General features: G+C 59.6%; 205 protein-coding genes, 2 tRNA genes, 1 other RNA gene and 1 riboswitch (1 of these 209 cut by a window edge). Of the genes, 109 read left to right on the top strand and 99 right to left on the bottom strand.

Annotated features, from left to right (window positions below; genetic code table 11):
- Positions 1-214: the 5' end (the start) of an ATP-dependent sacrificial sulfur transferase LarE gene (gene larE / locus XX99_RS01040; RefSeq protein ID WP_050057521.1), read on the bottom strand. It extends 641 nt beyond the left edge of the window; only the first 214 of its 855 coding nucleotides appear in the window; the start codon lies at positions 212-214; its stop codon lies off the left edge, out of view.
- A 113-nt stretch (positions 215-327) separates the two neighbouring features.
- Here larE and XX99_RS01035 point away from each other — a divergent pair, with 113 nt between their 5' ends.
- From XX99_RS01035 to XX99_RS01020, 4 genes are all read left to right on the top strand, one after another.
- Entirely contained in the window at positions 328-1,542 is a 1,215-nt protein-coding gene (locus tag XX99_RS01035; RefSeq protein ID WP_156185747.1) for a tetratricopeptide repeat protein, read from the top strand.
- Positions 1,539-3,320 carry a chloride channel protein gene (locus XX99_RS01030; RefSeq protein WP_082125149.1) on the top strand — a complete coding sequence of 594 codons (1,782 nt, stop codon included), beginning with the start codon at positions 1,539-1,541 and terminating at the stop codon, positions 3,318-3,320. Before XX99_RS01035 ends, XX99_RS01030 begins: the two co-directional genes overlap by 4 nt.
- An 88-nt stretch (positions 3,321-3,408) precedes the next feature.
- Positions 3,409-5,211 (top strand): sensor histidine kinase, encoded by a 1,803-nt coding sequence (locus XX99_RS01025; protein ID WP_082125148.1) that lies wholly within the window; start codon positions 3,409-3,411, stop codon positions 5,209-5,211.
- Positions 5,208-6,326, top strand: a complete 1,119-nt coding sequence (locus tag XX99_RS01020) for a universal stress protein (RefSeq protein ID WP_050057519.1) — start codon at positions 5,208-5,210, stop codon at positions 6,324-6,326. The genes XX99_RS01025 and XX99_RS01020 overlap by 4 nt, the downstream gene beginning before the upstream one ends.
- Positions 6,327-6,335: 9 nt before the next feature.
- Here the strand turns inward: XX99_RS01020 and XX99_RS01015 are convergent, their stop codons facing one another.
- The gene (locus tag XX99_RS01015; RefSeq protein ID WP_050057518.1) at positions 6,336-8,297 is read right to left on the bottom strand and encodes a DUF3857 domain-containing transglutaminase family protein; all 1,962 of its coding nucleotides are present in this window, start codon (positions 8,295-8,297) and stop codon (positions 6,336-6,338) included.
- A complete protein-coding gene (locus XX99_RS01010; protein ID WP_231581102.1) occupies positions 8,294-10,192 on the bottom strand; it encodes a DUF3857 domain-containing transglutaminase family protein in 1,899 nt (632 codons plus the stop codon). Before XX99_RS01010 ends, XX99_RS01015 begins: the two co-directional genes overlap by 4 nt.
- Positions 10,193-10,799: 607 nt before the next feature.
- Here XX99_RS01010 and XX99_RS01005 point away from each other — a divergent pair.
- A tRNA-Lys gene (locus tag XX99_RS01005) sits at positions 10,800-10,875 on the top strand.
- 244 nt (positions 10,876-11,119) lie between these two features.
- Here the strand turns inward: XX99_RS01005 and XX99_RS01000 are convergent.
- The 3 genes from XX99_RS01000 to XX99_RS00990 all read right to left on the bottom strand — a co-directional run bounded on the left by XX99_RS01000 (position 11,120) and on the right by XX99_RS00990 (position 14,078).
- Positions 11,120-11,383: a hypothetical protein gene (locus XX99_RS01000; protein WP_050057516.1), complete on the bottom strand. Its 264-nt coding sequence runs from the start codon at positions 11,381-11,383 to the stop codon at positions 11,120-11,122.
- A 277-nt stretch (positions 11,384-11,660) separates the two neighbouring features.
- The gene (locus XX99_RS00995) at positions 11,661-12,713 is read right to left on the bottom strand and encodes a UDP-glucose--hexose-1-phosphate uridylyltransferase (protein ID WP_050058049.1); all 1,053 of its coding nucleotides are present in this window, start codon (positions 12,711-12,713) and stop codon (positions 11,661-11,663) included.
- A gap of 168 nt (positions 12,714-12,881) precedes the next feature.
- Positions 12,882-14,078, bottom strand: coding sequence for an ATP-grasp domain-containing protein (locus XX99_RS00990; RefSeq protein ID WP_050057515.1), 1,197 nt, complete (start codon positions 14,076-14,078; stop codon positions 12,882-12,884).
- Between the two features lie 161 nt (positions 14,079-14,239).
- On the opposite strand from XX99_RS00990, the gene XX99_RS00985 reads away from it, so the two are divergent.
- From XX99_RS00985 to XX99_RS00975, 3 genes are all read left to right on the top strand, one after another.
- Positions 14,240-14,875 carry a DUF4254 domain-containing protein gene (locus XX99_RS00985; RefSeq protein ID WP_050057514.1) on the top strand — a complete coding sequence of 212 codons (636 nt, stop codon included), beginning with the start codon at positions 14,240-14,242 and terminating at the stop codon, positions 14,873-14,875.
- A 185-nt stretch (positions 14,876-15,060) separates the two neighbouring features.
- Positions 15,061-15,621 carry a TPR end-of-group domain-containing protein gene (locus XX99_RS00980; protein WP_050057513.1) on the top strand — a complete coding sequence of 187 codons (561 nt, stop codon included), beginning with the start codon at positions 15,061-15,063 and terminating at the stop codon, positions 15,619-15,621.
- Positions 15,622-15,671: 50 nt separating this feature from the next.
- Entirely contained in the window at positions 15,672-16,751 is a 1,080-nt protein-coding gene (locus XX99_RS00975; protein ID WP_082125147.1) for a gluconeogenesis factor YvcK family protein, read from the top strand.
- 46 nt (positions 16,752-16,797) lie between these two features.
- Here XX99_RS00975 and XX99_RS00970 read toward each other — a convergent pair whose 3' ends face one another.
- The 3 genes from XX99_RS00970 to XX99_RS00960 all read right to left on the bottom strand — a co-directional run bounded on the left by XX99_RS00970 (position 16,798) and on the right by XX99_RS00960 (position 20,414).
- Positions 16,798-17,814 carry a hypothetical protein gene (locus XX99_RS00970; RefSeq protein ID WP_050057511.1) on the bottom strand — a complete coding sequence of 339 codons (1,017 nt, stop codon included), beginning with the start codon at positions 17,812-17,814 and terminating at the stop codon, positions 16,798-16,800.
- A gap of 20 nt (positions 17,815-17,834) precedes the next feature.
- Complete coding sequence (locus XX99_RS00965) at positions 17,835-19,265, bottom strand: MBOAT family O-acyltransferase (RefSeq protein ID WP_082125146.1); 1,431 nt, start codon at positions 19,263-19,265, stop codon at positions 17,835-17,837.
- 558 nt (positions 19,266-19,823) lie between these two features.
- Positions 19,824-20,414: a CGNR zinc finger domain-containing protein gene (locus XX99_RS00960; protein ID WP_050057509.1), complete on the bottom strand. Its 591-nt coding sequence runs from the start codon at positions 20,412-20,414 to the stop codon at positions 19,824-19,826.
- Between the two features lie 127 nt (positions 20,415-20,541).
- On the opposite strand from XX99_RS00960, the gene XX99_RS00955 reads away from it, so the two are divergent.
- The 5 genes from XX99_RS00955 (at position 20,542) to XX99_RS00935 (ending at position 24,140) form a co-directional block, all read left to right on the top strand.
- A complete protein-coding gene (locus tag XX99_RS00955) occupies positions 20,542-21,435 on the top strand; it encodes an alpha/beta fold hydrolase (RefSeq protein ID WP_050057508.1) in 894 nt (297 codons plus the stop codon).
- Between the two features lie 86 nt (positions 21,436-21,521).
- Positions 21,522-21,983 (top strand): hypothetical protein, encoded by a 462-nt coding sequence (locus tag XX99_RS00950; protein ID WP_156185746.1) that lies wholly within the window; start codon positions 21,522-21,524, stop codon positions 21,981-21,983.
- On the top strand, positions 21,980-22,174 hold the full coding sequence (locus XX99_RS00945; protein ID WP_050057506.1) for a helix-turn-helix transcriptional regulator: 195 nt from the start codon (positions 21,980-21,982) through the stop codon (positions 22,172-22,174). The genes XX99_RS00950 and XX99_RS00945 overlap by 4 nt, the downstream gene beginning before the upstream one ends.
- Positions 22,175-22,537: 363 nt before the next feature.
- Complete coding sequence (locus tag XX99_RS00940) at positions 22,538-22,978, top strand: recombinase family protein (protein WP_050057505.1); 441 nt, start codon at positions 22,538-22,540, stop codon at positions 22,976-22,978.
- A gap of 154 nt (positions 22,979-23,132) precedes the next feature.
- A complete protein-coding gene (locus XX99_RS00935; RefSeq protein ID WP_050057504.1) occupies positions 23,133-24,140 on the top strand; it encodes a LacI family DNA-binding transcriptional regulator in 1,008 nt (335 codons plus the stop codon).
- A gap of 16 nt (positions 24,141-24,156) precedes the next feature.
- On the opposite strand, the gene XX99_RS28270 is transcribed toward XX99_RS00935, so the two are convergent.
- From XX99_RS28270 to XX99_RS00915, 4 genes are all read right to left on the bottom strand, one after another.
- Entirely contained in the window at positions 24,157-25,104 is a 948-nt protein-coding gene (locus XX99_RS28270; RefSeq protein WP_050057503.1) for a flagellar motor protein MotB, read from the bottom strand.
- 7 nt (positions 25,105-25,111) lie between these two features.
- A complete protein-coding gene (gene motA, locus XX99_RS00925) occupies positions 25,112-25,996 on the bottom strand; it encodes a flagellar motor stator protein MotA (RefSeq protein WP_050057502.1) in 885 nt (294 codons plus the stop codon).
- 213 nt (positions 25,997-26,209) lie between these two features.
- The gene (locus XX99_RS00920) at positions 26,210-27,658 is read right to left on the bottom strand and encodes an ATP-binding protein (protein WP_050057501.1); all 1,449 of its coding nucleotides are present in this window, start codon (positions 27,656-27,658) and stop codon (positions 26,210-26,212) included.
- Positions 27,659-27,836: 178 nt separating this feature from the next.
- Positions 27,837-29,489, bottom strand: coding sequence for an FAD-dependent oxidoreductase (locus XX99_RS00915; RefSeq protein ID WP_050057500.1), 1,653 nt, complete (start codon positions 29,487-29,489; stop codon positions 27,837-27,839).
- 364 nt (positions 29,490-29,853) lie between these two features.
- On the opposite strand from XX99_RS00915, the gene XX99_RS00910 reads away from it, so the two are divergent.
- A complete protein-coding gene (locus XX99_RS00910) occupies positions 29,854-30,510 on the top strand; it encodes a response regulator transcription factor (protein ID WP_050057499.1) in 657 nt (218 codons plus the stop codon).
- Positions 30,511-30,649: 139 nt separating this feature from the next.
- On the opposite strand, the gene XX99_RS00905 is transcribed toward XX99_RS00910, so the two are convergent.
- The 4 genes from XX99_RS00905 to XX99_RS00890 all read right to left on the bottom strand — a co-directional run bounded on the left by XX99_RS00905 (position 30,650) and on the right by XX99_RS00890 (position 37,573).
- Complete coding sequence (locus tag XX99_RS00905) at positions 30,650-31,030, bottom strand: response regulator (protein ID WP_050057498.1); 381 nt, start codon at positions 31,028-31,030, stop codon at positions 30,650-30,652.
- Between the two features lie 135 nt (positions 31,031-31,165).
- A complete protein-coding gene (gene pruA, locus XX99_RS00900; protein ID WP_050057497.1) occupies positions 31,166-32,764 on the bottom strand; it encodes an L-glutamate gamma-semialdehyde dehydrogenase in 1,599 nt (532 codons plus the stop codon).
- 158 nt (positions 32,765-32,922) lie between these two features.
- On the bottom strand, positions 32,923-33,816 hold the full coding sequence (locus XX99_RS00895) for a hypothetical protein (protein WP_050057496.1): 894 nt from the start codon (positions 33,814-33,816) through the stop codon (positions 32,923-32,925).
- Positions 33,817-34,069: 253 nt separating this feature from the next.
- A complete protein-coding gene (locus XX99_RS00890; protein WP_050057495.1) occupies positions 34,070-37,573 on the bottom strand; it encodes a glycosyltransferase in 3,504 nt (1,167 codons plus the stop codon).
- A gap of 119 nt (positions 37,574-37,692) precedes the next feature.
- On the opposite strand from XX99_RS00890, the gene XX99_RS00885 reads away from it, so the two are divergent.
- The gene (locus XX99_RS00885; RefSeq protein ID WP_082125143.1) at positions 37,693-39,084 is read left to right on the top strand and encodes an ArnT family glycosyltransferase; all 1,392 of its coding nucleotides are present in this window, start codon (positions 37,693-37,695) and stop codon (positions 39,082-39,084) included.
- Here XX99_RS00885 and XX99_RS00880 read toward each other — a convergent pair.
- The 3 genes from XX99_RS00880 to serS all read right to left on the bottom strand — a co-directional run bounded on the left by XX99_RS00880 (position 39,041) and on the right by serS (position 41,543).
- Positions 39,041-39,742, bottom strand: a complete 702-nt coding sequence (locus XX99_RS00880) for a LolA family protein (protein WP_082125142.1) — start codon at positions 39,740-39,742, stop codon at positions 39,041-39,043. The genes XX99_RS00885 and XX99_RS00880 overlap by 44 nt on opposite strands.
- Positions 39,743-39,841: 99 nt before the next feature.
- Positions 39,842-40,201 carry a hypothetical protein gene (locus XX99_RS00875; protein WP_050057493.1) on the bottom strand — a complete coding sequence of 120 codons (360 nt, stop codon included), beginning with the start codon at positions 40,199-40,201 and terminating at the stop codon, positions 39,842-39,844.
- Position 40,202: 1 nt separating this feature from the next.
- A complete protein-coding gene (gene serS / locus XX99_RS00870) occupies positions 40,203-41,543 on the bottom strand; it encodes a serine--tRNA ligase (protein ID WP_050057492.1) in 1,341 nt (446 codons plus the stop codon).
- Between the two features lie 97 nt (positions 41,544-41,640).
- Between serS and XX99_RS00865 the strand changes: the two genes are divergently transcribed.
- The 4 genes from XX99_RS00865 (at position 41,641) to XX99_RS00850 (ending at position 45,141) form a co-directional block, all read left to right on the top strand.
- Complete coding sequence (locus tag XX99_RS00865) at positions 41,641-41,913, top strand: antitoxin (protein WP_050058048.1); 273 nt, start codon at positions 41,641-41,643, stop codon at positions 41,911-41,913.
- A gap of 11 nt (positions 41,914-41,924) precedes the next feature.
- Positions 41,925-42,323: a type II toxin-antitoxin system VapC family toxin gene (locus tag XX99_RS00860; RefSeq protein WP_050058047.1), complete on the top strand. Its 399-nt coding sequence runs from the start codon at positions 41,925-41,927 to the stop codon at positions 42,321-42,323.
- 135 nt (positions 42,324-42,458) lie between these two features.
- Positions 42,459-44,201: an alkaline phosphatase family protein gene (locus XX99_RS00855; RefSeq protein WP_050057491.1), complete on the top strand. Its 1,743-nt coding sequence runs from the start codon at positions 42,459-42,461 to the stop codon at positions 44,199-44,201.
- A 25-nt stretch (positions 44,202-44,226) separates the two neighbouring features.
- Positions 44,227-45,141 carry a dihydroorotate dehydrogenase gene (locus XX99_RS00850; protein WP_050057490.1) on the top strand — a complete coding sequence of 305 codons (915 nt, stop codon included), beginning with the start codon at positions 44,227-44,229 and terminating at the stop codon, positions 45,139-45,141.
- A 7-nt stretch (positions 45,142-45,148) separates the two neighbouring features.
- Here XX99_RS00850 and XX99_RS00845 read toward each other — a convergent pair whose 3' ends face one another.
- A complete protein-coding gene (locus tag XX99_RS00845) occupies positions 45,149-45,763 on the bottom strand; it encodes a YdeI/OmpD-associated family protein (protein WP_050058046.1) in 615 nt (204 codons plus the stop codon).
- A gap of 88 nt (positions 45,764-45,851) precedes the next feature.
- Complete coding sequence (locus XX99_RS00840; RefSeq protein WP_184084457.1) at positions 45,852-47,195, bottom strand: alpha/beta hydrolase; 1,344 nt, start codon at positions 47,193-47,195, stop codon at positions 45,852-45,854.
- Positions 47,196-47,296: 101 nt separating this feature from the next.
- On the opposite strand from XX99_RS00840, the gene yihA reads away from it, so the two are divergent.
- A complete protein-coding gene (gene yihA, locus XX99_RS00835) occupies positions 47,297-47,896 on the top strand; it encodes a ribosome biogenesis GTP-binding protein YihA/YsxC (RefSeq protein ID WP_050057488.1) in 600 nt (199 codons plus the stop codon).
- A 34-nt stretch (positions 47,897-47,930) separates the two neighbouring features.
- On the opposite strand, the gene XX99_RS00830 is transcribed toward yihA, so the two are convergent.
- The 4 genes from XX99_RS00830 to XX99_RS00815 form a co-directional block, all read right to left on the bottom strand.
- Positions 47,931-48,701: a hypothetical protein gene (locus tag XX99_RS00830; protein ID WP_050057487.1), complete on the bottom strand. Its 771-nt coding sequence runs from the start codon at positions 48,699-48,701 to the stop codon at positions 47,931-47,933.
- A 73-nt stretch (positions 48,702-48,774) separates the two neighbouring features.
- Entirely contained in the window at positions 48,775-49,185 is a 411-nt protein-coding gene (locus tag XX99_RS00825) for a type II secretion system protein (RefSeq protein WP_269430945.1), read from the bottom strand.
- A 17-nt stretch (positions 49,186-49,202) separates the two neighbouring features.
- On the bottom strand, positions 49,203-49,691 hold the full coding sequence (locus XX99_RS00820; RefSeq protein WP_184084454.1) for a type II secretion system protein: 489 nt from the start codon (positions 49,689-49,691) through the stop codon (positions 49,203-49,205).
- Between the two features lie 41 nt (positions 49,692-49,732).
- A complete protein-coding gene (locus tag XX99_RS00815) occupies positions 49,733-52,108 on the bottom strand; it encodes a secretin N-terminal domain-containing protein (RefSeq protein WP_050057485.1) in 2,376 nt (791 codons plus the stop codon).
- Positions 52,109-52,350: 242 nt separating this feature from the next.
- On the opposite strand from XX99_RS00815, the gene smpB reads away from it, so the two are divergent.
- The gene (smpB, locus tag XX99_RS00810) at positions 52,351-52,887 is read left to right on the top strand and encodes an SsrA-binding protein SmpB (RefSeq protein ID WP_050057484.1); all 537 of its coding nucleotides are present in this window, start codon (positions 52,351-52,353) and stop codon (positions 52,885-52,887) included.
- A gap of 97 nt (positions 52,888-52,984) precedes the next feature.
- Here smpB and XX99_RS00805 read toward each other — a convergent pair whose 3' ends face one another.
- The 3 genes from XX99_RS00805 to XX99_RS00795 form a co-directional block, all read right to left on the bottom strand.
- Positions 52,985-53,410, bottom strand: a complete 426-nt coding sequence (locus XX99_RS00805; protein WP_269430949.1) for a PIN domain-containing protein — start codon at positions 53,408-53,410, stop codon at positions 52,985-52,987.
- 26 nt (positions 53,411-53,436) lie between these two features.
- Positions 53,437-53,676, bottom strand: a complete 240-nt coding sequence (locus tag XX99_RS00800) for an AbrB/MazE/SpoVT family DNA-binding domain-containing protein (protein WP_050057482.1) — start codon at positions 53,674-53,676, stop codon at positions 53,437-53,439.
- Between the two features lie 73 nt (positions 53,677-53,749).
- Positions 53,750-56,038: a S9 family peptidase gene (locus XX99_RS00795; protein WP_050057481.1), complete on the bottom strand. Its 2,289-nt coding sequence runs from the start codon at positions 56,036-56,038 to the stop codon at positions 53,750-53,752.
- Between the two features lie 168 nt (positions 56,039-56,206).
- On the opposite strand from XX99_RS00795, the gene XX99_RS00790 reads away from it, so the two are divergent.
- Positions 56,207-57,718, top strand: a complete 1,512-nt coding sequence (locus XX99_RS00790) for a leucyl aminopeptidase (protein WP_050057480.1) — start codon at positions 56,207-56,209, stop codon at positions 57,716-57,718.
- Between the two features lie 184 nt (positions 57,719-57,902).
- Here the strand turns inward: XX99_RS00790 and XX99_RS00785 are convergent, their stop codons facing one another.
- From XX99_RS00785 to XX99_RS00775, 3 genes are all read right to left on the bottom strand, one after another.
- On the bottom strand, positions 57,903-58,466 hold the full coding sequence (locus XX99_RS00785; RefSeq protein WP_050057479.1) for a type 1 glutamine amidotransferase domain-containing protein: 564 nt from the start codon (positions 58,464-58,466) through the stop codon (positions 57,903-57,905).
- Between the two features lie 191 nt (positions 58,467-58,657).
- Positions 58,658-60,151 carry an alginate export family protein gene (locus XX99_RS00780; RefSeq protein ID WP_231581101.1) on the bottom strand — a complete coding sequence of 498 codons (1,494 nt, stop codon included), beginning with the start codon at positions 60,149-60,151 and terminating at the stop codon, positions 58,658-58,660.
- 161 nt (positions 60,152-60,312) lie between these two features.
- Positions 60,313-62,334, bottom strand: a complete 2,022-nt coding sequence (locus XX99_RS00775; RefSeq protein WP_050057478.1) for an arginine--tRNA ligase — start codon at positions 62,332-62,334, stop codon at positions 60,313-60,315.
- Between the two features lie 107 nt (positions 62,335-62,441).
- Here XX99_RS00775 and XX99_RS00770 point away from each other — a divergent pair, with 107 nt between their 5' ends.
- From XX99_RS00770 to XX99_RS00745, 6 genes are all read left to right on the top strand, one after another.
- Complete coding sequence (locus XX99_RS00770; protein WP_050057477.1) at positions 62,442-62,957, top strand: Uma2 family endonuclease; 516 nt, start codon at positions 62,442-62,444, stop codon at positions 62,955-62,957.
- A gap of 89 nt (positions 62,958-63,046) precedes the next feature.
- Positions 63,047-65,227: a methionine--tRNA ligase gene (metG, locus tag XX99_RS00765; protein WP_050057476.1), complete on the top strand. Its 2,181-nt coding sequence runs from the start codon at positions 63,047-63,049 to the stop codon at positions 65,225-65,227.
- Between the two features lie 183 nt (positions 65,228-65,410).
- Positions 65,411-66,241, top strand: a complete 831-nt coding sequence (locus XX99_RS00760; RefSeq protein WP_050058043.1) for a TatD family hydrolase — start codon at positions 65,411-65,413, stop codon at positions 66,239-66,241.
- A gap of 47 nt (positions 66,242-66,288) precedes the next feature.
- Positions 66,289-66,792: a YajQ family cyclic di-GMP-binding protein gene (locus tag XX99_RS00755; RefSeq protein WP_050057475.1), complete on the top strand. Its 504-nt coding sequence runs from the start codon at positions 66,289-66,291 to the stop codon at positions 66,790-66,792.
- A 72-nt stretch (positions 66,793-66,864) separates the two neighbouring features.
- A complete protein-coding gene (locus XX99_RS00750; RefSeq protein ID WP_050057474.1) occupies positions 66,865-67,908 on the top strand; it encodes a polyprenyl synthetase family protein in 1,044 nt (347 codons plus the stop codon).
- 127 nt (positions 67,909-68,035) lie between these two features.
- A complete protein-coding gene (locus tag XX99_RS00745; protein WP_050057473.1) occupies positions 68,036-68,464 on the top strand; it encodes a cobalamin B12-binding domain-containing protein in 429 nt (142 codons plus the stop codon).
- A gap of 17 nt (positions 68,465-68,481) precedes the next feature.
- On the opposite strand, the gene XX99_RS00740 is transcribed toward XX99_RS00745, so the two are convergent.
- Positions 68,482-68,802, bottom strand: a complete 321-nt coding sequence (locus XX99_RS00740) for a hypothetical protein (protein WP_050057472.1) — start codon at positions 68,800-68,802, stop codon at positions 68,482-68,484.
- A 209-nt stretch (positions 68,803-69,011) separates the two neighbouring features.
- On the opposite strand from XX99_RS00740, the gene XX99_RS00735 reads away from it, so the two are divergent.
- Complete coding sequence (locus XX99_RS00735) at positions 69,012-69,860, top strand: ABC transporter permease (protein ID WP_050057471.1); 849 nt, start codon at positions 69,012-69,014, stop codon at positions 69,858-69,860.
- A 1-nt stretch (position 69,861) separates the two neighbouring features.
- Positions 69,862-70,329 carry a metallophosphoesterase family protein gene (locus tag XX99_RS00730; RefSeq protein WP_311732198.1) on the top strand — a complete coding sequence of 156 codons (468 nt, stop codon included), beginning with the start codon at positions 69,862-69,864 and terminating at the stop codon, positions 70,327-70,329.
- 3 nt (positions 70,330-70,332) lie between these two features.
- On the opposite strand, the gene XX99_RS00725 is transcribed toward XX99_RS00730, so the two are convergent.
- Positions 70,333-70,962, bottom strand: a complete 630-nt coding sequence (locus tag XX99_RS00725; RefSeq protein ID WP_050057469.1) for an NAD(P)-dependent oxidoreductase — start codon at positions 70,960-70,962, stop codon at positions 70,333-70,335.
- A 105-nt stretch (positions 70,963-71,067) separates the two neighbouring features.
- The gene (locus XX99_RS00720; RefSeq protein WP_050057468.1) at positions 71,068-72,057 is read right to left on the bottom strand and encodes a hypothetical protein; all 990 of its coding nucleotides are present in this window, start codon (positions 72,055-72,057) and stop codon (positions 71,068-71,070) included.
- A gap of 283 nt (positions 72,058-72,340) precedes the next feature.
- On the opposite strand from XX99_RS00720, the gene XX99_RS00715 reads away from it, so the two are divergent.
- From XX99_RS00715 to XX99_RS28265, 4 genes are all read left to right on the top strand, one after another.
- Entirely contained in the window at positions 72,341-73,903 is a 1,563-nt protein-coding gene (locus tag XX99_RS00715) for a glucuronyl esterase domain-containing protein (protein WP_231581100.1), read from the top strand.
- A gap of 161 nt (positions 73,904-74,064) precedes the next feature.
- A complete protein-coding gene (locus XX99_RS00710; RefSeq protein ID WP_050057467.1) occupies positions 74,065-75,060 on the top strand; it encodes a CPBP family intramembrane glutamic endopeptidase in 996 nt (331 codons plus the stop codon).
- A gap of 280 nt (positions 75,061-75,340) precedes the next feature.
- Complete coding sequence (locus XX99_RS00705) at positions 75,341-76,711, top strand: OFA family MFS transporter (RefSeq protein ID WP_050057466.1); 1,371 nt, start codon at positions 75,341-75,343, stop codon at positions 76,709-76,711.
- Between the two features lie 16 nt (positions 76,712-76,727).
- Positions 76,728-76,850, top strand: coding sequence for an MFS transporter small subunit (locus XX99_RS28265; protein ID WP_156185743.1), 123 nt, complete (start codon positions 76,728-76,730; stop codon positions 76,848-76,850).
- An 80-nt stretch (positions 76,851-76,930) separates the two neighbouring features.
- Here the strand turns inward: XX99_RS28265 and galE are convergent, their stop codons facing one another.
- On the bottom strand, positions 76,931-77,905 hold the full coding sequence (gene galE, locus XX99_RS00700; protein WP_050057465.1) for a UDP-glucose 4-epimerase GalE: 975 nt from the start codon (positions 77,903-77,905) through the stop codon (positions 76,931-76,933).
- Between the two features lie 472 nt (positions 77,906-78,377).
- Here galE and XX99_RS00695 point away from each other — a divergent pair, with 472 nt between their 5' ends.
- From XX99_RS00695 to XX99_RS00685, 3 genes are all read left to right on the top strand, one after another.
- Entirely contained in the window at positions 78,378-79,412 is a 1,035-nt protein-coding gene (locus XX99_RS00695) for an energy transducer TonB (protein WP_184084451.1), read from the top strand.
- Between the two features lie 173 nt (positions 79,413-79,585).
- Complete coding sequence (locus tag XX99_RS27035; RefSeq protein WP_050057463.1) at positions 79,586-81,382, top strand: M48 family metalloprotease; 1,797 nt, start codon at positions 79,586-79,588, stop codon at positions 81,380-81,382.
- Between the two features lie 113 nt (positions 81,383-81,495).
- Positions 81,496-82,053 carry an outer membrane beta-barrel protein gene (locus tag XX99_RS00685; protein WP_050057462.1) on the top strand — a complete coding sequence of 186 codons (558 nt, stop codon included), beginning with the start codon at positions 81,496-81,498 and terminating at the stop codon, positions 82,051-82,053.
- Positions 82,054-82,454: 401 nt separating this feature from the next.
- On the opposite strand, the gene XX99_RS00680 is transcribed toward XX99_RS00685, so the two are convergent.
- Together XX99_RS00680 and XX99_RS00675 are read right to left on the bottom strand one after the other, a co-directional pair.
- On the bottom strand, positions 82,455-83,051 hold the full coding sequence (locus XX99_RS00680; RefSeq protein ID WP_050057461.1) for an acyloxyacyl hydrolase: 597 nt from the start codon (positions 83,049-83,051) through the stop codon (positions 82,455-82,457).
- Positions 83,052-83,219: 168 nt separating this feature from the next.
- Positions 83,220-84,140 (bottom strand): LysR family transcriptional regulator, encoded by a 921-nt coding sequence (locus XX99_RS00675; protein ID WP_050057460.1) that lies wholly within the window; start codon positions 84,138-84,140, stop codon positions 83,220-83,222.
- Positions 84,141-84,266: 126 nt separating this feature from the next.
- On the opposite strand from XX99_RS00675, the gene XX99_RS00670 reads away from it, so the two are divergent.
- The 10 genes from XX99_RS00670 to XX99_RS00625 all read left to right on the top strand — a co-directional run bounded on the left by XX99_RS00670 (position 84,267) and on the right by XX99_RS00625 (position 96,246).
- The gene (locus XX99_RS00670) at positions 84,267-85,466 is read left to right on the top strand and encodes a 2-isopropylmalate synthase (RefSeq protein ID WP_082125224.1); all 1,200 of its coding nucleotides are present in this window, start codon (positions 84,267-84,269) and stop codon (positions 85,464-85,466) included.
- Between the two features lie 30 nt (positions 85,467-85,496).
- Positions 85,497-86,600, top strand: a complete 1,104-nt coding sequence (gene leuB / locus XX99_RS00665; RefSeq protein WP_050057458.1) for a 3-isopropylmalate dehydrogenase — start codon at positions 85,497-85,499, stop codon at positions 86,598-86,600.
- A gap of 71 nt (positions 86,601-86,671) precedes the next feature.
- Positions 86,672-88,123, top strand: a complete 1,452-nt coding sequence (gene leuC, locus XX99_RS00660) for a 3-isopropylmalate dehydratase large subunit (RefSeq protein ID WP_050057457.1) — start codon at positions 86,672-86,674, stop codon at positions 88,121-88,123.
- Positions 88,123-88,749, top strand: coding sequence for a 3-isopropylmalate dehydratase small subunit (leuD, locus tag XX99_RS00655; RefSeq protein ID WP_050057456.1), 627 nt, complete (start codon positions 88,123-88,125; stop codon positions 88,747-88,749). Before leuC ends, leuD begins: the two co-directional genes overlap by 1 nt.
- Complete coding sequence (gene ilvD / locus XX99_RS00650) at positions 88,746-90,434, top strand: dihydroxy-acid dehydratase (protein ID WP_050057455.1); 1,689 nt, start codon at positions 88,746-88,748, stop codon at positions 90,432-90,434. The genes leuD and ilvD overlap by 4 nt, the downstream gene beginning before the upstream one ends.
- 96 nt (positions 90,435-90,530) lie before the next feature.
- Positions 90,531-92,282, top strand: coding sequence for a biosynthetic-type acetolactate synthase large subunit (gene ilvB, locus XX99_RS00645; protein WP_050057454.1), 1,752 nt, complete (start codon positions 90,531-90,533; stop codon positions 92,280-92,282).
- 151 nt (positions 92,283-92,433) lie between these two features.
- Positions 92,434-93,015, top strand: a complete 582-nt coding sequence (ilvN, locus tag XX99_RS00640; RefSeq protein ID WP_050057453.1) for an acetolactate synthase small subunit — start codon at positions 92,434-92,436, stop codon at positions 93,013-93,015.
- Positions 93,016-93,089: 74 nt separating this feature from the next.
- Positions 93,090-94,130 carry a ketol-acid reductoisomerase gene (gene ilvC / locus XX99_RS00635; protein ID WP_050057452.1) on the top strand — a complete coding sequence of 347 codons (1,041 nt, stop codon included), beginning with the start codon at positions 93,090-93,092 and terminating at the stop codon, positions 94,128-94,130.
- A gap of 67 nt (positions 94,131-94,197) precedes the next feature.
- Positions 94,198-94,686 carry a DUF4174 domain-containing protein gene (locus XX99_RS00630; protein ID WP_050057451.1) on the top strand — a complete coding sequence of 163 codons (489 nt, stop codon included), beginning with the start codon at positions 94,198-94,200 and terminating at the stop codon, positions 94,684-94,686.
- Between the two features lie 90 nt (positions 94,687-94,776).
- Positions 94,777-96,246, top strand: coding sequence for an ATP-binding protein (locus XX99_RS00625; RefSeq protein WP_050057450.1), 1,470 nt, complete (start codon positions 94,777-94,779; stop codon positions 96,244-96,246).
- Positions 96,247-96,398: 152 nt separating this feature from the next.
- Here the strand turns inward: XX99_RS00625 and XX99_RS00620 are convergent, their stop codons facing one another.
- The 10 genes from XX99_RS00620 to plsY form a co-directional block, all read right to left on the bottom strand.
- Positions 96,399-96,749 carry a four helix bundle protein gene (locus XX99_RS00620; RefSeq protein ID WP_050057449.1) on the bottom strand — a complete coding sequence of 117 codons (351 nt, stop codon included), beginning with the start codon at positions 96,747-96,749 and terminating at the stop codon, positions 96,399-96,401.
- 77 nt (positions 96,750-96,826) lie between these two features.
- The gene (locus tag XX99_RS00615; RefSeq protein WP_050057448.1) at positions 96,827-99,541 is read right to left on the bottom strand and encodes an ABC transporter permease; all 2,715 of its coding nucleotides are present in this window, start codon (positions 99,539-99,541) and stop codon (positions 96,827-96,829) included.
- Positions 99,542-99,550: 9 nt separating this feature from the next.
- Complete coding sequence (locus XX99_RS00610) at positions 99,551-99,910, bottom strand: PadR family transcriptional regulator (protein WP_050057447.1); 360 nt, start codon at positions 99,908-99,910, stop codon at positions 99,551-99,553.
- Positions 99,911-100,016: 106 nt separating this feature from the next.
- The gene (locus XX99_RS00605) at positions 100,017-102,218 is read right to left on the bottom strand and encodes a hypothetical protein (RefSeq protein WP_050057446.1); all 2,202 of its coding nucleotides are present in this window, start codon (positions 102,216-102,218) and stop codon (positions 100,017-100,019) included.
- 125 nt (positions 102,219-102,343) lie between these two features.
- On the bottom strand, positions 102,344-102,997 hold the full coding sequence (locus XX99_RS00600; RefSeq protein ID WP_050057445.1) for a riboflavin synthase: 654 nt from the start codon (positions 102,995-102,997) through the stop codon (positions 102,344-102,346).
- Between the two features lie 30 nt (positions 102,998-103,027).
- Positions 103,028-104,185, bottom strand: a complete 1,158-nt coding sequence (gene ribD / locus XX99_RS00595) for a bifunctional diaminohydroxyphosphoribosylaminopyrimidine deaminase/5-amino-6-(5-phosphoribosylamino)uracil reductase RibD (RefSeq protein ID WP_231581099.1) — start codon at positions 104,183-104,185, stop codon at positions 103,028-103,030.
- A 138-nt stretch (positions 104,186-104,323) separates the two neighbouring features.
- Positions 104,324-105,289 (bottom strand): signal recognition particle-docking protein FtsY, encoded by a 966-nt coding sequence (gene ftsY, locus XX99_RS00590; protein WP_050057444.1) that lies wholly within the window; start codon positions 105,287-105,289, stop codon positions 104,324-104,326.
- 62 nt (positions 105,290-105,351) lie between these two features.
- Positions 105,352-106,344 carry an HD-GYP domain-containing protein gene (locus XX99_RS00585; protein WP_050057443.1) on the bottom strand — a complete coding sequence of 331 codons (993 nt, stop codon included), beginning with the start codon at positions 106,342-106,344 and terminating at the stop codon, positions 105,352-105,354.
- Positions 106,345-106,526: 182 nt separating this feature from the next.
- On the bottom strand, positions 106,527-107,531 hold the full coding sequence (locus XX99_RS00580; RefSeq protein WP_050057442.1) for an NAD(P)H-dependent glycerol-3-phosphate dehydrogenase: 1,005 nt from the start codon (positions 107,529-107,531) through the stop codon (positions 106,527-106,529).
- Complete coding sequence (plsY, locus tag XX99_RS00575) at positions 107,528-108,184, bottom strand: glycerol-3-phosphate 1-O-acyltransferase PlsY (RefSeq protein ID WP_050057441.1); 657 nt, start codon at positions 108,182-108,184, stop codon at positions 107,528-107,530. Before plsY ends, XX99_RS00580 begins: the two co-directional genes overlap by 4 nt.
- Before the next feature lie 465 nt (positions 108,185-108,649).
- Here plsY and XX99_RS00570 point away from each other — a divergent pair, with 465 nt between their 5' ends.
- Entirely contained in the window at positions 108,650-109,225 is a 576-nt protein-coding gene (locus XX99_RS00570; protein WP_050057440.1) for a redoxin domain-containing protein, read from the top strand.
- The gene (locus tag XX99_RS00565; RefSeq protein WP_082125134.1) at positions 109,222-111,438 is read left to right on the top strand and encodes a tetratricopeptide repeat protein; all 2,217 of its coding nucleotides are present in this window, start codon (positions 109,222-109,224) and stop codon (positions 111,436-111,438) included. The genes XX99_RS00570 and XX99_RS00565 overlap by 4 nt, the downstream gene beginning before the upstream one ends.
- Positions 111,439-111,571: 133 nt before the next feature.
- Here the strand turns inward: XX99_RS00565 and XX99_RS00560 are convergent, their stop codons facing one another.
- The 7 genes from XX99_RS00560 to XX99_RS00530 all read right to left on the bottom strand — a co-directional run bounded on the left by XX99_RS00560 (position 111,572) and on the right by XX99_RS00530 (position 117,806).
- Positions 111,572-112,681 carry a hypothetical protein gene (locus XX99_RS00560; protein ID WP_050057438.1) on the bottom strand — a complete coding sequence of 370 codons (1,110 nt, stop codon included), beginning with the start codon at positions 112,679-112,681 and terminating at the stop codon, positions 111,572-111,574.
- Between the two features lie 181 nt (positions 112,682-112,862).
- Positions 112,863-114,107: a competence/damage-inducible protein A gene (locus XX99_RS00555; protein ID WP_050057437.1), complete on the bottom strand. Its 1,245-nt coding sequence runs from the start codon at positions 114,105-114,107 to the stop codon at positions 112,863-112,865.
- Between the two features lie 48 nt (positions 114,108-114,155).
- Positions 114,156-115,196, bottom strand: coding sequence for a gluconolaconase (locus XX99_RS00550; RefSeq protein WP_050057436.1), 1,041 nt, complete (start codon positions 115,194-115,196; stop codon positions 114,156-114,158).
- Positions 115,197-115,213: 17 nt separating this feature from the next.
- Positions 115,214-115,750, bottom strand: a complete 537-nt coding sequence (locus XX99_RS00545) for a phosphatidylglycerophosphatase A family protein (protein WP_082125133.1) — start codon at positions 115,748-115,750, stop codon at positions 115,214-115,216.
- On the bottom strand, positions 115,731-115,961 hold the full coding sequence (locus tag XX99_RS00540; protein ID WP_050057435.1) for a DNA gyrase inhibitor YacG: 231 nt from the start codon (positions 115,959-115,961) through the stop codon (positions 115,731-115,733). Before XX99_RS00540 ends, XX99_RS00545 begins: the two co-directional genes overlap by 20 nt.
- Positions 115,962-115,990: 29 nt before the next feature.
- The gene (gene rimO, locus XX99_RS00535) at positions 115,991-117,511 is read right to left on the bottom strand and encodes a 30S ribosomal protein S12 methylthiotransferase RimO (RefSeq protein ID WP_050058039.1); all 1,521 of its coding nucleotides are present in this window, start codon (positions 117,509-117,511) and stop codon (positions 115,991-115,993) included.
- 40 nt (positions 117,512-117,551) lie between these two features.
- On the bottom strand, positions 117,552-117,806 hold the full coding sequence (locus XX99_RS00530; protein WP_050057434.1) for a hypothetical protein: 255 nt from the start codon (positions 117,804-117,806) through the stop codon (positions 117,552-117,554).
- Positions 117,807-117,877: 71 nt separating this feature from the next.
- On the opposite strand from XX99_RS00530, the gene ffs reads away from it, so the two are divergent.
- Positions 117,878-117,975: signal recognition particle sRNA small type (gene ffs / locus XX99_RS26495), an RNA gene on the top strand.
- Between the two features lie 116 nt (positions 117,976-118,091).
- A complete protein-coding gene (locus XX99_RS00525; protein ID WP_050057433.1) occupies positions 118,092-119,108 on the top strand; it encodes a beta-ketoacyl-ACP synthase III in 1,017 nt (338 codons plus the stop codon).
- A 261-nt stretch (positions 119,109-119,369) separates the two neighbouring features.
- On the opposite strand, the gene XX99_RS00520 is transcribed toward XX99_RS00525, so the two are convergent.
- Both XX99_RS00520 and XX99_RS00515 read right to left on the bottom strand, forming a co-directional pair.
- Positions 119,370-120,035, bottom strand: a complete 666-nt coding sequence (locus tag XX99_RS00520; protein ID WP_050057432.1) for a YqaA family protein — start codon at positions 120,033-120,035, stop codon at positions 119,370-119,372.
- A gap of 42 nt (positions 120,036-120,077) precedes the next feature.
- Entirely contained in the window at positions 120,078-121,001 is a 924-nt protein-coding gene (locus tag XX99_RS00515) for a menaquinone biosynthetic enzyme MqnA/MqnD family protein (RefSeq protein WP_184084448.1), read from the bottom strand.
- A 143-nt stretch (positions 121,002-121,144) separates the two neighbouring features.
- On the opposite strand from XX99_RS00515, the gene dprA reads away from it, so the two are divergent.
- From dprA to XX99_RS00470, 9 genes are all read left to right on the top strand, one after another.
- Entirely contained in the window at positions 121,145-122,320 is a 1,176-nt protein-coding gene (gene dprA, locus XX99_RS00510) for a DNA-processing protein DprA (protein WP_050057431.1), read from the top strand.
- 164 nt (positions 122,321-122,484) lie between these two features.
- Positions 122,485-125,109: a type I DNA topoisomerase gene (gene topA / locus XX99_RS00505; protein WP_050057430.1), complete on the top strand. Its 2,625-nt coding sequence runs from the start codon at positions 122,485-122,487 to the stop codon at positions 125,107-125,109.
- 107 nt (positions 125,110-125,216) lie between these two features.
- Positions 125,217-125,696, top strand: a complete 480-nt coding sequence (locus XX99_RS00500) for a hypothetical protein (RefSeq protein WP_050057429.1) — start codon at positions 125,217-125,219, stop codon at positions 125,694-125,696.
- A gap of 112 nt (positions 125,697-125,808) precedes the next feature.
- The gene (locus XX99_RS00495) at positions 125,809-126,276 is read left to right on the top strand and encodes a DUF4760 domain-containing protein (RefSeq protein WP_050057428.1); all 468 of its coding nucleotides are present in this window, start codon (positions 125,809-125,811) and stop codon (positions 126,274-126,276) included.
- Between the two features lie 173 nt (positions 126,277-126,449).
- On the top strand, positions 126,450-126,734 hold the full coding sequence (locus tag XX99_RS00490) for a DUF427 domain-containing protein (protein ID WP_050057427.1): 285 nt from the start codon (positions 126,450-126,452) through the stop codon (positions 126,732-126,734).
- 246 nt (positions 126,735-126,980) lie between these two features.
- On the top strand, positions 126,981-127,331 hold the full coding sequence (locus XX99_RS00485; protein ID WP_082125132.1) for an ArsR/SmtB family transcription factor: 351 nt from the start codon (positions 126,981-126,983) through the stop codon (positions 127,329-127,331).
- Positions 127,324-127,845: an SRPBCC family protein gene (locus XX99_RS00480; protein ID WP_050057425.1), complete on the top strand. Its 522-nt coding sequence runs from the start codon at positions 127,324-127,326 to the stop codon at positions 127,843-127,845. The genes XX99_RS00485 and XX99_RS00480 overlap by 8 nt, the downstream gene beginning before the upstream one ends.
- Positions 127,842-128,309, top strand: coding sequence for an LIC_13387 family protein (locus XX99_RS00475; RefSeq protein ID WP_050057424.1), 468 nt, complete (start codon positions 127,842-127,844; stop codon positions 128,307-128,309). Before XX99_RS00480 ends, XX99_RS00475 begins: the two co-directional genes overlap by 4 nt.
- Before the next feature lie 25 nt (positions 128,310-128,334).
- Positions 128,335-129,486, top strand: a complete 1,152-nt coding sequence (locus tag XX99_RS00470; RefSeq protein ID WP_082125131.1) for a mechanosensitive ion channel family protein — start codon at positions 128,335-128,337, stop codon at positions 129,484-129,486.
- A gap of 89 nt (positions 129,487-129,575) precedes the next feature.
- Here XX99_RS00470 and XX99_RS00465 read toward each other — a convergent pair whose 3' ends face one another.
- Entirely contained in the window at positions 129,576-130,010 is a 435-nt protein-coding gene (locus XX99_RS00465) for a nuclear transport factor 2 family protein (protein WP_231581132.1), read from the bottom strand.
- 202 nt (positions 130,011-130,212) lie between these two features.
- Positions 130,213-131,412 (bottom strand): SGNH/GDSL hydrolase family protein, encoded by a 1,200-nt coding sequence (locus XX99_RS00460; protein ID WP_082125130.1) that lies wholly within the window; start codon positions 131,410-131,412, stop codon positions 130,213-130,215.
- A gap of 211 nt (positions 131,413-131,623) precedes the next feature.
- On the opposite strand from XX99_RS00460, the gene XX99_RS27030 reads away from it, so the two are divergent.
- The 5 genes from XX99_RS27030 to XX99_RS00440 all read left to right on the top strand — a co-directional run bounded on the left by XX99_RS27030 (position 131,624) and on the right by XX99_RS00440 (position 135,947).
- A tRNA-Leu gene (locus tag XX99_RS27030) sits at positions 131,624-131,713 on the top strand.
- A 187-nt stretch (positions 131,714-131,900) separates the two neighbouring features.
- Positions 131,901-133,136, top strand: a complete 1,236-nt coding sequence (locus XX99_RS00455; RefSeq protein WP_050057422.1) for a threonine synthase — start codon at positions 131,901-131,903, stop codon at positions 133,134-133,136.
- Between the two features lie 34 nt (positions 133,137-133,170).
- The gene (locus tag XX99_RS00450; protein WP_050057421.1) at positions 133,171-134,085 is read left to right on the top strand and encodes an HAD family hydrolase; all 915 of its coding nucleotides are present in this window, start codon (positions 133,171-133,173) and stop codon (positions 134,083-134,085) included.
- Between the two features lie 42 nt (positions 134,086-134,127).
- The gene (locus XX99_RS00445) at positions 134,128-134,871 is read left to right on the top strand and encodes a lytic transglycosylase domain-containing protein (RefSeq protein WP_082125221.1); all 744 of its coding nucleotides are present in this window, start codon (positions 134,128-134,130) and stop codon (positions 134,869-134,871) included.
- A 14-nt stretch (positions 134,872-134,885) separates the two neighbouring features.
- Positions 134,886-135,947, top strand: a complete 1,062-nt coding sequence (locus XX99_RS00440) for a lysylphosphatidylglycerol synthase transmembrane domain-containing protein (RefSeq protein WP_050057420.1) — start codon at positions 134,886-134,888, stop codon at positions 135,945-135,947.
- A gap of 156 nt (positions 135,948-136,103) precedes the next feature.
- Here the strand turns inward: XX99_RS00440 and XX99_RS00435 are convergent, their stop codons facing one another.
- The gene (locus XX99_RS00435) at positions 136,104-136,565 is read right to left on the bottom strand and encodes a DUF1440 domain-containing protein (RefSeq protein ID WP_050058035.1); all 462 of its coding nucleotides are present in this window, start codon (positions 136,563-136,565) and stop codon (positions 136,104-136,106) included.
- A gap of 127 nt (positions 136,566-136,692) precedes the next feature.
- Between XX99_RS00435 and XX99_RS00430 the strand changes: the two genes are divergently transcribed.
- From XX99_RS00430 to XX99_RS00405, 6 genes are all read left to right on the top strand, one after another.
- Complete coding sequence (locus XX99_RS00430; RefSeq protein WP_050057419.1) at positions 136,693-136,977, top strand: ribbon-helix-helix domain-containing protein; 285 nt, start codon at positions 136,693-136,695, stop codon at positions 136,975-136,977.
- 8 nt (positions 136,978-136,985) lie between these two features.
- Positions 136,986-137,273 carry a type II toxin-antitoxin system RelE/ParE family toxin gene (locus XX99_RS00425; RefSeq protein WP_197081809.1) on the top strand — a complete coding sequence of 96 codons (288 nt, stop codon included), beginning with the start codon at positions 136,986-136,988 and terminating at the stop codon, positions 137,271-137,273.
- A 38-nt stretch (positions 137,274-137,311) separates the two neighbouring features.
- On the top strand, positions 137,312-137,788 hold the full coding sequence (gene nrdR / locus XX99_RS00420; protein ID WP_050057417.1) for a transcriptional regulator NrdR: 477 nt from the start codon (positions 137,312-137,314) through the stop codon (positions 137,786-137,788).
- A gap of 214 nt (positions 137,789-138,002) precedes the next feature.
- Positions 138,003-139,028 (top strand): isocitrate dehydrogenase (NAD(+)), encoded by a 1,026-nt coding sequence (locus XX99_RS00415; RefSeq protein WP_050057416.1) that lies wholly within the window; start codon positions 138,003-138,005, stop codon positions 139,026-139,028.
- Positions 139,029-139,067: 39 nt separating this feature from the next.
- Positions 139,068-139,838: a carboxypeptidase regulatory-like domain-containing protein gene (locus XX99_RS00410; RefSeq protein WP_231581097.1), complete on the top strand. Its 771-nt coding sequence runs from the start codon at positions 139,068-139,070 to the stop codon at positions 139,836-139,838.
- A 241-nt stretch (positions 139,839-140,079) separates the two neighbouring features.
- On the top strand, positions 140,080-140,610 hold the full coding sequence (locus XX99_RS00405; protein WP_050057414.1) for a hypothetical protein: 531 nt from the start codon (positions 140,080-140,082) through the stop codon (positions 140,608-140,610).
- Between the two features lie 133 nt (positions 140,611-140,743).
- On the opposite strand, the gene XX99_RS00400 is transcribed toward XX99_RS00405, so the two are convergent.
- Entirely contained in the window at positions 140,744-141,451 is a 708-nt protein-coding gene (locus tag XX99_RS00400; RefSeq protein ID WP_156185741.1) for a hypothetical protein, read from the bottom strand.
- Positions 141,452-141,799: 348 nt separating this feature from the next.
- On the opposite strand from XX99_RS00400, the gene XX99_RS00395 reads away from it, so the two are divergent.
- From XX99_RS00395 to dapA, 5 genes are all read left to right on the top strand, one after another.
- Positions 141,800-142,720, top strand: a complete 921-nt coding sequence (locus tag XX99_RS00395; protein WP_156185740.1) for a hypothetical protein — start codon at positions 141,800-141,802, stop codon at positions 142,718-142,720.
- Between the two features lie 102 nt (positions 142,721-142,822).
- A complete protein-coding gene (gene asd, locus XX99_RS00390) occupies positions 142,823-143,899 on the top strand; it encodes an aspartate-semialdehyde dehydrogenase (protein ID WP_050057411.1) in 1,077 nt (358 codons plus the stop codon).
- On the top strand, positions 143,896-145,359 hold the full coding sequence (gene lysC / locus XX99_RS00385) for a lysine-sensitive aspartokinase 3 (RefSeq protein ID WP_050057410.1): 1,464 nt from the start codon (positions 143,896-143,898) through the stop codon (positions 145,357-145,359). The genes asd and lysC overlap by 4 nt, the downstream gene beginning before the upstream one ends.
- Positions 145,360-145,365: 6 nt before the next feature.
- Positions 145,366-146,046 (top strand): 4-hydroxy-tetrahydrodipicolinate reductase, encoded by a 681-nt coding sequence (locus XX99_RS00380; RefSeq protein WP_050057409.1) that lies wholly within the window; start codon positions 145,366-145,368, stop codon positions 146,044-146,046.
- 147 nt (positions 146,047-146,193) lie between these two features.
- Positions 146,194-147,120 carry a 4-hydroxy-tetrahydrodipicolinate synthase gene (gene dapA / locus XX99_RS00375; RefSeq protein ID WP_050057408.1) on the top strand — a complete coding sequence of 309 codons (927 nt, stop codon included), beginning with the start codon at positions 146,194-146,196 and terminating at the stop codon, positions 147,118-147,120.
- A gap of 114 nt (positions 147,121-147,234) precedes the next feature.
- Here dapA and XX99_RS00370 read toward each other — a convergent pair whose 3' ends face one another.
- On the bottom strand, positions 147,235-148,050 hold the full coding sequence (locus tag XX99_RS00370) for a class I SAM-dependent methyltransferase (RefSeq protein ID WP_050057407.1): 816 nt from the start codon (positions 148,048-148,050) through the stop codon (positions 147,235-147,237).
- A gap of 67 nt (positions 148,051-148,117) precedes the next feature.
- Between XX99_RS00370 and XX99_RS00365 the strand changes: the two genes are divergently transcribed.
- The 5 genes from XX99_RS00365 (at position 148,118) to XX99_RS00340 (ending at position 151,959) form a co-directional block, all read left to right on the top strand.
- A complete protein-coding gene (locus XX99_RS00365; RefSeq protein ID WP_050057406.1) occupies positions 148,118-148,351 on the top strand; it encodes a CopG family transcriptional regulator in 234 nt (77 codons plus the stop codon).
- The gene (locus tag XX99_RS00360; RefSeq protein ID WP_050057405.1) at positions 148,348-148,779 is read left to right on the top strand and encodes a TA system VapC family ribonuclease toxin; all 432 of its coding nucleotides are present in this window, start codon (positions 148,348-148,350) and stop codon (positions 148,777-148,779) included. The genes XX99_RS00365 and XX99_RS00360 overlap by 4 nt, the downstream gene beginning before the upstream one ends.
- 37 nt (positions 148,780-148,816) lie before the next feature.
- Entirely contained in the window at positions 148,817-149,662 is an 846-nt protein-coding gene (locus XX99_RS00355) for a 2,3,4,5-tetrahydropyridine-2,6-dicarboxylate N-succinyltransferase (RefSeq protein WP_050057404.1), read from the top strand.
- A 495-nt stretch (positions 149,663-150,157) separates the two neighbouring features.
- Complete coding sequence (gene hppD, locus XX99_RS00345) at positions 150,158-151,282, top strand: 4-hydroxyphenylpyruvate dioxygenase (protein WP_050057402.1); 1,125 nt, start codon at positions 150,158-150,160, stop codon at positions 151,280-151,282.
- Between the two features lie 155 nt (positions 151,283-151,437).
- The gene (locus XX99_RS00340) at positions 151,438-151,959 is read left to right on the top strand and encodes a hypothetical protein (protein WP_050057401.1); all 522 of its coding nucleotides are present in this window, start codon (positions 151,438-151,440) and stop codon (positions 151,957-151,959) included.
- Positions 151,960-152,169: 210 nt separating this feature from the next.
- Here the strand turns inward: XX99_RS00340 and XX99_RS00335 are convergent, their stop codons facing one another.
- The 13 genes from XX99_RS00335 to XX99_RS00270 all read right to left on the bottom strand — a co-directional run bounded on the left by XX99_RS00335 (position 152,170) and on the right by XX99_RS00270 (position 165,769).
- Positions 152,170-152,883 (bottom strand): hypothetical protein, encoded by a 714-nt coding sequence (locus tag XX99_RS00335; protein WP_050057400.1) that lies wholly within the window; start codon positions 152,881-152,883, stop codon positions 152,170-152,172.
- 416 nt (positions 152,884-153,299) lie between these two features.
- Positions 153,300-153,851 (bottom strand): glutathione peroxidase, encoded by a 552-nt coding sequence (locus tag XX99_RS00330; protein ID WP_050057399.1) that lies wholly within the window; start codon positions 153,849-153,851, stop codon positions 153,300-153,302.
- A 136-nt stretch (positions 153,852-153,987) separates the two neighbouring features.
- Positions 153,988-154,665, bottom strand: coding sequence for an HAD-IA family hydrolase (locus tag XX99_RS00325; RefSeq protein WP_050057398.1), 678 nt, complete (start codon positions 154,663-154,665; stop codon positions 153,988-153,990).
- A gap of 202 nt (positions 154,666-154,867) precedes the next feature.
- Positions 154,868-155,296, bottom strand: coding sequence for a GNAT family N-acetyltransferase (locus tag XX99_RS00320; protein ID WP_050057397.1), 429 nt, complete (start codon positions 155,294-155,296; stop codon positions 154,868-154,870).
- Between the two features lie 299 nt (positions 155,297-155,595).
- Entirely contained in the window at positions 155,596-156,792 is a 1,197-nt protein-coding gene (locus XX99_RS00315) for a pyridoxal phosphate-dependent aminotransferase (RefSeq protein WP_050057396.1), read from the bottom strand.
- Positions 156,793-157,198: 406 nt separating this feature from the next.
- Entirely contained in the window at positions 157,199-158,398 is a 1,200-nt protein-coding gene (locus tag XX99_RS00310; RefSeq protein ID WP_050057395.1) for a TIGR03118 family protein, read from the bottom strand.
- Positions 158,399-158,644: 246 nt separating this feature from the next.
- Complete coding sequence (locus XX99_RS00305; protein WP_050057394.1) at positions 158,645-160,519, bottom strand: VWA domain-containing protein; 1,875 nt, start codon at positions 160,517-160,519, stop codon at positions 158,645-158,647.
- A 92-nt stretch (positions 160,520-160,611) separates the two neighbouring features.
- Positions 160,612-161,106 carry a pantetheine-phosphate adenylyltransferase gene (coaD, locus tag XX99_RS00300; RefSeq protein ID WP_050057393.1) on the bottom strand — a complete coding sequence of 165 codons (495 nt, stop codon included), beginning with the start codon at positions 161,104-161,106 and terminating at the stop codon, positions 160,612-160,614.
- A 47-nt stretch (positions 161,107-161,153) separates the two neighbouring features.
- Complete coding sequence (locus XX99_RS00295) at positions 161,154-161,579, bottom strand: type II toxin-antitoxin system VapC family toxin (protein ID WP_050057392.1); 426 nt, start codon at positions 161,577-161,579, stop codon at positions 161,154-161,156.
- Positions 161,580-162,118: 539 nt separating this feature from the next.
- Complete coding sequence (recA, locus tag XX99_RS00285; RefSeq protein WP_050057390.1) at positions 162,119-163,201, bottom strand: recombinase RecA; 1,083 nt, start codon at positions 163,199-163,201, stop codon at positions 162,119-162,121.
- 234 nt (positions 163,202-163,435) lie between these two features.
- The gene (locus XX99_RS00280) at positions 163,436-163,735 is read right to left on the bottom strand and encodes a type II toxin-antitoxin system RelE/ParE family toxin (RefSeq protein WP_050057389.1); all 300 of its coding nucleotides are present in this window, start codon (positions 163,733-163,735) and stop codon (positions 163,436-163,438) included.
- Entirely contained in the window at positions 163,732-164,001 is a 270-nt protein-coding gene (locus XX99_RS00275) for a CopG family ribbon-helix-helix protein (RefSeq protein WP_156185739.1), read from the bottom strand. Before XX99_RS00275 ends, XX99_RS00280 begins: the two co-directional genes overlap by 4 nt.
- Positions 164,002-164,176: 175 nt before the next feature.
- Positions 164,177-165,769: an FAD-dependent thymidylate synthase gene (locus XX99_RS00270; RefSeq protein WP_050057387.1), complete on the bottom strand. Its 1,593-nt coding sequence runs from the start codon at positions 165,767-165,769 to the stop codon at positions 164,177-164,179.
- A 147-nt stretch (positions 165,770-165,916) separates the two neighbouring features.
- Between XX99_RS00270 and XX99_RS00265 the strand changes: the two genes are divergently transcribed.
- Positions 165,917-166,822 carry a YqjF family protein gene (locus XX99_RS00265; protein WP_231581096.1) on the top strand — a complete coding sequence of 302 codons (906 nt, stop codon included), beginning with the start codon at positions 165,917-165,919 and terminating at the stop codon, positions 166,820-166,822.
- A gap of 40 nt (positions 166,823-166,862) precedes the next feature.
- On the opposite strand, the gene XX99_RS00260 is transcribed toward XX99_RS00265, so the two are convergent.
- Positions 166,863-167,153 carry a type II toxin-antitoxin system RelE/ParE family toxin gene (locus tag XX99_RS00260; protein WP_050057385.1) on the bottom strand — a complete coding sequence of 97 codons (291 nt, stop codon included), beginning with the start codon at positions 167,151-167,153 and terminating at the stop codon, positions 166,863-166,865.
- Positions 167,141-167,425, bottom strand: coding sequence for a CopG family ribbon-helix-helix protein (locus tag XX99_RS00255; protein ID WP_050057384.1), 285 nt, complete (start codon positions 167,423-167,425; stop codon positions 167,141-167,143). Before XX99_RS00255 ends, XX99_RS00260 begins: the two co-directional genes overlap by 13 nt.
- Before the next feature lie 237 nt (positions 167,426-167,662).
- On the opposite strand from XX99_RS00255, the gene fabG reads away from it, so the two are divergent.
- Positions 167,663-168,409: a 3-oxoacyl-[acyl-carrier-protein] reductase gene (gene fabG / locus XX99_RS00250; protein ID WP_050057383.1), complete on the top strand. Its 747-nt coding sequence runs from the start codon at positions 167,663-167,665 to the stop codon at positions 168,407-168,409.
- A 199-nt stretch (positions 168,410-168,608) separates the two neighbouring features.
- Here fabG and XX99_RS00245 read toward each other — a convergent pair whose 3' ends face one another.
- On the bottom strand, positions 168,609-172,097 hold the full coding sequence (locus XX99_RS00245) for an outer membrane beta-barrel protein (RefSeq protein WP_050057382.1): 3,489 nt from the start codon (positions 172,095-172,097) through the stop codon (positions 168,609-168,611).
- Between the two features lie 756 nt (positions 172,098-172,853).
- Complete coding sequence (locus XX99_RS00240; protein WP_050057381.1) at positions 172,854-173,753, bottom strand: YihY/virulence factor BrkB family protein; 900 nt, start codon at positions 173,751-173,753, stop codon at positions 172,854-172,856.
- A 237-nt stretch (positions 173,754-173,990) separates the two neighbouring features.
- Between XX99_RS00240 and XX99_RS00230 the strand changes: the two genes are divergently transcribed.
- Together XX99_RS00230 and XX99_RS00225 are read left to right on the top strand one after the other, a co-directional pair.
- Positions 173,991-174,491 (top strand): DinB family protein, encoded by a 501-nt coding sequence (locus XX99_RS00230; RefSeq protein WP_050057379.1) that lies wholly within the window; start codon positions 173,991-173,993, stop codon positions 174,489-174,491.
- Between the two features lie 164 nt (positions 174,492-174,655).
- Positions 174,656-175,003 carry a helix-turn-helix domain-containing protein gene (locus XX99_RS00225; RefSeq protein ID WP_050057378.1) on the top strand — a complete coding sequence of 116 codons (348 nt, stop codon included), beginning with the start codon at positions 174,656-174,658 and terminating at the stop codon, positions 175,001-175,003.
- Positions 175,004-175,094: 91 nt separating this feature from the next.
- Here the strand turns inward: XX99_RS00225 and XX99_RS00220 are convergent, their stop codons facing one another.
- The gene (locus tag XX99_RS00220) at positions 175,095-176,066 is read right to left on the bottom strand and encodes a rhomboid family intramembrane serine protease (protein WP_082125220.1); all 972 of its coding nucleotides are present in this window, start codon (positions 176,064-176,066) and stop codon (positions 175,095-175,097) included.
- A 142-nt stretch (positions 176,067-176,208) separates the two neighbouring features.
- Here XX99_RS00220 and purH point away from each other — a divergent pair, with 142 nt between their 5' ends.
- The 8 genes from purH (at position 176,209) to XX99_RS28260 (ending at position 188,292) form a co-directional block, all read left to right on the top strand.
- Entirely contained in the window at positions 176,209-177,792 is a 1,584-nt protein-coding gene (gene purH, locus XX99_RS00215; protein ID WP_050057377.1) for a bifunctional phosphoribosylaminoimidazolecarboxamide formyltransferase/IMP cyclohydrolase, read from the top strand.
- 185 nt (positions 177,793-177,977) lie between these two features.
- The gene (locus XX99_RS00210; protein ID WP_050057376.1) at positions 177,978-180,131 is read left to right on the top strand and encodes a tetratricopeptide repeat protein; all 2,154 of its coding nucleotides are present in this window, start codon (positions 177,978-177,980) and stop codon (positions 180,129-180,131) included.
- Positions 180,131-181,279, top strand: a complete 1,149-nt coding sequence (dgt, locus tag XX99_RS00205) for a dGTP triphosphohydrolase (protein WP_050057375.1) — start codon at positions 180,131-180,133, stop codon at positions 181,277-181,279. The genes XX99_RS00210 and dgt overlap by 1 nt, the downstream gene beginning before the upstream one ends.
- Before the next feature lie 182 nt (positions 181,280-181,461).
- Positions 181,462-182,946 (top strand): trigger factor, encoded by a 1,485-nt coding sequence (gene tig / locus XX99_RS00200; RefSeq protein ID WP_231581095.1) that lies wholly within the window; start codon positions 181,462-181,464, stop codon positions 182,944-182,946.
- 85 nt (positions 182,947-183,031) lie between these two features.
- Entirely contained in the window at positions 183,032-183,622 is a 591-nt protein-coding gene (clpP, locus tag XX99_RS00195) for an ATP-dependent Clp endopeptidase proteolytic subunit ClpP (RefSeq protein WP_050057374.1), read from the top strand.
- A gap of 29 nt (positions 183,623-183,651) precedes the next feature.
- Positions 183,652-184,929 (top strand): ATP-dependent Clp protease ATP-binding subunit ClpX, encoded by a 1,278-nt coding sequence (gene clpX, locus XX99_RS00190; protein ID WP_050057373.1) that lies wholly within the window; start codon positions 183,652-183,654, stop codon positions 184,927-184,929.
- Between the two features lie 210 nt (positions 184,930-185,139).
- Positions 185,140-187,587, top strand: coding sequence for an endopeptidase La (lon, locus tag XX99_RS00185; RefSeq protein ID WP_082125126.1), 2,448 nt, complete (start codon positions 185,140-185,142; stop codon positions 187,585-187,587).
- Between the two features lie 576 nt (positions 187,588-188,163).
- Positions 188,164-188,292 (top strand): hypothetical protein, encoded by a 129-nt coding sequence (locus XX99_RS28260; RefSeq protein WP_260314670.1) that lies wholly within the window; start codon positions 188,164-188,166, stop codon positions 188,290-188,292.
- 73 nt (positions 188,293-188,365) lie between these two features.
- Here the strand turns inward: XX99_RS28260 and XX99_RS00175 are convergent, their stop codons facing one another.
- Together XX99_RS00175 and cysK are read right to left on the bottom strand one after the other, a co-directional pair.
- On the bottom strand, positions 188,366-189,520 hold the full coding sequence (locus XX99_RS00175; RefSeq protein WP_050057371.1) for a trans-sulfuration enzyme family protein: 1,155 nt from the start codon (positions 189,518-189,520) through the stop codon (positions 188,366-188,368).
- A 59-nt stretch (positions 189,521-189,579) separates the two neighbouring features.
- A complete protein-coding gene (gene cysK / locus XX99_RS00170) occupies positions 189,580-190,536 on the bottom strand; it encodes a cysteine synthase A (protein ID WP_050057370.1) in 957 nt (318 codons plus the stop codon).
- A 220-nt stretch (positions 190,537-190,756) separates the two neighbouring features.
- Here cysK and XX99_RS00165 point away from each other — a divergent pair, with 220 nt between their 5' ends.
- Complete coding sequence (locus XX99_RS00165) at positions 190,757-192,445, top strand: sensor domain-containing diguanylate cyclase (protein ID WP_050057369.1); 1,689 nt, start codon at positions 190,757-190,759, stop codon at positions 192,443-192,445.
- 72 nt (positions 192,446-192,517) lie between these two features.
- On the opposite strand, the gene XX99_RS00160 is transcribed toward XX99_RS00165, so the two are convergent.
- On the bottom strand, positions 192,518-193,678 hold the full coding sequence (locus XX99_RS00160; protein WP_050057368.1) for a VWA domain-containing protein: 1,161 nt from the start codon (positions 193,676-193,678) through the stop codon (positions 192,518-192,520).
- Positions 193,662-194,834 carry a VWA domain-containing protein gene (locus XX99_RS00155; protein WP_231581094.1) on the bottom strand — a complete coding sequence of 391 codons (1,173 nt, stop codon included), beginning with the start codon at positions 194,832-194,834 and terminating at the stop codon, positions 193,662-193,664. The genes XX99_RS00160 and XX99_RS00155 overlap by 17 nt, the downstream gene beginning before the upstream one ends.
- A 336-nt stretch (positions 194,835-195,170) precedes the next feature.
- Between XX99_RS00155 and XX99_RS00150 the strand changes: the two genes are divergently transcribed.
- From XX99_RS00150 to XX99_RS00125, 6 genes are all read left to right on the top strand, one after another.
- Positions 195,171-196,517, top strand: a complete 1,347-nt coding sequence (locus tag XX99_RS00150) for a DUF1015 domain-containing protein (RefSeq protein ID WP_050057367.1) — start codon at positions 195,171-195,173, stop codon at positions 196,515-196,517.
- The gene (locus tag XX99_RS00145; protein WP_050057366.1) at positions 196,504-197,271 is read left to right on the top strand and encodes an N-acetylmuramoyl-L-alanine amidase family protein; all 768 of its coding nucleotides are present in this window, start codon (positions 196,504-196,506) and stop codon (positions 197,269-197,271) included. Before XX99_RS00150 ends, XX99_RS00145 begins: the two co-directional genes overlap by 14 nt.
- A complete protein-coding gene (locus tag XX99_RS00140; protein WP_050057365.1) occupies positions 197,268-197,930 on the top strand; it encodes a GerMN domain-containing protein in 663 nt (220 codons plus the stop codon). The genes XX99_RS00145 and XX99_RS00140 overlap by 4 nt, the downstream gene beginning before the upstream one ends.
- Entirely contained in the window at positions 197,927-198,745 is an 819-nt protein-coding gene (murI, locus tag XX99_RS00135) for a glutamate racemase (RefSeq protein WP_050057364.1), read from the top strand. Before XX99_RS00140 ends, murI begins: the two co-directional genes overlap by 4 nt.
- 177 nt (positions 198,746-198,922) lie before the next feature.
- Positions 198,923-199,690, top strand: a complete 768-nt coding sequence (locus tag XX99_RS00130) for an enoyl-ACP reductase FabI (RefSeq protein ID WP_050057363.1) — start codon at positions 198,923-198,925, stop codon at positions 199,688-199,690.
- 102 nt (positions 199,691-199,792) lie between these two features.
- Complete coding sequence (locus XX99_RS00125; RefSeq protein ID WP_050057362.1) at positions 199,793-200,485, top strand: energy transducer TonB; 693 nt, start codon at positions 199,793-199,795, stop codon at positions 200,483-200,485.
- Positions 200,486-200,659: 174 nt separating this feature from the next.
- Here the strand turns inward: XX99_RS00125 and XX99_RS00120 are convergent, their stop codons facing one another.
- The 5 genes from XX99_RS00120 to XX99_RS00100 form a co-directional block, all read right to left on the bottom strand.
- Entirely contained in the window at positions 200,660-201,019 is a 360-nt protein-coding gene (locus XX99_RS00120) for a MoaD/ThiS family protein (RefSeq protein WP_082125124.1), read from the bottom strand.
- Complete coding sequence (gene thrC, locus XX99_RS00115; RefSeq protein WP_050058030.1) at positions 201,009-202,277, bottom strand: threonine synthase; 1,269 nt, start codon at positions 202,275-202,277, stop codon at positions 201,009-201,011. The genes XX99_RS00120 and thrC overlap by 11 nt, the downstream gene beginning before the upstream one ends.
- A gap of 178 nt (positions 202,278-202,455) precedes the next feature.
- Positions 202,456-202,575: riboswitch (SAM riboswitch) on the bottom strand.
- An 86-nt stretch (positions 202,576-202,661) separates the two neighbouring features.
- The gene (locus tag XX99_RS00110; protein WP_050057361.1) at positions 202,662-204,227 is read right to left on the bottom strand and encodes a GH39 family glycosyl hydrolase; all 1,566 of its coding nucleotides are present in this window, start codon (positions 204,225-204,227) and stop codon (positions 202,662-202,664) included.
- An 88-nt stretch (positions 204,228-204,315) separates the two neighbouring features.
- Positions 204,316-204,813, bottom strand: coding sequence for a DUF2165 family protein (locus XX99_RS00105; protein ID WP_050057360.1), 498 nt, complete (start codon positions 204,811-204,813; stop codon positions 204,316-204,318).
- Positions 204,810-205,694 carry a c-type cytochrome gene (locus XX99_RS00100; RefSeq protein ID WP_156185738.1) on the bottom strand — a complete coding sequence of 295 codons (885 nt, stop codon included), beginning with the start codon at positions 205,692-205,694 and terminating at the stop codon, positions 204,810-204,812. The genes XX99_RS00105 and XX99_RS00100 overlap by 4 nt, the downstream gene beginning before the upstream one ends.
- Positions 205,695-205,813: 119 nt before the next feature.
- Here XX99_RS00100 and XX99_RS00095 point away from each other — a divergent pair, with 119 nt between their 5' ends.
- The 4 genes from XX99_RS00095 (at position 205,814) to XX99_RS00080 (ending at position 211,938) form a co-directional block, all read left to right on the top strand.
- On the top strand, positions 205,814-206,266 hold the full coding sequence (locus tag XX99_RS00095) for a RidA family protein (RefSeq protein ID WP_050057358.1): 453 nt from the start codon (positions 205,814-205,816) through the stop codon (positions 206,264-206,266).
- Between the two features lie 5 nt (positions 206,267-206,271).
- Positions 206,272-207,204, top strand: coding sequence for an acetamidase/formamidase family protein (locus tag XX99_RS00090; RefSeq protein WP_050057357.1), 933 nt, complete (start codon positions 206,272-206,274; stop codon positions 207,202-207,204).
- Between the two features lie 2 nt (positions 207,205-207,206).
- On the top strand, positions 207,207-207,587 hold the full coding sequence (gene hpxZ / locus XX99_RS00085) for an oxalurate catabolism protein HpxZ (protein WP_050057356.1): 381 nt from the start codon (positions 207,207-207,209) through the stop codon (positions 207,585-207,587).
- Positions 207,588-207,963: 376 nt separating this feature from the next.
- A complete protein-coding gene (locus XX99_RS00080; RefSeq protein ID WP_050057355.1) occupies positions 207,964-211,938 on the top strand; it encodes a TonB-dependent receptor in 3,975 nt (1,324 codons plus the stop codon).
- A 64-nt stretch (positions 211,939-212,002) separates the two neighbouring features.
- Here XX99_RS00080 and XX99_RS00075 read toward each other — a convergent pair whose 3' ends face one another.
- The 7 genes from XX99_RS00075 to XX99_RS00045 are packed head-to-tail and all read right to left on the bottom strand — an operon-like array spanning position 212,003 to position 218,834.
- Complete coding sequence (locus XX99_RS00075; protein ID WP_156185737.1) at positions 212,003-212,824, bottom strand: DUF3891 family protein; 822 nt, start codon at positions 212,822-212,824, stop codon at positions 212,003-212,005.
- Positions 212,825-212,875: 51 nt separating this feature from the next.
- Positions 212,876-213,667, bottom strand: coding sequence for an ABC transporter permease (locus XX99_RS00070; protein ID WP_050057353.1), 792 nt, complete (start codon positions 213,665-213,667; stop codon positions 212,876-212,878).
- Positions 213,664-214,476, bottom strand: a complete 813-nt coding sequence (locus XX99_RS00065) for an ABC transporter ATP-binding protein (protein ID WP_050057352.1) — start codon at positions 214,474-214,476, stop codon at positions 213,664-213,666. Before XX99_RS00065 ends, XX99_RS00070 begins: the two co-directional genes overlap by 4 nt.
- Positions 214,473-216,194, bottom strand: a complete 1,722-nt coding sequence (locus XX99_RS00060) for a CocE/NonD family hydrolase (RefSeq protein ID WP_050057351.1) — start codon at positions 216,192-216,194, stop codon at positions 214,473-214,475. Before XX99_RS00060 ends, XX99_RS00065 begins: the two co-directional genes overlap by 4 nt.
- Before the next feature lie 11 nt (positions 216,195-216,205).
- Positions 216,206-217,000, bottom strand: a complete 795-nt coding sequence (locus tag XX99_RS00055) for a creatininase family protein (protein ID WP_050057350.1) — start codon at positions 216,998-217,000, stop codon at positions 216,206-216,208.
- Entirely contained in the window at positions 216,997-218,364 is a 1,368-nt protein-coding gene (locus XX99_RS00050; RefSeq protein WP_050057349.1) for an FAD-binding oxidoreductase, read from the bottom strand. Before XX99_RS00050 ends, XX99_RS00055 begins: the two co-directional genes overlap by 4 nt.
- Positions 218,361-218,834: a nucleoside deaminase gene (locus XX99_RS00045; protein ID WP_050057348.1), complete on the bottom strand. Its 474-nt coding sequence runs from the start codon at positions 218,832-218,834 to the stop codon at positions 218,361-218,363. Before XX99_RS00045 ends, XX99_RS00050 begins: the two co-directional genes overlap by 4 nt.
- A gap of 129 nt (positions 218,835-218,963) precedes the next feature.
- Between XX99_RS00045 and XX99_RS00040 the strand changes: the two genes are divergently transcribed.
- The 4 genes from XX99_RS00040 to XX99_RS00025 all read left to right on the top strand — a co-directional run bounded on the left by XX99_RS00040 (position 218,964) and on the right by XX99_RS00025 (position 227,794).
- Positions 218,964-220,250 (top strand): amidase, encoded by a 1,287-nt coding sequence (locus XX99_RS00040; RefSeq protein WP_050057347.1) that lies wholly within the window; start codon positions 218,964-218,966, stop codon positions 220,248-220,250.
- A gap of 39 nt (positions 220,251-220,289) precedes the next feature.
- Entirely contained in the window at positions 220,290-221,252 is a 963-nt protein-coding gene (locus tag XX99_RS00035; protein WP_184084445.1) for an ABC transporter substrate-binding protein, read from the top strand.
- A 137-nt stretch (positions 221,253-221,389) separates the two neighbouring features.
- Positions 221,390-223,246 (top strand): ABC transporter ATP-binding protein, encoded by a 1,857-nt coding sequence (locus tag XX99_RS00030; RefSeq protein ID WP_231581093.1) that lies wholly within the window; start codon positions 221,390-221,392, stop codon positions 223,244-223,246.
- 9 nt (positions 223,247-223,255) lie between these two features.
- Complete coding sequence (locus XX99_RS00025) at positions 223,256-227,794, top strand: glucoamylase family protein (RefSeq protein ID WP_050057344.1); 4,539 nt, start codon at positions 223,256-223,258, stop codon at positions 227,792-227,794.
- 42 nt (positions 227,795-227,836) lie between these two features.
- Here the strand turns inward: XX99_RS00025 and XX99_RS00020 are convergent, their stop codons facing one another.
- The 3 genes from XX99_RS00020 to nuoI form a co-directional block, all read right to left on the bottom strand.
- On the bottom strand, positions 227,837-228,205 hold the full coding sequence (locus XX99_RS00020; RefSeq protein ID WP_050058029.1) for a hypothetical protein: 369 nt from the start codon (positions 228,203-228,205) through the stop codon (positions 227,837-227,839).
- A gap of 229 nt (positions 228,206-228,434) precedes the next feature.
- On the bottom strand, positions 228,435-229,031 hold the full coding sequence (locus XX99_RS00015) for a PPC domain-containing DNA-binding protein (RefSeq protein WP_050057343.1): 597 nt from the start codon (positions 229,029-229,031) through the stop codon (positions 228,435-228,437).
- A 50-nt stretch (positions 229,032-229,081) separates the two neighbouring features.
- Positions 229,082-229,576 (bottom strand): NADH-quinone oxidoreductase subunit NuoI, encoded by a 495-nt coding sequence (nuoI, locus tag XX99_RS00010; protein WP_050057342.1) that lies wholly within the window; start codon positions 229,574-229,576, stop codon positions 229,082-229,084.
- A 142-nt stretch (positions 229,577-229,718) separates the two neighbouring features.
- Between nuoI and XX99_RS00005 the strand changes: the two genes are divergently transcribed.
- Positions 229,719-230,564, top strand: coding sequence for a carboxypeptidase regulatory-like domain-containing protein (locus XX99_RS00005; protein ID WP_050057341.1), 846 nt, complete (start codon positions 229,719-229,721; stop codon positions 230,562-230,564).
- Positions 230,565-230,686 lie beyond the last annotated feature (122 nt).

Genomic DNA, 230,686 nt, shown 5'->3' with positions numbered 1-230,686 from the left:
AGGCGATGGCATCGCGGTAATGGCTGCGTGCCAGCGATGGCGAGTCGGCAATCACCGCCAGCATGCCGTCTCCCAGCACGCGATGGGCGGAAAAAGCAAGGTAGGCGGAGTCGATTCCACCGGAGTAGGCGACGATCATGCACCCCACCCCGCGGATGCAATTTTCAAGACGCTCCTGCTTCGCCGCCAAATCTGCCATCAAATCTTCTGTCATGGAGCCGCCTGCGCCTTTACGTCTTTAGATGATCGTAACTCGTTAAGTGCTGCCGAGGCCAACTCAGCCCTATGGTCATGGATGCAAAGAACCAAAGAACGGTAAGGTAATAGATGATGTCTGTCTTTGAGCTGCGCTCCCCACTGTCAGCCGAAGAACGGTTCGAGAAGCGGAGGCTGATCCTGCGGGATGTGACGGCCCTCGCGAGCCTGTTCGCCATCACGGCGATCTTAGCCGTGCTCACCTATTTTCTCTTCAACTCCTTTGAGAGCCACCGACAGGACCTGGCCCAACGCTGGCTTCTGCGCGGGCAGGCGGCCATGAAGAGAGGAAGTCCGGAGCAGGCAGTGCAGGCGCTCCGCTCTGCGCTGGAATACGAAGAGGGACAGCGCGCGGAGATGCAGCGGGAGACGGAGATCGAGCTGGCAACGGCTCTTGCTGCCGCCGGCCACGACACCGAGGCCATCGCCTACTTCAACACCCTGCTTGAGGCCGAGCCGGGGAACGGGCTCATCAACCTGCAGCTCGCGCGGCTAGCGGTGAAGCAGGGCCACGAGGCCTTGGCTATCGAAAGCTACCAGCGAGCGCTCGATGGAACCTGGCACGGCGATGGATATCTGCGCCGCCTGAGCGTCAGGCTGGAGCTGGCGCAGTATCTGCTGTACCGGCACGAAAACTCCCGGGCGCGAGGCGAGCTGATCACCGCAGCCGGCAATGCTCCGGACGACCCAGCCACGAAGCTGCGCATCGCGGGCTTGCTGGAACAAGCTGAAGACCCGATTAGCGCGTATGAAATCTATCGCAGGCTGTCGTTGAACAGGCATCCGCCGCTTGAAAGTTTGGAAGGCGCAGGACGTACCTCTGCGACTCTGGGCCGCTATCTGCTGACCAAGCAATACCTGACTCGTGCGCTGAATGACCCGAAGCTGGAAGAGCGGCCAGCTGCCGAGCGCGACGAAGTCCGCAATGCGCTGGCCGACGCCGTTCACGTGCTGGCGCTCTATCCCAGCCCGGAATTGAACACGCGGGCCCGAGCAGAGCGCATTCTGCACAACGTGAACACGGCCAGGGCGCGACTGACGGATTGCTCGACAAATTCGTCCACCGCCAACGGCCCGGTACTGGCCGCCCTGACCACTCGCTGGCAGGCCGTCCCGCCTGGCCTGACGATTCATGCCGTGGAGGAAGATCCTCAGCTCGAAGAAACATTGATGAAGCTGGTATACGACACCGAGAAATCGACGGCACAGACCTGCTCTCAACCGACCGGCGAGGACGCGCTGCTCTTCCAGATCGCCCAGGCGCCCATGGCGGTGCAGCAACAATGAGCGAATACACGACACAAAACGCCGCCCAGGCCGGCCCTACCATCGCTCAGGCCGTTGCGCCTCCGGCCGCTCCGCCTCCTACGATCCGCACCACGCTTGATCTGGCAAAGATTGCGCCCAAGCGCGATGAGCGGCTCTTCCTGGTTCTCTCCATTTTTATCGGCGTGATCTCGGGCCTGCTGGTGGTCTCGTTCCGCGTCGCCATCGAGTGGATCAAGATCCTGACGCTGGGCTCGTCGCCGCATCCCGGCCAGTATCGCCTGCTCTTTGCCCCCACCATTGCCGGATTGGTCGTAGCTACGCTGGTGCAACGGTTCTTTCCGGCAGCGCGCGGCAGCGGAGTCAACCAGACCAAGGCCGCGCTCTACATCTACAACGGCTACATCTCGTTCAAGACGGTCATCGGAAAGTTCATCACCTCCGCGCTGGCCATCGGAGCCGGACACTCCCTGGGACCGGAAGACCCATCGCTGCAGATCGGCGCCGGCGTGGCATCCATGGTGGCGCGGCGATTGAATCTTTCGCGGCAGCGGCTGCGGCTCTTCGCACCCATCGGCGCAGCGGCCGGCCTCGCGGCGGCGTTCAACGCGCCGGTCTCGGCCATCCTGTTTGTCATCGAGGAAGTCATCGGACAATGGAGCGCCGCCGTCCTCGGATCGATCGTGCTCTCGGCCATCTCGAGCGTGGTGGTGGCGCGCTGGTTCTGGGGATCGGAGCCGATGTTCCGCATCCCCTCGGTCACGCTGCGCGACCCGCGCGAGCTGATGGCGTATGCCGTTCTGGGCGTGGTCGGTGGCCTGTCGTCGCTGGTCCTCGCCAAGGCCCTGGGATATCTGCGGCCCCGGCTGCGCTCCCTGCCGCGCTCCACATACTATTGGCAGCCGGCCGTAGCCGGGCTGATGGTGGGATGCATCGGCTTCTTCGGCCTTCCCCAGGTGATGGGTCCCGGATACCAGATCATGGACCAGGCCATGCACGGCACCTTCGCCTGGAAGCTGCTGCTGGCCCTGGCGCTGTTCAAAATCCTGGCGACGACGCTGTCCTTCTCCAGCGGAACTCCGGGAGGCATGTTTGCTCCCACGCTGTTTATAGGAGCCATGCTGGGAGCATCCATCGGCTCTTTCGAGAAGCTCTACTTTCCGCACTTTACCGGGACAGTCGGCGCCTATGCGCTGGTCGGCATGGGCGTGCTGTTCGCGGGATTTCTGCGTGCGCCGCTGACCTCGGTCTTCATGGTGCTCGAGGTCAGCGGAAATTATTCCATTATTCTTCCCGTGATTCTGGCCAACACCATTGCCTACCTGCTCTCGCGCAGCCTGCAGCCGGTGCCGATCTTCGAGACCTTCACCCATCAGGATGGATTGGACCTGCCCTCGATGGAGGAGCAGCGCGAAGAGAGTCCGCTGCACATCGAGGACGCGCAGGAACCAGTACACGTGCCGGTGCTGAAAAGCACTATGCCGATTGAAGCCGCCGCCAAAGCCGTGGCCGAAGCGCACGCGACCGCCTTCCTGGTGCATCTCTGGGATGGCTCGTGGTATGCGATGACCGCGGCCGAGCTGACCGGCGCAGCAGCCGTGCTCACGCCTGAAACTCCGATCGAACGAGTCTTCAAGGCGGACCGGGCGCCCGCTCTCTTCCCCGACCTTCCCCTGGACAATGCACTGCGCTACTTCCCGCGCTGGCCGCTGCTGCCGGTGCAAAATCGCGCCAACAAGGGAACACTCGAGGGCATTCTCACTCTGGAAGGCATTCTGAAGCGATATCAGGAGCATTGATTGCGCCACTTGCGCAGAACAGTTCTGGCCACTAGCCTGAGACGAACGAATTTTTAGCGGGAAAGGTCTGCGCAGCATTGGGCGAACGATGTTGAGCTTGTATCAACGGCTGGTTCTAGGTTGCCTGCTGCTCATCGCCCTCGTCACAGGCGTTAGCCTGCTGGTGCGCGCCTCCTTTGTCCAGCTGGCGGCGCTCGATGCCTCGCAGCATACTGCGGACAAGGCGCTGGCTGCCTTCGCCGCCGTTCGGGCTTCTCTGGCGCGCGAGGAGCTGACGGCGGCGCAGCTCGAAAGTGGCTCCTCTCCGCAGCTCTCTGCCGCATTGCTGGCCCAGGCTCAAGGCACGCAGTCGACTCTCGATGCAGCGGCGAGCGCGGTAAGTGCATTCGACTCCTCCACTCCTATCTCCGCTCTGCAAGCGGAGCACGCGCAGATCCTGGCGCACATTCGCGAAAATTTTGGCCGGCTCGCTCCGCAATTGGAGAAGCTGAGCGGCGAGATGGCGAGCAACTTCGACAGCCTGCGGGCTCACCACGATAACGTCGTGGGTGAACTCGAGCACCGGCAGGACCAGCTGCGGGCACGCTTGATCAGCGCATGCGGGGCAAGCATTATTACCGCCATCGCCATTTCCGTGCTCATGGTCTTCTTCGTCGTGGCTCCGGTGCGGCAGACGGCAAAGGCGGCGCGGCGCATCGGTCAGGGCGATCTCCAGTCTCGTATCGAATGGCGGCAAAAAGACGACCTGGGTGTGATCGCAGCCGAGCTGAATCGCCTGATCGTGCGCCTGCGCGATCTGCGCGAGACGGAATCCGGACGGCTGCAGATGGAGCACCAGCTTAGCGATGCCGTGGTGCAGTCCATATTTGAGCCAGTGATTGTTACAGATGCGAAGGGACATGTGCTCAAGCTGAATCAGGCTTCGATGGAGCTGCTCGGCGGCGCATCGTCGGACCGCATGATTCTCACCAACACCCCGGGCGGAGAAAAAATTCTGAACGCCGTGCGCCGCGCCGTGACCATGCAGCAGGCATCGTCGACCGAAGGCGAAGCGGCACTGCTGCCGATGCGCATCGGCAAGGCGCAGCGCAGCTATCGCCTGCGCACCACCCCTATGCGGGATAGCGAAGGCAAGCTGCTGGGTGCGGTCACCGTGCTTGAGGACGTGACCGAGATGCAGGAGGTCGACCGCTTCAAAACGCGCTTCCTGAGCGTCGCTTCGCAGAAGCTGCGCGACCCGCTCCAGCGCCTCCGCCTGTCCCTCTATGCGATGGCCCAGGGATATGCCGGCGAGCTTCGCCCCCTGCAGAAAGACCTGGTGAAGGGCGCCGGCGAAGAGGCCGAGCAGCTCGACGATCTGATGGCCGACCTGATCGAGGTGGGCGAGCTAGAAACCGGACGCCGGCAGATGAAGCTGGAGCGGCTGCGTCCGATTTCCATCCTGCAGGATGCCCTCAACCGTCACAAAGATGAGGCGCGAGCCAAGAAGATCGAGCTCGAAATGAGCGCCTTCGCCGATCTCGGCCACGTGGAAGCCGACCGGCGCGCACTGCGCAGCATCTTGGACAACCTGATTTCCAATTCCCTTCGATATACGCCGGAGGGCGGAGTCATCGTGCTCGCTGCGACCGAGATCAAGGATGGCGTACAGTTTTTTGTCCGCGATAACGGGCGCGGCATCGAAGCCGAACGGCTGTCCACCATCTTCGGACGCTTCTCTGGCGAATCGACGGAAGGCACCGGACTGGGACTTGCCCTGGTGCGGCGGCTGGTCGAATCGATGAGCGGACAGGTATCGGTCGAAAGCAAACTCGGGCACGGCACCACCTTCAGCTTCACTCTGCCCATAGCGACCGTGATGAGCACCCGCCATCCTGTGGAGATAGGATGAGCGAGCTCGAGATCCCCAAGCAAGAGGAACCCGCGAAGCTGCGCATTTATATCGGCGCAGCGCCCGGCGTGGGCAAGACCTACCGCATGCTCGAGCACGCGCATCAATTGCTCAAGCAGGGCGTTGACGTCGTAATCGGCCTGGTCGAGACGCATGGCCGCGCAGAGACTGCCGCGCTCATCCAGGATCTCGAGGTCATCCCGCAAAAAGAAATTACCTACCGGTCGGTCACGCTTCGCGAAATGGATCTCGACGGGATCCTCGCCCGGCATCCGCACACCTGCATCGTCGACGAACTGGCCCACACCAATGTTCCGGGCTCGCGCCATCGCAAGCGATATGAGGACGTGCTGGAGCTGCTGGACGCGGGCATCAACGTGATGACCGCCGTGAACATTCAGCACCTGGAGACGCTGAACGATGCGGTGTCCCGCTCGGCAAGCACGCAGATTCGCGAAACGGTTTCGGACAGCTTCCTGAAGCGCGCGAACGAAGTGGTCAACGTCGACATCACCGTGGAGGAACTGCGCTCCCGGCTGCGCGAAGGCAAGATCTACACATCGGAAAAAGTAGAGCAGGCGCTGGCGAATTTCTTTCGCAAGGGCAACCTCAATATGCTGCGCGAACTGGCCCTTCGCACCACTGCGGAGCAGGTGGGCAGCGCAGCTGCGTTGTATCGCCGCACCCAGGGACTGGAGCAGGCTCCGCTGCCCGAGAAGGTGATGGTGTGCCTCTCATCGCGTCCCGGCGTGGAGCGCCTGCTGCGCGTAGGCGCACGCGTTGCAGGAAGGCTCGCGACCAACTGGTATGCGGTGTACGTAGAGACGCCCAACAAAGACCTGCGCCACGACGATCCGGAGGGCTTTGCGCGCCTGGAAGAGTATGAGCGCATGGCGCGCGAACTTGGCGCGCAGGTGATCACGCTCAAAGGCAAGAGCGTCTCCGACGTGCTTATCGACTTTGCCCAGCAGGAGAATATCTCGCACGTAGTCTTCGGACAGTCGGCACGATCGCGGTTCGATATTCTGCTGCGCGGCTCGGTCATCAACCGCTTCCTCGCCGAAATGCGCGAGGCAACGGTGCAGGTGGTGCCGCTGCGCCACGACAAGAAGTAGGCGCTCCGCCTACTGCTTCTTCAACACCGCGCTACGGTTCTCGTCCGCATTGATTTCGCCTTCGAACTTTTGCAGGCTTTCATATTCGCCGGCATCCAGAGACAGCTTCTTGACCACGTACTCGCGGGAATAGTGAAGAACATTCCCGTCGACCTTCACTTCGCTGGTGTAGCTGGCGAAATCCGTGTCGAGCTTGACCGGATCGGGAACCTCGTCGACAGCATAGCCGGACGGAAGAGTGACATCGAACTTGTCGCGCCAATCGCCGACGCTCGCAAATTCAATCGGATATTCACGCCGACCATTGCGCAGCGGGGTTACATATGTTCCCAGTACACGCGGACGCAGAAGCAGCAGGTTGCCCGCATTCTTGGCGTACGAGGATGCGCTCACGTCGTAGCGCATAACCAGTTGCTGGTTGAGATCGCGAGAATTCTCCACCTTCTCCGTGCCAAGATCGAATTCAGAGAAGTCGCTGCGCAACGACCTCTCCAGATTTTCGCGTTTCTCTTTGTCGCTGCTCATTGCGAAGAAATGCCGGACATTTCCCGAGGAGGCTCCGAGTCGCGACACCCTGACGTCTCCTTTGAGCGAGCCGTCGGCAGCAAGCTCAAAGTGCGCGGCATGTTCGATAGTGTCGGTGTCCGGCTTCAGGATGGGAAGCTCGATAACCTGGCTCTCATTTCCCGCCATCAACGCCCCGTAACCTCCTTGCAGATAAGTGGGCAGCAAACCAATAGGAACGTACTCATTCGTGGGATCAAAGATCAGATAGCGCTTGCCGGTCTTCGCCGTCACCACCGCCTTGAGCAGCGGATTGTCATAGCCTTTCGGAATCTCGATGGCCGCAATCATGTGATTGCCGATCAGCGACGGCGTGAAAGGGTCGACGACACCGCGTTCCGTATCCACCATCACCCAGGTGGCGCGCACGCCGACCGCATCGAGCATAGAGATAAGCAGAGTCGCCTTGTCCTTGCAGTCGCCATAGCGGTTGCGATAAACATCGGCCGCGGCATGTGGAATGTAGCCGCCAATGCCGATCTCGATGCCGACATAGCGAATATTCTGCTGCATGAATTCGGAGACCTTCTGGATGCGCGTCATGAAATCCGCATTGGGCGACACCAGCTGACGGCTTTCGTTCGCGATCTCTGCGGGTGCTTCCGTTTTGGGCGCAGCCAGGGGGCTGAACCACTCGCCGATCTTCGCCCACAACGCGTCCCCCTCGCCCAGATTGCCGGCAGCGTAGTGGAGAGTCATGCGCCCGGTCACTGCGCCATCCGCAGGCGCAAGCGGCACGTCTTCCAGGTGAACGGCCGGGACGTTGGTCAGTTCCCAGCGCCAGTGGTTGGGCGCGACCTCTGCCGGTGTGGCGGCAGTGTAGCGCCGCCAGAGAGCGCGATGCTGCCATCCCGCGGGCAGATCCACTTCGAAAACAGTTCGAAGCCGCGGAATCTCCCCCTGAAACATCCAGTTCTCTTCTCCGGAATAGATCGGAGCCTGCTGCACATACTCGTAGGCCACGATGCCGCCGGGATCGGCGCCGGGAGCCGATGCCGTCTTATAACGCACGTCGTTATAGAGAATGCCCCACTCCTTGGCGCCCACCTCGATGATTTCGTTGTCCTTCACCGTGTATTGATGGCCGTCCGGACCAATGCTCCACACATGAAAGGAGAGCAGCTTGCGGTCGCTGCGAAACCAGGCGACGGGGGTCGCATACTCGCGACCATGAGGGCGCAGGATCTTGATCACCATGCGACGGCGGAGGGTTGTCATGCCGCCGGCATCGACGGTCAACAGCTGATCGTCGAGAAGAATCGCGGCTTTCGCCTCATGAGCATCAGCGGGCAGCAACGTAGTCGCCGCCGCCTGCGTGATCCAATCGGGAAACGGAGTGGAGGCGCGAGCGGCGGTGGAAGCCAGGACGAATAGAACGATAAGAGAAAGCGAAGCGCGGCGGATCATCGGCTGTTACCTGCGGTAGCCTTGGGCGAAGCCTCAGCAGCCGCCATTTTCAGAACCACCTGCACATGATCGTCGGTGTTGGTCTTTTCGTAGAAGCTGCGCAGCTGCGGATACTCGTCGGTCTTATAGAAGGGGCTCGCCAGGCGCAGCAGTCTTCCATAGGCGTAGAGGTTATCCTTCGCCACATACTTGGCCACGTAATCTCCATGAGGCGAAAAAGGCACGGTCGCTTCGCTGGGCAGGCTTTCGACCGTCATGCCCGGCGGCAGTGTCAGGTTGAATTGATCGTGAACCGAATAGGGATGGTGCAGGTCGACGGGGTTTTCGCGCTTGCCGCTGGCAAAGCGCGGTCCAACTCCGGCCTCAAAGAAGACGGCCGGGAAGAAGACTCGCTTCCCGGTAACGGTGCCAAGCGATCCGCTTACGTCGACCTGAACAAAGAGCACATTGACGTAGTCCTCCAGGCCGACGAAGTGATTGGTCTTCACTTCGACTCCCGGCGGGACGGTCTTCTGCAATTCGTCTTCAAAGTCTTTTTTCACCTCGGCCTCGTCGCTGCGCAGGGCCGCCTGCCGCCAGTGAAGGGCCTCCGTGCCGGTCATGGTGATGCGAATGATCCCGCTGACTTGGCCGGTGGGATCGAGGGTAAGCTGGGCGAACCGGTCGGTGCGCGTGTCCTGATACGTGAGTCCGGGCGTCGCGGCGATTTGCGTCCCGTTGTCAGTCTGCCTGACGCCGCTCACCATCGTATGCTTCCAGTGCAGCTTGCCGAATTCGCAGTATCTCTGGCCGGGATCGAAGAAGAGCTCCTTTCCTCCCACCGAAACGATGGCCAGCTCGTCGTTCAACTGGTTCCAATCGAAATAACCTTGTTGCAGTATGTCGCGATCGCGGTTGACCACAATCATCGCGTAAGCCTTAAGGCCCGCGGCTCTGCATAGCGCGATAAAGAGGCGGGCGATTTCGTCATCGCTGCCGCGTTTCTGATCCCAGATGTCATCGGCGCTTTTGACCTTGAGTCCTTCGGCCTTGTTTTCCGCGCTGGAATGGGTTCGCGTGAAGCTGGTGTTTTCGAGCTTCATGACAGCGGCGTAAATCTTCTCAACCTTCTGCCGGTCGTTGTCTCCCGGAGCGGTCAGCTGCTGGGCGACCACATGCATTTTGGACGAGGAATTCGAAAACCGATCGACCTCTTTTGACCAATACTTGCCTTCGGTCTTCCAAAATTCATCGCTCGTACGCCACGGCGAGTAGTAAAAAATCACGCGATAAGAAAAGCTGCCGAACGGCGGCATGTAGTCTTCGTCGGGGAGTCCGCTCACGTTTTCGACCGTCAAATCGTAGCCGTCAACCCCGCTTCGAACGTTCACACCTGCGGGCAGGCTGTAGGTGTAAGAGAGACCGGCGGCCACCTGCTCGTGCCCGTGCTCGTCTTTACTGACGAGCATGCGCGAAGTCTTCGTCGGCTGAAAGTGATAGTGGGCCTTGTGGACGAAGACCGGCTGCTGAATGTACCACCGAGGCGACGAGTAATAGTTGTCGTCGTAGCGCAGCTTCCAGCGGTACTCGATGATGCTGCCGACCTGCACGTCCGGCATGCTGAACACCTTCTCCATCGCCTTGAACTGGGCCGTTTTCACCACCAGCTTGTCCATCGGCTTGCCGGTAAACGGAACCACGGTTCCATCAGCGTGAATGGTGCGGCCGGAGATATCGGTGATGCTGAAGTTCGTTCCCTCATAAGGGATCTCGATATCGCTGAACATCTCCTTGCCTTTTTCGGTAAGAATTTTGATCCGCGCATACATGCTGTGCATGTGCAGGTCGTCCGCCACCGTCTCTTCGCGAAAGAGATAAACAGCCGGCGCATCGGGAGCGGCGGAGTCCGAGGTCATCTTCAACTCATCGGGAGTGGGTTGCTGCCATTCCGGAAATCCAAAAGCAGTACAGGGAAGAAGAGCAAGACAGAGCAGAACCAGGCGACGAACAATGACGAACACAAAGACCTCAAGCCGAAGAGAGAATCCTCCCGTCAGTTCTTGGAAGCGGAAAACTCCGCTTGGAAAGACATAGCGCTGACGGGGGTCGACCTATTATTACTGCGGTTGCGCCAAACGATTCAAGGAATTTGTTGCCGCTCATCCATCGCTTTTACTTATGCAAACGGAAAAGGGTTATACCCGTAAATAACGTTATGCAGCGCGCTCATCGCGTCATTGCATGAGTGAAATCACGAGTTGCGAGGTTAAGTGCCACGCGTAAAAATCGGGTGGGTTAAATAAGTATTCACAATCATTCTTGTCGCAGCGGCGGAGCGGGTCGTATTTCTCGACGAGTCCGACGTGGAACGCATCAGTCCAGATCGACATCTTTGGGAATAAACGCTCGCATCTGGGCGTTGCATCCCGCGCCGTTATGACCGGCGTGGAAGGATTACGTCCGCAAAAGTCTCCCCAGTCCGCGCGGGCATTTGATCTCATGTGTGTTATTTTTAGAAGGTAAGAGCTCGTAGCTCAGTTGGTAGAGCATCGCCCTTTTAAGGCGTGGGTCCTGGGTTCGAGCCCCAGCGAGCTCACCAGTTTCAATCGCTTACAGACTGCTCAGTGGAATCCGGAACCCTTCCGGGTCCACTGCAGATCCTGCCCTAGCTTCCAAAATCCCCACTAAAGTTCAAATTGTCAAGCCCTGGCTATAGAGAGCCCGCGCGCGGTTTTGAGTTTGCAGATGAAGCGCGCCGCGCTCCATTTTCTTCGTCTCACCTGTACAAATTGTGCCGTTACGCCCGGAATATTTCGACCTCGGCTGCGCTGCGACGGCAGTGCCTAGGAGGCGCGCGTCAAACCGTCGGCTTTCGGTTCAGGGTGAGCCGCGACCAGGCTGTGGGCCTCTTCCAATTCGCACAACGCCTGATGAGCGTAGCGCCGTGTGGACTTCGGATCATCGGCATGTTCGCCGACCAGATACAGGAGGTTGCTAATCGTTTCGAACTTCCGATTCAGCAAATCGCACAGCTCAATTAAAGAAGGTTGTTCTTCGGATTTGGGGTGGGACATCATGCCTAATATCAGATGCAACTTGCCGCCCAAATGATGATTTGGACACTCCTGATTTCATTCGAAGAGCGCACGAATGATAGTACGGAGTAGAGTGACCTCTTTTTTCCTGGTCGTATGTGCTTTTGTACGCGCCCAGTAAACTCCTCATCCTCAACCCCATAAAAGGAGATAGAGCAGCCTGAAGCGGGCCCTGTACGTAAAATTTGCAGGCATTCAATCAACGCTTCAAGTCGCAGCAGGGCCAACATCCTTGAATCAGGCCCCACAACGGGGCCCGGTTCTACTATTGAACTGCCGCACGTCTTGTTTACGCCGGGCTCTTCTGCGTGAAGTGGATGGCTGGAACGTCTTTCAGCCTTGCGGCCGCGCTCTCCGGCGTGATGTCCCTCTGCGGCATACCCAGCATCTCGAAACCGACCATAAATTTCCGCACGGTGGCTGAGCGGAGCAGCGGCGGATAATAGTGCGCGTGGAAGTGCCACTCGCTATGCTCCTCTCCGTCTACCGGGCTTTGGTGAAAGCCCATGGTGTAGGGAAAGCTGGTCTCGAAGAGATTGTCATAGCGAGTGGTGATCTGCTTCAGAATGTCGGCCAGCGAGGTCTTCTCGCGGTCGCTGAAGTCGGCCAGCGAGCGGAGATGGCGCTTCGACAGCACCAGCGTCTCGAAGGGCCACACCGCCCACCAGGGAACCACCACCGCGAAGTCCTCGTTCTCGCAGACCATGCGGATCTGCTCCTTCGCCTCGACCTGCAGATAGTCGCAGAGCAGGCAGCTGTGCTTTTCGGCGGCATAGGCCTTGAGCGCCTCGGTCTCCGCCGCCGGCTCGTCCGGGATGTGCTCGGTCGCCCAGATCTGGCAATGGGGGTGAGGATTGCTCGCGCCCATCATCGCCCCGCGGTTCTCGAAAATCTGAACGTAATTCAGCTCCGGCTGCTGGCCGAGCGCAAGATACTCCGCAGTCCAGGCATCGACCACGCGGCGAATGTCGGCCAGTTCCATGCGCGGAAGGGTCAGGCTGTGGTCGGGATGGAAGCAGACTACCTTGCAGCGTCCACGCTCCGCCTCGGCGTGCAGCAGCGGCGAGGCATCGGCCGGAGGCGCGGGCGAATCGGGCAGCAGCGCGGCGTAGTCGTTGTCGAAAATGTATACGCTTTCATACTTAGGCGTGACATGCCCGCCCGCGCGTGTATTTCCCGGGCAGAGATAGCAGGTCGGATCGTAGTGAACATCCGAGAAGCCGGACGACGGATTTACCTCGCCCTGCCAGGGTCTCTGCGTACGGTGCGGAGAGATCAGCACCCACTGCCGGCGAAGCGGGTTGTAGCGGCGATGCGGAAATTGCAATCCTGAAGACGACACTTTTGTTCCTTTCGGAGAGGAAAACAATACTCGTGGAGCATAGAGTTCAGTGGTTTCCTACCCCTCACGATACTGCCGTGAAGGATGGGGCACCCGAGGTTCTTTTCCTGTCCCGCGTCTGAAATTCGAACACGGGGAATGCGGTTCTTTGGTCTCTCACACACGATCTTATGCTGTCGGTTTATCCGGTACGGGCGCGGTCGCTAGAAATCGATGAACGAATTGCTCGCTGTAGTCCTCGAGAATAGCCTGCACCCGGTCCGGATCGTTCGAACGAACGATCAGTCCGGCATGGTGGTGCTTCTTCATGCGATGGACGATCTCCGGCGCGTCGAACATCGACGTGTCAGGCTGCTCAGTTGTGGCCAGGCAGAGCACGCTGCCGGCGTATTGCTGCCTGATCTCCGGCAGCTTGTACGGAATGCCGCGCAGGTGGCTGACCTCGATCCTCGCCCACTCCGCCCACAGGTCGACGCCGGTGGCCTGAAGGATGACATCGGAGATGAAAGCTCCGCCGACGCGGGCGGCTACTTCGAGGAAGTAGTAGCGGCCGTCCTCGCCGCGGATGTACTCGGCGTGGGTGACGCCGCGCACCATCCCCATCTTCGGGATGAGTTCACCATTGATTCCGGTCAGAGATTTCGCATCGGGCGATCCGCGGTCGAAGACGCGGGTGGTGAAGACTCCCCCCTCGTGCATCACCTTCATGGGAGGCTTGCCGTAGCGGCTCACCGCGGTGAAGACCACTTCGCGTTCGCTGGTGATGGAGTCGACATGGAAGATGTCTCCGGGGACAAAGCGCTCCAGAAGATAGTTGCTCTGGCGGTCGCCCAGCTCGTCGAGCGTGCGCCAGAGCTGCTCCGGCTCGTGAATCTTCCGGATGCCGATGGCCGAGGCTTCGGCGCGCGGCTTGAGCACCCAGGGCGCAGGCACGGAGGCCATATAGGCGCGCAGGTCGTCGTAGTTGAGAATGCCGATAAATTCCGGCACCAGCGCCCCGGCGCGCTGCGCCTCGCCGCGCATGGTGAGCTTGTCGCGGAAATGCGAGGTGGTGGTGCGGCCCATCCCCGGAATGCGCATGTGCTCGCGCAGATGAGCGGCATCCTCCATGTCGAACTCGTCGAGCGAGATCAGACGGGCAAATTTGCGGCCGCGGGCAAGATAGGTGACCGTGTTCGTGAGCTGTTCCTGGGTAAGAGCGCCCGGCATATGGACGATTTCGTCCAGGATGTCGTAAGGCCAGTCGCCGTTGCGGTGCTTTTCCAGCGTGAGAAGAAGCACCTTGCAGCCCATTGCGGCGCATTGGCGCATGAAGGATTGGCCCTTCTCATAGGTGGTGAGGCAGAGGATCAGCTCTTCGCTCATGGCAGTTGGCCTGTCTTGCTGTCGTGCTGCAGTAAGGATGCTTTGTGCTGCCGAAACACCGGCGGAATTCGGTATTCGCGCCCCGACAGTACGCTTTCTTGAGCTTAGTTCTACCATAGGAAGTGGATGCCGTTTCCGGCTGTAGCGTCCCTTCACAATCCATGACCGCTTCGCACGATAATCCGCTTCTTCCATTGCTCTCCGCGCCTGCGCTCCTTGTATTGCAGGATTCCGCCATCGCCGCGTGGCATGGCAAGCCGGCTCCCGATTTTCGGGTCCCGAACCAGGACTTTCCCAACGCTGTGCTGGAGCTCCATCGCGCCAACTTCGATCTCTGGCACATCGAGGACCAGGCGCGCGCGCCCGAGGCCAGCGACCGGCAGATCGCCGACACCAAGCGGGCCGTCGACCGCACCAACCAACGGCGCAACGACCTGGCCGAGAGCTGCGATGCCATGCTTCTGGATATTTTGAAGCCTCATGGGCTGCCCAGGGCCGGGGCCGAGCTGCACTCCGAGTCGCCGGGCCTGATGCTCGACCGCCTGTCGATCCTGGCGCTGAAGATCTACCACACGCGCGAGGAGATCGATCGCGCCAATGCTCCGGAGGGTCATGCCGAGCGCAATCGCGAGCGGCTGGTCATGCTCGAATCCCAGCGCGGCGACCTGGCCGATGGTCTCGATGCCTTCTGGAAGAAAGTTGTCGCCGGGGAAAGGCGCTTCAAACTCTATCGACAGCTCAAGATGTATAACGACCCTTCCTTGAACCCTGCTGTCTATCTAAAGTCCAAGGGGTAGTTTGAGCCGCGCTGTCTAGTTTGCAAGAGCCTCATCGGCAACAGCAACTCTACGCTGGCTGAAGGGTTCTTGACGCAGGACAGCGTTGTGCGTATAAATGCGACGATAAAGCGGATTTCGCTTGTGCTGTGTAGGCAACGAATTCTCCAACAGCCCTACCTATCGAGGGCGTAAGGATTATCTGCATGCAGGAAGCACGCCCGGGTAATGCCAAAGGCCGTCAAACCTCCGCCGTTGCCAGCAAGGCGAAGTCGACGGGTACTGCGGCGCAGCATCAATCCTTTCAGCACTTCCAGAGCGCGGTGCAGCTTATGCAGGAAGGCAAGTTCGAGAAGGCGCGCGCTCTCTTCGAGAAGCTATCGCAGGAGGGTGCGCCCGAGCTGCTCGATCGCTCCCGCGTCTATCTCGCTGTCTGCACCCGCCACGCCGCGAAGTCGAATCTGACCTTCGCCACGCCGGAGGAGCAGTACGACTACGCGATCTCCCTGCTGAACCAGGGGCAGTATGAGGACGCGCGCGATCAGTTCGATGGCTTGCTCAAGAAGAATCCCGACGCCGACTTCGCGCACTACGGGCTCTCCGTGCTCAACAGCATGACCGGGCAGGCCGAGGATTGCCTCGATCATCTGGCGCGGGCCATTCAGCTGAACCAGCAGAACCGTATTCAGGCGCGCAGCGACGCCGATTTCGCGGACATGGCCGACGACCCGCGATTCACTGAGCTGCTCTACCCGGAAGCGCCGTAGTCCAGACTCCAGGGAAACCACGCACGGTACACTTTTCGGTGAACCTTCTTATGTCTTCCCCAGCCGCTGAGACGCCGCAGACCTCGTCCCAGAATAGCCCGTCCCAGAACAGCCCGCCTCGACCCAGCTTTCGCGTGGTAGCCATGGGCGGCGGCACCGGCCTCTCCACCCTGCTGCGCGGCCTGAAGCAATATGTCCCCTCGGTGACCGCCAGCAACCCGGGCAATTGCGACGAGGCCCCATGCCTGATCAGCGACCTGGCCGCAATCGTGACCGTGACCGATGACGGCGGCTCGAGCGGGCGCCTGCGCAAGGACTTCAACATGCTGCCTCCCGGCGACCTGCGCAACTGCATGGTCGCGCTTTCCGAGGACGAGCACCTGATCGCCCGCCTCTTCCGGCATCGCTTTCGCTCCGGCGCCGGCCTGGAAGGCCATAGCTTCGGTAACCTCTTCGTCGCCGCGCTGGCCGAGATGACCGGCGACTTCGGCCAGGCCATCAAGCTCGCGGCAGAAGTTCTGGCTACCCGCGGACACATCTATCCCGCCACTTTCGCTGACGTGACCCTGACTGCGCGGATGGCGGATGGTTCGATCGTCCGCGGCGAGACGAATATCACGGCTAGCAAGCAGGGCATCGCGCAGCTGATGCTGGAGCCGGCCATCGCTGAGCCGCTGCCCGAAACGCTCGAAGCCATCGCCCAGGCCGACCTGATCACCATCGGCCCCGGATCGCTCTACACCAGCCTCATCACCAACCTGCTGGTGACGGGCATCTCCGAAGCGCTGGCCGCGGCGCACGGCACCCGCGTGTACATCGCCAACCTTATGACGCAGGCCAATGAGAGCCTGCACCTGACCGCCTCGCAGCATATCGAGCGAATTTACGAGCACGCCCGCCAGCCCATCTTCGATTACGCATTGGTGAATACCGCTCCCGTATCGGAGGCGATTCGCGAGCGCTATGCCGCGGAGGGTGCGGAGGCGATTGACGCCGACGTGGAACGCATCGAGGCCATGGGCATTCGCTGCATCACCGGCGACTTCGCCGCCGAAGGCGACGTGCTGCGCCACGCCGCCGAGCGCGTCGCGGACACCGTGCTGGGAATCGCGTTGAACACGAAAAAGTAACTGCAGTCCGCCGCGCACTTCTGCGCAGATACCAGATTTCAATGACTCACTCAGCGTTGCTCGAGGAAGCCGGCGGCAGTTTGGCAGTCTGAGCCCTGAGCGCGTCTTTTTTCTCGATATCCTTGGCGATTGCATCCATGACGGTGGCGCTCGCGGTGTTGGAGAGGTGAACAAAGTCCGGAAAATTCCCCGGACCCGTCTGAATCGACTCCCGGAGCGCAGGCGGTATCTGAACCACCTCATCATCAGGAGTGAGTCCGGCCATCACTGCGGAGCGCCATTGAAGCAGTTGCTGCCTTTGACCGTCCCATTTCGGCTCGTACATCGGAGGAAAGACGATATATACCTTCACTTCTTTGGCATGAAGCTCCCCAAGCAGTTCATACAAATCCTGGCCCTCGCTGGGATCGATGGTCAGATCGGCGGTCGTGAAAGGCTTGAAAACTCCTGTCGTACTCTTGAGCGGCCAATGAGTTCGCCCATTGGAGTCATAGGTGATCGGCCCCGGGCGATGCAAAGCCTCCCGCAACAACTGGGCGTAGATCATCATCATCTGGACCGATCCGAACGATGCAGTGTAGTCATGCGGTGTCAGATAAGCGCTGCGCGCCGTCTGCGTCGAAGTCAATGTCGGCCCCAGAATGAGAACCACCATCTTCAGATGGCCACGCTTCAGCACCTCTTCGGCAATGGCCCGCTCTTCCGTCATCGACGAGGCACGCATGGCGGCGTTGAAAACCTTATAGCCATGGATCTGCGAGGTGTCGTAAACGGAACCCTCCGAGTTCCCGATCATCAAGCCATCGAAGTTCTCAGGAATAAATCGATATGTCATCAGATAGAGGGAAAAACGAGGCAAGATGTGGATGCGAACTCCGCGCCGCCCATACAATCCCAGCGTGTCGGTCTTGACATTTAAGAAAACGAACGAAGCACACATTGCGATGGTAAGCAGTAAAGTGCCGCACAACCACTTGCGGAACGAAACACCCGTTGTTTCTTGCGGAGAGAAAAGCGTCGCTTCCTCTGAAGAGATGGATGGAGCGAGACCGGCGTTTGCCATAATCAACCTTCTTTGGGGAACTAAAAACCGAAATAGACGAACGATTTCGCGACGATGGAGTTCATGAAGACAAGCGCGACAAACGCAAGAGACGCATAAGCCAGGGAAGTCCTCAAGGTGGGACGAAGCTCCGCAGCAATCTCCTGCGAGGTCGGTCCGAACAGCGCCAGCACAAATGCCAGTGCCGATGGGATAACGTAGGAGAGCACCTCCGGACTAGCGAAGGAGAAGGTCAGAAACGTGGCTTCCGACCAACTGCCTCTCGGTATCAGCCCATGCAGGACTTGCGCCGCGTTCGTCAGGCTGCTCGCGCGAAACAAGACACCGGCGAACAGGATAAAGGTCATCGTTATCACCCAGCCGAGCGCTGGAGGAACACGCAGCTTGAGCTTCTTCCGCGAATACTGATTCACTGACAGCGCGATGCCGTGGCACAGACCCCAGGCCACATAAGTCCAGGCCGGACCATGCCACAGTCCGCAGATCGTCATGGCCAGAATAGAAGCTACCGCAGCCTTCGCTACCGTAGCCCTTCCCTTGAACATTCGAACGATCGGCGTATAGAGATAAGCGGCGATAAAGTTCGATAAGCTGATGTGCCAGCGCTGCCAGAACTCGATGATGGACTTCGACTTATAAGGTGCGTCGAAATTGAAGGGAATCCTGAGCCCTAACATCAAGGCTGCGCCTACTGCCATATCGGAGTAACCGCTGAAGTCGAAGTATATCTGCATCCAGTACGCTAAGATCGAAAGCCATATCTCCAGCGCCGAACTGGTCAAGGGTGCGGAAAAACCATTGTCGGCGATACGCACCAGAGAGTCGGCAAAGATCGTCTTCTTTGCCAGTCCCATGGTAAACAAGGCGAGGCCTTGCGCAACTTCCTGCGCGCCCGGAGCCTGATGCGCTTTATCCCGGAATTGCTGCACCATCGTCTTTGCGCTGGTGATAGGTCCGGAAACCAGATAAGGAAAGAACGAAACAAACGTAGCATGGTCGAAGAGGCTGTTCGGAGATATCTCCCCTTGATAACAATCGACGAGATACATCACCTGGGTAATGGTGAAGAAGCTCACACCCAGCGGCAGTCCCCAATCCGGGAGTACCGCCCGGGTATGTAGAACCGGGCCGAGCGTTCCCAGAAAGAGGTTGAGATACTTAAACAGGCTCAGGAAAACCAGATTCGCCGTCAGGCCACCGATAACCCAGCGCCGCCTCACCTTCTCAGCCAATGTGCTGCTACCCGCCTGGCGCCCCACATACCAGTTGAAGAGTATGGAACCAATCAACAGCGGCAGCTGGCGATAGGCTGCATAGCTGTAGAAACCGAAAGAGAGAAGAAGCAAAAACCCCTGGCTGACTGCGCGGCTGGCTTTGGCCCTCAGCACCGCATAGACGAACGCCGCCAATACGAAAGAACCTATAAAAACAAAGGAATTGAATAACAACACAACCTCCGGTCCGGTGCTTCAGATCGTTGGCCGGAGAATTCCTCCGGCTATGGCAGGATCTTCGGGGCAGCTTAGAACCGCCGCTATCCGTTTCCTGCTCAGTATTGTTTGAATTCAAAGAACCACTGGGTCACGTCGACTTATGAAGGTTCGTCTGTCCGTGAATGAGGCCCAGTCAGGCCACTTAGAGTCTGCAATTTCCCTGCGAAATAAAACATCCAATTTGGATTGGATCGACCCCACAAGGGTGGGGGAGAGTAAATCTCGTTTGGCATAGGCGAAGCGTCAAAATCTCCCATGAATTACCAGCGAACTACGATCCAACGCATCTCTAAAATCGACTGGAGCCGATCTGGAGATATCGATTAGATCACCACTTCGAGTGCTGCTATGTCGGGGGGAAAGACGGCTTCCATCATGCCTGTTATTTCCAGGATCGTCTACTAATAATTCCGATCCATACCGGCAGCCAACAAGTCTGCAGATAACCTGAAGTAACTGCCAAGCTTCGCGCAGCCTTAATTCATCGGAGCGCGGCTGATTCTGAAAGTAACCTCTTTAAGCTAGCTGCCGCTGCCGGAAGGCCTTCACTTTATTTCGATTTCCGCAGGCGGCCATGCTGCACCAGCGGCGGCGATGGGACTTCGTCCGGTCGTAGAACCACAAGACGCAGCTGTCGTCCTCGCATTCACGGATGAGGTCGAAGTCGCCATTCGTCAGCAGGTCGGCGGCCGAGTCGGCGAGCCGCGCCAGCATCTGTTCAGGCGATTTCTGCTCCCGAACTCGTTCCACCCGAGGCGGCTTCCGGCCTTCCCATACCAGCTGCGGATAGCTCCCCGTCTTCGCCAGGAATGCGTTGAAGACGCTGGCGTCTGCTCGCGATCCCACCTTGCGCTTCGCCACCAGTCCGCGGACCGCCTCGCGGAGCTTTCGCGCCGCAGCAAGCAGCATCGCTCCAGTAAGCTTTGGCGCACCCTCCTCGGTGAATCCGGCCTGCTTCAGCCAGCGAAGCACATCCTCGTCGCTCTGCAGAAAATCGACCGGCCGGCCTTCGACAACTGCCACGGTATTCAGAAAGTCGAGCACGGGATGATCGGCCAGAAAAACTGGCGCCATCCCGGCATTCGGCGGATCAAAGGGCTGGGGCATTTCCGGCACTCCTTGCAGAACAAACCACGAATTCCATTGTAACCGTTAAATTTTATTTTACAAGTTACGAAAATGGTGTAACTTTTGTATAGAATTTTAACGGTTACACAGCAAAAGGAGCATGGCTATGGCTACCCAATCCCTTCCTCTCGGCACAGCGATTCCGCGCGTCTCCTTCCATACCGTCGAGGCTGACGGCGTCAGCGTCTTCTATCGCGAAGCCGGCCCGGCGGATGCGCCGGTCATTCTCCTGCTGCATGGATATCCAACCTCGTCGCACATGTTTCGCGAGCTGATTCCGCGGCTGGCAGGCAAATATCGCGTCATCGCTCCCGATCTGCCCGGCTTCGGATTCACCACCGTCCCCGCAGTGCGAAAGTACAAATACTCCTTTGATTCGCTGGCCGCGACGGTTGCTGCGTTCGTCGATGCTCTGGGACTCACCCGGTACGCCATCTATGTCTTCGACTACGGAGCGCCCACCGGCTTCCGTCTCGCGGTCGCCCGCCCCGAGCAGGTGACGGCCATCGTCTCGCAGAACGGCAATGCCTACGAAGAAGGACTGGGCGACGCCTGGGACCCAATCAAGGCTTACTGGAAGGAGCCGACGCAGGAGCATCGCGAGGGGCTGCGCGCGTTCCTCTCACTCGAGATGACGAAGTGGCAGTACACGCATGGAGTGGCGAATCCCGAATTGATCGCGCCCGAGTCTTACACCCTCGACCAGGCGCTGATGGAGCGACCGGGCAACAAGGAGATCCAGCTCGACCTGATTCTCGACTACGCGTCGAACGTGGTGCTCTATCCCAGGTTTCAGGAGTACTTCCGCACCGCAAAGCCTCCGCTGCTCGCCATCTGGGGCAAGAACGATCCGTTCTTTATTCCACCCGGAGCCGAAGCCTACAAGAAGGACAACCCAAATGCAGTCGTGCGGATGCTCGACACCGGACACTTCGCCCTGGAAACGCACGTGGAGGAGATTGCTGCTGGAATTCTGGAGTTATTGGGAAAGATTGAGTAAGCCAGCCAACCGCTGAAAGACAAGCTTGCTTGACAGCCGTATCTGCTAGATGTAAAGTCTCCTTGTCATCAAGAAAGGAGACTTTCATGTCTCTATTTTGCAAGCGGAACCTTAGTCCCCTGCAGCGGAAATCCTTACAGAAATTTAGTGGAGTGATCGGGGCGGCAGCGGCTACCACCATCCTGATCCACGACGCGATGGAGCATGCGCATCCCTCCCCGATTGCGATTTATCTTCTAGCCATCGTGGCTGCGCTTCCGGTGGGCGCGCTTATCTTCATCGCCGGCCGCTATCTGGCGCGGGAGACGGACGAGTTCGTCCGCATGCTGGTAGTGAAGGCTCTGCTATGGGGATTCGGCGTAACCATGGTGGTCGACACCGTCTATTCCTACCTCGCCGAATATGCCGGATATGGGCGCGTCAACGGCATGCTGCAGATGCTGAACATCGATGTCTTCTGCGTCTCGGCGGCCATTGCGCTGCGCCTGATGGCGCGCGGATATGCGTCGGAGAGCCCACTCGAGAACGAAGCCGGGAGATACGAGTGAAGAACCGCTTGCGCGTGCTGCGCGCCGAGCGCAACTGGAGCCAGGCGGAGCTGGCCGAGCGACTACAAGTATCGCGGCAAAGCGTGAACGCCATCGAGACCGGCAAGTTCGACCCCAGCCTGCCGCTGGCCTTCAAGATCTCCCGACTGTTCGGCAGCCCGATCGAAGCCATCTTTATTGAAGAGGCGTAGCCATCCAGGCATACTCCGCCTTCGGGGACTTGCCGTCCAGGCGTACTCGCCTTCGGGGACTTGCCGTCCAGGCGTACTCGCCTTCGGCGGGATTCAGCGCACGGCTTCCGTGGAATCCCACATCCGAAGGCCGGATGGGGGTACCCGGCGTCTTCCGCGTTTGAACAGACGCCACTCTGGCAACAGGCTCTGTTCGCGGTTGAACACCTCGCCCATATATGGACATGCCGACGTAGCCTCACGCGGCGATGAAGCTCCTACAAGCCTAGCTTCCTGATGAGGTTGCGAAATCCAGCAGCGCATCTCACACATGGTGCTTGGAGTGCTTCTAACCAGTCGCAATTTCTATTGGAGGCAACCTTCATGGCGCACTTTGAGAGAATTCGGGATGTCATCTCCGGCCCGTTCAGTCCGGAGATCATGAGGCAGCGTACGGCTGCCGGATGGCAGCTGGTGTCGATCGAGTGGCGGCGCGAGCTGCCGGAAAATGAGACGCCGAGCGAAGGCGCCTATAACGAGGAGATTCCCTACGGCCTGCGCATCTCCGACGACTGCCAGCGCCTCGAGGTCGATCCCGCCGAGAACCAGGCGCTCACCCTCATGATGGAGCTGCTGGTGCAGGACTTCCCTCTTTCGAGCGTGGCCAGCGACCTCAACGAGAAGGGCTTTCGCGCCCGCTCCGGTAAGCCCTGGAGCGCGCCGAGCGTCTTCAACATGATGCCCCGGCTGATCGATGTAGGACCACGGCTCTTCTCGACCGACGAGTGGGAGTCGCGGCGGGCGAAGTTCGCGCGCTTCATCTAGCAAAGGCGCTTCCTGACCAGGATCGGATGAAGCAATGGCGCACTTTCCATGGGCACGCGCGAAAATAGCGAACGGGTATCCTCCGGGCGCGGGTCTGCTGGACCGATCCAGTGCGCGGCCCGGGCTCTCTCCATCGACTACTATGAAGAGGTCCATGGACCGTAAGCCGACAATGCACGATGTAGCGCGCGCCGCCCGCGTAGGCACCATGACGGTTTCGCGCGTGCTGAACAGGTCCGCGCACGTCTCGAGCGAGACCGCAGAGCGTGTTTACAAGGCCATTCAGAGCCTGGGATATCGCCCCAATGAAGTGGCGCGCGCGCTGCGCGGCCTCAAAACTCGCACCATCGGCGTGATCGTGCCCTACCTGTACGATCCCTTCTTCGCTACCTGCGCGCACGCCATCGGCGCAGCGGCCAAGAAGAAGGGCTACTCGGTTATCCTCGCAACTTCGAATGAAGATGCGGAGGCCGAAGGCGCAGAGGCGCAGCTCATGCTGCAGCGCCATGTGGATGGGCTGGTTATCATTCCCGCGCAGTCGCGCCATTCTCACCTCACCGATGCGGAGTTCAGCAAGATTCCCGTGGTCACGCTGGATCGCCCTGCGCCCGACCGCCGCTTCGATTCGGTGCTGGTGCAGAACCAGAGCGGGGCCAAGCTCGCGGTGCAGCATCTCATCGCGGAGCATGGCCACAAGCGCGTCGCCTTCATCGCGCTCAATAGGCATCTGCACACCATGAAGACCCGCTACGAAGGTTACCGCCGGGCCATGGTGGAGGCGGACCTTGAGCCGCAGGCCTCGTTCAAATGCGATTCACAGGAGGCAACCGCGGCGGTGATTGCCGCTCTGCTCAAAGAGAAAAATCCACCGACCGCTCTGATGAGCGCGAACAATCTCACCATGCGCTACATCCTGCGTGCGCTGCTGGACTCCGGCATCAAGGTTCCGGAAACGTTGGCCCTGGCGGGATTCGACGACTTCGAACTGGCCGAGCTGCTGCATCCCACTTTGACGGTGGTTCGCCAGCCCGCAGCCGAGCTCGGCACCGTTGCAGCCGGCCTGCTCTTCAACCGTCTCGCGATGGAACGCCCGCCTCAGACGGGAAAAGAGGTCGTGCTGCCGGTGGAGTTAGTGGTGCGTCGCTCTTGCGGATGCAAGTAGCGTCAGCGAACAAGCCTTAGTTGTGATGAAACTTCGAGAGCAGGCGTTTGGCCAGAGTCTCCTGTGAAGCGGGCGTGCTTTTCGTCGCTATGACAGCAGCTTTTTCTGCCGGTGGCTTCGTCTCCGACGATGGAACTGACGGAACCAACGGAGCCGGAGCTGCGCTCTTCACCGGCGGCGGCGCAACGATGGTCTGCGTCTTCTCTTCCTTGCCCAGGTTCACCGATATAGGGTTTCGCAACGGCTGGCCCTCGACATATTGCACGATCAGCGAGATGCGGCGATTGGACGGATCGAGCGGACTCTGCGTCAGGCGCAGGCGCTGATCGGCATAGCCACGGACCTGGGAGACCTGATCGGAGCGCAGCCCGGTGTCCTGCATAATGCGGCGTGCGGCATTGGCGCGGTCGGCCGAGAGCTCCCAGTTCCCGTAGGTCGAGCTGTTGGAGTAGGGCTGCGAGTCGGTGTGGCCCTCGATCGAAAGACGATTGGGAACGGCGCGGAGCTGCCTGGCGAGCATGGTGAGAATCTCGCGGCCGCTGTCGTTCAGATTGGCGCTTCCCGAATCGAAGAAGGTTCCATTCTTCGACTCCAGCAGTTCGATCCTCAGCCCCTCGGGGGTGATGGTCATCTCAATCTGTTTCGACAGAGTCTGAAAGTCCTTGGCCTTCATGAGCGCCTGCTGCAAGCGGTCTTTCAGCTGTTGAATATTCTCGCCACTTACCGTGGAGTTGCTATCCTGCCCGGCTTTTTCGGTGCCGTTCATCTTCGAGTAGCCCAGCGGATCGTTGAAATATCCCGCGACCGCCTTGCGTACATGCTCGCTGGTGTTCAGCAGCCAGAGCACGATGAATAAAGACATCATCGCAGTTACAAAATCGGCGTAGGCCACCTTCCAGGCTCCGCCATGGTGGCCGCCGTGCGCCTTCACCTTCTTGATAATGATGATGTTCTTTCGGCTCATGTGCTCCCTACGCGGGCTGTTCTTCCGCGACCGCGACGCCTGCCCGGTTCTGGCAGGCGGCCTCGACTTCCTCGAAGCTGGGGCGAACGTGGGTGGGAATCGCGCGCCGTGCGATCTCCACCGACTGCACCGGAGCATTGCCCCTGATAAACGCGATCATCAGCACGCGAAGGACGTAGAGATAAGCGTGTTCCTCGTCGGAGGCTTTGCCCATGTTCACGCCGAGTGGACCCACCAGCCCATAGCAGAGCAGGATGCCGAGGAAGGTGCCCACCAACGCTGCCGCAACCTTGTGCCCAATCTCCTCCGGCGGACCGCCCAGCGCTCCCATTGTGATGACCACGCCCAGCACGGCGGCCACAATGCCCAGGCCCGGCAGCGCATCCGCCACGGAAGTAAGAGCCGTGATGGGCTCGTGGGCGCCCTTGTGCCGCACCTCCATGTCCAGGTCCATCATCTGGTCCATGTCGAAGGGCTCAACGCCTCCCGTCACCACCATGCGCAGCGTGTCGCAGACGAAGTGGCGGACATGGTGATCCTTGATGAAATCGGGATAGGCCTTGAAGATTTCACTCTCTTCCGGCTTCTCGATATCCACTTCGATCGAGAGCATTCCCGAACGGCGGATCTTGTTCAGGAGCTCGTACATCATCCGCAGCGAAGAGAGGTATCGGTCTTTTCCAAAAGGAGAAGCGCCAAAGGTCCCCATCACTCCCGACAAAATTGCCTTCAGGGTGTGCATGGGATTGGCAATCAACAGCGTGCCGATAGCCGCGCCTCCGATGATGATCAGCTCGGCAGGCTGGATCAAAACCGCAAGGTGACCCTTCTCCATCAGGAAACCGGCAATCACCGCACCGAAGACCAGCACGATTCCAAGGATGGCAAACATCGGCGCAGGCTCTCCTCAACGCGAGTAAAGATGGCAGCCGTCCACGGTGTTGCCCGCATCCGAAGTGCAGATGCGAGTGCCGCGTTCCCGGTCACCTGCTTGCTCTATCGGCGAGCAAGGGCCGCGCCTTAGTTTATGAACCGGCGCTTGTCAAAATGGGAAAGAAAAATAAAGTGGAGACGGCCGCCGGTCCGGCCGAAGTGACGAACCCGGTTATTTGGAAGCGGGTGTCGCGGCAGGAAGCCTGACGATAAACTCCGTGTTGCCCGTCTGGGAGTCGAAAGCGATCTTCCCATGAAACTGGCCGACGACGATGCGATGAGCGATATCCAGCCCCAGGCCCGTGCCGACACCGGCCGGCTTGGTGGTGAAAAACGGCTCGAAGATATGCTCCCGGAACTCCTCGGGAACTCCCGATCCCTGATCGGCTATCCCGACACAGGCTTCGTCGCCTTCCATCCAGGTGCGAATGGTGACCTTGCCGCCCTCCGGCGATGCGTCGATGGCATTGTCCAGAATATTCGTCCACACCTGGCTCAATCCCGTGCCCGTCGTCTGGATCGTAGGCATATTGCTCGCGAAGAACTTGTCCACGGTCAGCTGTTTGTGACGGAACTTATGCGCCAGGATGGTGATGGTGCTCTGAATGCTGTCGTGCAGATCGATCTCGCGAGCCCGATTCTTGTCGTCGTAGGCATACTTCTTGACGGCTACAACCAGGTCGGTGACGCGGGCGATGCTCTCCTCGATGGTTCCAACCAGCTGCATGCTGGAGATCAGGGATTCGAGCCAGTTCAGGGCATCGGAGAGAATCTCGCGCGGAAAGGCATGCTGCGCGCACTCGATGTCTTCGCACTGCCAGCCGACCTGCACCAGCGTGGGAGCGAGCTTCCAGGCATTTTCGACGCCTGCGCTTTCCAGCCATTGCAGCAGCTCGTCTTCCGCATCCGCCTGCTCGATGGAGCTGAGCGCCTGCGGCTTGCGATAGCGCAAAGCCTCGGCCTGCAGCTGCGACAGGCATTTCTTCTGCTCCGGGGTCAGCTCCGACTCGGAAAAGCGAAGGCTGATCTCCTGCAGGCGGGTCAGGTTTTCGCGAAGCTGCGAAGCAGCCCGGCGGGCAGCTGCGCCCGGATTGTTCAACTCGTGCATCAGGCCCGCGGCTAGCGTTCCCAGCGAAATCAGCTTTTCGCGATGCAGGGTGAGGACTTGATACGCTTCCAGCCGGCGGCCCATATTCGCCAGCACTCCGGCGCGAACCACGGGGCAGGAACTCATCAGATTCCAGAAACCGGAGCTATTGACGCGAACCAGGCGAGAATCCGCGACGGCTTCGACGTGAACGATCGCCGCCGGGCTGCCGGTTAGCAGCGGCACCTCGCCAAAGGTATCTCCCTTTTTCAGGGCGCCGAGAAGACTCGACCCGCCGTCGGCCTCGAACTTGACGATACGGAGTTCGCCATCGAGAAGAACCCAGTAAAAGAGATTGGTTTCGCCGGTCTCGACCAGAATCTCGCCGGCCGGTACTGTAGCGATCTCCACCGTTCCAAGACAGTCGAGGTCCTGTTCTTTCACCTGTTGAAAGATGGAAATTTGCTTCAATTCGGCGTAAAGCTCGCGCGCCGGGACCGTCGTCGTGGACAGATTCGTCTGCTTATCTTCCATCTTCTTTTTTCTTTTCACCCTGCAGCTGTCGCCGAGATCTCAATAACGTCAGATCTTCTCCTGCATTTCAGCAGGCCCGAATCCCGGTCCTTCCAGCTAGTCACAAAATCCTGCAAAACCAGTTCAAAATCTCCGCCACCACCATAACAACTTGCCGTCGAAAAAAATCCAGCCGATCTTAAAAACGGGCCAAATACTGGTGCATAAACTGCACCGCGATCGAACCTTCTCCGACCGCCGAAGCGGCACGCTTTACCGATCCGTGCCGTACATCACCGGCCACGAAAACTCCAGGCATGCTGGTCTCCAGCAGGTACGGCGCTCGTTCTTCCTTCCAGATGCGGGGATATTTCCCCTCCACCTGTAAATCCGGTCCCGAGAGCACGAAGCCGTTAGGATCGCGCATGACACTGGCGGGCAGCCAGTCAGTCGACGGCGCGGCTCCGATAAAGATGAACACCGCACTCGCCGGACGAACGCATTCACCCTCGGAATTGCCGATCCGCAAACTCTCCAGACGGCTCCCTCCGATCGCTTCAAGCACCTGGGAATGCACTTCAACCCGGATATTGGATGTTTCAGCGATCTGATTGATTAAATATTTCGACATGCTGTTTTCCAGGGAGTCGCCCCGAACAAGCATGGTCACCTTTCCGGCGTATTTGGAGAAGTGCATGGCCGCCTGACCGGCCGAATTTGCCCCGCCAACGATAAAAACCTCTTCATCCTTGCAGGATCGAGCCTCGACCAGCGCCGCCCCATAGTAAACGCCCAGGCCGGTCAGCCGGTCGATGCCCGGAGCATCCAGGCGGCGGTAATTGACTCCGGTCGAGATCAGGCAGACATGGCTCGAGACTTCCCTGCCATCCGAAAGGCAGGCCAGACGATATTGGTTATCGGCGCGGATCATGCCTACCCGCTGGGTCAAGAACTCCGCGCCAAAGCGGGAGGCCTGCACGTAAGCTCGCCGGGCCAGGTCGGCGCCGCTGAGTCCGGAGGGAAATCCCAGGTAGTTCTCAATGCGCGAGCTCGATCCGGCCTGCCCGCCGGGCGCTTCGGGCTCGACCACCAGTGTTCGCAGCCCCTCAGAAGCCCCATAAACGGCTGCGGCCAGACCGGCAGGACCGGCTCCGACCACCACTAAGTCATAGAAATCCTTAGCCGCATGGGTGCTGAGACCCACTCGCTCGGCAAGCTCCGTCTGCGAGGGCTGAACCAGCGAGCTGCCATCGGAAAACAGCAGGGCGGGGAGCTTCGAGTCGTCCAGCTTGAAGCGCTGCATCAGGTCCACCGCCTCGGAATCCCGTTCTGGATCGAGCCAGACATACGGCACCTGATTGCGGGAGAGGAAGTCGCGAACCTGGTAATCCTGGAGCGACCAGCGCGGCCCGATCACCCGTAAGCCTTCAAAAGGAGGCTTATATTGTTCATTCCAGCCTTCGAGCAGATCGTCGAGGACCGGATAGAGCTGTTCCTCGGGCGGATCCCACGGCTTGGTGAGGTAGTAGTGGATCTTGGCCGTATTGATGGCCTTGATCGCCGCCTCGGTATCGGCATAAGCCGTTAATAATGCGCGCTTTGCAGCCGGATAGAGGGTTTGCGCCTTTTCCAGGAAGTCGACCCCCGACATTCCCGGCATTCTTTGATCGGAGAGGAACAGCGCTACCGCGTCCCCGCGTTGCTGCAGCTGCGAACAGGTATCCAGAGCGGCCTGCCCCGAGGCTGCTCTCATAATGCGGTAAGTCGCCCCGTATTTCCGCCGCAGATCCTGAATGACGGCTTCAAGTACGCTGACATCGTCGTCAACAGCTAAAATTACTGGCTTTCCCATGGCTTGCTCCAGTGTATTCCCTACGAGGAATGACCCAAAACGGGAATGATGTAGCCCCGCTGGATTAAAAAAGATTGCAAATGTGCCGATTTTTCCTATGCAGGTTAAGGTTTCTAAAGTAACCTTAACCTAACAAAGCCAACTTGATTTTCAGCTTTCCCTATGCGTGCCAGCCCCAGCTATTGCTGGAGTTGCGAGGCATTACTCTAGTGTCCGATCGAGAGACACGGAGTCCTCGAGCATCTGCGGGTCGATAAAGCCTTCTAAGCATACCAGTGTGTGCTGACCGGCAATCGATCATAGGGAGATCTGTGCGGTTTCGGCGGGTCTCGGCAACAAAACTCTCAATACGGATGAGAACGCAATGAACAAGATGATCCTTGCCGACAACCAGGCAATCTTTCGTGCAGGAACAGCCAAGATTCTGGCCATGGAAGACGACTTCCGCGTCATAGCGCAGTGCGGCGACGCGGACCGGCTCTACCAGACGCTGGAAACTTTCCGCGGAGCGACGTTTATCTTCGCTTCTACCCTCAAACTCGACCTTCAGAACTTCATGGAACGGATTCAGGTTCAGGGAAGCCGTTGCATCGTGATCGTCGAAAACAACGAATCGACCCAGCCTTTCATCTCCGCCGGGGTACACGGAGCCGTGCATCGCTGCGTCACCGGGCCAGGCCTGATCGATTGCGCGCGCCGGGTCAACCGGGGCGAACGCGGCGTACAGGGAGCCAGCACCGGAGTCGGCCCTCTTGAAGAGGACTTGGTGGGCACTCGCGTCCGCGATCGTTTAACGCCCAAGGAAATGAAGATCGTTGCGCTGATCGTCCAGGGCTGCAAGAACAAGGAAATCGCGATGCGGCTGACGACGACCGAGCAGGTCATCAAGAATTACCTGCGCAGCATTTACGACAAGACAGGTGTTTCGGACCGGCTCGAATTGGCGCTCTTCACCATTCACCACCGCATTCTTGCCGAGGCGGCAGCGGCGGCGAGCGATGTGATGCTGCAAGCCAACTGAAGTTTGAAAAAACTGAATGCCGGCCCGTCAAGTATGCAGGATCCACCAAAGGAATATTGGCGGAAGCTGAGAGCCGGCGTGCAAGTTCCGGGATGTTGGATGTCGATTGTGATTTCGTGATCTATCTTGATTTCCTGATCTAAGGACGTGAGCTGCGGACCCTGTCGGTCCTCACTTCCAGCAGTATCTTCAGTATCTGGATTAACTCGCGAGAGTCGATGGGTTTCTCGAGATAGATATCTGCCAAAGGCTCGGCTGCCTGAAAAGCCTCCCCCACATACCCCGTAACTACGACGACGGGAATACTCCACTTAGACTTCGCTGTATGAACGATCGCCCGGCCCGATTCTTCTGAGAATCTCCAGTCGGTGACAACGGCGTCGTAACTCTCTCGCTCAAGTTCGCGGAGCGCTTCGTCCACCGACGAGCAAGAGGTCGCAAGATAGCCTGCGACCTCCAGCGTTTCCCTTCTTATCAAAATGGCGATTGGATCATCGTCCACGCACAAGATTTTCGCCACAGGTGGGCCTCCCAGGTCTCGCCTATTGTGAGGAAGGACAGCTGCGGTGTCAACCTTATTAGAGCCCCCAAGAAGGGACGTAACTATCTTTATATGTAGCGCTCCACGGGTAAATAGTTTCTATCTGGAAGGTCGCTACTTACCTAACTTCTCCGCAATGGACTTAGCCTGAGTGAATAAGTAGAGGTAATCCGGACCACCCGCCTTGGAATCGGTTCCCGACATGTTGAAGCCGCCAAACGGATGCGCGCCTACCATGGCTCCAGTGCATTTGCGATTGAAGTACAGATTACCGACGTGATACTCGCGCCGCGCGCGATCTAACTTCTGCCCGTCCGACGAATACAGCGCGCCCGTCAATCCAAACTCCGTGTTGTTCGCAATCGCCAGCGCATCGTCATAGTCGCGCGCTTTGATCAGCGCTAACACCGGCCCAAAGATCTCCTCCTGGGAGATACGCGCGCCGGGCATAACATCGGCTATCACCGTAGGTTCGAGATAGTATCCGCCTTCGGGCGTTTCTACAGCATTGCCGCCCGCAACCAGCCGGCCTTCCTGCTTCCCGATTGCAATGTATTCCTGAATGGTCTTCATCGCGGCCGCGTTCACAACCGGCCCCATGTTCAGATTCTTCGTCGGATCGCCAACTTTGAGCTCGGCAACACGCTCGCGAATGCGCTCGACGAACACATCGTAGAGCGGGTCTTCGATGATCGCGCGCGAGCAGGCGGAGCACTTCTGACCGCTGAAGCCGAAGGCGGATGCGACTACACCCTCAACGGCTGCGTCGAGATCCGCATCGTTGCTCACGATGATCGAATCCTTGCCGCCCATCTCCAGGATGGTGCGCTTGATCCATATCTGGCCGGGCTGCGCTTTGGCCGCGCGCTCGTGAATATCGAGTCCCACCTCTTTCGATCCGGTGAAAGCAATGAAACGCGTCTTGGGATGTTCAACGATGGCGTTGCCGAAGGTCGCCCCCGAGCCTGGGCAGAAGTTCACCACACCGCCCGGCATACCGGCTTCTTCGAGAACCTCGATGAAGCGCGCAGCGATGGTCGGTGAGTCGCTCGATGGCTTCAGGATGACCGTGTTGCCGGTGACAATCGCCGCTGCCGTCATCCCCGCCATGATGGCGAAGGGAAAATTCCACGGCGGAATAACTGCGCCCACACCGAGCGGAATATACTTCAGCTCGTTTCGCTCGCCGGGATATGCAATCGGCGTGGTTGCCTGAGCCAGGCGCAACGCCTCACGCGCATAGAACTCGAGGAAATCGATGGTCTCGGCAACATCCGCGTCGGCCTCGGCCCAATTCTTGCCGACCTCGTAGGTCAGCCACGCGCAAAAATCAAACTTGCGCGTGCGGATGAGATCGGCGGTCTGCAGCAGCAGCGAGCTTCTATCTTCGACCGAGGAATATTTCCAGCTCTCAAAGGCAAGCAATGCCGCCTGCATCGCCTTCTCGGCATGCTCCGCGCCAGCCTTCTGATGGATGCCGACAATCTGTGCCGGCTTCGCCGGGTTGCGCGACTCGATCTTGCCCGAGGTGCGCAGCCGCTCCCCTCCAATGATCAGCTCGTACTCGTGACCGAGCCGATCGCCCACACGCGTGAGAGCCTCTTTCATCGCGTGCGCATTTTCATGCTTGCTGAAGTCGACAAACGGCTCGTTCTTGAACTCGCCTTTCGGCGCGCGCGGATGGATCACGGTGGGAGATTGTAGGGTAGCCATAACTGGCTAGTTTAGCCGAGATTCCGCAGCTCGGCATTTTCGCAGGCGATCAAAATCGCCGGCCCCTAGCAGCCGAGCCGTGCGTCGCCGCGGAAGTGCTTTCCAGCAATAGGCTTGTGCATGGGTCGAAGGAAAGCGCAGTTTCCTCCAACCGGATTTTAAAACTTGTAGACGACCCCGCCGGAAATAATTGGATAGAAACGAATCCATTGCAGATCTTTTTGCAGCTTCGCGATCTGCCCGTTGATATTGGCCTGCACCGAGGGATCGGTTGCAATCTGACCGCAGTACAAGTTGCCCGGATCGTTGCAGACGCTTCCCTGCAGATTCAATTTCACCGTTGCCTCGCCGGTGTAGGCGAAACCTGCTTCGAAGGGGAACGTCAGATGCTTGTGCTCGCGGCGCGAAACCCAGTTGCCCCAGCCGGCGGTGAACATGGGAGCCACGCTCTTGAAGTGGACGGAGCCCGAACCGAAGACCGGATCGGCGTTATCGCTGTAGTAGTTCACGTCATTCAGCGTGAAGGACGTGCCGCCCGCAATCCCGCCCTGCGCCGTCACGCGATTCTGATTGTTGAACAGCAGCCCGGGGCTCACATGAAAGCTGCCGTGGAAGGGAAACCAATCGGCGCTGGCTTGCAGTGAGCGGAAGTGCAGATGCCCCGCATAGTTGGCCCCGTCGTCCGTACCCGTCAGGCTGTAGTTGAAGAAGTTCCAGCCCAGGCGAAGATTGGTCGAGCGAGTGACAGGCGCGGCAACTCCTACGCCAATCCCCAGAGGGCTGCTGTACTCCCCAATGGCAATCCGGGAGAACGCTCCCATGCCGGTGCTGGAGGGCGCCGGCTGTCCACGCGTAATGCCGCCGGCGCTGCCCGAACTTCCACTGGCCGGCACGCCTGCAATTGCGTCCACACCAGTGCGGCTCGAAGAAAATGAAACGGGAGAAGGGGAGCTATCCGCCAGCATCGCTGCAGAGGAAACGCTCTGGGCCTGGCTGTAAGCCGCAAAAGCGGCCAGAAAAATCAACGCGAATACCGCGCGTAAAGATGCCATCGATGGCTTCCATGAAGATGAAAGTCAACAACCGGGAAAATGATGCCTTCGAACCCGGCGAAAACACCGCCGGACGTGCATACAAGCCCCTTCGATGGAAACTCTGCTTATCTGAGTAAAGGGAGACAAGTATGACCGTAGCATCTATCGGCACACGGCTCAATAACTCATTGGTGATTCGGTGGTGATATCAAAACACCACCACGCCACATCGAAATTCGGGCAAAATCGCCCCGAAAGCCCAAATCCAGACTTAGCTGCCCGCCGTAATCTCTTCCGTCTGCCGCGACATTTTGGCGGTGCGCTCAATCTTGTCCCAATTGAAGGGACGCCCGTCGATCGCCCGCTTGATGGTCTTGAACAGAACCACCGAGAAGACCTGCCGGTAGGTAAACCTCTGCAGCCAGATGTGGAAGAGCAGCCATACATCGCCCTTGCTCGAAGGATGGCGCCGCTCCAGCGAAAACGCGATCGCCGAGGTCACGAAGTCGATCATCAGGAAGGCCAGGAAGTAGGTCAGCAGCTTCTCGAAGCTGGCCGCGCTGGCCGCTTCCGGATGGAAGTGTTTGTCGACGAAGTAATGAATGACGCCGGCAACGAACATCAGGTCGATGAAGGGCGAAACCAGCGGCAGCAGGATCTGGAAGATGACGATGTTCGGCAGCGCAAACAGGCCCATCGCCGGATTGGTCCGGAAGGCCTGCTTGTGCTTGAAGACCGCCTGCAGCGTCCCGAACGACCAGCGGAAGCGCTGACGCATCAGACCCTTCGCGTTGATGGGCGCCTCAGTAAAGGCGAGCGCGCTGTCCTCGTAGATGACCTTGTATCCCTGCTCGAGCAGGTTCATGGTGAGGTCGGCGTCTTCTGCCACGGTGTTGATGGGGTAGCAGCCGCCTCTGAGGACCGGCGCGGTGCGCCAAGCCCCGATAGCTCCGGGAACCACGGTCACGATGTTGAACAGGTCGAGCGCGCGGCGTTCGAAATTCTGGCTGGTGATGTATTCCAGCGCCTGCCAGCGCGTCCACAGGTTCACGCGGTTGCCGACCTTGGCGTTGCCGGCCACCGCTCCCACCTTGGGGTCGGCAAAGTGGCAGACCAGCTTGGAAATGGCATCGGGCGCAATGACGGTGTCCGCGTCAATGCCGACATAAAACTCCTCGTCCAGCTGCCGCACCGCGAAGTTCAACGCCTCCGCCTTCCCGGCATTCGGCTTGGTGAGCACGGTGAGCTTACCGGCAGCGATCTCCGACTGATAAGCTTCGCGAGCAACCTCGAAGGTGCTGTCCTTCGAGCCATCGTCGATCACAATGACGCGGATATTCCGGTAGTCCGAATTCAGCACCGAGCGAATGGTGCGAACAATCACGGTCTCTTCGTTGTAGGCGGGAATCAGCACTGCAATGCGCGGCTCAAACACGCCGGGCGGAATACGCCTGCGCCGGATGCGATCGATCAACGCAAGGATGCCGACCAGGATCAACCGTGCGCTCATCAGCACGTCGCCGATGAAGAAGACATCGACCACGAAGTGGCGGAAGAATCCGTAAAAGAAGAAGGCAACGGCATCGACGCGCGCCTGCCAGCGCATCTTCGGCGAAATGGGCGGCATGACCTCGGCGGTGGTCTTGCCCATCAGGTCGGAGACATTGACGAACTTGTAGCCCTGCGCCCGGAGCGTAGTAATGAGCAGAGGCAGCGCACTCACCGTCGCAGAGCGGTCGCCGCCGCCGTCGTGCATCAGGATGATGCTGCCGCGCTTCCATGGCACATCCATCGTGTTGAGGTAGGCGAGGACGTTGTTCGTAATCTCCTGCGGAGATTTGCGCGGGTGCTCGTTCCAGTCGTCGGTGTCGATCTTGTTGCCGATGATGGTGTAGCCCATCTGTTGAATTCGGTCGGCCGGAGCAGCCTGATCGTTGGTCTCCGGCTCCTGATCGATGGAGTATGGCGGCCGGAAGTACAGAGGCTGAATGCCCAGCTTCGAGGCGAAGAGGCGCTCCGTGAAATTCAGTTCGAGGCGAAGCTGTCCATCGGAGATTTCGCTGATGTCAGGGTGCGTGAATGTATGGTTGCCGATCTCATGGCCTTCGCGGATGTATCGCTTGAGCAAGCCGGTATTGTCGACCGCCTGCTCGCCGATGACCATGAACGTGGCTTTGATGTCGTACTTTTTGAGAATGTCCAGGATCTTCGGCGTCCAGACCGGATCGGGTCCGTCGTCGAACGAGAGAGCCACTTCCTTCGGCTTGTACCCGTACTGTTGCGTCACGTAAGACTTGGGTAGTGCGGTCATGTGCTCGTCCGTGACCGTGAAGTTGTCCGAGTCCATGTTGACGGTGCGAGCGCCCGGCTTGGGCCGAGAGGCGATGCGCAGGATGTCGCCTTCGCCTTCCGTGTCCACATTGATGCCCGGCGGCACTTTGGTAAGCTGCTGCGGAGCATCCTTGGCCGAGGGATGATCCCACACCGACCAGATCGAGCCATCCTCCATGCCCAGCCGCCACAAAGCAAAGGTGCGGATGCCCATCTGGCGCGAGGCCCGTATCTCGTTCAACGCCGTTACGCCATCGAGGAACCACACCTGGTGGCGAACGTGCGCGTCCTCGTCGTCGTAGGCAAAGTGCGCATTCAATTCATCGCCTTCCAGCCGGACGTCGGCATCGGAATCGGAAGCCCGCTGCCAGGCCTCCTGCACGCTGAGGTCTTCTGAGTCGATGACTTTCGTCGACGGCTTCTTGCCCTTCTCAGGCAGCGGCACCGACCAGTCGTAGGCGTAGTTGCCGATGCCGCAGATGAGCTTTTCTTTCGGAATGACCTTGAGTGCGCGGCTGAGATTTCCCTCGAACCAGTCCTGAGCGGCGATTGGCCCGGGCTCGCTCTCCGTCTCATGCTGGTCGTAGTTCATGAGGATCACGCCGTCGGTATTTTTGGCGAAGCCCTTCAGAACATGATCGGACATGCTGACCTGCGCCGCGATATACAGGCGCAGATTTTTGGCGCGAAGATCGTTGTAGACCTCGCCGACCCAGTCCACATACAGCTTCTCGTCTTCGTCAGGGACTTGCTCGAAATCAAGGACGATGCCGTGGTAACCGGGGTTCTCGTACAGGAACTTGTCGAGCTGAAGATGCAGGTTTTCGCGTGCGGAGCGGCTCTCCAGCATCTTGCCGATCACATCGCCGTCCCATGTCGAATTCAACGGGTTGTAATCGTTGAGCATGGGAAAGACTTCCATGTCGTCTTTGGTGACGGTGAGCAGGCGGCGAATCTTGTTTTCGGGATCTACCCCGTGCACGACGTTGTTCTGATCGACGATGCGATACAGGCTGACCGGAAAAACTGGGGTCGAACCGATCAGATTTCCATCCGGCGCGAGAACATGCAGCCAGTCGGGAAACAGCATGTCGATCTGGTGCAGATGGGCCTTCAGAGAAGAATAATCGGCATCGCTGTTGGTATAGAACGCCGCGCGCACGCCTTCGTCGGAGTTGAGAAGAATCTGCGAAGCCGGGCGGCGTGTCTTTCGCCGCGTGGGACGAGCCACGCTTTTCTTCAGCTGGTCGCCGACGCGCTGTTCCTTGAGCGCCTTGTAGTTGCGCTTCTGCGTGGGCAATAGAAGATCCGGAAGCGCCTGCTGCTTGATCACGCTGAAAAAGAAGATGACCAGAACGACCGTGGAGATAACGCCGGTCACGTCCAGAACGCGCCTGAGGCGCTTCCATCTCTTGAGTTGTGGATCGTAGAAAACCTGTTTCATCGGGTCGTGGGTGATCCTTCCCTTACTCTACAAGAAGGGCTGGGCAGCTTACCTTTCAGCTTACTCTTGGCCGATAGCGGCGGCATTGTCGCGGGCGACTCCTTGTATGATTCACTTTCATGCCTCCCGCGCTTCCTCGACACTGGTGGATTGGACTGATCGCTCTGGCTGGCGGAGCCGCGCTGCGGCTGTGGTTCATTCACGCCTACCCTGAAGTGCAGGGCGATCCGCTCATCTACGGCAGCATCGCTAAAAACTGGATGCTCCACGGCATCTACGGAACTACCACCAGCGGCGCGCTTCTCCCCACGCTCATCCGCCTGCCCGGCTACCCGCTCTTTCTCGTCCTCTGCTTCAAATTCTTCGGCATCGAACACTACCACGCGGTGATGTACGCACAAACGGCGATCGATCTCGGCACCTGCCTGCTGATTGCCGCCATCGCCGGCCGCCTGTGGAACGAAAAAGCAGGATGGTGGGCACTCTGGCTGGCCACGCTGTGCCCGTTCACGGCTAATTATGCAGCCACGCCTCTGACCGAGACGCTGGAGCTGTTCACGATCGCCCTGGGCGTCTATGGACTGCTGCGCTTCCTCGGCGCACCCCAGTGGAGATGGGCTCTGTTGCAGGCATTCGCATGGAGCTACGCCGCGCTGCTGCGTCCCGATGGCGCGCTGCTCGCAGTCGCGCTCTGTCCGGCGATGGTCTGGTATGGGCGAAAGCGTTGGGGCGCGGTCCGCATGCTGAGGTTTGCAGCCATCGCCGGGCTGCTCTCCATCCTTCCCTTCGTTCCCTGGACCATTCGCAACTGGCGAACCTTCCACGTAATCCAGCCGCTGGCTCCGCGTTACGCAACCGACCCCGGCGAGGACACGCTGCCCGGCTTCAATCGCTGGACCAAGACCGTCTGCGTCGATCTCACCTGCACCTGGGAGGTTTACTGGAACGCGAACAGCGATCTCATCAAACTGGAAACGCTGCCTTCGCGCGCCTTCGATACGCCGGCGCAATATGCGCAGACACGGCAGCTGCTCGAGGACTACAACCGCACCACAACGCTGTCTCCGGAGCTGGACGACCGCTTCGGACAACTCGCCGCAGAGCGCGTTCATGCCGATCCGCTGCGCTATTACATCGAGCTGCCGCTGGCTCGAGTCGCCGACATGTGGCTTCGTCCGCGCACCGAACTGCTGTGGATCGAGCTGCGCTGGTGGGAGTATTCCCATCATTACTCAGAGACGGAATTTGCCGCTGCCTACGCCGGCCTCAACCTTCTCTATCTGCTGCTCGCACTGTGGGGACTGAGACGCTGGCCACGACTGTCGGGCGCGATCGTCGTATTCATCCTGCTGCGCTGCACGCTGCTGGCAACCATCGAAGCCCCCGAACCACGCTATACGCTGGAGTGCTTCCCCATGCTGATCGCACTGGCCGGAGTAGGACTGGCGCCGCGCAGAAAGACTGCGCCTAGTGGCGGACGATCTGCGTCCCGGGAGCTACCTTCAGAGTGAAGGCGCTATCCGGCACAGTGTTCAACTTGATGTTGGAGTAGTTCGCAATACGGTAGTCGTCGCCTTGCTGGAAAATCTGCTGCCGAAGCGAGAGTCCGCGCTGCGCATCGATCCAGACCGTGATGTGCGTGAACTGGCTGCTGGCTGCGCCTTTGGGCGTTAGATCGAGCTTGGCCGTCGTCACGCCATCGATGGTTTCGGTGCCCAGGTAGGCGATATTCCAGTCCCGCGCCAGATCCTTGCCGCTGCCACCGAATCCTAACGCCAGATAGCGCTCATAATCGGCGCTGGCGTTCAGGATGGTCTCCTGCTTCAACGACGGCTGATAGAAGTCGATCTCTGTGCCCTTATAGAGCACATCCTTCAGCGATGGCTGGCCTTCGTCGGTCAGGATGTGCATCACCATCTGCGTCGCGCTGCCCACCCGTCGAAAGGCAACCGTGCCCTTCTGAATATCGTGGCTCTGCACCACCGCCGTATATTGGTCGGCGGTGAGATCGGCCTGCGCGCTCTGAAATTTGCCCGATGCGGCATCCATCTGGCTCAAAATCTTCTGCAGATCGGCGTTCTGGGCAAGCAAGGCGGGCGGCGCAGCGAAGAGAAGGTTGGCGATGCCCAGAGTCATGGCCAGCGCAAATCGGTTCGTGGGTATTTTCATAGAGAGAAAGGACACCGGTCCGCCAGTTAGGATGCGCGGAGATGCTCGAATGTTCGTTGAAGGGAGGAAATTCGCATGGGCAAGCTGTCTCAAAACCGATCAGCGATGGGCCCAGACCCGATAGGCGGTGATCTTTCCGCGCGACTCCTTCACCGCAAGATAGCGATCCAGCACCACAGCGCCGGAGACGGACTGAATCTCCTGCTGCAGCTGACCGTCCAGCGGCGCTTGATCCTGATGGACAGCCGCGGCGGGAATCTCGTAGACATAGCTTCCCGGCCCGGCAATCTTGACCAGGACATTCCCCGCCGCCAGCTTCTCCTGCTGCGGATGATCGCCGTAATTCCAAAAATGCGGCGTCAGGAAGATGAACGCCAGAATCAGCGTCACCATCACGTCGTAGTGGAAGCTGCCCCGCTCATAAGTCCAGAAGAGGTAGCTCCTCAGAATTTTTCCCACCTTACTTCTCCTTACCGCCGCTAACCTTTGGGCCGCTGATGGCCGTCTGGCCTCCCATATAGGGTATCAGCGCCTCGGGAATCTTCACCGTTCCATCCGCCTGCTGATAGTTTTCGAGGATCGCCAACCAGGTGCGCCCGATGGCCAATCCGGAGCCGTTGACTGTATGCAGGAACGCACCCTTGGTCTGCCCCTTGGGGCGATAGCGGATGCTGGCCCGCCGCGCCTGGAAGTCCCCAAAATTGGAGCAGGAGGAGATTTCGCGGTAAAGCTGCTGGCCGGGCAGCCATACTTCGAGGTCGTAAGTCTTCGTGGAGGCAAAGCCCATATCCCCGCTGCAGAGCAGCATGCGCCGGTAGGGCAGGCCTAGAAGCTCCAGAATAGTCTCGGCATCCCGCGTCAGCTTCTCGTGCTGGGCTTCGCTGTCCTCGGGACGGACAAACTTCACCAGCTCCACTTTCTGGAACTGGTGCTGGCGAATGATCCCGCGCACATCCTTGCCGTAAGAGCCGGCCTCGGAGCGAAAGCATGGCGTGTAGGCGACCAGGGAGGTGGGCAGCGCAGCGTCATCCAGCGTTTCATCGCGATAGAGATTGGTGACCGGGACCTCCGCTGTCGGAATTAGCCAGTGGTCGTTATCGCGATAGACACCCGGCTGATAACCCTCCTCATCCGCGCTGCGGAAGAGGTCTTCGGCAAATTTGGGGAGCTGGCCTGTTCCAAAAAGACTCTTGCTGTTCACGATCACCGGAGGCATCACCTCGGTATAACCGTGGTCGCCGGTATGAACATCGAGCATGAAGTTGGCGAGAGCTCGCTCCAGACGCGCTCCCGCAGCCCAGTAAACCACAAAACGTGCGCCCGAGATCTTCGCGGCGCGCTCGAAGTCGAGGATGCCCAGCGCCTCGCCGATCTCCCAATGCGGACGGGCGGGGAAATCGAAATTCGGCACATCGCCCCAGCGTTTGACCTCGGCATTGTCGTGCTCGCTCTTGCCAACCGGCACGTCATCGGCCGGGAGATTGGGGATGCGCATGAGGATCGCACGCAACTGCTCTTCGGATTCAGCCGCGGCCGCAGCCAGATCGTCCATGCGCTCCTTGAGCGCCTTGGTCTCCTCCATTACAGCGGAGGCGTCCTGGCCGGACTTCTTCAGCTGACCGACCTGCGTGCTGAGGCGATTGCGCTCGGCCTGCAGCTTCTCCGATTCGGTGATGCGCTCGCGGCGGGTCTGGTCCAGCTCACGGAAATTACCGAGCAGCGCTGCGGGGTCCTGCCCCCGGTCGCGGAGTTTCTTCTCTACCAGCTCCAGGTTGGAGCGAACAAAGGCTAAATCGAGCATATTGGAACCAGCTTACAGGAGAAATACGGTGCCCTGGTTCGTGCACGACCATGGCGTATATACTGGCGTATATACATCTCTTGCCGGAGGATTTCAAATGCCAGAAACCCGCAAAGTTCGCCTCTTCAAAAATGGTGCAAGCCAGGCGGTTCGTCTGCCAGCTGAGTTTCGTTTCCCTGGCAAGGACGTTTACGCAACCCGCGATGAAAAAACCGGAGATGTGACATTGTCCACCTCGCCAGGTGCCGAGATCTGGGACGAGATATTTGCCCGTTTTCGCGCGGCTGATGTACCGGATGACTTTATGAAAGACAGGCCGATGAACCGTCTTCCGGAGGAGCGCGATATCTTCGGCGAAAAAGCGGAGTGAACCCGCTTTACATGCTGGATACCGACATTTGCAGCTATCTCATAAGGAGACGCGATGAGCAGCTCGATAGACAGTTTCGATCCGTCCACCCATCTTCAGTGTGTGTTTCGGCTGTGGTCCGCGCCGAACTCATTTACGGCTTGAGAAATCTGCCCTCTTCTCACCGATTGAAAATTGATGTCCCATTCTTTCTCAACGCGATACGTCTCCTGAGCTGGGACGAGAAGTGCGCTGATTTTTACGCGGATATTCGTTATCAGCTTAAGCGATCTGGCCAGCCTATCGGAGAGCTGGACATGATGATCGCCGCCCATGCTATAGCGGTTGGAGCAGTCCTCGTCACCAATAATGTCCGCCATTATCAGCGCATCCCGCTACCTTTGCAGATCGAGAACTGGGTCAGCACATAAAGTCTTTCCCTGTAGCAACGCGATGCGGCAGTTGAATCGCGATATTCAATTGCCACAATTAGACACGCCGGGTATTGAGTACCGACGGCGAATGCAGTGTGCGCCGGGATAGCGATCCCTGCGATACTAAACCGTATGCCGACGCCCAAGCGCCTCCTCGCCTTCGTCACCGTCTGCGCGCTCACCCTGGCCTCTGTTCCACGCGCGACGGCCAGCGCCTATGATGCGCATCCCAAGCTGGTGGTCGTGATCGTGCTGGACCAGTTCCGCGCCGATTATCTCGAGCGCTACCGCGCGGACTTTAAGGGCCGCGGCTTCAAGCTCTTCCTCGATCACGGCGCGAACTTCCTCGATTGCTACTACGACTACGCGAATACCGAGACCGCGCCCGGCCACTCCACGATCGGAACCGGAGCCTACACCGACGGCCACGGCATCGGCGGCAACGAGTGGTGGGATTTGGCTCGCAGCAAGGACCATCCCGTGACCTCAGTCGAAGACGAACGTTACGCTTTGGTCGGCCTGCCCAGCGGAGCGAACGCTTCGCCCGGCTCGTCACCGCGCAACCTGCGCGCCTCCACCTTCGGCGACGAGCTTCGTCTCGATACTGTTGGAGAATCGGCCGTCTATGGCGTGTCGCTGAAAGACCGCGCGTCGATTTTGCCGGCAGGCTCTGCCGCAAATGGAGCCTTCTGGATCGATCAGGCCTCCGGCCGCTTCATCACCTCGACCTACTACATGCAGCAGCTTCCCGATTGGGCCCAGGCCTTCGACGACAGCGGCCGCATCGACCAGGCCAAGCAGGAAGCCAACGCTCCCAACAGCACCAACTTCTATGGCGATGTAGGCGCGACACCCGCGGCGGTGAGCTACGAGATCGATTTCGCCAAGGCGCTCATCACCGGCGCCGAACTGGGCAAGCATGACACCACCGACGTGCTGATGCTCAGCATCTCGTCGACCGATATCCTCGGGCACCGCGTGGGACCGGACTCGCCGCAGCAGCGCGCGATGGTCGACGCCGTCGACACCGATCTCGATGGCTTCTTCACCTGGCTGGACAAGAATGTCGAGGGCGGCCTGGGCAACGTGTGGATCGCGCTCACCGCCGACCATGGCATCGCTCCGGTTCCCGCCGACGCCGCGAAGCTCGGCCTTAACGCCGCCACCATCGACATGCAGAAGCTGACGGCCAATCTCAATGACGCCATCAATCTCAAGTTTTCGCCCGGCGAGAAGGTGCAGTATCTGCTCACGCATCAGTCGCTGCCCTATCTGGCGCTGAATCCGCCTGCCTTCGATCGCGCCGGCATCAATGAGCAAGAGGCGGAGCAGGCAGTGCAGAATGCCTTGCCCGTGGCCTTCACCGATCTCGACAAGCCCGCGGAGTTGAAGACGCCCGCCACCGCGAAGCTGCCTCCGCAGCCGGCGATGTTCCGCAGCTATACGCGCCTGCAGATGGCGGGAGGCGAGCTGCCCAACACACCCTTCGGCCAGCTGATCGCGCACAGCTACACGCCCAACGGCGGCTGGTACGTGATGGTGATTCCCGATGCCTTCCAGATGGCGGCTTACGCGGCCGGCGGCACCAACCACTTCACGCCTTACTCCTATGACCGCCATGTGCCGCTCGATTTCTACGGAGCGCCGTTCGCGCCCGGCATCTATCATGGCCGCGTCGAGCCCACCGATCTTGCTGCAACCTTCGCTTCCCTGCTGGGCATCAATCAGCCGTCGGCCTCCATCGGACATATCCTTACCCAGGCGCTCAAACCGGCTGCTGCGGTGACCTATCCGAAACCCGTGCCGGTGCGTGCGCCCCATGCCGCGCGCAAGGCGCATGCCGGCGCGAGCAAGCCCGGCGAGAACGAACAATGAGGCCCGCGAAGCATTGAAGACAGACATGCGCATTCAGTTCGCCGGCATCGAGCTGGCGAACCCGGTGATCGCTGCCAGCGGCACCTTCGGCTATGGCGTGGAGTTCGAAGAGATTGTCGATCTCGAAAAGATCGGCGGCTTCGTCACCAAGGGCATCTCGCGCGAGCCCATGGCCGGCAACGAATCGCCGCGCATCATCGAAACCGCATCCGGAATGATGAACGCCATCGGCCTGCAGAACGTAGGCATCAAGGCATTCCTCGAAAAGAAGCTGCCCGCGCTGCGACGCTATCCCAAGTGCGCGGTCATCGTGAATGTCTTCGGCGGACAGGTGACGGACTACCTCGAAGTGATTCGCCAGCTCAACGACGCGGAAGGCATCGCAGCGTACGAGTTGAATGCGTCATGCCCCAACACCGACCACGGCGGCATGGCCTTCGGCACCGATCCGGCAACGCTCGATGAGCTGGTCTTTCGCTCCAAACAGCTTGCCACGCGGCCGGTCATCGTCAAGCTCTCGCCCAACGTGACATCCATTCCGACCATGGCGCGCTGCGCCGAGAAGGCCGGCGCCGACGCGCTCTCCCTCGTAAATACTTTCGTGTCGCTTGCCATCGATATCGAAACCCGCCGTCCGCGCATCGCGAATGTGACGGCAGGGCTCTCCGGTCCGGCGATCAAACCCATTGCGCTGCGCATGGTCTGGGAGGCGGCAAAGTCCGTGAAGATTCCCATCTTGGGGATGGGCGGCATCGTCACCCCCGAAGATGCAGTCGAATATCTAATCGCGGGAGCGACGGCAGTGCAGGTGGGAACAGCTACCTATGCCGATCCGCGAGCCGTCGAGCGCATCGCACGCGGGCTGGAGCAATGGTGCACACGCCATCACATCGAAAAAGTGAAAGCACTGACCGGGAGCGTAGAGACCACCAGGAAGTAATCGGGGCTCAGCACTTTTCATACTTCCAGTTGCGGCGTTTGCCTTCGGCCAGCCACTCCATCGACGACTCCAGCCTGCGCTGACGAGTCGCCTCGGTCTTCGCATCCGTCAGCCATTCGACATATTCTCTCTGCGCACTCGGCGAGAACCCCTGGAAGACCGTATTCGCCTTCTTGTTCTTTTTGAGCGCGGCCTCAAAAAATTCTGGCATCGGTAATTCAGCCTTCGGGGCGCGCAGCTTCCGCATCTGGATCGGTCCCGGCGTGCCTTCGTCATTCAGCTTCGCCGCTTTCTTCACGTAGCCGACGAGCGTGCGGCGAGACGGCAGATCCTTCAGAGTGGTCAGACGGCCGAAATGCCCCATCGCTTCGCCCGGAGCGGTAGGTCCTTCTTTGTCGAAAACCTGCCTGCTTTTCCAGAAGCCAAAGGCGCAGTGCTGCTTGAAGGCGGACATATTGCAGAGAATGCCCTCGTGCATGAAGAAAGGCATGCTCCACTTCATGGTCTCTTCCACGGCGGGGCAGCCTTCGTGAACGATGTCGCGAATCTCATTCAGTATCGGTCGCGCGAAGGGAGCGGCCTTCGCGATGTAGGCGTCGACGCGGGCGTCTCTGGTTCCCATGATGCTGGTTATTCTGAACTGCGCTCCAACGCCGCGCAAGGAGAATTCCATGCGCGGGTACTGGAGCGCGAACTATCTCTATCCGTCGCTACTCCGCGTCCCGATTGGCTATCTTCACGCGGAAGGGCGGCTTGTCTTTCTCCGCGGGATCGGCCTCGTACGTCTGTTCGGTCTTCGTTGGATCGTAGTCGCGCCACAGCCAGGTCATCTCCTCGGGAAACTCCGCCGCTCCTCCTGCCGAGTCGTGCGTTCCCTCGGTGAAGCTGAGGTGGAAGTCGTAGCCCTTCAGGTGCAGCGCATTCGCCATGCGGATATTGGCCAGCGGCCAGCTTCCGTAGCGATCGTTCTCCTGATCGTTCGCGCCGTCTTCTAGCCATGCGCGGAGATTGCGATGCGGCTCGCGAAGAATCTTCTCCGGATAATCCTGGCCGCCGTCGACAACTGCGGCATCTTCTTTCCACTGAATGGCCGAGTAGCTGCCGATCCAAGTAATCACGCGGTTGAAGAGATCGGGCATCTGCCACGCGGCGTTGAAAGAACAGATGCCGCCGGATGAGAGGCCGGTAATCGCGTGGCTGTACGCATCTTTGCGGATGTTGTACTTGGCTGCAACATCGGCCAGGATCTCGTCGCGCAGGAAACGGTCGTAGCGATCGCTCACCGTGTCGTAGAGCGTGCTGCGCATGGAGTCCTTCAACGTGCGCTTCCACTGGTCGGAATACATCTTGACGAATTTGTAGGTCGGCGTCTCCGGCGATCCGCTGATGTCTCCGGGATTGATGAAGACGCAGATCATCACCGGAATTTTCTTTTGCGCAATCAGGTTGTCGATGACGTTGAGCGCCGGGTTATTTCCGTCGCGATGCGTGTAACCCTCTCCATCCTGAAAGACCATCAGCGCCGCAGGAGTTTTCGGATCGTACTCCGCGGGCACGTAAATCCAGTAGTCGCTCTTCATGCCGTCGTAGATCTTGCTCGTATGCGTGATCTTCGGCGAGAGCGTTCCCGAGGGAACTCCGGGCTGCAGGTACGAAAGCGGCCCGAAGGAAGGCAGATCGAGCTTGCCGCCAAATCTCTTTCTCGCGACCAGATAAGAAAACGAATGCAGCTTGCCGACCGGCTCGATGGTAGCGACCGCGTACCAAAGGTTGGTGCCGCCTATCTGCTTCAGCTGCGGCCCGCTCTCATCGTCGACGATCAGCGTGGGCTGCGAAGGCGCCTCAACAGCGAAGAAGAAATCCGCTCCGTGACCGGCCCATGCCGTGCCTTCCTTGAGATTCTTCTCATCGAACGTAGCGGGAATCGCGTCGCGCAGGCTCTCACTGTGATGGTTGGCTAGCTCGATGAGCTGCGGCGCGGTCAGCTTTTCCGACGCAAAGGCAGGAAGGACCAGGAAGAGGGACAGGGCTGCGGTTCTCCACATAATCGTCATGGTACATGCTCGCATTTCTTCCCAGCGTCCAGCGTGATCCCGCGATTGGATAGGGTGAAGAGTACCGAACCACCTCGGTCGCTATACTGAAGACTGCCCTCATGCGCGTTCACTCTCAGTTCCTCATCTCGGCTCATTCTCCGGAGCAGTTTCCCGCACCGGCCATCCCCGAGATCGCCTTTCTCGGCCGCTCGAACGTTGGCAAATCGAGCCTGCTGAATGCGCTTCTCGGGTCGAAGCAGGCCAAGGTCTCGTCGACCCCGGGACGCACCCGTTCCATCAACTTCTTCTCCATCACCGATTCGCCGCAGCGGCAGCAGCCGCAGATGTACTTCGCCGATCTGCCCGGATACGGCTATGCGAAGATTTCGAAATCCATCTCGGCGGAGTGGCCCAAGTTCATCGAGCCTTATCTACACGAACGCCCCACGCTCGCGCTCTGCCTGTGTCTGGTCGACAGCAACATCCCGCCGCAGCCCAGCGACGCGCAGTTGATTGATTTTTTGAAGAGTACCGGAAGGCCGCTGATCGTCGTGGCCACAAAAGCCGACAAGCTCTCGGGAAACGGCCGCACCAAGGCCCAGATCGCTCTGCAGAGGGGCCTCGATGTGGAGCAGCTGCTGCTCTGCTCGGCGAAGACCGGAGCCGGCCTGAAAGAACTTTGGGCCGCCATTCAAAGCGCGGCCGCAGAGCCCGCATAGTAGCGCCGCGCACCGGCCTAATCAACGACGCAGGTTAAGACAGCACCAGCTCTTCTTCCCCGTTGCGCACAACCGATACCGCAACCTGAATCTCTCCGCCTTCGACATCGCGCTGCACTGCGGCAAAAAAGGCGTCGGCTTCGGCTGGCGTCATAGGCAGGAATCGCTGCGTGGCGTAGGACTTGCACAGATGACGCGGCGAGTTTTCGATCCAGCGCTTGCGCTGAGGCGTGCGTGGGTCATTCGCATAAAGCGCCTGGGCAGCGCGCGCATCGGCCTGCGGCAGCCACCGCTGCGGCTCGCGGGCAACGCTCCAATGCACGGCGATCATCGTGCTGGATGGCTCGACCGCAGGCAGCGAACGCGCCCCATTGGCGAGCAGGATCTCAGCGCCTGGGATCTCCCGGCCTTCGTTTTGCAGATGGACCACATCCGGCTGCAGACCATGCGCGATGGCTTCGAGAAGGGTGGGCTCGGGCTCGCCGGTCAGCGCAACGGAGACCGCGTGGCCTTTACGTGTTTCGTTTTTGAGGATGCGCATCGCTTCCTCGATATCGCTCGCGATGAAGTCGCAGACTCCCGCGCGCAATGCCTGCTTCGCGAGAGAGAACTCGGGCTCGATGCACAGAGAGGCCCCGCCGGCGACATTGGAAGCAATGCTCAGAGCCGCCCCATCGCGATCGAAATAGGCATGCAGCAGAAGCCTCCCCACCGGATGGGGAGATAGCAATTCCAATGCAGAAAATCTTTCATAAATCGCCGCGATTTCGGGCAATTCGAGGGAGGTGATTTGGCCGAACGACATGCTTCCATTATGCCAAAGCCAGGGAGGAATGACGCACTTGACAGATGAGCCGGCAAAGAGTGCTGCGGAAGATTTACCAGCTCGAGTAAGGCTGTCCGTCGGCGCCCACTTCATTCGATCCGCTATGCACATCGTTCACGCCGGGATCGGTCTGATCGATGCTCTGCAGCGTGTCGTCGGTGGAGGTAACCCAGGTTTCGCTGGAATGGGTCATGGGATCTTTGGGGATGGTCTTCAGATAGCCGTTTTGCACCAGATCGTCCAGCGACTGCGGGGCCTTGGCCTTGTCCATGGTGTAGGAGTCAATGGCGTTGCGAAGCACATGCAGATCCTCCTTCAGCACCGCCTCTTTCGCATTCTTGATCGACGAAATGAAGCTGGGAATAGCGATTGCCGCCAGCACGCCGATGATCAGCATTACGACCATCAGCTCCACCAGCGTGAAGCCGCCTTGCTGCGCCGAGTTGGGTTTCCGCCTGCTCACGTGAGCGATTCCTGCTCCTACCAGTCCTTGTATTTGGTTCCGTCCAGCGCCGTGCCATCCGATTTCGAGTACACATCAAAGACACTCTGACCACCCCAGGAATCGCTGGTCGCATCATCCTGCATCGACCGCATCCCCCAGTCATCCTTGCCGGTCATCGGATCGAGGGGGATGCGCCGCAGAAAACGCACCTTTTTTCCCTGCACATCCACACCATCGACCAGCGTCTGCAGATCGGGCGGATAACCCTGGCTGTCCACCTTGGTCTGAAAGGCATTCTTATCGGCCGCATCCTTGTAATGGTCGATCGAGTCGCGCATCTGCCACAGGTCGTAGCGCAGCTCGCGTTCCTTCTCGCGCTTCACCTGGAAGCGGGCCACCGGAACCGCCGCCGAGGCCACAATAGCGAGGATGGCTACGGTCACGATCAGCTCGACCAGCGTCAAGCCGGCCTCGCCCTCCCGCCGGCCTGTTCGTCGTCCCGTTCGACTCGGTATTGTTGTCATCCACAGCATCCCGATAGGCCCGCAAATTCATTGCCCACGGTTTAGGGTTTGACCTGAACCAGCGCTCGCGCTCCGGTCGCCGGCAGGGACTGCTGCGCGCTGTTCCGGACGACCGGCCGCGTAATGACCACCGCGGCATCGCCCGGAGACTTGGCCTGGAAGGTCAGCAGGCACACCGTTCCCGAACCCGATATTCCATGCGTGCCCGGAGGTCGCGAAGCGGAGATAGCGACATTGCCGCTGCCATCGTCTCGATGTACCAGCGCCACCGCTTGTCCATCCTGGCCCAGGAAGTTGGTGCCCTTGGCCGAATCTGCCAGGTCTACGTTGATCAAATTGAGTTTGGCTTGGTCATATTGGAGCTGCAATGGAACCGAAAAGACGTCGCTGCCGCCGGCCAAAGTCACTGCCATTTGGAAGGTCGACCCCACCTTCTGCGGCTGCATCTCCGGAGTCAGTCCCAGCTTCACCGGCTGGTTGTCCGCGTGGCCGTCGGCTTCCATCTGCATGCTGGCAATTGCCGCAGCAGCAGCATTCGCTGCCGAGGGCGGAACGCCTGCCGGCTGCGGAACCGTAAATTGCGACGCAGCCGCCTGAGGACGAGCAGCCGGAGCGGGCGTCGCCGCCGGAGGCGTGGTGTCGAGATTGATGTGCCGCAGCTCGATCGAGTTGCTGGTGCCTGAATCGATCTCGCGCAGGTTATTCGGATCCAGCATGGTGGCGCGCACCACATGTGGAACCAGCAGAAAGACGATTTCATCGTCCGAGATCGTCTTGTCGTTGCTGCTGAAGATGTATTTGAGGATGGGGACGGAAGCCAGGCCTGGAGTTCCATTCAGCGAGGTGTTGGTCTGCTTCTGCAGAATCCCGCCCAGCATGTTCGCTTCCCCGTCTTTCAGGCGAACCGTCTGCTCCACGATGCGCTGGGTGATAATGGGCTCGTTGACGCCGCCTAGATTTTGGCTGGAATTCGAGCCTGAGACCTCGATCTTCAGCTTCAGCGATACATCGCGGTCGTAGTGAACGGTAGGCTTAATGGTGATGTTAACGCCGATGTCCAGGTACTGGAACTGGGTGTTGACCAGCGAGCTGACAATGGCCGTCGCCGCGCCAGTCTGGTAAGAGCCGGTCGCTACCGGCAGCCGTTCGCCGATCTTGAGCGATGCCTCCTGTCCATCGGAGGCGCGGACGCGCGGGTTCTGCAGGATCTTCGTGTGAGCATCCGATAACAGCAGATTGGCACTCGCTTGCCCCAGAGTGACCGCGAAGTTGGTGCCATTGAGATGGGCCAGGCTGTTCAGGGTCAGACCGTTGCTGGTGTCGGTGGTTCCGGTAGTCGTGGTCGTGGTGGAGCTGCTCGAGGAAGACGAGCTGCTCGTCGCGTTGTTGTTCGAGGCCTGGAAAGCCACGCTCGCCGTTTGCGGAAGCTGGATACCGATGGTTTTCTCGTAGTTGCGGCTGACCTCGAGGACAGCCACATCCACCACCACCTCGGGCTTGGCCCGGTCCAGATCGCTTACCAATTTCTGCGCCAGCATCAGCTCATCGGGGGTGCCGCGCATGATGATCGCATTCTGACTGGCGACGCCGTAGATCTTGGCGGTCTGAAACATGTTGCGCAGCGCCGTCTGGACATCGGTGAAGTCATTCTGCTGGGAGACGTTGGTGAGATAGAACGTCTGCACCGCCTGCTCTTCAAGCTCGGTCCGTTTGCTGCGGCTGTTCTGCGCGACAAAGATGGTGTTGGGAGTAATCGGACGCCAGAAGGTCCCCGAGGTGATGCCGATAATTCGCAGAGCGTCGTAGAGGTCGACGTTCGTCAGATCCACCTGAACGCGCTTCGAGGTGTAATCCGGGTCGAAGAGCACGTTGACGCCCGCCAGCTTGCCCACCGTCTGATAGATGACCTTCGTATCCTCGACGGAATGGAGGGTCAAAGGCTCGCTCGAAAGCGGCTTCAGATGGATCGGACCGCCGATACTCTGCAGCGAGATTTCTTCCGAAGGAGGCGCCGGCGCCTCCTGGCTGGCAGGAGCCTGGTTAGCCTTGTCCCTTGCCGCCTGCATATCCTGCTGGGCCAGCTCATTGCTGGGATCGATCTCCAGGGCGCGTAAAAATTCTGTGACCGCGCCAGTGGTATCGCCCTGATCGCGCAGCTTTTCTCCGCGCTGTACGTGGATGCCGGCAACCGGAGTGCGCAGCCGTTCGAACGATATCCGGAAACGCTCATCTTTGGGGTTTTTCTGGAAGGCGGCGCTGTAGTCGTTGAAAGCCGTCTCCAGGTCGTTCTTTTCCTCGGCAGCCTGGCCCTGCTTAAAGAGCTTGTTCGCCGACTGAGCGTGCGCCTGAGAGGCAAAGGGTACGAGCATCAGGGCAAAGGCCGTAAGGATTGCCCACTTCGAGATGCGGAAATTCATGGAACTCCAGGCTGGCATAAAGATGGACACAGGCGGAGCTATTCCCGCACTGCCGGATCGAGAACGCCTGCGGAAAACCTCGGAGTGTAAAACCCCGTTCCCGGCGATGTTCGGTCGCGACGGACGCGCAGCCGATAACTCTTTGCTTGTCATCACCCGGTGCTGGTTGAGTATAGCATCGCGCACTACCCGGGAAAGTGTACCGCGACCGCGTGCTAGCATGAAAATTTGGACCTCTGACCATGCCTCGCCAATCGACTCACTCCAACGTGCAAGCCCCTCAAAAGAACAAGCCGAGGGACCCGGTCGCTTCCGGAGACCGGGACGCCAGCGTCAACCGCTCCGCCAGCTTCAACTACTTCCTCCTCGATAAATTCGAGGCCGGAGTGGCGCTGCGCGGCACCGAAGTGAAGTCGATCCGTGAAGGAAAAGCCAACCTCAAAGACTCCTATGGACTCATCAAGGACGGCGAGGCCTTTCTTCTCAATGCGCATATCGGCCCCTATTCCCATGGAAACACCAGCAATCACGACTCTCTCCGGACGCGGAAGCTCCTCCTTCACCAGGACGAGATTCGCAAACTAACCGGACAGACGCAGATCAAAGGCCATACGCTCATTCCCACCCGCCTTTATTTCCGTAAAGGCAAGGTGAAATGCGAGATCGCGGTAGCCAAGGGCAAACAGGACTGGGACAAGCGCGAAACCGAACGCCGCCGCGAAGCCGATCGCGAAGCCCGCTCCGCCATCGCCCACAGCAAAGGCAAGTACGCGAAGTAGCCCCTAACTCCCACCCCGTCATCATCCGTCCGGCTCGGATATCGGCAACTTCAGGACGAAATGTTAGGACCGGGAGATACTCGGACGGCGGTCTCCTCTATTGGAATCTGGGCAGCTTCAGCCATTTAAGCGGCTTGCCGATTTTTTCGAAGGACGGATCTGCTGACACCAAAGTCGCAGCACTCGAAAGCGCCAACTCCGCGGCGAAGCTATCGGCATAGCCCAATTTGTATCGATGTTTCAGGGCTGCGGCTCGAAGCGTCTGGTCGAAATCGACGCCGGAAATCGACACGGCGTGCCCCAGGGTTCTTATATGTTGAAGGGCATTCTCTTCGCTGGTGAACCGAAGCAGAATGCAATAAACCTCGCCGAGGTTGATCGCGGAGATCGAAAGCCGCGCTTCGCCTCGTTGCGCCTGTTCAAGCAGCGCTCGCACTTTTTCGCTACCCTCCGCATTGCCAATCTGGAAATAGCGGAGGATGGCGTTGGCGTCGAGAACGTATTCCTTGACCGGTGCGGCTATTGTTCGAATAACGCCCTCGCGGCGACTTATCTCTCTTCACGCAAGCGCGCTGTCTCGCGCTCTTGATTTAACGTCTCCTCGAGCGGAAACTCTTTGAGCGATCCTTGAAGAGCATAGAGGGCTGCAAAGCTCTCCGGTTCGAGCGTCAATTTGCCTTGGTCTTCTTGAAAGATAACCGTCACGCCTTCATCCAGACGGTATTTCTTCCTCAGTTTCGCCGGAATTACGATCTGGCCCTTGGAACTGACAACGGAAGATGAAGACATATGGCTTACCTCCTGGTAAGAATTATCTTACGAGCAAGTAAGCCTACGGGCAAGAGCAGTTTCCCTATATCCCCTACTGCGCCACCCCACCCGCCGGAACGTGCTCCTCAAGATATCGCGCAATCAGGCTGTAAACATGAAATGACGTCCCCGGCCCCTCCGAAATGGAATGCGTGCGGTTGGGATAGTCCATGAAGTCGAAGGGCTTGCCCAGCTCGACCAGTTTGTTGATGAGCAGCTCCGTCCCCTGGAAATGGACGTTGTCATCGCCCGAGCCATGCACCACCAGGAGATGACCGGCGAGTCCCGAAGCAAAATTGATCGGCGAGCCGTCATGGTAGCCCTGCCGGTTCGCCTCCGGCAGACCCATGTAGCGCTCCTGGTAGACGGTATCGTAGTGGCTCTCGTCAGCCACCGGAGCGACGGCGATCCCGGTCGAAAAGACTCCCGGATAGCGGAACATGACGTTGAGCGTGTTCGACCCTCCGCCGCTCCATCCCCAGATAGCCATGCGCGAGGTGTCGATATAGCTGCGCTCGCGCGCCAATTCTCGAATAGCCTGCGTCTGCTGCGCGGAAGACAGCACGCCGACCGCGCCGTAGACGCATTTCCGCCATTCGCGTCCCTTGGGAGCCGGCGTGCCTTCGTTGTCGAAGCTGATGACCAGGTATCCCTGCTGCGCAATCAGCGCATGGAAGAGCCGTCCATTGTTGCCCCAGGCATCGCGAACGGTGGTCGACGCCGGCTCGCCGTAAACATTCACCAGGACCGGATACTTCTTCTTAGGATCGAAGTCCGGAGGCCGGATCATATATCCATTCAGAGTGATGCCGTTCGCCACCGGCACTTCGAAGAACTCGGTATTTGGATTCCCTTCCGCTTTCCCAATCAGCGGCTGAACCTTACGCGCCAGCTCGTCGTTATCAACCAGCGTGCGGACAGCCTTGTGATCCGGCAGATGAACAATCTCGATGCGGTTGGGTCGGTTGAAGGTGCTGTAGCGATGCACAGCCCATCTGCCGTTCGGCGCAATGTCGTAGGCGTGGAAGCCGGGCTGATCGTTCGGCGTAACCCGCTCCGGGGTTCCTTGCCCATCGAGGCGAGTGCGGTAAAGAGAAAGCCGCACCGGCTCGGCCGGCGAAGCGGTGAAGTAAAGCCATCCGGCATCGGAATCGATGCCCGCCTTGGCCACCAGATCTGCCTGAAAATTGGTGATCAGCCGGGGCTGTCCTGTCTTGCGGTCGACGCGGTAGGCGTGACGCCATCCATCGCGCTCGCTTAACCAGAGCAGATCGGCGCTCGTACCGCCGTGCCCGTCCTCGATCCAGTCCAGCGGAAAATGATCGACCCAGGCCTTGTCGGTGTCTTCGAAGAAGAGCCGCGCATCCCCGGTGCCGGCATTGGCCAGCATGATCTGCGCGGTGTTCTGCAGGCGGTTGAGGTATTCGATCATTACCTCGTTCGAATTGCCGGCCCACTCCAGCTGAGCGATGTAGTGGTTGCGCGAATCGCCTTCGAGCCTGATCCACCGCGTGGGGCCGCCGCTCACCGGCACCACTCCGGCGCGCACCGCGGAGTTGGTAGTTCCCGGCTGCGGATACTTATACTTCACCGTCTCCGGATACTCGCTCCGGGTGTCGTTGATCAGCGTGTATTCGCCGACTCCGGACTGGTCGAACTGCCAATAGGCGATGGACCGGCTATCCGGGCTCCAGCGGAAGCAGTTGCGAAGCTTCAATTCTTCCTCGGACACCCAGTCCGAGGTCCCGTTGATGATGTCCGCCGAGCCGTCAGTAGTAAGCTGCACGATCTTCCCCGTCGCCAGCTCTTCGACATAAAGATTGTTGGCCCGCACATAAGCCGCGCGGCGGCTGTCCGGAGAAATGGTCGCAAACATCAGCGTCGACTCCGGCGCATCGCCTCCCAGCTTGGTCAGCTTCCCGGTCGCCATGTCATAGAGCCAATAATCGCCGCGGGTATTCGCCCGCCACACCTTCTTGGAATTGGTGTAGACCAGCAGGCTCTTCTTGTCCGGCGACCAGGAGTAATCCTGAATCTCCAGCGGCGCACTCTGTCCTGACGGCACGAGTTTGGCCGCGGCAACCAGCACTCTCCGCTTGCCCGAAGCCGTCTCATACGCGACGATATCCAGCCCCTTGCCGCCGTTCGCGGGGGCCTCGAGGATCGTGTACTCCTCGCCGTTGTTCAGCCATGCCAGCTGGACGTTCTTCTCCACATAGGCATGCTTGTTGAAGATGGCGTCGAGTTGCTGGGAGAGAGAAGCTTCGGAGGCGAAAGCGGGGGAGCTGACCGTCAACGCGATCAGACAGCAGAAGGAAAAGGCGCGGGCAGATTTGAACAAGAAGAACCTTCCAAAAGCGGGATTCGCGGAGGAAACGCTTCGATTCGACCGATTATATGCGGCTGTGCAGTAGCCCACGCACGAAGAAGCCACGAAAGTTCTACGCCAGGCCGAAACAGCAAGCTGCCTTGTAAAATCTAGCTTCACCCAGAGGTGTATTCCCAGCGCATGAAAACTGAACTCGTCTTTACTCCCTCCGCCGCTGTTTCTTCCGAGTTGCTCGCCGTCTTCGCCGTCGACAACAACACCAGCAAAGAAAAAGATGCCAAACCCGAACTCACGCTACTGATCTCGGAAGAGGCTGTGAAAAAAGCCGCTGCCTTTGTTCTCTCCACCGGAGAATTCAAGGCCGAAGCGAATGAAACGCTGCTGCTTCACTCTCCCGAAGGATTGAAGGCTGCCCGCCTGCTGGTCATCGGCCTGGGCAAAGCGGGGAAGGCCACTCCGCACGATCTGCGTAAAGCTGCGGGAACCGCCGTCCGCTTCGCCAAGCCTCGTGGCATCCGATCCCTGGCAATCGCCGCGCCGGCGACATCCTTCGACGCCAAACTCGCGCTGCGCGCCATTACCGAAGGCGCCATCGTCGCCGACTTCGATTCGGACACCTACCGCACCGATCGCAAAGATCGCAGCATTCAATCGCTGACCATCCTTGCTCCCGAAAGCTTCGACAAAACAGGCGCAGAGAACGGCCATCGCGAAGGCGCGATCATCGCCGAGTCGCAGAACTTCGCGCGCACCCTCATCAACGAGCCCGGCAATCGCATGACACCAACCATCCTCGGCAGCAAGGCCGCGGAGATGGCGAAAGAAGTCGGCATCCAGTGCGAGGTCTACGGCGCGGACAAGCTGCACGAGCTGAAGATGGGCGCATTCTGGAGCGTCTCCCAGGGATCGGAAGAGCCGCCCGCGCTCATCGTCATGACCTACGAGCCCGAGGGAGCGCCAGCAGGACCCGTGATTGGACTGGTCGGCAAGGGCATCACCTTCGATACCGGCGGCATCTCCATCAAGCCGGCCGACGGCATGGAGAAGATGAAGTACGACATGGCCGGAGGCGCGGCCATGATCGGAGCCATGCGCGCTATCGCGCAGCTCAAGCCGAAGGTCAAGGTGATCAGCATCGTCTGCGCGGCCGAGAACATGCCCTCCGGCAAGGCGCAGAAGCCGGGCGATATTCAGATCGCCATGTCCGGCAAGTCAATCGAGATCATCAACACCGACGCCGAAGGCCGTCTGGTATTGGCCGATGGTCTGCATTATGCACGGCAACTCGGAGCCACCCACCTCATCGATGCAGCAACGCTGACAGGAGCGGTCGCCGTGGCTCTCGGGCAGATCAACGCCGGCGTCTTTGCCAACAACGAAGAGGCCTTCCAGCATTTCTCCAAGGCCCTAGAGATCTCGGGAGAAAAATTCTGGCGCTTGCCCGTCGAGGACGAGTATCGCGACCAGATCCGCTCCTCCATCGCCGACATCCAGAACACCGGCCTGACACGCTACGGCGGAGCCATTACCGCGGCGATGTTCCTCAAGGAATTTGTCGAGGACACACCCTGGCTGCACCTCGATATCGCCGGAATGGCATGGCTCGATTCCGATAAATCCTGGATAGCACGGGGCCCCAGCGGCATCGCCGTTCGCAGCATCGTCGAATGGGTGCGCAGCTACGCGGAGTAAAAAAACAACCTAGCTCGAAAGAAGCGAAAGGCACGCCAGCAATGGCGTGCCTTGTCCGCTCTGGCGCCGAACGAATGAAACATCGGCGCTCAACCTCGATTTGACAGGAGATCTGTTCACTAAGGCGCGAAGCGCGGAGGCCCGAGAGCTAATTCCGACGGCAAGTCCCGGCCGGTCCTCTTCTTCAGGAGGCCGCCTTTAAATGCTTACCATCGGCAATTTCTTCGATAATTTTCTGGCTGAAGGCAGCAATATCGTCCGGTTTGCGGCTGGTAATGAAGCTCCCATCGAGCACTACTTGTTGATCGACCCAGTTCGCTCCCGCATTCTTTAGATCGGTCTTCAGGGATGGCCACGACGTGACCTTCTTCCCCTTCACCACTCCTGCTTCAATCAGAAGCCACGGACCGTGGCAGATTGCAGCAATCGGTTTCCCCGTCTGCGCGAATTCCTTCACGAATTCCACCGCCTTCGGGTCCATGCGCAAATGATCGGGGTTGATGACACCGCCGGGGAGCACCAGCGCGTCATATTCCGATGCCTTCACCTGCTCGAGGCTCTTATCCACCTTGAGGGTGTCGCCCCATTCCTTATGCTTCCACGCCTTGATCTCGCCGCTCTTGGGTGAGACGACGTGGGTTGTTGCACCAGCCTGATCCAACGCCTTTCTGGGCTCGGTCAATTCGACCTGTTCTACTCCATCCGTTGCCAGAAATGCGACTTTCTTCCCTTTGAGGTTTGCTGCCATTGAACGAACCCTCCACGGTTCCTAGCTTTTCGTGCTCGTTCTAAAGAGTGAGAAGCCGTAATCGGGAGGTGCGTTGCCAGCAAAATCGCTCCGATTGCCGGTGTGCGTGCAGCCGGCTATATAGGGATAAAAGAAAGGGCGCTCGAAATTCGAGCGCCTTTCTTCTTTGGGGGAGGGCTGCTTCGCTGGGCTTACTTCACCGTAACTGGTTTGGCCGTGCCCCATCGAAAGAGAAATTCGGCATATCCAAACTGAGCATCATGGTCGGTGGGATAGATGGCCGAGATGGCGCTCTTGCCCCACGCATACGCGTAATAGAAATTCAGCGAGACAGTTTTGGTCACGGTCCAGTCGGCGCTCACATCCGCCAGCGACGAAAACGAGCTGTGGCCGTTGGCCGGCCGCCCGGTAAAGCCGAAGACCTTGTTATCGAAGGCTCCGCCGCCCTGATACCAAAGATCCTTGCCCGAGGTCAGCTGCAGCCAGTGCAGGTCACTGCGCACGGCCACGCGCTTTATGGGATTGTCGATCACCTGGATGAAATCATCCGTGCTGTTCATCAGGTTGTAGAAAGGAAAACGGGCGTAATTGCGCGGCGTTGGAAGCAGTTGAGAAAAGGTGTGGTGCTCGTTGTCGTTCGGATTGTTGTCTCCAGTGCTGCGAAACCAGCCCGACCGGAACCAGGGATTGCCCAGCCCGCCCTTGTACTGATATCCGCCTTCGACTGCAGCTGCTCCGCCGAAGTCGCTCTGCACTCCCCAGTTGCCGTTCTGCAGAACCGCCCAGGCCAGGAAGTCGAAGTTCCCCGGGCCTGCGGGAATACTCGTAATCACATCGCCGCCGTAGGTGCCCAGGCGAATGTTTTTATGATCGGCCTGGCGCACGGCGAGCGGTCGATTATCTGTTTTGACGACGCCGGTGCGGCCGTCGTGATAGCCGATGCCGAAGACACGCCAAAGCACATGCTGGTTCAACTCGGACTTGGTGAACGCGAGATATTGCACATCGACATTCAGCTCCGGGTTGCCGTTCATGTTGAAGACGCCCTGCGTCGCGCGGGCGGCCATGCCGGTGATATCCCAGGTGCCCGAGCCATAATGGCCGTCGACGCCGTCAAAGCTGCGCTGCGCGACCGTAAATCCGAAGTTGCTGATGAGCCGCTGCGAAACACGGTTGGGCTGCAACCATGCGATGGTCGCGTTTTTCGGCTGCGTCTCCAGGCCCTCGAAAAACTCGAAGCGTCCAATGCGAACATTTTTGTCGGAGCCATCGAAGTCGCGGCGTAGATAACCCTGCTTGAAGAAGGCTGCAGCAGGGTAGTCGTTGTTGCCATTGGAGGCATAGTAAGTCCCGCCCAGGCCCAACTGACCCTGCGCCGTCACTTTCGAAACGGATTGCGTCGGCAGATCGATCATCGCGGCTGTGGTTAACTCGGCCAGCCAATCCCACTGCGGCAGCTTTTGCGAAACCGAAAGACGAAGAAGAGATTCGCCATAACCATAGGTCTCCGTGTAAGGAGGCGCGGCGAAGAAATCCCAGGCGACCGAACGTGACCGGTCGTAAACGTTGAAGACGATGGGATGCGGGTTTGGGGATGAAGATGGGTTTGGGGATGGAACCGGCGCGGTTTGCGCGCGGAGGAGCGACGCGGAACACACGAAGAGTGTCGCGAGAAATTTACGCAAGTGTTGGCTCTCCAAAAAGTAAAGCAGCGCCAACCACTTTAGCGACGTTATAGCGAGACGCGCATCCATCAATCGATGGAGGGAGAGGCCCATCCAGCGGCGGAGAGGCGAATTACTGCAACGTTAATAGCTTCCTGCGAATAGGGTCGAGCGCAAGCGGTCTACATCACTTCGGGAGCGCTGATGCCCAGCCAGCCCAGCGACCGGATCAGCTCGCGCTGCGCCACCGCAGCCGTGGCCAGTAAAAACTGTTTCCGCGCCGGATCGGCCTCGGTAAGGATGTGATGCTTGCGGTAAAAGTTGCTGAACTCCTGCGCCAGCTGAAAAGCATGCTTCGCCAGATACGCGGGCTCGGCGGTCGCGATGCACTGGTCTAACAGGAGCGAAGTTTTCGCTGCGCGCAGCCACACCTGCCAGATCCCGTCGTTCTCTTCGCCGGTGAGATACGGCGTGGCATCGACGTCCGTCATCCTGGCGAGTGCGGATTCAGCCGTCGTCTCCGCTTTGCGGAAGATGCTGCGCGTGCGCACCACCGCGTATTGGATATAAGGGCCGGTCTCACCTTCGAAGCTGAGCGCATCTTTGAAGTCGAAGGCGATCACCGAATTGCGCGTGTACTTGAGCATGAAGTAGCGCAGCGCTCCGACGGCGATCTCCTTCGCAATCACACCGCGTTCCTCTTCACTCAATTCGGGATGCCGCTGATCAACTTCCGCTCGCGTTGCCTCGATCAGCTTGTCGATCAGGTCATCCGCCTTCACGCCGAAGCCCTTGCGGCCGGAGACTTCGATGTAAGGCCGTGCCTGGTCTTCCTCTGAAACCTCGTAGCCGAGATCGAGCGCGCAGCGCGGCGTGAGCGCCACCATCTCGTAAGAGAAATGCGTGTAGTGCTCGGCCTGCTCCGTGTATCCGAGACCGCGCAGCGCCTGGATGACGTTGGCCTGCGGATCGGCCTGCCGTGAATCGATCACGTTGTAGATAGCCTGCGCGCCGCCAAAGTTAGGATGGTCAGGCTCGCCGCTCTCGGCGGAGATCCAGCACTGATGGTCGGGATAAGTGAAGAAGCGCCGATAGCCGAAGTCGCGCCCCAGAAGGCCAAACTTCCACAGGTGATAGGCGATGTCCTTACCCACGTAGGTCACCGTGCCATTGGAGCGCACAATCACCTTGGCATCCTCATCGGGTGCTTGCCCGTTGTTCGCGGCTTCGCTCTCAAGTGCCTCTTCTTCGCGAAGCGGCTCGGCAGTGCGGCCGGCACGCTGCATCACCCAGCAGCCTTTGTTCTTGCCTTCGGTCTCGTAATAGAGAACGCCCTTGTCCTTCAGCTGCTCGAAGGCCAGGTCCCAGAAGTGGAGATGAAGAATCTCGCTCTCGCGCGGCAGCAGGTCGTATTCCATGTCCAAACGCAGCATGGTTTCGAGATGCCGGCGCAGCACAGCAGTCGAGATAAGCTCGGCAATCGCCGCGGTATCGTTGCCGCCGTGCTCGATCGCATGCAACGTATCGAGGCGCACCTTCTTGCGCGCCGCCTTCTCCGCTTCGTCGGCTTCGTACCACTGCGAAACACGCGCATACAAATCCCAGCAGTAATAGTCGATGCGCCGGCCTTCTAGAGCGAGCCGCGCCATCAATGCCTGCACGTCCCCGAGTGACAGCTTTTCAAGATGGGTCAGACCGACGACGATATCCGCGACCTGCACGCCGGTATTGTCGATGTAATTCTGCACATCGACCTTCTGTCCGGCGGCGCGCAGCAGGCGGACAAAGGTATCGCCGAGAATCGCATTGCGCAGATGGCCGACATGCGCAGCCTTGTTGGGATTGATGCTGGTGTGTTCGACCAGCGAGTGCAGCCCGGCGCCTTCGAGCGCAATTTCACCATCAACAGCGATGGCCTTCGCCGCTGCCCCGCGATCGAGCCGCGCGTTGATGTAGCCGGCTCCGGCGACCTCGAATCCGGCGAAGCCTTCGACGGGACCGAGTGCAGCAACAATCTCTTCCGCGATCTTGCGCGGAGCCTTGCGCAGCTTGCGCGCCAGCTCGAAGGCCAGAGGCAGCGCATACTCCCCGAATTTGATCTCGGGAGGCTGCTCAATCGCCAGCGCATCGGGCGCGATCTGATAGAGCTCGGACAAAACCGCCAGGAGGCGGCTAGAGAGGGCTTTCTGCTGCTTCAGGTACACGTGAAATCACCAGGCAAAACTGCGTAAAGTATCTGATTTTCCTATCGATTCTAGCAGCTGCGCGCATGTGGTATATCCTAAAAGCAACCGCACTTCGAGGTGCACCCATGAGCGCCACACTCACCCTTCTCGACTATTATCTGAACGAAACCTGGAGCCCCGACCGGGAGTTTGTGAACGGGGAGATTGTGGAGAGAAACTTGGGTGAGAAGAGTCATGCCGCGTGGCAGCTTGCATTAGGCCGCCTGCTAAGCAACTTTCGGCAGAGCGCGCATGTCCGGGTTTTTCCGGAACTCCGCTTGCAAACCTCATCAAAAAATTTCCGCATCCCTGACCTTATGGTCATCGACCGTGATGCTCCCGACGAGGAGATCATCACCCACGCTCCGTTGTTGTGCGTGGAGATTCTTTCTCCGGAGGATCGTTTTTCCAAGGTGGAAGAGAAGGTCGACGAGTATTTCCGCATGGGTGTCCGCGCGGTATGGGTCATCGATCCACGAACGCAGATCGGCTACCAGTGCGAAGGAGCGCGCTTTCATGACTGGAAGGTTTCGTCGACGCTTACAGTGCCCGGGACGCCTATCCGCATCGAGATGAGCGCCGTCATCGCCGATCTCGATTAGCGTCCTCGACGTAGCGCACGCAATTAACGATAATCTGAAGAGTCGGACACGCTTCCGCTGCACTACTGAATCCCATCAGACATCAGACCATGTCCAACAAGTTCTATCTCACGACCCCGATTTACTACGTCAACGCGCGCCCGCATATCGGCACCACCTACACCACGGTGGTTGCGGATGTGATTGCGCGGCGCAAGCGTGCGCTCGGCATCGATACCTTCTTCCTCACCGGCACCGATGAGCACGGGCAGAAGATCGAGCGCTCGGCCGAAAAAGCCGGCTGCAGCCCGCAGGAGTTTACCGACCGCGTGTCGGCACAATTCCGCGCGCTGTGGGACCGCATGGGGCTCACCTACGACGACTTCATCCGCACCACCGAGCCGCGCCACACGAAAGCGGTGCAGAAGCTCTTTACGCTGCTCAAGGACCGCGGCTACATCTACAAGGACACCTACACCGGCCAGTACTGCGTCTCCGACGAGGCCTTCGTCGATGTGCCTCCGGGCGCGCCTTGCCCCGATTGCGGCCGCATCACAGAGACGGTCAGCGAGGAGAACTACTTCTTCAAGCTGTCAGCCTTTGAGCGCCCCCTGCTCGAATACTACGAGGCGCATCCCGAGTTCATTCAGCCCGCGACCCGGCGCAACGAGGTCCTCTCGTTCGTCAAGGCCGGTCTCAAGGACTTGTCCGTAAGCCGCACCAGCTTCAAGTGGGGCATCCCGGTTCCCGGCGACGAAAAGCACGTCATCTATGTGTGGATGGATGCGCTGGCCAACTACATCACGGCTCTCGGCTGGGGCTCGGACGACACGACCAAGTTCGACAAATACTGGCCGGCGGACATTCACATCGTTGGCAAAGAGATCACACGCTTCCACTGCGTCTACTGGCCGGCCTTCCTGATGGCCGCCGAAATTCCGCTGCCTAAGACGATCGTCGGCCACGGCTGGCTGCTCTTCGAAGAGAGCAAGATGTCGAAGTCGCGCGGCAACATCGTGCGCGCCGAAACCATCCTCGATGTGCTGGGAGCCGATGCGCTGCGCTACTTCCTGCTGCGCGAGATCGTCTTCGGCCAGGATGGCAGCTTTTCCTTCGACGCACTGGTGCAGCGGTACAACTCCGATCTCGCGAATGGATATGGGAACCTCGTCAGCCGTACGCTGACGATGATTGGGAAGTATTTTGGCGGGGTGATCGACGAAGCTCCCGCATTCGATGCTCTGGTCAAAGAACACGCGACTGCAGCCATCACAAACTTCAATACAGCCTTCGATAGTCTCAGCTTTTCGAAGAGCCTGGAATCTGTTTGGGATCTGATCGCCGATGTAGACGGTTTCCTGACTGCAAATGCCCCATGGAAGGAACCGGAAGGCACCTCATCAGAGGTTCTAAAGCAACATCGCCAGCGCATCTTGTTCACTGCAGCCGAAGCGATCCGCATCATCACAGCCCTCGTCTGCCCAGTCATCCCCGACGCCGCCGCGAAGGTTTGGACGCAGCTAGGCCTCGGCGACATCCGTAACGCTGACTTGAAGAATCTAAAGTGGGGCGGCCTCCAGCCCGGCACCAAACTCGGCGAACTAGGACCTGTCTTCCCCCGCGCAGAAAAGGACGCGGTTCAACGCATGAAAGAGATCGAAGAGAGCAACAACCCGGCGGAAGCGAAGCCCGAGCCGGTTCCCGAAATTACTTCCGCACGCACGTCCGCTCCTACACCCGGGCACGTTCCGGTCAAGAGCCCCGCGCCTACCAGCGAGCACCATCCCTCGAAGCTCGAAAACGTGCTTGACGGCCTGGCCGTGGCCATCTCCGAATCGAACAGCGAGAGCGCGGCCGTCGCCGCCTTCACCGATTTCGTTAAAGAAAACATCGGAGCAACGGTAAAAGGCTCGACATCCGAACCGTCCGATTCCGTCCAGGGAGGGACCCTGCCCGCGCTTGCCGAGCAGATCACCATCGACGATTTCATCAAGGTAGATCTGCGTGTCGCCCTCATCAAAGTCGCCGAGCGCATTCCCAAGGCCGACAAGCTGCTACGCCTCGAAGTCGATCTCGGCTACGAGCAGCGCCAGATCCTGGCCGGCATCGCCGAGGCCTACACGCCGGAATCGCTGGTCGGACGCAAGGTGGTCATCGTGGCCAACCTCGCTCCGCGCAAGCTGCGCGGCCTGGAGTCGAACGGCATGATCGTCGCCGCCTCGCTCGAAGGCGGCAAGCCTGTATTGGCCGGATTCCTCGAGGACATCGAGATCGGGGCGCGCCTGAAATAGGGCTGCGCGTCCAGCGATACGCGCTTCGCGCCACACCTTTGCCGGGTGCTCCCGATTCCGAGTCGAAAACCCCTTATCCCACATCTCAAAGACGAGATGTGGGCACCCGCGCACTCAACGGTAGTTTTTTGCTTTTTGCTTCTTAAGCTCTCCGATCTTTTTTGCTTCTTAAGCTCTCCGATCATGATCGATTCTCACGCCCATCTCGACAGCCCGCGCTACGACGAAGACCGCGACGCCCTGCTGGCTCGCGCCTATGACGCCGGCGTGCGCACCATTCTCTCCATCGGCATCGGCGAGGGTCCCGGCACCATGCACCAGGCCGTCGATCTCGCCCGCCAGTATGCGGGCAAGCCGGGGGTTCCAAAGATTTACGCCAGCGCTGGCGTTCACCCGCACGAAGCACAGCAGGCCGGCGAAGCCGCCTACGCCAAGCTCGATCATCTGCTGCAGCAGCCAGAGGTTCTGGCCTGCGGAGAAATCGGCCTCGACTACTTCTACGATCACTCGCCGCGCGATATCCAGAAAGCCGCGTTCTCGCGCCAGATGGAGATCGCCGCCGGACGCAAAAAGCCGATCATCATTCACTGCCGGCCTTCGGAAAACTCGACCAACGCCTGGGACGACACGCTGGCCATTCTCGAACAGCAGTGGAGACCGAGCGGTCTGGGCGGCATCCTGCATTGTTTTACAGGAGAGTGGAACCACGCCCGACGCGCCATGAATCTCGGCTTTCTGATCTCTTTCGCCGGAAATGTCACCTTCCCCAAGGCTCAGCCCATCCGCGATGCGCTGGCTCAGGTGCCGCTCGACCGGATGCTCATCGAAACCGATGCGCCCTTCCTGGCGCCGGTCCCCAACCGCGGGAAGCGCAATGAGCCGGCATGGGTGGCGCAGGTCGCGGCCAAGGTTGGAGAGGTCCAGGGCATCGCCGCCGAGGACGTCGCTTTCGGCACGACCAAAAACTTTCACCGCTTTTTCGGTACCATACCCGCTCAGGAAATTCATTCCTGAGACGGCGCCGGATGGCGGAGCGGATAATCTAATAGTAGGAGTAACTTATGGCAGCGGAAAATTCCTTCGATATCGTCTCCAAGGTCGATATCCAGGAGGTACGCAACGCGATCGATCAGGCGAGCAAAGAAGTCCACGCCCGTTTCGATCTGAAGGACTCAAAATCGGAGATCAAGCTCGCGGAAGAAGACAAAGTTCTGCAGCTGGCCTCGGAAAACGAATACAAGCTCAAGGCCGTCATTGAAATTCTGCAGCAGAAAATGGTGAAGCGAGGCATCCCGCTCAAGAATCTCGAGTATGGGAAGGTTGAGGCCGCCACCGGGTCCAGCGTTCGCCAGAAGATTACCCTGCAGCAGGGCATACCTTCGGAGAAGGCGAAAGACATCGTGCGGGTCATCAAGGACTCGAAAAAGAAGGTCCAGGCGACGATTCAGGGGGATACCGTGCGCATCACGGGCAAGGATCGCGATACTCTACAAGAGGTGATTGCGCTGCTTAAAGGCAAGGACTTCGGCATCGACATGCAATTCACGAACTTCCGCTCGAATTAGTCGGGAACCAGTCCGGATAGTTCGGCCCCGATTCAAGGACCATAACGGAAAGGCAGCGAGAGCCCAGCCCGAGTGAGCACACTGGCCATAGCGACGGCAAAAGAAGTCTTCGACCTGCTGCATGACGACCTGCGCGCCATCGAGCGCGAGTTCGGCGGCGACACGGTTTCCTCGGTCGCCGCGATCACTGAGATCTCCGAGTATCTGCGCGAGGGCGGCGGCAAGCGCATCCGGCCTTCGCTGCTTCTTCTTTCGGCGAAAGCCCAGGGCTACACCGGCGGAGGCATGATTCGCCTGGGTGCAGTCGTGGAGATGGTGCACACCGCGACCCTGGTCCATGACGACATCATCGACGCCGCCGACACCCGTCGCGGCCGCCCCTCGGCGAACACCACCTGGGGCAATGCGAAGTGCGTGCTGGCGGGCGACTGGCTTTACATGCAGGCCTTCCGCGTGGCGCTCGAAGAGCGCAGCTTCCGCATCCTCGACCTGCTCATCGGCCTCACCCAGCAGATGGTCGAGGGCGAGCTGTTGCAGATGGAAAAGCTCGGCCGGTGCATCTCCGAAGACGAATACAACGCGCTGATCTACCGCAAGACCGCCTGCCTCTTCGAGGTCTCCATGCGGCTGGGGTCGGTGCTCGCGGCGACCGGTGTGGATGTTCAGTCGAACGGACATCTGCATTCCGATTCCGCGTCCACCCCCATCACCAGCATGGAAGAGCGCATGGGCGAGTACGGCCGCAGCCTGGGCATGGCCTTCCAGATCGTCGACGACGTGCTCGACCTGACCGCCAGCGAAGAGGTTCTGGGCAAGCCGGTGGCCAGCGATCTGCGCGAAGGCAAGGCCACGCTGGCTGTGATTCACGCCCTCGAAAATGGAACCGACGCTGAACGCGCCGCCATCCAGACCGTTCTCACCGATCAGGATTTTCATCGCGTGACTCATGCCGAAATATTGGCCATCCTCGGCCGTCACCGTTCGGTCGATTACGCGATGAATATCGCCTTCCAATACGCCGACGCGGCGCGCAATGCGCTTTCCGTGCTACCTGAGTCCGACTACAAGCGCGCCCTGCTGTGGGTTCCCGACTTCGTCGTGGCTCGCGACAAGTAGCAGTAGCGGACCTTCCACGCCAGCAGTGGCGCAAGAAGAGTGGGCGTTCGCATCTTCCCGAGGCGTAGCTCTAGGGCAACAGCCCATGCAAGGCCGACGTCTGCCTGTGATATTCTCAGCAGTCGCTATGGAGACCACACGCACTACCCCGATTCGCGTGCTCGTTGCCAAGCCCGGTCTCGACGGTCATGATCGCGGCGCAAAGGTGATTGCGCGCGCCCTGCGCGATGCAGGCATGGAAGTCATCTACACCGGCCTGCGCCAGACACCCGAAATGATCGTGAGCGCGGCGCTTCAGGAAGACGTGGATTGCATTGGCCTGAGCATTCTCTCCGGCGCCCACAATGCCATCGTGCCGCGCGTGACAGGTCTGCTCAAAGACCGAGGAGCCTCGGACATCCTCGTCGTCCTGGGCGGGACCATCCCCGAGCAGGATACGGAGTTTCTTCGCGCTCAGGGTGTAGCCGCCATCTTCGGACCCGGCACTTCGCTCGAGACGACCGTAAAATTCATCCGCGAGAATGTGAAGCCGCGCGGCCTCACCGTCGGTATCTGAGCCTTCAGAGATCCGGCCTATTGCCTCTGGAAAGAATCCTTGACCTGCACCGCAGGCGGCGGAGCAACTCCGTCTTCCGCGCCTTTTCCAGCACGCGCCTGCCAATCTTCGTAGGGCTGCTTGCCATCCGGCCCCGCTGCTGTGGGGGAGCCGGGCACAGGCGGCTGGCCTTCGGCATTGGCCGTAAAAGTTGCGTCCTGCTTGCCGGTAGTCGTTTCATCCGAGATCGGCATTAATCTGTGCTGCTTGTCGGTGCGTCCGGTTTCGCATCCCGCCATCAAGAATAAAGCGGCGACTGCCGCCAACGCCACGCCTGAGACCTTCGTAAAAGAAGACATCGTCACCCCATCGAATCAACGAATGGAAAAGCTTGAATAGATACGAGACGCAGCCGCGTACGCGCGGGTCGTCTTTCAATACGATGCAACTCTATCACCTCGGGAACAACACCTGCGGCGGCTTCAACGAGCGCCATCAGGCCGTGGCCGCTCCGAGACAGCCCCTTGAAATAATGCGATAAGTTGTTACTGTCGAACAGAGCTTCGAAATGTATCGATTCTTGCCCGCACAACTCCGGAAACAGCCGCTCGCACTGGTTGGAATCCTGCTGCTCGCCACCTTTGCGATCCTGGCGCTCTTCGCGCCGCTCCTGGCTCCGGACAATCCCGCGACCATCGATCTAACGCACCGGCTGTCACCGCCCACAGCCGCGCACTGGTTCGGAACCGATGAGTTGGGACGCGATATTCTCTCGCGGGTGATCTTCGGAGCGAGGCTGTCGCTGTCGATCTCGGTTTCAGTCGTGGCCTGCTCGCTCAGCCTGGGAATTGTCTTCGGCGGAATCGCCGGCTATTACGGCGGCGCGATCGATACCGCGATCAATACCTTCGCGATGAATGCCTTCATGGCCATGCCGGGAATTCTGCTGGCCATCGCCTTTGTTGCCTTCCTCGGCCCCGGCATGCTCAACCTGATTCTGGCTCTCTCCATCGGCGGCTGGGTGGGTTACGCGCGTCTGGTTCGCGCCCAGGTATTGGCCGTCCGCGAGCGTGAGTTCGTCGAGTCGGCACGGGCGCTGGGCGCGAGCAATCTGCGCATCTTCGTGCGGCACATTTTGCCCAACATCATTCAGCCTCTCATCGTTCAGTCGGCCATTGGAATGGCCGGCGCGGTGCTCGCCGAAGCCACGCTCAGCTTTCTCGGGCTGGGTGTGCCGCCGCCGACCGCCAGCTGGGGATCGATGCTCGACGAAGCACGATCGCATCTCTTCGACGCGCCGCACCTGGTCCTCTTTCCCGCGCTCGCCGTGATGCTCTGCGTGCTGTGCTTCAACTTCCTCGGCGACGCACTCCGCGACTATCTCGATCCACGAACCCGCCTCAGCGTAGGACTCTAGCGTGTCGCAAAAAATGTCGATCGGCGTTATCTCTGACACCCACGGCTTGCTGCGCCCCGAAGCGTTCTCCGCACTGCAAGGCTCCGATCACATCCTGCACGCCGGAGATGTGGGCGACCCGCAAATTTTGGAAGATCTGCGGCAGATTGCCTCAGTGACCGCCATTCGCGGCAACATCGACCGGAGCGGCCCATGCGCCCAGCTTCCTGCCATCGAGATCGTTGAGCTGGGCGGACTAAGTATTTACATGCTGCATGATCGCAATGACATCGACCTCGATCCGGCATCGGCCGGCATCGCTGCCGTCATCAGCGGACACTCGCACCAGCCGGCCATCAACAGGCACAAGGGCGTTCTCTACTTCAATCCCGGCAGCGCCGGACCCAGGCGGTTTTCGCTGCCCGTATCGGTAGGTTTCCTCGACATCGAGGACGGAAAAATCGAACCGCGACTGATCACCCTCGGATAACGCTCAATACGCGGCGGTGAAACGCCGCCGAATATACTTTGGCCGCTCCAATTCATCGACCAGCGCAATCGCATAATCCTCGGCTGAGATGCGGCTGTTGCCCTCCGCATCGACCAGAAGTGAATCCTCACCCAACCTGAACTTGCCGGTACGTTCTCCCGGCTGGATAAAGGCTGCCGGCGAGAAATACGTCCAGTCAATGTCCGACTCCTTCAGGAGTTTCAGAGCGTCGCGGTGGGCAATGGCAATCGCCTTCCATTGCTCCGGAAGATGGCCGGAATCGATCACGTCGACTCCCGGCGCGACCAGCAAGCTGCCCGCCCCGCCGACTACCAGCAGGCGCTTGGCTCCGCCCTCTTTCACCCCGGCAATCGAAGCGCGGATGGCGTCAAGCAACTCGCCGGCCGCGTCCGTTGGCGGAGCATAGGAACAGATCACCGCGTCTGCGCCCACAACCTTAGCCGCAACATCCTTCGCGTCCAGAACACTTCCCTGCAGGGCCTGTACGCCGGCATGCTGAGGAACTTTGGATGGGTTCCGTACGATTGCGGTTACACGATGTCCACGCGAAAGCAGCTCGGTAAGCACGCGGCTGCCGATCACACCTGTAGCACCATAAAGAACGACGTTCATCTTCGGAATCTCCTCGCAGTTCGATGGAGGTCGAAGCGCGATGGATACTTTATATGCGCTTCGCAGACGACCTGGCTCGAAGATTCGGCAATGGCGAGAAGATTTCTACGCTAGCGGATCGTTAGCCCGCAGCTCTTCGACGATTTCCGCCGCCGCCTTGCGCGCCTCGTCCGAGCGGTCCGGCGAAAACGAGATGGCTCCGACGCGGGCGTGGCCGCCGCCTCCATAGCGCTCGCAGATCGTCGCCAGGTTCAGCATCTTTTCCGGATCGGCCTTGGTCCACGGATTCGAACCGACCGACACCTTGGTGCGGAAGCTCGATTTCGAAAGACCGATCGAGTAAGTCGCCTCCGGGTGCAGGTAATAAGGGATGAACTTGTTGAATCCCTCCATCGGACGGTCGCTGATATCGAAATAGATCGTGCCCTGCCTGGATTCGGCGCGGCTGCGAATCAGAGAAATCGACTCCTGATGGCGCTCGAGCAACGGCGGCAACAGCTCCGCAACAAACGGCTCCTTCAAAATCTCGCCCAGCGGCATGGCCGTCAACAGCGGAATAAGCCGCGGAATAAACGCCGGGTCCTGCGTCGACTCGATCACCAGCGTCAGCTTCATGGCCGGTTCGGCCATCTCGACCGCAGCCTGAGGGCTCTCGTACAGCGCGCCGTCTACGATATCCGCCCAGCGGACCAGCTCCGCTACCGGCGCGGCGTTGAAGCCAAACTTCGTCGATGCAATATGCGCCAGAAAGCTGGTGCAGGAGGTGTACGCGGGATCGAAGAAGCGGCGATTGGTGAAGCTGCCGTCCTCAAGCCCCTGCTTGTATTGCTGCTGATCGGCGGGAGTAAGAAACGCGCTCAGATGATGGTCGAACCACCATGTAATCTTCGGCGACGGCGAATACTTGAAGTCGACAATCGCGTTTTCGTCGCCGGTGAAGTCCGCCTCGTTGAACAACGCCCCGGCGCGATGCACCAGGCCGTGATATTCGTAATCGGCGCCCGCAGTCATGCATTCGCGATGGAAACGAGTAAACAGAGAAGCCGAACAGGCCCCGTCGAAACACTTGTCGTGATAGAAAACGCGAACGTTCAAAAGCGGGGGCTCCAATGACGCAAATTTAAGATGCGGGAAATGATTAGGATTGCTGGGTCCGGGCGCAATGTCAAGGCGGCATGCTGCGATCCCGTCAAAAGCAGCTCCGCGGCAGAACAAGGCTCGCCCATCCGGCCGCGCCCAAGAGCGCAGAGGTCTCCGGAATCAAGCTCACCGGCACGATAGGCCGACTTCTCGCTTTCTTCACGTATTTTGCAGCCAGGGATCTCTTCGGCGATTTACTATGGATGCCGAATTAAATCGCTTTTCTCAAGGGATGGAAATGGCACTCTTCAAGAAACGTTCCGGGGCTTACCGTTCGCGGCTTTTTCTGCTCTCCTCTTCGATGGCCATGATTCAGTTCATTCAGCCGGCCGCTTTCCAGGCTCAAGGACAAAGTGCGGCTCCCATCACCGCCGATCAGGACCACCAGAACATGATGGATCAGCTTCACATCACCGCACTGCGCCCCGGTCCGAGCGGAAATGAAAAAGCTCCCGATCATGCGAATTACGATGAGTCCAAGGCCAATCCCTTTCCAGACATTCCCGACGCGCTGACCTTGAATAACGGCGAGAAGGTAACCTCGGCCAAAGTCTGGTGGGACAAGCGCCGCCCCGAGATCGTGGAAGGTTTTGAAAAATACGTCTACGGACGCATACCGGAGAATGTCCCGCATGTGACCTGGTCGGTACGCGCCATCGATAAGGAAGTCATCGGAGGCAATCCGGTCATCGCCAAGGATGTGGTCGGCCACGTCGACAACTCCTCGTATCCCCAGATCGATGTGAACATCCACATGACGGTGGTCACTCCCGCGAATGCCAAGGGTCCCGTCCCGCTGCTCGTGATGTTCGCACGCAGCGGCTTTCCCGAGCCGAATGAACCTTCCGCCGATCAGCTCTACCGGATCAACCAGGCGATGAAAGCTCTCCTCGTCGAAAAAGATCCCACGCTCGCCGACGTCCTGGCCCAGCATCCCGCCTGGGAGCCGCAGCTCCCGAAGCCCTTTGAATTTCCGCGCTATAACGAGGACGGCGACCCACCCAGCACCTGGGAGCTCCTCGCCGCCGGCTGGGGCTTCGCTCTGCTCGACCCGGCAAGCGCGCAACCGGATAACGGAGCCGATCTGACGCGCGGCATCATCGGCCTCGTCAACAAAGGACAGATGCGCACCCCCGAGCAGTGGGGAGCCTTGCGCGCCTGGGGCTGGGCCGCCGGACGCGGCCTGGATTACCTCGAGACCGATCCTGCAGTCGATGCGAAGCACGTCGGCATCGAAGGCGTCTCACGCTACGGCAAGGCAGCACTGGTCACCATGGCCTTCGATGAGCGCTTCGCGATGGTTCTCGTCGGGTCGTCGGGCAAAGGCGGAGCCACTCTGCTCCGCCGCAACTTCGGCGAAGCAGTGGAGAGCCTGACCGGCGGCGAATACTACTGGATGGCAGGAAATTTCCTGAAATACGGCGCTTCCCAGGCGTCCTTCGGCAGCGGGAATGCCGGTCAACTTCCCGTTGATTCGAACGAACTGATTGCGCTCTGCGCTCCGCGGCTGACCTTCATCAGCTACGGCATCCCGGAGAAGGGCGACGCGAAATGGCTCGATCACCAGGGCAGCTTCATGGCCACGGTGGCGGCGAGCCCGGTCTTCACGCTGCTGGGAGCCAAAGGACTGGACGACGCCGGAGACTATCACACCGCCAAGATGCCTCCCGTCAATGCCGGCCTCCTGGGCGGGCAGCTCGCATGGCGGCAGGATGATGGCGGACATACGGACGCACCCAACGTGAAGTATTTCATTCAGTGGGTGGACAAATTCATCGGCTACTCTCCCGCCAAACCATAAACGCGGCGGCCGCTGAGAAGCGAGGACGCTTCCTCGCCTCTCAGCGCAGCGTGTGTCCCCAAAAAGTACACAGCATGGCTTCCGAAGCGAGAAGTTTTGATCTGTTGAAGGAACGACTCAACTTCTCCCGGCGTATTCTCGTCAGAGGCTTCTGACGAGCCATGAATATTCCTCTAGATCAGAATCAGTCGCCCACCGAAATTGCGCCCCTTGCCAACCCGCCGCAGGATCACGGCATTGAATGGATCTTCTGGGGTCCGAACCGCCTTCGCGCCGGTTGGGGCATCTTTGCGTTTTTGCTTATCTTTGGCGTCCTGCTCGCCCTCGATATCATCTTCATGCGCTCCGTCTTTCACATCCTTCCGGGCGCCGGTGCCTTCACCGTGCGCCTGGGAATCATCAGCGAAGTTACGCAGGTTCTCTGCGTCTTCCTGGCGGCTGCGTGCATGGCTCTCATCGAGCGGCGCCCCGTCTTTTATTACGGTTTTCAGGGATCAGCTCGCCTGGTTCGATTCTTCTCCGGCCTCTTCTGGGGATTTCTCGCCATCGCAGTTCTAGTTTTTACGCTTTGGAAGGCTGGATTTCTCGCCTTCGACGGGCTGCAATTGCATGGCCCGGCCATCTGGCAATTTGCACTCGGCTGGGGCCTCGTCTTTCTCGGCACCGGATTCTTCGAGGAATCGCTGCTGCGCGGCTATGTGCAATACGCCATGACCCGCGGCGTGGGCTTCTGGTGGGGCGCGCTGCTCTTTTCTTTTCTCTTCGGATTCACGCATGGAGCCAACCCGGGAGAATCGCCAGCAGGTCTCTTCGCCGCCGGAGCCATCGGCCTGGTCTTCTGCATCAGCCTCTGGTACACCGGCTCGCTCTGGTGGGCGGTCGGCTTTCACGCCGCATGGGATTGGGGCGAGTCCTACTTCTTCGGCACATCCGACAGCGGACTGCTCGCGCAAGGGCATCTTTTCGGAGAGCACCCGCTGGGGAAGATCCTGTGGAGCGGCGGAGCCACGGGCCCCGAAGGCAGCATCCTGGCGCTTGCCCTGATTTTCCTGATTGCCATCCTGATGATCGCGTGGTGGGGAAGGCGGGTGCAATCACCCTTTGCCGGCAACGGCTGGGCACCGGCCTGGGTCCGGCAGCGGCGATTGGTGCACTAACTCGAGATCCCAAGGCAAAACTCGAATGTTCGCACCTGCCTTTAGTAGCTAAGACAGCGTCTTTTATTCTGTCTTTTCTCATATCCGATTTCCGCTACCCTAAACATTTCCTTTCAACGACGTCGAAGATAGAATGCTGGCACTTAAACAGTATTGGTAACTCCGTCGCCAGTCGCATCGTCAATATGCTAGAAAATGGCATCAAAACAAGTTCGAAGAAGCGCCCTCGGCTCCCCCTGTTCGATCTATGTGATGAGTCTGCTGTTGGAAGGTACGCCTGATGTCGTCTTTTCTCGACCGTGAATTTTCCGTTGCCCGTCCCGGCTTCAACCGGTGGCTTGTTCCCCCCGCTGCACTTTCTATCCACCTGGCCATTGGCCAGGTTTATTCCTTTAGCGTCTTTAAAAATCCATTACTCGCACTCAAGGCCGCAGATGGCACACTGTGGAGCTTGAAAGAAGTCGGCTACATCTTCTCGATAGCCATCGCCATGCTCGGGCTTTCTGCTGCGCTCTTCGGCAAATGGCTCGAGACCGCCGGACCGCGCAAGGCAATGTTTGTCGCGGCCTGCTGCTTCGGCAGCGGGTTTATGGTCGCCGCGGCCGGCGCGGCAACCCACACCCTGGCGCTGATCTATCTCGGCTATGGAGTCATCGGCGGAGTCGGTCTGGGCATGGGCTACATCTCGCCCGTTTCGACGCTGATCAAGTGGTTCCCCGACCGGCCTGGACTGGCCACTGGTCTCGCCATCATGGGCTTCGGCGGAGGAGCGATGATCGGCTCGCCGCTCGGCACCAGGCTGATGGTGTTTTATAAAGCGTCGGCCCATCCCATCGCCGCCACCTGGGTCACCATGGGCATCCTCTACTTCATCTTCATGATGTTCGGCGTCTTCACCGTTCGCGTGCCCCCCGGCGGCTGGAAGCCCCAGGGATGGGTTCCCAAAGCCGCGCGTTCGGCACTCATCTCCTCGCACAATGTGGACGTGAATACCGCCTTCGGGACGCCGCAGTTCTGGCTTCTCTGGGTAATCCTGCTCATGAACGTAACCGCCGGCATCGGCATCCTGGAACAGGCATCGCCGATGATCCAGGATCTCTTCCACGGCCATGTTTCGGCGATTGCAGCCGCCGGTTTTGTGGGCGTGCTGAGCCTCTTCAACATGGGAGGCCGCTTCATCTGGGCGTCGACATCGGACTTTCTGGGACGCAAGCCCACGTACATGGTCTTCTTCACCCTGGGCCTGATTCTCTATCTGGCGCTTCCCTACACCGGAACCAGTCACCTCGACTCAGTTCCGCTCTTCGTGCTCATCTCCGGCGCGCTGATCAGCATGTATGGCGGCGGCTTTGCAACCATTCCGGCATACCTCAAAGATCTCTTCGGCGTTTATCACGTGAGCGCGATTCATGGACGCCTGCTGACGGCGTGGTCGACGGCCGGCATCGTCGGACCCCTTATCGTCAACGGCATCCTCGATCATTACGTGGCCAATCACCTGCCGAAACAGCAGGCATATCCGGTGATCCTGCACATCATGGCCGGATTGATGGTGGTTGGCTTCATCGCCAATCTCCTGGTGCGGCCGGTCGCGGCCAAACACTGGCTGAAGATGGAAATCGATCCCAGCCACATCGAAGCCACTCACTAGGAAAAGGAGATTCCCTATGGCTACATCCGAAAATAAGACGTCGCCCGCGCTGGTCTTCGCAGCCTGGTTTGTGGTGCTCATCCCAGCGGCGTGGGGCATTTATTTCACATTGCTGAACGCGCTCAAGCTGTTGCAATAACTCAACCGCAGATCCTTCACGCGGTGCGGACCTAAGGAATTTTCTTCCTTAGGCCCGCATAGTTTTTTCCCGCGTGAAAATTAGGCCTGCTTTGCGTACCGGTGCTGGTGCCACTTCCATGCGCTCTCGATGATGTCGTCGAGCTCGGCGTACTTCGGAGCCCAGCCCAGATCCCTGCCGATCTTCTCCGAGCTGGCGATCAGGACCGCCGGATCGCCGTCGCGGCGCGGGCACTCCTCCACGGGAATTGGATGGCCGGTCACGCGGCGCGCCGACTCGATCACCTGGCGAACTGTGAATCCCACACCGTTGCCGATGTTGTAGATCAACCGGCTCTGCTTCTCCAGCGCCTCGAAGGCCAGAAGGTGGGCGCGCGCCAGGTCATGGACATGGATGTAATCACGGACGCAGGTGCCATCCGGGGTGGGGTAATCCTGACCGAAGACCTTGATGTTCTGGCGGCGGCCCAGGGCTACATCCAGGATGAGCGGAATGATGTGCGACTCCGGCTCGTGCGCCTCTCCGCGTCCTTCGATTGCCCCGGCGACATTGAAGTAACGCAGACTCGCGTAGCGGAAGCCGTGAACGCGGTTCAGCCAGGACAGCATCTGTTCGACCAATAGCTTCGATTCCCCATAGGCATTGGTCGGGCGCAGCGGAGCGTCTTCCAGGATAGGGGTCGACTCCGGCTCTCCATAAACTGCCGCGGTCGAAGAGAAGACCAGGCGATTCACGCCCGTAGCCAGCATGGCCTCGAAGAGGGTCAGAGTAGTCGCGCTGTTGTTCCGGAAGTATATTTCCGGCTTTTTCATGCTTTCTCCGGCCTCAATAAGAGCCGCAAAGTGCATCACGCCGTCTATACCAGTGTGCAAAACCTTCTCGACAGTGGAACGGTCGGCCAGTTCGCCTTCAATGAACTCCGCACCCGCCGGAACCATCTCCCGCCGCGCGTGGCAAAGGTTGTCGTAAATAACTACGTCATGGTGAAGGTCGAGCAGATGCTTAGCCACGGTGCCGCCGATGTAACCAGCGCCTCCGGTTATCAATATTCGCAAGGCTATTTCCCTCTTTTCTTGCAGTTTTATAAATTAAATGGAGGCGAACTGCCGATAACTTGGAAGTAGGTGTAGTGAAACTATGATCGTTCCTGCCGCCGGCCGCGAGGTGAAAGCCGCGCGAAATCGCCAGAAGTAACGAGGTTTACTTGCGCACTTACAAGAAGGTACGTTTTCCCGTAAAATATTACCAAAGTAATGGATAGTAGCTAGATTTGGAGCCGCAATTGCTGCAGCTTCATCAGCACCCAATATCCTAGCAATAAACGCATCGGCAAGATCGGTACGCCACAAGTTTCAACGACAGGGAAGAAAGTCAGCGATGGCGATCCGTCACGTTTCCCCAGTGAGTGGAATCTGAAGACGTCTAAGTCTTCCAGGCAGTCCGAAGTCCGTGACTTTCTAAAAAATTAAGGCTGGTACCGACGAATATATGGCGAGCAACCCGTTGAATCACTCTAGCTTTGGATTATTGCCTGAGCCGAAAGGCCGGCTTGGATCGTTCGGCGTCAGCATGATCGTGAATGTCGCCATTGGCGCACTTCTGCTGCTCTTTGCCGCGGCGCGCATTCACCAGGTCAAGATGGAGAAGTACAACTCCGCGACCCTCATTTTCCCCGTCGAGCAGCCCAAGCCTTACGTTCCACCGCCGCCGCCGAAAGTGCGAATCGTCGCGCCGCCTCCGGTGATCGAGCCGCCCAAGCCGAAAATAGAAACGCCCAAGGTGATCGAGCCGCCCAAGATGGCCGAGGTCACGGTGCCAACTCCTCCCATGCCCAAGATTGCTCCGGCGCCGCCCAAAGCGGTCGCGCCGCCTCCGCAACCGAAGGTGGGAGTCTTCAATAGTCCGACACCGACCGTAGTCGCGAACAATACTGCCGCTCCTACTCCGAAAATGGGCGGCTTTGGAGATCCGGTTGGCGTACGGCCCAATGCCGACGCCAACAAGCCAGCGACCATAGCAGCGGTCGGCTCCTTCGCGGGAACTCCCGGCACGAGCGAGGGCGCAGGCGCAGCTCGCAAGGGAAGCGTCCAGGGCGTTGCCTTCGGCTCCGGCGTCGCCAACGGAGTAGCCGGCGGAAAAGATACCCGCGCCACGGTAGCCTCCGCAGGGTTCTCCAACGGTATGGTTGGCGGAGCCGGCCGGCCCGGCACAACCGGTGCCGTCGCCCAGAGCGGATTTGCCGGGACCGGCTTCGGTCAGGCCACGCCGCGGCCGATGGCCCAGCAGGCAGCGGCTTCCACCCCGATCGTCGTGATTTCGAAGCCCCGCGCGGCCTATACCTCCGAAGCGCGGCAGCTGAAGATCGAGGGCGACGTCACGCTGCAAGTGAAATTTACGGCCGAGGGGCAGGTGCAGGTGCTGCAAATCCTTAACGGTCTGGGACACGGACTGGATGAACAGGCCAAGGTTGTGGCGCAGGGAATTCGCTTCAAGCCGGCGATGAAAGATGGGCACGCGATCGATGAAGTCACCGTAATCCGTGTGAGCTTCCAGCTCGCCTGAAATCGGAGACTACCGGACTGCTGACGCCAGCCCGGGCAGAGAGTCCAATGCGTTGCGTGGCCGCGTACCAGCAACGCCATGCCTTGCGGCAGGGGATGAAGCCCAAATCCCTGTACATTTTAGATTCGGACCACGCACGACGCGAACGAGTATGTTTGATCAGGAGCCTGTAAATGCATTTGCGCAAGTTTTTGTCCTTGGGGTTTGCACTTTGTCTCAGCGTGAGCGCCGCTCACGCGAAGAAAGCGCCTAAGTACCCACCGCCGGTCCCCCTTACCCCCGAGCAGGCGGCCCTGGTCGACAAAGCCAGCGCGAATGAAAAGGAGACGGTCAAGCAGATCGAGAAGAGCACCCCTCTGGTCCAGACCTACATCCAGAACATGCGGCCCGATACGGCACTCTACGCCGTGCCCATGTCCGACGAGTACAGCATCGCCCGCGTCGATTTCGGCAAGACCTTCGACGCCAACGCCTATCAGACACGCAAAACGGCTGGACGCGGCTTCTTCAAGGGCAGCTTCAAGTTCATGTCCGATCTGACCAAAAGCTTTCACATCGCCTATTCGGCGACCGGCTTCATGGACATGATGTTCATCGATCCGGTGGGCTTCGACCAGCAGCACTACCTCTTCAGCTATGTCCGCCGCGACTTCCTGGGCAGCGTGCGCACCATGGTCTTCGACGTTCGCCCGCGCCCCGAAGTCAAGGGCGCAGGACGCTTCTTCGGCCGCATCTGGATCGAAGACCGCGACGGGCACGTCGTCCGCTTCAATGGAACCTATACCGGCAGCAAGGACGACGAAGTAGCCCACTACTACCACTTCGATAGCTGGCGGACCAACATCCAGCCGAACCAGTGGCTGCCCAGCGCCATCTACGTCGAAGAGTCCCAGCTTGGCGAATCGAAGAAGAACTTCGGCTTCCGCGCTCAGACCTATTTCTGGGGCTACTCGCTGAAACTTCCCTCACACGAGGCGGATAGCGAATCGGTCGAAGTGGAAAACGCCCAGGATCAGAGCGGCCAGTCGCAGGACGTAAGCCCCCTGCAGGCGCAGCGCCAGTGGGTCCGCCAGGCCGAGGACAACGTTCTCGACAGATTGACCCAGGCCGGACTGCTGGCTCCCCCGAGCGACTTCGACAAGGTGCTGGAGACGGTGACCAACAACATCGTCATCGGCAACAAACTCGTCCTGCCCGACGATATCCGCTGCCGCGTAATGCTGACCACGCCGCTCGAGTCTCTGGCCGTCGGCGACACCATCCTCATCAGCAAGGGGCTGGTCGATGTCCTGCCCTCCGAAGAGGATCTCGCCGCGGTGCTGAGCTTCCAGCTTGCCCACATCGTTCTGGGCCACCACATCGATACCCGCTACGCCTTCAACGACCGGCTGCTCTTCCCGGACGAGGCCACCTTCCAGCGCATCACCATGAACCATTCCAACGTGGATAACGAGGCCGCCGCCAAGAAGGCCGTGGAGCTGTTCAACAACTCCGTCTACAAGGACAAGGCCGGCAGCGTCGGCCTCTTCTTCGCACAGCTGGGAACCCGCCAAAAGGCTCTCACCTTCCTGCTCACCCCGCGGCTGGGAGATTCCCTGGTCAAGCAGGATGGCACTCCGTGGCTGGCCGGCCTGACGCAGGGCGCGCCCAAGCTCAACATGGACGACCTCACCCAGATTGCCGCGCTTCCCCTCAACAGCCATCTCCGCATCGACTCATGGGACGACAAGGTCTTCCAGTTGAACGTAAGGCCTGCTCCCCTCATCAATGCGCGCGACAAGATGCCGTTCGAGGTCACCCCGATCTTCTACCGGTTGCAGCGGTACCAGCCGCCAGCAGAGCCGGTACCGGCGGCAGCTCCGGCCTCCGATGCTCCTGCTTCTGCTGCTCCGGCTCCCGCGCCGGCGGCCGATGGCACAGCCGCTCCGCCGGCCGGTGCCGCCCCGCCGCCGCCCGCCAATCCTCAGTAGAATCCGGAGTAGCCTCGGGGATGCGCTGGCGCGAATCTGCCCGGCGCATCTCGAGATTGTTAGGCTCGGGTAGCAAGGACACATCGTACTTTTGCAATCTGGAGAAGTGAATTGTGCTTAAGAAAATTCTGATCCTGACAGCGATGCTTGGATCGACAGCGGCCTTCGCACAGGTGGCGCCCTCCGCAGTGGGCGGAAATGCCGCTTTATGGGTGGGTGGTGAGATCTCCAGCTTTAACTCCGACTATGCTTCCACCAGCCGGCTGGTGGGGCCCGGAGCCTTTTTCGATCTCAATGTTACCCGCAAATTGGGAGTCGAGGGAGAAGCCCGCTGGCTGCATTACAAGGGCACGGGCGGAGAAACACAGGGCGATTATCTCGGCGGCGTCAAGTATCGCGTCTACCGCTTCCACAAATTCTCACTCAACGCCAAATTTCTCTTAGGCGGGGTGTGGATTCACTACCCCTTTGACATCGGCAACGGCAGCTACTTCGCCTACGCGCCCGGCGCATTCGTCGACTACCGCCTGACTCGCCACCTCGCAGTTCGCGGCGACTATGAATACCAGATCCTGCCCTCGGCTCCCGGACTCTATCCGGGCGAATCCAACGGACTCCACCCTACTGGATTCAGCGTGGGCGTCGCCTACCGAATCCTCGGTTCTCACTAAGTAATTCGGGCACATTGCAGCGCATCGCGAACGTGCTCGGTACAAGACCCAGTTCAAAGAAGGTTCTGAAAAAGGAACCGGGGCGGTAATTCCGATGATTCAAAGACGGGTTAGCCGGTCGTAAATCTCTCCAGGGTAGGTGAGGGCTCCAGCCCTCACATTTCGGAGATTCCGGGAAGAGGCTTTAGCCTCTGAGGTGCTGCGGCATCGGGCCAGATCACCGAGGTACCGTCGAATCGTCGGTTTTCTCGCCTACTCAGAAACTCTCTTTGCCGAAGATCCAGCAGAAAAATAGAGAACGGCCGAGCCTCCAACCCCTCACCTCTTGAAATAGGAAATCAAAGCCACAAACAACAAGGCCGCCGGCAGAGGGATGCCGGCGGCCTGAGATTACTACGAGTTTAGAAGTGGTAGGCTATGCCGATGACCGGGTCGTTGAGATTGTAGTAACGATTGGTCCGCAGGTTGGCCTGGTTGAAGCTCGGAGTCTTCACGAAGATACCGCGGTATTCCGCCCGGATATCGAAGCTCGGGCTGATCTCGTAGGCGATGCCTCCGCCGTAGAGCGCGCCGATATTCGTGCTCTGGCTCAGGTTCTGCAGCTGCGTCTTCTGGTCGTCGATCGGACCATAGATGTAGCCGCCAACGCCGGCTTCCACAAACGGATTGAAGTTCTTGTAGGCGAAGCTGTACACATACGCACCCGAGAGTTCCTGGAAGCGATCGTGGACCAGAACATTATTCGTCGGGTTGATGAAGTGCTGCAGCTCCTGCGCGTACTGGTAGTTCAATTCCAGCCCGCTGCGCGGGGTTAACAGGTAGCGATAGCTGAGCAATACGCCGTAACCGACGGTCGCATGCAGCTGCACTGCATTTCCGGCGATAAAGGTCGGGATAAGAGCCGATCCGCTTACGCTGATATCCTGGCGGCTCTCCTGAGCCAAACACGCTACTGCCATAACGGGCAGTAGCAACAGCACCAACAGACTCTTCTTCATTCGTTCGTGAACCTCTGGCCCGCCTGGGCGGGCGTAATGCCTCTGCGGCCGATGAAAATATGTGGTGCCGCGAGAAAACCTCCGGTCCACTCTGGCAATTGTACCTGTCACACCGTAATTCGACAGCATCCGACTGGGGAATCGGACTTGAATCTAACCCATTAGACTTCAGGGAGCTATCGGCCGGTAGCAGAACGGCGCACCATTCTCGTGAGATACCGACTTCACCACTTTCAGGAATGCCTCTGCGGCATGGGAAAGCGTCCCCTGGCGGCGATGAACCAGCAAAAGCTGCCGCTCGATCTTGAGCTCGGGAACATGCACCCGCACCAGCTCGCCACGCGCCAACTCCTGCTGCACGGTCAGCCCCGGGACCAGGGCCACGCCATTGCCCATGGCCACGAAGCGCTTGATCGCCTCCAGGCTGGGCAGCTCCACATACATATTGAGAGGCGTTTTGTGCTTCTCGAAGAGCTCGATGACCCGGCGGCGCAGCGGAGAGACCACATTGTGCGCCATGAAACTCTCCGCGCCCAGCTGACGGATGGCCACCTTCTTCTCGCGGGCCAGCGGATGGCGGGGATCGACCACGAAGACCACCGAATCGTTATATACAGCGGTCGAGCGAAGCTGCGAATCCGGAGGGTGAAAGGTGAGCATGCCCAGCTCGACCGATCGATCCAGCAATTGCTCCGGGATGCGGCTGGCCAGCGCCCGCTCGACCAGAACGCTGACGTGCGGGCAGAGGCGGCGGAATTCGTCGAGCACCGGCAGCAGATAGAGGCAGGTGTATTCGTTGGCCGCGATGTGCAGCCGTCCGCGCTCCAGCGAGCGCAGCTCTTCGAGCGCGCTGGTCGCCTCTCCGCGCAGTTTCAGCATGCGCTGCGCGTATTCGCGGAGCAGCTCCCCGGCCGCGGTCAGCGTGCCCTCGCGCGAGCTGCGCTCGAAGAGCGGCTCGCCGATCTCCTCCTCCAGCCGCCGGATGGTGTGGCTGATCGCCGGCTGAGTTCGGTGCAGGCGACTGGCCGCGCGGGAAAATCCCCGCTCTTCGATCACCGCCAGGAAGGTTTCAAGTTGAGACAGGTCCATAAGCGAAAACGGCAACCCCGAGTGCTATTCGCCAAACTATAAACGATTTCTATCGATTCGGTAGAAATTATAAATTTGAATCATGTTCCAGATTTTGGCAGACTAAAGATCAAGCAGGTAATGTCGATGGCACAAGATCGCGTTGATTTCTTCGATACCACGCTCCGGGACGGCGAACAGTCGCCGGGCTGCAGCATGACCCAGCCGGAAAAGCTGGAGATGGCGCACGCTCTCGCCGATCTGGGCGTAGACGTTCTCGAGGCGGGCTTCGCCATCTCTTCGGATGGAGATTTTGCCGCCATCGAGAGCGTGGCCCGGGAGATTCGCGGCCCGATCATCACCTCCCTGGCGCGCGCCAGGCACGAGGACATCGAGCGCGCGGCGAAATCCTTGGAACGAGCCGAGCGAGCGCGTATCCATATCTTCCTGGCCAGCTCCGACATTCATCTCCAATACAAATTGAAGATCAGCCGCGAAGAGGCTCTGGAGGCCGCAGCGCGGTCCGTCGCCCACGCCAGGACGCTGGTCGATGAAGTCGAGTTCTCTCCGGAAGATTCAACCCGCACCGACCCCGATTTCCTCTGCCAGATCGTTGCCGCCGCGATTGGATCGGGCGCAACCATCATCAATATGCCCGACACCGTCGGCTACGCCATCCCCAGTGACTACGCGGCCATGTTCCGCATGGTCCGCGAGCGGGTCCCCGGCGCGGATAAAGTGACATTCTCGGCGCACACCCATGACGACCTCGGCCTGGCCGTCGCCAATGCCCTGGCCGCCATCGAAGCCGGAGCGCGGCAGGTGGAGTGCACCATCAACGGCATCGGTGAGCGCGCCGGCAACGCAGCACTCGAAGAGATAGCCGCGGCGCTCCACGTCCGCGCAGACCGCTTCCCCGTTCAGCACGGACTGAAGCTCGACCATCTTTATGGAGTGAGCCAGTTGCTGGGCCGCACCATCAGCTTCGCGCCGTCACCCAACAAGGCGGTGGTGGGTAGCAATGCTTTCGCACACGAGGCGGGCATTCACCAGCACGGCGTGCTGTCGAACCCTTTGACCTACGAGATCATGACGCCGGCCTCGGTCGGCGTTCCCGCCAACCGCATGGTGCTGGGCAAGCACTCCGGCCGCCATGCGCTGCGCTCGCGGCTCGTCGAGCTGGGATATCATCTGCAGCCCGCCGACCTCGACATCGCCTATCGCGCCTTTACCGAACTGGCCGATCGGAAGAAGTCAATTTACGACCAGGATCTGATCAACCTCGTAGCTCACCACGAGCGTCATCACGACCTGATTGCGCAAGAGCCTGCATACAAGCCGAATTAGACGGCTGCGTTCCACACATTGGAGAGAGAAATGAAGTTGAAAGTGTTGGTTGTTGCTGGAGATGGCATTGGGCCGGAAGTCACAGGCGAGGCAGTACGCGTACTGCGCACCGTGGCCGAGCTCGGTGGCTACGACTTCGAATTTCGCGAGGCGCTGATTGGCGGTGTCGCCATCAAGCAGCACGGCTTGCCGCTGCCGTCCTCCACGCTCGATGCTGCTCTTGAAAGCGATGCCGTCCTGCTGGGCGCGGTCGGCGGCAATGAGTTCAATTCCCTCCCCCCGGACCGCCGTCCCGAGGCCGGCTTGCTGCAGCTGCGCCAGTCCCTCGGGGGCTATGCCAACCTGCGGCCGTCGTTCGCGTGGCCCGCACTCGCCTCGAACTCTCCGCTGAAGGCGGAAGTCGTAGATGGCGCGGATATCCTCTTCGTCCGCGAGCTCCTGGGCGGCCTCTACTTCGGCGAGCCGCGCTCCTGGGATCGCGAAGCCGGCTCGGCCTGGAACACCATGCGCTACACCCGCGATGAGGTCATCCGCGTCGCCCGCGTGGCCTTCGAACTCGCCGGCGCGCGCCGCAAGAAGGTCACATCGGTCGACAAGGCCAATGTCCTCGAGGTCTCGCAGCTCTGGCGCGCCACGGTGACCGAGCTGGCCTCACAATATCCGGACATCACGCTCGAACACCAGTACGTCGACGCCTGCGCCATGCACCTGATGAATACACCGCGCAACTTCGACGTGGTGCTCACCGAGAATCTCTTCGGCGACATCCTCTCCGACGAAGCCGCGGTCATCACCGGCTCGCTGGGCATGCTGCCTTCGGCGACGCTGGGTGGCACGGTCAATTTATATGAGCCGGTCCACGGCTCCGCGCCCGACATTGCAGGCAAGGGCCTCGCCAATCCACTCGGCGCGATCCTCACCGCGGCCATGGTGCTGCGCCACTCCGCCAAGCTCGAGCAGGATGCACAGGCCGTCGAAACCGCGGTGCGCAAAGTTCTGGAGCAAGGCTACCGTACCGCCGACCTCGCTCGCGGGCAATCGAAGATGGGCGTCACCACACAGGAGATGGGCAAGCACGTCCACCAGGCGCTCAACGAGATCATCGACCGCCGCCAGGCCATGCACGCCGTCTAGGTGCTGGCCGCACGGGCGGGAGCGCGCGTTGCGCGCCAAAGAACGCATTCGCAACAGTTGGAGTTACAAATATGTCCGCACCAAAAACATTATTCGAGAAAGTCTGGGAGTCGCACCTCGTCGCCGAACCGGCGAACGAGCCGGCCCTGCTTTACATCGACCTGCATCTCGTTCACGAAGTCACTTCACCGCAGGCCTTCGAAGGTTTGCGTCTGGCCGGCCGCAAGCTGCGCCGCCCCGATCGCACTGTAGCGACGGTCGACCACAATGTTCCCACCACGAAAGACCGGCTGATCATCGCCGACGCCATTGCCGCCAAGCAGATCGATACGCTGCGCAAGAACTGCGCGGACTTCGGTGTGGAGCTCTACGACGTGCAGTCTCCGCAGCAGGGCATCGTGCACGTCATCGGTCCGGAACTCGGATTGACCAAGCCCGGCATGACCATCGTCTGCGGCGATTCGCACACCTCCACGCACGGAGCCTTCGGGGCGCTGGCGTTTGGCATTGGCACATCGGAAGTGGAACACGTGATGGCCACGCAGTGCCTGCCGCAGTCGAAGGCCAGGACCTTCCGCATCGCGGTCGAAGGCGAGCTGCCCGACGGCGTCACTGCGAAGGATGTAGCCCTCGGCATCATCGGCCGCATCGGCTCCGATGGAGCCACCGGCTACGTCATCGAATATGCTGGCTCAGCCATTCGCTCGCTCTCGATGGAAGGCCGCATGACGGTCTGCAACATGAGCATCGAGGCAGGCGCGCGCGCCGGCATGATTGCTCCCGATGAAACAACCTTTGCCTATCTCAAGGGCCGCAAGTTTGCACCGCAGGGCGCGGATTGGGATAAGGCCGTCAGTGAATGGAAGCAGCTCGCCTCAGATGCCGGCGCGAAATATGATCGCGAGCTCATCATTCCCGCCATCGAGCTGGCTCCTTACGTAACCTGGGGCACAAACCCGGGCATGGTAATCGCGGTCACGGATGCCGTTCCCGATCCTGCCGCGACCCAGTCCGACTCCGATCGCCGCGGCTTTGAGCGCGCACTCGAATACATGGACCTGAAGGCCGGTACTCCAATCGAAGAGATCACCATCGACCGCGTATTCATCGGCTCCTGCACCAACTCGCGCATTGAAGATCTACGCGCCGCGGCCAAGGTCGCCGCCGGTCATCATGTGCACGCCAGCGTCAGCGCTATGGTCGTGCCTGGCTCGCAGCAGGTAAAAGCACAAGCCGAGCGCGAAGGACTCGACCATATCTTTCGCGAAGCAGGATTCGAGTGGCGCGAGCCCGGCTGCTCCATGTGCCTGGGCATGAACCCTGACATCCTGCAGCCCGGCGAACGCTGCGCCTCCACCAGCAATCGCAACTTCGAAGGCCGCCAGGGACAAGGCGGACGCACGCATCTGGTAAGCCCCATGATGGCCGCTGCGGCCGCCATCACCGGCCGCTTCACCGATGTGCGCACCTGGGAATTCAAGAAGCCAAGTGGGGAATTCAAGAAGGCAGAGGTATTGGTTTAATGCAGGCATTTCGCACACTGACCTCGAAGGTGATGCCGCTCGACCGTGTCAACGTCGATACGGATCAGATCATTCCCAAGCAATTTCTTAAACGCATTGAGCGCACCGGCTATGGAGACTTCCTCTTTTTCGACTGGCGCAAGGATGCGAGCTTTGAGCTGAACGACCCGCGCTACAAGGGCGCGCAGGTTCTTGTTGCAGCAAAGAACTTCGGCTGCGGATCGTCGCGCGAACACGCGGCGTGGGCGCTTTCCGATTACGGATTCCGCTGCGTGATCTCATCGAGCTTCGCCGATATCTTCTTCTCGAACGCCGGAAAAAATGGAATTCTTCTCGTCACGCTGCCGGAAGACGAGGTTCAGCTGCTCCTCAACCGTGCAGCGTCGACGCCGCATTACAGGCTGACCGTCTCCCTCGAAGACCAGACCGTAAAAGATGACGAGGGATTCTCCGCATCCTTCACCATCGATCCCTTCCGCCGCTATTGCCTGCTCGAAGGGCTCGACGACATCGGCCTCACCCTGCGCCACGCAGACGCGCTCGACAAGTTTGAACAAAAACATAACGCCGACTTCTGGTTGGCCCCTAAAGCGGAAGCACAAGCAGGAGAGACGGCGCACGCATGAGCAGCAACGGCACGCATAATCCGAAGAAGTACAGCATCCCTTTGACCGAGGGACCGAACCGCGCGGCGGCACGCTCCTACTTCCGCGGCATAGGCTTTACGAAGGAAGATCTGCACAAGCCGATCATCGGCATCGCCAATACATGGACCGAAATCGGCCCATGTAACTTCCATCTTCGCCAGATCGCCGAAGCCGTGAAGCAGGGCATCCGCGAGGCCGGCGGCACTCCGATGGAGTTCAACACCATCACCATCTCCGACGGCATCACCATGGGCACCGAAGGCATGAAGGCCTCACTCGTCAGCCGTGAGGTTATCGCCGACTCCGTCGAGCTGGTCGCGCGCGGCAATCTCTTCGATGGCCTCGTCGCCATCGCCGGCTGCGACAAAAATATGCCCGGCACCGTGATGGCGCTCGCCCGCCTCGACATTCCCTCGCTCATGCTCTACGGCGGATCGATCAAGCCCGGCCACTTGAATGGCAAAGACATCACCATTCAGGACGTCTTCGAAGCCATCGGCTCTCACGCCGCCGGCAGGATCGACGACGCCGGTCTCGAAGCGGTTGAAGCCGCGGCCTGTCCTGGCGCAGGCGCATGCGGCGGCCAGTTCACCGCGAACACCATGGCCATGGCCTGCGAATTCCTCGGCATCTCGCCCATCGGATTGTCCGGCGTGCCTGCCTTCCTCCCCGAAAAACTTGCTGCCTCGCGCGAGGCCGGCCGTCTGGTCATGGAGCTGGCAAAGAACGATCTGCGCCCCAGCAAGATCATCACGCCGCGAGCCATCGAGAACGCCATCGCCAGCGTCGCTGCGTCCGGCGGATCGACGAACGCCGTGTTGCACTTCCTGGCCATCGCTCACGAGATGGGAATTCCGCTCTCGATCGATGATTTTGACCGCATCAGCTCGAAGACTCCGCTGTTGTGCGACCTGAAGCCCGGCGGCAATTACGTTGCCGCGGATTATCATGCCGCCGGCGGCAGCCGCCTGCTGGCCAAACGTCTGATTGAAGCCGGCCTCATCGATGGCTCGGCCATCAACGTCACCGGCAAGACCTTGAATGAAGAATCCGCTGATGCCACAGAAACGGCAGGGCAGCAGGTCATTCACGCGCTCAACGATGCCATCAAGCCGACTGGCGGGCTCGTCATCCTCAAGGGCAATCTCGCGCCTGAAGGCTGCGTGATCAAGGTTGCCGGACACAAGCGCCTCGATCATCGCGGCCCCGCTCGTGTCTTCGACACCGAGCAGGATGCATTTCATGCCGTTGAATCGAGCCAGATCAAGCCGAACGATGTCATCGTAATTCGCTATGAAGGCCCCAAGGGCGGCCCGGGCATGCGCGAGATGCTGCAGGTCACTGCCGCCGTCGCCGGCATCCCCGAGCTCAGCGATACCGTCGCTCTGCTCACCGATGGACGCTTCTCCGGAGCCACGCGCGGCCTCATGGCCGGCCACGTAGCGCCGGAAGCAGCCGACGGCGGCCCCATCGCCGCGGTGCGCGAAGGCGACATCATCCACTTCGATATTCCCAACCGCAAGCTGTCCGTCGAAGTTGCCGACAACGAGCTGGCAGCACGCATGAAGACGTGGCAGAAACCCGCGCCGAAGTTCAACCGCGGAGTCTTCCGCAAGTACATCAACACGGTTTCGTCGGCATCGCAAGGCGCCGTCACTCAGTAGCACCAGTTGCCAGTAGTTCGTCTCCGCTCGTCAGCCGACCCGTCTTTCGACTGGAGACCCAAAGCAAAGAACTGGGAACGCAAAAGGAGGCACGAGATGGATAAGACAGACGAATCGAAGAGCACGACCGCACGCTTGACCGGCGCCGAGATACTCTGGGCAACGCTTGAAGGCGAAGGCATTCGCGAAGTCTTCGGCTATCCCGGCGGAGCCATCCTGCCTGCCTACGATGCGCTGCGCAAGTTCCCCATCCGCCACATTCTCGTTCGCCATGAGCAGGGCGCCGCTCACATGGCCGATGGCTACGCGCGCGCCTCAGGCAAAGTAGGCGTGGCCATCGCGACCTCCGGGCCTGGCGCAACGAATCTCGTCACCGGCATCGCCACCGCCATGATGGATTCCATTCCGATGCTTTGCATCACCGGCCAGGTTTCGAGCAAGGCGCTCGGCTCCGATGCATTTCAGGAAGTCGATATCACCGGCATCACTCTGCCCATCACCAAACACAACTACGTGGTCACGCGCGCCGAGGACGTTGCGCCTGCGATCCGCGAGGCTCTTCGCGTGGCCGTGTCGGGCCGTCCCGGTCCGGTGCTCGTCGACATCACCAAGGATGCGCAGCAGGGCGCGGCATCCTTCGACTTCGCCGCAGCAGCGCCGGCGCCCTACCGGCCGCATCCCATGCTGCGCTCGGAGAGCGAGTCCATCCTCAAATCCGCTGAACTGATCCGCGCTGCGAAGCGGCCGGTCATTCTCGCAGGGCACGGCGTCATCCAGTCCAACGCGCGCGAACAGGTGTTGGCTCTCGCTGAGCGCCTGCAAATTCCCATCGCCACAACGCTTCTCGGTCTGGGTGGCATGCCCGCAACGCATCCCTTGCAGCTCGGCATGATGGGCATGCACGGTGAAGCGTGGGTGAACCACGCCATTCAGCAATCGGACTTGCTCATCGCCTGCGGCATGCGCTTTGACGACCGCGTGACCGGGACTCTTACCACCTATGCGCCGAATGCCAAGAAGATTCACATCGAGATCGATCCGGCGGAGATCAACAAGAACGTGAAGGTCGACGTCGCTCTAATCGGCGACCTCGCCGAGATGCTTGAAGTTCTGCTGCCGCATCTCGCTCCCATCTCCGGCGAATCTGCGTGGCCGCGCGAAGTAAATGCGATGAAGGGCGAGTGCGCCGTGCGGGATATTCAGAACCTGCCCGACACCGGCCACCTTTACGCAGCGCACGTCATGCATGACCTGTGGCACGCCACCGGCGGCAAGGCCATCGTCGCCACCGACGTGGGCCAGCATCAGATGTGGGAAGCCCAGTATTACAAGCACGAGGAGCCGCGTTCGCTCATCACCTCTGGCGGCCTCGGCACGATGGGCTTCGCTCTGCCCTCCGGCATCGGTGCAAAGGTCGCATGTCCCGAGAAAGAGGTGTGGGTCATCGCCGGCGATGGCGGCTTCCAGATGACCGCCTGCGAGCTATCCACGATTGCTCAGGAAAACATCGACATCAATATCGCGATCGTGAACAACGGATATCTCGGCATGGTGCGGCAGTGGCAGGAATTTTTCTACGACAAGAACTACGAGTCGTCGCCCATCCTCAGCCCCGATTTCGTCAAGCTGGCCGAGGCTCACGGCATTCCCGGCGCAACAGTTCGCACCCGCGCCGAGGGAGTCGCAGCGGTCAAGGCCGCGCGAGAACGTAAGGGTCCGTTCCTCATCAACTTTCTGGTCGAGAAGGAAGACTCGGTCTACCCTATGATTCCCGCCGGCTCGGCGCTGCATGAAATGATTCGCAGGCCCGGCAATAATCCGCTGATCGAAACAGCGCAAGACGTATAGAACGAAACGAAGTTATCGCAAGAGACACGTCATTCTGACGACCAAAGAGAGGAAGAATCCCGGCAATATTTCTTCGCTGCTACGCCCGGATTCTTCACCTCGCTCAGGACAACGGCCTCAATCACCAGACCCAGGAAAGATTTGTAACCGCATGCTGCACACATTTGTCGCACTGGTAGAAGACAAGCCCGGAGTTCTTACCCGCGTTGCCTCGCTCTTCCGCAGGCTGAACGTGAACATCGTCTCGCTCACCGTCGGACGCTCGGAGAAACCCGGCGTCTCGCGCATGACGATCGTCTCCGACGCCTCCCCGACCGCGGGACATCGCATTATGGCGAGCCTCTATAAGCTCGAAAACATTCTGCAGGTAGACAACGTGGGCCTCGCGTCCTGCGTCGTTCGCGAACTCGCGCTCATCAAGGTCGCGGCTACGCCCAAGACTCGCTCGCACATCTTCGAGCTGGCCGAAGTCTTTCGCGCGCGCATCGTCGACCTCGCGCCCGAATCGCTGATGATCGAGATCACCGGCGTCGAGAGCAAGATCGAAGGACTGATTCAAGTTCTGAACGAGAGCGAAGATCGAATTTTAGAGGTCTCACGGACAGGACGCATGGTCATGCGGCGCGGACAGCACACCAGCCGCGTGCTCGATGCCATGCGCGCTCCCACCACGGAAGCGGAAGAGCTTCCGGAAGAAGAGATTGCCGAGGAAGAAGCCGATTTGCCCCAATAATTCCGGCATCGCTCGGGATAACAATTACCCCTAACGCCAAATTACACAACGAAAGAAGACAAGAGGAATCAAGAATGGCTAAGACATATCACGATCAGGACGCGGACCTCTCCCTCATCCAGAAGAAGAAAGTCGCCATCATCGGCTATGGCTCGCAGGGTCACGCGCACGCGCTGAACCTCAAGGACTCCGGCGTCGAAGTGCGCATCGGATTGCCCGCGACCAGCAAGTCCATCGACAAGGCCAAGAAGGCCGGCCTCGAAGTCAACACCGTGAGCGACGCTGCGGCGTGGGGCGATGTCATCATGATCCTGACCCCCGACCACTCGCAGGGTGACACCTACAAAAACGATATCGCGGCGCACCTCAAGCCCGGCAAGACGCTGATGTTCGCGCACGGCTTCAACATCCGCTTCGGCACCATCGATCCTCCCAAGGACATCGATGTTTCGCTTGTCGCGCCCAAGGCTCCCGGCCATCGCGTGCGCGAGGTCTTCACCGAAGGCGGAGGCGTACCCGGCCTTGTCGCCGTTCATCAGGACGCGTCGGGCAAGGCTCTCGAGCTTGCTCTCTCCTATGCCAAGGGCATCGGCTGCACCCGCGCAGGCGTGATTGAAACCACCTTTACCGAAGAGACCGAGACCGATCTCTTCGGCGAGCAAGCGGTACTCTGCGGCGGCGCTTCTGCGCTGGTCAAGGCTGGCTTCGAAACCCTGGTGAACGCTGGCTATCAACCGGAGGTTGCTTACTTCGAGTGCCTGCACGAGCTCAAGCTCATCGTCGATCTCATGTATCGCGGCGGCCTGGCCTACATGCGCTACTCCATCTCCGACACGGCTGAGTACGGCGACTACACCGCCGGCCCGCGCATCGTCACCGACGAAACACGCGCTGAGATGAAGAAGCTGCTCACCGAAATCCAGAACGGCACCTTCGCCAAGAAGTGGATCGAAGAGAACAAGACCGGTCGCAAGCACTTCGACGAAACGCGCAAGATCGAAGCCAAGCATCCCATCGAAGAAGTAGGCAGCAAGCTGCGAGCCGCCATGCCCTTCCTCGATCCGGTCACCGTCAAGGACAATGCGCCGCAGGCCCCAGAAGCTGTCACCGCATAACACCGCTCGTATCGGATGCGACTGGCCGCGGACTCCCCCGCCGCGGCCCCGCATCTCAGCCGGAAATATGGCAGCCGCTCCGCGTATCCTGACTGCAATCCTCGCTGCATTGCTTGCCTGCCCGGCTTTTGGACAGGCCGGCTCGCGTTGCCAGGTCCGGCCTCCATCGCTAGCCGCGATGCGCCATTGCTATCGCCCGCTTCTCGTCTTCAGCCCCCGGGCAGATGACCCGCGACTCGTCGAGCAAGGCGCGATTCTCGATGCTGCGGCCGACGACATGATGGACCGCTTCGTCATGCTGACGCCGATCGTCTCCGGCAGCAAGAACTACCGCACGCCGTTGGATACTCCGTACGTGGTGCTCGGCGAGCAGGAAAGAAAAACGATACGAGAGCGCTTCCACATCCCCGAGGATCGCTTCCTGGTGCTCTTGCTGGGTGAAGACGGCAGCATAAAGCTGCGCAGCGAGCGCCCTGTCGATGCCAGCCGTCTTAACGCGCTGATTGATATCATGCCCGAGCGCAAAGTCGAGCAGGAACGTCCTCATGCCAACTAGCGTACGGGCAGGTTGGAGTCGTGGCGGTAAAAAAGCAATCTTCGGACATGCCGCATCGTGCATCATTTACCATCAAAGAGAGGCTGATCTATGACCACCGCCAGCACCACACCCGCGCTGGAACCGGCTGATCCTCGCAGCGCTTTCGTTCCCGCGTCTCCTACTCCACTCTGCGAATTGATCGAGGCGCTGAAGCGCGTCGGCCCCCTGCAGGGCATGGAAGATTCCGAATACGAGTGGCTCGCCAAACATGGCGAGGAGCGCCTCATCCCCGCCGGGACAACCCTCTTTCACGAAGGTGACAACGCGGACATGATGAGCATCGTTCTGCGCGGCGAGATCCACGTTCGCCGCGAACGCGGCGGCCCGGCAGCCTTGTTCATTGGACGCACCGGCCAGATCACCGGACTGCTCCCCTTCTCGCGCATGAAGACCTACGGCGGCCACGGCTATGTCGTCGTCGACATCTGGGCCTTGGACTATCCGCGCTCCAGTTTCGCAGAGATGATGCAGGCTGTCCCGTCAATGACGCAGCGCTGCGTCTCCGTCCTGCTCGATCGCGTGCGCGAAGTAACACGCCTCGAGCAGCAGACAGAAAAACTTAACGCATTGGGCAAGCTGGCGGGGAATCTCGCTCACGAGATGAACAACCCAGCCTCGGCCGCACAGCGTGCCGCCTCCGGCCTGCTCGATGAACTGCGTGTTTACGGTCATGAGAAGTTCAAGCTTGGCAGCCTCTGTCTCGATGCGGCTCATCTCACGCAGGTGCGCAAGTGGCAGGATTCCATCCAGGAGCTGGCCAAGAACACACGGGCTGACGTTGCCCACTCCGTAGGCCTTGAAGACAATCTGCAGGCGTGGCTGAAAGGTCGCGGCGTGAGCGAGACGTGGAGGATCGCCCCCGAGCTCGCCGAGCTGGGAGTTACAGCCGAACAGCTCAATCCGCTGGGCGAATTCCTCAACGCTGACTCTCTCTCCATCGTGCTCGGGCAATTTGCCTCTTCGGTGCGCGCCGAGCGCATCGCCGAAGCCATGCTCGATTCGACCGCCCGCATCTTCGACCTGATCCGCGCCATCAAGGACTACTCGTATCTGGACCAGGCCCCTATTCAAGAAGTTGATGTGCGGCAGGGTCTCGAAAATACACTGACCATGCTGCAGTCGCGGCTGGCGAACGTGGAGGTCGAGCGCCGCTATGCTGAAGATCTTCCGCTCATCGCAGCTTACGGCAGCGAACTGAACCAGGTATGGACAGCGCTGCTGGAAAACGCTCTCGACGCCATCCAGGATCGCGGGAAGATCACGCTTGCCGTACAGGTTTCCGGCGAGATGATTCTGATCGAAGTATGGGACGATGGGCCCGGCATCCCATCGGAAATCAAGAACCGCATCTTCGAGCCATTCTTCACCACCAAAGCGCCAGGCAGCGGCCTCGGCCTGGGACTCGACACCGTGCAGCGCGTAGTGCGCAGACACAGCGGCTACGTAAGCGTAACGTCGGAGCCAGGAGCCACCTGCTTCCAGATCCGGCTGCCGATGGAGCAGCTGCAAGCGTATTAAAGGTAGTAGATAGGGTGTAGGGAACAGGGCGTAGATTTCGCCTTTCCATTCGTGTGAGCGGTCACTCTCGTTCACCGCTCACACCTTCGTTCACCGCTCACACCTTCGTTCACCGCTCACACCTTCTTCACCGCTTACGGCTTCTTCAGTGCTCACAGCTTCTTCAGGATGACGGTGAGCATCTTTCCTACCTCGATAGATAGGCCTTCCACCTTGTCGATGGATTCGACGCCGGTATATTGAAGCTCTCTCACTATAACCAGCTGTGTTTGCACTTCGAAGTTTGAGCCTCTAGCCATGGCCAGGAACTGCTTGTACTCGCCCCTCGAGCCGCGCCCATACCCTTCCGCGATGTTGCTGGCAATAGAAACACTAGCGCGGCGAAGCTGATTCGTCAGTCCATAGATTTCCTCGCGCGGAAAATTCGCTGTCAACCGATAAAGCGCGACACTAAGCTCGACAGAGCGCTGCCAGACATGAAGCTCCCGATAAGACTCAATCATGGAAGTCGTTCTACAGCAGCCTCTATCCCCAAGGGAAGATTTTCTACACCCTAAACCCTAACCCCTACACCCTAAAGTCACTCTGTGCGCAGCGCCTCAACAGGATCGACGCGTGCCGCGCGCAGCGCCGGGAGATAAGCGGCCAGCGCTCCCGCGAGCATGAGCACAATTGCTACCGTAGCCAAGGTCCATCCATCATGCGGCGAGACGCCGTAGAGAAAATTGCGCACCAGCTTTCCGGAGAGAAACGCCAGCACTAATCCGAGGGATACTCCCGCGACGACCAGCACGCCGGCCTGCCGCATCACCAGCCCCATCACATCGCCGCGAGCCGCGCCCAGAGCGAAGCGCACGCCCATCTCGCGAGTACGCTGGCTCACCACATACGCCAGTAGTCCATAGAGCCCGGCGACACACAACAGCAGCGCCGAGCCGGCAAAAATCTCGAGCAAACGAGCGGCCAGCATCTGGCTCCCATAAGAGTCCTCGACGATCTGGTCCATCGTCGTGAAGTTCGATCCGGCCAGCTCGGGACTCGCCTGCTTGAGCGCCGCGCGCAGTTCGGGGATCACCTCCGACGGCGGCCGCTGCGTGCGTACAGCGAGATCCATGGCGATGCCCTCAAGCACCGTATAGAAGCCGCTGTCCGAAGTTATCTGAGGCAAGCTGACCTGGATCTCCGGCCTCGAGGGAGTGCCGACTGCGCTCTGTTGAAAATCGCCGAGCACACCGATGACCCTGGCCTGCTTGTTCTTTTGCGGACCGTCCTTCGACAGTTGGAGTATGTCTTTTCCGATGATCTTGCCTGCGTCCTGTTCGTCCGGCATGAAGGCGTGAGCGAACGCCCGGTTCACCACGACAACCGGATCGGCTGATGAGGTGTCCTGGGCATTGAAGTAGCGCCCCTTGAACATCGGAAAGCCGAAGACCCGCTGCAGGCTCGGACTGGCGGCCTTGAACTCTGCGACCACCGCGTTGCTCTTCTGGTCCGCCTTCGTGCTTTTCTGAGACAGCATCAGCCGCATCGAGAAGGTGTGACCGAGCGGAACATCGGTCATCAGACCGGCAGCATCCACTCCCGGCAGGTGCTGCACCCTCTCCAGCAGCGGTTGATAGATCGTGGCCGTGGCGTTGGTTTTGGCAAAGCGATAGGTTGGGATCTCGAGGTTGGCCACGATGATGTGGTCGGTGCGAAATCCCAGCGGCACGTGATGCAAGGCGTAGATGGTGCGCAGCAACAATCCGCATGACGCCAGCAGCGCCAGCGACATCGCGATCTCGGCGATCACCAGGCCGCCGCGCAGCCGATGCTGTGCGCGGCTCACGCCACTCTGCTGCCCGCCTTGGCGCAGGACCGGCTCAATCGGCAAACGCGCTGCCATCCAGGATGGCCACGCCGACGATAGGACAGCCGAAAGGATGGTAAGTCCCGATAATGCAACCAGCACAGTTACACTTGGCCAGGACGGCACTGGAGACGGCAATACCTGCTTCAGCGCACGATGGAAAATCGAGATCGCACCCACCGCCAGGCCAATTCCCAACACCGTGGCGCTGATGCTTAACACCAGCCCCTCGATAGTCAGCTGTTGCATCAGCCTTCGCCGGCTGGCGCCGAGAGCGCCGCGCATGGCGATCTCCCGCTGGCGCGCCGAACCCCGCGCCAGCAACAGATTCGTCGCATTGACGCAGGCAATCAGCCACAGCAAACTGGAGGCCGCCGTCAGCGCCAGCAGAGCATGCCGTTGGTCCGTCCTAACCTGCTCGCCCGAATACTTTCTTAGATTCACTTGCAGCGCATGCTTGCGCCATTCCGGATCGACATAGCCCATGGCTACATGTGCCTGAACGGTCTTCAATTCCGCGAGCGCGGAGGCTCTGGTCACACCTGGCTTCAGCCTCCCGATCACGCCGTAACCGGGAGAGTCGCCGGTGTGCCCCTGATCCTTGTCGCCCATCACGATGGGACCCCAGACTTGTGGATCATCCGACCGGTCGGGAAAGAAAAATCCCCGCGGCATCACTCCAACGACCGTATATGGCTCGTCGTTGATATGTACCGTCTTGCCTACGATATTGCGGTCGCCCCCGAAGACCGTTCTCCAGGCGGAATCGCTGAGCACCACCTCCTGGGCATCGCTCGTTTTTGCAAAACCTTCGGGCTTGTTCGGTAATCCAGGCCCAAGTTGCGGCGACACTCCGAGAGTAGAAAAAAGATTCGCACTGATCCGGGTGAAGCCTATCTGTACGGCCGTGCCGTTTCCCTGCAGAAAATTGCGCCCATCGAACCCTCCACCATCGAATGCGATCGCCTCAAAGCTGTGCAGCTGCTCTCGCCAGGCTTCGATATCGAGGTAAGGTACGTAAAGATAATCGCCGCCCTCAACCGTCTGACCTTCGCCGATTTGAACCAACCGGTCGGCATGCTTGTAGGGCAGGTGGCTCAACAAGACACCATCGACAACCGTAAACATCGCAGCGGTCGCAGCAATGCCCAACGCCAGCGTGCCGATGACCGCAGCCGCGAAGCCTGGCGAGCGGCGTATCTGACGCAGCGCGTATTTCGCATCCTGCAGCAGGCGTTCCAGCCACACCCAACCCCACGCCTCCCGCGTGACGTCTTTGACCAGCGCCACATTGCCGAATTCACGCTGAGCTTCGGCATGGGCGCGGTCCCGTCCCATCCCTCTCTCGCGCCGGTCGGCAGCGGCGAGAGCGAGATGCGCCTCGATCTCGGCATCGAGATCGGACTTCCGATCTTCCGAACGAAACAGCCATTGCCAGACGCTCATGGATTCTCCTTAGGCTTCGGGTTCTGGGACCGGGCCAAGCACTCCGGCAATGGCCTGGACCATCGCCTCCCACTTTGACCGGTCGCGCACCAGCTGCTCTTTGCCCGCCGTGGTCAACTCATAAAACTTGGCCCGCTGATTCTGCTCGGTGAGCCGCCACTGGCTGGCGATCCACTTCTGCCGTTCCAGCCGGTGCAGCGCCGGATACAGCGAGCCCGTTTCTACCTGTAAGACTTCGCCAGAGCGCGCGCGGATCGCATGACTTATGCCATAACCGTGCTGCGCACCCCAGCGCAGGGTTTCAAGGATCAACAGGTCCAGCGTGCCCTGCAGCAGCTCAATGCGATTTTGATAGACTTCCTTTGCCATGGTGTAGAGATCCTACACCCTAAGGAGGTAGAACGTCTACATAGCTTGGCCGCTGCGGGCGGCTAGAGAAAGGTCTTTTCGAAACCTATCCCCTAAACGCTGCACCCTAACCCTTGTTCTTCGGATTTTGCGTGAGCAGATTCTTGACCGAATCCGCGCCGAAGCCCAACGCCACGATGGCTACCGTCGCCGGTACGAAGTCCAGCTTCGTGAGCTGCTCCAGCGCCCCGGAGAGCAATCCCGCTAGGGCGACTCCGAAGGCGATGAAGAATTGCATGATTTCGACGCGGAAGCGCGCATGTCCGGTCTTGCGTACGCGCGATTGGATATGAAGCTTGCTCTCCAGGATCTTTCCCGGTTCGGTTCCGTGCTGGCCCTGGATAACGACTTTGATGTCGACCTTTCCGTACTGCTGAGGATCCGACTCATCGCCCTGGAAAAAATGGCAGACCTTCCAGCCATCCTCGTGCAGGTCGTTGGGAAAGTCCCATCGGCTTACCAGCTGCCGGATCGCAGCGGCGCCATCGAAGCGCCGGTCTTTGAAGGCGATGGAGAAGTAAACCGGCAGATACGGCCGCGCCTTCTGGGTATCGAAGACAATCTCCGCCTGTCGCGGACGGTCGATTTCGTCCAGCACATCCTGTTCGTAGACATCCTCACGCATCTGTTGAACCAGATTGCTGGCCGTGCGCAACGAGCGCCAGCACAAGGTTCCCAGCAGCTCGACCAGCTGGCATTCGTGAGCGGTGAGCCGCGCATTGGCATCTCTTCCCGGTTCGTCGCAATTCATGGTGTTGGCCGAGGCTACGCTCGCGCGCACCATCGCATAGTCCAACGCGATCTGCATCGCAGCCACGCCATGATCGATGGCAAACAGCATGCGGGGAGCAATCTGTTTGGGATCGTCGAAAGGCCTCTGAAGAATGTCGAAAAGTCCGGGCAGAGCCGCCATCAGGTCCGCGTAGTAGCTCGCAGGAAAAGAAACCAGCCGCAGCTTGAGGCCGGCGAAGCTGGCTGCCACCTGCGCCGCCAGTTTTGCGGAATCGCCCAGCATCGCCAGGCAGTCTTCAGCCTCACTCATAAAATCATCGGCGCTCTTCAAGTCTTCGTCCGGCAAAGCGAAGGCGTGAAGATGCTCCGCGGCCGATTGCAGCTTCAGATCGATCTGCTCGGTCACCGAGGGCGGAGCCGTCGTTGTCGCCTCCTCGAACCTCCGGCGCAGCTCGTCTAAATGTTCCGCGGCCGCGAGCCGCTTGCCCAGCCGGTCGATTGCCGCCGCTATCTGCGTGATCGAATCGGGAGGCGCGATCGCACTGATCCCCTGGTAGAGAATCTCTATCTTCTTGCGCTCCAGGCGCAGCAAGACTCGCAGGTAGGAGTCGACCCGTGTGCTGACGCTGCTGGTGCGGTCGGCCAGCTCGTCGATCTGGTTGCGCAGATCGATCTTCTTCAGAAGCTTGGGCAGGATGCCGGTTCCTATAACCGACAAGAGGCCTCCCAGGAAAAGAAGTACGGCCACGTACCCATAGCGCAGAATCGAGGTCCACGCCGAGCCCTGCCGCATCATGGATAAACGAATCGGCAGGCTGCGCTCCGGCAGGAGCACCGCATTGGTATGGTCTCCTGCCGCAAGACTTAGCTCCAGGATGCCGGTCTTATTCGTGGGATGGACGAAATCGACGATCGAATAGGCATCCGAGGGAGGCTGAATGTGGATCGTCTCCGTCTGGCTCGCGGGAAGAGTGATCGTCCCCGTCTGCGGCTCGAACGCATCGACGCGAAAACTCCAATTCAGAACGTAGGTTTCAGCGTCCCCGTTCTTCAGCGTGATCTGCACCGGCGAACCGCGAACGCTGTCCATCGGCTTGTCGGAGCCGCGATCGCTATCGATCGTTATATTCAGCGGCGCATCGGCTTCCACCAGCTTCAGTACGCCCACCACATTGTTTCCGTTGTACAGGCTGGCCTGTGCAACGCTTGCGCCCGCAAAGCCGCTGATCTGCGCGACAACATCGATTGGCGCATTCGCACTCAGCCGGGCAGGCAGCGGCGCGCCGCCCGCCTCGAGGACAAAGCTCACCTTCGGCGGTGGCAAAATTGTGTGCGTGACGGGATCGAGGAAGGGACCGGCCTTCAATTTAAGGGGAGCTGAGCCGCGGCCGGAATAGGATAGCTTGAACTCTTCCGAACCTGCGCCGCCCTTCAAGCTCGCCGGATATGGGGCATCGAGCGCTACCTGCGCACCGGCACGCAAGACGAAAGATACAGCCAGCAGCAATGCTCCAAGTACGTCACGGCGAACCCGCATAGGTATCTCCCCAAGATGCGGTACGCCGGGAGAGAGGCCGGACGTCCACACGTTATTGGAGGAAAATGCAGCCGGCTGCTTCTGTCAAGAAAATAAAGGACTCGGGAGCGCTGTTGTCCGCGAACCTAGTAGCCGTTGGCCACCAGGTAATCGAGCGTGAGCTCGAATGCCGCTTCCGGATGCTGCCGCTGCTGCGCTGCGTGCTTGATGAGCACATCGGCTTCGAGATTGACCGGACTGCCCGGCTTCAACGTATGGAGATTGGTCGCAGCGTAGGTATGTGGGATCACCGCGACACCCAGCTTCTTGCCATCCCATCGAGCGATGGTCAGGCTGATCCCTTCGATCGCCACCGAGCCCTTTTCGACCATGAAGGGACGAATGGATTCCGGCACCTCGATCTCCAGCCACCAGTCCGTCTGTTCGGCATTCGGAGTCATCGGCTCAAGCCTAAGCATCTTGCCCGTCGTGTCGACATGGCCCTGAACGATGTGACCGCCCAGCGGCGCGCCGGCCGGGGTGGGCAGCTCGAGATTGACCTTGGTGCCGGGCTGGAGCGCGGTCAGCGAAGTGCGAGCCATTGTTTCCGCAGCCAGATCAGCGTGGAAGATGGGAGCTTCGATATCCAGAGCGGTCAGGCATACTCCGCTGACGGCGATGCTGTCGCCGGTCTTCAGCCGGTCCGCGAGCCCGGGAGCCTCCACAGTGATACGGCTCGCGCCGGGGCGTTCTTCGATCCCCAGAATGGTTCCCGTTGTCTCGATCAGTCCAGTAAACATGCTTCTATTTTAGCGGGCCGCCAGAATCCGCTACGCCCAGGGATCGCGGAGATAGCTTTCGATGCGGACATCGCGGCCGAACTGCTGCACCGTGGTGCGCGTCACCGGCCACTTCCACTCCTCAAGGCTGCCGAGTAGAGGAACCGCCGTCGACCCTAGAAAGATCGGCGCGTAATAGAGAACCAGCTTGTCGACCAGATTTTGTCCCAGGGCCACCGCGTTCACCTGAGAACCGCCCTCGATCAATGCATTGGCGATGCCCAGCTGACCCAATCGGGTAAGCACCTGGCTCATCGATACGCGCGATGCCCCCAGCCAGCCATGGACCACTTCTATGCGAACCCCCAGCGCTTCGAGCGCCTTTTGCCGTTCGTACTTGGGAGTCGTGCAGAACACCAGCAGATCGTCCTGCGCAGTTCTCACCAGCTTGGAGTCAAGGCGCAGACGCAACGCGGAATCGAGAATCACTCGCAGCAGCGGACGCCGCCGGGGCAAACCGCTGCGATCGGTAAGCTGCGGATTATCGTTCAGCGCAGTGTTGATGCCGGTGATAATCGCGTCCGACGCATGGCGCAGACGCTGGACATCGGAGCGAGACTCTTCGCCAGTAAGCATGACAGGTGCAGCTACCCGGTCTGCTGCATGCTTGCCCGGCGCTGGCGCGATTCGCCCGTCGAGAGACACACCCGCCTTAAGCGTGACAAATGGCATGCCTGTCCGGATGTGCCGGGCGAAGCCATCGTTCAATTCACGCGCCTCATTCTGGCAGATGCCAACATCGACGGGGATGCCCGCGTTCCTGATTCGTTCCGAGCCCTGACCGTTGACCAGCGGATTGGGATCACCCGTGGCCACCACCACCCGGCCCACCTCAGCCTGAATCAGGGCGTTGGCGCAGGGACCAGTGCGGCCGGTATGCGCGCACGGCTCGAGCGTCACATAGGCGGTCGCGCCGCGGGCATTTTCACCCGCCTGCTTCAGCGCCACAATCTCCGCATGATCCTTACGGTCGTACTCATGGAAGCCTTCACCGACGACCCGGTCGTCTTTCACCAGGACGCATCCGACAACGGGATTGGGAGAGGCCAGGCCGATCGATCTTCGCGCCAGGTCGAGAGCCTGTTTCATCCAGCGTTCGTCGGCAGCCTGAGAAATGCGTTGCGGCGGTGAAACAACTTGTTCTTGCACTTACGTTCCTTACCAGCCCGCGAAAAAATTAGGCAGCGAGCCGTATCGTAAATTTAGTCAGTTATTCGGGCCCGATACATCCACTGCACTCGCCGCTTTGATGACGACTCCGCCGCGAAGGTTACCTGTTTTATGTTCTTAGCGCTCGAGCAGCGAATCGACGAATGCGTCGCTGTCGAATGGCAGCAGGTCGTCGATCTTCTCGCCTACTCCAATGTAGCGAACCGGCAGCTTGAGTTCGCGGGCAATGGCAATGGCGATGCCGCCCTTGGCCGTTCCATCCAGCTTAGTCAAGACGATGCCGGTCACGCCGGCCGACTCGGTAAAGAGCCGCGCCTGCTGCAGACCGTTCTGGCCGGTAGTGGCATCCATCACCAGCAGCACCTCATGGGGCGCGTCAGGAATTAGCCTTTGCGTGGTCCTGCGCATCTTGTCCAGCTCTGCCATCAGGTTGTTCTTGGTGTGCAGACGGCCGGCGGTGTCGACAATCAGAAAATCTCGGGATCTCGCCGTCGCTGCCTGCAACGCATCGTAGAGAACGGCCGAGGGATCTCCGCCCTGGCGCGACTTGATCAGCTCCACGCCGCTGCGCTCGCTCCAGACTTCGAGCTGCTCGATCGCAGCGGCCCGAAATGTATCCGCGGCGCAAAGCAGAACGCTTCTTCCCTGGGCGCGATAATACGCGGCCAGCTTCCCGCTGGTGGTGGTCTTCCCGGTACCGTTCACCCCCACCATGAGGATCACCTCGGGAGGCTTCGCCACCGTACGCGCTGGACGATTTTGTTCGTCAAGAATAGCCTTGAGCTGCTCCTTGAGAAGCTGCTTCAACTCGGCCCCGTCTTTGATCTGCTGGCGTTTCGCCCGATCCCGCAAGGCCTCCAGGATTTCCGTCGCCGTCGTCACTCCGATATCGGAGGCAATAAGCGACATCTCCAGATCTTCGAGAGCCGATTCGTCGACCGTGCGGGTCAGCGACAGCACCCCTTCAATGCGGTCTTCCAGGCTCTCGCGGGTGCGCGAGACCGCCTGCTTCATACGATCAAGAAAGCTTTTTTTCGGCGGTTCTTCTTCGTCTTTCAGGCTGCCGAACAGGGTCTGAATCATTGCCTGCGAGTTCCTCTGGTTGTCTTACTCGAGTTTACTACCGCAGGCAGTAGGGAAAAGGTTCAGACCAGTTCAGAGGCAAGACGCCGGCGCTGGAAAGAGACAGGCGCCCGCAGATTCTTGACGACGATGGTTCCGCGCTTGACCAGCGTAGCTAGCGCCTGCACGGCAACCGCGTCGTAACGCGTGCCGGCCAGCCGCTCCAGAACTTCAAGAACGTAGCTGGGATCCATGGCCGATTGATAGGGACGAGCCGAGGTCATGGCGTCGAAGCTGTCGGCCACGGCGATGATGCGCGCCATCACCGGAATCTCCTCGCCGCGCAGCCCGTAGGGATAGCCGCTGCCGTCGAGCGACTCGTGGTGCAGCTCGATGCCCGGGATCAGATCGTGAAGCGCTTCGATGGGACGGAGAATCGAAGCGCCCTTGACGGTGTGCGCCTTGACAATCTCGAACTCTTCGGTCGTCAACGGCAGATTCTTAATGAAGATCGAGTCTTCCACGCCCAGGTTCCCGATATCGTGAACCAGCGCCGCCAGCCGGATCCTCTCGACATCCGGAGACTCCAGCTGCATCTCGCGTGCAATCTCCGCCGCATAGGTTGCAACCCGCTCGGAGTGGCCGCGAAGATAGGTCGCGCGTTCATCGATGGCCTTGGCCACCATGCTCATCAACTCCACCAGCGCCGAATAGTTTTTGCGAGCTTCGGTTTGCCGGTCGAGAAAGGAATCCTGAAGGGTACGCAGGGCCTTGTTCCATTCCAGCGCCGTTTCGGCATAGGTCGTGCCGCGCAACGCCTCGGCCTGGCGCTCGGCATGGTGCAGCGAAAGCTGCGCAATCGAGGTGGCCAGCTCCCGGCTCTGCCAGGTAATGCGCATGGTGACAACCATGCTGACGATAGCGGAGAGAATCAGCCCCAGGGCAATCGGGAGCCAGTGGTTCCACTCCAAGCGAGCGGCCACGTGATCCAGCAGGAGAACGCCAAAACAGACGCTGCCCAGGACCAGAAAGGACGATCCGAGAACACGCCAGCGAAATGGGTGCGAAGCTGTCATCCGATGGAGATGAACGGCAGGGGATATCCGTAGGGCTCAGTGTACTTCGTTTTCAGACGAAAGATGCTACCCCAAAAGTGGCAGAACAAAAGAGGAACCGTCGATGGCTCTGAGTGTCCATTTTCGTGTCATTTGTTTTTAAATGTGCCGCTTATCTCCGGCGAAGGCCTGTTTTCGAGGGTTTATTCGTCGCGGCCGGGACGCACCATAAGCTGCTGCATCGCCTCTACCGGGCTCTTTCCCTGGAGGATCGCAGCCACCTGATCGGCGATGGGCAACTCTACCCCATGCTTCTGAGCCAATCCCAGCGCTGCCGTCGTGGTTCGAACCCCCTCCGCTACCTTGCCCTGCAAAGCCTCAAGGATAGCCGGCAGCGATTTCCCCTGGCCCAGTTCCACGCCCACCCAGCGATTGCGCGAAAGCGCGCCGGTACAGGTCAGCACCAGATCGCCTAGTCCGGACAGTCCGGATAGCGTCTCCCGCCGGCCGCCGCAGGCCGTCGCCAGCCGCGTCACTTCGGCGATGCCGCGGGTCACCAGCGCCGCCATGCTGTTATGGCCCAGTCCTAAACCGGAGACTACCCCGGCAGCAATCGCGATCACATTCTTCAATGCCCCACCCAGCTCTACGCCGATGACGTCGTCGTTGGTATAGAGGCGCAGGGTGCCGCTCGAAAACTCACGCTGGATGCGCGTCGCAACCGCCTGATCGGCGCAGGCAATTGCCACCGCCGTAGGCGAACCAGCCGCTACCTCCTGAGCAAAGGAAGGTCCGCTAAGCACGGCGACAGGCAGATCGAGTTTGTGCTGCGCCAGCACTTCGCCAATAATCTGGCTCACGCGGAGATAGCTGCCGTCTTCGATACCCTTGGTTGCGCTCACCAGAACCTGTTCCGCACGCAGGTAGGGCGCAAAGCCCTGATACGAGGCTCGAACATGGTGCGACGGCATCACGCTCACGACGATCTCTGCGGGAACGATGGCTAGTTCGGGATCGGTTGTAACCGCAACGCTCTCGGGGATAGCGAACCCCGGCAGAAATCCCGTATTCTCGCGAGCGGCATGAATAGCCGCGGCCACTTCCTCCGACCGCGTCCAGAGAGTCAGCTCGTGTCCGCCGCGGCGCGCGAGGCTGAGCGCAATGGCGGTGCCCCAGGCTCCGCCACCCAGTACGGTGATGCGGCTCATGCTGCGGTAGCTCCTGACTTGCTCGCCGATTTACCGAAGCGATTCTCTTTCCCCTGCAGCAGCCGCGCAATGTTCTGGTGATGCTTGGCGATCACGATCGCCGGCACGAGAAAGATGACCGCCGTCAGTAACGCCGTTCGCGGAGCATGAGGCAGAATCAAGGCGAAGATCGGAAAGACGACCGCCGCCAGAATAGAACCCAGTGAAACATAGCGGGTAAGAACGACAACGACGATGAAGACACCCAGTCCAGCAAGCGCAGGCCATACGGCGAGCGCCAGAAAAACTCCCAGAGCCGTAGCAACGCCCTTGCCGCCTTTGAAGCGCAGCCACACCGTGTAGATATGTCCCAGGATGGCAAAGAGAGCAGCCAGTGCTGCGGCGTTCTGATAATTCACCGGCGCCAGTCCAGCCATCGAAGCAATGCGGCCGGCCAGCATCACGGCCACATAGCCCTTGCAGGCATCGAGAAGAAAGGTCAGCGCCCCCAGCCCCTTCGACCCCGACCGGATCACATTCGTAGCGCCAATGTTGCCGCTGCCCTTCGAGCGGATGTCCTCTTTAAGAAAAAGGCGCACCAGGATGTAGCCGAAGGGAATAGAACCCAGCAGATAAGCAGCGAGACTGACCAGCAAATAAGGAAATGCGTGCATCGACTTATGAGTTTATCCGGTTTGCCAGGCATCGCGTTGGCCGCCGCATCGATCGACAACCCAATCAGCGCCTCACCGGAAGCTCTTCGCTCTCCATAAGCCGCCTGGCGTTGTTGATGTTTCCCGGCTCCCTCTCAAAAGTTGTCATCCTGAGCGAAGCGAGTCGAAGGACCTGCAGTTTGCCTGTGCAATCACGAATCTTATGGTCAGAGCCTACATTCTGAATTCAAGAAGAAAGCATGTCAAAGAGTCTCACTGTCCCATAGAGGGTCTGTATCAGGGCACGACTTCAGTCGTGCCGCTTCGCACATGGTTTTAATGGGGCTTTAGCCTCTGAAATACATCCGGCCATGACAGCCACAAACCATCCGTGAGTCCAGTTCCAATCCACAGACTAGCGCAAACTATCCCGGCCAATTCAGAATGGGTGTGCTTCAGCAAACACCAAAAGCAGGAGAAACAGATTTGCTAACCGGCCTCGCCATCCGCGCTCTCTCGCTCACCTTGGCCCTATCGGCGAGCAGCACAGCCCGGCTGGCGACCGACCTCGACGGCCATACTCTTGCTCGGCTGGCTCCTCCAGAAGCCCATGCAATCGTGCTATTCTTTGCCGCCTCCGATTGCCCCATCTCGAACCGGTACGTTCCCGAGATTCAACGCCTGGCCAGGGAATTCAAATCGGACGCCGTGCATGTGTGGTTCGTCTATCCCAACCCCGGAGACAGCGCGAAGGTAGTCCGCGCGCACAACGCGGAATACTCCATCGACACGCCGACAGCGCTCGATACGTCACAGGCACTGGCACAAATGGCGCATGCCACCGTCACCCCCGAGGCTGCAATCTTCATCCCGGAAGGAAACAATCTGCATGAGGTCTATCGCGGACGTATCGACGACCGCTACATCGCCTTCGGCCGGGAACGCCCCCAGGCCACACATCATGATCTCGAAGATGCCATCCGCGCTGCGCTCGCCCATCGTTCCATCCCGCAGCCGGGCGGACCACCCGTCGGCTGCTCGATTGTGACCCTCCACCCATGAAAAGACGATGGAGCTGGCTCGCGATCCCCGCGATTCTTTATGTAACTTGCACGATTACAAAATTGCAGGTTCATGCCGCACCGCAAACAGAAAACCCGATCACATGGTCGAGCCGCATTGCACCCATCGTCTACGCGAACTGCACCACCTGCCATCATCCCGGAGGCGGCGGCCCGTTTAGTCTCCTGACCTATGAGGATGCGAAGCGATGGGGCGCGCAAATGGTCTCCGTCACGCAGTCGCATTACATGCCGCCCTGGCTGCCCGAGCACGGCTTCGGTGACTTTGCCGACGAACGTCGCTTGAGCAGCGTGGACATTGCCGAGCTCGCCCAATGGGTGAAGCAGGGTATGCCGGAAGGCAACGCAGCGGCGGCTCCCGCCGCGCCGAAATATAGCGAGACCTGGCAGCATGGCAAACCCGATTTAATCCTTTCCATCGCGCAACCATTTCATCTCGCCGCGTCGGGAACAGATGTCTTTCGCAACTTCGTTTTGCCCTATCCACTAAAGGAGACTCGCTACATCCGCGCCATGGAGATTCGTCCCGGAGCGCCGCAGATCGTCCATCACGCCAACTTGCTCATCGATCGCTCGGCATCGTTTCGCCGAGCACATCCCGATCAATGGCAGCAGGGTGTTCCCGGCATGGAGCTCGAAGTCGATGCCGGCAACGACTTCGACCCCGACAGCCATTTCCTTTTCTGGAAGCCGGATACCGCCGTGCTGGTCGAGCCCGAGGGCATGCCCTGGCGCCTCGATCCCGGCAATGACCTCATCCTCAACATGCACCTCAAGCCGTCCGGCAAGGCCGAAACCATCTCCGCGGAGATTGGCCTCTACTTCACCGACCAGCCTCCCTCGAAGCAGCCCATGCTTCTGCAGCTCGAGCACGACAGCGCGCTCGATATCCCCGCCGGCCGGTCGAACTTTGTCGTCGACGACGAGCTCAAGCTGCCCATCGATGTCGAAGTGCTGGGTATCTATCCTCACGCGCATTATCTCGGCAAGGTGCTCGAGGCATGGGCCGCGCTCCCGGATGCACAAAAGAAATGGCTGATCCGCATTCCTGATTGGGATATCGATCGCCAGTCCGTCTATCGCTATCGCAAGCCCCTCCTGTTGCCGAAAGGCTCGATCATCCACATGCATTACATCTACGACAACTCCGCGGATAACATGCACAACCCTCACAATCCGCCGGTGCGCGTGAAGGCCGGCAATCGTTCCGAGGACGAGATGGCGCATCTGTGGCTGCAGGTGCTGCCGGTGAATACAGCGAAAGACGGGCCTGATGCACGGCTGCTTTTGGAAGACGCGTGGATGCAAAACAAGCTGAGCAAAGATCCGCATGACGTCATCGCGCTCTACAACCTCGCCTCCTCTCTCGCAGGCCAGCACAAGTACACGGACGCAATCGCCGCCTTCCAGCAACTGCTGGCCGTACATCCCGAGGACGAGCGCGCGCTCAACGGTCTCGGGGCATCCTTCGATAACTCCGGAGATTGGCAGCAGGCGCAGAAGACTTTCACGGAATCCGTCACTGCTCATCCCGAATCCTGCGATAGCCGATTCAATCTGGCCAGCCTCGATCTCAAGCACGATCAACCCGCCGATGCGGAGCAGCAGTTTCGCGCCATGCTGGAGCATTGCCCCGACGATGCAGGAGCGCATAGCGGATTGGGCTCCGCGCAGCTTGCTCAAGGACAGAGCGACGCCGCTCAAGCTGAATTCCAGCGCGCGCTAACCATCGACCCGCATGATTTCGTCGCGCTCTACGACCTCGGCGATCTCGCGCTGCAAGCCAACCAGCTTACGCAAGGCATCGCTCTGCTCGAAGCCGCAGTCAAACAGAAACCCGGAGATGTCGATGTGCACGAACATCTGGCCGGTGCATACGCACAGTCCGAGCGGCTCGGCGATGCCGCAGCTCAACTATACGAGGCCATTCATCTCTTACCGGACAATGCCGCGCTTCATTCCCTGCTGTCGCAGGCACTCGAGGGTACAGGAGATCTGGAAGCAGCCATCGCAGAGCAGAAGACTGCGCTGCGCCTCTCCAGTGACGACGCCGACGGATGGAACAATCTCGGAGTGCTCGAAGCGCGAGCCGGCAAGAACACCGCAGCCCGCTCCGACTTTCTCCACGCGCTGCAGCTCGCTCCCGACCACCCGCAGGCGCGGGCGAACCTGGGCCATCTGCCTCCCGGTTGAAGCCCTCGTGCCAAAACTCGCCTGATCTTTCAATCGTAGGCTACGCTCGCTTAAAAAAACGGGCCAGAGTCGCGCGGCTCTGGCCCTGGTGTGAACAAATTCCATCCGTGTTGCAAGGATTGCAAGATGGCGTCTACAGCTCGCGCTTTGCTGCGTCCGCTTCCTCTGCCAATGTCTGCAGCGTGCTGAGGAACTTTTTGGATTGGCCGACAAAAAGGCCGTCCGCCGTAAAGCTGGCGATTGTGGCAACGGCTCCCGCGAACTTGTCATCGAGCGGCCGGATGACAGAGCAATGAGGCAGATTGGGACTAATGAATTCGCAAGGAACCGGGAAGATCAGGCTGGGTTGAACGAGCGGATTGAGTGGCTGGAAGAAATTTGGAAAGGTCAGGCCATTGGCCGACCGGGGTGCAACAGGAGCTTGCACTCCATTACCGGCAAAGTCCACCCACTCCAGAAAATGCATGATCTCATCTCCGCCGATCCCGAGAGTGATCTTCAGGACCTCCAGGCTGCTTGCTTTTTGGCTGAGCGCCGCATACAGACTGGAGCCACCCTGCTCGATATAGCCGAAGTGGAAGGCTGCTGTATTTGCAATGACCTGGATATGATCGCTTCCGTCAAAATCGGCATTAGTGATGGGGATGGCAGTACGGTTGTTGATCTTGATAGCTTGAGGGAACGTGGCGCCGAAATCTGGGTTTGTGGCGCTGCGATAACGGATATACCAGCTGGTGTCCACATTCAGGTGCATGAGGTTGGTGAGGCGCCCGATATCCTGAGCCCCCGAGGCTTGGCTCCCCTGCAGAGTGCGGAACTCGTCGAAGTTGACCGGATCCTCGTTTTTTGATTCCAGATAACCATTGAGAAAATTGGCGTGACTGATCTCATCCAGGGTGTTGCTTGTGATGTACTGCGGGCCGTCGGGATCGAGATTCGATAGAGCCGCCTGATAACTGTTCAATTGCTGGTTCGGATCGACTTCAATGGGCATGCCGGAAGTAAGGCCTCCCAGTTCTGCATACTGCACCCACAAATCGGACTCGATAAGTTCCGCTGCGGCCAAAAAACGCAAAATTGCGACGTCGCCTTTGGTAAGTCCACCGCCGCCGTTCTGGGCGGTGGCGGACTTACCTCCAGCGAGTAATCCAGCGCCAAGAGCTGCACCACCGGCGAGCATGCCGCTTTTCAAAAACTTGCGGCGACCCACCGAATCTTTATTAAGATTTGTTGCATTTGCCATAAGTCTCCATTCAGAGCGCGGGCCGAGGGGAGTCGACTCGCAGAACGAAACTAGACGCAGCAAAGTACGATGCGTGTCACATCGATGTCAGGGAATTGTCATTTCGGAAGGACAGAATTTGGTTAGCTAGTTATCACGAATTTTACTGCCAGGTACTTTCATGGAGAGAAAACAACTACTTTCACATAAGTCGACGGCGAACTAAATCTAACGCTTGCTGACTGGCATATTGGCGGATACGATTACGGTCCCCGGTGAATTTCTTCTCAACCACTTCGGTGCTTTCGCCATCGCTCACGCCGATATAAACCAAGCCAACCGGCTTCTCTTCGCTGCCGCCGCCCGGCCCTGCAATGCCGGTTACACCTAAGCCAAACGTCGTTTTGCAGCGTTCTCGAATGCCCTCGGCAAGAGCGGCTGCCACTTCGCGGCTAACTGCTCCATGCTGCTCGATAAGCGCCGGAGATACGCCCGCGAATTCGGTCTTCAATTCATTCGAATAAACCACGGCGCCCCCGGCAAAGGATCGCGACGCTCCGCTGATGTTAGTGAGCCGCTCGGCGATCAGACCTCCGGTGCAGCTCTCAGCTACCGACAGCGTAGCCGCGCGCAGCTCCAGATAGAACAGAACGATCTGCTCCAGCGTCTCGCCCTGCGAAGAGTAGATGAGATCTTCGAGCTCTTCTTCGATCCGGCCGGCCAGCTCATCCACCCGCCCCTGCGCCGCTTCCTGTATGGATTTGCTGCACACCAGGTTCAGCTGAATATCTCCCAGATGCGCGAGGATCGTCGTCTCCACATCCTTGAACTGCTGATAGATGGGCGCAATGCGCGCATCGGCCGCGGATTCGCCGATCATCGCTGCCTTCAGAACCCGCGTGGCGATATGCCGCTGCGGCAGCAGCTCGCGAAGCCGCGGCATGCACTGCTCATCGAACATCGGCTTCAGCTCGGAGGGCGGCCCGGGCAGCAGCATCACCAGCTTGCGATGCTCGCCATAGATGGTATCCAGCATCTGGCCGGGAGCCGTGCCCCGCGCATTCTCGAGGATGGTCGCACCCTCCAGGGTATCGGCCTGCTTCTCGTTGTTCCGCGTGATCTGCATCCGCCGCGCCGCGAAGCGCGTATACAGCTCCGCAATGAGTTCGGGATTGCGCTTCAGGCCGATCTTGAGCGCCTCGGCAACTGCTTCCCGCGTCAGGTCGTCCTCGGTCGGCCCCAGCCCGCCCATAATCACGACGATGTCGGCCCGGCCCAGCGCATTGCGAATGGCCTCGACCAGATGTTTTTGCCGGTCGCCAACGATGGTCTTGAAGATGACCGCGACGCCCAGCTGATTCAGCCGCTCGGTCACATAAAGAGAATTGGTGTCCTGGCGCCACGGCGTCAGCAGCTCAGAACCAATGGCAACGATCTCCGCGTTCATCGAGCGCCGGCCAGTCTGGATTCAGGATTGAATTCTTGCCCACTCACTTTAGTAGAGTTGCCATCCCTCAACGCCCAACGGTACATGATAAACGGAGCTGTTGGTGGCCACGAGCGCGCTTCCGCCGGGAACGAAGGTAAATCCCACGATGCCCGATCCGGCAATGACCAGCTCGGCCTCATCCGGCTGCGTAACGCGGACCACGCCGCGACGCCCCTCGAAGGAAGCGGCAACATAGACTGCGCCGGAGACATCGACCGCGACACCCTGCGGTCGCCCCAATCCCCGATAGAAAACCGTAATCGCCCCATCCCGGTCGATGGCGTAAAGATTGTCATAGCTGGACGGCGTCGGGCCTGTCACATACAGCGTGCCATCGATACCGAATGCCAGGTGGTAAGCCGCAACGCTCGGCTCCAGAGTCGCAAAGACAAAGATCTGGCGGTCGGGAGCAATCTTGAAGATGGTGCCGCTGCGGTCGCCGACGTACAGGTTTCCTTCGCCATCGAAGGCCATCCCGGTGGCAATCCCCATGCCCTCGGCGTAAACCGACGCCGCTCCGGCCGGGGTCACCCGGTAAACTGTGCCTTCTTGTCGCGAGGAAACATAAAGGTTGCCATCTTCTCCCACAGCCAGGCCCGTCGCGTTCATGATGCCGCTGAGAAAGGGCCGCATGTCGCCATCCTTCTCGATGCGGAAGACAGAAACCGGTGTCTCCTGCCCGCGCGACCCGGAGAAAGTAACGTAAACATTTCCATCGCGATCCACGGCAGGGCTCGAAACCGCGTGGACTCCACTAGCCAGCAGAGATGCGACAGACAGATCGACGGAATTGCTCTGCGCGCCGTTCTGCAAAATGCGCAGGCGTCCGCTCTCGGCTTCTTCGGGAATGCGCAGTACAATGCGCTTGTTGCGGCTCATCAGGACCCGCGCAGCCAGCTCGCCAACCATCGCCACCGGACGCCGGTAGGAAATGGCGCCCAGATTGGCCCCGAGAATCTCGATCTCTCCGCCGGGGAGGGTTACATCCGGCTGAACGGACTCGATGCGCGGCGCGTTGCCCGAATCGGATTTGATAAGTGGCGTCATTTTTTCCTAAAAAGCTCTTACCACCAATGATGCACGATCAGGCACGCGAGTAGAGCGTAAATCCCGGCGGCAACATCATCCATCATGATACCGAGACCGCCGTGCAGCCGCTCCAGCTGGCGAGCCGGCGCAGGTTTTGTGATATCGAAAAGACGAAAAAAAGCGAATGCCAGCAGCGCATGACGAATTTCGACCGGCGAAGCCGCCAGCGCGATCCACTGTCCCGCCACTTCGTCGATGACCACATGCCCCGGATCTTCCCGCCCGCTCTCCCGCTCGACGATCGATGCCGCGGGGATGCCGATAAGGGTCGCGAGCACGCCCGCCGTGAGCGTAGCGGCCACCAGAACTGATGTACTAGGATGGGTCGCCCGAGCCGCGAAAAACCAGAGAGCCGTCGCCGCCAGCGAGGCCCAGGTTCCAGGACCGGCGGGAAGCAAGCCTATCCCGAAGAAGGTTCCAGCCAGCCATGCCCACGTCGTGCGCCCCCACCGGACCTTCGCAGTGGAAACAGGAGACGTGGAAGCTGGAGGTTTAGCGGTCGCCGCGGTCATCGTCGTCTTCCTGGCGTCGCGGAGTATTTTCCAGTCCTTCCAGGACATCGGGATCGAGAATTGGCGACGAGATGCGGTAGGCCCCGCTGGCCCACTTGCCCAGGTCGATGAGCCGGCAGCGGTCGCTGCAGAAGGGAAAATTTCCTTCTCCGGCAGTAACCAGCGTGCGGCAGGTCGGACAACGTAATGCGCGATTCGGAGGAGTGCTCATCTTTAACTTGTTCGGTTCAGATAATCGTTCTATCCAGATATGGATGCTGAACTCTCGGAAATGACGCGGGCCACCACGTCATAATCGTGCGCCTCGGTAATCTCGCAGCGGTAAAAACGACCGGCAACCAGCTCGTCGAACGGACCGAAGTCGTTAATATAGACCGTTCCGTCGATCTCCGGTGCATGGAACTGCGTCCGGCCCTCCCACAGCAGCGGCGTCTCTTCCGATTCGCCTTCGACCAGTACATCCAGCGCGCGGCCAACCCAGGCCGCCTTCGCCTTCTTGCTGATGCTCTTCTGAATCGTCATCAGCTTGCGCTTGCGGCTTTCGATAACCCGCTGCGGAACTTTCTCCCCGAGCGAGAACGCCTTCGATCCATCTTCATCCGAATAGCCGAAGACTCCCAGCCAGTCGAACTTCGCTTCACGGACAAAATTGCACAGCGTTTCGAAATCCTGCTCCGTCTCACCCGGAAAGCCGACAATGAACGACGTACGCAGCGCAATTCCGGGAACCGTCTCGCGAACCTTCGCCACCGTCTTCAGGAAAATCTCGGCATTCGCCCCACGCTTCATGCTCTTGAGCACCGGCCCGGAGGCGTGCTGCAACGGCACGTCGAGATACTTGGCAATATTCTCGTGCTTCGCGATGGTTTCGAGCAGCTTGCCGGTGATCTTATTCGGATAAGCGTAGAGAAAACGCAGCCAGACCAGGCCGGGAATGACCGCCAGACGATCCAGAAGCTGCGCCAGCCCGTCCTTGAGCCCCATGTCTTCGCCGTAGCAGGTCGTGTCCTGGCCGATCAGCGTAATTTCCCGAACGCCCTGCGCCACCAGGCTCTCGGCTTCGGTGATTACCGACTCGAAACGCCGGGAGCGGAACTTGCCGCGCAGATTGGGAATAACGCAGAAGCTGCAGGGGTGGTCGCAGCCCTCGGCAATCTTGATGTACGCAGAAGCCTTCTTGGTCGCCAGCAAACGCGGCGTGGTGTGGTCGTAAAGATACTGCGGGAGCTGGGCTTCGGCTCCGTCCCACTCGTTGCGGGAGAAGCGGCCCTGTTGCTCGCGGAGATCGCCTTCCGGCCTGGCTCCGGTGGACGCGGCAGCTTGTGCGCCGGTCAGAATGGTAAACGGCGAGGGCTCAGTAATCTGCGGCGCGGGAGATGAAAGCCCCGCGGCGGCCAGAATCTGCTCCAGTTCGCCGGTGCCGACCACGGCGTCGACTTCAGGGATATTCTTGCGGATCTCGTCCCGATAGCGCTCGACCAGGCATCCCGCCACGATAAGCTTGCGCGCCGTGCCGGCGGTCTTGTGCTGCGCCATCTCCAGGATGGCGTCGACCGACTCCTGCTTGGCGGCATCGATGAACGAGCAGGTATTGACGACAAGAATCTCCGCGGCGTTGACGTCGGAGGTCATCTCGGCGCCGGCGCGATCGAGCAGACCCATCATCACTTCGCTGTCCACCAGGTTCTTGGGACAGCCGAGCGAGACGAATCCCACGCGGGGGCGGGAGGGAACGGATTTTGAGGAATCGGCGAGACCGATTGCAGGCTCGTCGAGGAGAGAGTGGGTCACACCCTTTATTTTACCGGATTACGGATGCTTGAGCGCATTCACCACAGAGGTCGCAGAGAACACGGAGGACCACCGACCCGGAAGCGATCTCTTTGCGTCCTTGGCGTCTCCGCGGTGAAAATCCGTCCCCTTGCCACGACGAGTGTTCGTATTCGCCCATGGGCCGCTCCTCGATCTCGCCATCAACATATTCGGCATCCGGCTCATAGGAAGAACGCAGATAAACTTCGACGGGAACTGAGGTGTGAGCGGCGGTGGCTGCCATCTTCCGTACCTCCGGAGGAAGTCTACACCGCGGCTAGATCACCCTCCGCCGAGGTGGTAGAATCGAACGTGTGCCGGGCCCTGCGCGGCGCAATCCCGCCAATCCCGCCAGGTCCGGAAGGAAGCAACGGTAACGGGCTAGTGCGTGCGCAGCAGGTCTCCCGGTACATGTAGATTTTCCCTCCTCGCTCCTTCTATTCCGCGTCTCCCTGCACCGCAATGGACAGCCCTCTCCGGCCTCGGCGACAATAAGGTTTTTGAAATCATTTGTTCTGGAGAATGTTCATTGACTCTCGCTGTCCGTCCAGCTGTTGCCCGGCGCGCCAAAATCAGTGCTATTGGAGCCTACGTTCCGCCCCGCCTGCTGACCAATAAAGATCTCGAGAAGATGGTCGAGACCTCGGACGAGTGGATCTACTCCCGGGTAGGAATTCGCGAACGGCACCTCGTCGAGCCGGGGATGGCCACCAGCGATATGGCAGTCGAAGCAGCCCGCGTCTGCCTCAAGAACCGCGGCATCGATCCCAGTGAAGTCGAGGCCATCATCATCGCCACTGTCACGCCGGACATGCTCTTTCCCGCGACCGCCTGCCTGGTTCAGGACAAGCTGGGAGCCAAGGGCGCCTGGGGATTCGATCTCTCCGCGGCCTGCTCCGGCTTCGTCTACGCCCTGCAGATGGGCACCAAGCTGGTGGAGAGCGGCGCGCATTCCAAGGTGCTGGTCATCGGCGCCGACACCATGTCTTCCATCATCGATTACACCGACCGCACCACCTGCGTGCTCTTCGGCGACGGAGCAGGCGCGGTCCTCATCGAGCCGACTGAAGAGGGCGAAATCGGCATGATCGACTTCGCGCACGAGATCGATGGCTCGGGAGCTGCAGCCTTGAAAATGCCGGGGGGCGGAAGCGCTCATCCTGCAACCGCCGAGACCATCGCGCAAAAGATGCACTACGTGCATCAGGACGGCCAGGCGGTCTATAAGTTCGCAGTACGCAAGATGGTCGAGACATCGGAAAAGGTGCTCTCCCGCAACAACATCTCCGTCAACGAACTGGCATGTTTCATTCCCCACCAGGCCAACCAGCGCATCATCGCCTCCAGCGCGGAGCGCCTCGGACTGCCGCTCGAAAAGGTCATCATCAACATCGACCGCTACGGAAACACCACGGCCGGCACCATCCCTCTGGCCATGAACACCGGCGTCGAGGAAAAGCGCCTGCACAAGGGCGACCTGGTGCTGATCGCCAGCGTAGGCGCAGGTTTCACGGTCGGCGCAACGCTGCTGCGCTGGGAATTTTAAAATTCCTCACGCCAGTCCCCTGAGTCATTGGTCACTTGCTTAGAATTGTCATCCCGACCGTAGCAAAGCGAAGTGGAGGGACCTGTAGTTGCAGGTGCCGCCACAGATTTTGCTTCGGCAACGGGCCATCACAGGAACAGTTGTAAGTTCGTCATTCTGAGCGCAGCGAAGAATCTCGACGATGCAAGTGAGAAAGCATCATCGCATCCCATCACCATTCCTTCGCCGAAAATAAATTCCTCAGAGAAGGAACGAACGCATTCAACCCGCAGCGCCGACCGGCTCTGCCGAACCCAGCCGCCGCTTGTCGTGCTTATACTTCCACAGCCCAAACAGAATTGCCGCGATTACCAGCCCAATAAAGCTCCACAAAATAACGTCCGACCATCCGGCCGCGTAGCCTGACCAGAGACGAATCACGCGGCGGCCATAGACCGCGCCCAGCCACGCCACCAGTCCATAACGAGCCGTGCGCGCAATCGCGACCGCCGTTAGAAACGGCCGCCGCTCCACGCCCAGCGCCCCGGCACAGAGCAGAAACGGCAGCAGCGGAATCGGCGGCGGCAGAACGCAGGCCACCATCACACTCAACATGCCATTGCGCTTGACCCATGGCTCGATTCGCTTCAGGAATCGCTCCGGCACATAGCGCTGCACCATGGCCATGCCGCCTTTTTTTGCCGCCTCCCAGGTGGTATAAGCACCGATCAAGCTGCCCGCGATTCCGGCAATAGCAAGAAGCCAGGGATTGCCGCGATGCGCGGCGAGAACCAGAATCAACAGGTCCGTGCTGCCCGGCAAGGGAAGAGGAATCGGCGAGGCATCGAGAATCGCAACCGCAAACACGCCGAGAAGCCCCAGATGAATGAGCCAGTGAGGCACCAACCGCTTGGGAGCAGCGTGTTTTTGGGCTAGGAGCACGCTCATTGGACGCGATGCACGGCTCTCAGGTCGCCAGCTCTCGAAATATCAGAGAAATTTGAGTGTTTGCACCGCTGGAAGCGCGCCGCATTCTGCTGCGTATCGGTAAAAAAGGTTCAAGCCGTCGAGGCAGGCATCGTCCAGAACGTAATGAACGTTGCGAGTAAGGTAGGTCCGCAGAGTGGCTGCAGGAACGGCGATGCGTGCCGACCACTCCGACACCAGATCCTCGGTGTGCACCAGCCCATTGTCGCGCGAATGCTGAAAGTCCTCGACCACCTGCGCCGCAGTGACCGTCTCCGGCGAGAAAGCTTCATCGCGCACCGACCAGAAAGCCGAGATCCAGGGCGTGCCCGTCCAGCTGCGCCATTCATGCGACAAATCGAGATACTCCAGCCGTTCGCCGGTTCGCGCCTCGCGCTTCTCGCGGTCTTCGAGAGCCAGCAGAGCGGGGTCGCCGATCAGCAACGCGGCATCGGCTTTTGCAAGCATCGCGTCAAGGTCTGCAGCATGCGGCAGAAACTCTGGAAAAATCTTCCACCGTTTATCAAAGAGAATGCGCGTGTAGGTCGCCGAAGTCAGCGATGCGGTGTCGAGCGCGACGCTCTTCACTCCAGTGACTCCATCACCAGCGCGCACCACCAGCAGAATCGAGCGGATGATATCGAGCGAAGCGACCGTGCAGCCTGGAATGATGCGCTGCCCGGACGCCAGCGCATACGCTGCGACCGGAACCAATCCGATATCGGCAGCTCCCGACTGCAGGCGCCGCGCACATTCGGCCGGTGTCGAAGAGAGAATCGTATACCGCTGCGCCAGCTCGCTCTTGCGCGGTTCGTGCTCGAAGTCCCACATCAGCGGTGCAGGGTTGACGAAATCAATGGCAGCGATAACTAGCTTGCGGGAGGCCGTGTTCACCAACCAGTGTAACAATCCGGCTCGCCACTCTTCCGTAACGGCCGAACGGATCATTCTGTCCGGCTTCTCCTTGACTTCCCCTCGGACCGCGCTTAACCTCCGAGCAAATCCTGAACCAAATTCCTAGAGGGACCTGCATTCATAGACGGGACCTGCATTTATAGACGGGTTGCGATTCCCTCTTCCGAGGCCTTTGCATGACGACCGCACTTGCTGGTGCGCCATCCGTCCCTGCGTTGAATGACGAGCGCATGGCGTGGATGGCTCTGGCCATGACGCCGAAGCTCGGCCCCCGCCGCATCCTGCGCGCCATCGAACACGCCGGAACCGCTGCGAAGATTCTCGAGATGCGCCTCACCGAGCTCGAAGGCCTGCAGTTCCCCGCCGAGAGCGTGCAGTTCATCGCCGGCGGCCAGGCGCGAGCCGCAGCCGACCAGCAGATGGAGGAGCTCATCAAGACCGGCGGATCTTTCTTGACCTACTCCGATCAGGCTTACCCCGAGCGCCTGCGCGAGATCTTCGAGCCGCCTCCTCTGCTGTGGCTGCGCGGCCATGCGCAGCTTCTCTCCGAGCCATCGATCGCAGTAGTGGGCACCCGCCATCCCACGCCTTACGGCTCCGGAATGGCGGAGATGCTGTCGCGCGATCTCGCGCATCGCGGCCTCATCGTCGTCAGCGGCATGGCACGCGGCATCGACACCTCGGCGCACAAAGGAGCGATCGCCGCCAGCCGCCCCACCATCGCCGTGTGGGGCACGGGCATCGACGTAATTTATCCCAAGGAAAATAAATCTCTCGCCGAACAGATCGTCGCTGGAGGAGGAACGATCGTCTCCGAACTTCCGCTCGGAACCTTCCCCGCTCCGCAAAATTTTCCCAAACGCAATCGCATTCTCAGCGGCATGAGCGTCGGCGTGCTGGTCGTCGAGGCGGCAGAGTACAGTGGAACGCGGGTAACCGCGCGCTGCGCCATCGAGCAGAATCGGGACGTTTACGCCGTGCCCGGCAACGTAACAACCAAAAACGCATGGGGACCTAACACGCTGATTAAGCAGGGCGCAAAGCTCACCGCGACATGGGAGGATCTGTGGGAAGACCTTCCTTCGCAGATCCGCCTGCAGCTGGAGAAGCGGGAGGGGCTTGCATCGAATGCGACCCCTGCTGCATCGTTATTTAAGGAAGAGGGACTTTCACCTCACGAAACTCGCCTGCTTGCTCTTCTGCAGCCCGACGAGGCGCGGCAGATGGACGAGATCATGGAAGAGTTGGAGGACGAACTGAGTTCGTCGGAGATTTTTACCGCGCTCTTCGAACTGGAACTCGCCGGTCGCGTGCGGCAACTTCCGGGAAAAAATTTCGTCAAGTGTTTTTGATGTTTTCCCTACGGGAACTTGCTTCCAAGGAGCCCGATCAAGCATCTTTCGCCACAGCGCCGGTAGATTCGAAGTGGCAATGCGTGGTAGCTTCCACAAATTGACAGTGATATATGTGCCGGAGCCGCGTCTGTTAGGATGCGATCCGATTGCAAAGGAAAAGAATGAGTAAATCTCTGGTGATCGTCGAGTCCCCCGCTAAGGCGAAGACGATCGGTAAATATCTCGGCAAAGACTTCACGGTGGAAGCCTCCGTCGGTCACATCATGGATCTGCCGAAAAGCAAGATCGGTGTAGACCTTGAAGGCACGAAACCCACCTTCGAACCGGAACTGATTGTGATTCCCGGCAAGGAAAAAGTTGTCGACCGGCTCAAAAAGCTGGCCGCCAAGGCCGATAGCGTCTATCTCGCGCCTGACCCGGATCGCGAAGGCGAGGCCATCGCCGCACATCTCGCCGATGTGCTGAAAGATTCAGTCAAGAAGAACGCGATTCATCGCGTCACCTTCAACGAAATCACCCCCAAGGCCGTGAAGGCCGCCTTCGAGCATGCCCGCAGCGTCGATCAGGATCTGGTCGATGCGCAGCAGACGCGCCGCGTCCTCGACCGCATCGTCGGCTATCAGATTTCGCCGCTGCTCTGGGACAAGGTGCGCCGCGGTCTATCTGCCGGCCGCGTGCAGACCGTCGCCCTGCGCCTCATCGTCGAACGCGAACAGGAGATCAAAGCCTTCAATCCGGTCGAGTACTGGACCATCGATGCGGATCTGCATCCTTCGCCGAAAGGCCAGGATTTCACCGCACGCTTCATCGGCATCGACGGCCAACGTGCGCGTGTCGAAACCGTCGACGCGCCGTCCCTGCCCGATCAGAAATTGACCGATGCAGCCGTGGCGCAGCTCAACAAGGCTGTGTGGTCGGTGCGTGATGTGGAGCGCAAGGAGCGCAAGCGCAATCCCGCCGCCCCCTTCACCACCAGCAAGCTGCAGCAGGATGCCTCGCGCCAGCTCGGCTTCAACGTCAAGCGCACCATGGGCGTCGCGCAGCGTTTGTATGAAGGCATCGACCTCGGCAGCGAAGGCGCCGTGGGTCTCATCACCTACATGCGTACCGACTCCACACGCGTTGCCCCCGATGCCATCAACGCGGTGCGCGGATGGATCAAAGGCAAGCTGGGCGAGAAGTATCTGCCCCAGACACCCAACGTATTCAAGTCGAAGAAGGATGCGCAGGACGCGCACGAAGCCATTCGACCGTCGAATACCGATCTGCATCCCGATGAGATCAAGAAGTATCTCTCCGACGAGCAGTACAAGCTCTACAAGCTCATCTGGCAGCGCTTCGTCGCCTCGCAGATGATGCCCGCGATCTTCGACCAGACCACCGTCGACATCATCGCCAAGGCCGATCGCAGTTACGACTTCCGCGTCACCGGATCGGTCGTCAAGTTCGAGGGCTTCCTCAAGGTCTACGAAGAGTCCAAGGAAAAGAAGGACGAAGACGACGAAGCTCTCTCGAACAAGCTGCCCTCGCTGAACGCCGGCGACAAGCTCACATTGAAGACGCTCAAGCCGGAGCAGCATTTCACCGAGCCGCCTCCGCGCTACAACGAAGCCTCGCTGGTGAAGGAGCTCGAAGAGCAGGGCATCGGACGGCCTTCCACCTACGCGTCGATCATCAACACCATCCAGGATCGCGAGTACGTGCAGAAGATGGGCGGCCGCAACGGGCGCTTCGTCCCGACTGAGATCGGTACCGTGGTCACCGGTCTGCTGGTGAAGAACTTCCCTTACATCTTCAACACCAAGTACACCGCAAAGCTCGAAGAAGAGCTCGACGACATCGAAGACGGTAAAGAGAAGTGGACCACTCTCCTCGGCGGCTTCTATGGGCATCTTCAAGGCGAACTCGCCGACGCGAAGACGCAGATGGAAGACATCAAGCGCATGGAGATCAAGACCGATCAGACCTGCGACGTCTGCGGCTCTCCCTTGGTCCTGAAGTGGGGCAAGTTCGGCACCTTCTATGCCTGCAGCGCTTACGACAAGAAGAAAAAAGGCAGCTGCACTTTCACCAAAGAGAATTTCGAAGCCAAGCCGAATCTTGCCCTCTCCGGCGGCGATGAGGCCGAGACGGAAGAAGAGTTCTGCGAGAACTGCGGCCGCGTGATGGTGCTGCGCAACGGTCCGTGGGGTCCGTTCATGGCCTGCCCCGGATACAACGAGGATCCGCCCTGCAAGACGGTGCGCCGGCTGAACCAGAAGGTGCAGCAGAAGCCCCCGCAACCGCTCGACGAGAAGTGTCCGAAGTGCGGCGAGCAGCTCTTGCTGCGCAACGGACAGTACGGCGAGTTCGTCTCCTGCTCCGGATATCCGAAGTGCAAGTACATCAAGCAGAACACCATCGGCATGACCTGCCCCAAGTGTCACGTCGGCGATGTCGTCGAGAAGAAGGCGCGCCGCGGCAATATCTTCTACAGCTGCTCCGAATATCCGAAGTGCGACTTCACGGCGAACTACAAGCCGGTCGACAAGAAGTGTCCGGAGTGCGGCAACTCCTACCTGATGGAGAAGACGCTGAAGTCCGGTGTCTATCTCGTCTGCCCCAACAACAAGAAGCCCGCAGCCGACGACGAGGAGACGCCCAAGAAGCGCGCCAAGAAAGGCGCAACCGAGAGCGAGGTCGCCTGCAGCTATACCAAGCGCATCGGCGACGCGCCGGTGGCTGAAGAACGGCCGCTGCCCACAGCCAAGACGCACGGTCCGTTGGTGGAGCAGCCGGTCGGCTGATGCTCAAGTGTGGACGAGGGAAATAATTCTCCCGTCCACGCTTGATCGCTCCTCTCTGAAGGAATTCTCAAGCAGTTTTCTTATAAGTCTGTATTCTCGAACCCAGCATGATGCGGTACGAGGTCGTCAATTCGCTGGAGCTTCCGCTCCTCGCCTTGCAAGCGTTCCAGATCGTCTTTCTCTGGATACACGACTGGGTTCCGCTTGGCCGTCTCAACGATGTCTCCGCGGTGCGCAGTCAGGACACTCGCCGGCGCCTGGTGATCGTTACTCTGATCCAGAGCGTGCCCTACACCATTGGTTTTGTCTTCAGCGCGCTGTCCTTCGGGAAGCGCTACCCGCATTGGCTCGATCTCTGGCTCTGGATAAGCTATGGGCTGCTCTTTGCAGGCCAGCTACGGGCCTGGTGGGTGCCCTACCTTCTGCGACCGGAGCCGGAGCGGGCTGCTCGCTATCGGCGCATGTTCGGCAACACTCACACCTTCCTGCCGCCACACAATGGGCTTGTGCCAAACACCGCGCATATCCTGCTACATATCGCCACCGCAGCAACCTTGATCCTTTTGTGGATAAAGCCGAACGCGTGAGCAACCAGCGCTGGCCGTATTTGCCGTCACCAAACTCGCTGTGATTGCAACTGGTTCTTCTCTTCCTTTCCCTCACCGCTCATTCCTTGTAGACTCGTCCGCGGAGCCCCGTATGTTCGAATCGACCCTCGCCACCGCTCAGGACGCCGAGCTGATCCTGAAGCTCTATAAGCTCCGCACTGAATCGACCATGCGGGAGGCCCGCAAGTGGGTGGTTTGTGAATTCTTTCCCGACACCCCCGAACAGGTAACCGCCCTGCAGTCGAACATCTCGACAACCGAATCCGCCTGGCTGCGGCAGGTCTGCTCCTACTGGGATATGGCGGCGGCCTTCGTCCTGCACGGCGCCCTGAATGCCGAGCTCTTCCTCGATTGCAATACCGAGCCGTTCTTTCTCTATGCCAAGTTTCAACCGCTCTTGCCCGAAATCCGCAAAAAGTCGCCGCGTTTCTTCGTCAAAGTCGAGCAGATCATAGCGGAGTATCCTGCAGCCCAGGCGCAAGTAGACCTCATGACGCAAGGCATGCCTTCGCGCAAGGCGGCAGCCCAGGCGGAAAAGGACAGCAGCCCGTATCGGTAAGCCCGCAGGCTGCCGCCCAACGCCTGCTGCTCGGTGGCCAGCCGAATATCCGCACTCTGGGTTGGCAGTTCGGATTCCACAGGACCCTCCCCGCGCCCTTTGCATCTGCACGCCGTCCGCCGCATCTGCTAAGGTGAAGTGTCAGATTTTCAAGGAAAAAGGTTTCGCGGGAAATGGCAAAGGCAATTTGGAACGGCAAAGTTGTCGCGGAAAGCGAAGCGACTCAGACAGTTGAAGGCAATATTTACTTCCCGGAGACTTCCGTGAACCGGGACTACCTGCGTCCCAGCTCCACCACGTCGACCTGCCCCTGGAAGGGCCAGGCTCGTTATTTTTCTCTAATGGTCGACGGCCAGGAGAATCAGGACGCCGCCTGGTATTACCCCGATCCCAAGCCCGCCGCCCGCAATATCAAAGGGCACATGGCCTTCTGGCGCGGTGTCGAAATCGAGAAATAGCCGAGCGCGCCCGAGCTCCCGGCGCGTTGCTTTCTCATCCCAAATTTATCTCCTCATTCGGAGCCAGGCATATATTTTATGTGCTGAATTTCTTGCGCGCGCCCCCTCTCCCCGAGCCCTTGACCCCGCCCTCACCCGTTAAATCATTCCCGCGGAAACACCGCTTCCGTCCCCACCACAATTTTCACGCCTTGATTCAAATCTCCGCTTGACACGCCCAAATCTGTAAGCCAATACTTACCGTAAGTGGATACTTACGTTCAAACCGCGCTCGAGGCTCTCGGAGACGGAACCCGCATGGCCATCTTCCAGAAACTTACCGCCGGCCCCTTAGCCGTTCATGAACTTGCCGGAACGTTGCCGGTCAGCCGTCCTGCCGTCTCCCAGCACCTGCGCGTGCTCAAAGAGGCTGGATTGATCACCGGCAGCAAGAACGGGACCCGCCGCGTCTACCAGTTGAATCCCGAAGGCATCGCCCGCCTGCGTGCGCACTTCGACCAGATGTGGGGACAGGCCATGAGCGCGTTCCAGAAAACCGTGGAAACAACCCGGCCCGAAAGCCGGACCGGAGAAAATGATGACCCAAACCATGAGTAGGCCCGTACAGGAAGCCGGCGGGGAAGCTGCCGCTGTCCGCAAGAGCGTGCGCGTGCAGGCGCCGATCGAACATGCCTTCCGCGTCTTCGTGGAACAGATGGAGACGTGGTGGCCGGCGACCCACCATATCGGAAAAACTCCCTTCGCAGCCATCTTCGTCGAACCTCGCGTCGGCGGCCGCTGGTACGAGAGAAATGCCGACGGGCAGCAATGTGAGTGGGGAACGGTATTGGCCTGGGAGCCCCCGCATCGGGTCGCCTTGTCCTGGCACGTCGGCCCCGGACACGACCAACCGGATTGGGTCTGCGACCCGGATATCGCCAAGGCCAGCGAAGTCGAGATTCGATTTACCGCCGAGGGACCGGGAACCACTCTGATCGAGCTGGAACACAGCAAGCTGGAGCGCCACGGCGAAGGTTACGAGCAGTTGCGCGCCATCTTCGACGGTCCAGGAGCTTGGATCACCATCCTTGAGCTCTTTGCCAAGGCCGCGGAGAAAGAGGCTCGGGAATGAAGGCTAGCCTCTCCTTGCGCATTGCATCCGTGCTGACCTTCATCCACGCGCTGCTCCACACCGTAGGCGGCATGCTGGGCAAGCCTGCGCCCGGCCCCCAACAAATCGCGGTGGCGGCGATGAAGGTCAACCGTTTTCTCGTCCTGGGAAACCTGCGAAGCTTCTGGGATTTCTACATGGGTCTCGGTTTCGGCGTGAGCATCTCCCTCACCATCGACGCCCTGATTTTCTGGCAGCTCGGCTCGATGGCCAAGACCGATTCCGGCCGGCTGCGGCCGCTGTATCTCCTCTTCGCCATCGAATACGCCGCACTCGCCGTCAATTCCAACCGATACTTTTTCATCGGGCCGGTGATCGCCGAAATCTTGATCGCCTTTTGCCTGGGATGGGCGATCTTTGCGCCGACGTCGATCGAGCAGAGCAAATGGAACCGCCGGCCAGCCACGGAACGGATACAAACCTGACGCCGCGATACGCATCCGTTGAGGCATGATCTCCTGGATCCTTGCCCTACTGCGTTCGCACCAGCGCGACTGGACGATTGGCGTCATCATCCTGGTTATTGCCGTAACCGTAAGCGCGAATGCTCAGCGCATCCTGCTCGGAAGCCTGAAGAGGCTTCGGCCGAATCGCGAAGGCGACAGCGGCGGCCATTCCTTCAAAATTGTTGCCCGCATTCGCCGGCCTGCGCAGGCTCTGGTCATCCTCACCGGCGTGGGCATTATCCTGCCCCTGCTCGGCGACGTCCCTCCGCACTACCTGGAGATTCTGCAGAAAGCTCTCGCTGTCCTCTGGTTCCTGTCTCTGGGATGGCTGCTCGTCGCGCTCGTCTACTGCGCCGAAGATTTTCTGATGATGCGCTACGACATCAGCGTATCCAACAACCTCCGCGCGCGCCGGGCGCGGACGCAGATGCAGCTGATGCGCCGCATGGTGATCACCCTGCTGATCATGGTCGACGCCGGCCTCATCCTCTCCGTCTTCCGGGATTCTCAGATGTGGCATTACGGCGCCGGTCTGCTGGCTTCCGCGGGATTGGCCAGCCTGGTGCTCGCGACCGCTGCCAAAACCTCGGCCTCCAACTTTCTCGCCGGCCTGCAAATCGCCATTACCGAGCCCATCCGGCTGGACGACGTGGTCATTGTCGAAGGCCAGTGGGGCAGGATCGAAGAGATCACCACCACCTACGTCATCGTCGCCATCTGGGACCAGCGCCGGCTGGTGGTGCCGCTCACCTACTTCATCGAGACGCCCTTCGAGAACTGGACGCGCAATACTTCCGATCTGCTGGGCACATCGTTCCTCTACGTGGATTACTCGGTGCCGGTAGAAGCTCTGCGCCAGGAATTTACCCGCGTGCTCGAAGAGTCGCCGCTCTGGGACAAGCGGGTAAACGCGCTGCAGGTGACCAATCTCTCTGAGCACACTATGGAAATCCGCTGCCTGTTAAGCGCAGCCGATTCCAGCCGGCAGTTCGATCTACGCTGCATCGTCCGCGAAAAGATGATTGCCTTCATCCAGAAGAACTATCCCGACGCCTTCCCGCGCACACGCTTCAGCGCGATATCGCGCCTGACCGAAAAGACACCGGCCGAGAACGATGGCCATTTAGCGATGCAGGGCTTCGATCATTCGCGGTAATTACCGATACAAATATCCCCATGAGTCGAGCCCCGCATCTCTCTTATTCACATGCACAGATCATGCCGGCAGGCCGGTACATCGAGCTGTTACTTCTGCTTCGCCGGTGTTTCCGTATGAATTTCAGTTAGCCATTTACCATTGCGTTTGACCCATACAGAGGAGGCCAGAAGATCCGCAGATATCTTCTGATCGCCGCACATTGCAGTGGCATCAACGCCGTAAACAATAGCGGCCGAGTTCGGAGTTAGTAAATGGACCTGAGGGTCTTTGAATTTAAAGTAAGAAATTCCGCAGTTTTTCATTTGGGCAAACATTTCATCTGCGGACCACGCTACTCCCGACGCATCGATATCGACGTAGCCCGGGGCCAATAGCTTCTGAGCAGCGGGAATGTCGATCCGGGTTCCCACCCAGGCCTGCCATGACGCGGTTTCATTGGCGAGGATAACTTTCTTTACATCCTCTGCATGTAAGGGTCCCACGAAAGACAGGATTGTGAAAGCTACGGATACGAATTTCATTTTCAAGTGCAACGGACAGATCTCCCCAGGAAAGCAGAATAATTTCCTAGATATAACAACGTGAGGCGTAACTTATTTCACGAACGAACGATCGTTCGACGGGCTACCTTCATCGAATGCAATTTCCAGAAGCTCAGTGCGTATCGTCTTCACGATCATGCGAAATCTCGTGCCGGTCCCCACAGGCTGGCGACCTCCGGCGCTAGCGGAACAACTTCAAATCGATCGAGTCCGACATCGCCTTGTAGCCCGCATCGCTGGGATGCAGGTGGTCTCCATGATCGTTCGCCGGCAGGAACATGGCCGGGTTCTGCGGATCCTGCGTAGCCTTGTCGAAATCGATCACGCTATCGAAAACTCCGCCGGTCCTGATCCATTGATTCACCGCCTGCCGAACGACCTCGCCGGCTTGGGACGAATACCCGGCTCCCATGTAAGGCGTGAGCGTCGCACCAAAGACCTTGATGCCGTGCTGGTGGGCGCGAGTGACAAGCTGCGTCAGCGCAAAGAGGATGTCCGGAGCCGTCAACGTGCTTTCCGGATCGCCGGTCTTGGGAATGCGCCCGATATCGTTGATGCCCTCGAGAATGACCAGGTACTTGACTCCGCTCTGCGCCAGCACATCGCGATCGAAGCGTGCGACTGCATTGGGCCCGGCGCGATCGTAAAGCAGGCGGTTGCCGCTGATGCCCTCGTTCAGAATGGAGAGGCCCGCGGTCTTCGCATCCGCATGCAATCGTTGAGCAAGAAGATCCGGCCACCGATGGTTGCCATCGACGGTGGAACCATATCCGTCGGTAATGGAATCGCCGAAAGTCACGATAGCCGCAGCATTTTTATCTGTCGTGCGCACATCGACCCCTTTGACGAAGCACCATGATTTCAGCGTTCGTGGATTCTCCAACGAGGCCGCTGGCGTCGCATCTCCTGCAGCAATGTAGTTGGTCGATGTCCCCAGGTCGTGGCACGTAGGAGTCGCAATCGGCTGCTCGGGCAGATACACACTGATCGCCAGATCGGCGAAAGCTGCCGCCGGCAGAGCAACTGGATCGCTCACCACCATGCCGCCGGCGGGGATCATCACCGTCGCACGGCCATTGAAGGTCAGCGCGCGATCGCTTCCCTCCTGAACCTTGCCCTCCCCGCCGCTGAGTGCAAGATGCGCCGCACCGACATTGAGCGATGCCGTGCCGAATTCATTGGTAAGCTGCACGCGAAGCGAATCTCCGCCCAGGCTGATGTGAACGATGTTGCGATACGTGGAGTTCGCCACCAGCTGATCGATATTCACCGCCATCGGCGAAGCCGCCCATGTCCCCACCCACTGGGGAGCAGCTTTATCTGCTGCATTCGCGACCGCGCACCAGACAAGACCAAGCAGCACCGCACACCCAAATCGCATTCTTGAATTCATCATCGCTCTCAGTATTTTGAAATTAGTTTTCGGGTCGAAGGAAAGCCCGCTCCATGATAGAGCAGGCAAAACCCTGTTTAGTCTTCCGTACTTTTCCCAAAATGAAACGAATGAAAAGACTTTCGTCACCTCGACAGACCGATTGTCGTGGGAGTGTCGCAGGGAGACGAGTAGATTGCGTGAATCAGGCGGCTCGTTTGGAGGGCATCTTCAGTAGGTACTGGACGCCGTCTGAGAAACGGTTGCAGGGTCTTAGTCAGCTCTGGGAGTTCGACTCTCCTGCCCTCCGCAGCACTGCAGCCAAAGAATTTTAATGTACCGCAATAAGGTCAAGGCATATACTGGTGCTATTCTCAGACGGCAAGCTACTTACTGGCGGTGCTTCATAGCAAAAGACCTCGGCATGACTAACCGAGGTCTTTGCTTTTGCAGCTTGGTATCGCCGGTGTCCTTCGCAAATTTAGTAGGCTAAAGAGATGCCTGCAATTGCTTCCCTCGAATGCTCCCGCTGTCACCAGCATGTTTCCGCAGATCTTCCTCAGACAGTTTGCCCTCATTGTGCCGGTTCGTTATACGTCCGCTATGACCTCGACGAGGTCAAGAAAAATTCCACCCGGCCCACGCCCGGCGGATTGCAGAACATGTGGCGCTACTCCGCCGTTCTTCCCGACGTAGAGCCGGTTACGCTCGGCGAGGGATGGACCCCGATGCTGCGCAGCCAGCGCTATCCGCAGCTGTATGTAAAAGAGGAAGCCACCAATCCCACCGGGGCATTCAAGGCGCGGGGCATGTCGGCCGCTGTCTCCATGGCCAGGCACTATGGCCTCAAGAAGCTCGCTGCGCCTTCGGCAGGAAACGCCGCCGGCGCGCTCGCCGCATACGCCGCCGCTGCAGGGATCGAAGCCCATCTGTTCATGCCGCGAGATGTTCCCTTTGCCAATTACCTCGAAGGCGTAGCCTACGGTGCGCACGTAACGCTGGTCGACGGGCTCATCTCCGATTGCGGCCGCATGGTCGCCGAGCGCAAAGACGCCGAAGGCTGGTTCGATATCTCCACGCTCAAGGAGCCCTTTCGCGTAGAGGGCAAGAAGACCATGGGCTATGAACTGGTCGAGCAGTTAGGCTGGGAGTATCCCGACGCCGTCTTCTATCCCACCGGCGGCGGCGTAGGCCTCATAGGCATGTGGAAGGCCTTCGAAGAGATGGAAGCCCTGGGGTGGGTCAAACCCGGCAAGCGCCCCAAGATGATCGCCGTCCAGGCATCCGGATGCGCCCCGGTAGCCCGTGCTTACCGCGAAGGCGCTGCCGTCTCGAAGATGTTCGAAAACGCGTCGACCTTCGCCGCCGGACTCCGCGTACCCAAGCCCTACGGCGACTACATCATCCTCGACGTGGTCAAGGAGTCGGGCGGAACGGTCATCGATCTCAGCGACGAGGCTATCCTCGATTCCCTCCTCGACTGGGCGCGCAACGAAGGGTTGCTGCTCTGCCCCGAGGGCGCGGCTGCCACCGCAGCCTACGATCACCTGATCAAGACCGGCTTCCTCAAGCCTTCCGACCGGGTCGTGCTCTTCAACACCGGCTCCGGCCTCAAATACGTCGACATGATCGCGGAAGCCATGGGTTTGAAGCGGCCTGCGGAGAACGAGAGCCCCGAGGAAAAGAAATATCCCGAACGCAGCCCGGTGGGCGGAATCATTACTCCGGTTTAAATTCGGCATCGCAACCTCCCGTAGACTGGAAGCCATGGCATCTCCGGTAAGGATTTCTCCGGTCAAGCTGGTGGCGATCGACATCGACGGAACACTGCTGCCCTCTGCCGGGACCGAGATCAGCTCTCGGACCCGGCGGGCGCTGCAGGAAACCGAAGCGGCCGGCATCGAGATCGTCATCGCCACCGGCCGGCGGCAGGCCTACGCGGCCCCGCTGATCCAGCCCGCAGGCTTGAAGCCTGCCACAGTCCTGATCACCTCCAACGGAACCGTCACCCGTACGCTGGGCGGCGAGCACCTCGACTGCTTTACCCTCCCCGTCGAAACCGCGCGCGAGCTCTGCCCCATCCTCCGCCAGTTCGGAGCGACAACCGTCTTCACCTTCGACCGCGAGGGTCCGGGCGAGCTGGTATTGGAATCCATCGCACAGCTGCATGCGCGCATCTCCCTGTGGGTCGACGCCAACCGGCGATGGATCGAGGAGGTTGTTCCGCTGGAACGGGCCTTCGATTCCGGCGAAGCCCCGATCCAAAGCATGGTCTGCGGCACCGTCGCCGAGATGCAGCGCGCCGAACTGTGGCTCGCCGCCAGCGAAATCTCCCGCAGGATCGAAGTCCATCGCACCGAATATCCGGGCCGCGATCTGACCATCCTCGATATTTTGCCGCCCGGCTGCTCCAAGGGCGTCTCTCTCGACCGCTTGGCGCGACAGCGCGGCATCGACCGCAAATCCATCATGGCTATTGGCGATAACTTCAATGATCTGGAGATGTTGCGCTTCGCCGGACAGCCCGTGGTGATGGCCAATGGCGCGCCCGACCTGCTCGCCATGGCCGAGCAGCAGGAATGGCGCATCGCCCCGCCCAACGATCAGGACGGCGTGGCCCAGGTTTTGGAGAGCGTGCTGGAGTCCATGGGCGTCCAGTCTGGTGAGAGAAATGCCCTGTAAGGCGCAGAGAGCGGGTAACTGGAGCATGGTAGAGTGAGCCTGATGGTGGGATTCGGCCGAAAAACAAGACTGCTTCGCCGCGTATTTCCAGTGATTGCGCTGGCGTCGCTGGCCATCCCCTGCGCCCGGGCCGCGGAGCACATCACCCTGGCCAATGGCTTCGACCTCATCTGCGACCATCGCGTAGCCGATGGCAGCCGCGTCCGGCTCTATATGGATGACTCGAACTTTGTCGAAGTCGACGCCGCCGAAATCACCGAGAGCGAGCACTTCGATCTGCCTGCTATCGCCTCCGCTGTTCCGGGTTCCGCCGCCCCTCAACCGATGCAGGAGAGCAAGCTGAGCGACGCCGAGCTGCACGAACTGCTGGCCAAGCCCAGCGCGGCCCACAATCTCGATGTCGACCTGCTGGCCAGCGTGGTGAAGCAGGAAAGCGGCGGCCAGGTGCGCGCCATCAGCCGCACCGGAGCTCAGGGCCTGATGCAGCTGATGCCCGGAACTGCCGCGGGTCTCGGAGTCAACGATGCCTTCGCGCCCGGACAAAACGTCAGCGGCGGCACCGCCTATCTGGATTCGCTGTTAAAGCGCTACCACGACAACCTCGCGCTGGCGCTCGCGGCCTATAACGCCGGACCGGGCGCAGTCGACAGGTGGCATGGCATCCCTCCCTATCGCGAAACGCGCGCCTACGTAGCGCGGGTTATCCACGAATTCAACCGGCGCATCGCGGCGCGCGGAAAGACCTCGGCGGTCAACTTGGCGTCGGCTGTGACGCCAAACCGCTAGAGCATGGAGAACGCTTGAAGAAAAATCAACTAATCCTGGGACTGCTCCTCTTCGCGGTCCTGGTGGGCCTGGCCGTCTATGCACAGCACCGGCACCCATTCGATTTCCACGCCTTCGGGCAACAATTCAAGCTCGCCGACTGGCGTCAGATTGCCTTTGGCCTGGGCTGCATTTATGCGGCCTATATCTTCCGGTCGGTCCGCTGGGCTCTCCTGCTTCGCCATAGCAAGAAGGTTCCGCTCCTCTCCCTGCTGGGAACGCAGGTTATCGGATTTACCGCCGTAGCCCTAACGGGTAGGGTCGCGGATCTGGTTCGCCCTTATCTGGTCTCGAAAAAGACCGGCCTGCCCATCAGCTCGCAGTTCGCTGTCTACATCGTCGAGCGCCTCTTCGACGCCGGATCGATGGCGTTGATCTTTTCTTCCGTCATTTTGCTCGCGCCCCCCGGAGCGCTGCCTCATCCCGAAGTCTTCCGCAAGTTCGGCTACTGGCTGTTGGCCGGAGCCGTCGGCGGTGCGCTCTTCCTGGTCGCGATACGCATAGCGGGAGAGGTAGTGGCCAGTCTGATGGAACGCACTTTCGGTCTGATCTCGAAAGGATTGGGACGCTCCATCGGCGAGAAGGTTCGCAGTTTCCGGACCGGCCTGGATACACTGCGCTCGCCAGTCGATTTCTTGATCGCCCTGGGCGTATCGCTGGCCATGTGGGGTCTTATCACCACCGCTTACGTTGAGACCGCCAGGGCCTTTGTGGCCAGCCCGCAACTCGCCTCGCTGACGCTGGCGCAGGGCATGGTGCTGATGGTATCCAGCGGCGCTGCCAGCGCGATTCAGCTTCCGATCCTGGGCTGGTTCACTCAGATTTACGCAGTAGCGGCAACGCTTGGAAAGCTATTCAACGTGACACAGGAGTCGGCAACGGCCTGTGCCGCAACGCTCCTGCTGGTAACGTTCTTAGGCATCATTCCGCTCGGCCTGATCTGGGCACGCATCGAGCATGTGTCGTTCAAGAAGGTTTCCGAAGAGAGCGGGCATGCGGCTGGGCAAGAGCCAGCCAGCGAGGAAGCGGTCAGCTAAAATCAGGTTTGCCGATGAAGCGGGTCGCTAAAGAAACGGTTAGCTAAAGGCGAGTAGCTACGACTGTTTCGCTGGCCGTTTCATGGCTGGCCGGTGTACCGCTAACCGCTTCATAGCCGCCCGCTTCTTAGCAACCCGTTTTACCAGCCACCCGCTTCACAGCGACTTCCTCACCGCCCGGCGAACCGCATCCGTGAAGATCCCATAAACCGCATGCGTCACCCACTCGCTGATCCGCTCTTGCGTCGGCTGCTCCTCTTTCGGAGCGGCCAGCCCCATCCGGGGCAGAATCGACTCGTGCGTGAGCCTGTTGAGCGTGAGCCCGAAAGCCGCGCCCTTCCAAGCGCCGACGGAAGGCTCCATCTCGACCAGCGCGCCGTAGATGCCTCCGGCAGCCGCTCCGAATCCCCAGTGAATGCCGTGCATCGCCGCCTGTTGCTGGGTAGGGGGAAGAGCATGTCCCGCAAACTGCTCGACAAGAACTACCGGCGGAGGTGTCTGCCCTGCAACGCGCGGCGGAAAGAGCTTCTCGGCGAGCACCTTGGCGCCGGCGCCGGCCAGTCCGCCGATCATGCCGGCCAATGCGCCTTTCAGGATGGAGCGTTCACGTGTGGTCATGCTGAATGAGATGCCGGCCAGCGTCGCAGCGCTCGGCGAAAGTCCTGCCAGGAAAACGGAATGACGCCATGAGCGCCGGCCCAACGGTTATCTTGCATGCACTCTGCCCCGGAGTTAGGCTCGGAGCATGGAAATCCATCTCACTCCCGACCAGGAAGCGTTTATCCGCGAAGCAATCGCCCACGGACGCGTGCAGCGCCCCGAAGAGGCAGTCGAGCAGGCAATGCGGCTCTGGGAAGAGCGCGAGCGAACCCGGCTGGAAATTCTGGCCGCACTCGAAGCCGCGGAGCTCGATATCAAGGCTGGCAGATACATCGAAGTCACCGATGAGTCGATGAAGCAGCTCGCCGAAGATGTGAAGCAGCGTGGCCGCGCACTGAAGGCAAAGGAACAGATCGTCGCCGCCCGATGAACTACGCCTTGTCGGTTTCTACGGTCCGCGAGCTTGACGAAATCTGGCACTACATCGCGGAGCAGAGTGGAAGTTTCGAGATCGCTGACCGCGTCGTCGATTCGATTACGGATCGCTTCCTGGCCATCGTGCACTCTCCTGGGATCGGTCGCAGCCGGGACGACCTGCAACCTGGATACCGCAGCTTTCCCGTGGGCCAATATGTGATCTTTTATCGCTCCGATGATGACCGCGTCGAAATCCTCCACATCCTGCATAGCAAACGCGACCTCGGGTCGCTGCTCAAGCCCGAATGAGCTGCCCGTGCCCGGCTGCTAGAATCTAGCTATACGAAATGAAGTGTCCTTACTGCGGGTTTGCGCAAGATCGGGTGGTTGACTCGCGCGAGAGCAAAGAAGCCGATTCGATACGCAGGCGGCGCGAATGCGAGCGCTGCAACAAGCGTTTCACCACCTACGAGCGCATCGACGAAATCCCCTACATGGTCGTTAAAAAGGATGGCCGCCGGGAGAAATTCGAGCGCCAGAAGGTGCTTTCCGGCCTGCTCCACGCCTGTGAAAAACGCCCCGTATCAGCCGGCAAGCTCGAATCGCTGGTCGACGAGACCGAATCTTTCCTCACCGAATCGCCTGAACGCGAGCGCACCACCACCGAGATCGGCGAGCTGCTGATGAGCCGCCTCAAAACGCTGGACACCGTAGCCTACATCCGCTTCGCCAGCGTCTATAGGGATTTCAAAGATGTCCGCGAGTTCAAGGAAGAGCTGGAGCAGCTGTTGACAGCGAAGGAAGCTAGAAAAGCGGGTGGCTAAGAGTGCGGGCCGCTGAAAAGCGGTTCGCTAAGAAACGGTTAGCAGGCTCGGTGAGCGAGAGAGACTTGTTTTGAAAATGTCGGCCGAAAGGCTAAAGCCATCACCAACACCGCCGGATCAAGCAAAGGAAGCGAAGCATGCACAACAAAACCCGCCAACCGCTTCTTAGCAACCCGGCCTTCAGCTAACCGCTTTCCAGCGAAAGACAGAGCTTATGACGACGACGAAGAAAACGCACAAAGTTACGCTGATCCCCGGCGACGGAATCGGCCCCGAAGTTACCAACGCAGTTGTTCGCATCCTCGAAGCCACCGGCGTGAAGTTCGACTGGGAGAGCTATGCCGCCGGAGCCGAAGCATTCGAGAAGCACGGCGAATACGTTCCCAAGGAGCTGTACGAATCCATCGAGCGCAACAAGCTGGCCCTCAAAGGACCGGTCACCACTCCCGTAGGCGGCGGCTTCACGTCGATCAACGTGGCCCTGCGCAAAAAGTTCGAGCTGTACGTCAATTTCCGCCCCATCAAAAACCTTCCCGGCCTTGAGACCCGCTATCCCGGCGTCGACCTGATCATCGTCCGCGAGAACACCGAAGGCGAATACGTCGGCCTGGAGCACGAAGTGGTGCCCGGTGTAATGACCTCGCTCAAGGTCATCACCGAGAAGGGCTCGACCCGCATCGCGCAGTGGGCCTTCGACTATGCGCGCAAGCACAAGCGCAAGAAGGTTCACGCCATCCACAAGGCCAACATCATGAAGCTGTCGGACGGCCTGTTTCTCAAGTGCGCGCGCAACATCGCGAAGGGCTTTCCCGAGATCACCTACGGCGAGCACATCATCGATAACACCTGCATGCAGCTGGTCACCAATCCCTATCAGTACGACACGCTGCTGCTCCCCAATCTCTACGGCGATATCGTGAGCGACCTCTGCGCGGCCTTCGTCGGCGGTCTGGGACTCGTCCCCGGCGCGAACCTGGGCACCGATGCGGCGATCTTCGAAGCCGTTCACGGCTCGGCTCCGGACATCGCAGGCAAAGACATTGCGAACCCGACCGCGCTGCTGCAGTCGGCAATTCTGATGCTGCACCATATCGACGAGGCTGCAGCGGCGGATCGCCTCCAGACTGCTCTTGAGCGCGTCTACACCGAGAAGAAGACCCTGACGCGCGATGTTCACGGCACAGCCGGCACCAGCGCCTTTGCCGACGCGGTGATCGCAGCCATGGCCGTAACGGCATAACCGATGCTTCTCCACTCCACAGCACGTAGAGGGATATCGATGCGAAAAATACTGGGCATAGCGCTCTGTACTCTGGCTCTCGCCGGCGCCGGCTGCAAGAAAGCCGCGACCGGCGGCGACGGCGCGATGAAGAACTACGTCACCATCGATCCCTCGACCGCTGGAACCATCAGCGGAACCATCCATTTCACCGGACAGGCTCCGGCCCGTGTCCAGATCGATATGGCGCAGGACCCGGCCTGCACCTTCGCCGACACCAATTACACCGAGCAATACGTGGTGCATGACGGCGGCCTGCAGAATGTCTTCCTCTATGTGAAAGACGGCCTTGGAAACAAGGCCTACGCTCCGCCTTCCACTCCGGTAGTGATCGACCAGAAGGGCTGCAGATATATCCCCCATGTCTCCGGCGCAATGGCCGGTCAGCCCGTGAAGTTCACCAACAGCGACGGCACCATGCACAACATCCACATGACGCCGACCCTCAGCACCAACCAGGCCGTCGACATCTCCGAACCGCCGAACGATGCCGCAGGCGAAGCGCGCACCCTCACCACGCCCGAGCTGATGATTCCGGTGCGCTGCAACAATCACCCGTGGATGCAGGCCTTCCTCAACGTCGTAGCCAATCCCTTCTACGCGGTCTCGGACACGAATGGCCACTTCACCATCACCGGCCTGCCGCCCGGAACCTACACGGTTGTGGCTGTACATGAAACCTTGGGAACGCAGACCGCCACCGTAACGGTGACCGCAAAGCAGACGGCAAGCCAGGACTTCACCTACGCTAGCAGCAGCGCCGCAAAATAGAGTCGCATCACGTTCTCGCCACGCGGCTCACCTTAGGGTGGGCCGTTTGCTTGAGAGCGATACCGAAACTTTACAGAGCACCGTCATTATGACGACTAGGCGAGGAAGAATCTCGGCGCAGTTTGCGCACCGGCATACTGGCAAGCAAAGGCGCGATGAACAGGACGAATCCGCCATTTGTAAGCAGACTTCGCCGGAAACCCAGCAAAACCAAAGTGTCGAAAAGTGTTAGGTTGTTGGCGTGAAACCTTACCCTAAGTATCTCGACTGGCTTCGCTATATTTGTGCCGTCTTGTTGTGCTTTTACGGAGTAAGCAAGCTCACCGGCCATCAGCTCGTTGTCCCATCGTGGGTGGCGCAAAAGCCAATCGGCTCGCTCGATGGTTACACGCTGACCTGGTACTACTTTGGCTACTCGCATACTTACAAATACATCCTTGGCGCTATTCAGGTCATTTGTGCGGCTCTGCTGTTGTTTCGCAAGACGGCCTTGCTCGCCGCTTTGATGATGGTGCCTATGATGATCAACATTCTGCTCATCAATATCTTCTATTCAATTACGTTTGGCGCGGAGCGCACCGCTACATTCATTCTCGGGTGCATGTTGCTGTTTTTATGGCATCAGCGTGAGGCGCTTATCGAGACACTCTGGACTAGTCAGCCCACCGAGTCTAGTCCCGCACAGAAGCGCCATTGGTTCGCCCGCGGGTTAGTGCTGCTTTTCGTAATAGGCGAGATCGTATTCGGCACTGTGATGGGTCATCCTCATTAGGATCGTTCACGTATGGATAACTTCAGAGTCCCTGTTACCGGCGCTCAGATGCCTTCGTCCCGCAAACAACTCCCCAGTGCCGACGGGGCGAAGTGTGTCGACAGGCCTCTTCCGAATTCAGAAAGACGATCCGTTAAAGATTGGAAAAGTGATCTGAATCGTCATAATCGGTCTCGGCCTCGGAGACAGAATCGGAGTCATAACCGCTTGATTTGGGGCGGTCGGAATAGGAGAGAAACCGGCTTGGAACCGTTCCCTCGGTATGGAACTCTCCATCTTTCTTAACGTATGAACTCGCCTGCCGATTTCCGGCAAACTCCTTCAAAAGACCCTTTGTACCTTTGAAGGACGTATCCTCTACATCCGGTTTCCCTTTGAGCTTTGCGTTAGCAAGCTTGCGAGCTTTCAGCGTTGCCTGCTCTCCCCCATAATTTTGAGGGTGCGTGGCTGCTTTTGGATTCGTGAAGGAGGTGAACGGACTGTTTCCCTTTTTTGCGCGGCCTTCACGCGTCTTCTGAACCACCTCATGGTCGAGACGGGTGACCGGTTGTCCGTTATAACTACCGTTGCCTGCCGGCATTAGATTGCCATTGCCATCCCGATGAGACTTTTTCACTCCGCGGTCGTTGCGCTGCGCACTGAAGTTGTCATCGTTTCGCGTGACGCGACGGGGAATATTCATGATCGCCGGGTTAGTTGTATGAGCCGGAGCCGCCGGGGTTGCGGTACTCTGTTGCGACTGGCCTGCGGCTGCATGAGGACCGCCATGTTCAAAGTCATGGCTTAGGCCCGCGAGTGCCTGGGTGTTGGCGTCGTTCTCGTCAGGGGCCTGGGAAGTCATGGCCTCCGGCTGAGAGTCGGTTCGTGGAGGCAATTTGACATCGGGAGAAATGGGAAGCTGATCTTCAATCGGTATGGATCCGAATTGGATAGGAGAATTATTGTCAACCGGCATGGCTTTCCTTCTCGCTTTAAAACGCAGTCGCCTGGGAGAGGAACGCATTTTCCGGGAGCAGCCCTTACGCCCTCCCATGAATCCAGCCCCGACCACGCGAGCGCCCTTGGAAAGAAGAACCCGGCGGATGGCGAGCTATTCCACCTTTTCTCATGGATCTCCCCGGAAATTGAGACCTCCGGGAGTTCAGAAGAACATGGCAAGCGATCGCCTGTGCCTTCGGAGGTGCGTGCCATGATAATTTCAATGATTTCTCTCCGCAGCCTGGCAGTCCTTGCATGCGCGACCCTTACGCTGACCGGTGCCGCGCAGACGGTTGCTCCGCAGGCAGCGGCGATATCGACGCCGAAAAGCACCGCTCAGCTCATTGGCGTCGCTGCTGAGGTCCGGGAACTACAAAACCTTTCCCTCTCTCCCGCGTCCGCTGACCGCTGGCAGATTCTCTGGCTGCATCAGCACATCTACGAGCAGGTGACAGCCGCTTCGCTGCAGGTGGATGCCACCATCGCCCAGATCGACAATGAGATCGCACGCGCCAACGAGTTGCGCGGTCTGCTCTCCGACCGCCGCGACCGCAAGGTCAGTCGCGACAACCTGCTCAGCGTCATCTTCGGAGGCGCCATCGGAGCCACCAGCTCCGGTCTGCAGCTATCCTCCAGCCTGGATAAGCCCGCCGCCGCAGTCGGCATCGGCGCCGGTTCGTTTTCCGCCGGGCTGGCCCTCGCCGGCATTCACGCGCAACGCGGCGACACCAACCCGTTCGAATTCCCTTCCAACATGCTCGCCGAGTTCTTCGATCGGCCAGCCCTGCCCACCTGCCGGTATCCCACCACGGTGTGGACCTTTCTCAATGAGGTTCCGCCCATCGGCCCGCACGACGTCACCCGCAAGCAGGAGCTCCTGCGAACCTGGGTCCAGGTGCAGCGCATCAACTCCATGGGAGACGCGGTCAAGATCGCGCACATCACCAGCCAGCCCTCCGACTCCTTCAAGCTCAGCATCGACGACTTCGAAGACCGGGCTGCCATGCTGGAAGACGTTCGGGCGAGAATTTCCTATCTCAAACGCGATCTGGGCGAGCTGCTGGCCTCGTTGCCCCCCGTTTCTTTTGCACCCGGCGAAATGGGTACATCGCAAGACAATTCATCGAAGTGAAAGAAAACGATACACTGATCTGAAACAGTACTTCCCGGTTTCCGGCGTTCCCGGAGCTGGATACGTGGACCCCGGTCCGGTAAGGCAGGCTTGTCAAAGCACATGCGGCAGAAGATTGGAATTCTCGGCGCGACCGGCATGGTCGGCCAACGCTTTATTCAGCTCTTGGAAAATCACCCGTGGTTTGAAGTGGCCTGGCTCGCCGCCAGCGACCGCTCCAGTGGCCGAAAGTACGGCGACGCCGTGAAGTGGAAGCTGGACACCGAGCTGCCCGAGCGCATCGCCAACATGACCGTGTCGCCGGCCGTTCCGGAGAACGCTCCGAAGATCATCTTTGCCGCGCTCGATGCCGACATCGCTCGCGAGATGGAGCCGGCCTTCGCCGCTGCTGGATGCGCCGTGATCTCGAACTCCAGCGCCTTCCGCATGCACGAAGATGTTCCGCTGGTCATCCCCGAGGTGAATGCCGATCATCTTCCGCTCCTCGAGAATCAGTCATGGCGCAAGCAGTCGGGCGGCTACATCGTCACCAATCCCAACTGCTCCGCCATCGGACTCGTGCTGGTCCTCAAGCCGCTCGTCGAGCGCTTCGGCATCGAATCCATCTTCGTGAGCACCATGCAGGCGGTCAGCGGCGCGGGGTATCCCGGCGTAGCCTCGATGGACATCCTCGGCAACGTCGTTCCTTACATCAAGAACGAAGAAGAGAAGATGGAAGCCGAGACGCTCCGTCTGCTGGGCTCGCGTGACGGCAAGATCGTGAAGCCTCTCCCCGCGCGCATGACAGCCCACTGCAATCGCGTCGCTGTCGAAGATGGCCACACCGAGAGCGTGAGCGTGAAGTTCTCGCGCAAGCCCACGCGTGAAGAGATCCTCGCAGCCTGGCGTGAGTTCACTCCGCTCGCCGGACGTGATCTGCCCACCGCCCCCGCTCAGCCAATTGAATTCGTGAGCCTGGAAGACCGTCCCCAGCCGCGTTTGGACAAGATGCGTGGCGCGGGCATGGCATCGACGGTCGGACGCCTGCGTCCCTGCGGGCTGCTCGACTGGAAGTTCACCGTGCTCTCGCATAACACCATCCGTGGCGCAGCCGGCGCTGCGTTGTTGAACGCCGAGCTGCTGGTTTCACTGGGCAAGCTTGAGCCGGCAAAGCTGGATCGCGTGGCCGTCTCCGTATGAACAAGCTAGTGGTGATGAAGTTCGGCGGAACATCCGTCGAAGATGCCGTAGCCATCAACCGCACCGCCGGCATCGTGCGCGGCCGCCGCGACAAGGGGCTCACTCCGATCGTCGTGGTCAGCGCCATGGCCAAGGTCACCGATCAGCTGCTGGCCGCGGCCCATGCTGCAGGACGCGGCGACCGCACCGGGCCGCTGGCCATCATCGCCCGCCTGCGCAACCGGCATCTCGAAACCGCGAATGCGCTGGTCGATCAATCGGCCATCGGCGAGTTGACGAAGTGGATCGACGCCGAATTCTGCTCGCTCGATGAAATTTTGCGCGGCCTCGCTGCCGTCGGCGAGCTCACGCCGCGCATCAGCGACATGATCGTCTCCATGGGCGAACGCCTGTCGAGCCGCATGATCGCCGTGGGCTTCGCGCAGCGCGGTCTCGATGCCGTGCACGTCGATGCCCGCCAGTGCATCGTCACCGACAACCAGCACGGCAAGGCCGTTCCGCAGGATGCCCTGATCGAAGCTCGCCTCAAGGAGCATGTTCTGCCGCACGCGCTTGCCGGACGCGTCTGCGTGATGGGCGGCTTCATCGGATCGACCGAAAAAGGCGTGACCACCACACTCGGCCGCGGCGGCTCCGACTTCACGGCCGCACTGGTAGGAGGCGGCATCGACGCCGGAGCCATCGAGATCTGGACCGATGTGAATGGGATCATGACCACCGATCCGCGCATCGTTCCCGGAGCTCTGCGGGTGAAGACCATCAGCTTCGAAGAAGCGGCCGAGCTGGCCTACTTCGGCGCCAAGGTGCTGCATCCCGCGACCATCCTGCCCGCGGTCAAGAAAAACATTCCCGTCCTCGTGCTGAACTCGCGCAATCCCGAGAACGAAGGCACGCGCATCATCTCGCTGGCTCCGCACTGCAACAGCCCGTTCAAGTCCATCGCCGCGAAGCGCAAGCTCACCATCATCGACGTAGTCGCCAGCCGCATGCTGATGTCCCACGGCTATCTCAAGGCCATCTTCGACGTCTTCGACAAGCACAAGTGTCCGGTCGACATGGTCTCGACATCCGAGGTTTCGGTCTCGCTCACCGTTGACTCCAACGAGAAGCTGCCCGACATCGCCGCCGACCTCAGCCAGCTCGCCGACGTGAAGTACGAAGGACGCAAGGCGCTCATCTGCATGGTCGGCGAGAACATTCGCGGCCAGCAAGGCATTGCCGCACGCGTCTTCCAGGCGATTCGCCATGTAAACGTGCGCATGATTTCGCAAGGCGCCTCCGAGATCAACATGAGCTTCATGATCGAGGAGGATGATGCGGATGAGGCCATCCGTTCGCTTCACGCCGAGTTCTTCAAGGATCCCGACCCCGAGATCTTCGATGTAGCCGCTGCCATCGCGGCTGACGATGCCGTTCAAGCGGCCGGAAATATAGACGCCGTGAAAACGGCAGCGAGGTAAGACGAAATGCTGTTTCTGGTGCTGGGCCGTGGAAAGACCGGCAGTCTGGTTGCTGACGTGGCGCACGAGCGCGGCCATGGCGTGCGCGTCGTGGGCGAAGAAGAGAACCGCAACGCCGCGGCCCTGACTGGGCCGTTTCTCGCCGGCTTCGATGCCGTGATCGACTTCACCACTCCCGAGTCCGTCGTCTCCAACATGCGCGCCTGTCTTGCCAACGGTGCCCACATGGTCGTCGGCACCACCGGCTGGTATCAGCATCTCGACGATATGCGCTCGCTGGCGGCGCGCCGCGGCGCCGGCTTCCTCTACGGCACCGGATTTTCCATCGGCGTGCAGGCCACTCTGCGCGTGGCTAAGGAGTTGGCCAAAGCCGCTCCCCACTATCGCTTCACTATCACCGAGACCCATCACACAGATAAGAAAGATGCTCCTTCGGGAACCGCTCTCTCGCTCCGTCAGGCGCTTCAGGCCGCCAACCCATCACTGCAAGTCGAGATCGTCTCCAAGCGTGAGGGCGACGTGGCCGGTCTCCATGTGATCGAGGCGGTGTCGGAGAACGATCGCATCGAATTGAAGCTGGAAGCCTTCTCACGTCGTGGCTTCGCCGATGGAGCCGTGCGCGCCGCGGAGTGGATCGTCGGCAAGACCGGCGTCTGGGAATTCAGTACCATCGCCAGCGAGCTATAAAAGCCGCTGGCGTTCCAGTTCCCCACACACTAGACAACCCACCACGCTTGTCATCCCGAGCGAAGCCGAGGGACCTGCAGTTCTTCTCGCTTACTCGCAACTGCCCGATTGGAACCACAGCCTCTCAGCCTGTAAACTCGAATGGTTATGGACGTCCCGATTGGCTGTGGCACAGCGCTGGTGACTCCCTTCCGCCAGGATGGAAGTCTCGATGAGCAGGCGCTTTATTCTCTGGCGCAATGGCAGGTAGAGAGCGGCATCGATTGGATCGTTGCCTGCGGGACCACGGCCGAAACGCCCACATTGGACGACGGCGAGTGGCTGCAGGTGCTGCGCATCATCACCGAGGCGGCCGCCGGACGCATCCCCGTCTGGGCGGGCTGCACCCACAATGCAACCAGGCATGCGGTCGAGAAGGCCCGGCTCGCGTCGCGTATTCCCGGCATCACGGCGATCCTCTCCGCCAACCCCTATTACAACAAGCCCACACAGGAAGGCCAGTTTGAGCACTTCCAGGCCGTCGCCCGTTCTGTAAACCTGCCCGTCGTGCTCTACAACATTCCCTCGCGCACCGGCGCGAATCTCGAAGCCGCTACCGTGCTCAAGCTCATCGAAGCCGCGCCCAACATTCGCGGAGTGAAGGAATCGAGCGGCAACCTCGCTCAGATCACCGAGCTCATCACCCTTGCCCCACGCGATTTCCGCGTCTACGCGGGTGACGACAGCATGGCGCTTGGCGTAATTGGAGCAGGCGGCGCGGGATTGGTCTCAGTAGCCTCCAACGAGATCCCCAACGATATGGCTGAGATGATTCGCGCTGCACTGGAAAACGATTGGGCCACCGCGCGACGGATCAATCGCAAAAATTACCGCCTCCTGCTGGCCAACTTCTGGGAATCGAGCCCGGGACCGGTCAAAGCCGTGATGGCCATGATGGGCAAGCTCGGCGAAAATTACCGGCTGCCCATGGTCCCCGTAACCGCGGCCACCCGCGCCCGCCTCGAACGACTAGCCGGCGAGCTAGGTCTGCTGGTGCACAGTCCACAGGTCGAAGGCGACCTGCGCATGTTTTAACCTTACGAATTAGCGATCACTCAATAAATTTGTCATCCCGACCGGAGCGGAGGGACCTGCAGTTTTCTTTATGTCTGGCGTCCAGCGACACGCGCCTTCGGCGCAAACCCCAGGTCAACCTTTGATCCCGATCACTTCCAGATATTCGTTCTGAAGCGCTGTCCGGCCTGGACCACCTTCGTTGTGATCGGTCCATGCCTTTTCGAGGTCCGCTGCATAGCTCTGCTGTGTGGCCGCGTCCATGCGTTCGAATGCCATCTTGACTGGCCCGAAGTACTCGCGAAAAAACTGCACCACATCCTTGGGTGGAAACGGAAATTGGAAGAGCACCGCGCGAAGAGTCGTCTCTACCTGCAGGCCATGCGCGGCCAGCCTCTCGCGCACGATTGCCTGATCGCCCCACAGCCCGGGGGACGGAATATCCGCGGGCGGCGGCAGGTATTTGGCGGTTACCGCAGACATTTTGGCCCCCGCCCCGGTGAATGTCCAGTTGGCCATCGCGACCTTGCCGCCGGGCTTGCAGACGCGCGCCAGCTCCTTCGCCACCAGCTCCGGACGAGGAGCGAACATCGCCCCGAACATGGACATCACCACATCGAAGTGCTCATCGGGAAAAGGCAACTGCTCGGCGTCTCCCTCGACAAAAACCGCCGCCAGCTTTTCCTCTGCAGCCCGCTGCCGCGCCTGCTCCAGCAGATTCGGCGCGATATCGAGGCCCGTCACTGTGGCGCCCCTTCGCGCTGCTGGAATCGCCAGATTTCCCGTGCCGCAAGCCACATCGAGCACCCGCATTTCCGGAGTAATACCCAGCCGGCCGACGAACGTTTCAGCCTCTGAAGCCATCTGCGGCGCGACCTTGCCGAAGTCGCCCGACGTCCACGTCTTACGCATCGAGGCTTTGAGTTTTTCTATGTCCGTGCCCGTAGTCATTTCTTCTCCATATGCCGATATACAAACACGAATTAGATGTAACTCAATTGATTCTTGATGGAACGAAATGCGGACAAGCTTAACCCTCGATGACGATGTCCTGATGGCTGCAAAAGATCTGGCTGCGCGCCAGAACAGGTCGATTGGAGAAGTGGTCTCCGCTCTCGCCCGTCAGGGATTGCGGGCGAACCTATCGGGCGGCAAGCAGCGCAACGGCGTCCCCTTGCTGCCTGTACAGCCGCACGCGACACCCGGCTCGCTGGAGCTCGTAAACCAGCTTCGCGATGAGCAACCCGCATGACCTTTCTGCCCGACATCAATGTATTGATCGCGTTGATCGACCCCATGCACATTCATCACGATCCCGCCCACGACTGGTTCGCGGTGCAGGCACATGAATCCTGGGCGACCTGCCCCACGACCGAGAATGGCGTTCTCCGCATCGTCGGCAATCCCGCCTATTCGAACTCCCCCGGCACGCCCTCCGCCGTCGCAACATTGATGACGAATTTTTGCGCGCTGCCCGGACACGTCTTCTGGCCGGACGACGTCAGCCTGCTGGACCCCGGAAAATTTCAGACATCGCGGCTGCTCGCCTCCGCTCAGACTGTCGACACCTACCTCCTGGGACTGGCGCGAGCCCACGGAGGCCAGCTGGCAACCTTCGACCGTCACCTGATCACCGATGCCACCCACAACGGAGCACGCTTCCTCCACCTCATCCCCTGACCCCTACTCCCTGCCTCATTGATAAACTCAAGCAGGAATGCACGACTTAAATCTTCAATCACAGATAGAACACTTCTTCGCCGCAGGATCTTCCATCGCGGGCGATCCCGCGGCTATGGCCGCCTTCGAACAACTGCGCAACGCCCTCGAAACCGGCGCTCTCCGCTCTGCGGAGCCCGATCCTGACGCTCCCACCGGCTGGCGCGTGAACGCCTGGGTTAAGCAGGGCATCCTGCTGGGCTTCCGGCTAGGTCATCTGGAGACTTCGGGCACCGAGCTGCCCTGCATCGACAAGCACACCTTCCCCATCCGCAGATTCGAGCCCGAAGATGGCATCCGCATCGTGACCGGAGGCTCATCGGTTCGCGCCGGAGCCTTCCTGGCCAAGGGAGTCATCTGCGTCCCGCCGATGTACATCAATACCGGAGCCTATGTCGACGAGGGCACCCTGGTCGACTCTCACGCCTTGGTGGGAAGCTGCGCGCAGATCGGCAAACGCGTGCACCTCAGCGCCGCAGCGCAGGTCGGAGGCGTACTCGAGCCGGTCAACGCCAGCCCCGTCATCCTCGAAGATGACGTGCTGGTAGGCGGCAACTGCGGCGTCTATGAAGGCACCATCGTCCGCAAGCGCGCCGTGCTGGCGGCAGGAACGGTGCTCACCCGCGGCACCCCGGTCTACGACGTGGTTCGCGGCGAGGTGCTGCGCGCTGAAGGAGATAAGCCGCTCATCATCCCCGAAGGCGCAGTCGTCGTACCGGGTGCGCGCGCGGTGAACAAAGGCAAAGGCCAGGAATGGGGCCTCAGCGTCTACACCCCGGTCATCGTCAAATACCGCGACGAGAAAACGGAGCTGAGCCTCGCGCTCGAAGACCTGCTTCGCTAGCATCTCGACCGCTCGAAACACCCCGTACCAGTTCGTCAACGGGATCTGTGGCTATGGCAAATTGCATAGCAAAGTATTGATAGCAAGAACTTGAAGGGTACGGCCTTCAGGCCGTACATCAAAACGCGACTTCGCGCGGCTTCAGCCGCTGAGGGACGATCTTCTCCTCCAGCCCGGGTGCCCCACATCTCGATTTTGAGATGTGGGAATCCACGGCCCAAGACGCCGAAGGCGCAATCGCCTGGACGGCAAGTCCCGCCGAAGGCGCAGCCGCCTGGACGGCCAGTCCCTCCCAAATTGATCCACAATCCATGAATTCCCCCGGAAACTGCCGATAAAGAATCAAGGTATGGACCACGATTCATCAACAGGTAACCTCCCCGCTGCGACTATGCAACGGTCCGCACGTCGGTATATGGTAGGTGGTCGCCCTGCGTCCGGAGCCTCGGGACCGGTCCTTGGCGATCAGCATCCAATGAATTGGAGTATCGAATTATGTCGACCTTGCTTCACCCGGAAGTCGCTGTCCGGAAAGATTTTCTACCTCTCAATGGCACGGATTACGTTGAGTTTTACGTAGGCAATGCGCGGCAGGCAGCCTACTTCTATCGCGTCGCCTTCGGCATGAGCCTGGTGGCTTATGCAGGCCCTGAGACCGGTCTCCGCGACCGCGCTTCCTATGTCCTGCAACAGGGCAAGATCCGCTTCGTGCTGACCACCGCCCTCCGCCCCGACGGAGAGATCGCCCACCACGTCCATGTCCACGGAGACGGCGTGCGCGACGTGGCCCTGTGGGTCGACAACGCCAAGCAGGCCTGGAAGGAGACCACCAAGCGCGGCGCCCGTAGCATCCAGGAGCCCTACGAGCTCAAAGATGAATACGGAAGCGTAAAGCTGGCTTCGATTGCCGCGTACGGAGACACCATCCACACCTTCGTCGAGCGCGACAACTATAACGGTCCCTTTCTGCCCGGCTACCGTCCCGAGCCTGCCGACACCATCGCCCGTCCAACCGGTCTGCTTCATGTCGACCACATGGTCGGCAACGTCGGCTGGAACGAGATGAATCGCTGGGTCGATTTCTACGGCGATGTCATGGGCTTCTCGCTCTACCAGCACTTCGACGACAAGGACATCTCGACCGAGTATTCGGCTCTCATGTCGAAGGTGATGGCTAACGGCAACGGCCGCGTGAAGTTCCCCATCAACGAGCCGGCTGAAGGCCGCAGAAAGTCGCAGATCGAAGAGTATCTCGAGTTCTACCACGGCCCCGGAGTGCAGCACATCGCCCTGGCGACGAACGACATCCTCGGAACCGTGGCCAAGTTGCAGGAACAGGGCGTGGGATTTCTTAAGGTCCCGCACTCCTATTACTCCGAGCTCGAAGGCCGCGTAGGCAAGATCGATGAGCCCATCCAGGATCTGGAGGAACTCGGCATCCTGGTCGACCGCGACGACGAAGGCTACATGCTGCAGATCTTCACGCGTCCGGTAGAAGATCGCCCCACGCTCTTCTACGAGATCATCCAGCGCAAGGGCAGCCGCAGCTTCGGCAAGGGCAACTTCAAGGCGCTCTTCGAAGCCATCGAGCGCGAGCAGGCGGCACGCGGAAACCTATAAGCAAGTCTGAAGCGCAAAGGCGAGCCGGTCTTTACAGATCGGCTCGCTTTCCTTTTGCCGCCTCAGTCTCAGATTTCCCTAACCGAAAATTGACAGACCTGGCTTTTTCCCGCAGTTCGAAATCCACTAACATGCTGGTAATAGGAGGCTTCCTCATGCGTCTTTCCCGCCTTATTTGCTCCAGCATCCTGCTCTCCGCCAGCCTTCTCAGCGCCGAAAGCAAAAATCCCGCCGACTACCCTTTCCGCCTGCACATCTTCAACCGCAGCGAAACGGACTTCTATCACAATCGGGTCGAAGAGGAGACGAAGGGAGAAGGCCGCGCCAATCTCTTCGCCAACAATGACGTCCGCGGCATCGACTTCAGCTACGAGTGCTCAGAGAAGTTGAAGGCCTCTTTCGGCTATGAGACCTATCCCGCGAAGTGGAAGAAGCCGAATCAGGAGTTGGTAGTTTTAATGCCCGTCTTCGGAAAGCCCAACGCCTACTTCACCTGCGATTTCAAGACCCAGGTCAAGGACTACGCTTACGTTTCCCATAACGGTAGCCTGTCCTCGGAGTCGCCGGCAGACTTCAAAGACTGGATGAAAAAGCGCGACTACGACCCCGAGCACGGCAAGAATGTGCCCACCAAAGCAAAGGCAGCGGCTGCCGCTACAGCTTCCAAACCTGAATAGTTACACGCGACAAGTTTCGCCCAGGCTAGAGCATTTTTTCTATAGATATAGACCGAGGAGAGGTACTTTACACCGCTTTTCCGTTAAGAAAAGGTGCACTTAGCAAATTTCCAAAAGGATACGGTAATAGAAAAAATGCTCTAAAAAGCCATGCTGGTCCAGCGATGAAGCACAAGCATGGCTGCGCCTGAGGGTGCGCCGCCAACGCGATCAGTCGGCGACCATTAGCTCGCCGGGAAGAATCGGCCGCGTGCGCGGCAGCTTCCCGAAGGCGGCGGCAATGCCCATGGCAATCAGCACAGCGGAGTAGACAGCCAGCTTCACGATGTCGGTCGCATGCGTGCGTGGCATCGCCTTCCACAGCAGCAGCAGAACCACCTGTGCCGCCGTCACCGCCCACACCGCGCCATAAAAGTAGCGGCGCTCCACTCCTTCGCCTTTGGTCGACCGCCCCACGCGCGGCAGCAGTCCCAAGGCTCCCAGCGCCAGGACAACGACGCAGATCGGCGTGTATCCATGCGCGTAAATCTGCTTGAGATACCACTTGCCCGTAGCAACAGCGACAGCCAGTCCGATCAGGTTCAGCAGCGTGAAGTTGATCAGCGCATTCCAGGCAAAGCTGTAGCAGATCTTCCGGTAGAGCGGATTCGGCCGCTCCTCATTGAAGCGCAGGATGTAGGGCGCAGGCTCAGCTCCCGGAAGTTGGCCGTAGAACGCCGCGGTTCCCGTAGCCAGCAACACCACGCCTAGCCAGATCAGGTTGCCGACGCTGCCGCCCTTCGCAAAGAGATCGAAGGTCAGCGGGCCCGGCGCAAGAAAAAATACCCAGATCCAGATAGGCCAGTGCGCCACCCGGTACCAGGGCTTGTTGCGGGTGCGCATCTTGCGCTCATCGAAAATTTCAGCTTTGACGGTGTAAGCCATGAACCTATTCAGCGCAATTGAAATTCCCTGCGGACGTCATTCGGCTGACCGAAGGGAGAAAGAACCTAGGACGACCCAACGAGCGAGTCAAACACAATGATCTTGCAGAGGACGGGGTTTCATCCCCTGAGCAACCAACTACCGAGAGCTGCCTGCCCTTGTTGCAACCCCAGGCCCCTCTCGGAAATTGTCATCCTGAGCGAGCAAAGCGAGTCGAAGGACCTGCAGTTTGCTCGCACTGCCACCATCTTTGTATTCGCAGCCCAGAATCCGAATTCAGGAAGAAGCAAGTCTACAGAGCCAGGGTGGCTAAAAAATGATTCGTATCGGTCCCTGAAAATGATTCGTATCAGGGCATGGCTTCAACCATGCCACTCCCAACCCTCGAACGATACGGCTATAGCCTCTGAGAATACTTAGTTCTTCAGCGCCGCCTCGATCGCCGCCGTCACCTGCGGCGAATCCGGAGTAACAGCGGGCTCGAAGCGAGCTACCGGCTTGCCGTTGCGATCGAAGAGAAACTTGGTGAAGTTCCACTGAATGTCGCCGCCAATTTGCGGATTGGTCGCCTTATCGGTCAGAAACTGGTAGAGCGGAGTCTGATCATCGCCCTTCACGGAAACCTTCTCCATCATCGGAAAGGTGACATTGTATTTCCGGCTGCAGAAGCTCTTGATCTCGGCATTGGTGCCCGGCTCCTGGCTGGCAAAGTTATTCGCTGGGATGCCCACAATGACCAGCCCCTGGCCCTTGTACTTCTCGTAGACCGATTCGAGAGCCGAATACTGCGGCGTATAGCCGCACTTGCTCGCCACGTTCACCAGCAGCAGCACCTTGCCGTGGTACGCGTGCAGGCTGGTCGGCTTGCCATCAATCGATTTCAGCGTGAAGTCGTAAACGCTCCGTGCAACGGCCATCGCAGAGCCCACTCCCAGGCACAACATCAGAACAGCGGCAAACTTGCGCATCTTCCCCTCCGGATACTGACGCGATCATAAATGATCGCCGAAAATGCAAATGTCATTTCCCTGCGAAGACCGCAGAGGATTTCCGTCCCACTCCAAATCCCTCTGCGCTCTCCGTGAACTCTGTGGTGAAAACATCTTAGCTGCGAAGCGAAGAAACAACGCGGCCCACGGGCTCGAACTCAAGCTCGATCGACTCATCCACAAGAGTGAACCGCACATCCTCGAGAGAGCGCACGATCCAGTCGGCAGCAACGAGGCTTTCCACGGAATGCGAAAAGAGCGTGGCCAGAACCTTGCAGCCGGCGGCCTGCCCGGCCTTCGCGCCCGAGGCTGAATCCTCGATCACCAGGCATTCCTCCGGCTTGAGGCCGAGCAACGCCGCACCGCGCTCGTAGGGCTCGGGATCGGGCTTGCCTTTCGTGACCATATCCGCGGTAATCATTCGCGACGGCACCCGGATGCCCCCAGCCTTCATCCGGCTCCGCGCCAGCCGTTCGGTAGCGGAAGTCACCACGGTCCAGTATTTCTCCGGCAGAGTTTCCAGCAGAGGCTTCACCCCGCCCAGAATAGCCAACCCGTCGTTATCTTCCACTTCCAGGTCTTCAATGTACTTTAGCTCCTCGTCCGCGTTCAGATCCGGGCGGAGGAAGCGCACCGTCTCGATCGCCCGGCGGCCATGCGCCGTCTGGATAGCCTCAGCAATGTTCATCCCATGCTTTTCGGCCCACGTAGTCCAGCTGCGTTCGACGGAGCCCAGGGAGCTGACCAGAACGCCGTCCATATCGAAGAGAATGCCGCGAACGGTAACTTTCATAGCTCCAGACTACCAGTCGGCCCGCAACAATTTGGATAAGAGGACCGTGCCGACCGCCTGCGCGTAGAAGACTGGACGCAGTCCCTAGTCTCCTGAGCCATTGATTCCTACATCAATTGTCATCCCGACCGTAGCGAAGCGAAGTGGAGGGACCTGCAGTTCCTACTGCGGATGCGAACGCAGAACATTAGCTCGGTTTCTTTTAGCTCAATTTTTTCGAGAGAAAATAACGGGTGTGCTCGCCAGGATAATTCGGCAGTTCTGCAAAAACCGCATAACCCTGCTTCTCGTAAAATCCCCGCGCCTGGAAGCTGAAGGTATCGAGCCAGATGGAGTGGCAGCCATGCTTACCAGCCTGGACCTCGGCCTCGCCGATCAGCCGCCGTCCATAGCCGCGCCCCCGGACATCGTCCGCAACCCACAGTAGATCGATGAATAACCAGGAGTGATACATCTGCCCGAAGAGGCCGCCCACTAGCTGCTGCTCCGCATTTTTCAGTGAGAGCAACAGCGGGAGATAGTTCATCTCCGGCACGAACCTGCGGTTGTACTCGACCAGGCGCGAGCGCAGCTGCAGGATGCCATCCTGATCGAGCTCGGTTTGGATGGTGAGCGTAGGTTCGATGTCCACGCGAAAGCTCTAAAACAGAAACGCTGAAGCAGAAAACTCCGAAAAGATAACCGGGTGCCCCACATCTCGCTTCTGAGATGTGGGATACCACGAACGTCATTACGGCCACAGATCAAGCGCCGGACGGCCAGTCCTGCCCCACATCTCGCTTCTGAGATGTGGGATACCGGAACCGCCTCATCAAGGATTCGTATCAGGGCACGACTTCAGTCGTGCCGCTTCGAACCCTGTAAGGACTGGGCTTCAGCCCCTGAGCACGTCCAGCGATGGGCAGCCACAAATCATTGATGAGACCGGTCCTAGAGCTTGGCGAAGAAAGCCTTCATGCGATCCAGGCCCTCATCCACATCCTTGTGCGAGACAGCATACGACAGCCGGATGTGCTCCTTGGTCCCGAAGGCCTCACCCGGCACCGTCACCACATGGCCTTCATGCAGCAGCCGGGCCGCCAATTCCAGCGTAGTCTGCGCTCCGGGCTTGCCGAGATACGCCGACACATTCGGGTACACATAGAACGCGCCCTCCGGCTTGGTGCAGGTAATGCCAGGAATCTCTGCCATGCGTGTGAGGACTTGATCACGCAGCGTCAGATAATCCGCGCGCATCTCCGCAACGCATTCCTGCGAGCCGCTCAGCGCAGCGATAGCCGCCTTCTGCACGAAGTGCGCGGTCGATGAGGTCGACTGGCTCTGCAGCTTGCTCATCGCCGCAATGATCGGCTTCGGCCCCAGCGCGTAGCCGGCGCGCCATCCGGTCATGGCATAGGTCTTCGAGAGCGAACCCAGCACGATCACATGCTCTTTCGCTTCGGTGAACGAGCCGCCGCTCACCAATGCACCCGTGTATTGCAGATAGACATAGCACTCGTCGAGGAACAGGTAGATGCCGCGCTCATGCGCCAGCTTGACGATGCGCTCCAGGTCAGCAGGCGCAATCACCGATCCCGCCGGGTTCGACGGCGAGTTCAGGAAGATGGCCTTGGTGCGCGGCGTGATCGCCTTCTCCACCGCCTCGGCCGAGATGCGAAAATTCTCCGCCTCCTCCGTCTCGAGATAGACCACCTGGCCGCCCGCGTACTGAATGATGTCCTTGTAAGACACCCAATACGGCACCGGCAGAATCACCTCATCGCCATGGTCGATCAGCACCTGCACCAGGTTGAAGATGGCCAGCTTGCCGCCGGTGGTGAAGACCGCCTCTTCCGGCGTGTAGTCGGAGCCAAAATCGGAGGCGTGCCGCTGCACGATGGCCTTGCGCACGTCGGGAATGCCCGAGACCACGGTGTAACGCGTGAAGTTGCCGTTGATGGCCTCAATCGCGGCGTCCTTGATGTGGCGGGGCGTAGGAAAGTGCGGCTCGCCCGCGCCGAAATCGACAAGATTTACGCCCGAAGCACGCAGCTTGGCGGCTTCCGCGGTGACGGCCATGGTGGCAGAAACTTCGATACGTCCGATGCGATCGGCAAAGAGCTTGGTGGCAGAAGTGGTTCCAGACATGATGAAACTATTTTTTCAGATTTTCACCGCGCGCGGAGAAAGAAATGTCGATCACATCCCAGAAACGGCACGTTTGACGATTCCTCCACGCGCAGAGAGCGATCTCACCTGAACTAAGGTCCAGAGACGGTGACGTGAGTTAGCCCGCAACATTCCCTGTCACTCCGCATATGAATTGTCATCCCGACCGCAGCGAAGCGCAGTTGAGGGACCTGTAGTCCCCTACTGTCGCCGCAATAACAGCCCGATGGAAATATGCAGGACACTTCTTACTCAAGATTGCCGTTTCCTCACACGATATTGAAGCGAATCGAATCGTCCACAATGCTTCGTAAAAAGAAAAATGCACGCTGCAGCTCCAAGAGTTGCAGCGTGCATACAGTGTTCCGAGTGCAGCAGAAAGAATTTACTGGTTGCTGCCTTCGGTGAGCTGGGTCGCGACGGCCGAGAAATAGCCGAACAGGCCCTTGCCTGCATCGTTCGCCGTGAAGTAAACCTCAGCAGCGGGCGATTTCGAAGGATCGACGTTCGCCGGAGCTACGTTGCCGGGGCTGAGCGACCAGAGGCCGGGGATGGTAATCGGCTGGCCGGATGCATCCTCGAGCGTGCCTTCGAACTTGCCGGTGGCGAGATCAAAAGCGGCAATGGTGCCGGCGAAGGGCGTGGTGCCGCCGCCGCCGAACTGGCCGATCAACAGGTCATGGCTGAAGGCTCCGAAATCCAGCGGAGCCAGCGCAACACCCCAGGGAGCATTGAGCTGATTGACATGTTCCAGCCTGGTCAGAAGCTGACCCGACGAGCTATACACGTCGACATAGCCAAGGCCCTCGCCACCCTGACCCACCGGCACACCTTCTACCAGCTGGCCGTAGGTGACAACTACGTCGGGACCGATCGACGCCACGTTGAAGGGGGAGAAGTTTGCAGGAATTTCGTTGTCGGTAAAGGGCAGGGCCGGAGTGGTGGCACTGCGATCCTGATTAAACGCGACCTCGTTGGTGGTGATTTCGCTCAGGTTCACATGCTGAAACGCGTTGTTGTAGACGTCGATGCGGCTCCGTGAGAAGTTCGCCACATACAGGAAGCGCTGGCCATTGATGAAGTTGCTGGTGATGCCGGTGTATACGGAGCCCACGGCGCCACGGTCCATCAGGACGGCGTTGGTTGACGGAGCCGACTGACCCTTGGTGATCAGGACGTTGGGGTTCCACGCGACGATTCCACCATCGAGAGTCGCGAAGATGAATGCGGCCGGCTTACCGGGCGTGATCTGGAAATCCGTCGTGCTGCCGTTGGCGATAACGCCGGTCGGCTTACCCTGCGGGTTCACTGACGGATTGGTGGAGGGAATGGTGACGACGAGAGGATTCTTAATGCCGGCGCCGTTGTAAAGCGTGGCTGTGCCGGAGTCATCGTTGGACGACCACCAGTCGGAGCCGGAGGTGCGGCTGAGTCCCCAGGGATCTTTCAGGCTCGGATCCGTTACCGGAGCTACACCCGACGTGGCGGAAACGAGATTGGTTTGAACATACTCTTGCGCCTGCGACAGAGCGCCCATGGAAAGAACCGTGAGCGAGCCCACGGCCAAACGTACTAGTGATTTCATATTTCTCCTCGTGCTTCATCGAGCTTTCGCATGAGCCTTGCAGTGTGCCTTCAGCAAGAATTCAAAAACACACATCAATCTCTTCATGAGCGCTAACTCAATGATTAGCTGGTGTAGAAACACGGGGTTCTGGAGAATATTTCATTATGAATGGATCATTTACACGCCCATCAACAACTAGAATGCCGGGCACGAACTTCCGCACGGAAGATAAAGCGGATAGGACGAGAACCGGCGAAGAAGTATCTACTTCTTCGCCACGGTAAGCGGGAGCTCCGTCGATCCCACCCGCCCGCTGTTCAGATCGTGCACCACGATGCGCAGATGGATCGAGCCAGCCGGAAGATCGATCTCCTGGTGCATCGGAACCCCCGACTGCATGATGCGGTCGTACATCGCCTGGGTCAGATGGAAAGACATCCCCTTGTCCGTATAGTTCAGCCGCTTCCCGTCCGCGTCGTAGCCGATAACTGCAAACTCCACGTGAGCCTCCCGGCTCCCATCCTGAGCGACAGTGAAGGCGAAAGGATGAGGATCGACGGCATAGTCGATGAGGAAGCGCTTTACAGGCGATTTCAAATCTTTTTGCTCTCCCGCCAGACCCGGCATGAGCTTCACATCCTTCGCCGAGGGATCATCAGCCGGCAGCACGCGAACCTTGAAGAGAATATCCGCCAACGGCGGCGCGCCCCGAGCAACAGCGCCGTTCATCGCATTCAACGAAGCTTGAGGATCGACCGCGGCTTTGCTCGGATCGTCGGCATAGTAGCCGCGTCGGTATTCCGCCACAGCGCCGCCATCCACGTTCAGGCGAATGCGATGAAATGCGCCGTCGTATTTCTGCAGCGTGGGCACGTAGCCGATGGTGTAGTAGTGGGAGCCGTTGCCGATGGCCTTTGCCACAGCATCTTTCAAGCCGTTGGTGTCCATGAACGCCTCGCCGCCGGTATCCTCCGCAATCTGACGCATGCTGTCATGTTCCTGGATCGTCTGGGCCATGAACTTCCGGTCGGCTGCGGCCGCCGCCGGCTGGCTCGATCCGCCTCCACCGCCTATTGTGTGCGAGCCGCGGACGCCGCTTTTACCACCGCGCCCCCCCATCCCGCTGGTCTCCGCGGATACGCCGGCCGGCGTCGTGGTGTAGCTGTTCGCGGCACTCACGCTGGGCAGCGTCAGCAGTCCACGCGCGTCCACCGGATACACCGCGACGCGAGCTGCCGAAAGCATATCGTCGGTCTGGCGCACCTCGTCGGAATAATTGCGCATCCCGGAAAATTCATCCTGCAGCGTCGAATCCGGATCGATGGCCAGCGGGAACGAACCGGAAAACCAGATCAGATTCTTGCGCCCCGGAATCACGCTGAGATAACGGGCCAGCTGCTTCATCGCGTCCAGCGTAGTCTCAACGCGGACATCGGTCTGAAACGAAGTCATGTCCGCCTCGAACTGCTGCATGGAGCTGATCACATCCTGCGATCCGCCCAGCCCCGACATATCGCTGATCTGGTTGGAGAGCTGCTGATCCGAGTCCGGATCGAGTATCGAGGATTGCTGCGGGCCGCCCTTGCCCGACAATGCCTTCGCGATCACGTCGGAATCCGTCGTGAAACCCTCGACGATGCGCAGCCGCGAAGCCAGAGTGAAGACGGCGATGCGCGTCCCCGGAGGAATGTTCTTGAGATACTTCAGCATCTGCTGGCGAACATACACCTGGTCGGAAAGCGGAGTGTTCAACGCATCGAGCAGCAGCACGTTCGCGGCGCCGGCAATGTTGTACTGCGGAAAATTGCTGTACGTGTTCGGAGGAAGCTGGACTCCCACGCTGCTCAGCGTAGTCTCTTCCGGCTTATGCTCCTCGAAGATACGGATCTGCTGCAGCTTGCCATCTTGATACAGCTTGAACTTGTCTTTATCCAGGCCGGAGACAACCGCGCCGTTGTTGGTGACCACCGCATCTACCAGTACCAGATTGACCTGGGCGCGAAAAGCGACCGGCGGTGCGGCCGCCGTCTGGTTTTGCGATGGAGTGTCGCCGGAAGTGGCAGGTGCAGCTGTTTGCGCAGCAAGTGCCGATGCCGCAAACAGGCAGGTGAATAAAACAGCAGCGGGAGAGCGAGTCACGAGAAACCGCCTATGTTGAACTTGGGGGTAAATTCATAATCGCCCGAAAGATCGAATCGTGCAAAATCAATTTCCCGCGATTTTGGATATGCCTAAATTCCGCTTTTGGGGACGTGCTGCTTCAAGCGTTCGATCACGAACTCGGGCACCAGGCCCTTCACCGAACCGCCCAGCTCGAAGACCTCTTTGACCAGGCGCGAGCTGACGAAGGAGTACTTGGCGTCCGGCATCAGAAAGATGGTCTCGAGCTCAGGAGCCAGCCTGCGATTCATCAGCGCCATCTGCAGCTCGTATTCGTAATCGCTGATGGCACGAATACCGCGCATCACCGCCTGCGCATTCTGCTCCTGAGCAAAATCGACCAGAAGACCATCGAATGTCGCAATGGAGACATTCCCGAAGCCGGCCATGCCCTCGGTCAACATCTCGACTCGCTCTTCGACCGTGAAAAGCGGGTTCTTGTGAGAGTTGCGCAGGATGGCAACAACCAGGTGATCGAAAATTTTCGCACCGCGGGCAATGAGATCGAGATGCCCGTTGGTGACCGGATCGAAGCTGCCGGGATAAATGGCCTTTACAGTGTTCACGCCATAGGGAGTTTATCAGGTAAGAGCAGCGTAAAAATTCGGGAAGGCTAGAAGACCGATCCGTCCAAGCCCGCGATGAAGGCGATCCCCGGGATGGTCAGCCGCTGCAAATGCTTATCGTTGGTCAGGAAAAGATCTACCCGCGCATGAGCCGCCGTTGCCAGATGGATGGCATCGGGAGCCTTCACCGCACAGTTGGCCCGTAAGTCCGCATACATCTCGGCGATGCCTGGATCAAATGACAGCAATGTCACTTCAGAGCTTTGAAACAAAGCTCTCATCTTGGCGATCAATTCAGTATCTTTGCCCTTCATCGGTCCAATCAACGCCTCGCCAACGGTGAAAGCACTGGTGCAAAGAGTGTCCTGCCGTTCAAGCATCCGCTTATAGATGTGTTCGACTTTAGGAGCGAAAACAGGATGATCTTCGATGAGATAGATAAAGACCATCGCGTCCCAATAAATGCGGCTCACGCCTTTCTCCGGGAAAGCGGCGCCGTGTCAGTGTTCCATCTCCGCCGCTCCTCTTGCAGGAGTGTCTCCCCTCCTCCCAATTTGGCGAACAGCTCTTTCCCGGCGCCTCGAAGAGATAGCAGAAGACTTGGCTGGCTGTCGGACCCACTGTGCCCATTCCGGCTAGTCGAGGATTTAGCATCGCGATGCAAGCGATATGTGAAGACCATGGTCGTGCTGGACCCCGAGGGAGGACCATGTTTTTCCACCAACTCCAGGCTGTTTTGGTCGAGAAAACGCTGCGACAGAAGCGCCTGGCAGACGGACGGCACGCGATTGTTTAACTGCAGCGCCTTATGAACGTCTCCAGCCCGGATCTTAATGATGCGATGACCACCCTCTAAGGCTGGCTCGACATACGTCCTGCGAACATATCGAATCACCTCATCCGCTTTGCTCATGCCGAAACCCTCCTTACATACATAAGCATACATACATAGAGCGAGAAGTAAAAAAGGAGCTGGCGAACCAACTCCCTTTCGAAATTCCATTTTGAAACCCTACTGCCGCCGCGCCGCCGGCCTTACCGCCTCTTGCGCGATGGCTGCGCCGTTGACCGGCACCACCGGAATCTCCGCCGGAGCGGCATTCGGGCTCGCGATACCCAATTTCTGGCGAAGCTGTGCATCGATCCGGGCAAAGGTATCCTTGTTCTCCTTGAGGAAGGTGCGAACATTCTCGCGCCCCTGGCCGATACGCTCGCCGCTGTAGCTGTACCACGCGCCGGACTTCTCGACGATGTTGTTGTTCACCGCCAGATCCAGAACATCGCCCTCGCGCGAGATGCCCTCGCCGTAGAGAATGTCGAACTCCGCCTCGCGGAACGGTGCGGCCACCTTGTTCTTCACGATCTTGACCTTGGTCCGCGAGCCGACGACCACGTCGCCTTCCTTCACCGCTGCGATACGCCGGATATCGATACGAACCGAGGAGTAGAACTTGAGTGCGCGCCCGCCCGTCGTCGTCTCAGGATTACCGAACATCACGCCGATCTTTTCCCGGATCTGGTTAATAAAAATGAGCGAAGTCCGCGATTTCGACACCGTTCCGGTCAGCTTCCGCAGCGCCTGCGACATCAGCCGCGCCTGCAGTCCCATGTGCGAATCGCCCATCTCGCCGTCCAGTTCCGCCTTCGGCACCAGCGCCGCTACCGAGTCCACCACCAGCACGTCGATGGCTCCCGAGCGCACCAGCGCCTCGGTGATCTCCAGCGCCTGCTCGCCGTAATCCGGCTGCGACACCAGCAGGTTGTCCACGTCGACGCCCAGCTTCTTGGCATAGATGGGGTCCAGCGCATGTTCCGCATCCACAAACGCCGCCATGCCGCCGGCCTTCTGCGCCTCAGCGATGATCTGCAGCGTAAGGGTGGTTTTGCCCGACGACTCAGGACCGAAGATCTCGATCACCCGGCCGCGCGGCACTCCGCCCACGCCCAGCGCCGCATCGAAAGAGATCGATCCGGTGGAGATGGTCGCAATCGGCACCACCTCTTTGCTGCCCAGCCGCATGATGGAGCCCTTGCCAAATTGTTTTTCGATCTGCGAAAGCGCCAGGTCTATAGCGCGGGAACGGTCGTCAGCCACGTTGTTTCTCCAGTCTAGGGACGCACGTCAAAACCAAAATGAAACCATGTTTCTAATTGGGACAGTGCGGGTTGAGTGCATAGTAGCATTGAAAATCAAGGGGCGAAGAAAATACAAAAACTATAGTAACATCTGGCAGTGTGGAAGCGCTCCTGGGATTGACCCTTCAGCTCAAAAAACAATGCCATTGCCCTCGCCGACAGACAATTTCCACACATCTCAGGCCCATACCGATCACTTTTTCGGGAATCGCTCCGGCCATCTTCTCCGCCCGTGATAGACCGCGTAGATCCAGATCACGTCCTCGGCGATATCGACTCCATAGGCAAGAAGGAACGGCGAGCCGGAAATCACCAGCTCGCGAGTTCCGGCAACGCGTCCCGGCCTTCCGGCATGCGGATGCACCGCCAGCATCTCAGTCATTTCGATGATCTTCTCGGCAATGGCCAAGGCAGCCGTGACGTTGTCCTGCGCAATGTACTCGAAAGCCTGCTCCCAGTTGACCGCCGCAGGCTCGGTCCAGCGGACCTTCATGCCTTAGGGCTTCTCTTCTTCGACGCTGCCTTCTTCAGCCCAGCCAGACGCTTGCGCATCTCGGTATTGTCCACAAACCGGCCTTCTTCCGCCGCTTTCATGCCCGCTTCCACCAGCCGCTGCTGATACGAATGCAGATCGAGCCACGCATCGACCGCCTCATTCAACAGGAAAGTACGATCACGGCGAGTCTGCGCCGCAAGCTCGTCGAGCGCTTCCACCTTACCGGCATCCATGCGAAAACTGACGGTCTTCTGAGCACCCATTCCTAAATAATACGGCGTATTACAAGAAAATACGACGCAAGAATCCCGGGCGCCCCACATCTCGATTTGAGATGTGGGAGACCACAATCGCCGGCCTCCACGCATCAAGCGCCGAAGGCGCAATCGCCTGGACGGCAAGTCCCGCCGAAGGCGCGTCCGCCCGCATGGCAAATGCCTAGCGCTTCAGCAAATCCACCGGCTCATTCACATCCGTCACTCGGAAATACTGGGCCAGCACCGGATGCCGCTCCTGCACCGCGCGATACATCTCCCAGGCCACGCGGCGATAGGAAAAATGCCCTTGCGGAGCCGATCGCAGTTCGGAGATATAGAGCGCCTCGGCGAAATCCATTTTGAAGAGAGCCCGGTTGCGCGTGCCCAGCGGCAAAAGATATTGCGCCGACTGCGTCGCTTCGGGAGCCTCTCCACCGGCCAGCTTCGCATAGGCGGCATGCGCGGCCTTCATGGCCTTTTCGTAAACCGGCAGAAGCCCGGCCTCCTTCAGCCCCTCCGGCGTGTCGAAGCCATGCTCGGAGGTGAATCCTTGCAGCACCTGCACGCAGCGCCGATGCCGGTGCATATCGCGGAAGCCGCCGATATCCATCAGGATGTCGAACTTGAGCACCTGTCCTGCCGAGAACTCGCGCAGCAGCTCGTCGTGGCGTCCGCGATGGCGCGTGCCGAGCGCAATAATCTCGTTGCGCCGCACCGCGGGCAGAACCGCAACATGGTTGCGGATCTGCCGGTAAGGGTAATGGGACGCGCCATAAAGCAGCGTCGTCGCCAGCTCGACCTCCAGACTCGGATCGGCATCGATCAGATCGACCAGCGGCGCAGCATCGATGCGCTCCTGTTTCATCAGGTCGGCGGCCGCCTGGCGCAGCTCGCGACGCGTCGTCATCTCGTACTCATTGGGCGCGGCGTACTTCACCAGCGTCGGAGCAGTTTTCACCTCGCGTGTCAGCAGTTCGGCAGCGCGCTCGCCCAGACCGGCATCGGCCGCCGCAATCTCCGTTTGCAGCCGGGCAAAATCTTCTCCGCAGACGTTCCATGCCGCGCCGCTGGCCGCCGCGCGCAGCTTCTCGCCCAGCTGCCGTATCTCGGCGAACGGGCTCGAAAGCAGCCGAGAAACCTGCGTCTCCAGCGTCCGCGCATTCACGATCTGGCCGAGCGAGGTGTTGGTAGCCAGCGGCAGCAGGTAACGAGCCACGTCGAAGGCCCGCGCCTTCAGCGTCCGCTCGTAGGTCTCCGGCTTCATCTCCTCCGGCTTGGCCACGCTCGACTTCAGCGACTCCGCCACCCCCTCGGCAACCTCGTGATACGTCGCGAAGAGCGACTCGATGCTTTCCCCGAACAGGCTTGCCGATGCCTGGTCGGCCCCGAAATCCGGCATATACCAGCCGCTTTTGCGGAAATTCTGGTAGCGCGTCGACCGCTCCTGCCCATCCCAGCGCTGCTCGTCCACCAGCACAATCGCCGCCAGCAGCGAGAGCCGCTCGATGGCAAAGGCCAAATGTGCCAGGTCGGCGATGGAGCGATGCCCATATTGGAAATAGAATGTGTTTAGAAACTGTTCTGCACGCTGGCTGCTGATCTCGCGAAGCGAGTCTTTCATGGAGAGCGACGACCGCGAATATTTGGCCATGGCATAGGCCAGCACCTCCGGATCGGCGCCGTGAACGGCAAAGACTTCGGTCTGGTTTTGCGGCCGCTCGCTGGCAGGTGGAACAGGGTCGACAACGGAGGAGGCGGCTTCAATTTCAGGCATGGGCACAGGATACGGTATCGTGATGGCTTCCCGCCGCTACATCCTGTTGAAGACTGGCTATCTTTCGCTTTTCCTGAGGAAAAATAGCGTACACTTTGATGCCTTGGGGTACCCCAGCTGGAATCTGCGCGAGCTTCTTAAAAAAGCGTGAACGACACCGCGAACCACGAATCGATGCCACAACTTCATGAGCAGAAATCCCGTCTCTACTTTGGCAGGCGGGCTCCGGAAAAGCGGTCCGGCCCGTCTTCCAACATGCGCGATATTCTGTCGACCACCGGCCATCGCCCCTGGCCACTGCCCACCGCTCACTGGTCGATGACCCAGCGCTGGAACGACCTGCTCTTCGCTCACTGGCCGGTTCCCGCCGCGCAGATAGCCGCCCTGCTTCCCGAGGGCCTCGCCGTCGACACCTTCGACGGATCGGCCTGGGTCGGCATCGTTCCCTTCTGGATGGACCAGATTCGCAGGCGCGGCATGCCCGCGATTCCTGGGGCGAGCCGCTTTCCCGAGCTGAATTTGCGTACCTATGTACGCGAGCCGCATTCCAATCTCGGCGGCGTCTATTTCTTCTCGCTCGACGCCGGCAATCCGCTGGCCGTCGCCTACGCCCGCCTCTTCTACCGGCTGCCCTACTACTGGGCCAAAATGCGCATCGACCACTGCGACAACCGCGAGTTCTGCTATACCAGTGAGCGGCATCTGACCAGGACGCCCGCCCGTTTCCGCGCCCGCTATCGCAGCCTGGGCGAGGCCTCCGACAAGCATGGTCTCGAACAGTTTCTGACCGAACGCTACGCGCTCTACGCCGCCCATCCCAGCGGAACGCTCTTCAAAGGCAATATTCATCATCTGCCCTGGCCGCTGGAACGCGCCGAAGCGGAGTTCGAAATCAACGAGCTGCCCGCTGCCCACGGCATCGTCCTGCCCGATACCAAACCCCTGCTCCACTACAGCCGCGAGCTGGTGGTCTACATCTGGTCGCTGGAGCAGCTGCCCGCCCTGGTAAGGCAGCGCGCCGGACAGCCCGTACCGGCAGCCAAGCCGCTATAAAGCAGGGGATAGGGTATAGGAAACAGGGTGGGGAAAGGCCCTAGTATCCGGATTCGCGCCCATGCCGGATAGCCAGGATCACGACCTGCTTTCCGTCATAGTGGTAAAGAGCCACATAGGCTCCCTTGCCAAATTCGATGACCCATTCGCGGAATTCGTCGGGCAACTCTTCCACTGGACGGCCAATCTCCGGATGTGTACCGAGCGCCTTCACTCCTTCACGGATAGCTCTGACCGCGCGCTTCGCTGCTTCCTTGCTTTTGGAAGCAAGAAAATCATGCAGACGGGCGACGTCCAGCAGCGCGGGCTGCGACCACTTCAGGCGTGGCATTCAGGCGGCTGCGCATCCTCACCGGCCTCCAACTTCGCCAGCCATGCATCGGCTTCCTCGGCTGTAACGTGCAGGCCTGTCTCCTGGTAATGAGCCCAGGCCGCCAGCGCGTCCTGTCGGATCTGCTCCCGCTTCTCCTCATGAAGAACGTACTGCTCGATTGCCTCCCGCATAATCCAATGGGGAGTGCGGCGTCGCAACGCCGCAAGGCGCTGAACTCGTTCTTTCATCTTCTCGTCAAGCTTGATGCTGGTAGTCGCAGAGGAAGACATGTGCGGTACTCCAAGGTGTTACCTGGTATTAATTCTATCCCGGATGGCAGCTAGCCGTCAGGCACGACAATGGTCAGCAGCATTCTGGATTGAGCAAGGGCTGGGTGCCCACTCGACTCCGAGATGTGGAAACATCCACCCTAACCCCTACACCCTAACCCCTGCTCTTCCACCCTGCTCTTACACCCCGCTCTTTTATAATTATCCCCAGGTAATCATTGGAGAACCCCCAAAAGCATGGCATCACTGGAAGGAAAAACCGCACTCGTTACCGGAGCCTCGCAGGGCATCGGCCGGGCCTGCGCACTGGAGCTGGCCAAGGCCGGAGCCCGCATCGCTCTCGCCGCACGCAATGAATCGAAATTGGCCGGCGTCGCCGCTGAAATCACCGCCGCCGGAGGCGCCGCCCAGGTCTTCGCCATCGACATCGCCAGCGAAGACTCCATCAAGGCCGGAGCCAAGGCCGCCATCGCCCACTTCGGCAGCATTGACATCCTGGTGAATAACGCCGGCATCACCAAGGACACGCTCTTGCTGCGCATGAAGCGCGCCGATTGGGACAGCGTCATCCAGACCAACCTCACCGGCCAGTTCCTGATGACCCAGGCCGTGCTGAGCTCCATGCTCAAAGCGCGCTGGGGTCGGATCATCAACATGACCAGCATCGTCGGCGAAACCGGACAGGCAGGACAAGCCAATTACGCCGCCAGCAAGGCTGGGCTCATCGGCTTCACCAAGGCCCTGGCCCGCGAGCTGGCATCGCGCAGCATCACCGTGAATGCCGTGGCGCCCGGCTATATCGAAACCGCGATGACCGGAGTGCTCGAAGAGAAGCAGCTCGAAGCCATGCTGGCGCAGATTCCGCTCGGCCGCGCCGGCACCGAGCAGGATGTCGCCCACGCCGTCCGCTTCCTGGCCTCCGAGGAAGCCGCCTACATCACCGGCCACACCCTCGACGTCAACGGCGGCATGCACATGGCCTAGAGCCTTGAGTCTGCGATTACTCTCACAATTTGTCTTCCCGACCGTAGCGCAGTGGTGGGATCTGCAGTTTTTTTAAGCCCGGCACAGCAGCAGAGCGACTTCCATGTCCCACACACTCGTGACTCAAGAGACTAGAGCCTCCGCTGGAAACAACAAAGGCACGGCCGAAGCCGTGCCTTTGTTTCGCAAAATTCCGCGGCTAAAAGTTAACTTTCAACGCGAACTGGCCGAAGCGGCGCTCATCCCCCGCGCTGCTGCTGCTGACTCCGCCCTTCTTCGCCTGGATGGGAATGGGAACCCCGTAGCCCGATTGCGCTACGTCGTTCTGGACACCGTCCTCGTAGAGGTTCGAGTGGTTGAGGATATTGAATCCTTCCGCTCGCGCTTCCAACGACAGCTTCTCGGTAATGGGGATGGTCTTGCTCACCGCCAAATCCAGATTCCACGCGCCCGGCCCCGTAAAGTAGTTCCGTCCCGTCATAGATGCCGGGTAGGGACCGAAGTCCGAGATGCCGCCCAGAGCCGGATTCCCATAACTCAGCGCGGCCGGCAAGTTCGCCAGCAGGAAGTTATTCGGAGTGCCGTTGAAGTTCGAGCCGATTGCGCTCTTGGTCAGCTTCTGGGCTGTGCCCGCAGCCGGAGCGTAGCGCGGAATCCCATAGCCGGAGCCTGCGTTTAGGGAGTTGCTGCTGTCAGAAACCGAGAATGGCGTTCCGCTCCGCACCTGGTAGATTCCGGAGACGTGATAGCCGCTGAGCGACTTCGCCTTCCATCCTCTCTGCCCCTCGAACCACGGCGTATTCCAGATAGGAGCCAGGACGAAACGCTGCCGAAGATCGATATCCGAATTGCCGCGATCAAGCCCTGGGTTTTCAGGATCGAGATAGCCCAGATTTCCCACTCCGTTGCTGGCGCTGTTGCTTTCGGAGAAGGTCGAGCTGATGTCGTCGATGTTATGGCTGTAGGTATAGTTCGCCGTGATATTTAGCCCGGTGTGCGCCAGGTTCGTGGACTGCAGGCTGATGTTCAAAGCGTCGTAGTACGAATCTCCATTCGAGCCGCGAGTGTTGATCGACGTGTACTGATTATTCAACCGCGAGTAATGAAAGTCGGATGGATCTTCACCCGGTGCGCGCAAGGGGTCGCCCAGCAGCACATTGCCGGCGCCCTGGGAATTGAAATCCTTGATGTCGTACAGGTGAATACCGCGTGCGCCGGCATATTGCAAAGACAGCACGGTATTCGGAACAATCTGCCGCTCCAGCGCCAGCGACCAGAATTGTGTCTGCGCAGTCTTAATGTTCGGATCGACCTGGCGCAGTTCCGTCGGCGGAAGCGCCACCGATCCCCCATTAGCAGCCAGGGGTCCCGCGCTGGACACCGTGATCGGCGTCCCCGAAGTGATCTCGACTACCGCATAGTTCGGCGGGTTCTCGATGATATTGAAGGTGATGTTGCCGAAGTTCCTCTCATAGCTGATGCCGAAGCCACCGCGGACCGAAGTCTTGCCGTCGCCGGTGATGTCATAGGCAAAGCCAACCCGCGGAGCCACCGTGCCGTAGCTCGGATTCCACAGCCGGTGATTGGGGCTGTTCGGAGCCGTCAGCACCTGGCCATTGCGAACCTCTTCACCGATGCCCGGGCCGGCGCCGAAGTAAAAGTTCGAATCGAGATTCTGGTTGTTGTTGTGCTGCACGCCATAGTACTCATAGCGCACGCCATAATTCAGCGTCAGCCCGGGTCGCGCCTTCCATGAGTCCTGCGCATAAGCGGCCCAGTCATGGAACCGATTGCTGCGCGCAAAGCTCGGTTGAGTCGCGGGCAGATTGATGGTGCATTGCGGAGTCTGCGCGAGGCCGCCCGTGAGGTAGTTTTCCGCGCAAGGCAGTTTTCCCTGCGGATAAACGGCGCCGGCAAAACGCGAGACGTTGCCGGACAGAAAGTTTTCGAGCGAGTTGGCCTGGTTTGTGCCCAGCTGTTCGTCGGCCTGAGCGAAGATCCCCGCTGCCTCGTTGTCCTGCAGGTAAATCACCTGCGTGCCAAACTGCAATTCGTGAGCGCCGCGCGAATAGGTGACGTCCTGGTTCCACTGGATGGTGTTTTCCGGTCCGCCGAATGGCAATCCGTTCGTGAGTGAATCCGGGTTCGTCGACCAGAAGCCGGGGAAGATCGTCGGAGTGCCGAGAATCGTCGCGCTGGGAAAGAGGTACAACGACGGAGCGCCCTGCAATGCCGTGTCGAAGGTCTGGTTCAGATTAAAGCGGGTATAGCTCAGCTTGGTATTCGTCAAAAGGTGCGGATTGAAGATATGGGAGATGTTCCAAAGAACTGAATTATTCGTGGCATCGTCGCCGATATCGAATTGCGAGTAAGGCGACGAAGAATCGAACCCGTTGGTATTCGTAAGCTTCTGCAGCGCATAGCGAACGTAGGTCTGCGTCTTGTCGCTGAAGTTATAGTCCACCCGGCCGTCGAGATAAAACTGGTTCGTGGGCGCACCGCCCCCGGCATCGGTCGGCGAAGAGTAGCTCACCCGGTCGAAAATCGGCGTGGTCGGCGCAAGCGCGCTGAACATGGGTCCGAAGGCAGCGCCGGAGCCTTTCACAATCTGCTGCTGGGTGATGATTCCAGCATTGGCCGTTGGCTGATTCTGCCCGTACGCCGCGAAAAAAGCCCGGGTGCTCGGCGAGGCCACTGCCAGGAATGCTTGATCGGGAACCAGTGCGATCGAGTTCGCCGAGCTGCGCGTTCTCAGCCACTCGGTGCTCTCGAAGAAGAACAGCTTGTTCTTCACGATCGGGCCACCCACCGCGAATCCAAACTGGTTGCGCGTATACGTGCCCTTCGGAATTCCATTCGCATCGTTGTCGTAGGTGTTCGAGGTATACGCGGAGAGGCGATTGAACTCCCACGCGCTGCCATGGAACGCGTTGCTGCCGGCTTTGGTGATGACGTTAACCACGCCACCGGAGGCACGGCCATACTGCGCCGCAAAATTATTGGTCGTAACGCGGTATTCCTGCACCGAATCGATCGGAACCGTCTGGCCTACCGCATCGTTGAACAACTCGATATTCTCGACACCGTCGAGCAGGATGTCGGTGCCCGTCGAGCGCTGGCCGTTCAGCGAAAAGTTGACGCCGCGCGAAGTGCTGTTCTGATCGTGGCCTTGCGCCCGGTCGCCGTTGCTTACATTGCCGGAAATGGCAACGAAGTCATACGGATTGCGCGTCAGCGACGGCAGTTGCGTCACCTGCTCCGAGCTGACGACCTGCGATAGCTCCTGAGTCTGGGCGTTGACCTGAATCCCCCCTGCCGCACTGACGGTCACCTCCTCCGAGGCGCTGGCAACCGAAAGCTTCACATTCAGCGCAAAATGCCCGCCGACCGTCACCTCGAACTGCTGCGCGAATACCGCGAAGCCCGGAGCTTCTACACGAAGCTCGTATTTCCCGGACGCAAGATCGGCAAATTCATAGAAGCCGTTTTGGCTAGCCGTAACATTGCGCACAGCGTTCGTGCCCAGATTGCGAGCCGCGACCGTCACCCCGGTCAGCACCGAGCCCGCCGGATCGGAAATAGTACCGGAGACCTGTCCCGTATCGACCTGCGCGTTCAGGACGCCGCAAAAGCAAAACAGGAGCAGTGCGAAAATCACAGCCGGGACGGCCAAATCCCGGATAGTCATGGCCAAGCTAGAAAAATCGATTCTGTTTCGTTTGTTACTACAACTCATAAAATGCTCTCCAAAAAGTCCTGCATATGTTTCAACGCGATCGCGCCAGGCGACCTCGGTGAAAAGAAGGTTTTATGTTTTCGGAATCTTCCTCCCGCTCACCCGGACACACCGCTCCTCGCGCGTGCGCAGATATCGCAGATATCCTGGAGATGGGATTGGATCGCCCCAAAGGGACAGACAACAAACAATCAACACTCTTGTTTTGGATAAGACACGAGGTTCCCGGTTTTATTCCCGAGCGGATTTCATCTCGCCGATGAGGTCGCCGTCCTTCGCGAATCGGCTTTCAATTTCGGATCTCGGAGAAGATCCCGATTCGAGCGATCGAACAGGTTGTCGACACCCGTCCGCGCAAATCTTCTACATCTACAACATTCGTAAAAATTAAATACCTGCAAGCCTGGCGGGTCTTGATTCTCAACTTGATAAAATGGAGATAGAGGCCTTCCCTTCTTCAATGAAACAGCCAGGCCGCCGAGAGTTTTAGAAGATACCTAGCTCTGTTGACATCCTCTTGGAAGTTGTCATCCTGAGGGAGCAAAGCGAGTCGAAGGACCTGCAGTCTGCCGGCGCAATCACTAATTTGTCTTCACTGCCGCCAATTCCTTGAAGACAAAGGATAGTCATTGGAAATGACTCACTTGGTCGCCGGCTCCGTTAAGAAACACGCCCCGAATCAATGATCTGCAGAAACATCGATTTCATTTATCCCGCAGCCGGAATCACGCACTCCGCACCGGCCTGCAGCGCGCGCCGCTTGGCCAGCTCCGCGTTCAACTCCGCTCCGATCAGAATGGCCAGCCCGGTGAGATAGAACCACAGCATCAGCCCCACCAGCGCGCCCATCGATCCATAGGTTGCGTTGTAGTTAGAAAGATGGCCAAGGTAGAAGCTCAGCCCCGTCGATCCTAGAAACCACACCGCTATCGCAAAGAGCGCTCCCGGCTGTGTAGAAGAGAAGCTGTGCTTCGCGTTCGGGCCGAGGTAGTAGATCAGCTCCAGGCTGACGACAAAGGTCAGGAAGGTGAATCCCAACCGCAGTACCGGCCATACATGCTCGAACCCCATGAACGCCGGAAAGAATTCCGTCAGGAAGTGGCCGAAGCGGGGACCGGCAATCAGCATCAGCAGCGAAGCTGAAACCAGTCCCCCGCTGGTGAAGGTAAGCACCAGGGCGCGCAGCCGATCGCGCCACCAGGCCCGCGAATCCGCAACGTCATAAGCGATGTTGAGGGCCTCGATGAGCGAAGAAAAGCCTCCGGCCGCTGCCCAGAGATATCCGGCCACGCCGAAGGAGAGCAGCTTGCCCCGCGCCGGAGTAAGGACGCTAGCCACCAGCGACTCGACGAAGGTCATCGAGTCCGCCGGAACCAGTTCGGCCATCAGATCTAGCATCTTCTGGAACACATCCGGAATGGGCAGGAACTGCAGCAGGGAGGAAAAAATCACGATCAGCGGAACCAGCGACAGCAGAAAGTAGAAGGCCAGCGCCGCGGCAATGGTGAAGACCCGGGTCCGCCACAGCTCGCGGTACACAACCACCAGCAGGCTAGCGGTTTCGCGGCAGGTGTGCACCACTCCCTTGGTTGTGTCCTTCAAGCCCATGCGAACCTGTCCGTCGACTCAAGCTGTGCGATGTAGAGATATCGCGCCAGGTCTGCAATCCCGGCCTGCGATATTGCTTCCAACTGTGACCGTACTGAAAAATGCGGCGTCATTCCGAACAATCGCAAACAAATTGAAAAAGCCGCCCTCATGATGCATTCATAGCGCTTCATCGCTATCATAAGCACCTTCGAAAACCGCAACGGTTAAGATGCCCTCATTCAAAGGAGAAATTCCATGAACGAGCTGCAGCGCACCCTGATCGCAAACGGCGTGGGAGCTCCTCCAGCCCATGTGCTGGAGGCGGTCGACGGCCATCTGGCCCATCGAAGAATCCCCGGCGCCCCGCACTCCATTTATGAAGAGGTCTGGCATCTGGCCTTCTGGATGGAGTTATCCCTGGATTGGATCGCCGGCAAGCCGACGCCCTACCCCGAGCATGCCAGCGAGGGCTTCCCTGCTTCGACCACCCCCGCTTCTACGAGCGAAGAATGGCCACGCCTGAAAAATCGTTTTCTCCGCGGGCTCCAGACAGCGGCTGCAATCGCAGGCAGCCCGGAGCAGCTGGCCCAGCCCGTCCAATGTCTCTCCCAAGGCACAGAGGTATCTCGCGTGATGCCTGTGCGCGATCAGATAGAAGGAATTGCTGCCCATAATGCGTATCACTTGGGCCGTATCATATTACTTCAACAACTTATTGGAGTATGGCCTCCACCTTCTGGTGGAGATACCTGGTGAGTAGTTTACGGATGCCTCAACTTTGGTTCGCTTTAGTACCGCGGTAGCCGCTAAACCAAAATAGTTCTTGCATATGCCCTTTTAGCGTGTTAACTATGCAGCCAACACCTCTTAAAACCCACCTTGAAGTACCGAAGGGGAAAGTGCGGTCATAGGCAATGTCTATGAAAATTGGAACAACTATCCGGGGCTACCGCCTCCAGAAGGGGCTTTCTCAAGGCGACATCGAGAAACGCACCGGATTGTTGCGTTGCTATCTGTCTCGGGTTGAGAACGGTCATACCGTTCCCTCTCTCGACACGCTGGCAAAAATCGCTCAAGCGCTGGATCTTCCGTTGGCTCAGTTCTTCGCCGAAGACTCGCTCGGCCGTGAGTTGAATCCTCAGAAGCTTACCGACGACGAGCTTCGTTTCCTAACCCAAATTCGCCGTTATTCGTCGAACTTAAACGACAGCGATCGCAAACTATTGCTGGCCATGGTAAAGAAGTTCGCGGCCACTGCTGTCCGGTAGTGATTTTGAGGCGATTCCCCGACGCTTGAGGTTTAGATACAAGTCAGGCCCCGGCTTCCGCAAGCCGGGGTTTGCTGTTTTTGGCGGTAACCTACGCCGGGCGCCAGAACGAGTGCAACCCGAAGGCAATCAGCACCAGAAGGAAGCCGATGCCCGCCACCGCCATCAGCCGGCGGCGCTTAAACAGCTCCCGCGGCGCTCCGATGCGCGGCACCAGCGGCACTCCCAGAGCGAGCCCGCTCAGAAACCCGCCCAGATGCGCCATGTTGTCGATCTGGACCGGGCTCTTGCCGAAGGCCGTGTATAGCCCGATGCCGAAGTTAAGGATAGAAAACTGGATCACGCTCCAGCGCAGCCGTTTCAGCTCCTCTTTGGGCAGCGGCAAAAGCGGAGACTTGAGCAGCAGAATCAGCACGCCGGCCAGTCCGAAGATCGCGCCTGAGGCTCCAGCGCCCACGATGCCTTCGCTGCCATTGGCAACGCCCGGATGCACCGCGATGCTCAGCAGGTTGCCGGCAAAGCCGGTCAGCACATAAGCGGCGACCACGCCCATCGGTCCCATCAGCGGTTCCGCGAGCAGGCCCAAGTTCCACAGGCACCACATGTTCGTTGCGATATGGATGATGCCCACGTGAACGAACATGGCGGTAATCAGCCGCCACCATTCCCCGCCGAGCAGGACTGCCGGCCCATAGTTCGCGCCGAAGCGCAGCAGTTGCTCCGGAGTGGGAGAAATAATCGACACGCCGGCCAGCAGCATGCAGAGAAAAACGGCGCAGTTGATCCCCAGCAAGGTGTACGTAGCGGGCGCAAAAGCCCAGGTCGTGCGGCGTCTGGGACCGGACGGCGGCGGGTTGCCGTATCCCGGCCCCTGGTAGCCAGGCCCTTGGTACTGCTCCGTCTCAACGGCAGGAACATAGTAGGGCTGCGGGTTAGTTTCATGCCCGCCGGTACGTCCATCCGGAGGAAGAATGTCCGGCTCGATGCGGGAATAACGATAGCCCGGTTCGGTGCTTCCGTTGCCGCCCTCGAAAGAGCCGCGCTGCTGCCCTGCCTGATCCATAAAGAATTCGTCTTCTTTCACTATAACGTCAGCCGCACCGGCAGCTGGTTCGATGTTCGCCCCGCCGTGCGTTTGCACAACATAACCCGATAAACTCGATACGAGCGTTAGATATTCCGAACAGCAAGTCAGGAGCACTCCTTTGAGCGGCAATAAGCAGGTGCGACGCGCACTCCTCAGTGTTACCGATAAATCCGGGCTCGGTCCCTTTGCAAAACAGCTGTCCGAACTCGGTGTCGAGCTGGTTTCGACCGGCGGAACGGCGCGCACCCTGCGCGAAGCGGGGCTGCCTGTCCTCGACATCTCCGAGCTCACCGGCTTTCCTGAGATGCTCGACGGCCGCGTGAAGACCCTCCACCCCAAGGTTCATGGCGGCATTCTGCACATCCGCGGTAACGCCGAGCACCGCGCCGCAGTGCAAGCGCACGATATCCAACCCATCGACATGGTGGTGGTGAATCTTTACGCCTTCGAGAAGACCGCGGCAAATCCCAGCGCGTCCTTTGCCCACCTGATTGAAAACATCGACATCGGCGGTCCGTCAATGGTCCGCTCGGCCGCCAAGAACTTCGAGGACGTGGCCATCGTCACTGCTGCATCGGACTACGAAGCCCTCGCCGGTGAGTTGGCATCCAACAGCGGCGCACTTTCGCGCGAGACCCGCTGGAAGCTGGCTAAGCAGGCCTTCGCGGTGACTGCCGCGTACGATACCGCCATCGCCAACGCGCTCGAGAAGATTGAGTCGGCCGAGCAGTCCGACGTGCCGGTGCGTTTTGCCGATCCTGCTCAAGCCCCGTTCCCGCAGACCCTCCGCATCTCCTATCCGCTGGCCATGTCCTTGCGCTACGGGGAGAACCCGCATCAGCGCGCCGCTCTCTATTCGGACGGCTCCGGGCTGGGCATTGCCGGCGCTACACAGCTGCAAGGCAAGGAGTTGAGCTTTAACAACCTGGTCGACCTCGACGCCTGCTGGGATCTGGCCCAGGAGTTCGATGCCCCCGGCGTAGCCATCATCAAGCACACCAACCCCTGCGGCGCAGCCACCGGAGCGACCATCCTCGAGGCCTACCAGAAGGCGCTGGCTGCCGATCCCGTCTCCGCCTTCGGCGGCGTCATCGGCATCAATCGCGAGGTAGATGAAGCCGCCGCGGAAGAGATCGCCAAGCTCTTCGTCGAAGCCATTGCCGCTCCGTCCTTCAGCGAAGGAGCCAAGGCCCGCTTCGCCGCCAAGAAGAACTTGCGTCTCGTGGAAGTGAAGCCGGCGTCGGTCGCCCAGGTGCTCAAGCAGGTGTCGGGCGGCGCTCTTCTCCAGGACGCCGACCACGGCCACATCACCGCGGCGGAACTCAAGATCGTGACCGCTCGCCAGCCGTCGGAAGACGAGCTGGCCGCACTGCTCTTTGCCTGGCGGGTCTGCAAGCATGTGAAGTCCAATGCCATCGTCTACGCCCGCAACGGCCAGACGCTCAGCGTGGGCGCCGGCCAGATGAGCCGCGTGGATGCGGCCAGGTTCGGAGCCCTCAAAGCCGTGCTTCCGCTGCAGGGCTGCGTCGCCGCCTCCGATGCCTTCTTTCCCTTCCCCGACGGCCTGGAAACCGTAGTCTCCGCCGGAGCGACGGCCGTGATCCAACCCGGCGGATCGGTCAAGGACGGCGACGTGATCGCCGCCGCCGACCGGCTCGGCGTGGCCATGGTCTTCACTGGAATGAGGCATTTCCGCCACTAGCGCGCGATGAACATCCGATTTCGCCAAAATGAAAGTTGGAGAGGGTGAACCCGGAGGCGGGTTACAATCGTCTTAATGATGCGGAGATGTTTCGGTCTACCGGCAGGAGCATCTCAGCTGTCTTTTTGAGTCGATAAGTCGAGCCGGCTGGTTGCTAAGTCCGGGCGCAGGGATTTCCGTCCATTATGAGCAGCAAGCCGCACTCGAGCATCATCGCCCGTCCTGAAACATCCCTCCTCACCGCCGCTACTCTCGCGCTCGCCGCTTTCCTCGCCGTGCCTGCGTCGTTCGCGCAGACAAATTCCCAGACCGGGAGTGCGAAGACAGTGCAGGAAAAGACTCCCGCCGCGCAGCCGACAGCAGGACAGCAGCCCGATCTGGCCCAGTCCTACTACCACTACATGCTGGCGCATGAATACGAAGAGCTGGCCACGACTTCTGGCCGTCCGGAATATGCGACCCGCGCCATCGAGGAATACAAGCTCGCACTCAACGACGATCCCAGCTCCAAATATCTAAACAGCGGATTGGCCGAGCTTTATTTCCGCACCGGGCATGTGCGCGACTCGATCCTGGCGGCACAGGAGCAGATCAAAAAAGACCCTAACAACCTCGAAGCCCACAAGTTGCTGGGAAACATCTATCTGCGCTCGCTCGGCGATGGACAGCAGGGCAGCCCCTCCGACGAGATGCTGAAGCTGGCCATTGGCGAGTACAGCAAGATTGTCAGCTTAGAGCCGAACAACGTCGAGGACCGCCTGTTGCTCGGCCAGCTCTACTCCTTCGCGCATGACTCCGCGCACGCCGAAGAGCAGTTTGCCGCGGCCAAGAAGATCGATCCCGGCTCGGAGGATACGGCGCTGAACATGGCGCGCCTCTACACCGAACAGGGCGACGCCAAACGCGCCATCCAGGTCCTCAACGATCTGCCTGAGGAAGACAAGACCGGCAAAACCGAGTTCATCCTCGGCTCGACCTACGACCGCCTCAAGGACCCGAAGCGCGCCATCGAGGCCTATCGGAAGTCTCTCGACCTCGAGCCCGACAATCTCGATGCCGAGCGTGCCTTGGCCAAAGCATTGCTCAATGACAACCAGCTTACGCCCGCTCTTCAGGCCTATCAGGACATCGCTTCCGGCGACCCCAGCGATCCGGACGCCTACCTGCGCATCTCTGAGATCGAGCGGCGCCAGGGCAATTACGAAGAGGCCCTGACCACGCTCAAGAAGGCGAAATCGCTGGCCTCCGATTCTCTCGAGATCAGCTTCAATGAAGGTTTGCTGGACGACGCGCTGGGCCGCTACGACGACGCCGCGCAGATCTTTGAAAAACTGGTCGCCGACTCCGAGCACACCAGCGGTCAATATTCTGATTCAGAGAAGAGCAACCGCTCGCTCTTCCTGGAGCGGCTGGCCATCATCTACGGCGAGCAGAACAACACCGACAAAGCCATCGCCACCTACCAGAAGATGGCCGAGCTCGGCGGAGAATACGTCGACCACGCATACGAAGCCGAAGTCGACACCTATCGCCAGGCTCACGATTACGACAAGGCCACGCAGGTGGCCCGCGAGGCCGTCGCCAAACAGCCTAAGAGCCGCGCCGCCAAGCTGATGCTGGCCGCGCAGCTGGCCGACAACGGCCACGTCGACGAAGGCGTCGCCATGGCCAAGTCGCTGCTCAACAAGACCCCCGCGGACCTCGAAGTCTATCGCCAGCTGGCCAACGTCTACACCCGGCTGCGCAGATGGAAAGAGGCGTCGGAGGCGATCGACCAGGCCGATCAGCTTTCCAGCGGTGCGGACGATAAGCTTTACATCCATTTCCTGCGCGGCACTCTGTTCGAGCGCCAGAAGCTCTTCACCGATGCCGAGAACGAGTTTCGTGCCGCTCTCGCCATCGATCCGAAGAACACGATGACGCTGAACTATCTCGGCTACATGCTCGCCGACCACGATATGAAGCTGGACGAGGCGCTGGCCATGATCCAGAAGGCCGTCGAGCTCGATCCGCAGAACTACGCGTATCTAGATTCATTGGGATGGGCCTACTTCAAGCTCGGCAAGTACAACCTCGCGGAGGAAGATCTGCGCAAGGCCGTCGAACGCAATTCGACCGACGCGACCGTGCATGATCACCTCGGCGAGCTATACGAAAAAACCGGCCGGCTGAAGCTGGCCGCCTCGCAGTGGGAAGAATCGCTCAATGAATACGGGCATACCGTCGCTGCCGACATCGATCCCGGCGACGTGACCAAGGTGCAGAAGCGGCTCGATAGCGCCCGCGTTCGCCTGGCGAAGGAAGGCTCTCCGCTGTCGCCTGCCGCAGCCAAGCCCTGATGCCACTGCTTCCTCCCGGCTGTCTCGCTCCCCGATGTGCAGTTCCCAATGACGGGGAACTCACGCAGCGCAGGTATCCGGAAGCGGCCCATCCGTACCGGCTTCCATTCGATCGTGATCGCGCGCGCATCATTCATGCGCGCGCCTTTCGCCGTCTGGCGGGAAAGACGCAGGTCTTCACCCACGGCTACTCCGACCACTTCCGCAGCCGCCTGACTCACACCATGGAGGTGGCGCAGATCGCGCGCACCGTCGCCGCGGCCCTGGGCTTGAATGAATCGCTCACCGAGTCCCTCGCGCTGGTCCACGACATCGGCCATCCTCCCTTCGGACATACCGGCGAGCGGGCGCTGGACCGGGCGCTACGCCAATATGGCCTGCGCTTCGATCACAACCTGCACGCGCTGCGTACCGTGGAGCACTTCGAGACACGCTACGCCGGTTTTCGTGGCCTCAACCTCACCCTGGGTGTGCGCGAGGGCATCATCAAGCACTCGCACGATTACTCGGTGGAGGAACATCCCGAGCTGGCCGAATATTTTCTCGATCAGAAACCGCCGCTCGAGGCCCAGCTCATCGATCTGGCCGACGAGATCGCCTATCTCACAGCCGATCTCGATGACGGCTTCGAGGCTGAGATTCTTTCGCTCGACGACGTACGGACAAACGTGCGCATCTTCGAAGAGTTTTATCTGCCCATGAGGGAAAAGTATCCTCAGGCACGAGAAAAGCTGGTCTTCAACGAGGCGCTCAAGCGCACGCTCAACGCGCTGGTGGGGGATCTGCTCGACGAGACAGCGCGGCTCGTACAAACAGCGCAGGCCTTCACCGTGGAAGCGATTCGGCAGGCTCCATCGCGGCTTGCGTCGTTCTCACCGCACATGGAAGAGCTTCGCCTGGAGGCCAAGAGTTACCTGTATCGGCGCCTCTACCACGCGCCGGCTCTGGAGCGGGATCACGAAGAGGCGGAACTCGTCGTGACATCGCTCTTTCACGCATGGGTGGAAAATCCACAGCTCCTGCCGGGAGATCATGCGGCTGAAATCGAAAAAGAGGGCACGCCAAGAATCGTCGCCGACTACATCGCCGGAATGACCGACGCCTACATCCTCGCCCGCTACGCCGAATTCAGGGATGACCAGACCTAATCGGAACGGGCGGATGCGGCTCACGTCCAGAAAGAGCACCCCGGTCCCGAAACGAAGGTAAATGCGAAGCGAGCGAAGGAAGCGAAGCAAACTGGTCTGGCGGCGAAGCCGCGGAAGGCCTGGACGGCCAGTCCGTTTGTTTTTCCTGCGGAAGCTTCGTACCATAGGAGAGACGTCCACCGTTGCGTTCCCGCCGCTATCTTGAGCACCTCGAACGCATCCAATACAAATCTGGACGGACACATCTGGAAGGCATCACGTTGAGCACAACCGAGACTCTCGAAAGCACCCCCAATCCCGCCGAACCGACCGCCCCAGCGCACACAGAAGCGCATGACCACGCGCACGACCATGAAGGTCACACGCATGACCATGAGGGTCATCAGCACGGACCTGCGCTGAACCCCGAAGTGACGCGCGAAGTCGAAGTCGAAATTCCCGCGGACGAAGTCAGCCGCAGCTTCCGCACCGTCGTGAAGCGCTATCAGAAGCAGGCCCGCATTCCCGGCTTCCGCGCCGGCAAGGTGCCGGAGACGCTCATCCGCACGCGTTTTGCCGAAGGCATCCGCCAGGATGTGGTCGAAGCCGTGTTGCCCGCCCACTTCCGCACCGTCATCGAAGCGCAGAACCTCAAGCCGGTCTCGCAGCCGCAGGTCACCGACCTGCAGCTCGAAGACGGCCAGCCGCTGAAGTTCAAGGCCATCTTCGAAGTCCTGCCGGAGTTCTCCATCGACGGCTATCAGCAGATCAAGGTCGAGAAGCCGGACACCTTGCTGACCGATGAAGAGCTCAACGCCGAGCTGGAGCGGGTCCGCGACTCGCGCTCCACCATGGAGCCAGTCGCCGAGGATCGGGCCCTGGTCGATGGCGATTGGGCACAGATCAGCTTCAAAGGCGAGATCGTCGGTGACGCGCCCGAGACCGAAGGCCAGCCCATCGAAGGACAGGACACCATGATCGAGGTCGGCGGAGAGAACACCATTCCCGCCTTCAACGATGCCCTGCGCGGCTCCAAGCCCGGCCAGGAGTTGAAGTTCGAAGTCAGCTACCCGGCTGATTTCGGCGAGCGCCGCCTGGCGGGCAAGTCCGTCTCCTACGACGTCGAGATCAAGGCCATCAAGAAGAAGATTCAGCCCGATCTCACCGATGAATTCGCGAAAGAACTCGGCGAATACGAAGGCATCGAAGACTTCAAGAACAAGCTGCGCGAGCACCTTGCCAACGACAAGGAACGCCGCCTCAAGGCCGAGACGCGCGATAAGCTGGCCGAGGCGCTGGTCGCTCACTATCAGTTCCCGGTTCCCGAATCGCTCGTTCAGAATCAGATTGACGCACGGCTCGATCGCGGTCTGCGCGCGCTTGCCTCGCAAGGCATGCGCACCGAAGACATGCGTAAGCTGGATTTCGCCCGTCTGCGCGAGGCGCAGCGCGACTCCGCGGTCACTGAAGTCAAAGCCACGCTGATCATGGACAGAATCGCCTCCGCTGAGAACGTGGAAGTCAGCGATGACGACGTGGAAAACGAGTTGCAGCTTATCTCTCTGCAGACCCGCGAACCCTTGGAAACACTGCGCCTGCGTTTGACGAACGAAGGCTCGCTGGCTAGAATTCGTGAACAACTACGCAGGGAAAAGACAGGAAGCCTGCTCTACGAGCGTCTCGCTTAAGAGGAGTATTCTGGCCCGTGAAAGGCGCGATTTTCACGGGTCGTAACGTCACACCATCGCGGAAGGATTGAGAGTAAGTCTAGATATGGCACTCGTACCCATGGTCATCGAGCAGACGAGTCGCGGCGAACGCGCCTACGACATCTATTCCCGTCTGCTTCGCGACAACATCATCTTTCTCGGTACACCGATCGACGACCAGATCGCAAACCTCATCATCGCGCAAATGCTTTTCCTCTCCGGCGAAGACCCAGAGAAGGATATTCAGCTTTACATCAACTCCCCGGGCGGCTCGATCACTGCCGGCCTGGCCATTTACGACACCATGCAGTACATCAAGAACAACGTCGTGACCTTCTGCATCGGTCAGGCGGCCAGCATGGGCGCATTTCTGCTCATGGCGGGAACCACGGGCAAGCGTTTTGCCCTTCCCAACTCCCGAATTCTCATTCATCAGCCGTCGATGGGTGGACTTTCCGGCCAAGCTACCGATATAGATATCCACGCTCGCGAGATTCTGCGTATTCGCGAGATTACGAATAACCTGATGTCGAAGCACACGGGCCAGTCGCTGGAACGGATCGAACGCGACGTGGAACGCGATTTCATCATGAACGCCCCCCAAGCCAAGGAATACGGCATTATCGATGAGATCATCGATCGGCCGCGTGCCTGAGCAGTAAGGCAAACCGAAGGAGCAGCCACATGAAAACGCGTACGGGATCGGACGATACATTACGGTGCTCGTTCTGTCATAAATCGCAGGACGCCGTTGCTAAATTGATTTCATCGCCCAGCGATTACCCCCGCGCGTATATCTGCGATGAGTGCGTTGCCGTCTGCAACTCCATTCTGGAAGATGACCGCAGCGAAACACCCACCGGGGCTGCTCCCGCTCACCTCCCCAAGCCACTCGAGGTCAAAGCGTTCTTGGACGAGTATGTGATCGGCCAGGACCAGACCAAGAAGAAGCTCGCGGTAGCGGTTTACAACCACTACAAGCGCATCCAGATGAACCGGACGCGCGGCAACGACGTCGAGCTTTCGAAGTCGAACATCCTGCTCGTAGGCCCCACCGGAAGCGGCAAGACGCTCCTGGCGCACACCCTGGCCAAGATGCTGGACGTGCCCTTCGCCATCGTCGACGCCACGACGCTGACCGAAGCCGGCTACGTCGGCGAGGATGTCGAGAACATCATCCTGAAGCTGCTGCAGGCAGCGGATGGGGATGTGGCACGCGCCCAGACCGGCATTATCTACATTGACGAGATCGACAAGATCGGACGCAAAGACGAGAATCCCTCCATCACCCGCGATGTCTCCGGCGAAGGCGTGCAGCAGGCGCTGCTGAAGATTCTTGAAGGCACCGTCGCCAACGTCCCGCCGCAGGGGGGACGCAAGCATCCGCACCAGGAATTCACTCCCGTCGACACCACCAACATCCTCTTTATCTGTGGAGGAGCGTTCGTGGGACTGGAACGCGTGGTCGGCCGTCGCGTGGGCAAAAAAGCTCTGGGCTTCAAGGCTATCGCGGAGAAAGACCAGCAGCCGGAGGGTACGGGCCGCAGCCAGCGCGATTCCGAACTGCTGCGCCAGGCCGAGCCTCAGGATCTGATCCGCTTCGGGCTGATTCCCGAGTTTGTAGGCCGCCTGCCGGTTCTCGGTATCCTCGATGAGCTCGACGAAGCTGCGCTGATCGAGATCCTCACCAAGCCGCGCAATGCCATCCTGAAGCAGTATCAGCGGCTCTTCGAGTATGAGGGCGTGAAACTCCTCTTCACCGACGAGGCCTCGCGCGCCGTGGCGGAAGAGGCACTCTCCCGCAAGGTCGGAGCTCGCGGACTTCGCATGATTCTGGAAGAGTTGATGCTCGACCTGATGTATCACCTGCCCAGTAACAAGAAGATCAAGGAGCTGGAAATCACCGCGGAAATGGTAAAGAAGCGGGATTTGTCAGTTACCTTACTGGAAAAAGCGGGTTAAAGCAGTTACCCGGTCAAAAAGCTGGTTGAAATCATTGACGTTACAAGTACGAAGGAAAGATGAAGGCGGGCTGCGGCCCGCCCTTCGCTTTTGATGGCAAAACCGAAAATTCGACGCATTCCGAATACTCGTTCCGTGACCGAAGTTCGCCCGTTATGTGACGGAATGCGTTAAAGTTCATCTAACAGTGAAAGAAGAAAAGGGGACCCTGTGACCCAATCCAAAGAGAGCCGCGAAAAGAAGGAAGCGCGCGAAAATCGCGAGCAGAGCGATGTACGTAAGCTCCCCATGATGCCCATCCGGGACATGGTGATTTTCCCGCACATGATGACGCCGTTCGTCGTTGGCCGCGAGTCGAGCGTACGCGCTCTCGAAGAGGCCCTGAATGGCGACCGTAAGATTTTTCTCGCTACCCAGCACGACGCGCGAGTGGATGAGCCTCACGCCGACGACATCTATCCCGTAGGCACCATCGGCAACATCGTGCAGAGCGTCAAAATGCCGGATGGGAACATCAAAGTCCTCGTCGAAGGCCTGGAACGCGGACGCGCCATCGAGATGAATGACGCCGACGGCTTTTTCGTCGCCACTGTTCGCACCGCCTCTGCACCGCTTGAGGCCTCACCGCAGATCGAACAGCTGGTGCAGCGCGTCACTTCCCTGTTCGAGCAGTATGTGAAGCTGCAGCAGTCTCTCAACTACGAGACCATGATCGCCGCGGTCCGCACCGATGAGCCTTCGAAGCTCGCGGACACCATCGCCGCCAATCTGCAGCTCGAGATCCCCGAAAAGCAAAATATCCTCGATGTCTTCGATCCCGCCGAGCGGTTGACCATGGTCGCCGAAGTGCTTGAGGTCGAGATCGAAAAACTCAACATGGACCGCAGCATCCAGTCGCGCGTGAAGCGGCAGATGGAGCGGGCGCAAAAAGAGTATTACCTCAACGAGAAGATCAAGGCCATCCAGAAAGAGCTGGGCCGCGGCGAGAAGAATGAGTTCGACGATCTGAAAAAGAAGATCGAGACCGCCGGCATGCCCAAGGATGTCTTCGACAAGGCCATCCAGGAGCTGAAGAAGCTTGAGGCAATGCCGCCCATGTCGGCCGAATCGACCGTCTCACGCAATTATCTCGATTGGCTGCTGGCCGTGCCGTGGAAGAAGAAATCCAAGGAAACGCGCAGCATCGATCACGCGGAGAAGGTTCTCAACGCCGACCACTACGGCCTGGAAAAGATCAAAGAGCGCATTCTCGAGTTCCTCGCCGTGCGCCAGCTGGTCAAGAATCCGAAAGGCTCCATCCTCTGCTTCGTCGGACCTCCGGGAGTCGGCAAGACCTCGCTCGGCATGTCGATCGCCAAGGCGACCGGCCGCAAGTTCGTCCGCATGTCGCTGGGCGGCGTGCGCGATGAGGCTGAAATTCGTGGTCACCGCCGCACCTACATCGGCGCACTTCCCGGGCAGATCATCCAGTCGATGAAGAAGGCGGGCACCAAGAACCCCGTCTTCATGCTCGACGAAGTCGACAAGATGGCCTCCGACTTCCGCGGCGATCCGGCATCGGCTCTACTCGAAGTGCTCGATCCCGAGCAGAACACCAGCTTCCAGGACCACTATCTCGACGTCGAATACGATCTGTCACAAGTCCTGTTCGTAGCCACGGCCAACGTGTTGCACACCATTCCCGGCCCGCTGCAGGACCGCATGGAGATTCTTCGCCTCCACGGCTACACCGAAGTGGAAAAGCTCGAAATCGCCAAGCAATATCTGGTGAGGAAGCAACGCGAGGCGACCGGTCTTACGGAAAAAAACATCACCTTCACCGATGAAGCGCTCACCGAGATCATTCGCGGCTACACCCGCGAAGCCGGCGTCCGCAATCTGGAGCGTGAGATCGGGAATGTCTGCCGCAAAGTGGCTCGTCGCGTAGTAAGGAGCGGCGCGAAGCATAAGGAGGCGGTCACTGGAGAGAATGTCTCCGAGTTTCTCGGCGTAGCCAAGTTCCGCGATTCGCTGGTGCACGAGAAGAACGAGATTGGCCTGGTCAATGGCCTCGCATGGACCGAGGTCGGCGGCAGCATCCTGCAGACTGAGGTTCAGATCCTCGATGGCAAGGGCAAGCTCACCACCACCGGCCAGCTCGGCGATGTGATGACCGAGTCGGCGCAGGCCGCTCTCTCCTACATCCGCAGCCGCGCGCATCACCTCGGCCTGCCGCGTGATTTCTATCGCAACCTCGACATTCACATCCACGTGCCCGAAGGCGCAGTGCCCAAGGATGGTCCATCGGCAGGTGTGACGCTGGCAACAGCGCTCGCTAGCGCGCTGGCCAAGATTCCGGTGCGCCGCGATATCGCCATGACCGGAGAGATCACTCTGCGCGGCAAGGTGCTGCCCATCGGCGGGCTCAAGGAGAAGCTGCTCGCAGCCCATCGCGCCGGCATCTTCGAGGCGATCCTTCCCAAGGACAACCAGAAGGATCTCGCCGATCTGCCCGAGAACCTGAAGACCGCGATGAAGTTGAACTTCGTCGAAACCATGGACGAAGTGCTCAAGCTGGCGCTCGCCGCGCCTCTTCCCGAGATCACCGAGGACACGCCCGAGGTATTGTCTGCGGTCGTGCCACCGCCAGTGAATCCGGAGCAGCGTCCTCACCAGTAACCTCTGAATCAACTTCCGATCTATGAGCCGTGGCGCATCGCGAATGTGCCACGGCTTTCCATTTCCAGTAGCCGTTCATCAACAAGCAATCGCTTGGATTCTTGCTGCCTCGTCGAGAAGAAGGTAGAGTTTTTTCATGAGGTTTTGCCGTCGCACCCGTTTACTTTGCGCTCTGCTCTTTGCAGTGGCGTGGGTTGCGTCGGCCTCGTGGAGTGAATCGGCTTTTGCGCAATTTGCTCTGTGCCAGCCGGTTCAATCTCCCTGCTGCCCTCAGCCTGCCGATAACAGCGGCGAATCTTGTCCTGTCTGCCAACTCACTACCAATGCCGCAGTACGAGAGACGCGGGATGATGAAGGCCGCCAAAGTCAGCGGCAGCGCGAATTTCTGCGGATACAAATCTCCCACAGACCGGACCCGTCATCTAAACGCAGACTACGCGGAGAATTCCTCGCAAGCTTCCGCTATCAACGCGAAGTCTTCGACCTCAAAGACGATCTTCGAATCTAGACCTATCTCCTGTGAAGTAATGCGCCTCCAGGCGCACAACCATCACTATCAACTCAGGAGATATTTCCATGAAACTCAAAGCACTCGCATTTGCCTTCGCAGCAATTCTCTTCGCCTCTTTGACCGCTCAGGCGGCAACAACCGTTGCCTCCTGCTGTGGCGAACCCGACTGCTGCACCGGCAGCAGCTGCTGCTAATAACTAACACAAAAGCCCCGGATTGGTCCTCATCACAGACCGATCCGGGGCTTTCTGCTTTCCTCCGCAGCTTTTAGACCACTTCCAAAGCCTGCTCCAGATCCGCGAGCAGATCGTCCCCATCTTCGATGCCGACTGAAATACGCACCAGCCCATCCGTAATGCCAAGCTTGGTGCGCGCTTCGGCTCCGATGGCTGCGTGCGTCATGGTCGCGGGATGCGAGATCAGCGTCTCCACGCCGCCCAGCGACTCACCCAGCGTGCAGACCTTCACCCGCTTCAGCATGGCGTTGGCATTTTCGAGTGAGCCCATCTCGAAGGAGATGAGCGCGCCGAATCCTGACATCTGTTTCTTCGCCAGCTCATGCTGCGGATGCGTCGTCAGGCCCGGATAGAAGACCTTCTGCACCCTCTTATGCCCGGCAAGAAACTCTGCGACCTTGCGTCCGCTCTCTTCATGCTGGCGCATGCGCACCGCCAGCGTCTTCACGCCGCGCAGGATCATCCAGCATTCAAAAGGAGAGAGAATGCCGCCGGTGCATTTCTGCACGAAAGCAAAGTCCTCTTTGTGCTTGGGCCTGGTCCCCACCAGCACGCCGCCGAGGCCGTCGCTGTGTCCGTTGAGGAACTTCGTCGTCGAGTGCATCACGATATCCGCACCCAGTTCGATTGGCCGTTGGAAGTAGGGCGACATGAAGGTGTTGTCGACGGCCAGCTCCACGCCTTTTTCATGGCACACATCGGCCACGGCGCGGATATCGGTCAGCGTCATGATGGGATTGGTTGGCGTCTCGATGTGTACCAGCTTGGTCGTGGGACGGATCGCCCGGCGCACATTCTCCGGGTCTGAAGTATCCACGTAGCTGAACTCGATGCCGTAGCGCGTGACGATCTGGTTGAAGAGCCGCGGCGTACCGCCATACACATTCTCGCCGCAGATGATGTGATCGCCGCTGCGGAACATGGTGATCATCGCCATGATCGCCGCCATGCCGCTGGCAAAGACGTGCGCGCTCGTTCCGCCTTCGAGCGAGGCCAGGTTTTCCTCGAGCGCATCGCGCGTGGGATTGGAGACGCGTGAATACTCATAGCCTTTGTGCTTGCCGATCTCTTCCTGCGCATAGGTCGAGGTGAGATAGATCGGCACATTCACCGCACCCGTCAAGGGATCGGGAGCCTGGCCGTCGTGGATCGCTCGTGTTGCAAAGCCGTGCTTCTTGTCAGTCATAGGAGACACTTTCAGATGTTCATGGCCGTTTTGGCGTCGCAGTTAGGGAAGAAGCAGGATCAGGCTTCTTCAAAGATCTTCTTCGAGAGATAGCGCTCCGCCGAATCGGGAATAATGGTTGCGACGCGCTTTCCCGGCCCCAGGCGCTCGGCAATCTTCAACGCGGCATGCAGGATGGCTCCGGCGCTCGATCCGCCCAGCAATCCTTCTTCGGCAGCCAGTTTGCGCACCATGGCGAAGGCATCCTCGTCGCTCACCATCATGATCTCGTCGGCGACTTCGTGATGAAAGGTTTTTGGGATGAAGGAAACACCGATCCCTTCAACCTTGTGCGGTCCGGGCGTTCCGCCCTGCAGCACCGAACCCTGGCTCTCCACAGCAACGTTCAGAACGCATGGGTTCCGCTCCTTCAAAAACTGAGCCACGCCGGTGAAGGTTCCACCGGTTCCCACGCCGCTCACCCAGGCATCCACCTTGCCCTCCATCTGCTCCCAGATTTCGGCGGCAGTCGTGTCGTGGTGGAACTGCGGGTTGGCCTGGTTGTCGAACTGCAAGGCGGCGAAAGTTGTGGGGTCTTCCCCGGCCAGTTCCTTCGCGCGCCGGATGGCCTCTTTCATGCCCTCGGCTTCAGGCGTCCGAATGACAGTTGCCCCGAATGCCCGCATCAGGATGCACTTCTCCTCGGCATAGCCCTCGGGGACAAACAGGACCACGCGGTAACCGCGGTTCACCCCCACCAGGGCCAGCCCGACCCCGGTGTTGCCGGCCGTAGCCTCCACGATGGTGCAGCCCGGGGTCAGCTTTCCCTGCCGCTCGGCCTCCAGGATCATGCCCAGCGCCGCGCGGTCCTTGACGCTGCCGCCGGGGTTGAGAAACTCCAGCTTGACGTAGACGGAAGCCCAATGCGGACGGGCGATTCGGTTCAGCTGCAGCATGGGAGTGCGGCCCATCAGCTCGGTGATCTCGCCGGCTACCCGCAAACCGCTTTCGGTTACTTGAAGTGTAGATTCAGTCATAGCAAAACAAGTTAGTGTAGCAGCACGTTACTTTTCTCTTGTCTGGATGTCCAAATTCACGCTTTTTCCGCTGCCTTTGAGCGGCACTAATGTAAACTTTAGTCACTTTTTGCCGTTAACTGACGGTAGTAGTCTCAGTTTTCGCCTGGGTTTTTCGTTCGCACATCGCTCGGCTGAGCGAGCCAGGATTTCGAAATCTGCTTCTTTGTCTGGTGGTCACGTGCCTATCGCACTATCCAATACGCTTCCCGGAAAAAATCGCGCCGTCCAGCTCCTGATCTTAGCCGCACTGGGTGCCTGTATCTGCGTAGCTGCAGCCGGCTGGCTGCACTACAGCGCTGCGAAAAAGCTGAATGAGTCCCGCGATTGGATCGAGCATTCGCAGACCGTGATGTCGAGCCTGCGCTCAGAGAGCCAGGTCGCCGACCGCATTGACACTGCCACCCGTCTTTTCCAGCTCACCAAGGACGAAGAAAACATTCGCAGCGCTCAAACAAGTCAGGTATCTTTCAATTCCGGCGCACTGCGCCTTCAGGACCTCACCTCCGACAATCCCCGCCAAAATGGCCAGGCGAGAAAGCTGGTGGTCTGCGCAGACTCCCTCGGCAAAGCTATTGGCAGGCTAAAAGAACAAGGCGACGCCGTTACCAATCCTCTTTCGCAATGCCGCCTCATCCTGGGAACGCTGCAGGAGGTGGAACGCGAACTGCTCTCACAACGCACCGACGAGTCAAAGCTGAATTCCCAGCGCAGCATCATTCTCAGCGTCTCATTCACCGTTCTCTCCATCCTGGTGATCCTGGCCCTCTTCGGCTTTCTTCTTCGCGACGCGGTTCGCCGCAAGCAATATGAGCGGCGGCTCTATGAAGCGAACGAGAAACTGGCCAGCACCGTGCGCGCCCTCGAGCGGCAGGCCAAGGAGTCGACACTCCTGACCAGCGTTCGCGATGAACTACAGCTTTGCGTGCGGCTGGCGCAGGCCCAGGAGTGCGCCATCCGTTACTTCGAGCAGCTGCTTCCCGGCACCTCCGGAAGCATCTGTCTGACCAACAACACCCGCCACATGGTGGAAGAGGTAGCGTCCTGGGGCAGCTCTACCCTGGTGATGGATGCCTTCACGCTGGAAGGCTGCTGCGGGCTGCGCTCGGGGCGCATGCGCTGGCGCCGGCCCATGCAGTCCGAGGTTCACTGCACCCATTTCAACGGTCACGTGCCGGAATACTACGTCTGCATCCCGCTCGCGGCCTATGGAGACACCCTCGGAGTCGTCTATATCGAGTGCCTCTCTCCTGGCGTAGCTGCGATGGTCGATGCCAACATGGCTCCCATCGAACAGATTGTCGAGCTTGCCTCCATCTCTTTTGCAGGCCTCAATCTGCGCAGCCGCCTGGAGCAGCAATCCATCCGTGACGGACTCACCGGCCTCTTCAATCGCCACTACATGGAGATGGCGCTGGACCGCGAGCTTCGCCGCGGGGCGCGGCACAATAAGCCGGTAGCGGTCATGATGATGGACATCGACCACTTCAAGCGCTTCAACGACACCTACGGCCATGAGGCAGGAGACACCGTCTTACGCGAGCTGGCGGAGAATTTTCTGCAGGCGGTTCGCAACGAGGACATCCTCTGCCGTTTTGGCGGCGAAGAGTTTGTCGCCATCCTGCCTGAGCTGGACCTGGAGGCAGCCATGCAGCGCGCCGAGGGGCTCCGGACCATGGTCAGCGAGATGCGCATCTATAACCGCGGCGAGTGTTTGCCCGAAGTCACCACATCCATCGGGGTGGCCATCTATCCGCAGCACGCTGAAACGGTCGAAGAGATCCTGCGCTCCGCCGATCGCGCCCTCTACGAAGCCAAGCACCTGGGACGCAACCGGGTAGTCCCGGCGGAGAGTGTTCTCCTCGCCTAAAACCGGTTATGCATTCGCTGCCAAACCCGATGCCCTGAAAAGGCAGACGCCCCGATCACTCCCAGCAAAGACCTATTTGCTTCCCGCGCCCGGCTGGGCCACGACCTCGGTAGAGGAAACCTTCGGATAGTAGCCGCTGCGCGTCCGGACCACCATTTTGCCATGACCGCTGGCGCGAGCCTCCACCTTCACCGTCCGGTAGCCGCCTTGCGAGGCCGGCTTGGTCGAGTGATAGCCGATGGTGTACTGGTTGCGGATATCCTTGGCCACTTCGGTGGCGATCACGTCGACATCGTTCAGCGATTTCGGGAAAAACGCCAGGCCGCCGGTCTCATCCGAAAGCAGCTGCAAAGCCCTCTTGGCCCGCCTCGATTCCCTGCCGCCTTCATCGCCGAAGAGCAGGCCGATCGAGTAAACCACCGGCCCCTGCATCTGCTGCACCCGGCGGATGGCCTGCTCCAGGGTGAGGCTGGAAGCATTGTCTTCGCCGTCCGTGATGATCAGCAGTACCTGCTTGGAGCGCTTCGCGCCCTTGGCCAGCTGATCGGCCGACGCTACCACCGCATCGTAAAGCGCCGTGCCGCCCTTCGAATCGATGTGGGCAAGGCCGTCGCGCAGCTTGGCGAGATCGGAGGTAAAGTCCTGGTCGATGAAGGCTTCATCGGAAAAGTTCACGATGAACGCCTCGTCCTGCGCGTTCGAAGCTCGCACCAGGTCCAGGGCGGCCGCGTTAACGGCGGCGCGTTTGTCACGCATCGAGCCCGAATTGTCCACCAGAATGCCCATCGATACGGGAATGTCCTGGTGCTGGAACGAGGCAATGGCCTGCGGAGCGCCATCCTCCCAGATCTTGAAATCCTCTTTATTCAGGTCATTCACCAGCCGGCGGTTTTCTTCGAGGACGGTCGCGTTCAGCACCACCTCGTCCACATCCCGGCGCAGCGTGAAGCCGTGATTGCCCTTTTCGATGTCCGCGCCGTGGGTCGCCGCGGTCGCATGGTCGGGGCTGACGGTCTCATTGTCGGTCGCGTCCGGAGAAGTGATCGGGTCCCGGTCGACATTGAGCGGCTGCTGAGTCTCCGGACGCAAAACCTGCCTCGGTGAAGCTTGCGCCGCAGGCGGCGTAGAAGCAGCAGACGCCGGCGCAGCGGGAGCGGTCTGGCCCAAGGCGGGCAGAGATGCGAGGGAAAGAAGAGCGATCGAAAACAGGAACCGGTTATTGCAGAGGGGCATAGTATCCGTTGCGGGCATGGACGGTGAGTGGAGGTAGTCCCGCGGGCGGAACCAGCCTCACTCTCACTTTACGCCACTTACCGTCGCGCTTCTCATCTGTCGGCTTATAACCCAGCACATATTCATGTCGCAGCTCGGAGCTGATCTTGGTCGCGATGTCGCCCATCTCGGCAATGTCGTCGACGCGAAAGAGCCTTCCCCCGGTCTCATCGGAGATGTCATTGAGCAGCAGCGGACCCATTCGCTCTTCCGTGGTCGCCGCATAGGGATCGAAGATGCCGATCGAGTAAATCTGCACGCCGGACTCCCGAACGACGGACCGCACCTCGCCCTCGGTGTAGCGGCTGCGGTTATCGCCGCCGTCCGACACCACCAGGAGCGCCTTGCGTTCATATTTGGCCTGCTTCATTTTGTTGAGCCCAAAATAGATCGCGTCGAGCAGGGCGGTGCGGTGACCGGCCTTGACCGTGGACAGGCGGGCGTCGATCTCATCGGTCGACGAGGTGAAATCCTCGATCAGCTCGGGACGGTCGTTGAATCCGACCACGAAAAATTCGTCCTGCGGGTTCGAGGTCTTCATAAATTGCAGGATCGAGTCTCGGGCGCGGATGACCTTGTTGGCCATGCTGCCGCTCAGATCGAAGATGACACCGATGGAAACAGGCGCGTCTTCCGACGAAAAGCTTTTAAGCGCTTCGGGGTGATTATTTTCATAGAGCGCGAAGTTTTCTTTCTCCAGGCCGGTAACCAGGCGATCCATGGGATCGGTCACCGTGAGTGGCACGAGAACCAGGTTCACATCGACGCGGATTCTCTCGCCTGCCCTTGCCTTCAGAGCCGCTTTTCCTTCCACAGGAGGTGGTTCTGTCGACGGAGGAGGAGGGGGTGGTGGCGGAGGCGCCACGTGAATCGTACTCAGCGGATTCTCCTGCCCCAAAGCACGATAGGGTGCAAAGACGGCCAGCATTGCCAGCAACGCTACAGGCCCGAGAACGGCCAGGTTGGACAGAAGCCAAGCTCGTCCGCAGCCATGCCGGGGCATAGGAGCGGCGTGATATCGGGAAAACGAGCCGGGAACCGAGATCGGGGGAGTAGCGGAAACCAACTCAACGGCATCCGGCGAGCGCAAACAGGCCGGGCTGTGGGTAGCAGACATGGACGGAGCCATCCGGTTCTCACAACGCTTCATGCCACAGCAGGCGGAAAAACGGCGCAAAACCCGAAGCGCTTGTGCACAGCATCCTAGCATGGCCGGAAACCCGCTGCTGATACCCCTTTCATGATGTCGCAACCCTTTGGTTACCTCCCCGCCGGCGAAGGAGCAATCCATCTGTAGAGGAGGGCTCCGCGCCGGAACGGGATGGACGCCAAGGCACTGATTTACAATCTGTCAGAACGACTGAGTATGGATTTGCCCGTCCCCGGCTCCCCGCGGGAATGCCGTCCTTGACCGCGACCCACCCTCACGTTCCAGGAGCTCGATCCCGATTTCATGGCGCGCGTCTATCCTTTCCGAGCCCTTCGCTACAATCCCTCGCTGGTCCGTCTGGAAGACGTCGTCACTCAGCCCTACGACAAGATCACGCCGGCCATGCAGCAGGCGTATTACCAGCGCAGCCCCTACAACCTGGTCCGCATCATCCTCGGCCTGCCTGAGCTCTTCGATACGGAACAGAATGCAGGGAAAGACGCCGACATCTATACCCGGGCGGCACGTGATTTCCAGGACTGGCGGAAGGCCGGCATCCTCTCGCGAGAGAGCGAGCCCTCGATCTTCGCCTACTCGCAGCGCTTCAGCGTCCCCGGCAAACCCGATCTGGTCCAGGAACGCCGCGGCCTGATCGCGCTGGGCGAACTGTACGACTATGAACAGAAGGTTGTCTTTCGCCACGAGCAGACCTTGCCCAAGCCCAAGAGCGACCGCCTGAACCTGCTGCGCGCCACCCGCGCCCACTTCGGCCAGATCTTCATGCTCTATTCCGATCCCGGACTCAGCGTCGAGAGCCTACTCTTTCAATCCACCGCTGCGCCCGATATCGAAGTCACCGACGAGTACGAAGTGACGCATCGCGTATGGAGGGTGAGCGACCCCGCCGTCATCAACTTCGTAACGACCGCGCTCGAAGACAAGAAGCTCATCATCGCCGACGGCCACCACCGCTACGAGACCGCGCTCAACTATTCCCACGAGCGCGCCGCTCAAGCGGCGACCGCGCCAATCGAGCGGAATGCGGACAAGCTGCCGCAGCCGCCCTATCCAGAAGCCGCGGTCATGATGACCTTCGTCAACATGGACTCCGAAGGCCTGCTGATTCTGCCGGCGCATCGCGTGGTCCATGGCCTCAAAGGCTTCTCGCCAGCCGCATGGCTGCAGCGTGCCCAGACGTATTTCGAAATCGAGCCGCTCGCCGGCGCCGATCCTTCCGAGCATCTCGCCCGGCTCGAGGCGACCAAAGATAAGACAGCGTTTGTCGCCGTCACCGCAGACGGCAGCTCTCTGCTGACCGCGAAACCGGATGCCGCAGCCGCCATACTCGACAAGTTTTCGCAGCGGCAGCGGCAGCTCGATGTCGTTCAATTGCATGCCGTGATCCTGGAAGAACTGCTGGACCTGACTGCGGAGTCGATCCGCGAACAGGGCAACCTTCGCTACCTGCGCGATGCATCCGAAGCGATCGCCCAGGTGCAGGAGCATGAGGCGGATGTCGCTTTCCTGGTGAAGGCTGTCGCTCTCGATCAGCTTCGCGAGGTGGCATTCGCAGGCGAAACCATGCCGCCGAAGTCGACGGACTTCTTCCCCAAACTCCTGAGTGGTCTCACCATCTATGCCTTGGATTGATGGACTCCGCCGGAGCTGGCCGCTGATTTTAGTGTCTGCGGCCTGTTCCGCACAGCAGACATCTCAACCTGCAGTTCCTGCCGCCGCTCCTACTGCAGTCACGGTCCAGTCGCAGTCGACGCCGGCACTGCCGGGCGCGCAGCCGGCGAACGTGGCACCGCGCTACATCGTCGTGCTCGACGCGGCGCACGGCGGCTCCGATACGGGTGCGCGTTTCAGCAACGGCCAGCTCGAGAAGGAACTTACTCTCAGCTTTTCCGTACGGCTCCGATCTACGCTTTCAGCCCACGGCATCGGAGTGGTCACGACCCGCGAATCGGACGGCGAATTTTCCGGGATCGCTCGCGCGGAAATAGCCAATGGAGCATCGGCCGCAGCTTGCATCCTGATCCATGCCACGGCAACCGGCAGCGGCGTCCATCTTTACACCTCGTCGTTGGCTCCCACGCCGCTGACCAAGTTCATGCCCTGGCAGACGGCGCAATCGGCCTACGTAACGCAGAGCCTGAAGCTATCCTCGGAGATCGATTCGGCGCTCGCTCACGCCGAGATTCCCGTGACGCTGGGCCGTACCTCCCTGCAGCCGATGGACAGCTTCGCCTGCCCCGCAGTCGCGGTTGAGATCGCTCCGTTGCAGGAGGGCTCGACCACCAAGGGGAAAGACATCTCCGACGCCAGTTATCAAAAATCTGTAATCGATGCACTGACCGCAGCCATGGATCAGTGGCGCAATGACTGGAGACAGCAGCCTTGATCTCGCGCGCCCAACGAATTCTCTTTATCGGAATGCTGATCGCGGTCGTCTCCATGGCCACCTTCCTGATCCGGTTGCGCGAGCGCGCCCAGGACAGGCTGCGCGCTCTGCAGGATGAAACTCCGGTGGAAGAACCAGCCGGCGCGGCGCCGGAGTCCGTGCTGCTACTGATGCCCAACGACACCGACGGATCGCTGCTGGAGATACGCCGCGACCTGCCTATGCCGCAGGACGAGAGTGCCCGCGCGCGCGTGCTGATCGAGACCCTGCTGCATCTCTTTCGCGAGCCGAAATCGACGCATCCCATCGCTCCGGCTGCCGGACAGGACAGCAGTGCCGAAGCCAGCGAAAGTCCATCGGCCGGCCAGGATCTGGACGAGGTCTTTCTGATGCCTATTGCCCAACCCAAGGGTTCGCCGCCAGTGAAGGAAGAGATGGCCGTGGTCGATCTCAGCGCGGCCTTCGCCGCTGCTCACCCATCGGGCATCGAACCCGAAACCCTGACGCTGCTGGCCATCCTGGGCACGCTGCACGACAATCTCCCCACCATCACGCAGGTGCGCTTCCTCATCGACGGCCATGCGAAAGATACGCTCGCCGGGCACGCCGACCTCACGCGTGTGTATCTCGCCTCCGACACCGCCACGGGGGCGCAATGAACATCGGCGTCTTCGACTCCGGCTTCGGAGGCCTCACCGTGCTGCGCGCGCTGCTCGAACAGCTGCCTGCCGCGAACTACACCTACCTCGGCGATACGGCCCGGCTTCCCTACGGAGCCAAGTCACAGGCCACCGTCGCGCGCTATGCCGTCTCGAGCGCCCGCTTTCTGGTGGAAGAAGGCGCGGAATACCTGGTGATCGCCTGCAACACAGCCAGCGCACTCGCACTCGACGCGATTCGCGATGCGGTTCGCGTGCCGGTGCTGGGCGTGATCGAAACCGGCGCAAACGCCGCCTTCGCCACTACGAAATCGAAGGATGTTCTGGTCATAGCCACCGCCGCAACCGTAGAAAGCCACGCCTACTCGGGAGCCTGCGCAGAACGCGGCCTTCGCGCGTATGAGAAGGCCTGCCCCTTGCTGGTGCCGCTGGTCGAGGAGGGATGGATCGATCATCCCGTGACCGAAGAGGTGCTGCGCATCTACCTGGCTGAACTGCTGACTGCATCGGCAGAGCGCAATCTCGATCCCGACACCCTGGTGCTGGGCTGCACGCACTATCCTCTGCTCCGCGCCAACATCGAGCGAGCGGTTCCAGCGTCGATTCGCGTGATCGACTCAGCCGATGTAACAGCGGCGCAGGTGGCGAGCGCTATCCCACATCTCAAAGTCGAGATGTGGAGCACCCAAAATTCGGGAATTCAAGGTTCGCGTCTCTTCTACGCAACGGATTCGGTAACGAAATTCTGCCGCCTGGGCGCAAAGTTCCTCGGCCAACGCATCGATCAGGTCACGCTTGTCGATCTGGGCGGCTAATGAAAGCGAAGAAGCGGGTGGCTAGAGTGCGGGTGGCAAAAAGCGGATAGCTTAGAGCCGGTTGGCGCATGTCAACCGGCGGACCGCCTTTTAGCCAACCGGACTTTAGCGACCCGCTCATTAGCCGACCGGACCTTAGCTGACTGCTATCCTTATTGTTTGGAGGAAGACGCTTTCATGTTGAATCTTGAAGGAAAGGTCGCCGTTGTCTTCGGGCTGGCGAACAAGCGCTCGATTGCCTGGGGCATCGTCCAGAAGCTGCACGAGGCCGGCACCAAGCTCGCCATCAGTTATCAGAACGAACGCATGAAGGCCGAAGCCGAAGGCCTGATCAATGACCTGCCCGGAGCAGAAGCTTTCCAGTGCGATGTCTCGAACGACGCCGAGATCGACCAGGTCTTCGCCCAGCTCAAAGAACGCTACGGCAAGCTCGATGTGCTGGTGCATTCGGTAGCCTTTGCGCCTGCCGAGGAATTGAAGAACGATTTTGTGCACACCTCGCGCGAGGGTTTCCGCGTCGCGCACGACGTCAGCGTCTACTCGCTGATCGCGCTCAGCCGTGCCGCGGCCCCGCTCATGTCCGAGGGCGGCAGCATCATCACCCTCACCTATTACGGCGCCGAAAAGGTCGTTCCGCATTACAACGTGATGGGTGTGGCTAAGGCCGCGCTCGAAGCGACTGTCCGCTATCTTGCCGCCGATCTCGGCAAGCAGAATATTCGCGTGAATGCCATCTCCGCCGGCCCCATCAAGACGCTCGCCGCTCGCGGCATCGGCGGCCTGAGCGACATGCTGAAGGCCCATGCCGACCGCGCTCCGTTGCACCGAAACACCGAGCAAGCCGAAGTGGGCAGCACCGCCGTCTATCTGGCATCGCAGCTTGCATCCGGAGTAACCGGCGAAGTCATCTACGTCGACTCCGGCTACAACATCATGGGCTTCTAGGGGACTGCGCGTCCGGCGATCTGCGCTTTTCGCGCTCCGTTGGATGAACCCGGCTCTTGATGTTCAATTTAGCTTTGCGTGAGTGTCCAGCAGGGAGGGTCTATGGCGAACGAAGAAAATCATCAGATCGAAGAGCAGGCTAAGCCTGTTACCGGATCCCACGCTGCTGCCGGACCATGGATATCGTTCGCCGCCCACGCCGGTCTGTTGGCGCTCCTGATCCTTGGCGGACACCATGCCTGGAAGGTGCGCCCGGCGAGCTCCCGAGGCGGCCATCCCGCCGTATTGCTTTATTGGAAGGACGGCATGGGGACGGGCGCGGTGCAGATGCACGTGACCGGCAAGCTCAACGTCTCACCGGCGAAGAAGAAGACCGAGACGACTCCGCTCGCCCGCAAGAAGGAACCGGCCCTGATCGAGGCGAAGACCAAGGACGGACAGGTGCAGGCCAGCCAGGCAGGCAGCTCCAACTCGAATTCTCAATCGCAGATCAGCGGCGCAGGCACCAGCTCGCAGGATCTGAACCCGGCCTTTCCCGTCTACTCGCCGAACCCGCCGGTCAGAGACCGCGGACTGCTTCCTAATGAAGAGACGAACGTGGTTGTCGATGTGAACGTGAGCGCGCAGGGCGAAGTGCTGGATGAGAAACTGGTTCGCGGATTAGGCAACAGCATCGACCAAGCCATTCTCGATACGGTGAGAGGCTGGAAGTTCCACCCCGCCACGCTCGATGGAAGCCCGGTGGCTTCAGTGTCGGAGCTGGTGTTTCCGATGAGCCAGCGGTATCAGGGTTAAGGGCGGCGGAGTTGCGGTTCGCTTAAGTCCGGGCAGCATAACACCGGTTGGCTGAGATCCGGACAGCAAACACCCGCTCAACCGGTGCCCCACATCTCGCTCTTGAGATGTGGGAGATTACAAACGTCCTGATTACCACCAGGACAGGCGCGCCCTCGCCTGGACGGCCAGTCCTCAAGCGCAGGAACACTCTTCCTGGCCACAATAAGAACAGCAGCAGAGCTGAGATGGCGCGAAGCGCGTGTCCCCGTGCGGGGAGCACCCGCCGGCGATGGAGGGGATCACCAGCACTTCGTCGCCATCCTTGAAGTCGTACTTCTCGTTCCCGAGGAAGCGGATGTCTTCTTCGTTTACGTAGAAATTGATGAAGCGGCGCACCTGTCCCTGCTCGTCGCGCAGATGGGTCTTCAGCGCGGGAAAGCTGGTTTCGATCTCGGTGATCAGCTCGGGCAGGTTGTGCGCGCTCGACTGAATCTCTTTGGTGCCATCGGTGTGCTTCTGGAATGCGTTCGGCAATAGGACTTTAACGGACACTTGCTCCCTCCAATATGGCGCGGTCTTCAGTCTGTTCTTCGATGTAGGCTTCGAAATCGGACAATCTCGGGCGAACGGCGCGCTCTACTTCATAGGCGCCCGCCAGCGCGTCGGTTGTCTTCAATCCGTTGCCGGTGATGCAGGTGACGGTGAGATCGTCGGCCTTGATACGGCCGTGCGCGTAGAGGCGCGCGGTCACAGCAGTCGTTACGCCGCCCGCGGTCTCGGTAAAGATGCCTTCGGTCTCGGCCAGCTCCTGAATCGCCGAGACAATCTCCACGTCCGACACATCCTCAGCCCAGCCGCCGCTTTCGCGAATGGCGCGCGCCGCATAGATGCCATCGGCAGGGTTCCCGATGGCCAGCGAACGGGCGATGGTGGAAGGCCGCTGCGGCTCGATGTGATCGGCGCCGGTCTTCACCGCGGTCGAGATGGGCGAGCAGCCAGTGGCCTGCGCGCCGAAGAAGCGCACTTCCTTCTCTTCGACCAGACCCAGCGCGATCAGCTCCTTGAATGCTTTTTTGATCTTCGTGATCAACGACCCGCCAGCCATAGGGCAGACGATGTTGTCGGGCAGTCGCCAGCCCAGCTGCTCGGCGATCTCATAGCCGACCGTCTTCGAGCCTTCCGCATAGTAGGGCCGGAGGTTCACGTTCACGAAGCCCCAGTTGTAGCGCTCGGCGATCTGCGAGCAAAGGCGGTTGACGTGATCGTAGTTGCCGTCGATGCGGACCAGCTTCGCGCCATAGACCTGGGTGTTGAGAATCTTGGCCGGCTCCAGGTCGGAGGGCACAAGGATATAAGTCTTGAGGCCCAGGCGTGCGGCCTGCGCGGCCACCGCGTTCGCGAGATTGCCGGTCGAGGAGCAGCCTACCGTATCGAAGCCGAAGATCTGCGCGTTGGCCAGCGCGACCGAGACCACCCGGTCCTTGAAGCTCAGCGTCGGCAGGCAGACGGCATCGTTCTTGATGTAGAGATTCTTTGCGCCGATGCGCGATGCCAGCCGGGGCGCGGCGAGCAGGGGCGTCCAACCGGCGGGCGTTGCAGGAACGTAATCTTCCGGCACCGGCAGCAGGGCCTTGTAACGCCACATGCTATCCGGACCCTGGGCAATCTTTTCGCGTGTGAAAGAGCCGCGAGCCGCTTCGAGATCGCAATGGACTTCGAGCGGAGAAAAGCAAGCATCGCAGATCGACAGCGGAGTATTCGGATACGTCTTCCCGCATTCCCGACAACGTAATTCGTAAGCAAGCGCCATGGAACCCTCGATTCCTGAAACCAACTTCAGGAGTGACGGCGGGACCCATCGGAGTATTCTCCTACGGGTACAAATGCACGGGCACGCGTGACGAACTCTGCTAAAACATCGGTACTACACCGGAATGAATCCGGTACTGCTGGGATTTGGCGAGATGCGATACTGCGTGCATCCCCGAATCTCATGTTCCCCGCCTCCGTTGCCGGATTTAGGAGAGAGTTGACACCGATGTCTTAGATTGCCTAAGCCGGTTGTCGTGGCGTCACAGGGCCCGTCCCTCAGCCACTCTTCATGAAACTCAGGCTCGCTCGTGAGAGCAAACTTGAATATCTATTAGATACCACAGCGCGGATTGCGATGCAAGCTGTCGGAACCCTTCGCAATCTACTCGCGCTTGAGGATCACCAACACCGTGTCGTTCTGATGCATCTCAAAGCGCTCAGTAAAGACGCCGTTCTTCAGGTCCACATCGCGCGTCTCCACCGGAGCTCCGCTGGCCGCGGACTGAAGCTCGGCGACTTGCGCGCGGGTAAGCTGGCGGGGGGATCCCATGTGCAAATATGCCGTATAGGCATCGTTCTGCCGATAGCCGGTGCGATAAACATTCACCCGGTAGCGCCCGCTCTTCAAGCCCTCGATCTTCAAATCCGCAGATGGAGCGGGATTGGACGGCTGCTCCTGCTTGTAAAACACCTGGTTGGTTTCGTCACCAGGCGGCGCGATAGCCGTGTAATTCCAGAAGAGCGCCTGCACCGAGCCATCGCCGCTTTTCGTGATCCAGCTCTGCCGGTCGTTGCTCTCAATGTCCTCGCTGCCGAGCTGCGCAAGCCACTTGTAGGCGAAAAACGATGGCTTGCGAATGCCCTGATAGTTGATCAGGCCGAAGCCGCCATGAAAAGGCGTGAAGCGCGGGCCGCTCTCTTCAAAGATGTCGGTGAAGGTCCAATAGGACATGGATTGCGCCAGCGGCGAAGTCTCGCGCAGCTTCTGCAAAATGAATGGGGCGGAGATGTATTGGTCGTGGATCGGATCGCTCGGCGTGTAACTGGTGCTCCACTCCGTGTAGTGCAGCTCCAGCTTGGGTGTGGCTGAGCTATCGATCACGCTGCGCGATCCGCGCACGCGCTTCACGATCGAATCCGGGCTGACGTCGAGCACTGTGCCCGCCTTGCCGTCGGCGTCAAAAGCTCCCTTGATCACGCCATACGTATGTGTGGAAAGAAAGTCAGCTGGCACATGGTTGTCAGCAATGAATTTCAGCCATATCGGCTGCAGACCATCCATTGCCGAGGCAGGTCCACCCACGCGGCATCGGCGGCAAACAGACTTCACATCTTCGGCGGTGTTGCGATAGAGATCGAGATACTGTTGCTGCGTCCCGCTCCAGAAGCCATCGAGGTCAGGCTCATTCCAGACTTCGTAGTACCACTGCGCAATCTCGTCCTCGCCGTAGCGCTCGCGCCAATGCTGCAAAAGCGCGCGGATAAGGCCGTTCCATTTGTCCATATCCTTCGGCGGCGTGACGTTCGCCTTCCACCAGAAGACCGTCTTCGTGCCGCTGGCCAGCTTGGCCGGCATGAAGGACAGCTCGACGAAGGGGCGAATATGCAAGGCGAGCAGCGCATCGTAAAGCGCGTCGACATACTGGAAGTTATATGTCGGCTTGCCGCTCGCATCTTCGTCGTAGACTCCCATATCGTCATGGAGCAGGCCATGGAAGCGCAGATACCGGAAGCCGATCTCCTTCTGCACAACAGCCAGCTGCTGCTGCCAATCGGCGCGCAGCCCCTCATTGGCGCGTCCTGCGCCTACCGTCATCAAAGGCGTGCTGGAATGCGGACCGGCTACGTGCGATACGTCGGCGACGATCTCGCGAGGCGGAAGGCCGCTCTGAGCGATGAGAGGTGCGGCAAATAGAGCGAGAGCGAAGACGAGAGCGCAGTTCCGCATAAGTGCTTTGAACTCCAGGAGTGTGATGGGTGCGACAAATCCGAAGGATATCGATCTGTGCGGTCTCAAACGATGTGGTTTCAAACGATCACGGCTGGCCTTCAGCCTCCGGCATAGCGAGCAGCAGAAAGACGATGCCAACACAGGCAAACATGCGGAAGGCCGCCTCCTGGCCGTTCCAGATTTTCGATTGCCACATCAGGAACCACTCTCCGCCCACGCTGATGAAGGCCACGAACCACAATAGCAGCCCGATGGTCAGCGCAACGATGGCAGTCCTCTTGGCGCGATTGAAAGCGGATGCAGGCTTGCGCAGCGCGCGCACGAGTTGCGCAACGCCGGCCCAGGTCAGGATCATGGTGAACGCCTCCCAACCAATGATGCCGTCATAAAAAACAACCTGCACCGGGACAAGGTGAATCGCCCGCCACATGCCGTGGTTGCCGGGAAAAGTTGTATCCATAAGCAGGACGTGGTGCACAAACTGATAGTTGGAACCGTAGTCCGTGGAGTTATTGAAGACCACCAGCGTGTAGAAAAACGCCACCGCCGCGACCAACAGGATTTTGGCAATGCGCAGGCTCATTTCGCGGCCGATCCCGTCGCCAACGGCGCAAAGGTTTTGAAATATGCGGTCAGAGCATGCAGGGTCGCATCGTCGTATTCGGGATTGCCGGGCATCTGCGCTGTTTCATCTTGAGACTGCGGATCTTTCGTGTAGGCCTCGAATGATTTCGAACTGGCCTGCGCGATGCGGGCCAGCGCACGCCACGATCGGCCGGCCTTATGTCCGCCGTAGTCGCCTTCGTTGTGGCAGCGGAAGCAGTTCTGCTGGGCGATCTGATAGCCCTGCATCTCCGGTGAGTTCTCGGAAAAGCTGCCGTGCGGACGAATGGCATCGAGCACCACATCCTGCTTGAGGAAACGCAGCTCGACTAAGCCATTGGGTATCTGCGGCTCCTCGGCGTGCGCGAGGATGTGATAACGCGGCGTGAACGAAGCGTGCGAGATGAGATACGGCCCATAGGTACCGTCATCGCGCGTCCGTGGAAACTGCGCAGGCGGCTTTCCGTTCAGGCGCAAAACGAGAATCGGGCGGTGCGCGTGCCGATAGTCGTCGGTATAGTGCGCCTCATATTCGTCGTCGCAATCGGCGGCGATCAACGTGCCCTTGTCTGGAATATTCAGGGCCTTCAAAATCTCATCGAGAGAGACGCCGCCAATTTCCATGGGCCCATGAAAGTTGAAATCGTCGGTGACCTTGAAATCCACCTGTGGCAAGCGGCTCAGCTGCTCATAGCTAATGAATCGAACCGAGCCCGGCGGCAAACCCGGCAGATCGCCGGCGAGTTGCAGATCCTGCGGCGATTGTTTCTTGTCTTTGAGCTCGATCTTGTCGCCGGTGAAAACAAAAGACGAGAACAAACTAGCTACCGCGAGCACGGCGCTCAGCCACGAGGATTGCATGGGGCTCATCATATAGTGGGTATGATTGCGGGACGGCGAAAAAATTCCCCTCTTTCATCTCCCGCATACACCATTTGTCAACCAGCCCACGGATGAAACCCGTGTTAGAGTACGGGCAAATGAGTGCAGAAGAGATGTTGAATTCCCTTGGCTACACACTTCCCCCGCCGCCCGCTCCGGGAGGAAATTATCTTTCCGCCAAGATCGTGGGCAATTTGGTATTTCTATCCGGCGTTGTCTCCAGCGATGAGAACGGCGTGCTGACCGGCATTGTCGGCGTCAACCGAACGACTGAGGATGGGTACGAGGCAGCCCAGCGCTGTGCCTTGACCCAGCTTTCCGTGCTTCAACAGACCTTGGGCTCGATTGACCGCGTCAAGCAAATCGTCAGCGTTAACGGCTACGTAAACACCGTCAGCGGATTCGCCGATTCGCCCAAGGTAATCAATGGCGCTTCCGATCTGCTGATTCAAGTCTTCGGGGAAAACGGCAAGCATGTGCGCGCCGCTCTCGGCGTAGCCGCACTGCCGCGCAACGCGATGGTCGAGCTGCAAATGACGGTGGAGATCTAATCGCGATGTCTGAACACTCGCTCTCCGCCGGGCCCACCCATTCGCGCTGGAACCGCAATCTCGAACCACGATTGGAAATCGCATCCGGCGACACCGTTCACATGGAATGCGTCGACGCCAGCGACGGACAGGTTCGCCCCGGAATGACGGTCGACGAATACCTCACCATCGATCGCGGCCGAATTCACGCGTTGACCGGCCCCATCGCGATCCAGAATGCCGAACCAGGCGACACGCTCGAAGTAGAAATTCTCGACGTGCAACACAAAGGCTGGGGATGGACGAGCATCATCGCCGGTCTGGGGTTCCTCAAAGACCGCTTCAAGGATCCGTTTCTCTTCCACTGGGAATTGGAGCCGGGCGTCACGCGCTCCTTGGCCCCGGCAATCGTTTCACTGCGCCCCTTTTGCGGCGTCATGGGCGTGGCGCCCGCTGAAGACGGCGAGTTCCGCACCCGCGCTCCAGGAAGCTTCGGCGGCAATATGGATGTCCGCGACCTCACGGCGGGATCGAAGGTCTATCTGCCGGTGCTGAACGCAGGCGCGCTCTTTTCCGCCGGCGACGCTCATGCAGCGCAAGGCGATGGCGAGATCTGCATCAATGGCATCGAGTGTCCTGCGGACGTAACGCTGCGCTTCCATCTTCACAAGCACCGCAGTATTTCCGGACCGCTCATAGCCTCGGGAAACGCCAGGCCGTGCAGCGGAGGCGAATGGATCGTAGTCGAGTCTGCTGCCGACGCCTTGACCGCGGCGCGCACCGCAACCTCGCGCATGGTGGATCTGCTCAGCAGTCACTGGGGCTTTACGCCGGAGCATGCTTATCTGCTGTGCAGCGTAGCCATGGATCTCCGTCTCAGCCAGGTGGTCAATGAACCGATGACGACCGTCACCGCGGCGATCGCCAAAACTGTTCTTCCGGAGAGGAGCCTCTTCTAGACATGGTCGTCAACGATCCGGAGATCGTAGCGGAGCTCACTGCGCTCTATCCGAAATACGAAGCTGCGCTCGTAAGCAACAACGCCGGCACTCTGACCGCGATGTTCTGGGAGTCGCCGCACGCGCTCCGCTTCGGCGCGACGGAAAACCTGCACGGATCGGAAGAGATCGCAGCGTTCCGGAAAAGCCGCCCGGCAGTAAATCTCGAGCGGACCGTCAAACGGCTCGACATCGTAACCTTCGGCCGCGATTTCGGAAGCGTAACGCTGGAGTTCGAACGCGTAGTCGGCGGCAAAACAGTGCAAGGACGACAAAGTCAGGTATGGGTGCGTTTCCCCGACGGATGGAAGATCGTCTCGGCACACGTTTCGACTCTGCCCTGAACGGCCATTTGTTCACTTACAGTGACAAATTCACTGCGGCGAATCCCTCGAAAAGACCCGGACACCACAGAGAAGCGCTCCGTTTCAGCGGGATATTTGCAATTGTTCCCATGAGTTTGCTCTTTGACGGCGCACCTATAAGAAAGTTTTATTACCCTCCTCCGGCAAACGGAGCATACGGTCACTTTTCCCTTTAGTGACGATTCTTTCTGCGATATGCTCACCGAAAGTTTTTCAAAAAGCTGCCCATTACAAACTTCGCAGCTCCTCCTCTCTAAGCCTGGGAGTGCCTCAAGGCGTCCCCGATAAAGGTTCAGGGCACGGTGAAGGTCGCTTGACGACCAAGTTGTCTTTTTCTATTTCAATGAGGCCATAGATGTTCAAGAGACTTCCTGTTTTTGTCATTGCTTTTTTCCTCAGTATGCTGCTTCTCACTCACTCCAGCTGGGCGCAACAGACGCTTGGCGGCATCACCGGCGAGGTGTCCGACATTTCGGGCGGCCTGCTGGCAGATACCACGGTGACCGCTGTCGCTCTCGGCACAGGCCTCACCCGATCCACAAAAACCAACGCGGGCGGCGGATATTCCTTTGCCAATCTTCCTATCGATAGCTACAGCCTCACCTTCGTTCACGAAGGCTTTGACTCGCAGAAGGTGCCGTCCATCGCGGTGCAGGCTGATCGCACAGCGACCATCAATGCGCAGCTGAAGATCGGCCAGGTGAGCACATCGGTCGTGGTGGAAGAATCTCCGCTGATGAATGCGGTGGACACCACCAACGGCTATGTTCTGGACAAAACGCAGATCGACGCCATCCCGCTGCCCACGGGAAGCTTCACCGGCGTGGCCATCCTCTCGCCCGGCGTCAATGCGGAGCTGCCTGGAGGCACCGGCGTCAACAGCGGACTCGGCAATGCTCCCATCTGGGCCAATGGACAGCGCGACACCTCGAACAGCTTCCAACTTAACGGCGTCGACGGCAGCAACCTGTTCAACGGCAAAAGCACCAGCCAGGTGCAGTCGGCGCGCGTGGTGAACAACACCGGCAACGGCAACTCCAGCGCAGGCGTCGAACAGAGCGCATCCTCTGTCTATCTCTCGATTGGCAATGCCATCCCCACGCCTGCTCCAGAGACGATCTCCGAGGTTCGCGTCAACGCATCGATGTATGACGCGCAGCAAGGCTCGGCCAGCGGCGCGCACATCGACATGAGCACCAGCTCCGGCGGCAACACCATTCACGGCGGCCTCTACGGACATCGCGGAACGAACTGGTTGAATGCCGCGCCCTTCTTCTTCAAGAACAACACCGGCATTCCCGACGCCGATAAGAATCCTGAGCTGCATCGGTACATTGCCGGCGGAACCATCTCCGGCCCCATCATCAAAGACAAGCTCTTCGCCTTTATCGCCTATCAGCACTTGCACGTATCCGACCAGGAAACCGGCGACACGCTGATCGCGGTCCCGCAAGGCTTGAGCGACAACAACCGCAATGCCGGCGGCCTGGCTCAACTCGTCAATAACAACTGGGGCGGCGAAGACGCTGCCAATGGATTCACGGTCAGCGGCGCCGACTGGTCGAATAATCCGGTAGGGCTGGCGCTCTTTCAGGCCAAGCTGCCCAATGGTCAATGGCTCATTCCTAATGACAACGGCCACAAACCGGATGCCCTGTCGCCATCGAATGCCTTCGAAACCGGCACCTCGTACTTCATCGCCGATCAGCTGGTGAGCAATCTCGACTGGAATGCCAGCTCGAAAGACCAGGTCAGCCTGAAGTACTACTATCAGCACGATCCCAATAGCACGCCTTATGCAACTTCCAGCGTGCCTGGATTCGCCGAGCATCTGGATGCAGGCTCACAGGTTTTCGCGATCAACAATATCCAGACGCTCAGCTCTTCTTTCAGCCTGACCGAGACGCTCGGCTTCGTTCGCGAGAAGGCTTACAGCACGAATGATCAGCTCTGGGGACCCGGCCAATCGGGCACGCCGATTGCGGGAATGACCAGCAGCTTCGGCTCGTATTTTCCGGGCATCACCATCGTTGACGCTCTCGGAGACTACGGCGCCGGTCTGCCGCAGCAGGCTCTCAACATCGGCCCAGGAGCGGCGAATCAGAGCGCCTTCACCGGCATGTTCCAGAATCGCATTCAGCCTTCGGCGAATGCCATCTGGACCAAGGGACCGCATTCGTTCACCTTCGGTGGAAGCTGGGCCTACACCCAGCTGAACATTCGCGATCAGCGCACCGGCAAAGGCAGCGTAGCAACACCGGACTTCTCGACCTACGCGATGAACTGGGTCACGCCCTACTCGACGAATGGATTTGTCGCGACTACCTTCCTTCAAGGCGACGCCAACCGCTACTACCGTGCCAACCAGACTGGCCTCTATCTGCAGGATAAGTATCAGATCCGGCCGAATCTCAGCATCACGGCCGGCATTCGCTATGACTGGAACGGCGGGCTGACGGAAAAATACGGCCGCCTCTTCAACTTCGATCCGACACAATACAGCTACGACGCCGGATCGGATGCCATCACCAGCCCCGGCCTCATCATCGCCGGCAACAATGTCAACGGAACCTCCGGAGTGAGCGATACCACGCTTACCGGACGCCAATGGGGCATTGCGCCTCGCCTCGGATTCGCGTGGCAGCCTTCGACATTCCAGAACAAGATCGTAGTGCGCGGCGGCACCGGCCTCTACTACGATCGCGGTGAGCTCTACACCTATCTCTCTCCGGGATATGCCGCGGGAGAAGTTGCTGGCGGCCCCTTCGGAGTGAGCCAGACTCCTCCGTTCGTGACCGGGCAAGGCTGCCCCTACAGCGCTTCGCCGTATGGCAACACCAGCTTCCTCTACAACTTCTACATTCCCATCTGCGGCCTCGCCCCCTTCTCACCCGAAGACGGCGCGAACCTCGATTACAACCTCGGCACTCCATGGGGCACAACGCGATCGCCTGCACCCAGCAACCCCAAGGCCTCGGACCTCATCAACTATCTGCCCAATGCGGCTGGAATCATTGCCGGCAACCAGCCTTTTACCCTGGGCGAATACAACCGCGCCAACAAGCTTCCCTACAGCATCAACTTCACTCTCGATGTGCAGTTCCAGCCGCGCAGCGACCTGATGATCGAGCTCGGCTACGTGGGCAACCTGGGACGCCACCAGGTAATTCCGCTGCCCTTCAATCAGGCGCAGATTGCAACGCTGACCAAGCCCACGCACCCTGGCGGCGCGGCACAGCAGAACTTCAGCTACGGCTACACCGTGCTCGATCCGACTACCTTCTCCCCCATCTGCGTAAATCAGGATCCGAATTGCACCTATGGTTCCATGCAGCAGAACTACGAGGGCGGCAACGTGGATCTACGCGTGCCCTATCTCGGATATTCGTCCGAGTCGGAGTCGTACACTGCTGCAGGCATCTCCGCGTATCATGCGCTGCAGGCGCACGTGGAAAAGCGGATAAGCCACGGAATTCAGGCTGGCGTCTCCTATACCTTCTCCCATGCGACCGACGAGCAGAGCGCGCTCGGCCTCTTCTACAACGGCAGCAACCCTCGCAATCTACGCAGCGGCTATGGCTCGTCCGACTTCGATCGCAAGCACGTGCTGAACTTCACCTACGGATTCACCTTGCCGCAGCTCTACAGCCAACACTCCCTCGCCGGCAAGATCGTCGACGACTGGACCCTCAATGGCCTAGTGATCATTCAAAGTGGGCAGCCCTATAGCGTCATCGATTACTCGGGCGCCGTCGGCAGTCTGTACTACAGCACCTTCGACGGCATCACCAATCCGATCGTTCCGCTCGCTCCGGGCTGTAACGCCAAGAACGCGCTTACCGGCCGCTCCGGTGCCTTCTATCAGGCCTCCAACCCCAACAGCGCGGCGCTCAAGGCATCATGCTTCACCCTGCCGATCGTTGCCGCGGGCACTGACGGTGTGCCGGTTGGCGACGACTTCGAAACCACCTTCACCAGCGGCCAGCGCAATATCTTCCGGCAGGCATTCCAGAAACGCGCCGACGCGTCGCTGGTCAAGTCACTGCAGGTAAGCGAGAAGTATTCTCTGCGCTACAGCTTCGACGTCTTCAACCTGACCAACACCAGCAGCTTCGACATTCCCAATGACGACGTTACCCAGAACGCCGGCTACAACAACGCACCCAATCTTTCCAGCTCCTATAGCGAAGTTGCCCCCACGCCGGCGCAATGCCAGTCGGCCAGCGCCCCCGCGAATACTTTCTATAGCTGCCCGACGACGCTAGGCATCGTGAAGCACACCATCGGCAGTCCACGTCAGATTCAGATGTCTTTACATTTCAGCTTCTGATATTCAACCAGCCACAACGACAAAGCGGCCCGCGGGCCGCTTTGTCGTTGCTACGAAGAAAGATCTATCCGAAGAGAGAAACGGTCAACATCTGCAGCGGCGCGGCAAGGTACCGCTCCTGCAGTTCCTCCGCACTGGCAAAAACTTCTCCCTCGATATGCCGCGCCGGAAATGTAAGGCGAACCGGCGAAGCTTCGAAAGGGTACGGCATAAGCCGAAAGGACCGCTCGCCCTGAGGCTGCACCTTGATCTCCGCATGTCCGCCCGTGCACAACGGCAATGGGTGGAGGAGCGTTGCGGGCTCGCGATAGTCCACACAGGTAAGCAGCGAGAGATTATCAACCGCCTGCAATAAACGAAAGTGATCGATAATTCGCGCCTCGCTCTTTTCCTCAGACGATAACGATTTATCTTCTGCTATGCGTCTGCGGAGCATTTGCTGAAGCTCTTTTTGTCGAGTCAGGAAGCTATCGAGCAGAGGAAGCTCTGCGGAAGCGATTGTCGAACGGTCGGCTCTCTCGGTGAGCAAATTGTAAGTGTGCATCGAAACCAGAGTCGCGGCATAAGCATCTTCTTCGGCAATCAGTCGAACCGCAGCTTCACGAACCGCAAGATAGTCCGGCAGATCGATCTCTTCAAATGCAGAATACTTGCCTACTAACTCCACGGAGAAGGCGCTCGGCTTTCCTGCGCGTGTGATCTTCGGATTCGCATCCCGCCCACGCCATCCATCGTCATGCCGGGCGATGCCCTCGAGCACATGCGCACGCGGTTCCGGCGCTCGAAAGAGATCGTTTCCCCACTTCGCGGCGAAGGCCCCCGCCAGCCGTGCGTGGTCGACATGGGTAACCAGCCACCATCCGTTTTCTGTTTCAAGCCGAAGCATGATCGAAGCTACCCAATCCAATCCTCAATCAATAAAAAATACCTGCAAACTTCATTCCACTTCAGGCGTACGCGCCGACTCGTGCCACTTATGCAGAAAGTACCATTCGAAGAACGAGACGACGAAATAAAACAGAAACCCCAGCACGGTCGCCGCCACGATAAGGGCAAAGAGATAATCTGTCTGCAACTGCTGCAGGGCATAAATGATGGAGTAGCCCAAACCGCCGCGTCCCACGCTCGTGGAGCCGGCAAAAAGTTCTCCGGTGATGGCGCCGATCACCGCGATTCCGGCAGAAATCCGTATACCCACGAACAGAGAAGGCACAGCGTGGCGCAGCCTCAACTTGAGCAGAAGCTGGCCGCGCGAGGCGTTGTGCATCAGGAAGAGATGAATCAGATTTTCGTCAACGCTGATGAGTCCCTGTGTGGTGTTCGCAATGATCGGAGCAAGGCAGATGATGAACGCGATCAACGTGACCGCGCCCCAGCCGGCCCCGACCCACATAAGAATAAGCGGCGCGATGGCGACGATGGGCACCGTCTGCAAGAGGAGCGTATAGGGATAGAACATCCGGCGTACCCATCGCGACTGGGCGAAGATCAGGGCGATTGCGACGCCAACAACGATGCTGCCGAGGAGTCCAAACGTAGCGGCGGTCGCCGTAATTTCAAATGACTCCGCCAGCGAAGAGAAGCGTTCGGCAATCACGCGGAAGACTCGCCAGGGCGATGGCAGCATGAACGGCGGAACATGCCCCAGCCAGATGACAAGCTGCCAGAGCAGCAGCAGCGCTGCGAAAATACCGATAGCGTTCAGGAAAACGAAAATCTTTTGCTTCACGCGCCGCTCTCCGCGAGCGAGCGCGCATCCCGAAGCAGGCGCGAAATCTCGATCACTTTCTGCTCATAAGCCGGCGACGCTCGCAACTCCGCGGTGCGGGGATATGCGAGATCGACAGCAACATCTGCATGGATGCGCCCCGGATCGGACGCCAAAACCACGATGCGCGTGGAGAGAAAAACCGCTTCAGCAACCGAGTGGGTTACAAATATCACCGTCCACTTCTGCTCTTCGCGCAGCCGCAGCAGCTCTTCATTCAGCCGGTCGCGTGAAATTTCATCCAACGCCGCGAAAGGCTCGTCCATCAGCAGCAGCCTCGGCCCCGTGGCCAAAGCGCGAGCGATGGAGACCCGCATCTTCATCCCGCCCGAAAGCTCTCGTGGGTACGCTTCGCCCACGTGCGAAAGGCCAACCAGATCCAGCAACGAATTTACCTTTGCATGCCGTCTCTCGCGCGGAACGCGCTCCAACTCCAGGCCCAGGCCGACATTCTGGCGAACCGTTCTCCACGGCAGAAGAGTGGCCTCCTGAAAGATGAAGGACATCGTCTCGCGCGCATTCTCAGGGCTCATACCATCGACGTGAATCTCACCCGCAGTCGTGGGACTCAAGCCCGAGACAAGCTTGAGAATCGTCGATTTTCCGCAGCCAGAAGGACCAACAAGGCTGACGAATTCGCCCTTCGCGATCGACAGCGTCAAGCTATCGAGGATCGCTCTGCCATTGCCGTATTGCTTCGAGACTGAACTTAGTTCGACCTGGGGAACTGCGTATTCTCGCGAGAACTGACTTGCGGCATCACCCCTCACACGTCGCTCCGCAGCGGCAAATGCAGGGCAGAAGGACGCGCCGCATCGTGGTAAACAAATTGCGTCGAACGCTGCCAGTCCCAGGACGTAGCCCGCGGCGACGGCACATCGGTACCTGGATTCCGGTCATAAAGCGGAAATGCGCTGCTCGCGATTTCCAGGCGGATGTGATCGCCGGCCTTAAAAGTGCATGACGTCGGCTCCAGATCGAACTCCCAGCAATGCACCGTATCGGGCTCGAAGCTATCGCTAAAGAGAAAGCTCGAGCGAGCAATGCCCATACAGATGAAATCCGCGTGACCATCGGGACGGACGCGAACCAGCTTTCCCGTGAAGTCCGTAGTCTTCGCCGAAGCCGCGCAATAGAGCGTCAGTCTTGGCGTTCCAAATACCGCGACATCGTCTGCGAGTGCTTCCCCGGTGTAAACGAGCAGGTTATTGCCCATCTCCAATGCGGCCTGATTATGCGTGCCGCTCAATGCCTGCGGGCCTCCAGGAGCAACCACCGGCACTTCCGGGTCGTAGATGAAGACATCGCAGGGCTCGTCCTGACTAGCGGCGTTCGCATCGAGCCGGCCATCGCCCTTGCGTGAATTCGCGCGGCCGTCGCTGTGCAGATGCAGCGTCAGGCTGGTCTTCGATGGCCAGCGATCCGCACCATGCCAGCTGTTCTCAAAGAGCGCGAAGTGCCGGATGCGTGGCTCGCTCGCGAACTCTCCTGAATCCGTGAGCCAGTGATTGAACCAGCGCAGCAGAATGGTGTCGGTGTCGATCTGCGCTTCCGCTCCGAAGTTCATCTCGCCGATGCGGTCGCCCCACGGAATGTGGGTCCAGGGGCCGGCCACAAGGTACTGATTCTCGCGCGCGAACTGCGTCGCTGCATGCTCGCGCAGCGCCAGATAGCCGTCGATCGTTCCCTTCAGATAAGTATCGAACCAACCTGATATGTGCAGAGCGGGGACATTGATCTTATGCAGAGCTGCGCTTACGTCTTGCATCTCCCAGTAAGGCCCAGGCGCATCATGATCGAACCAGTTCAGCACATAGGACGGCATCCCCTCTGACTCCAGAGCGGGATGCGAGCGAAAGGGAAGCACGTTGACCTGGTTGCGCACATCCGCCCAGGCTGCCTCGAGCCGGTCGCTGGCTTCGCGCAGCTGCAGCCGGCGCGCATCCATCTTGAGCATCTGCAATCCCCAGCCCATCGTGGAGGAGAGCCGCAGCGCTCCATTGTGATAGAACCAGCCGTGATAGAGATCGCAGGCGGCCATGCCCGGCGCAATGGCGAGCAATCCTTCGGGCTGTTCTGCGGCAGCGAGAAACTGCGTCCCGCCTTGATAGGAGAATCCGTACATGCCAACTCTGCCGTTGGACTCGGGACGCGTCCGCAGCCAGCGAATAGTCTCCGCGCCATCCTGACGCTCGTGACGAAAGGGGTAGAACTCGCCTTCGGAATCGCCGCGCCCACGCACATCCTGGATCACCACGTTGTATCCGTGTCGCGCAAACCAGACGGGATGCGCATACACCACCGTGGACGCGATGTCGCGCCCATAGGGCTGGCGCATCAGCAGCGTGGGATGCGGCCCCGCACCCCACACATCCTGCGCCGGATAATAGTGGTCGGAAATCAGCGTCACATCATCCGATAGCACGCATGGCACCGAGCGCTCCAGCCGCACTCCGCTTCCACAATCGATGAGAGAAGACCCGTTCATAGATGACACACTCACGGCCGGTATAAATTCTCGTACTTGACCATCGCCTCAAGCGCTTGCGCAATGCGGGTCGAAGCCTGGTCAGTCCATCGTGTGCCGTTCTCGGCGGTCGCAGGAGTCGGATCACCCATCACGCCGCTCGCCGCGATGTCACGTGTAAGCCAGGCGAAGGTCGCCGCCGCATTCTCGGGACGCAGCAGGTCGGGCGCATCGATATTCGCAATGTAGTTGACCGTGTATGCCGATATGTCGACGAGCTCCGGCGTTGCGCTCAGCAGAAACGCCGTTTCGATCTCGCCGGCATGAAAGCCATAAGCCTTCTCCTGCGCGCTGATGCCTTCGAAGCTGATTCCTCCGGAGCCGAAGAGGGTGAAGGTCCGTAATCCAAACTCGGCGCGAAGGTCGCGGGCCATCACGTCGACCAGCGACGCGTTCCCGCCGTGTGTGTTGTAGAGCGCAAGCTTCTTGAATCCCGCTGCGGCAACGCTCGCGCCGATATCGCGAACGACGGACATGAATGTCGACGCGGAAACCGACAGCGTTCCCGGAAAGCCAATGTGCTCGTTGCTCTTGCCATAGCAAACCGGCGGCAGCGCATAAACGCTCATCTCCGCAGGAAGCTTTTCCAGCGCCTTACCTAGCAGCAGATTGTTGATGAGCGTATCGGTCGCGAGCGGCAGATGATGGCCATGCTGTTCTATGGCTGCGGTAGGCAGAACAAGCAGCGTCGAATCTTTCGGCAGGGCTTCAACCTCCGGCCAGCGGAGATAGGCGAAGTTTCGAGAGTCGGGAATCCAGGTCTTCACGTGCGAACGACCTCTGTCTCAGATTGAAAGCTGAGCATCTTGCCGGGATTCAGCAAGCCTTTAGGGTCGTAGCGCCGTTTGGCTGCGAGCTGCACGTGGTCTTCGCGGAACCGGCCGCCATCCTCGACATTGTTTACATGCGGATTCGCAACAAAGACGCCAATCTCGCGGCAGGTGCCAATCATCTCGTTCAATCGCTCCTCCGTGGTGTAAGAGACGAGCGGTATGGCTCCCGGAATCACGCGGCCCGCGCCATTCTTCATGAACTCGATGTGGAAGAGGATCTCATCGCCGAACTTTTCCTTGAGTAATTTCATCTGCTCGCGAACGCGGTCGGGGTCGAAACCGCATTGCAGATAGGTATAAGCATCGTCGTGCTTGATGGCCCACAGCGTAGTGTGGTTCCAGGTGTAATCGGACAGCAGCGGCGTCGTGCGCAGACCGCTGTATGCGCCCGAGTGCGTAACCGTGCCGCCCGCGCTACGCGCTGCCTGCTCCAACATTGCGAGTTGCGCCTCGGCGATCATGAAAAAGATCAGGTGCTTGCCCTGCGGTGCAACAGACTTGATAGGACTGAAGTAAGACGGGATCGGCCATTCGAAGGTGGTCACCACACGCTTGGTCCATTCGGAACCAACGGCAATGCCTTCGCTGAAGTTATATGCAGATGCAAATTCGTCGAACGCCGCCGCGCACTGCGCCCACTCTACCTTGGGCGTGAGAGCCAGCCATATCTTCGTGATGATGCCGTTCGTGCCCCACGCATGCAAAATGTCGTGCACCGCAGCGCCTTCGTGAAGGTGTACCTGCGGCTCATTTTCCATGGTCACCACTTCGACCGCCCGAACCGTTTCGAAATCGCGCAGGCCGCCATGCGCAACCGAGCCGATGCCTCCCGAACCGCCGCCCAGAAATCCTCCCAGAGAGGCTTTGACGATGGTGCTGGGATAGCAGCGAAGCTCCCGCCCGCGTGTGCGCGCTTCGGTTTCAAGCGCGCCAAGTCGAACGCCGGGCTCGCAGATGGCCACGCCCTCCTCGGTTATCGTCTCGATGCGATCCATGCGCGACAGGTCGAGCACCAGACCGCCGTGCAGCGGAATCGCCTGGCCATAATTGCCTGTGCCTGCGCCGCGCGGCGTAACTGGAACATCGTGTTTGTAGCAGAACCGCAGGATGTTGCGAATCTCCTCGACGTTGACCGGCTGCACCACGGCTTCGGCGTGTTTGTCCTCAAGCTGCTTCTTTAGAACCGGCGAATACCAATAGAAATCCTTCGACAGTCGCTCGACCACGGCAGGCGCAGTCACGAATCGCAGCGGGTCAGCGATGAGACCGGGAATCGAGCGCGACAGAAGCTCCTTCATGGCTTGCCCGTGCTCCACTTCTTGAATGCCTTGAGCATCCGAAGATCGGTGAAGAGGCCGTAGCACTCGTCGCGCAGCAGCTCTCCTTCGACCTCGCATGGCATGTCGCTGCGGCTTGAAACTTCTTCGGAAGGAATCCGAATCTGGTTGCAGTGCCGGTTGGCATCCTCGATGGTGGCGCCATAAACCACGCGGTCCAGGCGTGCCCACAGCGCGTTGGCCATGCACATGGGGCAGGGCTCGCAGGTGGAGTACAGCGTGTATCCGGCCAGCGAAGGCTTGCCCAGCTTCTTGCAGGCCAGCCGTACCGTCCTCAACTCGGCATGCGAGCTGGGATCGTTCTCGCGCATCACGGCATTGCGCGCGCGATAGAGCATCTCGCCGGATTGACTGTGAACAATGGCTGCCCCGAAGGGCACGGGATTCTCTGTCGCGAAGCTGCGGGCGGTGAAGCGGACAAGCTCGGTCATGATCGCAACATCCCGATCACGACTGGAGCTCGAAGGCTTTCCCATTGACGAAATTTAGCATGAGCGGACGGAAATCCAAGCGGTTGTTTTCGATCCTCTCCCCGATTTGCTTCCCGATACAATCGCTCCATGGAAGTCGCTCCCTCGCCGATTGCGAAGCTGCTCAAAGAAATCTCCGCGGGAAGCGCAAGCCCGGAAGCGGTCGTGTCCGCCGCCCTCGCAAACGCCAATGGGAACGCAGGCAAAAATACTTATCTTGTGCTGGACGCCGAGTGGTCGCAGAATCAGGCCCGCAGCTTGGCCCAACATGCCGGCGGCAGATCGCTCTTCGGCGTTCCGGTCGCCCTCAAAGACTGTTTCGATCTCGAAGGATTCGTCACCAGCAGCGGGTCTCGCTTCTACGCGAGCCACAATGCTGCGGCGTCAGCAGACTCCTGGGTCGCAGCCCGGCTCAAGGCTGCGGGCGCGGTCATCACCGGCAAAACCCACCTGCATCAGCTGGCGTATGGAATTACCGGCGAGAATCGCGACTACGGCGATTGCCTCCAGCCCGACGATGCTTCCCTGTTGACCGGCGGATCGTCCAGCGGATCGGCGGCCGCGGTCCAGGAAGGATCGGCGCTTGCCGCCATCGGCACGGATACCGGAGGATCGGTGCGAGCCCCAGCCGCTCTCTGCGGCCTCGCCGGATACCGCGCGTCTCTCGGCGTAGGAGATTGGCGCGGCGGCGCGCATCTCGCGCCATCCTTTGACACCATAGGCTGGCTCTGCCGCGATCTCCGCGACCTTCCGCTGCTGGCCCATGCCCTCTTCGATCTTGCTGCTGCCAGCGTCGCCCCGGCCACAGCCCGCGTCGGCTTCCTGCGCGAAGGTTTGCTCGACGAGTGCGAGAGATCCGTACTCGATGGGCGCGGCCTCTGGGAGGAGCGAATTCAAAGGTCCGGCGCGCATACCGAATTGTTTCAGGCAGACTTCTGGCGCGAATCATATGAAATTTACGCGCCCATCCAGGCGCATGAGGCTTCGATATTGCACACCGGCTTCTACGACGAATTCGAGCCCGCCATCGCCGAGCGGCTGCGCTGGGGCGCCTCACTCACCCTTGCTGAGATCGGCGAATGGCGCGCGAAACAGGAGACATTCGTTCGCCGGACCGCCGAGCTGTTCACGCGCTTTGACTTCCTGCTCATGCCCGCTCTTCCCGTGCCTCGCCTGGTCGCGGGCGCGAACCACGCTGAGGCACGGCCCCGCATCCTGCGCTACACCACCCCGGGAAGTCTGACGGGGCTGCCCACCGTAGTCCTGCCGGCACAGCCCATAGGAATGCAGCTGATGGCGGCACATGGCCGGGATGCAGAGCTGCTGGCATTTGCATATCTCCTAGGTGACGCGCTGGCCATCGAACTTGCATCTTGATCCGCTATCGGCCGATTGTTAAGCTCGGGCATGATTCGAGTGACCAAGTGCGTCGCGCTCTCGCTGGCTCTGCTCTCCCTCGTGGCCTGTCACGGAGGCGCCAAGAGCAATCTCATTCCAGTGAAATTTCAGACCGACTGGTATCCGCAGCCGGAGCACGGCGGCTTTTACGAGGCGCAGCTCAAGGGCTACTACCAGCAGGAGGGCCTGGACGTGACCATCGCTCCCGGCGGGCCGTACATCGTCGCGGAACAGCAGGTTTCGCTGGGCGGCGCACAGTTCGGCATGAGCTCCTCCGACCGCATCCTCGACGCGGTTGCGCAAGGGCAGCCGTTGGTGGCGGTCGCCGCCACCATGCAGCACGATCCCCAAGGCATCATGATGCACGCCAACTCGCCGGTGCATAAATTTGGCGACCTGGAAGGCCACACCATCGCCATCAAGACCGGCGCGACCTGGTTCCAATATCTGGTAGCGCGCTACCACCTCAAAAATGTCCACGAGACACCGGCGACCTACTCCATCGCCAACTTTTTGCAGGATCGCAACTATATTCAGCAGATATTCGTGACGTCGGAGCCCTTTTTCGCCCGCAAAGCAGGCGCCGATATCCGCACCTTGCTGATCAGCGAGACGGGATACGATCCCTATCGCGTTTTCTTCACCTCGCAGAGCTACGTCAAAGACCACCCCGACGTTGTGGCCAAGTTCGTTCGCGCCTCGCTCCGCGGCTGGCGGGATTACATGGCTGATCCGAAGCAGGTCAACGACGAACTGCTGAGGCTGAACCCGGCTATGACTCCCGACCAGATGCAGTTCACCTGGCAGGCGCTGAAGGACGGCCATTTCATTTATCCGGATGACGATCCGTCGAAGGACGGTGACATGCAGCCCGACCGGTGGGCAGCGCTCGATCACCAATTAACGGACCTCAAGGTCCTCCGGCGGTCCATCGATCCGGCGACGGCCTACACTCTTCAATTTATTTCAGCCGGTCACTAACGGTTATTTCAGCCAATCACTCCCGCCGGCCGCTATCGAATATGCTTGGAACAACGGATGCCCCTGCCTCGGCATCGAAGTGAGTGCCTTCCCCTCCCCGATAAAGACGGTGCTACTAGTCCTGTCGCGAGACGGCGATGGCAATACCTAACTTGAATGCCCAAGCGATGAACGACGATCAAAAGACAAGCAGCCACAGCGCGTGGGGAGACCGGATCAGGGCCCTGAAGAATGTGCCCCAGGTCCTCGAGATCCTGTGGGCGTCCGGCCCCGCAGTGGTCACCTGGGGTCTCATCCTGCGCGTCATCGTTCCGCTGCTGCAATTGGGCATCGGCATCGTCGCGGCGCGCATCATCACCGGCGTATCGCTCGCGCTTCGCCATCAGCCACAGCTGCCGCACTTCTGGTGGCTGGTCGGCGCAGAGGTCCTGCTCGCTCTGCTGAACGGCATTCTCAGCCGGACCATCGACTACAGCGACCAGCTGCTGGCCGACCGCTACACCTATCACGTCAGCGTGCGCGTGATGCAGCAAGCGGCGCAGCTCGACCTCACCACCTACGAAGACCCGGTCTTTTATGACCGCCTGGAACGTGCCCGTGCGCAGGCCACCGACCGGCTGGCCATGATTCAGCAGATGGGCAGGCTCTTCCAGCAGCTGGTGCTCACAGCGATCTGGAGCGGCGTGCTCGTCTACCGCTCGCCCTGGATGATCCTGCTGCTGATCGCAGGCGTGCTGCCGTCCTTCTTTGGAGAAACGCACTTCGCCTTCCTCGGCTACGCCAAAAACTTCCGCCAGACCCCGGCCAAGCGGCAGATGGATTATCTCCGCCAGGTAGGCGGCAGCAAAGAAGCGGCCAAGGAGCTGAAGCTTTTTAATCTGAGCGACTACCTCACCGGTCGGTTCAAGTCGCTCTCCAAGGCCATCTACGAAGAAGATATCGCTCTCTCGCGCAAGAAGCTGATCTGGGGCGGACTGCTTTCGCTCATCAGCACCCTCGGCTACTACGGAGCGTATGTCTTTGCCATCTACGAGGCCGTCATCGGCCGCTACCCCACGATCGGTGTCTTCTCACTCATAACGGTCGCCATCCAGCAGGCCAGCTCCAACTTCCAGCAGGCGTTTTCGACGGCCTCGGGCATCGCCGACCAGGCGCTTTTCCTTACCGACCTGATCGCCTTCTTCGATATGAAACCGACCGTGCAGTCCAAGCCCGATGGCATCCTAGTCCCGAGACCCATTCAGCGCGGCTTCGAATTCCGCAACGTTTCCTTTGCTTATCCCGGAACCGAGCGTCGAGTTCTGAAGAACTTCAACTTCACGCTGCACCCCGGCGAGCGCATCGCGCTGATCGGCGAAAACGGTCAGGGCAAGACCACAGTGGTCAAGCTCATCACGCGCCTCTACGACCCCACCGAAGGTCAGATCCTCCTCGACGGCGTCGACCTGCGCGAATATAACCTCGAAGATCTGCATCACGAGATGGGCGTCATCTTTCAGGACTTCATGCGCTACGAGATGACGGCGCGCGACAACATTATCGTGGGTCATATCGAAGCGCCTCATACCAACGAAGAGATCGAGACCGCTGCGCACAAGAGCCTGGCTGATGGCGTCATCGCCAAGCTCTCCGGCGGCTACGATCAGATGCTCGGCCGCAGATTTGAAACCGGCGTCGACCTCTCCGGTGGAGAGTGGCAGAAGATCGCGCTGGCGCGCGCCTATCTGCGCGACGCACAGCTGCTCATTCTTGACGAGCCGACCGCCGCGCTCGATGCGCGCAGCGAGCTCGAAGTCTTCGAGCGCTTCGCAGAGCTCACCGAAGGAAAGATGGCGCTCTTGATCTCGCATCGCTTCTCCACCGTTCGCATGGCCGATCGCATCGTCGTGCTCGAAGGTGGCCAGCTGGTAGAAGAAGGCACGCACCAGCAATTGATGGCCCTGGGAGCGCGCTATGCCGGGATGTTTGAGATGCAGGCCGCGAGCTATCGTTGACGGAGAAGCATGACCTACCAGATTCCAGCAATTGACCAGGAGATTCTCGACCAGGCCGGCATCACGGCAATAGACCTGCGCGCGCATGCCCGCGCCGCCGTGTCGCACTGGTCCGTCGTTCATCGGCCGCAAACCCCGCTCACGCTGATCCCTCGCATTGAGGAGGCCGAATCCTCGCTGAACGCCTTGATGGCCGAGCTCAGCGAACTGCCTGCTACCGATGAGCGTGGTCCGAACCCTTTGCTCGAGATTCGCGAGAATCCACGCCTCTTTCGCGCCGCACTGGCGGAGATGCGCTCGATCCAGAAGAAAATTCCCAAGCTGCCGCGCGTGCTTTCGCCTATCGGCGAGGAGCCCCGCGCTGCAGTCCTGGCCGCAGCCTATCTCAACGGAGCCAAGTCAGTGTGGAATGGCTCCGCTCTCCACATCTATGTGAACGAGGCACAGCTCTCCGATCCGCTCGAGCTTCGTGAGCTCTGGGTGCTGCCCGCCTTCCTCAAGTTCGCGGTCCTGGATCTCATACTGGTGCAGGCCGATGCCCGCCTGCACACGCCGCAGTCGGCGGACGCGGGCACGCCACAGATGTTGACGGCCCGCATCAAGACCCTGCGCGAGCTTGGGCATGCGGATTGGCTCTCGCTGATGGAGCCGCTCGTAGTCTTCGATTCCATCCTCATGAACGATCCCGCGAAGGCGTATCCGCGCATGGAATTCGACAGCCGCGAGGGATACCGGAAACGGGTCGCCGAGATCGCCTTCTATTCTGAGTACACGGAAAATCAGGTCGCGCAGACCGCCGTCGACCTCGCGCTCCAGGCGCAGCAGAATCCTATCGATGATCCGCGCCTTTACCTGCGCCAGGCGCATGTCGGCTATTACCTTATCGATAGCGGATTCCCGCAGCTGGCCAAAGCCATCGGCTACCGGCCGCGCTTCATCGATCGCACTCGCATCACCCTGCGCCGCCACGCTGATGACTTCTTCATCGGCTCCATCGAGATCCTGACCGTCCTGCTCATCGCCGCGATCCTGCTGCCGCTGATTCCGAATTATCCCGTCTTTGGCGGAGTCACTATCGCCTTCCTCCTTTTGCTGCTTCCCGTCTCGCAGACCGCCGTCGACTTCGTCAACAACACGGTGACCGCGCTACTGAAAGCACAGGCCCTGCCCAAGCTGGACTTCAGCAAAGGTATTCCGCCGGAGTACAGCGCGATGGTTGCGATTCCCACCTTGCTGATGAACGAGAAGCAGGTCCGCGAACTAGTGGGCGAACTCGAAGTTCGATTCCTCGCTAATCAAGATCCGAATCTGCATTTCGCGCTGTTGACAGACCTGCCGGACTCGGTGTCGCGTCCGCGCGAAAAAGACAGCGATCCTCTCGTCGACCTTGCGGTGAATCTGATCGAGGATCTGAATCGGCGCTACGCTTCGACTGTCTCCAAGCACGGCACCTTCGTCCTGCTGCACCGCCATCGCATCTTCAACGCCAAGCAAGGCGTGTGGATGGGCTGGGAGCGCAAGCGCGGCAAGCTTCTGGATCTCAATAAGTATCTGAAGGGCGAGTTTGACGCCTTCCCGGTCAAGGCTGGTGACATGGCCGCGCTCGCGCGCGTGCAATACATCATCACCCTCGACTCCGACACGCAACTGCCCCGCGGCACCGCGCACTCCATGGTCGGAGCGATGGCTCATCCCCTGAATCGCGCTATCATCGATCCCCACAAGCGCATTGTGACCGCCGGCTACGGAATTCTGCAGCCGCGCGTGGGAGTCAGCGTGCAATCGGCGGCGCGCTCGCGGCTGGCCGGAATTTACTCGGGACAGACCGGCTTCGACATCTACACGCGCGCCATCTCCGACGTCTATCAGGATCTCTACGGCGAGGGCAGCTTCACCGGCAAGGGCATCTACGAAGTTTCCGCGCTGCACACGGTCCTCGAACGCAGGTTCCCGCGCAATTCACTGCTGAGCCATGACCTGATCGAAGGCGCGTACGCGCGCGCCGGCCTCGCCACCGATATTGAAGTCATCGACGATTATCCGTCCCACTACAGCGCCTATACCCGCCGCCAGCATCGCTGGGTACGCGGCGACTGGCAGATTGCGCAGTGGCTGTTCTCGCGCGTGCCCGACGAGTCGGGACGCTTCGTTCGCAATCCCATCTCGACGATTTCACGCTGGAAGATCCTCGATAACCTGCGCCGTTCGCTGGTCGATTCGCTTACTCTGATCTTGCTCGTAGCCGGATGGCTGGGGCTGCCCGGCGGCGCTCTGTACTGGACCGCGATTACGCTCTTTCTCCTCTTCGCTCCGACGCTGGTTCAGCTCGCCTTCAGCATGGGGCGGGCCATGGCCAGCGAAATGGCGGGAGATGTACGCGAAGCCTTGATCGGTTTTTTGCAGTCCATCCTCGTATCGTTGCTGAACCTCGTCTTCCTGCCTCATCAGACCATGCTTTCGCTCGACGCCATCGTGCGTTCGCTGGTGCGCCGCTTCATTACCGGACAACGCCTGCTCGAATGGGAAACCGCTGCCGAGGCCGAGTCCTCCGTAGGCAAGCGCACGCCGGTCGATCGCTATCTCGCCGCGACCCCGGTCTTTGCCCTCGCGCTCGGCGCGGCGATCGCATTCTTCCGCCCCAAATCGCTCGTCATCGCCGTGCCCATCCTGATCCTGTGGGGACTCGAAAGCGCCATCACTGTCTGGCTAAACCGCAGGCCGCGCGAGCAGAATCAACCCCTGACGGCGCAGGAAGAAACATTTGCGCGCCAGCACGCGCTGCGCATCTGGCGATTCTTCTATGAATTCGGCGGCGCGCGACACAATTACATGATTCCCGATAACGTGGAGGAGAAGACGCTCTTCGAAGCGGCGCGCGTCTCTCCGACCAACTTCGGTCTTCTGCTCAATGCACGTCAGGCAGCGATCGAGCTTGGCTTCATCACCCTGCCTGAATTTATCGATCTCTCCCAGCGTAGCCTCAATGCAATGGAGCGCCTGCAGAAGCATCGCGGCCACCTTTACAACTGGTACAACACGCATACCTTCGAGCCGCTGCTGCCCATCACGGTCTCTTCTGTCGACAGCGGCAATCTGGTCGCGTCGCTCTACACGCTGCGCACCGGCGCGGCGGAGCTGCTGCATCGCCCCGTGCTGTCAAAGGCCCTGTTCCGCGGACTCGAGACACATTGGCAACTGCTACGGTTACAGAAAGATTCCACCTCAAAAATCGCCAATCGTTCGCTTCCCTCTGCATCGGCTAGCGTGTATGACTGGTGCGCCTGGGTCCTCGAGACGGAGCAGCTTCCGGAGCTTCAAGATATCCCGCCTTACTCCGAGCCGTCTCCGGACGAGCATGCCTGGTGGCTGAATGAGTCGCGGATGCGTGTGCAGAGCATCGCCGCCTTGATCCGCGAAGCATTGCCGTGGCTGCTGCCGGAATACGCATCGCTGCACGAAACCGTAGAGCTGAGCCTGAAAGATGGCGACTCGGTACCGTTGCTCGAAAACGCCGTGGACTTCGTCGATCAGCTCGAGCACCGGCTGGCGCGCGCCTGGGCGACGCTGAACACCACCGAAGCGGGATCGGCGCAGGGACTTCTGGTAGAGAAGCTGCGCTCCGAGCTTCCCATCGCGCGAGGATATCTCGTGGCGCTAGCGGACGGCGTGTCCAACGTATCCGACGGAGCGTTGCAACTGGCGGAAAATATGGACTTCGCCTTCCTCGTCGACAAAGGCCGGCAGCTGCTATCCATCGGCTATGAGGTGAGCACCGGCAAGTTGCACTCTGCCACCTATGACATGCTGGCCTCAGAAGCCCGCATCGCCACGTTTATCGCGGTCGCACGCGGCGAGCTCTCGCAGCAGGGCTGGTTCAAGATGGGCCGCGTGCACACCATGGCTTATGGCCGCGCCATCCTCTTGTCCTGGACCGGCACCATGTTCGAATACCTCATGCCGGCGCTGTGGATGCGCAACTACCCCGACACCCTCATTTCGCGCTCGCTGTCAGCAGCGGTCGCCATCCAGCGGGAGTTCGCGCGCTCCATCGGAGTTCCGTGGGGCATCTCCGAATCAGGCTATGGCGAGACCGATGACGCCGGACACTATCACTACCAGGCATTCGGCGTCCCCTCCATCGCGCTCAAGTGGGACGCGACAGCCGGCCCGGTCGTCTCTCCGTACTCTACTTTTCTCGCGCTGGGGGTTGAGCAGGCCGAAGCGCTGCGCAACCTTCGCCGCATGGAACAAATGAAGTGGGTAGGCGCCTACGGCTTCTACGAAGCGGCCGACTATTCGCAGTCAACGTCGCAGCCGATCGTCGTTCGCGAGTGGATGGCCCACCATCAGGGCATGGCGCTCACCGCACTCTTGAATCTGCTCGGAGAAGATGCCGTACAGAGATGGTTCCACGCCAATCCGGAATTTCGTGCGACCGAACTTCTACTGCACGAAAAACCGATCCGGCAGGCGGGACTGAAGTCGGAGCAAAAGAGCGCTCCAGCCAAGAAAGCACGCAAGCCGGAGGCTCTCAAGCAGGCCAGTTAGCATTGTTTGCGTCACCGAGAACATTGAGCCGCAAGATGGCAGCTACGCTTTTTTGCGAAGAATAGCCTGGATGCCCTCGATCATCGCCGCCGGATTGAATTCACTGCGGATCACTTCATCCGGGCATTCGCTTTCAATCGAAACCCGGTAGTTGCAGATGAAGACGATCTCCTGGCCCGGGCGAAGCTTCTTGATATCGTTGCAGAGCTTCTCCGCTGCCGGAATCCGGCCGTCTCCTTCTACATCGATCACTACCAGGTCATGCTCGCGAGCAGTCGCGTACTGCAGGGCCTGGTCGAGCGAGAGCGTCGACTCCACGTTGTAACCGTGCAGCTTCAAAATCTGATCGCGCAGATCGAGGATCGTCTCGCGGCTGCATACATGAAGAATTGATTGTTGCCCGTCATTCATGGCGGCTAGCTTACTCCATTTTTTGATACCAAAATAGTTTGCGTGTGGATAGGAGACATATAGAATTTCCGTCCCCTGCACACGCTCAGAGAGCAGCCACAAAACAAATCGAACCCGGGCATTCTTCTCCGGTTACTGCACTTCAACGATTCTGAGCCGGTTTTCAGGGTTGAGGAAGGAGAAAGTATCCAAAGAGCAAGCGAGCCGCTAGATTTCGCCGAAAAGATTTCTATTGATTCGCAGCCGGGTCGATCAGCGCGAAATCGGTCTCGGGGTCGAGGCGCTTATGCAGATCCTTCGGATCGGCCGTCACCATCACCTCCAGCGTCGGCTTCACCTGTAGCTCGACGACATGCCCGCCGCGCGTCGTACCGTCGGGAAGAGCCAGCACCACGTGGGTATGAACCACCGGCTTGCCGTTATATAGCGCAATATCGCCGATCATCGAGACCACTTCCATCTGACCGGTCAGAGGCATCACCTTGTACAGCTTTCGAGCGGGATCGAACCAGCCGATCGACGCGGCACTTACTGCACCAATTGCCGTAAAGTGAGCGCTCTTGATGTCGTACTTCTGAGCAAACGCGGTCAGCCCGGAAAGCGCCTCGTCTCCCTTATAAAAGATCACGGCATAGTCTTTTTGGCCGCCCTGGTCGCTCAGCAGCTGCACCTTCATCGCAGGCGCCTGCCCCGCGGGCTTGAGCTGCGCCGGAGCGAGATAGAGCGGAGTTCCTTCTGTGACCGTTTGCGCAGGAAGAGCGGAGGGCGAAGCGAGCGAAATGGATAGCGCGATGGAACCGACAGAAGCGACCCAGCACTGGATCATGGTTTCCTCAGATGGAAGGCAGCACCCCTGGCAAGGATCGCGCCGCCCGATTACTTGATGGAATCTGAATGCGCAGCCAGCTCGCCCGGCATGCCTACGGTCGCCACCAGCATGTCTTCCTTGCGCATCACCAGATTGGTCGCATTCAGGCTGGCCAGCTCGAAGCCGTGGCCATGAGTGATGGCGTCGGTCGGGCAGGCCTCGACACAATATCCGCAGAAAATGCAGCGGTTGTAGTCGATGTTGTAGACCTTGGCATAGCGCTCGGCGCTCGAGATGCGCTTCTCCGCGGTGTTATCCGCAGCCTCGATGTAGATGCAGTTGGAGGGGCACGCCGCCGCGCAAAGGAAGCAGGCAACGCATTTCTCCAGGCCGTTTTCGTCGCGCTGCAGCACGTGCGCGCCGCGAAAGCGCTCCTGCAACATGGCGCCGCGCGTGGGGCCCGGACCGTCAGGATAGTTCTCAACTTCGGTTGGTTTGAACATCTCCCCAAAGGTGATGCTCATGCCCTTGGCCACTCCGGCGATGTTGCGCACGATCGACATGGATCCAGTATACGGCTAAGGGGCGGGTGGCTGGAAAGCGGGTGGCCAAAGTCCGGGCGGCGAAAAACCGGTCAGCAACAAGCGTGAAGCGCGGAATTTCGTATTAGGATGGGCAGGCATGTTGATAGGGATTGGAGAACGCATGCTTCCCGTCAATTCCAAATCGTTGGCAGCCGTCGTCTTTGCGGTAGTGATTTCCGTATGTGCATTTGCTCAACAGGAGAAATCTGTCCCAATAACGATTCACGTCGCCGACGTCACAGGCACACCTATTTCCGGCGCAGCGGTCACGATTATCCCCTCTGCTTCTTGTTCTCAGGTTGACGCGCAGACCGACGGGACGGGCACTCTCGCCGTAGCGTTAAAGCCCTGCAGCTACCAGGTCTCAGTTTATTCTTCTGGCTTTTTCCCACTGGCCAAATCACTCAACGTACAGAATTCCGCGGCGCAGATACTTCAATTTGCCTTAACTGTCGCGACCGGGACCGGTCCGGTGATCTCTTTGGGGCCCAATCTAAATCCTGAACATCCCGCGCTAACGGTCATGCTCCCTGCCGAAGTGGTGGGTGCACTTTATATCTCTGCTGGACCCGATCACACCAAAACCATCGACCTCGCCACACTCAAGACCATGCCCCAAAGGACAGTCAAGTTCCACAACGTCCATACCAAGGCCGAAGAAACCTACACCGGTGTCCCGCTGATCGATCTGCTGGCTTCGCTGGGCGTGCCCCACGGAAAAGACCTGCACGGAAAGCCGCTCTCCGATTACATCGTCGCCACCGGCTCCGACGGCTACAAGGCGGTTCTGGCGCTGGCTGAGCTCGATCCCGAGTTCCATCCTGGAGACGTCATCGTCGCCGACGCCATGGACGGCAAGCCGCTCGATGCGACGAACGGCCCCTTCAAGCTGGTCGTGACAGAAGATAAGCGCCCAGCGCGCTCCGTGCACAATCTGGTTTTGATTGAAGTGAAGACCGCGGAATAAGCGGCGACTGTTTCGGGGCTGAATTGAGCTGAGATTCTTCGCTACGCTCAGCGACTGTCTGATTTGTCAAGGTTGATTTGGGGGTTTGGTTGCAGGGTTGATGGAAAAGGCGGCGCAAGTGC

The organism is Silvibacterium bohemicum, assembly GCF_001006305.1.
GTDB lineage: Bacteria > Acidobacteriota > Terriglobia > Terriglobales > Acidobacteriaceae > Silvibacterium > Silvibacterium bohemicum.
This window is presented reverse-complemented; position numbering and strand designations above follow the sequence as displayed.

What these genes read in the sequence shown, in the direction of transcription:
- XX99_RS01035 (WP_156185747.1), top strand. Translation starts at nt 328, where the DNA reads ATGATGTCTGTCTTTGAGCTGCGCTCCCCACTGTCAGCCGAAGAACGG.
- XX99_RS01030 (WP_082125149.1), top strand. Translation starts at nt 1,539, where the DNA reads ATGAGCGAATACACGACACAAAACGCCGCCCAGGCCGGCCCTACCATC.
- XX99_RS01025 (WP_082125148.1), top strand. Translation starts at nt 3,409, where the DNA reads ATGTTGAGCTTGTATCAACGGCTGGTTCTAGGTTGCCTGCTGCTCATC.
- XX99_RS01020 (WP_050057519.1), top strand. Translation starts at nt 5,208, where the DNA reads ATGAGCGAGCTCGAGATCCCCAAGCAAGAGGAACCCGCGAAGCTGCGC.
- XX99_RS01015 (WP_050057518.1), bottom strand. Translation starts at nt 8,297, where the DNA reads ATGATCCGCCGCGCTTCGCTTTCTCTTATCGTTCTATTCGTCCTGGCT.
- XX99_RS01010 (WP_231581102.1), bottom strand. Translation starts at nt 10,192, where the DNA reads ATGACCTCGGACTCCGCCGCTCCCGATGCGCCGGCTGTTTATCTCTTT.
- XX99_RS00990 (WP_050057515.1), bottom strand. Translation starts at nt 14,078, where the DNA reads ATGAGCGAAGAGCTGATCCTCTGCCTCACCACCTATGAGAAGGGCCAA.
- XX99_RS00985 (WP_050057514.1), top strand. Translation starts at nt 14,240, where the DNA reads ATGACCGCTTCGCACGATAATCCGCTTCTTCCATTGCTCTCCGCGCCT.
- XX99_RS00980 (WP_050057513.1), top strand. Translation starts at nt 15,061, where the DNA reads ATGCAGGAAGCACGCCCGGGTAATGCCAAAGGCCGTCAAACCTCCGCC.
- XX99_RS00975 (WP_082125147.1), top strand. Translation starts at nt 15,672, where the DNA reads ATGTCTTCCCCAGCCGCTGAGACGCCGCAGACCTCGTCCCAGAATAGC.
- XX99_RS00970 (WP_050057511.1), bottom strand. Translation starts at nt 17,814, where the DNA reads ATGGCAAACGCCGGTCTCGCTCCATCCATCTCTTCAGAGGAAGCGACG.
- XX99_RS00960 (WP_050057509.1), bottom strand. Translation starts at nt 20,414, where the DNA reads ATGCCCCAGCCCTTTGATCCGCCGAATGCCGGGATGGCGCCAGTTTTT.
- XX99_RS00955 (WP_050057508.1), top strand. Translation starts at nt 20,542, where the DNA reads ATGGCTACCCAATCCCTTCCTCTCGGCACAGCGATTCCGCGCGTCTCC.
- XX99_RS00950 (WP_156185746.1), top strand. Translation starts at nt 21,522, where the DNA reads ATGTCTCTATTTTGCAAGCGGAACCTTAGTCCCCTGCAGCGGAAATCC.
- XX99_RS00940 (WP_050057505.1), top strand. Translation starts at nt 22,538, where the DNA reads ATGGCGCACTTTGAGAGAATTCGGGATGTCATCTCCGGCCCGTTCAGT.
- XX99_RS00935 (WP_050057504.1), top strand. Translation starts at nt 23,133, where the DNA reads ATGGACCGTAAGCCGACAATGCACGATGTAGCGCGCGCCGCCCGCGTA.
- XX99_RS28270 (WP_050057503.1), bottom strand. Translation starts at nt 25,104, where the DNA reads ATGAGCCGAAAGAACATCATCATTATCAAGAAGGTGAAGGCGCACGGC.
- motA (WP_050057502.1), bottom strand. Translation starts at nt 25,996, where the DNA reads ATGTTTGCCATCCTTGGAATCGTGCTGGTCTTCGGTGCGGTGATTGCC.
- XX99_RS00920 (WP_050057501.1), bottom strand. Translation starts at nt 27,658, where the DNA reads ATGGAAGATAAGCAGACGAATCTGTCCACGACGACGGTCCCGGCGCGC.
- XX99_RS00915 (WP_050057500.1), bottom strand. Translation starts at nt 29,489, where the DNA reads ATGGGAAAGCCAGTAATTTTAGCTGTTGACGACGATGTCAGCGTACTT.
- XX99_RS00910 (WP_050057499.1), top strand. Translation starts at nt 29,854, where the DNA reads ATGAACAAGATGATCCTTGCCGACAACCAGGCAATCTTTCGTGCAGGA.
- pruA (WP_050057497.1), bottom strand. Translation starts at nt 32,764, where the DNA reads ATGGCTACCCTACAATCTCCCACCGTGATCCATCCGCGCGCGCCGAAA.
- XX99_RS00895 (WP_050057496.1), bottom strand. Translation starts at nt 33,816, where the DNA reads ATGGCATCTTTACGCGCGGTATTCGCGTTGATTTTTCTGGCCGCTTTT.
- XX99_RS00890 (WP_050057495.1), bottom strand. Translation starts at nt 37,573, where the DNA reads ATGAAACAGGTTTTCTACGATCCACAACTCAAGAGATGGAAGCGCCTC.
- XX99_RS00885 (WP_082125143.1), top strand. Translation starts at nt 37,693, where the DNA reads ATGCCTCCCGCGCTTCCTCGACACTGGTGGATTGGACTGATCGCTCTG.
- XX99_RS00880 (WP_082125142.1), bottom strand. Translation starts at nt 39,742, where the DNA reads ATGAAAATACCCACGAACCGATTTGCGCTGGCCATGACTCTGGGCATC.
- serS (WP_050057492.1), bottom strand. Translation starts at nt 41,543, where the DNA reads ATGCTCGATTTAGCCTTTGTTCGCTCCAACCTGGAGCTGGTAGAGAAG.
- XX99_RS00865 (WP_050058048.1), top strand. Translation starts at nt 41,641, where the DNA reads ATGCCAGAAACCCGCAAAGTTCGCCTCTTCAAAAATGGTGCAAGCCAG.
- XX99_RS00860 (WP_050058047.1), top strand. Translation starts at nt 41,925, where the DNA reads ATGCTGGATACCGACATTTGCAGCTATCTCATAAGGAGACGCGATGAG.
- XX99_RS00855 (WP_050057491.1), top strand. Translation starts at nt 42,459, where the DNA reads ATGCCGACGCCCAAGCGCCTCCTCGCCTTCGTCACCGTCTGCGCGCTC.
- XX99_RS00850 (WP_050057490.1), top strand. Translation starts at nt 44,227, where the DNA reads ATGCGCATTCAGTTCGCCGGCATCGAGCTGGCGAACCCGGTGATCGCT.
- XX99_RS00845 (WP_050058046.1), bottom strand. Translation starts at nt 45,763, where the DNA reads ATGGGAACCAGAGACGCCCGCGTCGACGCCTACATCGCGAAGGCCGCT.
- XX99_RS00840 (WP_184084457.1), bottom strand. Translation starts at nt 47,195, where the DNA reads ATGACGATTATGTGGAGAACCGCAGCCCTGTCCCTCTTCCTGGTCCTT.
- yihA (WP_050057488.1), top strand. Translation starts at nt 47,297, where the DNA reads ATGCGCGTTCACTCTCAGTTCCTCATCTCGGCTCATTCTCCGGAGCAG.
- XX99_RS00830 (WP_050057487.1), bottom strand. Translation starts at nt 48,701, where the DNA reads ATGTCGTTCGGCCAAATCACCTCCCTCGAATTGCCCGAAATCGCGGCG.
- XX99_RS00820 (WP_184084454.1), bottom strand. Translation starts at nt 49,691, where the DNA reads ATGACAACAATACCGAGTCGAACGGGACGACGAACAGGCCGGCGGGAG.
- XX99_RS00815 (WP_050057485.1), bottom strand. Translation starts at nt 52,108, where the DNA reads ATGAATTTCCGCATCTCGAAGTGGGCAATCCTTACGGCCTTTGCCCTG.
- smpB (WP_050057484.1), top strand. Translation starts at nt 52,351, where the DNA reads ATGCCTCGCCAATCGACTCACTCCAACGTGCAAGCCCCTCAAAAGAAC.
- XX99_RS00800 (WP_050057482.1), bottom strand. Translation starts at nt 53,676, where the DNA reads ATGTCTTCATCTTCCGTTGTCAGTTCCAAGGGCCAGATCGTAATTCCG.
- XX99_RS00790 (WP_050057480.1), top strand. Translation starts at nt 56,207, where the DNA reads ATGAAAACTGAACTCGTCTTTACTCCCTCCGCCGCTGTTTCTTCCGAG.
- XX99_RS00785 (WP_050057479.1), bottom strand. Translation starts at nt 58,466, where the DNA reads ATGGCAGCAAACCTCAAAGGGAAGAAAGTCGCATTTCTGGCAACGGAT.
- XX99_RS00770 (WP_050057477.1), top strand. Translation starts at nt 62,442, where the DNA reads ATGAGCGCCACACTCACCCTTCTCGACTATTATCTGAACGAAACCTGG.
- metG (WP_050057476.1), top strand. Translation starts at nt 63,047, where the DNA reads ATGTCCAACAAGTTCTATCTCACGACCCCGATTTACTACGTCAACGCG.
- XX99_RS00760 (WP_050058043.1), top strand. Translation starts at nt 65,411, where the DNA reads ATGATCGATTCTCACGCCCATCTCGACAGCCCGCGCTACGACGAAGAC.
- XX99_RS00755 (WP_050057475.1), top strand. Translation starts at nt 66,289, where the DNA reads ATGGCAGCGGAAAATTCCTTCGATATCGTCTCCAAGGTCGATATCCAG.
- XX99_RS00745 (WP_050057473.1), top strand. Translation starts at nt 68,036, where the DNA reads ATGGAGACCACACGCACTACCCCGATTCGCGTGCTCGTTGCCAAGCCC.
- XX99_RS00740 (WP_050057472.1), bottom strand. Translation starts at nt 68,802, where the DNA reads ATGTCTTCTTTTACGAAGGTCTCAGGCGTGGCGTTGGCGGCAGTCGCC.
- XX99_RS00735 (WP_050057471.1), top strand. Translation starts at nt 69,012, where the DNA reads ATGTATCGATTCTTGCCCGCACAACTCCGGAAACAGCCGCTCGCACTG.
- XX99_RS00725 (WP_050057469.1), bottom strand. Translation starts at nt 70,962, where the DNA reads ATGAACGTCGTTCTTTATGGTGCTACAGGTGTGATCGGCAGCCGCGTG.
- XX99_RS00715 (WP_231581100.1), top strand. Translation starts at nt 72,341, where the DNA reads ATGGCACTCTTCAAGAAACGTTCCGGGGCTTACCGTTCGCGGCTTTTT.
- XX99_RS00710 (WP_050057467.1), top strand. Translation starts at nt 74,065, where the DNA reads ATGAATATTCCTCTAGATCAGAATCAGTCGCCCACCGAAATTGCGCCC.
- XX99_RS00705 (WP_050057466.1), top strand. Translation starts at nt 75,341, where the DNA reads ATGTCGTCTTTTCTCGACCGTGAATTTTCCGTTGCCCGTCCCGGCTTC.
- XX99_RS28265 (WP_156185743.1), top strand. Translation starts at nt 76,728, where the DNA reads ATGGCTACATCCGAAAATAAGACGTCGCCCGCGCTGGTCTTCGCAGCC.
- XX99_RS27035 (WP_050057463.1), top strand. Translation starts at nt 79,586, where the DNA reads ATGCATTTGCGCAAGTTTTTGTCCTTGGGGTTTGCACTTTGTCTCAGC.
- XX99_RS00680 (WP_050057461.1), bottom strand. Translation starts at nt 83,051, where the DNA reads ATGAAGAAGAGTCTGTTGGTGCTGTTGCTACTGCCCGTTATGGCAGTA.
- XX99_RS00675 (WP_050057460.1), bottom strand. Translation starts at nt 84,140, where the DNA reads ATGGACCTGTCTCAACTTGAAACCTTCCTGGCGGTGATCGAAGAGCGG.
- XX99_RS00670 (WP_082125224.1), top strand. Translation starts at nt 84,267, where the DNA reads ATGGCACAAGATCGCGTTGATTTCTTCGATACCACGCTCCGGGACGGC.
- leuB (WP_050057458.1), top strand. Translation starts at nt 85,497, where the DNA reads ATGAAGTTGAAAGTGTTGGTTGTTGCTGGAGATGGCATTGGGCCGGAA.
- leuC (WP_050057457.1), top strand. Translation starts at nt 86,672, where the DNA reads ATGTCCGCACCAAAAACATTATTCGAGAAAGTCTGGGAGTCGCACCTC.
- leuD (WP_050057456.1), top strand. Translation starts at nt 88,123, where the DNA reads ATGCAGGCATTTCGCACACTGACCTCGAAGGTGATGCCGCTCGACCGT.
- ilvD (WP_050057455.1), top strand. Translation starts at nt 88,746, where the DNA reads ATGAGCAGCAACGGCACGCATAATCCGAAGAAGTACAGCATCCCTTTG.
- ilvB (WP_050057454.1), top strand. Translation starts at nt 90,531, where the DNA reads ATGGATAAGACAGACGAATCGAAGAGCACGACCGCACGCTTGACCGGC.
- ilvN (WP_050057453.1), top strand. Translation starts at nt 92,434, where the DNA reads ATGCTGCACACATTTGTCGCACTGGTAGAAGACAAGCCCGGAGTTCTT.
- ilvC (WP_050057452.1), top strand. Translation starts at nt 93,090, where the DNA reads ATGGCTAAGACATATCACGATCAGGACGCGGACCTCTCCCTCATCCAG.
- XX99_RS00630 (WP_050057451.1), top strand. Translation starts at nt 94,198, where the DNA reads ATGGCAGCCGCTCCGCGTATCCTGACTGCAATCCTCGCTGCATTGCTT.
- XX99_RS00625 (WP_050057450.1), top strand. Translation starts at nt 94,777, where the DNA reads ATGACCACCGCCAGCACCACACCCGCGCTGGAACCGGCTGATCCTCGC.
- XX99_RS00620 (WP_050057449.1), bottom strand. Translation starts at nt 96,749, where the DNA reads ATGATTGAGTCTTATCGGGAGCTTCATGTCTGGCAGCGCTCTGTCGAG.
- XX99_RS00615 (WP_050057448.1), bottom strand. Translation starts at nt 99,541, where the DNA reads ATGAGCGTCTGGCAATGGCTGTTTCGTTCGGAAGATCGGAAGTCCGAT.
- XX99_RS00610 (WP_050057447.1), bottom strand. Translation starts at nt 99,910, where the DNA reads ATGGCAAAGGAAGTCTATCAAAATCGCATTGAGCTGCTGCAGGGCACG.
- XX99_RS00605 (WP_050057446.1), bottom strand. Translation starts at nt 102,218, where the DNA reads ATGCGGGTTCGCCGTGACGTACTTGGAGCATTGCTGCTGGCTGTATCT.
- XX99_RS00600 (WP_050057445.1), bottom strand. Translation starts at nt 102,997, where the DNA reads ATGTTTACTGGACTGATCGAGACAACGGGAACCATTCTGGGGATCGAA.
- ftsY (WP_050057444.1), bottom strand. Translation starts at nt 105,289, where the DNA reads ATGATTCAGACCCTGTTCGGCAGCCTGAAAGACGAAGAAGAACCGCCG.
- XX99_RS00585 (WP_050057443.1), bottom strand. Translation starts at nt 106,344, where the DNA reads ATGACAGCTTCGCACCCATTTCGCTGGCGTGTTCTCGGATCGTCCTTT.
- XX99_RS00580 (WP_050057442.1), bottom strand. Translation starts at nt 107,531, where the DNA reads ATGAGCCGCATCACCGTACTGGGTGGCGGAGCCTGGGGCACCGCCATT.
- plsY (WP_050057441.1), bottom strand. Translation starts at nt 108,184, where the DNA reads ATGCACGCATTTCCTTATTTGCTGGTCAGTCTCGCTGCTTATCTGCTG.
- XX99_RS00565 (WP_082125134.1), top strand. Translation starts at nt 109,222, where the DNA reads ATGAAAAGACGATGGAGCTGGCTCGCGATCCCCGCGATTCTTTATGTA.
- XX99_RS00560 (WP_050057438.1), bottom strand. Translation starts at nt 112,681, where the DNA reads ATGGCAAATGCAACAAATCTTAATAAAGATTCGGTGGGTCGCCGCAAG.
- XX99_RS00555 (WP_050057437.1), bottom strand. Translation starts at nt 114,107, where the DNA reads ATGAACGCGGAGATCGTTGCCATTGGTTCTGAGCTGCTGACGCCGTGG.
- XX99_RS00550 (WP_050057436.1), bottom strand. Translation starts at nt 115,196, where the DNA reads ATGACGCCACTTATCAAATCCGATTCGGGCAACGCGCCGCGCATCGAG.
- XX99_RS00545 (WP_082125133.1), bottom strand. Translation starts at nt 115,750, where the DNA reads ATGACCGCGGCGACCGCTAAACCTCCAGCTTCCACGTCTCCTGTTTCC.
- XX99_RS00540 (WP_050057435.1), bottom strand. Translation starts at nt 115,961, where the DNA reads ATGAGCACTCCTCCGAATCGCGCATTACGTTGTCCGACCTGCCGCACG.
- XX99_RS00530 (WP_050057434.1), bottom strand. Translation starts at nt 117,806, where the DNA reads ATGGCAGCCACCGCCGCTCACACCTCAGTTCCCGTCGAAGTTTATCTG.
- XX99_RS00520 (WP_050057432.1), bottom strand. Translation starts at nt 120,035, where the DNA reads ATGAGCGTGCTCCTAGCCCAAAAACACGCTGCTCCCAAGCGGTTGGTG.
- XX99_RS00515 (WP_184084448.1), bottom strand. Translation starts at nt 121,001, where the DNA reads ATGATCCGTTCGGCCGTTACGGAAGAGTGGCGAGCCGGATTGTTACAC.
- dprA (WP_050057431.1), top strand. Translation starts at nt 121,145, where the DNA reads ATGACGACCGCACTTGCTGGTGCGCCATCCGTCCCTGCGTTGAATGAC.
- topA (WP_050057430.1), top strand. Translation starts at nt 122,485, where the DNA reads ATGAGTAAATCTCTGGTGATCGTCGAGTCCCCCGCTAAGGCGAAGACG.
- XX99_RS00500 (WP_050057429.1), top strand. Translation starts at nt 125,217, where the DNA reads ATGATGCGGTACGAGGTCGTCAATTCGCTGGAGCTTCCGCTCCTCGCC.
- XX99_RS00495 (WP_050057428.1), top strand. Translation starts at nt 125,809, where the DNA reads ATGTTCGAATCGACCCTCGCCACCGCTCAGGACGCCGAGCTGATCCTG.
- XX99_RS00490 (WP_050057427.1), top strand. Translation starts at nt 126,450, where the DNA reads ATGGCAAAGGCAATTTGGAACGGCAAAGTTGTCGCGGAAAGCGAAGCG.
- XX99_RS00480 (WP_050057425.1), top strand. Translation starts at nt 127,324, where the DNA reads ATGAGTAGGCCCGTACAGGAAGCCGGCGGGGAAGCTGCCGCTGTCCGC.
- XX99_RS00475 (WP_050057424.1), top strand. Translation starts at nt 127,842, where the DNA reads ATGAAGGCTAGCCTCTCCTTGCGCATTGCATCCGTGCTGACCTTCATC.
- XX99_RS00470 (WP_082125131.1), top strand. Translation starts at nt 128,335, where the DNA reads ATGATCTCCTGGATCCTTGCCCTACTGCGTTCGCACCAGCGCGACTGG.
- XX99_RS00465 (WP_231581132.1), bottom strand. Translation starts at nt 130,010, where the DNA reads ATGAAATTCGTATCCGTAGCTTTCACAATCCTGTCTTTCGTGGGACCC.
- XX99_RS00460 (WP_082125130.1), bottom strand. Translation starts at nt 131,412, where the DNA reads ATGCGATTTGGGTGTGCGGTGCTGCTTGGTCTTGTCTGGTGCGCGGTC.
- XX99_RS00455 (WP_050057422.1), top strand. Translation starts at nt 131,901, where the DNA reads ATGCCTGCAATTGCTTCCCTCGAATGCTCCCGCTGTCACCAGCATGTT.
- XX99_RS00450 (WP_050057421.1), top strand. Translation starts at nt 133,171, where the DNA reads ATGGCATCTCCGGTAAGGATTTCTCCGGTCAAGCTGGTGGCGATCGAC.
- XX99_RS00445 (WP_082125221.1), top strand. Translation starts at nt 134,128, where the DNA reads ATGGTGGGATTCGGCCGAAAAACAAGACTGCTTCGCCGCGTATTTCCA.
- XX99_RS00435 (WP_050058035.1), bottom strand. Translation starts at nt 136,565, where the DNA reads ATGACCACACGTGAACGCTCCATCCTGAAAGGCGCATTGGCCGGCATG.
- XX99_RS00430 (WP_050057419.1), top strand. Translation starts at nt 136,693, where the DNA reads ATGGAAATCCATCTCACTCCCGACCAGGAAGCGTTTATCCGCGAAGCA.
- nrdR (WP_050057417.1), top strand. Translation starts at nt 137,312, where the DNA reads ATGAAGTGTCCTTACTGCGGGTTTGCGCAAGATCGGGTGGTTGACTCG.
- XX99_RS00415 (WP_050057416.1), top strand. Translation starts at nt 138,003, where the DNA reads ATGACGACGACGAAGAAAACGCACAAAGTTACGCTGATCCCCGGCGAC.
- XX99_RS00410 (WP_231581097.1), top strand. Translation starts at nt 139,068, where the DNA reads ATGCGAAAAATACTGGGCATAGCGCTCTGTACTCTGGCTCTCGCCGGC.
- XX99_RS00400 (WP_156185741.1), bottom strand. Translation starts at nt 141,451, where the DNA reads ATGACTTCCCAGGCCCCTGACGAGAACGACGCCAACACCCAGGCACTC.
- XX99_RS00395 (WP_156185740.1), top strand. Translation starts at nt 141,800, where the DNA reads ATGATAATTTCAATGATTTCTCTCCGCAGCCTGGCAGTCCTTGCATGC.
- asd (WP_050057411.1), top strand. Translation starts at nt 142,823, where the DNA reads ATGCGGCAGAAGATTGGAATTCTCGGCGCGACCGGCATGGTCGGCCAA.
- lysC (WP_050057410.1), top strand. Translation starts at nt 143,896, where the DNA reads ATGAACAAGCTAGTGGTGATGAAGTTCGGCGGAACATCCGTCGAAGAT.
- XX99_RS00380 (WP_050057409.1), top strand. Translation starts at nt 145,366, where the DNA reads ATGCTGTTTCTGGTGCTGGGCCGTGGAAAGACCGGCAGTCTGGTTGCT.
- dapA (WP_050057408.1), top strand. Translation starts at nt 146,194, where the DNA reads ATGGACGTCCCGATTGGCTGTGGCACAGCGCTGGTGACTCCCTTCCGC.
- XX99_RS00370 (WP_050057407.1), bottom strand. Translation starts at nt 148,050, where the DNA reads ATGACTACGGGCACGGACATAGAAAAACTCAAAGCCTCGATGCGTAAG.
- XX99_RS00365 (WP_050057406.1), top strand. Translation starts at nt 148,118, where the DNA reads ATGCGGACAAGCTTAACCCTCGATGACGATGTCCTGATGGCTGCAAAA.
- XX99_RS00360 (WP_050057405.1), top strand. Translation starts at nt 148,348, where the DNA reads ATGACCTTTCTGCCCGACATCAATGTATTGATCGCGTTGATCGACCCC.
- XX99_RS00355 (WP_050057404.1), top strand. Translation starts at nt 148,817, where the DNA reads ATGCACGACTTAAATCTTCAATCACAGATAGAACACTTCTTCGCCGCA.
- hppD (WP_050057402.1), top strand. Translation starts at nt 150,158, where the DNA reads ATGTCGACCTTGCTTCACCCGGAAGTCGCTGTCCGGAAAGATTTTCTA.
- XX99_RS00340 (WP_050057401.1), top strand. Translation starts at nt 151,438, where the DNA reads ATGCGTCTTTCCCGCCTTATTTGCTCCAGCATCCTGCTCTCCGCCAGC.
- XX99_RS00335 (WP_050057400.1), bottom strand. Translation starts at nt 152,883, where the DNA reads ATGGCTTACACCGTCAAAGCTGAAATTTTCGATGAGCGCAAGATGCGC.
- XX99_RS00330 (WP_050057399.1), bottom strand. Translation starts at nt 153,851, where the DNA reads ATGCGCAAGTTTGCCGCTGTTCTGATGTTGTGCCTGGGAGTGGGCTCT.
- XX99_RS00325 (WP_050057398.1), bottom strand. Translation starts at nt 154,665, where the DNA reads ATGAAAGTTACCGTTCGCGGCATTCTCTTCGATATGGACGGCGTTCTG.
- XX99_RS00315 (WP_050057396.1), bottom strand. Translation starts at nt 156,792, where the DNA reads ATGTCTGGAACCACTTCTGCCACCAAGCTCTTTGCCGATCGCATCGGA.
- XX99_RS00310 (WP_050057395.1), bottom strand. Translation starts at nt 158,398, where the DNA reads ATGAAATCACTAGTACGTTTGGCCGTGGGCTCGCTCACGGTTCTTTCC.
- XX99_RS00280 (WP_050057389.1), bottom strand. Translation starts at nt 163,735, where the DNA reads ATGAAGGTCCGCTGGACCGAGCCTGCGGCGGTCAACTGGGAGCAGGCT.
- XX99_RS00275 (WP_156185739.1), bottom strand. Translation starts at nt 164,001, where the DNA reads ATGGGTGCTCAGAAGACCGTCAGTTTTCGCATGGATGCCGGTAAGGTG.
- XX99_RS00270 (WP_050057387.1), bottom strand. Translation starts at nt 165,769, where the DNA reads ATGCCTGAAATTGAAGCCGCCTCCTCCGTTGTCGACCCTGTTCCACCT.
- XX99_RS00260 (WP_050057385.1), bottom strand. Translation starts at nt 167,153, where the DNA reads ATGCCACGCCTGAAGTGGTCGCAGCCCGCGCTGCTGGACGTCGCCCGT.
- XX99_RS00255 (WP_050057384.1), bottom strand. Translation starts at nt 167,425, where the DNA reads ATGTCTTCCTCTGCGACTACCAGCATCAAGCTTGACGAGAAGATGAAA.
- fabG (WP_050057383.1), top strand. Translation starts at nt 167,663, where the DNA reads ATGGCATCACTGGAAGGAAAAACCGCACTCGTTACCGGAGCCTCGCAG.
- XX99_RS00245 (WP_050057382.1), bottom strand. Translation starts at nt 172,097, where the DNA reads ATGACTATCCGGGATTTGGCCGTCCCGGCTGTGATTTTCGCACTGCTC.
- XX99_RS00240 (WP_050057381.1), bottom strand. Translation starts at nt 173,753, where the DNA reads ATGGGCTTGAAGGACACAACCAAGGGAGTGGTGCACACCTGCCGCGAA.
- XX99_RS00230 (WP_050057379.1), top strand. Translation starts at nt 173,991, where the DNA reads ATGAACGAGCTGCAGCGCACCCTGATCGCAAACGGCGTGGGAGCTCCT.
- XX99_RS00225 (WP_050057378.1), top strand. Translation starts at nt 174,656, where the DNA reads ATGAAAATTGGAACAACTATCCGGGGCTACCGCCTCCAGAAGGGGCTT.
- XX99_RS00220 (WP_082125220.1), bottom strand. Translation starts at nt 176,066, where the DNA reads ATGGATCAGGCAGGGCAGCAGCGCGGCTCTTTCGAGGGCGGCAACGGA.
- XX99_RS00210 (WP_050057376.1), top strand. Translation starts at nt 177,978, where the DNA reads ATGAGCAGCAAGCCGCACTCGAGCATCATCGCCCGTCCTGAAACATCC.
- dgt (WP_050057375.1), top strand. Translation starts at nt 180,131, where the DNA reads ATGCCACTGCTTCCTCCCGGCTGTCTCGCTCCCCGATGTGCAGTTCCC.
- clpP (WP_050057374.1), top strand. Translation starts at nt 183,032, where the DNA reads ATGGCACTCGTACCCATGGTCATCGAGCAGACGAGTCGCGGCGAACGC.
- clpX (WP_050057373.1), top strand. Translation starts at nt 183,652, where the DNA reads ATGAAAACGCGTACGGGATCGGACGATACATTACGGTGCTCGTTCTGT.
- XX99_RS28260 (WP_260314670.1), top strand. Translation starts at nt 188,164, where the DNA reads ATGAAACTCAAAGCACTCGCATTTGCCTTCGCAGCAATTCTCTTCGCC.
- XX99_RS00175 (WP_050057371.1), bottom strand. Translation starts at nt 189,520, where the DNA reads ATGACTGACAAGAAGCACGGCTTTGCAACACGAGCGATCCACGACGGC.
- cysK (WP_050057370.1), bottom strand. Translation starts at nt 190,536, where the DNA reads ATGACTGAATCTACACTTCAAGTAACCGAAAGCGGTTTGCGGGTAGCC.
- XX99_RS00160 (WP_050057368.1), bottom strand. Translation starts at nt 193,678, where the DNA reads ATGCCCCTCTGCAATAACCGGTTCCTGTTTTCGATCGCTCTTCTTTCC.
- XX99_RS00155 (WP_231581094.1), bottom strand. Translation starts at nt 194,834, where the DNA reads ATGTCTGCTACCCACAGCCCGGCCTGTTTGCGCTCGCCGGATGCCGTT.
- XX99_RS00150 (WP_050057367.1), top strand. Translation starts at nt 195,171, where the DNA reads ATGGCGCGCGTCTATCCTTTCCGAGCCCTTCGCTACAATCCCTCGCTG.
- XX99_RS00145 (WP_050057366.1), top strand. Translation starts at nt 196,504, where the DNA reads ATGCCTTGGATTGATGGACTCCGCCGGAGCTGGCCGCTGATTTTAGTG.
- murI (WP_050057364.1), top strand. Translation starts at nt 197,927, where the DNA reads ATGAACATCGGCGTCTTCGACTCCGGCTTCGGAGGCCTCACCGTGCTG.
- XX99_RS00130 (WP_050057363.1), top strand. Translation starts at nt 198,923, where the DNA reads ATGTTGAATCTTGAAGGAAAGGTCGCCGTTGTCTTCGGGCTGGCGAAC.
- XX99_RS00125 (WP_050057362.1), top strand. Translation starts at nt 199,793, where the DNA reads ATGGCGAACGAAGAAAATCATCAGATCGAAGAGCAGGCTAAGCCTGTT.
- thrC (WP_050058030.1), bottom strand. Translation starts at nt 202,277, where the DNA reads ATGGCGCTTGCTTACGAATTACGTTGTCGGGAATGCGGGAAGACGTAT.
- XX99_RS00110 (WP_050057361.1), bottom strand. Translation starts at nt 204,227, where the DNA reads ATGCGGAACTGCGCTCTCGTCTTCGCTCTCGCTCTATTTGCCGCACCT.
- XX99_RS00105 (WP_050057360.1), bottom strand. Translation starts at nt 204,813, where the DNA reads ATGAGCCTGCGCATTGCCAAAATCCTGTTGGTCGCGGCGGTGGCGTTT.
- XX99_RS00100 (WP_156185738.1), bottom strand. Translation starts at nt 205,694, where the DNA reads ATGCAATCCTCGTGGCTGAGCGCCGTGCTCGCGGTAGCTAGTTTGTTC.
- XX99_RS00095 (WP_050057358.1), top strand. Translation starts at nt 205,814, where the DNA reads ATGAGTGCAGAAGAGATGTTGAATTCCCTTGGCTACACACTTCCCCCG.
- XX99_RS00090 (WP_050057357.1), top strand. Translation starts at nt 206,272, where the DNA reads ATGTCTGAACACTCGCTCTCCGCCGGGCCCACCCATTCGCGCTGGAAC.
- hpxZ (WP_050057356.1), top strand. Translation starts at nt 207,207, where the DNA reads ATGGTCGTCAACGATCCGGAGATCGTAGCGGAGCTCACTGCGCTCTAT.
- XX99_RS00080 (WP_050057355.1), top strand. Translation starts at nt 207,964, where the DNA reads ATGTTCAAGAGACTTCCTGTTTTTGTCATTGCTTTTTTCCTCAGTATG.
- XX99_RS00075 (WP_156185737.1), bottom strand. Translation starts at nt 212,824, where the DNA reads ATGCTTCGGCTTGAAACAGAAAACGGATGGTGGCTGGTTACCCATGTC.
- XX99_RS00060 (WP_050057351.1), bottom strand. Translation starts at nt 216,194, where the DNA reads ATGAACGGGTCTTCTCTCATCGATTGTGGAAGCGGAGTGCGGCTGGAG.
- XX99_RS00050 (WP_050057349.1), bottom strand. Translation starts at nt 218,364, where the DNA reads ATGAAGGAGCTTCTGTCGCGCTCGATTCCCGGTCTCATCGCTGACCCG.
- XX99_RS00045 (WP_050057348.1), bottom strand. Translation starts at nt 218,834, where the DNA reads ATGACCGAGCTTGTCCGCTTCACCGCCCGCAGCTTCGCGACAGAGAAT.
- XX99_RS00040 (WP_050057347.1), top strand. Translation starts at nt 218,964, where the DNA reads ATGGAAGTCGCTCCCTCGCCGATTGCGAAGCTGCTCAAAGAAATCTCC.
- XX99_RS00030 (WP_231581093.1), top strand. Translation starts at nt 221,390, where the DNA reads ATGGCAATACCTAACTTGAATGCCCAAGCGATGAACGACGATCAAAAG.
- XX99_RS00025 (WP_050057344.1), top strand. Translation starts at nt 223,256, where the DNA reads ATGACCTACCAGATTCCAGCAATTGACCAGGAGATTCTCGACCAGGCC.
- XX99_RS00020 (WP_050058029.1), bottom strand. Translation starts at nt 228,205, where the DNA reads ATGAATGACGGGCAACAATCAATTCTTCATGTATGCAGCCGCGAGACG.
- XX99_RS00015 (WP_050057343.1), bottom strand. Translation starts at nt 229,031, where the DNA reads ATGATCCAGTGCTGGGTCGCTTCTGTCGGTTCCATCGCGCTATCCATT.
- nuoI (WP_050057342.1), bottom strand. Translation starts at nt 229,576, where the DNA reads ATGTCGATCGTGCGCAACATCGCCGGAGTGGCCAAGGGCATGAGCATC.
- XX99_RS00005 (WP_050057341.1), top strand. Translation starts at nt 229,719, where the DNA reads ATGCTTCCCGTCAATTCCAAATCGTTGGCAGCCGTCGTCTTTGCGGTA.